Below are 230686 nucleotides of genomic sequence, written 5' to 3' on the forward strand. Positions count from 1 at the left end.
GCAATTTGCAGTTGTTCGTTCTTTTCCATGGATCAGATTCCTCCTTGTTCATTTCCGCTCACTATTAATGTGGAACAACAAGGCAAAATAAAAAGAGGAAGTTTATGGGTATTGCATGCATACATTCGCATCAAAACGGCAAACTAATGGTAAACCATTCATGGAAGAGAGGATGAACATCATGAAACAAGCAAAGCAAAACAACAACGTCGAACAACAGCAAAAAAAACAACAACCGGAAAAAGATACCGAAAAACAGCCTGGATATGGAGACAAAAAATTGGAAGGACCAAATTTCCCGGCCGAATAATGTTCGGTTAAAGGATGGCGTTTAAAAATGAAACATTTAATCGCACTTGTATTAAAGTACGTGCTGCTGGCTACGGTCTTTTTTGCGATCGTCCCGTTATTTTTGCGCGTCTCCTCGGCGGAACTGTTATGGTTCAGCCTGTGGATGACCATCGTTGCTTATGCGCTCGGCGATTTGTACCTTCTCCCGCGCTTTGGGAATCTATCAGCGGCGATTGCGGACTTTGGCCTCGCTTTTGTCGGCGTCTGGATCGGCATCGGTGCTTTTTACGATGGCAACGGTACTGCGGTTTTAAACGCTGCGTTCTTTTCCGCGCTGCTTGTCGCGCTTGGCGAAGTGTTGTTCCATGCTTATGTTCATCGCTTCATCCTTCACGGCCAAGAAGAAGAAAAAGTGCCTTTGCTAGGGCGTGAATGGCAAACGGAGATGGCGGAAGAATTCGACGTCCGCCGTGAAGCAGATCATGATGACCAAAAACAGAAAAGCTGACCTCATCTAGATGAGAGGTCAGCTTTTTCTTTATCGATCGTTGCGTTTCAATGACAATAACGTCTGTTTCAGCTGTTCTTCCATCGTCACGAGCTCCCGTTCGACCTGCTGCCGTTTGCGGCGGCCTTCTTCCTGAATTTTCAACGTTTCCTCTAAGGTAGCCACCAAATTTTCCTGCGTTTTTTTCAACGTTTCAATATCAATAAGCCCGCGCTCATTTTCCTTTGCGACTTCTATGCTGTTTGTTTTCAGCATTTCCGAATTGCGAAGCAGCAAGTTATTCGTCGTTTCCGCCACTTGCTTTTGCGCCTCAACCGCTTTTTGCTGGCGGAATAAGGTCAAGGCGATCACGACTTGGTTTTTCCATAGCGGGATCGCCGTTAAAATCGACGATTGAATGCGTTCGACAAGCGTTTGGTTCATATGCTGAATCATACGGATTTGCGGAGCTGTTTGAATCGTTACTTGCCGGCTTAATTTTAAATCATGGATCCGCTTTTCCAAACGATCGGCAAACTGCAGCAAATCGTTGACTTCCTGCATTTCCATTTGGTTTCCTGACCGTTCTGCCTGGGCGCGTTTTTCCGGAATCACTTTTGTCCGCAACTCTTCCAATTTATATTCCGCCGCGGCGATATAAATATTTAGCGCATCAAAGTATTCTTTATTTTTCTCATACAGCGTCTCTAGCATCATAATGTCGCGAAACAGCATCTGCCGATGTTTCTCGAGCTGATCAGCGATTTTATCAATTTCGACGCCGATTTTTTGGTACTTGGCGACAAGTCCTTGCAGCGATTTCGACACCGTGCCAAATAGCCGCGAAAGCAGCCCTTTTTTCGCCGGAAGCAAATCATCCGGATTTACCTCTTTAATTTTCGTCATCAAATCGCTGATCACTTCGCCAACGGGACCCACATCTTTTGTCTGCACATGATGAAGAATCGTATGAGAAAACTTGGACAGCTCCGCTTGCGCCGCCACCCCGTATTGGATGATTGCCTGCTGATTGCGCGGATCGATTTGTTTCGCCAGCTGAAGCGCTTTATCGCGATGTTCCGGCTTTAACGTATCAAGAAGCTTTGTCGGCTGCGGTTGCTCCACAGCAGCTTCGTGTTGCTCGCTCGGCAAGGAAAACGGGTTTTCCAAGAGCGAGTCAAGCGAGCTTGTCCACTCTGGATATTGCAGATCGCCACCTGGCGTCTTATCGGACGGTTTCATAGTCGTTCTCCTTTCTCCACTGCATCGTTTCCGAAAGCTTTTGCTGCTCTAGCGATTGCTCGAGCATTTTCGCCTCGACTTGTAAATCAAATACGTCATTTGAAAGTATTTCCAGAAGCCGTTTTTCTGCCGTCCCCGCCAGTTCATCGAGAAGCCGTTCCGTTTTCCAAAGCACTTCTTTCATCTCCTGGCTGCGCACAGGCTGATTGGTTAAATACACATATTTTTCGATCATTGTCGCCGCCATTGGCAATTCATTTAAGAAAAACGGCTGGGCGATGCGAAATTGATGCGGATGTTGCTCCACCGCACGAATCATTTTGTCGACGATCATGCACATACGCGAAATTTTTTGCCACATCACCAGCGAGCGGAGGCGGTAACGGGCGCGACGCATTTGTTTCCACTGTTTCCGCGCTTCATGGAGCTGGGAGCGAATATACGCTTTTTCCTCTTTAAACATCTCTTGCGCCGTAATGCGATGATCTCGTTTTTTCATCACCATGGATGTAACGAACATCGCTCCCATTCCCGATAAAAAGGAAGGAAGGACGTGAAAATCGGCGAGAAAAAACACGATGATGGCCACCACAACTCCTATATTCCATGAAACAAACCAGCGCCATAACGTCTTCAACAGCTGTTTCATCGTTCATCCCTTTCTCCCTACACTTTATTACTTCCATTATAACATGTCCTCTTTCTTTCATACGTATAAATGACGATTTTGTTTCATCTCCATCTTGACTTTTTGTCTCGATGGAAGGCACTAAGCATAGGACAACGCCGCGGACGAATATGCTTTAACAAAAGGATTGGCAAAGGAGAGAAACGGATGAAACAGATTGATTGGCAAATGGTATATTTTGTCGGAGTGACATTATTAAAAGAATATTGGTGCTATATTGGGCTGCCGCGTGTCTACTACTGGCGCATCCATGATCATGATGACCGCAAGGCGGCATAACCGGGGAGGGAGAGAAAGGACATGCAAGAATGGTATATGCCGATGCAGCGAAACAAACTAATGGCGCAAACGATTACCGTGACAGGGCGGGGAACGGTCACGGCAAAGCCCGATACGGTCATCATCACCCTTGGAGTGCGAACCGAACACGCCAACGTCCAAGAAGCGCTCGCGGAAAATGCGAAACGCGCCAATGCCGTTATCCATGCGCTAAAAGCAATCGGGGTCAGTGATGAGGACATCGACACCGCCTCGTTTTCTATTTATCCGAAATATAATTACTCTAATGGAACAAACACCTTGACCGGCTATGAAGTCGAGCATATTTTCGACATCATCGTCAAAGACACAAAAAAAGTCGGCAACATTTACGACACCGCCGTCACCAGCGGCGCAAACATCGCCCGTCATATCCAATTCCGCCTTGCCAACGAACAACCTTATTACCAGCAGGCGCTGATGCTGGCGGTGAAAAACGCCAAAGAAAAAGCGATCGTCATCGCCCGCACCCTCGGCCTGCCAATGCAAGACATCCCCCTTCAAATCAAAGAAGAAAGCAGAGCTGCCTCTTTTCCGCCGGCACCTTATTCGATGACCACGCTAGCGGAATCATCAACCGCTCCGCCGATTCAGACGCAAGATATCACCATCACCGCCACCGTTCAGGCAGTCTTTTCCTACTAAAAAAAAGATCCTTCCATTCGCTGAAGGATCTTTATTCTTTCGCTAAATCCACTTCATACACACGCGCACCGCCGAATAAATGCACTTGTTTTGTTTCTTTTTTTCGTTTTTCCCCATCTGTCTTTACGACCGTAACCGTATATACCCCAGGCAAATACGGACCGACTTTTTTCACAAATGGATCTTTTGTCGGTTCCCCTTCTACTTTCTCGCCGTTAATCATAATTTCATCATCCGGCTCGTTCAAACGAATGTTCATAGAGTATAAGGTTGGTTCAAACACATAGCGGTCCCCGAACACTTTGATGGTGAAAATGGGCGGTTTCGACGTTAATCCTTTTATATATACATGCTTCATGTCGTTCTGTCTGTCAAAATCACGTTCGAGCGTTTCATATGCATTTGGATGCGCGTCTAAGTATGAAAACAACGGCGCAAGCGTCTTTTCATTGACCGGGATCGTCTCGTCCGGCACACGAAGATACGTTTGCAGCGCGGCAACATCTTTATCTTTGAGCGCATCCTCAAGGCGCATCACAGCGATTTCCCTGCTGGCAGCGTTTTTCAACATGCTGTATCCTTTCCATAAAAGCGCGCCAATGATCCACACCGCCGCTACGACCAAAGCCGTACGTAAGAAGATGCGATAGTACTTTTTCCGCCGCTCCCGCATAAAAAGACGCGCTTGCTTCCGCTGTTCATAGCGCGCCAACGCCGCCGCACCGCTTCCCACATCTTTTATTTCTCTTTCTTGGTGATTGTCCCCCTGTATCGTTTTCTCTAAAGACACACGCTGTTCCACCGAACTTCCCCTCTCCTGTCTGTATTCTAGTTCATCTTTATGCCAGAATCAGGGAATCTATGTTACAGAAACAACAGTGTGCTTTTATTATAAAACGGAGGTGGGAAGAGGGGGTAATGGTTTGCACATCACGATGCAGTTTAATCCTATCTTTTTCCCTCAATGTCGTTCCAATAAGACTTTTCTCCGGCTTTCATCGCCTTATGAAGAAGCCGAAGCGACCATCTTCGTCCGCTTCTTTTCAAACTGTTGAAACACAAACATATATAAAACCGCGCTGATAAAGGAAAGCACACTCAGTAGGAAAAACGTCCATTGATAGCCAAGCCATATCGTTGCCGTGATCGAAAGCGGGGCAATCATCCGCCCGATCGTAAAGCGCAGGCTCGCAGCCGCAAAATATTGCCCGCGCATTTCTTCAGGAGCCAATTTAGAAATAAATGTTTGCTGAATTCCTGCTGTCATCAATTCACCAAACGTAAACAACGCCATCACAAAAATAAGCCCCCAAATCGATGTGGTTTGGCCGAATAGAAAAATTGCCACTCCATAAACAATGGAAGAGCCAATAAAAGCCGTGCGCTCATGATAGCGCGACATCCATTTCGTCACCAGTACCGTAAACAGCGCGACAAGAAAGCCGTTTTCAGAGATAAGAAGGCCAAACGCTTTCTCTCCGCTAAGGGTAAACGACCAATCGCCAAATGAAAATAGTGTTTGTCTCCCCACACTATCTTTCGTATACACAGGAATCAATAAATCCAACTGCATAAACGTTTGCCCGGCAAGAATGCCGGCAATGATAAACAATAGGAATATTCGGTCGCGTACAATCACACTATATTGCTGGACTTGTTGCCGTAAAAACTCATGCCACTTCCCGTGTGCCACCCCTGCATTTCCCTGTACCGGAACTGTTTCGCGGAGCCATTTGGAAAGGAGCATAGCGAGCAGCAAACACGAAAACGCTGTAGCGAGCAATAGTTCAAAGCGATAGTTTTCGTAAAAAATTCCGCCAATCATCGGACCGATCACCACCGCAATGTTGATGGACGTATAAAACACGGCAAATACGCTGCTTCGGTCCTTTTCCGGAACGACATCCGCCACCATCGCCTGGCTTGCTGGCCAATAAAATGATCCGCAAATTCCTGCGATCGTAAAACAAATAAAACCAACCAGCGGCGAAGTAAACCATGGCGAACTTGCAAGCGCAAAAAAGAAAAACGCTGCCCCTTGCCCATAGGCCGACAGCACCATCATTCGTTTACGTCCAAATGCATCCGCACAGTATCCTCCCATTAAATTAGCAATCACGGAAAAAAGCTGCGAGATGATTAACAACATTCCCGCCTTATCTTTCCCGAACGATTCAGTAAAATAAATGGACATAAACGGAAAAAACATCCAAAAAGTAATATTGATGAGCGCCTCACCAAATAGGCGCACTTTCAAATTCCGATCCCAGTCGCGTATCCTCATAAATAACCTCCGTTTATTTCTTTGTATACTGCAAAAACTATTATTGCAATTCCTCGGAAATTATACCATTATTTTACCTTTTTGTCTTTTTAGAAAAATATTTTCCCAATAAAAAACAGCCCCGCCACACTCGGGACTATTTTTTCAAGAAATCGTTTGCTCTGCTGATGTACTTTCTGCTAAACTGCCATCCGTCCAATACGCCAACAGAGAGAGGCGAAATGTCGAAAACCATTCATCAAACTTTTTGCAGAAGTTTTCTCCTTGCAACGGATCTGGTCTCCAGCCGGCATGGTTAAAGCGGCTGAAAATATTCTTTTCAAATTAGTGTTTTCTAAATACAAGCGTTTCCCCTTGACCAACGAATTCAGGAATAGGGAAAGATGGGTCAGATGATTCCTTATAAGGCAAAAAAGAATGCGGCCCAAAAGCCGAAACCAGCTATTGAACCGCCTTTTATATCGTTTAGATTATATAATCAAAACAGTTTGCACTTGATTTTGTTTTACTGTTACTTCAAACCGGCCGCGTGAATCATACGCAATGGCGTCGATCGGCTTTTCATTTAAATTGGTGCGGTAAATATGGGAGAGTGCATGATTCCACTGAAATTGCGCCATTTTCTCCCCTTGTGCAGGATTATAAAAACGAATGATAATGCCGCTGTTATCTTCACTTCGCTTTACTGTACTTAAAACGATGTCCGAATCCGTTTGCGCAAATAGGCTGTAATGATATGGCACATGGAAATCAACCGGATTTAATTTCATCGCATCATACGGCATTTTATTATACGTATACAATGGTGTTAAAAATTGCTTAGCGATTTTTGCCACGTTCGCCTGTTCGGTCGTTCCTTTATGCGTTGTCAGTGCGATATGCACACGATTTGTTCCGATCATTTGTGAATCAGGAGTTTCCAGCTTAATTCCCGAAGGACGCCCCGGCCTTCTGACTAGCTCTTCTTTTCCAAGATATCCTACGCTTCGGAACAGCGTCACCGCAATCGTGTCATAGTGTTCTCCAACAATTTCATATTCCCTTGTGCTGTTGGTTAATACGGCTACGCCGCCATCCTCGTTGGATAACCCGACATAGGTTAACATTGGATAAATGGCATCCGGCCGCTCATCCCATTGCTCTTTCTCCCATACTTCTATGGCTGGATCGACGACCGGTCTTTTGATCGTGCCAAATTGGTTATCCGCGATAGAATGGGTCGATGGAATTCCGGTTGGAACGTACACTCTTACTCTATGATCTTTCGCCGCATTCTCTACTTCTATTTGAATATCAATACGCGGCTGGTTCATCGGAATCGTCAAATGGATCGCAACATCGATAAAGCTGTCGCAGCGTTTTGCCTTGCGGCTCTCGATGTCCGCCGGCACCGGCAGGCGGTATTCGATATCAGCGTAGGCGAAATATTGATTTTGTCTTAACGAGTACTTTGCTTTTACATCTTTGCTATGCACGACGAAATCGTCTAATAAAGGAGAATAATCGTATTCATCGCCGTCATCCGCCATATCTTCTATTAACAACACGTCGCTGAAGGTTCGATGTAATTGTTTATCATAAATATTCAGCGTGCCGTTTTCGTTTACCGTGATCGTATAAAAATTCGTATCAATTTGCGGCACTGATTCAGGCTGTTTCTCTATCATGATGTGATCTGTTTCTTGAACGAAATACGCTTTATATCCCATTGCCGGAATGCGGTCTTGAAACTGAATGGTATAGCGGACAAACGGATCATAGTTTCCGTAATGGACAATTTGGCGATCAATTAAGCCCGGATCCACTATTTTTTTATCCACTACTTCAAAATAAATTTCTTTTCCCGTTTCATCGACTAGCGTAAAGTTCTTCCATTTTGTCGTAATTTCTGCTTGAATTGGCTCATTTCTTTCATAAGGAAGCAAATTGTATACCACCAGCTTGTCAATTGATCGATCGGATGGCATCGCATCGGCGATTTTTCTCATATAGAAGGAAATCAAACGATCTGTCTTCTCCTCCGCGATGAAAAATCTCGCCATAATTTCGCGGTGGACTTTATCGGAACAGCAGCACCCGATGCTATCGTGCGCATGGTTTTTCATCATTTCCTTCCAAATGAGTTCGATCAATTGATGATGATAAGAAAACCCTAGCGTCGATGCGATCGCTGCCAACGGCTCTAAAATATTGGTTATCTTATTTTCCATTCTTGCGTTTGCTGCTTTAATATCCATACGTGTCGAGTAAATGCTGCGGTGTACGCGCATATATTTGCCATCTAAAAATTCTCCTTTAATTGTTGCGAGGCCTTCCTGTTTTTCTAGCTCCTCAAAAACATGCTCATAGCGGCTTAAGAAAAATTTTCTTTCCGGATACAACTTGCGCAGCTGTTCGATAACTTCGAAAATATTTTTTTGAATCGGCATTTGGTCGTGCCCGTTTGGAATAATAATATGGTCGGTTGTCGCTCTCTTATCTAATACGGAAAAATATTTATCCATCCGTTCCTTTAATGTTGCTTCATCAGTCGGGAGATACTTCCCGATGGCATAGCCTAATGGAAATACTTGCACAAGCACTTTGGAGCCGTCGTCACTCATCCAATAAAACTCTGTCCGGTCTGTGCCGTGTCGTTCGGAAATTCCCCGCCAGAAGATGGCCCGATGAATGCCAAAGCCGTTGAGTATTTGCGGGAGCTGGGCAGACTGCCCAAACGAATCCGGAAGATAGCCGATTTTCATCGGCTCACCGAACTCTTGGCAATCTTTCAATCCATATAACAAGTTACGGACAATCGATTCTCCGCCGACGACCATTTCATCCGTCTGCGTATACCACGGACCGATGATTAGCTTTCCTTGCTGGACTAAACTGCGGATTCGTTCCTTATATTCCGGTTTTACCGCAAGATAATCTTCTAAAACCACTGTCTGCCCATCCAAGACGTAATACGGATAATCTGGATTCGTTTCGAGCATCTCTAATATTTCTTCCATGTTATTGACAAGCAGAATGCGCGACTCCTCTGTGGAAAAGTACCATTCGCGGTCCCAATGCATGTGAGGGACAATGTGAACATATTGTTTCAATCTATCCACCCCGCTAACTTAACCCTTGTTGCTTCTTTAATTTATGAATACGAGTAACCACTAAAAGTATCATGGAAATAAATGCGCCGATAAGCGCTGCGCCTAGCCAAATCATTCCGGCTTTCCATAAAGGTGCACCTTGCAGCACAAACAAGGAGAAAATTCCTGCTCCCGGAACGTTTAGACCGATATGAGACGCGGTTACGATCGCTCCTGTAATAGCAGAACCAATGCAAAGGGATGGGATCACCCGGATAGGATCGTTAATCATAAACGGAATGGCACCTTCGGTAATACCGGCCAAACCAAGAATCCAAGTTGATTTACCAACTTCGCGCTCGTACTCTTCAAAATAACGTTTAAATAACAATGTGGCTGCTGTTACGGAGAAAGCAGAAACCATTTTTACCGAGGCAAAAGCGGCGTACGGAATAAAATTGCCGCTGGCCATCGCACCGATGCAGAACGTATAGGCGGCCTTATTGACAGGCCCCCCTAAATCGAAGGAAACCATGATTCCTAAAATCGCGCCAAGAATAATGGCATTGCTTCCTGAAAGATTGTCTAGCCAATGCAGCAATAAATTGTTTAACCCCGCAACCGGTTTTCCAATCACAAACAGCATCAATATTCCAACAACAAGTGAGCCTACAACTGGATACACCCAAAAGCTGATAAATCCGGAAAACGCTCCTTTCGGCGGCAACTGTTTCTTCAACAGTTTCATAAAGTAACCTGCCAAAAATCCGCCGAGCATTCCTCCCAAAAATCCACTGTTAATCATACTTGCGGCAATCCCTGCGGCAAAACCTGGACCTAATGCCGGTTTATCGGCGATAGCGTAAGCCATGTACGCAGATAAGACAGGGATCATCAGCGTTCCAAGCATATTTCCGCCTAATTTCCGAAGCATCCATAACCATGAATTTTCTGTATCATACAACTGTTGCAAATGGAACGCCTGTGCTACCAAAACGGTAAAAGCTAAAATCATTCCTCCCGCCACAATGATCGGGATAATGTGAGAAATACCTGTTAAAATAGAATTTTTTACCTCGGTTTTCCATGATACAGTTTCCGATTGACGTTCTCTTTTTTGCGGCTTGTATTCTGTTTTCTCCTTCGTTTTTGCTGCTTCTAGCGCCTTTTGAATCACTTCTTTTGCATCTTTTAACGGTGCAGCCACCGTCGTGCGGTAGATTGGAAGATGGGAGAACCTCTCCTCATTTTTTACCGCTACATCCGCGGCGAAAATGGCTGCATCTGCTTTTTGCAGCTGTTCATCCGTGTGGCGGTCTTCAATGCCATTTGCTCCCTGCTTTTCAACATAAACAGTAACACCAAGTTCTTGCCCCGCTTTTTGCAATGCCTCGGCTGCCATATACGTGTGGGCAATGCCTGCCGGACACGCCGTCACCGCAACGATGGTTTGGGCAGATGGCACCATTTCGTTCTCGTTTTTCTCCTCTACATCATCTAACGCATCATATAGTTCTTCGGCGCTTGCACAATTTTGTAACCGCTTTCGATATCCGGCATGAGAAAGCCTTTTTGCCAGCTCCGCTAGCAGCTCAATGTGGGTCGATCCCGCTTCTTCTTCTGGAATCGCTAACAAAAAGACAAGACTGACTTTATTGTGTTCAACGATGCTCTCCCAGTTTTCAATTGGCTTCTTCAACTTGGCAACAGCAAAGGAAGCGGATTTCACTGCACGCGACTTTCCGTGTGGAATCGCCAGTCCTGCTTCCAGTCCGGTTGGAGATAACGCTTCGCGTTTTAATACATCTTGGTAAAACTCTTCTGCAGAATGTAATTTCCCTTCCTGCGCTAACTTCTCAGTCAAATACCAAATTACTTCTTCCTTTGTCGATAACGCTACACCGACATCAATTAAATGAACATTCGTCAACTTCCTCAGTTCCATTCCCTTCACACCCTTTCCTAATCCCCCTTATCGGCTTTTATTATAAAATAAAAAAAATAAGAAGACGGAAATCTTCTTACTTTTTCACAACATTGCCTACGGAAACCATACTGTTTGTGTATTTATACACATCATCCATACATTTGCCAATAACGTTCGCTTATTTTTCTTAACATAATCAATAATGAAGTTCGATCCGTAATATCATACTTATTCAAAAACTGTTTAGGAGCCCAACAATAAAGACGCAGATCGGCCAAATTGGCAAGCGAATTTTCGCTTAAATGCGTCATGCTGATGATAAAAACTCCTCTTTGTTTCGCAATTGTCACCGCTTCCAGCACTTGTTTTGTTTCTCCGGATAAACTAATAACAAAAAGAAGATCTTTCTGGTCGCAGCGGTCCGCACTATAAATCATGTCATGCCGCTGTGTAAAAAATTCCGCCTGTTTGCCGACACATCGTAAATTTTTTGCCATCATTTCACAAAAATATGCCGAGTCTCCTATTCCGTAGAATAAAACTCGCTTAGATTCATGCATTTTCCGCACTGCCACATCTATCGTATCGATGTCCATCATCTCATATGTTTTCAATATATGTAACGGCACTTCCGTCATCTGCACCATTTCCGCCTGATTTTCTAATACTAACGCCGCTTTTAATTCTGAAAACCCTTTATATCCTAGTTTTTTTGCCAAGCGGACAATCGTATTAGGGACCGTATACAAATTTTCTGCTAATTTCTGAATGGACATGTTAGTGACTTCATGACGGTGTTGCAAAATATACTCGACAATTTGATCTTCTGTATCATTTAGCTTATCGGCATAAAATTGCACTTTTTCTTCAAACTTCATTATCCTTATCCCCCATTGCCATAATCTCTCCATTAACGTATTTAACAACAATATAGGCAATATATGCAAAGAAAAATTAGAGATGGTTCCCTCATCACACAGCAAATGTCTAGAGATTACTTTTAAGCAAATCTCAAAGCGGCCAATATTCAATATTCCATAGCAAATTCCAGCTCTTCCCTCCTATTTTCACGTCGGAAGCGATCCAAACTTCTTTTCATAGTGACTTAACGTTAACAACGGAAATCTTCACCTTAATCGGCCTTCCGCTCTTTGTCACTTTTTTCTTTATGTAATGGCAAGGTTTCATCCATGGCAACGAGGAGGTTTTCTCATCACAATGGGCCTGCTAATGACATGGATCGAAAAACAGGCAGAGACAATAGGATGGTTTGTCCACAGCTTCGAATGGAAGCATATATATTCATTTGTTGGGTATTCGCTGTTTATGGTAATGGTCTGAGGGTTTTATCACTGGATGAACTTGTTCTAGAGGCGATGGATATCAAAAAGGATTGCCAGCGAAGGCGCGGCAATCCTTTGCTAAGGAAAAAACGAGACATTTTAAACTATACTGTTAACTTGCCCCTACTAAAATAGGAATTCTTTCTTTGTATTTTGCAATTAATCTGTTGTTATGTTCATCCGCTCCTTCCATATTACCACTTAAAAAGATCGGTGGTTCCAAACCGTTTTCCGCCATTAAGACAATAGTTTCAGCAAAGATAGCATTTAAAATCGCGCTTCCTACAACAGTAGAGGTAGGAGAAAACGGAACGGAAACACTTTCGTGGGATAAAATTGCGTCACCTTTCACGGAATAATTATTAATAACAAGATCCACTACCTCGTATAACAACTTACCACTTTTATGCCGTGAGGGCTGGCACTTTGAATATTCCAAGGATGTAATGGCTATCGTATAAGCCCCCTTCTCTTTAGCCGTCAGCGCAACATCAATCGGAACTGGGTTACGCCCCGATGTGGACAAAACAAAAAACACGTCTTCAGGACGGATATCCTCAGAATCTATAAAATTCTTTGCAAAATCATTCATTCTCTCCAACATGGACGAACGGACCGCCCCCTCATGAAGCATAAGGGGTTCAAAAAATATTGGTTTAATTGGTACAAGTCCTCCAGCACGGTAAAAAACTTCTTCCGTTAAAATGTGGGAGTGACCACATCCGAACAGTTGAATAATTCCACCTTTCTGAACGGCTTCACTTACTACATAAGCAGCTTTTTTTAGATTGTCCTTTTCATGTTTTAAAACGAGTCCCAAACGTTCGTTGATCTTTTGAAAATAACGTTCGATCACGAGCTGATCACTCCTTTTAGTTGTAGAAAAATTTCTTTGACTCTACTTGGATTCGATTCTCCCTTGCCTTGTAATACATCTCCAAATACGTGCGGCATAAATAATTCAATATTTGTTTTTCTTATCTCTTTGTATAAAACAGGAAGATGGTGAACTTTAATACCGCCCGCTGGCTCAATGGCTCTTATTCCTCTTTTGGCTGCTTCTTTGGCAATGAAAAGAAGTTCTTCTAGGTGATCGAGCCCTTTCATTGGCATGACTTTTATGGATTCAACCCCGCAGGCAGCAGCCAATTCTAATAATGGCTCTACTTTTATCTTTTTTCCTGTTGGTATTTTTACAAAACCAACCTCCCCAGATGGAGAGATAAGAGCAGTAATAATAGGAAAACATTGCTTTGCTGCTAAAAACCCCTTGGCAAAAAGGGCTCTTTCCAATGGCTGATTGATATGTTCCGGATTGCTCCTAACAGCTATATCAACAACTCGTTTCCATTCATCAAACTTTCCTCCACCACCAAGACCGATACTGACAACTGGCGATGATTGTTTAATACTTTTCACCGTCTCAACGGCTTCCTCAATTGTAGCAAAATCCGCTGCTGCAATCCCTGGTACACAAAAGCCATCTGATGCTTCCAAAAGATCGGCAGCGTTTTTTCCGTCCTTCGCTAAAACATTGAGCAGCAGCTGATCTTGAAACCGCTTTATATTAAATAGCCTCATTTTGTGCTCTCCTTAACATATATGCCATTTTGTTCAAAGCTGTTTCTACAATTATTTTTCCTTTTTCTTTTGTTGCTTTCGTTGCATCCCCTAACACCGCTGTTTGAGTAAATGTTTTCCATGGCGTTGGACTCACGTCCGCTTCCTCATTTATATTCGGAATATCACAAATGGCTCTACTCATGTCTACATATTCTTCAGCTAAATAAAGCATAATCGATGTTTCAATTTCACAAGCATGAAAATAGACGGAATGAATCGTCTCCGTTTCCCGTATTTCATTGACAACTTTGTTCATACCGGGATAGAAAAAATAAAAGATTTTAAAATCAGGAAATTGATCATATAATATTCTTGCTGCTTCTTTTAACGCTATTTGATTGCCAAGATGACCGTTGACCATCGCCCAAATCCGAAATCCTTGTTTATATAAACTCGTTCCAATTTCGACCAATAAACGAATCAACGTCTCATTGGAAATAGATATACTACCAGGAAAATCGCGTAAACTCCATACCTGTCCGTATGAAATGGCAGGGAGGACAAATCCTGCAACCTTTTCTGCCAACCGACAGGCAAGACGTTCTGCCAAAATGGTATCGGTACATAACGGAAGATGTGGGCCATGGGCTTCTACTGCACCTATAGGCATGATAACAATGCTTGATTTCGTAATTTTGTTACCTATCTCGAATGAATTTTCTAAAGCGAAGTTCATCGATTTCACCTACTTTTTAAATGTAAAGCAACGGGAAGGGTTTTCTACAAAAAATAGATAAATTAGTTTTTCACCGTCAAAGCCTGCACGATTAGCTTCATCGACAAATCTTGGAACCCATTTAGAAATGATATACTCTAAACCAAGTCCGTAATCATAATGTTTATAATATGATTTTCTTGCCGTATCTCCACTCACTAGTATTTGTTTTTCGTATCCTTTGCGGACAAGTTCTAAAATGCAATGGATTCTTGTACTTTCCGGAGCATACTTTATCTTTCCAATACCATCAAAACAGAGATAAGCACCAGTTTTAGCTATTTGTTCATGGTAATAAGGATCGGGATTTCGGTCCATATGACCGAAGCTTACATTAGACAAATCAACCCCTTCGCTTCGCAAAATTTCGATTTGTTCGAGGGCCATCGTACCTGCTTCCGTATGGGAATGAATCGGTGCTTTTGTTGCGTGATGTGCTCTGGCGACGGCACGTATTGTTTTTTCTTCTAAAGGAGTGATTCGGTTGTAACCTGTTCCGAATTTCACTTGTCCACCTTTATAAGATGTTCCTTCAAGCCCTTCCTCTACTTCTTGGATGACAAATTCCGCCAGTTCATTTACAGTTGCTGTTTCAATCCACTCATAGTAGGTAGCATAAGGACCGACTACTTTTTGTATTTTTTCTTCCAGTTTAGCTCCCCATAAAAAGCTTTTATTAAAACCTGCTGTCCCAATAATGTGGATTTTCGCTTTTTTTGCAATATCTGCAACAGCTTCTACATCTCTTCCATAATCTACTGCAGTAGCATCCACAAGCGCATTACCGCCATGTTTAGCAAAGTCTAAAACGTCTTTCAATGATTTTTCCTTATCATCCAGCAATAAATCGTCTTCTCCTTTTTCTTGCCAATATGGCGGGCGACAAACAATGTGCTCATGAGAATAAGTAAATCCTAACTGCTCAGGATGAATATCTCCATGCAATGTACGAATAAAACTCATTTTTAAACACCTCCAGCACAAATCACCCTGTTACAGCAGATAAAACTAGATTCTATCACTTTGAACGTAGTTTTGCTCAGCCCACCTTCCTTAACAAAATCTAGAAGAATAATTGGGCAAGTATTTTAATAATAGGCCCGAGAATAAACATATCCGAGTCAGCTGCCCACATAGCGGTGTCAGGAATTGTACTCGATATTAAAAATTTCACCATAATATACTGTCCCCATGCCACCACTGTTGCGGTCATAAATCCGCCTAACAAAGCTCCTCTCACACCACCTGTCGCATTGCCAAACACTCCCGCTGTCGCAGCATGGAAGAATAGAACAATCATCGTTGGTACAAATACGTAACCAACAGTACTTCCGATAATAACAAGCCAAATTAATGCCCCTATGAACGCACCTAAAAATCCTAATATTACCGCATTTGGAGCATAAGGAAAAACAATCGGACAATCGAGAGCTGGCTTCGCTCCTGGCACAAGCTTGGTTGCAATACCGTTAAAAGCTGGAACAATTTCGCCAATAAACATCCGAACTCCCATTAGTACAACAGCAATCCCTGCGGCAAACGTAAAGGATTGGACAATCGAATATATAATAAAGTTTTGACTTCCTGCTTTCTTTATTAATTCCTCTGCTCCTGGAGTTCCTTTTAGAGAAACAATGATTGCACCTACTAAAAATAACGTTCCCATCGTTAGTGCAGTAATGACATTAGAATCTCTTAAAAACTCCAATCCTTTTGGAAGTTTGATCTTTTCTGAATCATTCTCTTTGTTCCCAAGTACTTTACCGGACAGTGCTCCCATCAACGCAACAGATGCAGAGGTATGCCCTAAAGCAATATTATCGTTTCCCGTAATTTTCCGCATAAATGGTTGTGTAAGCGCTGGCTGTAATGTCCAATAAAGACCCATAATAATAGATAGAAAGATAACAAGTTTCCAAAATGACACATCTCCGACGGTATGAATAACAATACCGGCAAAGACGGTCGTTGTCCAAAACATCATATGTCCAGTCAGATAAATGTATTTAAATTTGGTCAATCTGGCTAGGAAAACGTTAATTAAAAACCCTATTGTCATAGCTAAAGTTACCGCACTACCGTATTTCGCGTTAAATCCTTCCTGCCCTATAAACTTACCTAAAGATTCCGACTTTAAATTAAATACTTCTTTCCACATAGGTTCAAAAACGGTCAAAGAATCTACTATAACGCCAGCACCAGCACCAATAATTAGGAATCCGATGATCGCCTTAAATGTGCCGCTGATAATTTGATTGGTTTTTTTCTTCTGCAACAGTAAACCAATAAATACAATGAAACCGAGCAATATAGACGGCGTTCCAAACACATTGTCAGCAATCCACTTAATGATTTCCATTGGCCATCTCTCCTAATATGAAGATTATTATTTTAAATTCTCCACTAAGGCATTTTTAATTTCCACTCGATCAAAATAGTTATTCACAATAATGATTTTCGCGTTTACACCAGCTAAAGAATCAGCCAATTCCCTGTTGGTCACGATAAAATCCGCATCCATGCTTGATGCACTAGAAACATCTGTATGTTCTACATCTGCCGCAATTCCTAGTTCAGACAAAACTTGTTCCACATTCATTCTTAAAATTAAACTCGTCCCCTGTCCGAGGCCACAAACACATAACAACTTCATGCTTCCACTCCTCTAATAAAAATTTCAATTTCCTCATATGTCTTTGCATTGATCATCTTTTCAATTGCCTCTTTATTTCCTAACAATACCATTAACTTTCTTAAAATTTCCAAGTGTTCATTATTATTAGAAGCTCCAAGAGCTAACACAAGCTTGACAGGATCGTTTGGTTTATTTCCGAATTCGATCGGTTCTGCTAACTGTACAAGCGATACTGACGCTTCTTTTACTCCATCTTCCGGTCTTGCATGCGGCAAAGCTACTTGCGGTGCTAAAACAAAATATGGTCCATTATTTTTATACGATTCCACCATCGCCTCTATATAAGAATGATCGACATGATTTTGATCAGCAAGTAATTGTCCCGCTCTCCTAATAGCTTCTTCAGGTGTATTAGCTTTTACATTCAATGCTACTAGGTTTGGTTCTAAAAACTTCATGACTAATCTCCTTTTTGCTTTTTGTTATCCTCGCTAATTTTCTTTTTTAAATACGACCATATTTCTACAGGCGTATCACATCGAATTAACTCTTCGACAAATTCAGATGACTGAAAGCACTCTGACAATGTTGATAATGCATGAAGATGAATTTCTGGATCTACTGATGCCAAAACAAAGATTAATTGAACATCATGTTCTTTTTTTTTCGAAAAAGAAACCGGCTCTTTTAGCACCAACAAACTAATTCCTGGCTTTTTTACCCCTTCGTCCGGCTTTCCATGAGGAAGTGCCACTTTCGGCGCGATGATAATATATGGTCCCAAGTTTTTAATATGATTGATCATCGCAACAACATATTGCCTCGTTATTCTACCGGTTCGTAAAAGCGGTTTAGAGGCGAGCTCTATTGCATGCTCCCAACTTTCCACTTTCGCCGCAATTTGAATATATTCTAGTGAAAGTAGATCAAGTAAACCCGGTTTTCTCGTCCAATTTTTTGGAATAAAAGGTTTATAAAAGTATTCCTTTAATGCGGTCAAAAGTGCTTGTTCATCTTTTATATCAGCGTATTGTTTAACGATTCCTAAAATCGCTTCCGGGGAGTATTTTGTGTTCTGTGATGCGCTTTCTCCAAATAAAGCATGAACCTTTTTCAATAGCGTTTCTTTTTCTTGATCTGTTAAAATCGGATTAACAACAAATACAGGGTGCTTTTTCTTAGAAACTGGAACAGTCGAGACAGCAAAATCAATGTCATGAAAATCCCTTTGCTCGTAATCCCTTACAGAAATGGTCTCCACAAAGTCAACGGTTGAAAATAATCCTTCCAACTGTTTTCGTAAAATAGTTGAAGTACCGATGCCGCTTGCGCAAATAAGAATGGCGCGTTTCCGCTCTTTTGGCTCAATTCCTTCTTTACGCAACCATCCTCCAAAATGTATAGCAATTAACGCTATCTCCTCATCACTAACTTTCTTGCCGATAGCGGTTTCAAAATGATGAATCACCTTTTTTGTAATTAAGAAAAGATCTTTATATTTTGTCTTAATTAACTCAATCATCGGATTTTCCACTTGTAAGCCATATTTAATCCTGTAATAAGCAGGCTTTAAATGTAAAAGCAAGTTTTCTTCTACTGCTTTCCTGTTCGGAAACGTAATACATGTGAAGGCTTGAAATTCTGTAACCATTTTTTGCACAATATTTTGTAGATTCTTATAATCATCATGACTTTGCAGATAATTTCCAGAATATTGGACTTTGCTACTTAATAAATGAGTAGCTAAATAATAAACTTCATCATCCGGAATAGAAGTTTGAAAGATGGATTCCAACTTGCTTCTTGCTGTTTGTGCTGCTTTAAATTCTTTCGTTTGTTGGATCACTTCTTTTTCCACCGGATCAAAGTCAATTTTTTTACCTTGAACGATTCGCTTTCCAAATAGCCAAAAGCGTAGAGCTAAGTGGTACAAAACATCATCCGCAAATTGTATATTTAAATGCTTTTCACATTCATTTAAGACATCGAGTATACTTCTTAACTCACTTAAAACTATAGTTGACTCATCCTCATCATGGATCAACAGACGTTTTAAATTAGCCAAAACCGTTTGCCAATCTTGCTGGTGTGGGACAACAAGGGATAAGTAATATACGATCGCTCTTCGTTTATCTTCTTCCTTGCCCTTTATTACATAGCCAGTGTAGCGGGTAAAACAAAGGGTTAATTGGAAACTATTCAACTGTACACGTAATTTCTTTAAATCTTTAATGGTGGTATTTCTACTCACTTTTGTTTTTTCTGATAAATCCTTCAGGAAAAGAGGTGGTTCCTCTACTAATAAATGGATTGCAAGCCATGCTATCCTTTCTTTCTCGGAATATGCGTAATTCCATACCTCTAAATTTTTTAATTTTTCGGGAATAGCTTGTTTCGTCCGTTCTGTTACATAAAAGCCTGAAGTCCGAACATATTTCACCCCATCAAGATGATTGCTCTTTAACCAATAGTTAATCTTTTCTATATCGTAATAAACCGTTCGTCTGGATATATTAAACCTTTTGATCAACTCCTTTACTGATAAATAACCATCGCGCCTTACCAACTCATGTAGTATCGCAGTACTGCGTTCATCAAGCGACATTGTCAGACCCCCCTGCACAATTGTGCAAAATCGGATTGGTCCTAAAAATATTTAACAATTGCTTAATTTCATTTTATTAGAAAGCGCTCTCACTTATAAGACCAAATTCCCCACACTATGTTTGTGCAAAACTGTGCGAAAAGTACCCTAATCCCATTGTCATCATTCTGTAAAAAAACTCTTCCGCAATGAAGGAAGAGTAATAATGGGTTTAACGTTAATTTTTGATATTAGGCGGATTTTCTAATAATAAATGCTTCCTGCACCAAATACGAATAAAGTTACAAGACTGCGAAGTTGTACTTCGTGGACCTAAAAACGATGGAACAGGTTTATCAGATGATTAAAGAGTATATTCATTTTTACAACCACAGTTGCTTTCAAGAAAAATGGAACGGCCTTTCCTCGATGGGAATATCGAGAAAAGGCCGCAAATGGATATACTCCTCTTTTATTGTGCAATTGAGAGAGCAATGTGCACTTATTTTATTTTTGCTCCCCTGTATATCCCCCTAAAGGAATATTATCTTTTCGCGCCACGCCGGTCCGGTACGCCGCTTCGATGACCGCTTGCCGCACCCGTTCGACTACTTTGCTGTTAAATACGCTTGGAATGATATAAGTTTCATTGAGTTCGTCTTCCGTGACGACGGAAGCGATCGCTTTTGCGGCGGCAAGCTTCATTTCTTCGTTGATTTCTTTGGCGCGGCAATCAAGCGCACCGCGGAAAATGCCAGGGAAGCATAGCACGTTGTTAATTTGGTTCGGATAATCCGAGCGCCCTGTCGCCATCACGCGGACATACGGTTCGGCGAGTTCTGGATCGATTTCCGGCACTGGGTTGGCCATGGCAAACACAATTGGGTCGCGCGCCATTTTTTTCACATCTTCCACCTTCAAAATGCCTGGAGCAGAAACACCGATAAACACGTCCGCACCGGCGATAACATCGGACAAGCTTCCTTTTTCGTTGTCCGGGTTAGTGATTTGCGCATATTCCTGCCAATACGGATTATCGTATTTTTCGTCGCGATGGATGGCGCCGTGACGGTCGACACCGACGATATTGCGCACGCCAGCCGCCAGCAAGATTTTCGTGCAGGCAATTCCAGCGGCGCCGATTCCTGTCAATACGACTTTAATATCTTCTAATTTTTTGTCGACGATTTTGAGCGCGTTTAACAAACCGGCAAGCAGCACCACCGCTGTACCATGCTGGTCATCATGAAACACTGGGATATCAAGCTCTTCTTTTAACCGTTTTTCAATTTCAAAGCAGCGCGGTGCGGAAATATCCTCGAGGTTAATGCCGCCAAACGCTGGCGCAATCGCTTTGACAATTTGAATGATTTCTTCCGTATCTTTCGTATCCAAACAAATTGGAAACGCATCAACCCCGGCAAACTGTTTAAACAGCATCGCTTTTCCTTCCATCACCGGCATCGCCGCGTAAGGGCCGATATCGCCTAACCCCAATACCGCCGTGCCGTCCGAAACGACCGCAACGGTATTGCGCTTAATCGTCAGCGAATACGCTTTTCTCGGGTCTTCTGCAATCGCCGTGCACACCCGCGCCACTCCCGGCGTATAAACCCGCGATAAGTCATCGCGCGTTTTGACCGGGATTTTTGATTTCGTTTCAATTTTTCCGCCGATATGCATTAAAAACGTCCGATCCGACACGTTAATAATTTTGACACCTTGAATTTTTTTAAGCGCTTCAATAATAAGATCACATTGTTTTGTATCCAACGCACTGACGGTAATGTCGCGTACGGTATGTACTTTGCTTGAGGAAATAACGTCAATCCCAACGATGTCTCCGCCCGCTTTTCCGATCGCAGCGGCGATATCACTAAACGGAACACGGTCCTTTTCAAATTGAAGACGAATCGTAATGTTCATCGTTGCGCCACTTGGTAATGCCATCACAATCTACCTTTCTTTTACATTTTTATCCATCTCAAAATCTTCTACGGTACACATGTTATCTCATTAAAGGAAAAAAGACAACCCTTATTCTTATTAGGATAAAAAAATGGAAATTTACTCACAGCCGTCGATTCCGCAAGCCATCCCTTCTCCAAAATCACGAAATGATTGTTTTCTCATTTCTTCTTTAATGATTTTTTCTAACGTTTCTTTCGAACGGACTCCGGTAAGAACCGTATCCCCGATGACAAACGTCGGAACAGCGGTGATGTTCGCTTCTTCATATGCATGCTTCAACGCACGCTGATGTGCTTCTTTATATTTCCGAGTCACAAGCGCTTCACGAAACTCTTTCTCGTCCAAGCCTACTTCCCCAGCCAGCCTTGTTAACACATCGATATCGCCAATGTCCTGTTCTTCTTGGAAAAAAGCATTAAACATACGGTGGTTGTATTCATTGGCTTTCCCTTTTTCTTTTGCGTACTGATACCCTTCAAAAGCAAGGTGAGTGTACGGCTGCGGCGAAACTCTCGGCAGTACGATCGGAATTCCTATTTGTTCCGCCATGGGATATACATACTGCTTCCACGTTTTTTGCAAATAGTCGCCTTCCGGGCGCAGCGTTTCGTTTGGGTATGGACGCAGTTCAAACGGCATCCACTCAATTTGCACATCTTTTCCCGCAGTTGCTTCTTGTAACGGTTTTTCCGCTAAAAAACAGAATGGACATACATAATCCGAATAAACTTTTATCGTTAATGTCATCGTCATCACTTCCTTTATTTCATCTACTAAGGTGCCGGTTGCATTTATCTTATCACATCTGTTTTGTATTATTATATAAAAAAGCTCACATTACACACTTCTAAATCTTTTTTACCATTAATTCAGAAAAAAACAACCCAACTAGATATGCGTGCAGAAAAGAAAGAAACAGAATAAAGAAGCAACAAGAAGGATATTCAACACATTGTGAAGTAGATTTATAAGAGATGTCAAGAGAGGAGACAGGAGCGAAGTTAGATGAGAGAAAAAATCTTTTTAGTGTTAGCTAACTTATTTTGGGCAGGCAATTACCTATTTGGAAAATACGTCGTCTCAGAAATAGGGCCTTTATGGCTTACGTTCATCCGCTGGATCGTTGCTTTTTTATTTCTTCTTCCCATCTCCTATTTTTTGGAACGACCGCGCTACGGAGAAATCATGAAGCAATTTTGGCTGCCATTAAGCATCACTGGTATTTTGGGCATTATTGGTTATAACTTGCTTCTTTACGGAGCATTGGAATATACATCACCGATGAATGCAGCGATTGTGAACGCATTGAACCCAGCCATTATCGTGATTTTGTCGTATTTTCTTTTAAAAGAACGTATGGCGTTTGTCAATGTGATCGGTTTTATTATTTCGCTAGCCGGCGTATTGTTTATTTTAACCAACGGACATCTACAGTGGATTTTCCAAACGAGCTATAACCACGGCGATTTGATGATGCTGCTGGCAGGCGTAGTGTGGGCGCTTTATTCGATCATCGGGAAAAAATTAGCCGTCCCTCCCATTACCGCGACTACTTGTTCTGTGTTTTACAGCATTCTTTTGTTGTTTCCGTTTCTGTTCTTGCAGCCGTTTCCGCTCGCCGAGTTAAGTGGGAAACAATGGATTGGCATCAGCTATATTTGTTTGTTTCCATCCGTTTTTTCGTTCTTGTTTTGGAACCTGTCTGTAAAAAAGGTTGGACCAAGCTACGCAGGCATTTATTTAAACTTAATAGCGGTATTTACCGCAATGATCACGTTTTTGCTGGGAGAAAAAATTTCCGCGTCACAACTGATTGGCGGAGCTTTCGTGTTGATAGGAGTTCATTTGGCAACCAACGTTCGAAAAACGGAAGCATCTCTGGTAAAAGACACGAGCGTGTAAATAAAAATCCCCTCAAGGCAGCTTGAGGGGATTTTATCATTATTTTTGAAGCAAGCGGAGAAATTCGCGCATAAAGGCAGGCAAGTCCGGCCAAGCATGAGCAGAAACAAGGTTTTGATCGACATGGATGGTGCTGTCCGATACATACGTTGCCCCTAACGCTTCTACTCCTGGTTTGCAGGCGATGTAAGCCGTTAAGCTGCGGCCTTTCAATAAATCTGGCATTGTTTCAAAAATGAGCGACGCATGGCAAATCGCCGCAATCGGTTTATTCGCTTCAAAGAAATGTCTAACAATGCGTTGAAGGTCTGCGTCAAGACGAATGTACTCTGGCGCGCGCCCGCCTGGAATGACGATTCCGTCATATTGCGTTGGGTCAATATCAGCAAACGCTGCATGCGCGTCAATCAAATATCCTTGCTTTTCTACAAACGTATCCCAGTCTGCAAAATCATGGACAACGGTATGCAACTTCTTTTTCTTCGGCGCGGCAATCGTGACGTCATAACCTTCTTCAAGCAGGCGATAGTACGGATAATACACTTCCAACGCTTCTACCGCATCTCCCGTTACAATCAATACTTTTTTGCTCATGATCATGCCTCCTTACCTATTTTTACTTTCATCTCTATCATAGCGAAAATGGAAAAAAAGAGAAAGCAAAATGCTTGTCGAAAGATGAAGATAGGGGAATTTTTCAATTTTGTATAAAATAGAAGTACATACTTATGCACAAAGGAGAGAGGAAACATGATTGCGTCATGGTTAATGTCATCCCGTCATGCCGTGGTGCTGACCGGAGCAGGGATGTCGACGGAAAGCGGGCTTCCCGACTTTCGCTCGGAAAAAACGGGGCTATGGACGCGATTTAATCCGCAGCAGCTTGCTAGCACCTACGCGCTCGAACACCATCGGCAGGCGTTTATCGAGTTTTATCAATACCGCATTCGTACGCTGCAAGCGTGCCGGCCGCATGAAGGGCACATGATTTTAGCCGATTGGCAGCGGCACGGTCTTATTCAGGAAATTGTGACGCAAAACGTTGACGGATTTCACCAGCAGGCAGGTAGCCGTCATGTCATTGAACTGCATGGTTCATTACGGACGGTGCATTGCCAGCGGTGCGGCAACACGTTCAACAGCATCGTGTATCTGGAGCAACGATTTACGTGCGAATGCGGCGGCTTTTTGCGCCCGTCCGTCGTCCTGTTCGGCGAAATGCTGCCGGAACAGGCGCTCGAGCAAGCATGGCAAGCAGCGCAAACAACGGATGTGTTGATCGTGCTTGGCTCTTCCCTGCAAGTATCGCCTGCCAATCAGCTTCCGCTCGTTGCCAAACGAAACGGAGCAAAAATCGCAATCGTCAACTGGGAGCCGACCGAACTCGACGGCATCGCCGATGTTGTCATCCACAAGCGAAAAATCGGCGATGTGCTGCGCGAGATCAACAAGGAATGGAAAGCGAGGGATGGCCGGTGAAGGTGGAAGCGATCTTGCAAGAAGCGCTGCATTCTATCGGCGATTTCTCCCCAATCCAACGATATAGACGCGTGCACGGCGGGGACATCAATGACGCCTTTTACGTCCAAAGCGAAAAGCAGCCATATTTCATAAAAATGCGCCGCACCTTTCCGCACCGTTTTTTTGAATGCGAACAGACAGGACTAGAGACTATCCGAAACTCTGGCGCCATCCGCGTTCCGCTTGTTTACGGCATGAAAGAAACAAAGGAATACGGGTTTTTGGTTTTGGAATGGATTGAAGGAAAAGAAACGAACAAAACGGCTGAACAGCTCGGGCATGGAATCGCCCTTCTGCATCAATGCTGCGGCTCAGCATTTGGGTTCGCGGAAGACAACTATATCGGACTATTACCGCAAAAAAACGGATGGTGCGACAATTGGATCGATTATTTCCGCGAATGCCGCCTGCTTCCGCAACTTCGGCTTGCGGAACAAAAAGGGCGCATGCCTGCACAACGGCGAAATAAGCTCGAAAAGCTGCTTTCCTCTTTGGAACGCTGGCTGCCAAAAGATTGCTCACCATCCTTACTGCATGGCGACCTGTGGGGCGGAAACTGGATCGTCGGCGCAAACGGTGTTCCATACTTGATTGATCCCGCTGTATTTTACGGACACTATGAATTCGAAATCGCCTTTACCGAACTGTTCGGCGGGTTCCCTAGCCGCTTTTACGAAGCGTACAATGAACTTATGCCGCTTTCTTCCGATTATCACGAACGGAAACAATTATATCAGCTTTTTTATTTGCTCGTGCATTTGAATTTATTCGGAGAAGCGTACGGAAGCGCGGTCGATCGTGTGCTGCGGAGGTATGTCGGAGAATAATAGAAAATATAAGCACCCTTGCCCTGCTTTTAAGGAGAAGGGTAAGGGGGGCCTATCTCAAATCCGTTATTTCACTTCCACCACCACATAATCCCACAACGTATCCCCAATGTAGACAAGCAACGCCCATTTTCCTCGTTCGCCGAGCATCATATTCGACGGCAAATGGGCATCTGCTCCGTTATTCGGACCTCCTAGCTCGCCCGTTGTCCAAACACTTTTTCCATCCAATGTTAATGCAGGTGTGATAGCGCCGCTGCCTTCTTGTACTGCCACGATCGTCAGCTTCCCTTCCGGAATGGAATCTCCCCAGAAATGCCACATATATTTGCCGTTTTGGTTGGCAACGAATGGTGCATCGATAAAGGCGACCTTGTTAGGCACTCCTCTCATTTGATAGTCGCCTGATGAGAAAACGGGGCTTACTCGCCAGTCAATATTGCGAATAACTTTCTCGTCCACATGAACCGGTGATGTTTCTGCCACGCTTGTTTCTTCCGCATGGGATTCTGTGTCCCGCGTTTGTCGCCTTGCTTCCTCGCTGCATGACGCTAAAGCAAAAACAATAACTGCTGCCAGCAAACAGTAAATCGATCTGATCTTCCTTTCCATCCCCCGCACATTCCTTTCCCCTTCCGTATACATCGTTTAGTTTATACATTCATTTAATACAGAAAAACTCCTGCCGCAAAACAAAGGAATAGAGTCTTTTCTCTCTCTATTCCTTTTTGACAGCTATTCTTTTGGTACTAAAGAATATCCCCGCCTTCTACTTTTCCTAACGTGGTCACATGATGCGTTCCCTTCACCCAGTCGTCGATTTGGTCGTGATACCAGCGGCTGCGGAAATGACCCGCCTGGCCAGGACCGACGATATGGTAGCCATGCTTGATATCGTTTACATCGATGACAAACCGCCAGGAAGCGCCATGGCTGACAATGCCTTCATCCGTAAAACTCGCCGCCTGCACCGTCACCTGGCTGCCGCCGACAGAAACCGGCTTTTCCCGGTTGAAGAAAAACTGCAGCACCGGGAAGGAACTTGACATCGGATGGGCAAAGTAAAGCTGATGGTAATCCCTCCACTTTCACTTCGACGGATCATCGCCGTATTTTTCCGCCAACTGATCGGTGACATGATGCAGCGCTGTCGCAAACACATGGGCAAATCCGCCGTTTTCCGTAAACCATGGAGAGACATCTCCTATCTCTGCCCTCCGCAGCAACTCATCGACCACCATCTGTTTTCCTTCAAACAACTTATCCATATGCCGTTGTCATACGATATATTGTCAATGGAAAGCGATATTCCATTTTTTGTATATTTGGCAACAACCTTCCCATTATACACTGGAATGTGCCGCTATGTCCGAAAAAATTTATTAAAAATCATCAAAACACCCGATCCAAAAAGAATCCCGTTATTTATCATTCATGAGAAAAACTATTAGAATCGCTTTGAAATAAACGAGGGCGAGTCTATTGATTCGCCCTCATTGCATCTTTTGAAGCCTTCTCGCCAAAAAAGAGAGAGGGGGCCTCTCTCTTTAGTAAAGCAAGTATTTCTTTCTGATCTTCATAAATGCTTCTACATCTTTCTCCCATTTTTGTTTCATTTCGTCCACCGACATTCCATCTTCTATGGCCTGACGCACCCAGCCATTGCCGATAAGTTGATCAAAATACGAAACGCCTTGGCTGTTTTCTTGGCTAAAGGCAAATTGACCTGGATATAAATCATGAATGGTTTTGACAACAGATAGACCGGTTTCTACTGGTTTAAACGCATGACGGTCCGTCACATGAATTTGGATGCCGTGTGTTAATTTTCCGCTATATTTCGAAAAAGTCGGAGTGAAACTTGCCGGACGGAAAATAACCCCTGGCAGATTTAGTGCGTTTAGTTTCTCCGCTAATTTCATGCTGTCGATAAACGGAGCGCCAATCAGTTCAAACGGCTTTGTCGTTCCCCTTCCTTCCGATACGTTCGTTCCTTCAATGAGAGCCGCTCCCGGATACACCAGCGCCGTATCAAGCGTCGGCATATTCGGGGATGGCAATACCCATTGCAGCCCTGTATCATCGTAATACATGGAACGCTTCCAGCCTTTCATTTTCACGACCGTCACATCGGCTCCGATGCCGAACTCTTTGTTAAATAATAAGGCTAATTCGCCAACCGTCATCCCATGGCGCAGCGGAATCGGATACATGCCGACAAAGGAGGAATACTTTGGTTCCAATACAGGCCCTTCCACTTTCGTGCCGCCTAACGGATTTGGTCTATCCAATACAATAAATGGGATATTGTTTTCTTTTGCCGCTTCCATCGCGTATGCCATTGTATAAATGTACGTATAGAACCGCGTTCCGACATCTTGAATATCAAAAAGAAGCACATCGACTCCCTTTAACATCTCCGGGGTTGGTTTTTTCGTCGGCCCATATAAACTGTATACAGGAAGGCCGGTTTTTTCATCGATATAAAAAGGAACATATTCCCCAGCTTGCGCGCTGCCGCGCACCCCGTGTTCCGGGCCGTATAGCGCGACAAGATGGACGTCAGGATCATTGTAAAGAAGATCCACCACACTATTTAGGTGCTGGTCAACACCAGTTGGATTGGTAATAAGCCCAACCCGTTTTCCTTTAATTAAGTATTTTTTCTCCTTTAATAGGACTTCTACACCAAGCTCTAGTTTTTGGTTCCTTTTCTCTTTTGATGGGCCTTTTGCCAATACACCAGTAAACAGCGACAAACTCAAGATCACTGCCGAAAAAACAATCCACCATCGCTTTCTCATGAAATCTCCCCCTTTTTAGTAAGTGAGGCCATGACCATATTCGTACAGCACGCCGCCATCGTAACTTGGAATCGTTACAGGAAGTTTGCCAGTCGGTGTATTTACTCCGAAAATCGTATCTGCTGCCGCTTGGAAACTTGCCTGCTGAAAACCGTACTGCGCGAGGTAGGCATCTACATTCGGATAGGACATCACATCATACGGATTGCGAATTCCAATGACGATGACAGGAGCATCCGTATTTGCAATAATTTGTTGCACCATTTTCATTTGCGGGCTAGACGGCAATCTTCCTGATACGTTTGATGTATACGTGCCGACAATGACCGCATCTGCTTCTTTCACTTTTTGTAGCTGCGCCTCGTCCAAAGGAGCCGCCGCTTGGATGACAGTCGCATTTGGAACGTAGGTCCGTACTGCTTCCCCTAATGATTCAATCATCGTATTTCCTACAACAACAAGGTTGTTCACCTTGCTTTTTTGAAGCGGCAATACATGGTCGTTTTTCACCAGTGTAATCGATTTTGCCGCTGCTTCGGCTTCAATTTGTTTATGCTCTTTCGAACCGACAACACGCAAAGCCTGATTGACGATTTCTTGCGTGTCAGGTGGTGTTTCTTGTTTAAAAATGCCGCGTTTCACTTTTAGCGTTAAAATTCGTTTTACGGAGGCGTTGATGCGTTCTTGCGAAATGTCGCCGTTTTGCACTGCTTTCTTCAATCCGTTTGCCACTTCTTCCAGTCCTACCGGCATGAGCACGATATCAGCGCCAGCTTGAACCGCTCTTACCGCCGCATCCACTGGTCCAAAATGATCGCTAATCGCTTTCATATTCATTGCATCGGTAATAATAACACCATCAAAGCCCATTTCTTCACGCATTAACCCGGTTAGCACTTTATACGACAAAGTGGCAGGAAGCGAAATTTCCGTTCCGTCCTTTTGCGAAATCACCTTCGTATCATCGATCTTCGGGAACGTGACATGAGCGGTCATAATCGCGTCCACTCCCGCTTCCATCGCTTTTTGAAACGGATACAGTTCGACTTTTTGGAGACGGTCGCGGTCGTGCGGCACTTCCGGCAACCCAAGATGGGAATCAACAGCGGTGTCCCCATGTCCTGGGAAATGCTTGGCGGTAGCGGCGATTCCGCTGTCTTGCAATCCTTTGATATAAGATACCCCAAGCTCCGCGACAAGCTCTGGATTTTCTCCAAACGAACGAACGCCGATCACCGGGTTGTCCGGATTATTATTGACATCCAAAACAGGAGCTAAATTCATGTTAATGCCTAGCGCATATAATTCTTCGCCAATCGCACGCCCTACTTTGTAAGCCAGTTCTTTCGACCGCGTCGCTCCTAACGCCATATTTCCTGGCATATTTGTCCCTGACTGCAGCCGCGTCACGATGCCGCCTTCCTGGTCTATCGACATAAGCAAACCGAACTTTTCAGCTGCCTGCTGATAGTCCGCGACGAGCTTTGCCGTCTGCTCCGTCGTCACCACATTTTCACGGAATAAAATGACGCCGCCAATATGATATTTTTGTATCAGTTCCTTGATTTCCGGAAGCATGGCAGTGACAGGTTTCCCATTGAAATTGCGGAAATCCGGCATCAGCATTTGCCCGATTTTTTCTTCCAACGTTAGACCATCTATCGCTTTTTGAATGATGTCATAGCGGCTTCCTTTTTCTTTGACAACAGTCACTTTCACGTTTTGTTTGCCGCTTTTTTTCGATGCAGGAGCGGATTTGACCTTAAAAGCGATGCGGTCTTTCCGCATTCCGTCTGTCACCGTGATAAACGTTTTTCCGCTTTTTCCGAAGAAAGTAACAACACCATGATCATCCACAGTAGCTACCTTTTTATTGGATGACTTCCACCTTAGCCCTTCTGTTACCTCGGTGAAATATCCTTCCCGATGAACATGAAGCGCCCGCAATAAAATCTTATTGCCATTGACTTTCACATCTACTTCCGGAATGTTTTGATAAATGATTAAGCCGGTCTTCGCTTTTTCCGTATGCGCTTGCGGTGAAGTCCATGGAACGAAGATCATCATCGCTGTAACCAAAATAGCGGTTATTTTTTTATAAAATGACAACATCCTTTCTCCTCCCCTATATCAAAATGAACGTTGTTCCCACTCGCTGCTTTCCCATGTTGCCATAATCTTCTTACCTCTCTCATCCGTAAGACGAACATTCGTTACATACCAGCCACGCCCGTTGACGGAAGCATCGGTATGATATCGAAAACGAATCGAAACCGTATGAGCTGGAATTGTTACAGTCTTTGTCACCCAATTTCCGCTGCTTCCTGTCAGCCATTCCCCGACTTGCATCCAATGAATGCCGTCTGGTGATACTTCCACTACGCCAAAGTCAACGTTCGGTTCCATTCGATACCACGTATCAAACGTTAATGTTGCTTGTTCGTTTAATGTTACATTTGTCGATAGCACCGCGTTCAAACCGTCACCGTACCCTGCGAACCAGGCTCGTTTTTTCCCAGGCATTGCAACCGGAATTGCATCTGCCGTTAAACGGGCAACTTGTCTGCGCAGCGGATTGGTAGACACGGTATTCCGCGTAGGATGCACACGATTTGTCAACAAAATAGCAATAACATGATTATTCGGGCTTACTACGATCGATGTACCGGTATATCCCGTATGCCCCAGTGTCGTACTTTCCGACAACGCATCCATGTACCACCCTTGAGCAAGTTCCCATCCTAATCCATGATCGTCGCCAGGGAATTGCGGAATTTGGTTTTCCATTAACAGCTGAACCGTTTCCGGCTGCAGGATTCGCTTATCGCCATACTTTCCGTTTTGCAAAAACATCGAAGCAAAAATTGCTAAATCGTGAGCGGTTGAAAACACTCCCGCGTGGCCGGCCACCCCGTCCAGCGCCCACGCGTTTTCATCGTGGACTTCTCCCCAGACAAGCCCTCTTCCGGTCCACGGCTGGTATTCCGTAGCGGCAATTCTCGTCTTTAATTGTGGAGGAGGATTATACATCGTATCGTTCATGCCAAGCGGTTTCGTAATGTATTTGTACACAAATTGATCAAGACGCAAACCGGACAGCCGCTCCACCAGCGCCCCCAATGTAATCATGTTCAAATCACTGTATGTATACGTGGTTCCTGGCGGATGTTCAAGCGGCTGTGCAAACACCATTTGCAAACGGTCTTCGCGATTGGTTCCCATTTTATATAAAGGAATCCATGCCGCAAGTCCGGAAGTATGGGTCATTAATTGACGAATGGTTACTTTTTCTTTTCCGTTTTGCGCAAATTCCGGTATATACTTAGCGACAGGGTCATCTAAAGAAAACTTTCCTTGCTCATACAGTTTCATCGCCGCGGCCGTCGTAAACAGCTTGCTGATGGAAGCTAAATCGAAAATAGTATCTTTCCGCATCGGTATCGGCTGTTTGGATTCGGTAAACAAATCATCCTCATATCGCCTTGCATATCCATACGCCTCGTGTTTGACAATGATTCCTCTCCGAACAATATAAACAACTGCCCCTGGGATAACACGGTCACGCATCGCCTGTTCTATTACTTGATCGATTTCCTGTAAAGGTTCTTCCCTCATGCCAGCCGCTTTAGGCGATCCCGGGTGTATAACCGGGGAAACGGGGCCGGGATGATCCCAGGAAAAAGGTGTTTGTATTTTGAACTGAGTTGTTTTGTACATTTTCTTTTCGATTTGCTCCATCGTGGGAGATGGGCGTTCATGGGATGTTGCTAAAATGGATGGAGGTGAAGAAAAGATGATGGATCCTAACATGACAGACGACAAAATGATAGAAATAGACCGATTGCTCATCAGCAGCCTCCTTTTCATCAAAATAACTAATAGAAAAAATAGAAAAAAGCGTATTTCTCCTGATGCATTGCCTTGGGGCAAAAAATATTGAAGCAGAGGTATTGGAAGGGTTTTCATTTTCATAGAATAGCAATTTATGGTATAGTTGTATATACCACTTTACTCCTGATTTGATTAGGACATTTTCCCTAATTTTTCCTTTCTATGAAAAAGAAAAAGCTAATTCAAAGAACAGCTCCTTTTTCGAATTAGCTTTACCAAACCTATTACCTTGCATGAGGAAATGGTTCCCTCATTCGCTGCTGATCTTTTCGAGCAGCGCATCTCCATCCTCACTAACGCGCACATAGACAAAGCGGGCCTTCTCCTGCCATTTTGTTCCTTCTCCTTCCGGAACAAAATACGATTCAATTCCATACACGACCGTATTGCCGTAAAACGTTCCATTGATGATTACATCGCCATCTTGCGGAACATACTCCTCTTGTTGCTGCCCGTTTATCGCATAGATATCCGCAAAGCGATGCACGCCGTCTTGGTTCTTTCGCAGCACTACTTGTACTTTGCCGCTCCCGTCTAAAGACCGAATCGTCGAAATATCATAAAATAACCGTATATAATCTCCCTGTAAAAACGAACGGGGATCAACCGGCTGCAATTCCAGCTTCACTACTTCTCCATTTCGCAAATGCTGCTCCTTATCCCAAACCATGTACCCGGCAAACACGGCCTGCGCTACCATAATCGCTAATAACGGCGCCCATTTCCGATACAGTCCTTGTGCAGGACTAACAGGCAGCAGCCCTTTTCGTTTTTCCAATACCGCGGTTCCAATGAAAAACAAAAGCCCTGCAATAATCAAGCTAATCGACTTGTCAAGCAAGTTCCAGGCAAATTCATAATACTTGAGCACGAGATACAGCCAAAAATATGCCCAGGCAACAAGCTGCTCATATCGTTCGTTTTGGAAAAGCGGCGCAAAAAGAAAAGCGAAAATGACAGCGATGAACAAAATGTTGGCAGCCACATACCAAGCATCCGCTGCGAAGACATCCATGCTCGTTAAGAGGAGAAGTGCGCCCATCCCTAAAACGAGCGGCAAGAAGAGGGATTCTTTCCTGCGCCTGCCCAGCCAATATAGACACCCGTTCAATGCGGCAACACCAAGCAGCACAAGACGCTCCTCATTCGTTACTTGATCGAGAATCACGGCCGAATATAGCGACACGGCCATGTTTGTCAATGCGCGAATGCCGCCATCAGCCGACCGCACATAGCAAATAAGAAGTGCAGCTGTATAAACTGTAAGCAGCACAAGCGAGATTTTCCACGTTGTCATCAAACCAAGACCATATCCGACGGCAAGCAATGTATAGCGCACAGTCGGATTCCAGCGCCTCCCCAAAAACGCGGGTGCGACAAATCCCATGACCGATATTGCAAACAATACATACATCGAAAGCGACTCCATCCATATCATCAACAGCCCCATGACGCTCGCAGCCGCAATCAGCGAAGCGACAAACGTGACAATAGACTGGAAAATGATAAGAAAAATCCTTCCTTTTGTGCTCTCGCTCGAAATATGCTTTACCCGTTTTAATAAAAACACACTTCCATATACAATGACTGCCGCAAGCACAAGCCCTCCAAGCAAAAACCCCTCTTCAAAATGCTCGCCAATCACGCGGAAATATTGCGCAATCAGAAACGCCCCCGCAAATAAACTCGTCAGCAGCACATACGACCGTCTTTTCGCCACGGCGAAAAAGTAATAAAAGAACCCTATAAACAACAGAGCATACACATACGGCCACCACGCGTCACGGCCATATAAAAATCCTGTCACATCCGTCACAAACAGCCAGCCGTGCATCGCCGCATACGCAAGATAAGCAACAATGGAAGAGCGGCTAAAAATCCATACAATGCCATTGATGACAGCAAACATCACAAGCAGAAAAAACGACTGCCATTCGCTCCACTCAATCCGGTATGAAGACGGAAAATAATAAAACCAACATGCCAGCTCCAGCAGCACGACACTGATGACAAAAAACGCTTCATACTTCGTGATCCATGCAAACACAACCGTTGGAACGAGCCAAATGATAAACAACCAATAGCTGTCGGCATGGGAGTTATAAATCTGTCCGATCAGAGCGATTGTAATGCCAAACGCCAATGTCCCGCAGACGAACAGCCATCTGCCTAAAAAATCATGGTGTTTCATGACATAGGCAAAAACCGCGCTCGACCCGTAAAATAATCCCATTAAGCCGATGCTTAATCCTGCCTTTGTCAAACGATCCATTCCTTGCCAATTAGACGCAAAAAAATAAATAATGCCAGCCAATATCAACGCGATACCTAATAAATATCCGGTTCTTACTAAACGTATTGCCATCCTCTCCTTCCCTTGTAAAGACGAATCATGCATCCTATTTCACCACATTTTATGCAAGAGGAAGAAAGTCTAGACGGAAAACGACTAAACTTTTTATTCCCCGTACCAATCGAGGAAATTCTTTCGCGAAGAAAAAAGCAGCGTAAGGAAATTTTATAGTGGAAGATGATTTCTGATGCGGTGCTTCTTTGCTTTTCATTTTGCCATGCAGAAACCAAGCTGCCTAGACAAAAATATGCGCTCTCACAGCACTATGAAACTCCCTCTGTTTGCTCATACCGGCAAAATGAGGCTTGATCGCTTTCATCCCCCATCTGCCCTCGGCTTTGAGATGGGGGCTTCTTGACTAACCTTCCATTCACAAACGCGAACAAAGGAAATCCACAGCTTTAGCCATCGAATCAATGATGCCCATCCTTTGAATGCTCCCTTTGCTTCGCGCGGATCCATTCTACTACAAAAAATTGGTAAACGGAAATACAAGTGAAGAGATAAGCAATTCCTAACAAAAACCCTGCCAAAACGTCAGACGGATAGTGAACTTGAAGGCTTAAGCGGCTAAGCCCTGTCAATAACGCAAAAAGACCGAAAAGGAAAAAAATCACCCACCGTTGAGACGCTTTCTTTACCTCTTTGCTTAGAAAGTACGCGATTAACAACAAATAAATGCTGCCGACCATTGCATGGCCGCTCGGAAAGCTAAACCCATGCACCCCTTGCGCAAACGGCGGCCGCGCCCGCCCAACAAGATCCTTGATGAACGTATTCAGCCCGTAACCGCCGCCGACAGCGGCCAACACAAGCACCATGCCATAATAATCGCGCTTGCGAAACCATAAAAACAACAAGAGAATGATGCTAAAAATGCCGATGGTGTAATTGTTGCCTAATACAGTAAAGCGGTCAAGCCAGCCCCACGCGCCAAATAATTGCAACAGCCGCTGATCGATCGCATTGGTTGCTCCCGCCGCCACCGCAGCCCATATGGAAAGAAACAGGAGAAAAACAACTGCAGATACGGATAGAAGACGTTTGTTCATATTCATGCTCCTTGCTTTTGTGATGATATTTATCTAAATTATACTCAACTCTGGTCATTTGTTAGATAAAATCCTATAATCACTGTACTGGAAAAAATTATATAACATAAATTTAAAGTCGAATAAAATAAGATGACATGAACCCGATTGCTTGTTTAGAGTAGATGTGTCACCATGCCATCCTACAAGGAGGTTCATGTCTTACAAATAGACTACCGCTTCACCCAAAATTTACGGTTGCGAAATAGAAGATTTTACCCATTTCACACTATCTTTCTTCTCTTCATTCACTAAAAGCTGGAATACATCTGGTCTTGAATAATGCCCTACTACATCAAAATCAAATTGGCTATAGGCGATGTCACGCAAATCCAAATCAGCTATAAGAATGTCTTCCTTGTCATAGACAGGTTCCTTAATATAGTTTCCTAATGGGTCTACAATGGCGCTTCCTCCAGGGCACATCTCGTGAGGTGATGACGCCAATTCTTCATAGCAGGCTAAATCAGTCGGGTACATATCCTTCGTGACATACTGATTGCAGGATAGTACGAAACATCTTCCTTCCGCTGCAATATGGCGAATCGTAGACTGCCACAGTTCTCTAGCATCTGCCGTCGGAGCGATATAAATTTGAACCCCTTTGGCGTACATTGCTACTCTCGCTAATGGCATATAGTTCTCCCAACAAATCAACGCCCCTATCCTTCCATATGGAGTATCGAAAACAGGCAAAGTGCTTCCGTCCCCCTCCCCCCAGATGATTCGTTCAGAGGCTGTAGGTTTTAGCTTTCTATGTTTTCCAAGCAAAGTGCCGTCTGGTCCAAAAAATAAAACACTGCAGTAAAGAGTGCCTCTACTAAACTCATTGTCTCTTTCAACTACACCGATAACGAGATAAACTCCAGCCTTACGGGCTGCTTCTCCTAACATTTCGGTTGTTTCACTTGGTACAGCTACGGAATTTTCCCAGTAACGAAGCCAGTCTCTTCGTCCTTCTGGAGAACGGCTTCCGACACTCGTTCCAAAAGTAAGCCCTCTTGGATAAGCTGGAATAAAAGCTTCCGGAAATACGACGATATTTGCGCCTTTTTCTGCAGCTTGTTGCGTTAGCGAAATCGCTTTTTCCATACTTGCTTTTCGATCCATAATCACGGAAGCAGCTTGCACAACAGCTACTCGCACGTTAGATTGTTGGTTGGTCATTTCGAACCCCCTCTTATTCCTATTTTTTATAAAATTTTCTTTTTAATCATTAGTTGCTTATGTATGGTTCAAAATGCTTGCAAGCGCCCTAATTCCAATTATTACTAATAAGATCAAGCTCCTTCTTCATCGTTTTTCCTGAACGCTAGTCTATTCATGTTTATCTTTTGATAAAAACAACTTTTGTTTTTAAAAATTTAGATAAATCTTATTATACTTATTTTAGCTGATTTTGGGAGGAAGATGCCACCAAATAATGTAATAAAAGAAAAAACAGAGAAGCAAAAAGCTTCTGTCCTTTGTAATAGCGCTCGATTGAAAAGGTATCTTGCTTGTTTCGGATGGAGACAAGTACATTTTTTCTGCCCAAGCAAATTGCCCCTTCTCTCCTAATCCACAAGGTAAAAAATCCTTCCCGAAAGCAAAAACGCCGCTCCCCTTGTTAAAAAAAGGGATCACGGCATTTTTAAGTGAAAATAGTAATCTCCCAATCCATTAATTTTCTGAACTTCTGCGCGACCAAATTAGGCAGGTTCTGACGTGCTAGAGAGTTTTTCCTATACCAGCGTGCAGGCGCTCACTCCTGCCTCTGTTAAGTATCATGGGCAAACACCTCATTGGCGTTTAGCGAGCTGTCGGCTTGGTTCAAAACCGTTTTCCACTTCATCCCGATGACTCAAGTCTCGGACTTTCGTGGTTAGTTATCCTGTAACCTCACCCCGTCCTCTCTTTAGAATGCCTTATACAAAATAACGAACAAAATGATCCGTTCGATTTTCGGGCTAGGCGGCTTGTCAGCTTTCAACAATATTCACTCTTTCATCATATCGCGAGTTGACCTTTTTCGTTGTATCAGGTACAAACATGCTTAGTACCAAGGAGAGAGCGAGCCCGGCCATCATGAATCCGCCAAATACCCATGGCGATGGACCAAATGTATAAGCCTTTTGCACAGCCGGACGGCGTAACAATCTCCCCCCACCTCACGTGATTGAACTCTTTTTATATTAATCACAGAAAATTAAAATTAAAGTTAAAATTGAAAAATACGTCAAAAAAAGTAGAAATATGTTATAATACCGAATTGCTTGGCATTTTGAACTAATTGCATAAGAGAGAGGAGACGTCATGAATTTACTTCAAAAAAAGTCAATTACCCACTTGTTAAGTCAAAAGAAAACATTGCAGAAAACATTGGGTGCCTATGATTTAATATTGCTTGGTATCGGAGCGATTGTTGGGATCGGCATTCTTGTGTTGACAGGTGTCGCAGCAGCAAATGATGCAGGTCCTTCGATTATCTTTTCGTTCATGCTGGCAGCATTGGTGTGTGGATTTATAGCGCTTTGTTATGCAGAAATAGCATCGACTCTTCCTGTTTCCGGAGGTGTCTATACGTACGCGTATGTGACAATTGGGGAAGTAGTTGCACATTTAATAGGATGGACGCAACTTTTAATTTATGTTTTGTCCGTTGCACTAGTGGCAAATGGATGGTCTGCGTATTTTCGCTCATTGTTAGAAGGATTTCATTTGCATATCCCGAAAATGTTAAGTGCAGTACCTCAGCAAGGCGGAATGGTGAACTTGCCGGCTGTCTGCATTATTTTACTGATGACATGGGTGCTGTCAAAAGGTGTGCAAGAAAGTAAGAAAGTGAATAATGCGATGGTAGCCATCAAATTATCCATCATTTTGTTGTTTATTATTGTCGGAATATTCTATGTTCGGCCGGAAAATTGGGATCCATTCATGCCGTTTGGGTGGAAAGGAGTTCTCGCAGGAACTGCTACGGTGTTCTTTGCATTTTTAGGATTTGATGCAGTTGCAACTGCAGCAGAAGAAGTGAAAAAACCGCAGCGCGATTTGCCAATCGGCATTATTGTTTCTTTAATTGTGTGCACGCTTTTATACGTTATTGTTTGCTTAGTCTTAACAGGAATGGTTCCATATCATTTATTAAATGTTTCCGACGCGATGGCATTTGCGCTTCATGCGGTCGGACAAAATTTTGCTGCAGGTGTCATATCAGTTGGAGCAATCGTCGGCATTACAACAGTTATATTTGTTTATCTTTACGCAACTGTGCGCGTTCTGTTCTCTATGAGCCGCGATCGTTTACTGCCAAAACCGTTCTCAGTGGTTCATTCACACTCTCAAGCACCTGTTTTTTCGACATGGATTGCAGGATTTACTGGAGCAGCAATTGCTGGATTTATTGATTTGAGAGTTTTGTCCAACTTAGTCAATATTGGTGCTTTGTTAACATTTGTGATGGTTGCCTTATCCGTTATTGTGCTGCGCAAAACCCATCCAAATCTGCAAAGAGGATTTAAGGCACCGCTTGTTCCATATCTTCCAATTTTGACGATTGCGTGTTGTATCTTCTTAATGACTCGCCTTGCACTTGAAACATGGTTGTATTTCTGCGTTTGGATGATGATAGGCTTAAGTATTTATTTTATCTATAGAACGAAGCGCAAAAAAGATTCATACCAAGAGCAAGCGCATATGATGAAAAAAGCAAACTAAAAAAACAGGATCATCCTAAGTTATAAAAGGCCAATGGATATATTTGTATCGTGCAGTTGGTTCCGAAGGGAGTACCATTGATTTTTATTTAAGCAAAACAAGAGAGCAAAAGGCTGCAAAGCGCTCTTAAAGAAAGCTTTGCAGTCTTTTTTTGTTTCTTATCGTCGATAAACATTTAGCGTATCGAGTAGCTATTCAACAGCTAAAAAACAATCAAAAGATGTCTGAAGCTATCCAAATAAGACAGATTCGTCATCTAAACAACATCGTTGAACAGGATCACCGTTGCAATTAATAAACGAGTACGCTCCATATTGGGATTCAAGTGATTTCAAACAGCTACTTGCATATTAAGTGGTGCTAAAGCGATGCACACGATGAAAAAAGACCAGTTTATCAAGGGACGAAGTCAGCCTAAAGTAAAAAACTGTTTCACATCGCATCATAATCCGTAAGTTAGCAGGAAATTCATGTCCTATATTTTTTGTAATTGCTTTGCACCGGAACCAAATAAAAACAGCCTAAGTTTTGTCTTAGACTGTTTTTACTATTGCCTTATTCGCAATTAGTCTGTTTGGCAGCATATTGCTTTTCTCAATGAAAGTTACATTTTTCCAAGAAAAGCTTTTGTCATTTCCAGACTAATTCCCCATCAGCCACATCTACATTTCTTATGGTAGATTTCAATAAAAAGGCCGTATTCATACTACGTTAAACGTTTTTTAAAAATTAAATTCTTGTTGTTAATTTGTCATTCCATACAGGGGTTCTTTTTTCAAAGAATGCCCGAATTCCTTCTACAGCATCAGGATGTTTGCTGTTTAAAGCAATGACTTCTGTTGCATAATTTAAAGCCTGGAAATCTTCCATATTAAGTTGTTGATAGAACATTCTTTTACCTATCTCAATAATATTTAAACTTTGTTTAGTAACATCTTTGGCTAACTTTTCTGTTTCCTCATCTAACATGTTTGGAGGGACTACCTTATTTACCAAACCAAGTTCCAAAGCTTCTCTGGCAGAAATTAAATTCCCTGTAAACAACATTTCGGCTGCTTTTTTTCTACCTATATTCCGGCTTAAAAATACTGCTGGTGTACTACAAAATAAACCGCTGTTAATACCCGGTGTACCAAATCTGGCATTTTCACTTGCGACAGCCATATCGCTTATAGCTACCAATTGACATCCAGCTGCAACAGCTACCCCTTCAACCTTTGAAATAACAATTTGTGGTATTTCTCTAATTCTTCTCATCAGGAGTTGGCAAGTCTGGAAGAGTTTTAGTACTTCGTGTGCACTCATATTTTCTATTTCACGTAAACTATGGCCAGAACAAAATGCTTTTGTAGATCCTTCAATCACAACGACCTTTACTTCTCTTTTTTCAGCAACCTCTTGAAGAAAAGAGTCTAATTCTTGGAGCAATTTTAATGATAAAGCGTTAAACTCTCTTGGATTTTGTAATGTTACATAGGCAATATCCTCATTTTTCCGAACAGACAAAAATTCCATGTTTTCCCCTCCTGTTACTTGTTGTTATGCTTATAAATAACATAATTATTTTTCATTTGTCAATCAATAATCAGAATATAAATAATATTTATTATTTTAAGATGATTTTTCTAAAAAAAGCGGACTCTTATTGTTATTTTTAAGCCGATGATAAAATGGTTCTTACACTAATTGAAGGAGATAACTTTCTATTAACTACATAGAAAATAAAGGAGGTTCGTAACAATAATAACAACGATTAACTTTTCTTGGCCCCCTCTGATTAAGCTATCGAGCTACTAGATATGTCTGATGCTGATGATCGTTTACGTTTAACGGTAAAAAGCTCGGCGCTTGCACAGCGATTTGCAGGCAGTAAAAATTTGAATGCGACAAACTAATCTATTTGTAAAGGGATTCAGCATTTATCTAAAGGAAGAATATATGAGGAAATGGGGTCGACACCATGTGAACACTATGTAGACACGAGATCGACATTTTAAAGACTTTGCTCTTGGTAACAGTTTTTCTGTTACTATTCTATTATATTCTTAATGTTCAGACTTTTTACTAAACGTGTTGCAAAACGCATAAATACACGTAAAAACCCACACCTTGGAAATCATATACATGAACCCAAAACTAAAACCAAGGGGTGGGCACGATCATAATTTTCAAATTGGAACGGATTTCTGTCTTTTTGAAAACAAGATTTAACCAATGGTTGTTTGGATTTCGTCGTGAGATTGAACGGGTATTTAATAATTAAAGACTGATGGGTTGGAACAGCCGTGACAATATGGATTTCATTGGCATTTACATCATGTATTATGTTGCATACTTATCCATAATTCCGAATATTTAATCTAATTTTACAACACTATCATTGTTGCTTGCTCCAATGGATGCCTCTTTTTTAGTCATAGATCTTCCCAAAATTAAGGTAACGATTGCTGCAAGGGCAAGCGATAATGCTAAGAAATAAAACCCAGCGTGAAAACTTCCGGTAGCATCTTTCAATACACCGAAGAATTTCGGCCCATTATACCCACCAAGGTTTCCGATAGCATTTTGTAAACCGAGAGCAGCACCAGCGACTCCAGCCGGAATAATTTCGGTTGGTATTGCCCATAGTGGACCGTATGGTGCATAAACGCCAATAGCAGTAATAGACAGGAGAATCATTTTCCATATAGGCGATTCAACAAACTGTCCTGCTACCATTGTACAAGCGGCAATCAGTAGCGGCACCACCACATGCTGTACACGGTTCATGCGTCGGTCAGACCAATAAGAATTGATAATCATTCCAATTAAAGCACTCGTAAAAGGAATAGCTGTTAACCATCCCATGATGGCTGAATCTGCCGTAAATTCCCCAACAACGCTTGGCACCCATAATGTATAACCGTAAAATCCGGTCATCCATAAAAAATACATGATCACAAGTCCCCATACGGTTTTATTTTTAAATGCTGCAGTGTATCCTTCAGATTTGACAGCTTTGTCTTGCTCAGCCGCCAACTTACTTAATAGTTGCTTTTTTTCGTTCTCATCCATCCAATTTGCTTCTGATGGTCTATCTTTAATGATCATATACCACACAAATGCCCAAATAATTGGTGGTATACCTTCGAAAATCAATACCATTTTCCAGTTAAAATACTTTAATAAAATGCCTGTCAGTGGCGCCATAAGCATGGCTGAAACTGGCAAACATGCCATCCAAAATGCATTCGCCCGAGCCCTTTCTTGGATAGTAAACCAGTTAGCAAGAAGAACAAGAACTGCCGGCCAAACACCACCTTCCGCCACTCCTAACAGGAATCGTACGAGTTTAAGTTGTCCCTCGGTTTGAACAAGTCCAGAAGCCATTGCGGCTAATCCCCAAAGAATCATTAAGATAAAAATAAACTTTTTGGCAGACCACTTAGTAGCAAGGATACCGCCTGGGATTTGAAGAATTAAATATCCAACAAAGAATATGCCAGCTATATCACCTGCTGCGGAAGCCGAAATATTCAAATCTTTTTGTATATAAGGCATTAAAACACCAATGTTGATACGGTCCATATAAGCAAGCATATACATAATAAATGCAACCGGAATAATTCTTAACCATTTTGATGATCTCATAAAAAGTGCCTCCTATATTAATGGGGGAATATTATGAATTTCTTGTATATAACTAGATTTTTGATCATAGAAGTAACCGCTTTCAATATTCGTAATGAGAAATAATCGGAAAAGAGTATATCTCCGATTATTTCTCCATAGGTTTATGCCTTTTGCGGAGCACGGAACTTTCCAGCATACCTAGCTGCAACTTTTATGCATTCTTCCATGCTGATTGATACCGCAATTCCTTTACCAGCTATGTCAAATGCCGTACCGTGATCAACGGATGTGCGAAGGAATGGCAGTCCATTTGTAATTGAAATTGTTCGTTCAAAATCAGTCATTTTAGCTGCAATATGCCCTTGGTCATGATAAAGTGAAAGCACAGCATCATATTTTCCAAGCAATGCTTGATGGAAAACAGAATCAGCAGGAACTGGTCCAACAGCATTGATCCCCTTTTCAACGGCCATTTGAATTCCTGGAATAATCTCGTCTATTTCTTCTCTTCCAAATAAACCATTTTCTCCACCATGTGGATTTAACGCCGCCACCGCAATTTTTGGATTTTCAACTCCCAGGCGTTGCAACGCTTTATCACAGCGAATAAGGTAATCATAAATACGTTCTTTTGTCATCGCAGCAATGGCATCTTTTAGTGAAAGATGTCTAGTTAAAAAGAAGATCCGCATATTTTTAACTTCAAACATTGTCAGTGGATCGTCAGAGTTTGTCAATGCCGCTAGTATTTCTGTATGCCCAATAAACGGTACATTTGCCGCTTTCAAGGACTCTTTGTTTATCGGCGCTGTAGCTATGGCTGACACTTTTCCATCAAGGGCCAATTGCACAGCAGTTTCAATGTATTCGTAAGCTGCCTTTCCACATTGAGCCTGGACTTTTCCGATTTCAAGAGACTCTACATCTAAATTATCTAATGAAATAACATCTATCGTTCCATATTCGTATTTTCCATCAGAAGGTTCATTAATTTCATTGATTTTTAGAGAAACACCGGAAAACTCCATAGCATTTTCCAACAATTTAGAATGACCGATTACAAGCGGAAAACAAACTTCGTATATTTCTGGATTATTCAGAGCTTTTACCGTAATTTCCGGACCAATCCCTGCGGCATCTCCCATTGGAATTGCAATAATGTGTTTAGTTTGCACTGACATTTCTTACACTCCCTTTATCAGTAATTTTCATTTGTAAAAATCTTAAACTTTTATAAATAGATCGCTGATCCCCAATCATTCCACCTTTTGTTACAACTGGCAGACCATCTAAATATCCTCCGGAAAAGTATCCAAATGATGTTAATGGCAGCACTTCATCTTCAAGCTCAATACCATTTGCTCTGCCTACAGCGCATAGAGAGGCTGTTACATCTCCGCCGCTTGAAAAGCATCCAGCAATTGGATATTTAGAGTTTTCGATAATTTTTCGACTTATTACAGCAAGCCCATCTGTAATTCGTTTTGCTAAAGCATCCTCAGATACTTGTTCCATTTCCGATAACGCTTTCAAGTTAATTAATTTATTTCCTGGATGGTAAGTAGTAACAATTAAAATATTTTCTTTTTCTAACAGTTCTAATCCGGCAGATACTGCACGATCTACCTCTTCTCGCCAGCTATCCGTAAAGCTAGCTAACTTTTTCGGGTCTACATATACTGGATTGGCATTTGTTTTAGATAAGAGATAGTGAAGCTGACGTCCAGTTAAAGATGTCACGCTTCCGATAACAGCTAATAGCTTTTTCGAATTAACCTCTTGATGTAAATATAGACGTGCATAATAAGCTGTTAAAGGTCCTGAATCAACTGGAATCATGTTTTTATCCCGAATCTTTGTCATAGCTAAAGCAATGGATTCAATATGCTCGTCATTTACCGCATCAATAACCACAATTCGATATCCTTGTTCTATTTTTTCCTTTAGTTTATTTGTAATCGTCTCTACTCCAGAAAGAACAATATCTAAACCTATCAAAGAGACGGGATAGTTACTTTGCTTTTTTATTACATCTGGAACAAACGATTTATCAACTGGCATCACTGGGTCTTTTGCCACATCCGTTTCTTGAACGGGGACGCCGTCAACAAGCAAATATCCACCTGTTGTGATTCTTCCTGAGTCTGGAAAAGAGGGAACAACTACGGCAATCGAATGTTCACCCAGTTCATTCAAAACAGTATCAATCTCTAAGCCAATATTTCCACGAATTGTACTGTCAATTCTCTTACAAAATACTTGAACGTTCCATTGTTTGAGAATCTGCACAGCCCTGCGAACACGATTTTCTGCGATCTCCTTTGGCGAATATCTGCTATCTGTATCAATGCAAATAGCATCATACTTATCGAAATTTGGAAAAGGAGCATGTTGAACAACTGTAGCTGTTTTGAACCCCTGTTTTGCTAATCTCACGCCAGTTGCATTAGCTCCTGTCAAATCATCTGCAATAACACCTACCCTCACTTTCCTGATCTCCCTTCTCCCCCAGTTCATATATCTCTCTCCGCATACACTGAAGTCATTGTTAACACCTATTATTTACGTCAAATTACGGTCTCCTTCTGCACGAAATCGTTTTCACCCATATAAATTCATTTTCATTCTCTATAACATCTTCTATGTTCTCTTTTTTCAACGTCCATCATCGTTTTGATTCATCTTTTAGACTCCTTAATATTTCGTCAAATTAATTTGTTTTTATAAATTTTTTTGAAACTAATCCTCCTCCACACGGTAAATCGCTACATATTCTTCATAATTGTTTTTATCTTCTTCACTTAAACCAGAATCCGTAATAATCCCCTCTAATCTCGAAAGATCACAAACAAACGAAAAAGCTTTTTGATTGAATTTACTAGAATCTGCAAGTAGCCACGTAGTTTCAGCAGCTTGAATCATTAGCTTTTTAATCAGAGATTTTTCAAAGGTTGGAGCTGTCACTCCTGACTTAATATCAATAGCATGGGCACCTAGAAAAAAAACATCAGCATGAATGTTTTTTAAAAGCTCTTGAGTAGGCCACCCATATAAGGTACCAACCCTATTTTGAAGCTCTCCTCCCGTCACTATTACCTTCAGCTTACTTTCAGTCAATTCAGCTGCAATCTTGATATCGTTTGTAATGATAGTCAAGTCTTCCCTGCCTTTTAAAAGCTTCGCAACTTCCATCGTTGTAGTCCCTGAATCTAAAATGATATTTGCACGCTCTGGAATGAATTCAAGGGCTTTACGAGCAATTGCTTTCTTTTGCCGAATATTTTTTCCCTTCTTTGCTAAATATGGAGTTTCCTGAATTAAAGCTTTTGGATAAATGGCACCTCCATGGGTTCTTACAATCTTCCCCTCCTCCTCCAACTTGGCTAAATCCCTTCGAATTGTCATAGTGGAAACATTTAACTGTTTTGATAACTTCTCAATGTCAACTTTCCCTTGATTAATAATTTCTAATTCAATCCAACGGCGACGTTCACTTGGTAACATCATAACCTTTCCTTTATAATTTTTTGTTCATTTTTAACATCTTTTGTATATAATTATGTTAATTTTGTTCAGATTTGTCAATATAAAATTTATATAAATCGAAATAATTCCACTATTCAAACTACAGGTAGTGAATTTGATGGAAAACAACACAAAAAGGATGTTTTCTTTTCTAGAACCCCTGTTTATGTGAAAGGGGAAAATAAGCAAATACGATTTCCCTTCATAAGTTGTTAGAAGGATAATACATTTTTCTGCTTTTTAATCATGGAGATTACGTTGTGAATCAGACAAAACACATGGATGGACATCCTCTCCTCTATGAAAAGTGCCCGAGATATATGTGTTGCTTCGCCTTTGCCAGACGTAATCCCGTTCGGATTCATTATTGTCAAATGGGACATCGGATTGCGAAGAAATCGGAGTACACAGAATTGGTAGGACTGAAGCCATTTCAATCATTTCGCAGCTTATCGTAGTTTGTGTTCGTTTTGCATTTTTAGAAGAAAGGTTTAATAAGCAGTGCCATGAGAAAGCATACGTTCATACCACGTTTCCTGTTGATGGGCTCATTCTTCGTCCAAACGACTTCCCGCTTGTTCCATTTCGTGTTTTATGTCGGTAAGCAGACCCTTCATGTATTTGCCCAACCATGTTCACGGATGTTCCGCATGCCTTGAGTTCCCGAAGATAATAGACATTACACAGCGTATGGCGGGCATAGGAATACCGAAATTACGGTTTCCATGCACCGTGTAGACCATTGTTTTTAGATAGCTTCCTGACCTCGTTCTAAGCGATGGCAATGGGTGACTGATACTGGTAACATAAAACCACCGCCGTTTCTCTTGAACTTGAAATCCAGTTTCATACACATGAAAAATCAGCTCCGATAACCATTTGTCTATAAATAACAGACCCCCGCTTTCGCCCGTGTACCGGTTGGTGTTCACCAAAATCCTTTACTGATGCAATGTCCAAACAAATCATTCAGAAGTTTCAAGTTATCTAGTCCAAACAGGTGAAGCGAGGAAGAGGCAAAGGAGTGTTTATACACAAAGTTCATTTTTATTTTTTCAATTAATTAATGAATAGTTGCAAGAAAAGCAGCATAAAATATTAGTTTATATTAATTTGCATTTTGCACACACTAATATTGATGATGTATAATATATATAGAAAGTACATATAAAATAAATAAGACCGAAGGTGCGGCAACACCCTCGGTCGTGCAATAGACGGTTCCCTTCAAGGGGATCGGACAGTAGGCAGAAAATAATCCACCCAGTCGTCGTCAACTCAAGGGTGGATTACTTCTTTTGATGATATGACAGTATCGAAACGATCAGACCTGCGAAAGTTATCGCAAACATCAATGATTCGAATACTGTCAACGGCACCACCCCCTTTCTATAGGGGTAGAATGCCGACCACCCTTGAGTTTTCCGTACTATTGCGCTTTTATTATATCACATTTTAGAAAATTTTTCTATAAGGAACGAACGCTTGTTTCGGTTTTATTACATTGTTCATTAGAAAAAATGGTTTAACAGCAAACAAAAGATAAATAAGAATTATCTTTTGTTTTTAATAAATAGTTGTATTTTTCTCCGTGTAAAACAGAACAAGAACTCTATTCAAGTCATCAACAACTACATATAGTTTTATCATCACGAACGATTTCAGAAAAACTCAACCATTGTGCTTCAGTGGAATACCGAAACACAATGGTTGCATAGTCTTTTTTATAACTGTCTGCTTGACAGGGGTAAAACCAAATAAATCGGTCTTTTTTGTATGTATTGTTCCACTAACGTTCCCTGTTAGTGGAACATTTGCACCAAGCCAAGATCAAGGGGTATCATAATTACCAGCTCTCCTGTTAGGTGGAAAAATAGTAACAAAAATGGCAACGACTGATCCTATGACTGTCTCCATTATGCGCGCCCATTCATAACCTCCCGAATGTAAAAAAGCCAAAACCATTACGACAGTTACGCCTATTTGTGAGATACTGTCTGGATGAAGTTTGAGAGCGTTCGCAATTGCCATCCCTACAAAAATACTCAGAAAGACTGCTATTCCTGACGGCATGATCCACTGAGAAATAAACAGACTGCATGCCACTCCACCTACAACCCCTAAAAAACGATTCATCGCTTTGGTTACAGCTTTTTCAAAAGTTGTATTAGTAATTAAAACGGCTGTTAACGGAGCAATAAAAGGATACAAATGGGGAGTAATGAAATTCGCTAGCCACCACGAAATTCCTGCTGCTAGTGATATTTTAAAAGTTTGTAAGGTGATTCCTACACGATTTAATCCTCTACTAAGATGTTTTATCAATACTTTGGTGTTCATAGGTATTTCCCCGTTATTATCCTTTTTGTTATTATTAGGTCAATTATTTCAATCCGAGTGAAATATACTTAATCTCTAGATAGTCTTCCATTCCATAATGGCTGCCTTCACGCCCCATCCCACTTTCTTTAAATCCACCGAATGGTGCTTGTGCAGCCGAAGGGGAACCATCATTTAAACCTATAATTCCATATTCTAATGCCTCTGTTATATAAACAGCCTCTTTAATATTCTCTGTAAATACGTAAGCAGCCAATCCATAAGGACTGTTATTAGCACGTTCAATAGCTTCTTCCACTGTTTTAAATGTTGTGATAGGAGCAAGTGGCCCAAATGTTTCCTCATTCATACAGTCCATATCGTCAGTAGCATTAATAATAACAGTTGGTTCCATAAAAAAGCCTTCTTCTTCTTTTATGGAGTTGCCTCCTACAAGGATTTTAGCTCCTTTTTGTTTAGCGTCTTCAATTTGTGCCTGTACTTTACGAACTGCTGCCTCGTTAATGAGTGGGCCTATATCTACGCCCTCTTCGAACCCATTACCCACTTTCAATTTTGCCGCTTTTTCTGCTAGTTTTTTAGAAAATTCTTCAGCAATCACTTCTTCTACAAAAATGCGGTTTGTGCATATACATGTTTGGCCGGCATTTCTAAATTTAGAAGCTATAACGCCCTCTACAGCTTTCTCTATATCTGCATTGGCTGTTACAATAAACGGAGCATGCCCCCCTAATTCGAGGGATAATTTTTTCACAGTGTCAGCAGCCCCACGCATTAAAATTTTCCCCACACGTGTAGAGCCGGTAAAAGTGAGCTTGCGTACACGTTCATCCTTTTGCCATACATCTACAATTGGTTCAGGATCGCCTGTTACAATATTAATGACTCCCTTTGGAATCCCGGCTTGCTCAGCAAGTTCTACCAGTTTCAAAGCAGTGAAAGGTGTCTCTTCAGATGGTTTCAAAACTGTTGTACAACCAGCGGCAAGAGCTGGTGCAATTTTTCGTGTAATCATAGCTGCTGGAAAATTCCATGGAGTGATGGCTGCAATAACACCTACAGGCTGTTTTTTTACTATAATACGTTTATTAGGAGAAGATGCTGGAATAGTTTCTCCATAAATTCGTTTTGCTTCTTCAGCAAACCAAGAGATATAGCTATTGGCATAGGAAATTTCTGCTTTTGCTTCGGAAAGAGGTTTTCCTTGTTCAGTGGTTATGATTTCCGCTAGCTCATCCGTATGTTCTTCAATTAAGTAATACCATTTTAATAGAAGTTTACTACGCTCTTCGGCAGTCTTTTTAGACCACTCCTTGAAAGCAGTGTATGCTGCATCTACTGCCATTTTCGCTTCTTTCTTACCGCCGTTTGGAACGGTTCCGATGATCTCCTTTGTAGCTGGATTGATGACATCAATGGTTTCTTTTGCATCCATCCACTGTCCATTCACATACATTCTGTTTGGAAACATAGGATTGTCCTCCTTAAATAAACTGCTGTTGTTTTGAACTCATTCACAGACTATCATGATTTTTGCATTAGGAGTACTTCCTTTATATACTAGGGGTATAACAAAAAGTTATGGGGGATAAAAATGAGAACAGAATGGCTAGAGGCTTTCTTGGTAACAGCGAAGACAAAAAGCTTAACAAAAGCTAGTGAGCAACTTCATATGACACAGCCAGCATTAAGCAAACAAATTAGAAAATTAGAAGAAGATCTGGGAGCCACTTTATTTACACGTTCTGCAAAAGGAGTAGAATTAACAGAAGCTGGGGATATATTATTTAGAGAAATTGAACCTGTTTTACATAAAATTCGCTCTATACAGAGAAAGATCCTATCTACACAAGAAACATCAGAAATTAAAATTGGAACGTGGCCAAGTATTGCCAGCTTTTATCTCCCATATAAATTAGCTACTGCTAAGGAGCATAACCGGGAAGTGAGTGTTAAAATTTCTTATGGCTTTTATGATATTTTAAATAACCTACATTCCGGAGACATCGATGCTGCACTATTAGATGATCGAGAAATTCAACATTCATACTGGTCTAAACCACTTTTTAAAGAACCTTTTTATTTGTTTGTCAATCATCTCCACCCACTGGCTAAGCATGAAGATATAATTTATTTTAAGGATTTCAAAAATGAACCCCTTGTTGTTCTCCCTTCTTCATGCGATGTTCGCATGTTAATAGAAGAAGCATATAGACTTCATCATTCTCAACTGAATATTGCTTCTGAAATTGACTTTGGTCAAAGTATTATAGGGTTTATCTCAGCAAATTTAGGCATATCTATTCTTCCAGAAATTTTTACCCATAATATAGATCGATCAATTATTAAGGTTCTTCCAATTGCAGATTTCAACGTAAAGAGACAGATCTCACTTATTGCACGAAATCCAGATATCGGAAAATTGTTATTTACCTTATTTTTTAATTAATACCTCCCTTTATAAATGTTGATATATCAACGGTTGTAACCGTTTCAGAGGTGTTAAAAAAATATTTTTCGACACGCTTTCTAACTTTATTTCTTAAACCTATGTAATATAGGACAGTGGGGATACGCTTCTCGCTGCCCAATACTGGTTTCATTTCGTTGTAGTGGAGGGACGTGTATGTGATGCATATAGATCTCTGCATCGCTGATGATGACAACCCCTCCTGTGTTTCTTGGCATCATTGTGCCCACAATCTAGATTACTCGGAAATGGTGTATATTCCAGCATTGCAAGCGCCATTTTCCCATTGGAACAAAATTTTATTTTGCCAACAGTCTAAGAGTCTCCTTTCCTAACTGAAAGGAGACTCTAATTTTTAAAAAGCACGGGATGAAAAGAGTTTACGATCTTAGAAAAACCCATACTTACTAAAAAATTCAAAAAAGCAAATCACTCTCATTATAGAAAATATAAAAGGCACGATTATTTAATATGGTACTTCCCTACATCATGACAACACTTTTCAATTGAGGTATTTATAATTTATTCGTCTGATATTGAAATGAAATGGTATTCTCTAGGACAGGATCAATAATCTTCATAAGATAACTATTTGCGTACTTAAAACCATTTATTAATGGGACTGTTCCACAGAAAACAATACAATTTCTAAGTATTACATTTTTATTTTTTAAAAAGCGAATAATTTCACTAACTGGAAGTATTGACTTAACTGAACTTTTTTGATATAGCTCCCAATCATTTCCTTCTTTAATATAAGAAACTAATTCTAAATCGTCCCAGTGATCGATGACATCTTGCAAAGACCACACTGTTGTTGCAAATGGTTTATCACATACTAATTTGGATTTATGAATATCTACTGTCTCCAATGCTCTATCCGTATGGTCACTTCCTACTGTAACATAAATTTCATCTTCTGATTCCCCAAAAATCAATACAATTTCTACTTCTCCTGTTGTTTGATCTCCTAGTACATCAATCACGGATTCTTGGGTGATGCTACTTTTTCTCATTGGATAAAGTTCAGGAATCTCTTTTGGTTCAGGTACACCTAAAGCCATTAGTTCCTTTATATGACTTAATATATGCTCTTTGTTTCTCCCCGAATATCCAATACAATAGCAAGTATTAATAATCAAGGTTTTTAATTCTGAACCTATCTTTACTGTATATTCATTATGCCTCATAGGACTTTTCCTTTCTTTATGCCTAAATATCATTCACATATTTTTTATTCATCAAAATTTATAGAAATGAATTGCTAATATTACTAATCTTCCTTTTGATATTTAATATCCACATATCTTAGTGCAAATAATGATATTACTGCTGCTAAAATAATATAAACACTAATCGCGTAACCACTATGAAACTTATTAAGAAGATAGGTAGAAATTAATGGAGCAAATCCACCTCCAATCATGCTTCTTAACATAAAACTAATAGCTGAGCCACTATATCTAAGATGTGCAGGAAAACTAGAAGCAATAACTGGAGCCAATGGCGCCCACATGGTAGCGTGAATGACTAATGCAATAATAACAGCCAGGAAAATTAATCCTGTATTTTTGGTATTTAGCAAATAGAAATATGGTAAAGCCCATAGAATAAGTAGTATATTACCAAATCCGAGTATTTTTTTAGGGCTTATCTTATCGCTAATATATCCAGTTAAAAAGATTGTAAACACTGCTATAATTGCACCCACAAGTGTTGCATTAACGAAAATGGATTTATTTAGACCTAAATATGTAATTCCGTAAGTCGTAGTATAAAATGCAAATACTCCAAAAGCAATATCGCTGCTAACATTTGAAAAAACTGCGGATAACACTTGTTTAGGATAATATTTAAATATCGAAACAACAGGAAGTTTTGGCAACTTTTTTTCATCAAGGACCTTTTGGAACGAAGGAGTTTCCAATAAATTAAATCTAATCAATAATCCTACAAGTACTAAAACTATGCTAAGAATAAACGGTACTCTCCAACCCCATGTTTGAAAATTATCGCCAGAAATCGAAATAAAAAGGGATGTTACTGCAGTTCCTAATATTAAGCCAAGAGGCACGCCAATTTGAGGCAAAGTGGCCATAAAACCTCTATTTTTATTAGTTCCCCACTCCATTGAAACAAGAACAGACCCTGGCCATTCCCCTCCAATAGCAAATCCTTGTATAAATCTTAATAGTGTAAGTAAAATAGGGGAAAGCAAACCTATTTTTTCATATCCTGGTAATAATCCTATAAGAACTGTCACTGTTCCCATTATTAATAATGTTGCTATTAGGGAAATTTTTCTGCCAATTTTATCTCCAAAATGCCCAAATAAAATTGCTCCTAACGGTCTTGCAAGATAACCGATGGCATAAGTTGAAAAAGTTAATAAAGTAGCAACATATGGATCTTGTTGAGAGAAAAATAGCTGTGGAAATATAATTGCAGCCATTGTTCCGTAAAGGAAAAAATCATACCATTCTATAGTTGATCCTAATACACTAGAAATACCAGCAATTTTTTGTTGCTTCTTGTGATCAATTTGGACTGTCCTATCAGTAACTTTAATCATCAATGTTCCCCCAATCACATTTACGTATTGAAAAAATCGTTATTAAAATCTTAGCTCTTTGATTGACTTATCCATTTTTCTAATTCCATATTTGTCACCTCCATTTATGTAAGAAGATTTCATGAGTTGCAAAAATCTTATTTTTATGTGAAATGATGTTATAATACTCGATGTTTTAGTTGTGGGAACATCTCGCGTATATAATCAATCTGATCAAGATTGATTTCAGTTTTAACTATAGTTTCAAATTCACCTGCAGAAGCAATCACTGTACCCCAAGGATCAACAACTTGACTATGACCACCCATGAGGACATTCCTTGTCGTTCCTACACAATTGCTAGAAATCAAGAAACATTGATTTTCAAGCGCTCGAACTACATTAAGTATTTTCCAATGCTCTAATCTCTGATGCGGCCAAGCAGATGTGACAAGAAAAATTTTCGCTCCTTGGTCTACTTGTGAACGATATAATTCAGGAAAACGCAAATCATAACAAGTTGAAAGTCCAACTTTTCCGAATTCTGTTTGAACCACAATTGGTTTTTCCCCGGGTGTTAATATTTCTCCTTCTGCCGAACCATAGCGAAATAAGTGAATTTTCCGACTTTTACCAATAAGCTTCCCTTCTCTGTTAAATAAAACACTTGTGTTATAATATTTGCTCCCTTCCTTCTCAACAAAACTCCCAGCATGTACATATGCACCTAGTTTTCTTGCTTTTTCGGAAAAAAACTGCACGAAAGAGCCATTGATTGTTTCAGCTTCTTTAATATAATTGTCAAATGAAAAATAACCTGTTGCCCAAATTTCAGGAAGAATAATCAGATCATAACCCTCAAGCTCATCTAATTTCTGGCCTACTCGGATAATTCTCTCTTCTTTCGTTTCTCCATCTTTAATTTCAACTTGAATAGATGCTACTTTCATTTAAAAATCCCCCAATTCCAGTAATAGTTTCATATTCGGTAATGTTTTTCATCAGTTACAATCGTTTTTACTTTGTACATAAAAACATAGTTAGGGCTTTCCTTTTTGCTTAAAAAACACTCACATGAAGATGGATTCCTCCAATAAACACATAAATCTGTGCATCTAATTTTTTATGTTTTCCCATTAACTAAAATTTTGAGTAGCATGATTTAATCCATAATCTGAAAGGAATCCCCTTTTCAATTACTACCTACATAATTTTAATGTTTCTTTAGTTTTACGTAGATGATCCAAAATAAATTTTGATGCTAGTCCTGAATCTCTATCCTCTATTGCTTTAATAATTTGATTGTGTTCCATTAATACATCCTTCATTCTTCCTTTTCGACTGACTGCCTTTAAGCCCATCAATTGAGTAAGATTATGAAGATTATTTAAAACTTGTTCCATTAGTTTATAGTTGGCCAATCTTGCTAATGAAAGATGAAATTCTTGGTCTAAATCAATGAATCTAATATTATCATCGTTTTCCATGGCTTTTTTTTGTTCCTGAACAATGTTTTTAAGTAACTGAAGTTTGGTTGGAGAAGGGTTGATTTCTATCAGTTTTTTGATTACTTCCACTTCAATTGCACTTCTTAATATAAAGATTTCCTCTTGTTCATCAGGTGTTATTTTTCTTATAGTCAATCCCTTTCGAGGGATAGGTACAAGCAGCCCTTCTTTGACTAAATTTTGTACAGCCCCTCTTACAGGGGTTCTTGATGTATTTAATAATTCTGCCAATTGAACTTCTGTAAAAATTTCTTCATCGCCAATATCACCATTTAATATAGCTTCCATAATTTGTCTATAAACCATTTCTTGTGTAGTTTTTTCTTTAATTGGCTCTAATTTAATACGCCCCATTACTTCATCATCCTTTACCGTTATAAAAGAGAATATAGGGTTATATTAAATGGTGTACTATGTATACATTATACATAATACAGGATGCATTAATCAATTGATGATTTATAATTTTCGAAATATTTTATATCCTGTTTTACTCAAAGGTCAGATTGTTGAATTTCTTCAAATTCCGATCAGCCCCTGGTCAACTTCTGAGGAAGCCACTTTTCTTATTCCTGGTTGGAAGGTATTTTACAGAAGAATGGGAATCACAACGACGATTAGTCATTATACTTTATACAAACAGTTTTTTGCAAAATAGCTAAAACGGTCTTTTTCCTCCGATCAACAGAATCTGCCTGATGGATAGTTATATCATTTATTAACAAGCATATGAGATGACTTGAACATCATGAAGTGGTAAAATATTTTTGAATTTTCCGTAAAGTAGTATGGGAACGATGTATGATGTAGCCAGCTACGATTTTATTCGTTATTGCTAATGTTAATAATTTACTTAGACATCATGATATAACTTAAATCACGGATACATGGATTAATTAATCAATAACAGGATAAAGGTGGGGCGAAATGAAAGAACTTACTCCAAAAGAATTTCGTGAAATGGTAAAACAAAAAAAGTGGGATAAACCAACTTCTGGAATAGCTCCGGGATATACACAAGCAAATCTTGTTATACTTCCAAAAGAAGACGCTTTTGATTTTTTGTTATTTTGCCAACGTAATCCAAAACCCTGCCCGCTACTAGAGGTTACAGATGTAGGAGACCCTATACTAAAAACCATTGCTTCTCATGCAGATATCCGTACCGATTTACCAAAGTACAGAATTTATCAAAACGGGAGATTTATAAAGGAAGTAACAGATATAGTTGATATATGGCGAGACGATTTTGTAGCATTTCTTATTGGTTGTAGTTTTACATTTGAAAATGCTCTAATAAAGCATGGAATAAGTATACGACATATTGAAGAACAAAGAAATGTACCTATGTATAAAACAAACATTCCTTGTGTTCCTGCAGGACGCTTTCATGGAAATATGGTAGTAAGTATGAGACCAATGACTCCAAAAGATGCAATTAAATCTGTTCAAATCACATCTTGGTTTCCGGCTGTACATGGTGCGCCAGTTCATATAGGAAGACCAGAAGATATTGGCATATACAATTTAGATAAACCAGATTTTGGAGATCCTGTTACTATTAAAGAAGGAGAAGTACCTGTATTTTGGGCTTGTGGAGTGACGCCACAAGCCGTAGCAATCGAGAGTAATTGTAAATTTATGATTACTCATGCACCAGGACATATGTTTGTATCAGATTTAAAAGATGAGTTCTTTGCAATCCTATAACAATCAGTAACATAAAATTGATCGGCCTTGACATCATTACGTGTAAAAAATGCCGCAGAAAAATGTTCTGCGGCATTGTTGTAACATCCAAACTCCTCAAAGATAGAACGAACTCATCCCCCTTGATGTTTCAAGGGGGATGAGTTTAAATTGCGTATAATACAATTATAACGAATAGTTTACCATAGTTTTATTATCGTCAACTGATGCTACCAATGTGCCGTTTTCTTTTTCACTAACAATCTAACAACAGATGCAAATTAGTATGATAATTTGCACCAAATTCCTTAATACCAACTACTAATAGTGAAAGTCCCGTCGCAACCCGTTCCAATTGGAGCCCATCTAAATTCACATTGTGCCCAGATATAATAACTATGTCCTTCTTTAATTGGACCAACTCGTTTATTTACTATTTCTTCTTCATTGAGAAAATAACCCCAATCAGGATCTTCTCGCCAAAATTGATCAGTAACGTCTGTTCCGTCATCTCTATAAACTCTAAAATATAACCAAGTATGTCCTAGATCAGAATTGTTATTATGGCCATATACCCCTAGATACCCACCTTTAGGAACCCATACTTTTCTAGTTGTATAGACTTTACCATCAGGAGCACCATCAAAAATAATGGTACTTTTGTCTTTAAGGGTTACAGCATAAACATCAGAATGGAAATTCATTAAGAAGGAGAACAAAACGATAAAGGAAAAGAGGAATACCTTTTTCATCATATAACCCCTTTCTCCAAGTTATTTTATACCCTTAAATATACTCGTTTTCATAAAAATGGAAACGGACTTTAGGAGCATTTTTCTCCCCTTTTTTCAGGTCAGTTACATTGGGTAGAAGTTTGGCTTGGCGCATTTTTAGGCCGTTGCATGAAAAAATGCGTTTTATTCTTTTACCTCTGCTCCTTCTTTGCATCCCCCCATTATAATTTTTTGTTTGTTAGGCGCATAAAGGGATTGTGCTCTTCGGCTTGGGGAAAATCGGCTAACTAAGCCTAAAGAGCACAGTTTTTAAGACTTGCTAAGTTATTGGGCTTCCCGTAAACTGTCAACGAATCGCTTGATACTTCGTATGCTCCACTTCGTTCCGCGCCCTTCTACCTGCCTTCACAAAAAAATTCCTTCCTTTTCAAACAAAGGAAGGAGGTTTAACAGATGAAAAAGTTGTTGTCATTACTTTCATCTTACTTACAGCAACACTCTTCTTTATGTGGATATCATAGTTCATTCAAATGTTTTATATGCTTGAGACTTGTGGTTTTTTATCATATTTACCTAAAAGATTCGGTGCCGTTAAGTAAACGAGCCCGTTTCCTTCCAATGCTTTTGAAAAGCCTAGCGGCATTGTACGTTTGATTAATTGAGCATAGAGTTCAGGTTCTGTAAGCTTTCGTCCAAATTCTTTTTCAGATAATTGCTTGATTAAAGCCAAAGCTCCCGAAACATGAGGAGTTGCCATCGATGTACCACTAAAAACGGCGAATTTTCCGCCCGGAATGGTGGAAAGAATTTTTTCCCCTGGTGCTACAACATCAATTTCCTTATTGGAATTGGTAAATCGAGATATTTGGCCATCGAGGCTGACGGCTCCAACTGAAATAACTTCATTGTAGGCTGCTGGATAGGAAAGCTCTTCCGTTCTTTCATTTCCGTCTCCTTCATTCCCTGCAGCACATACTACTAAAATATTGTTTTCAACAGCTCTTTTCACAGCTTGGTGTAATTCCGGCACATCGGAAGGACCACCTAATGACATGGAGATAATATCTACTTTTTGATCTACAGCGTAGTTAATTGCATTCACAATCCATTCATATTTACCAGTTGCTAACTCCGGATTGTTTGGATCATTTACCAACACTTTTAAAATTAATAGTTTTGCTTCAGGGGCAACACCGACTACACCTTGTCCATTTTCTGTTGCGGCGATCGTTCCAGCCACATGTGTTCCGTGACCGTTATAATCTGAATAATTATCAACATCACCGTTATCATCTGTGGTGAAGTTTCTACCGCCAATAATTCTATCTTTTAAATCAGGATGATTTTTATCACATCCAGTATCAATGACAGCAATCACAACGTCTTTGCCTTTTATACCTTCTTTCCAAATCTCAGGTGCTTGTACCATATTGACGCCTTCAGGGATTTCCTTTACATTATCAAGCTTTTCTTCAATCTTAAACGGAATCAAACGAACAGTATTTTCCATACTAATCCCTCCTAAAAATGAAATGGCTAAAACAGGTACAACTCCACCAAAAACCAAATGAACAATCTGAACTTTCTGTAAATTTTATCATAAACATGTCCCACAAAATAGATTCTTTAGTATGGTTTTTTGGCGATTTGATTTATAAACCAAAAGTTATATAAATTTACATATTTTAGAAAAATATATAAACTATGGAATGAAAATTCTTCCTCCGTAATCCAAACGAAAATGTCATCAAATTTTTCAGTCTATCAGTTATCTTTTCTTTGATTGGATCATGTCGATCAGGTATTCTCCCAAGTAAACAAGTTTTACGTTTAAAACTTTATCTATGTCATATGACCTATTTTTTCCAATAAATAAATGTTGCTGATTATCAATCTTGACAATGTCGCAAGGTTAAAAATCAATCATCGCCGGCACAGCGGCTAATTCCCTGAAAACCTCCTTCCCTACACTTTCCCATTGCTGTGTCTATAATACATCAAACAGCATCCCTAAGCTGAGCGCACGAAAAAACAAAGGGATGGCAAGGACCACCCCTTTTTCTCGCTCTATTCATTTTAAGATTCCACAATTGACCTGTTTTTAGATGATCGTATTTATTTCTTGCTCCATTTTGTATCCACTTTAACCCCAGCATCATGCAAAAGATTGAACACGGGACATCTTCTCTCCACTTCATTTTTCAGTTGCTCGATTCTCTCTTCACTTTCTTCGGTTTGTATATTTACTTGGAAACGAACTTTTTGGAAATGCGTGCGAACGCCTTCTTCCCCCATTAGCCCTCGGGTATCAATAATTCCTGTCGCTTCAAACTCAATTCCCGAGAAAGTAAAGCCCAATTCTTTGGCAACTAATGGAATCATCACTCCATTACAACCGCACAGTGCTGCAACTACATATTCCAGCGGAGTTGGCGCTGCATCAACCCCTCCTAATTCTGCTGGTTCATCCATAGAAAAAGTAGGAAAATTTCGTATAGAAATATTGGTTTTGACGCCCGATTCCCATTTACCTTTAGCAGAGACTTTCACTAATGTAGAAGCTTGAGCCATGTCCTTCCCCCCTTTAGTTAAGTAAATTTATCGGAATTAATAAAATTATAAAAAAATAACCGTAGAGTGTAAAGAAAAACTTTCAAATTCACATTGCCCTGTTTTTCAAATATACAGCTCCGCTTAAGCTGAAATCACAGTCGTTTGCGATTCGAATCGCTCCTTTTTCATTGTCTATGAGAAAAATCGCCGCGACCGAACCAGAGATTCCATTTCGATTGACAAGAAAACGATTGGTTGCGATACAAATCTGACCTTGGTACAAGTACTTGACAAACGCAGCGTCAGAGCTTCTTGGCCTTAACAAAGTTCTGTGTCATATTTTGAAAACGTTATCATTTAGTTGCAAATTTGGGAAAGGTAAATCTGTTGTCTAATCTTATTGGAGTGAGTCGTTTGGCTTTCTATTTAAAATTACCTTTTGTTTCCGGAATGATGAAGCTTCCAAACAAATACAAGAGGAAGAGAGCAATCGAGAAATACATCAAGGATAATGGAATATCCGACGTTTGGCTGCTGACCATCGTTACGAAAGTTGGCATCATCCCACCTACGGCAAAACCCATATTCCAGGACAGCCCGGTACCCGTCGAACGAATAGCCGTTGGGAAACGTTCATTTAAAAAGACCAGTACGGGAGCATATGAACCATTCCCTAAAAACGCCAGTCCCATTGCATAGAGTGTAATCAGTGTTAGATCTTGGGCGGCTGCCAGTTCTGTATACAGGTACGGGAGAGCAATCAGATTCACGATACCTAGTAAAATGAACGTTTTCTTTCTACCAATAATGGTGCTCAAATGACCGAGAACAACAGAAGCGATCATGGCAGAAATACTGCTTACCATAAGAATCATAGAGGATACTGTCTGCGGGATATTATTGATTACTTTTAAAAAGGTAGGCAGATACCCGCAGGTTAGGTAATATGCTGATCCACCGCCGATCACAATCATTAAATTAATCAATAAAACCGACAAGTATTTCGTGAATACCATTTTTACTGGAGACTGCTGGTTTTCCGTGTTCGTTTCTTGTGCCTCCTTGTGCTGTAACCACAGAGGAGACTCCTCAAGCTTTTTAAATACAAACAGCCCCAGCACAGAGCATAATATGCCGGTAAAGAACATGAAGCGCCATCCCCACTCGCTGAATTCCGGTCCGTGAAAAATATTGGATAGAACAAAATATACAATGGAAGCCAGCAATGCACCAAGAGCAGCACCGCCCCCGCCGACAAGACCGGACATCAAACCTCTCCATTTCTCCGGTGCGGATTCCGTACCAATCGTATGAGTGGAAGCAACGACTCCTCCGACAAATACACCTTGGATTAAACGGAGAACAATAAATATGATCGCTGCAGCGGCACCAATTTGAGCTACCGTTGGCAGTGCTCCAAACAGTGCAGTAGAAATCCCTACACCCGACACGGCCACAACCATTGCCCGTTTCCTTCCGTTGCGATCGGCATAGGAACCAAAAAGTGCTGATCCGAGCGGACGCATAAATAGTGTAACGGCAAAGGAAGCATACACAGCGGCCAATGAGAGCGTGGGCTTATCTGTCGGGAAAAACAGCTTCCCTAATTCAGGAGCAACATAGAGCAGAATAAATAGATCATACAAATCTAACGACCATCCCAACAAGGAAGCCATAACTGCCGCTACCATCTGTTTTCTACTAATCGATACTGCCGTCTGTCCTTTGAACGAAGAAGCTTGCTGAACAGTTGTCTCCGTATTTACACTCATGCTGACCCACCTTTCTTGTTTATATTTTATTAATTTTCAGATAATAATCACTTCAGGAAGTGGAGCGATTTCCACTCCCTGAAGTTTTCGGTTTATTTACCTTGAAAGTTCGGTTTTCTTTTTTCCACGAATGCCGCTACACCTTCCCTGAAGTCCTCTGTTGTACGGAGTAAACCATATGCTTTTCCTTCAATTTCAAGACCTGCGCTAAGAGGTGTTTCATAGGCTGCATTCAGTACTTGTTTACATACTTTTAGCGCAAGTGGCGAAAACTTCATAAGTTCATCTGCAAGCGCATTGACTTCATTTTCAAGATCTGCTTTTGGAACTACTTTCGTGATAAGCCCCCATTGATATGCATCATCAGCTGGTATTCTTCTTGCTCTCATAATCATGTCTTTCGCGCGGGTTAATCCAGCTATTTTTGCTACCCTCTGTGTTCCGCCACTTCCAGGAATCATACCAAGATTCATCTCTGGCAGCGCTAGGAGTGTATCATCAGCCGCGATACGGAAATCACAAGCCATCGCAATTTCAAGACCAACTCCAAATGTATAACCTTGTAGTTGGGCAATCACCGGCTTTGGAGAACGCTCCGGCGCTGCAACATTTACAGCAAGATGTGAGAGTTCTTCTGGATGTACTTCCATAAATTCTGGAATATTTCCTCCGGCACTAAATGCCTGAGTACCTTCTCCTTTAATGATGATGACACGAACATCATCATCTTTGTTTAACTCATCAAAAATTTGCGAAAATTGGGATCGCGCGAGCATACTGATATAGTTCATTTTTTCTGGACGGTCAAAAACAATAGTAGCCGTCTTTCTCTCACGATTTTTTTCCACGCGAATATGATCATATTGTTTTACTGCTTCCATCATTAGTTCTCCTTTCTGAATATTAGTATTCTATTTTAATAAACTATTTTCTCATTTTCATTTATATAAAGTTCGAATTCTCCATTTCTTAGATTACGACGGAGAATCTTCCCAACAGGGCTTTTTGGTATTTCTTTAATAAATACATATTTTCTCGGACGTTTAAAATTGGAAAGTGTGGTATTGTTCTTGCAATAATGGTCTAGTTCCTGGCATGTGAGCGATGGATCTTTTGGCACAACATAAGCGGCTACAATTTGCCCCCAACGCTCATCTTCTTCACCGATGACAGCCACTTCATGTACTTTCGGATGTTTTGATAAAACATTTTCCACTTCAATAGGATGAATATTTTCTCCGCCGGAAATGATCATATCGTCTACACGTCCAACAACATATAAATCTCCATCCTCATCTAACATGCCGAGGTCTCCTGTAAAATACCAGCCATCCCTAATCGCTTTTTTTGTAGCATCTGGTCTATTCCAATAACCTTTGAAGCTTTCAGGAGATTCAATATTGACAATGATTTCACCGATTTCCCCTTTTCCAACAATATCTTCCGGTGTTGAATTACCATTAGGGTCAGCTTTAACAATGCGGATATTTTGATGTAATCCCGGTTTACCTGCACATCCTGGTTTTTCCGCAACATTAGGATTGATTGTAAACGTGTAAATTTCTGTGCTTCCATAATGGTTAACAAAAACTTCTGGCTTCAGCATCTTAACACACTTCTCCGCTAAAGCGGTTGTCATTGGTGCACCAGCATAGCCGATTTTCTTCAGCTTGGACAAATCATAGTTATGAAATTCCTCATGATTTAAAATGTCATGATATAATGTAGGCACTAAATAAAGCGATGTGATTTCTTCGCGTTCCAATAATTCAAGCGCTTCTTTAGCGTCGAAATCAGGCAAAATAACGTATTTACCGTTTAAAAACATGATGGATAAAAGGGAGCGCATTCCCATCGTATGATAGAGTGGCATCGTGCCCAATGTACTTTCACCATCTTGATATTGGTTTTGAATAATATGGGCAAGGGCTGCACTGTATTCGTTTTTATGAGTACGCGGAACCCCCTTCGGTTTTCCGGTTGTTCCAGATGTATAAAGCATAAGAGCCACATCATCGTCATTAATCATCGGTTTTTCAAAACTTCCAGGGCTTCGGTCGACGAGCTCATTATAATAAATATCGGCACCTTCGACTTCTCCAACACCAATCAGGATCGGTCTTTGCTGAAAGTTCGCTTTCAAAACGGATTCCTGGCTGGCACTTTCGTATACAACAGCGGTCGCCTCCGCATCGTTTACACAGTACTCGACTTCTTTCACGGACAGGCGAAAATTGATCGGTGTGTACACGGCTCCGATTTTTTGAAGCGCCCAATAAATGACCGTATTTTCAAGGCGATTTTTCAACAGAATCATTACACGGTCACGCTGTTTAATACCGATTTTTTGAAGCGATGCCGCTACTTTCGTCACCTCCTTATGGAACTGTCTGTACGTATACCTTCTGTCGCCTTCTACAACAGCGACTCGGTTTGGATAACGTTCGACGGCGAAATCAAACAGCGTGACAAGATTCATTCTATCATCTCCTTTCAGCTTCATAATGGTGATTGCTTTCATCAATTGTTTTTTGAATAGCCTTTATAATCCCTTCATAGCCTGTGCAACGGCATAAATGTCCCGATAGCATTTCTTTAATTTCCTGAAATGTTGGATTCGGATTTTTTTGCAGATAGTCGGTTGTTGACATTAAGATACCCGGTGTACAGAAACCGCACTGAAGACCGTGACATTCAATGAAATTTCTTTGCAGCAGTGTCAGTTCACCATCTTTTGTCAAGCCTTCCACAGTTGTTATTTCCTGTCCATCTACCTGTACTGCAAAGATAAGACAGCTCCTGACAGCGGAACCGTTCAAGTGAATAGTGCAAGCACCGCACACACCATGCTCGCAGCCTACATGTGTGCCAGTGAGACCGCACGTTTCTCGCAAAAAATCACTTAGCAACATCCTGGATTCGACTTGTTCTTGATATTTTTTTCCGTTTATTGTAACTTCAATTTCATGAACGCTCATTGTTTTCACCCCTTGCTCGTTCGTAGGCTGTTTTTACTGTGCGCACTGCCAATTTTTTCGCAAGGTGTCTTCTATAATCAGCGGTTGCGTGCAGATCTGATTCAGGATTTACAACTTCATCAACAATATCGGCAATTTTATTTAGAAGCGAGGCAGACAAATACTCCTCTTCCATCAACTCGCTTGCCTCTGCAATCAACAATGGAACCGCATCGACGCCTCCCAAAACCAATCTAACTTTTGAAATACGGTCCTGACTATCGATGGATAATTGACAGGCAGCGGCAACGAGAGCAAAGTCACCGTGGCGTCGTGAAATTTCATGAAATGAATATCCCACTCTTCCTTCTGGCACTGGAATGTGAATTTCCGCTAGCAGCTCATTCGGCATAATATCGGTTGTTAAATAAGTGACAAAAAAATCCTCCACGTTTACTTCCCGCACTTCATCTTTAGAAGCAATATGAAGTGTTCCACCGAGCGCCATTAATGATAGAGGAATTTCAGCTGATGGATCAGCATGAACAAGACTTCCGCCAAATGTTCCACGATTTCTCGTCTGAACGTGACCTATATAAGGAACAGCTTCACTCAGAAGACCTAGATGTTTACGAACTGCATCTGACATTTCAATTTCGGTCTGCCTTGTTAACGCGCCAATTTTCATTTTGCTACCATCAAACTCGATAAATTGCAAATCTTTTAACTGGTTAATATCAATTAAGTATTCAGGTGTTGACAGTCTCATATTCATAATCGGCACAAGGCTTTGACCTCCGGCAATTATTTTGCCATCAAATCCTATTTCTTCTAAAAGCGAAAGTGCTTCATCTACTGTTTTCGGGCAATAATAGTCAAATTTTGCCGGTTTCACGAACCTCCCTCCTTTCTGTCTCATCTACTTAGACGGATTGTTCACTTTTAGCTAGTTCTTTATTAAATTTTTTAAAGAAATCCTGAATGATCAACTTAGCAACGCCGTTTAACATTCTTTGACCGACCATCGCCACTTTACCGCCAACTTCAGCATCATACGTATACTGCAACTCCGTTGTATTTTCGTCAATCGGCACGAGGTCCACCACCCCAGTTGCTTCGACACTACCAGGACCTCCTTCCCCTTTTACAATGAGCTTGTAATGGTTCGGTTTTTGAATATCGGCAATTTCAATGGTTGATTCATATTTTCCTTTAACAGCAGCGATTCCGATAGACAACACCGCTTCATATTTGTTCTCTCCAACAGACTCCAGCTTCGTACAACCCATAATGCAATTTTTTAATGCCTTTGGATCAAGTAACACATCCCATGCTTTTTCGATTCCTGAATTCAATGCTACTTTTCCGCTTCCGTTCATGTTAATTCCCCCTGTTTTGTTGACTGATTAATAAGATTCCATAACTTATTAGGTGTTACAGGTAATGAATCAATAATCACGCCGTAAGGTTTCAACGCATCGTTTACTGCGTTAGCAATGGCAACAGGCGCACTCATTGTGTTTCCTTCTCCAAGACCTTTCGCACCAAGTGGTGTAATCGGCGAAGGCGTTTCAATATGTTTGATAGTCACTCTTGGTATTTCTGTTGCTGTAGGGCATAAGTAATCCATAAATGATCCAGTTAAAAACTGACCCTTGTCATCGTAGACGAGTTCTTCATACATGGCACCACCAAGCCCATGCACAAGACCACCTAAAATTTGTCCATCGACAATAAGCGGATTTAGCAATTTACCGGCATCGTGGACAGTGTAATAATCAAGAATATGGATTTCACCTGTTTCTGGATCGATTTCCACCGTGACCAAATCAGCTACAAAACCATACGTAATCGACGAATTAATAAGGTCATTATCATCTGGAGGCTCTGCCTGAGCTGTATAATAGGCTGTTTCATAAATACCAGGCTCCATTCCTTTCGGCAAAGAAAGCGGATTCCAATGTGCTGATCCAGCCACTCGCTTAATAGATATTGATTTGGACGGATCAGCTTTTGAAATAATTTGACCATTTTCAATTGCTAAATCATCTTCATCAATCTGTAATAAGTGAGCTGCAATTTTAATGAGCTTGTGCTTTACTTTTTGCGCTGCGTAGTAAATGGCACTCGATCCGAGTGATGCAAAGCGGCTTGAATAACTTCCAGATGCGATGGACCATGCACTTGTGGCCGTATCGAGTTCAGCTACAACGTTAATTTTGTCACGCGGAATGCCTAGTATCTCTGAAACGATTTGGCTTGCGACAGTTTCATGTCCTTGACCGGTAGGAGTTGTACTAATGCGGACATTTACATTTCCCATTGGATCGATCGAAATCGTCGCTGCTTCTGTACAGCCTGATTTCGGTAATCCTGCTTTCCTTTCTTCTGGAGTCAGTGCAATCGTAATGTATCCCATATTGGAACCGGATGGTTCAACGATAACCGCTAATCCAACGCCAAACAGTTTTCCTTTCTTTCGCGCTTCCACTTGTTTTTTGCGAAACTCTTCGTATTTCCCAGTTTTTAGTAAAAGATCAAACGCTTTTTCATAATCACCGCTATCATACACTCCACCAGATGCAGTCTTATAAGGGAACTGCTCTTTTTTAATTAAATTTCGTCTAATCACATCGGCTGGATCCATTTCTAATTCATCAGCAATCATTTGCATGATCCGTTCAAGAGGAAAATACGTTTCCTGTCCGCCGTATCCTCGAATGAGACCGGTTGGCAATTTATTCGTCATTACTGCATAGGCATCGATCATTAAGTTTGGAATGTCATAGGCACCTGTTGTGTTTGCGTGGTTCCGATATAGACAAGCAGGTTCTGGCGCCCGGATATACGCACCGACGTTGTCTATGATTTTCATTTTTAAGCCGAGCACTTTTCCGTCATCTTTCACTGCTGCTTCAATATACGTCACGCGATCTGTGCAACTTGAACTGGCTGCCAAATGTTCCTGCCGGTCTTCTATCCATTTCACCGGACATCCTACAAGACGACTGACCACAGAACAAAGTACGATGTAAGGGAATATACCTGCTTTAATTCCATAGCTACCACCGATATCTTTCGGAATAATGATCCGCAACCGGTTACTTGGTACTTTTAATGCACCAGCCATAATCGAATGGAGAACAAACGGACCGTGGAAATTCGCATGAACCGTATAACTATCCGCGCTTTCCTCATATTGCGCAATAATACCGTATGTTTCAATTGGTGTCGCGGAATATTTTGGAAAATGAAAGCGGTGTTTTATGATTCTGTCCGCTTGCTGAAATGCCTTATCAACATCTCCGTAGTAAAACGTTCGGTGATTGGCTATGTTCGAACCGACATTTTCATGTAAAATAGGCGCTCCTTCTTCGAGTGCACGCTCAATGTCTACAATCGGTTCGAGCGTTTCGTATTTCACCTTAATTTTTTCTAGAGCATCTTCCGCAATATAACGGTTTTTTGCCACCACAACCGCTACCGGCTCGCCAACGTAACGCACTTTATCAATAGCAATGGGATAGTATTTGACAGGCGCACTTACTCCAACACTGAAAGGATTTAACAAAGGTTGAACATCCTTACCTGTGACTACACCTTTTACTCCTGGAATTTCTAATGCTTCAGAATAATCGATGGAGATGATCTTTGCATGAGGATATGGACTTCTTAAAATAGCCACATGAGCTGTATTAGGCGGCGTTCCGATATCATCGATGTATTTTCCCTGCCCTGTCAGTAGTCTTTTATCTTCTACACGTGTTACGCCTTTGCCAATCACTTTACTCACTTTTCACTTACCTCCTTCCGAAGAAGCTGCTCATAGTCTTCTGGTGTATCGATATCACCAGGAAATGGTTTATTGATTCTTGCAAAACAGATCTTATTCGAGAACGTTTTTAAAACGGATCTCGCGCCTTCATCGCCTGTTAAAACAGAAATATATGGAAACATAGAGCGATCAAACAGAACAGGATGCCCTCTTTTCGATTGATAGCTTGCTTGAACAATGGGAGCCCCCTCATTCAATTCATAACATCCAATTACCGCATCTATATCATCCGCTGAGACAAGCGGCTGGTCACCGAGTAACACAACGGCTGCATCAGTCGTGAAAGGCAAATTCATTACCCCTGCTTTTAACGATGTTGACATTCCTTGTCCTGCTTGTTCATTCAAAACCAGTTTGCTCACGCACGACCTAGAAACTTCATTTCTAAGCTCGGCAATATCGGGATTGACTACGACAACCACACCACTTAAACGCGACTTCATACTTTCATCAATCACATGCCGGATAATAGGTTTACCCTTGTACGGAAGAAGCAGCTTTGGTTTTCCCATGCGCTTTGAAAAACCTGAGGCTAAGATAATTCCCCATATGTTCTTTCTCATCTAAATAAACTGGCACCTCCTTCATACAGAGTGCGCCATAGATGACAGTTGCGACAACTTCTTTCCAGTTCCCCCTCTATACACCATCATGATTTCAGCCAAAATACTGAGTGCGATTTCTTCCGGCGTTTTGGCTCCGATATCAAGTCCAATCGGACTGTGGATGCGACGGACATTTTCATTGGATATGAGGGTGTTGCTTGTCGCAATCAATCTATCCGTTCTTTTTCTCGGTCCTAATAGCCCGATGTAGGCAGCATCTGAATTCAAAATAGATTCTAAAATTTCTCTATCATGCAGGAAGTTGTGTGTCATAATGACCACATATGAGTTTTCATAAAGTGAAATGTTTGGTACGCTACCTGAAGGATATACATGGATGAAATCGGCATCTGGAAAATTCTGTTCATTGCAATAAGATGGGCGATAATCGAGCACAGTAACTAGCCACTTCAAATTTTTCGCCATTTTGACAAGTGGAATGGCATCGGGACCTGCGCCGAAAACGATAAGATGAGGCGGTGGACTTGTTGATTCATAGTATACGTACAAATCTTGTTCGCCGCCTAAATATACCACCCCATTTTTCAAATTTCTTTTTCTCCTCATATAATCGGCAGCAATCTCGTGTAGAGAGATGGGTAGGTTGTTATTGCCGAAAGCACCGTCAATGACCCACATTTTCCCTTCAAGCGATTCGTCTTTCGCTTTCACAATGGTGACAGTGTGCAACGTTTTTTGAAGGGAGTCCGAAAAGTACCGATCAATAATAGCTGCCTTTTCAGGTTGTTTGACAGGAAGATATGGCTGTAAAAAAATATTCATTTTTCCGTTGCAACCAACCCCAAGTCCCCAAACGATGTCATCATCTCCGTAAAAATCGTAATGGACGACTGTCGGTTTTCCAGTCTCAAGAACCTTCATGGCGTGTTCAATAATGTCTGATTCAACGCATCCGCCACTTAAAAGCCCGGTGAGCCTCCGGTCTTCTGAAATAAAACATTTTGCCCCTGTTTTTTGATAAGTAGAACCTTCTGTCGAAATGATTGTTCCAAGTACACCTGAAAGCCCTTCTTTTTTACAACGTTCCAATTCTTTTTTTATAGCAATCATGACTTCACCCTCCTTTCCTGAAAATAGAATTGATCCCGATATTCACTCGGCGTTTTCCCCACAATTTTTTTGAAGGTGGTCGCAAAGTAGCCGGGATTAGAAAATCCCGTATTATGAGCTATGATTTCAATCGGCAGACTGGAAAATCGAAGTAAACTTTTCGCTTTCTGTACTCTAACAAATGTCAAATATTCCACAAACGTCATACCGACTTCTTCTTTAAATAATCGGCTGAAATAGGATGGACTTAAGTATACCTGATCTGCTACCTCTTTTAGTGTAAGAGAGTATCCATAGTTCATCTGAATAAACTGAATAGCACTTTCAATCGGATTTTTTAAATCTGAAGAGAATTTACTATTCCCATTGATAGTTTGGTTGATCTCTCGATTGAGTCCCTTAGGTAAAATCCGCTCAAGTGTTTCATACAATTCGTTTTTAGAAAGCGGTTTCAGCAAATATGCAGAAAAACCTGAATTAATTGCTTTCTGCACAAACTCAAACATTTTCAACTGCGTCACAACAATAACTGGCAAGTCCGAATACAATTGTAACGCTGATCTTCCGAATTTAATTCCATCCATATCCGGTAATGTGATATCCAAAATTAGCATGCTCGGACGGTTTTGTTTCAGGAGGATCATGCCTCTTTGAGCTGTATTTGCCTCGTAAATAGTGAGAAAATGAAATTTGCTTTCCTCGATGAATGTTCTAATTTCCTTTCTTGCATATTTATCATCATCAACAATTAATATTTCAGCCATTACTACCCTCCTTGGTTATTATGATAGATAATAATATCTTTCAATTGTTTTAAAATTTCATTTTTTTACTTTTAATTTTTTATCTTTAAAATCTTCTTACAAATAATAAATAAAACCAGCATTTGAGTATAGACAACAAATGCTGGTCAGTCAGTCTCCTATATGACATTTCGATTTGACTTTTTACCATACCAATATATTCCATACATTCATTGGAATAACAACCGCTCTGTTTTTCTAAAATATAGTTGACATTTCTACTTCTTTCCTGCTTTTCCCTGAACGAATTAGATCCTGTAAGTCACCGTATATAAATACGTAATATAATGGCTGGTATTTCCTCGTGCAGCCCGGATCTGTCCCATAGCTACCTCCTTGTTTATCAATATGTGATAATTGATCATTTATAATGGTTATTTAGGGTAAGAGTAATCGATCCACTCAACTAATCATATTGAATAATCTGAAAAGAATATCTATTACTATCAAAATATTTACTCCTACAAGATTTATGCACTTCATGGAATAAGTATGATTGTCTCCCTCAAGAAGACGCAAAAAACCGGCACTCGTATTATCATCAACGTATTCATATAAGGTTTTAATTATCAAGTACCGGTTCAAAAAGAAAGGGGCTGACTCCAAAAGGCACATAAAGTGCTTTTTGTTCAGCCCCTTTTGCATTTGATTCGTTTTTTTATTGAACTATTTCCTAATTAAGATTGTTTCCGAAGTATTAGCATCATGATCGTAATAATGGTAAAAGCGATGAATGCCAATAAAGGAATCGTAATAAATCCTAACCAGTTAATATATTGTCCCGAACATGGAACTCCACTTGTACACATTTCAAATTTCTTTAGAAAAGGAATTTTTTGCAGGCCGTAATGGTAACTTGACACGATCATTCCTATGATAGAAAAGGGAAGCACATACTTATAAATGGCTGGATCGTTACGGTAGAGGGCGATTGCAAGCAAAATCGCCAACGGGTACATTAAAATTCGCTGGTACCAACAAAGAGTACAAGGGACAAAGTGCATAACCTCGCTAAAAAACAGGCTTCCTAATGTAGCTATGATGGCTGTAATCCAAGCAAAAATCAACGGCTTATTCATTGCTACGCTTCTCCTTTGCCGCTTCTTCTACCATCTCTTTAAAATCCTCAAATGTTTTTCCTTCAAACTGTTTTCCATTAATAAATAATGTTGGTGTCCCAGTAACCCCCAGTTTATTTGCATAAGACATATCTTTTTCCCAAGCGTCTTTAGACTGGTTTTCTTTGAAGGCTTTCACCACTTTTTCCGTTTCCTTATCGCTGGCAACTTCTTTTAAAGTGTCTTCAAGGAAGGATTCTGTAAAAATATCCATTTTCTCATATTTCGTACCTTCAGGCTGTTTCCTATATAAAAGTTCATGGAATTTCCAGAATGTATCGTTTCCAAGCTCTCGATAGACCGCTTCTGCAAATTGGGCGGCACGAATAGAGTCTACATTGATAAACGAATAGTTCATAAAATAAAATTTAGCTTTACCCGTTTCAATGAATTCCTTCTCAATCAGAGGAAAGAACGATTCGTTAAAGTTCTTACAAACTGGGCATTTATAATCGCCGAACTCGACAATTTTAACTGGAGCGGATTCCCTTCCTAAGTAAGGCTGACCTTCATAATCAATGGCTGCTTCTTTTTTAGATAAATTCCCCCAAAAAATGATACCGAGCACAACACATACACTAAATAAACCAACAACCCAGACAATCCATTTGGATAATGGATTGGATGTAGATATTGATTTTTTCTTGTTTTTCTTCGACTTTGACACGTATTTACCTCCTTCGGATACTTTTTCAAGACCATGCATAAGGTAATCACAAAACCTAAAAATTTATTCTGGAACAAACAATAATGAAAGATTGGTAAAATTACGTACTCTGACTTTCGGATTTGCGACGCACGAATACATTATCCATCGCAAAGAACTGATTACCGCTAAACAAAAGGTGTAAAGACATAGCTAGCAAAGCCAATTCGAATTCATATCCTCCAACAAAACCACTCTTCAGTTTTACCGTAAAGATCGCTCCTACCATAATTGCGGCAAAGGCACCCGCAATGATTCGTGTTCCTAAACCAAGTATTAAAAGAATTCCGCCAATCAGTTCAACTCCCCCTACTAGATAAGCCAAAAATCCAGGTAATCCTATGCTACTAAAAAAGCCTGCCGTATTTTCGATACCGCCTTGAAATTTCGTAAATCCATGAACCAAAAAAATTATACCTAGCACTAGACGGATAATGAAAGAGCCTAATTCTAAGTTTTTAATCATTTTATTTCCACCTCTTTTTCTTTACTATAAACTACATTATGTAGTGTAATTCATTAAAAAATTTAAAATAAAGTAATGAGAAACAAAATACATAACATTAAAAATACATAGATGGACGTAATGGTTAGCATAAACGGAAGCTTTAAAGGAATTTCAGTTTGAGGGTCAAGTATATATTTAATCCTGTAATTGACTGATGTATCTGCAAACGAGACATATGAAAAAGGCATGTTTGCTCGATTAACTGTTTTCAGCATCTTTAATAAGGCACTGCCTAAATCCACTGGAGTTCCCTGCCTATTGATGGCATAGTGATCAGCTAAAACTTCTCTTATGATTTTATACTTTTGGTGAAACCACTTTAAAATCGGAATATACCACATAATCGAAGCAAACAGGGACAATAAAAATATTTTTAAAGGATCCCTATGTTTTTTATGATACAACTCGTGATAAATGACCGCCTCTAACTCATTTTTATCCAGAAGATTGAACAGACCTGTTGAAAGTATAATTTTGGGATTTAGAAATCCCATTGTAACCGCGATTGGAGCTGAGCAAGATATTACCGTAAAATCTTGATTTCCCTCGTTGTATTTACGATTGATTTCTTGAGTCAGCTGTTCGTGTCGGTATACAGCAAGCCTTTTATCAATTTTGTTAGCTGCAAAAAGCTGCTTTCCAATCTCCCAGATAGATAAAAATACAGTATAAAAAACTAGAGCATCTAACATGTATTCCACTGAAGACAATCCAAGAGACTTTGCCACACTGTGGCATACTTGAATAAGGTTAAACTTTGGGTCCCAGCCCAACAAAACATACAGTACGTACATTCCCATTTGAAAAAGAATGGTTCCCGCAATACATGTACACGTTATAAAAATCACTCTTGACCGATTTTTCGACATACATTATCTTTCCTTTTTTAATTCTTTTATTTTTTGCTCCAACTTTTCAATAAGCTCCTGATCCACTTCTTCTAATGCATCCAGCATATGATTCACAACAAGAGAACCGAATTCGTCAATGAGCTCATGAGTCAATTCTTTTGATTGTATGTCAAAAAACTCCTCTTTTGAAAGGACAGGTTGATATAAAGAGGTTCTGCCTTCTACTCTTTTTTGCAGAATTCCCTTTTCGACTAATCGATTCATTACTGTCATAACCGTATTAAAATTAACAGGCTTTTCTCTTTCTAGCACCCGTTGAACATCTTTAATACTCATTTCCGCCCCGTTCCACAAAACATCCATAATCTTTGCTTCAAGCGGACCAAAAAAGCGGTTCAAACCCCTCTCATTAAATTTGAATTTTTGTATTTTCATCGTAGAAACACCTCACACTAACCATTGTAGTGTAAGGTGTTTATGGAGTCAAGGATTCATCCTAGAAACAGCCCAACAGAAAAAGGCAACTGGTCAGAAAGATCCCTAAAAAATATGAGTATAGCATGTATAAATTTCATTCTATTTATTGATAACTTAACATCTCATCCCTGTTTTGTATGTCATTCTTAAGTATCTTCTCCATCTTCGAACATTGCCCGTGCAATGACACAATGTTATCTCGACAGCTAGAATGTATGGGTTAAGGGGGGAAATAGCATATCATCATCAGAAAAAATTAAACTAGAAGCAATTCGATGAGTGCTAGAGAACGAGGGATCAGTCGTTGTAGTGGCGGAGGAATTAGGCATTCGTCATCGAGATAATTATTTATCATGGATGAAGAAAGATAAACAATATGGAGAAGTCATTATTTTATTTCACACAAATTTCGAATATTATTCATAAAATGAAGATAGGGGTTTCTATTTTATCAAAAAGGAGCTGATTTTTTTGCATTTTAACTATTTGTATCGAGTTAATTCATGGACACAAATTTTAATTTTGTTACAGCGAAGTCTATACGCAGAAGAAATGGTATGTGCCATGAGTAGTCAGCTCTTTCATATCCCAAAAACAAAAGATTTAAAAGGTATTAATGAGATGCATAACCATCTAGTTCCTGCTTCTTATCATCGTGTCACGGCAGTGGGTTCAGCACAAAGACTATCCAATGGTGAGCAACAACAATCTATCGTGGAAACAATGACGGCCTGTATCATGAATGCAGAGAAGCAGGATAAAAAAGTTCGTGAGGGATTAAAAATAATGGAGGAAAACGCTACTCCAGATTTCAAACCTTTTATTAAACTGATCATCCAATGGCAAAACCAAGCTGAATCTTATTTATCTCAAACTAAAACAGCATTAAAATCGATGGGAATCTCGCTCCCTATTGAAGGTGAACAGCAAAGTGGGGAATACGATGCGTATTAATACATTTAACAGGTTGGCGCTCTAATCCAACCTTTTTGTTTTGGATTTTCTTCTTCTACTAATGATCCCCGTTAAATGAACAAGTAAATTCATACCTTGATCCTTTTGTATAGAAGGACATGATGGTTGCCTTGTGAATGAATGTACGATTTTGGGCGCGAATGAGGAATGATAATGGGTAAAAACGTTGGTATATCACACCATTTTCCGGTGTCATTTCCGATTTACATATTAGCAAAAACGTGAAAACCTCTTCAGCGCAACCCGAAGAGGTTTTTTCATGAAATTTCGCTCAATCACTTTTCTCTTCTTCCCGCCGTATCGCTTCTGCCAACTCCTGCGAAAGAGAATTTTTATAGGTCTCCGCTGATTCTTCTCCTTCGTCTTTAATATCGACAACGCTACCTGGGAAATATTGCTCTTTTTCTTTCATCTTTTTCACCTCATAGGTAGTTTGCGCCATGAGGTGGGTAATTTATGCGTTTAAAAGTTGTTCGTATACTTTTAAATTCGCGTAAATCGCATGGAAGATTGGTCTTTTTTTCGCTATGCTGTATAAGCATCCTTGCAAATGGTCGGCTTCTATCGGCAACCCTTTTTCCATATACCTCTATTTTACAATCCCTTTGCATAACCCTCCCGAAATTAGAAAAAACTACAATTGTAAACAAGGAGGGATGATGATGGACAAAAAAACGAAAGAAGGCATGAAAAACCTTGAAGTCAAGGCTACTCCAGAAGACCTTGCCACGGAAAAAAGAATGAGCGACAACAAAGGCCAGCACCGCACACCGAAAGTATAACAACTTATCCAGCAATCAAAATCTGAGGACAACATTGCCTCGGGTTTTTTCGGCAAAATGGAAACTTTCATTTGCTCCCTAATAAATTTGGACACTCGATAAGGTTGTTTTTTATAATTATCTTCATTCATTGGCTTGCGTCAGGCGACAAACACTATAGGTGTTTGACAGCATGAGCAAATCTGTACTTATAATGGATGCCCCGACTAGAATTTTCAATTCAGTCGTGGAGGCTCACAAGCAAGTTTCCAATGACAGGTTAAAAATTAATCATCGCCGGCACAGCAGCTAATTCCCTGAAAGCCTCCTTTTCCACACTTTCCCACTCGTTGTGTCTATCATACATCAAACAGCATCCCTAAGCCGAGCGCACGAAAAAACAAAGGGATGGCAAGGACCACCCCTTTTCCTCGCTCTATTCATTTTAAGATCCCACAATTGACCTTTTTTTAGATGATCGTATTTACTTCTTGCTCCATTTTGTATCCACTTCAACCCCAGCATCATGCAAAAGATTGAACACAGGACATCTTCTCTCCACTTCATTTTTCAGTTGCTCGATTCTCTCTTCACTTTCTTCGGTTTGTATATTTACTTGGAAACGAACTTTTTGGAAATGTGTGCGAACGCCTTCTTCCCCCATTAGCCCCCGGGTATCAATAATGCCTGTCGCTTCAAACTCAATTCCCGAGAAAGTAAAGCCTAATTCTTTGGCAACTAACGGAATCATCACTCCATTACAACCGCACAGTGATGCAACTACATATTCCATTGGATTTGGTGCTGTATCAGCTCCACCTAATTCTACTGGTTCATCCATAGAAAAAGTAGGAAAATTTCGTATAGAAATATTGGTTTTGACGCCCGATTCCCATAGTTAAGTCCATATAATTGTGTAAAAAGGGAAATAGAAAAAGAGCCATGTTGCTTCCCCTTTGGTAGAATAAACAGTGGACCAAAAACACCAAACATAAGGGGGAATGCAACCATGGCTCAATATCATATTACCCTAAATGATGAACTTTTGCACGGGTTATTCACCAGAGATGAAGGATTAGCTAAGCTATTGGAACAAGTCCTCAATCAAATCCTCGAGGCACAAGTAGAAGAACAGCTGGGAGCTCGCCGTTATGAACGAACGGAAGAACGAAAAGGCTATCGAAACGGTTCGTATCCACGCCAGCTGACGACCCGGGTGGGACGGTTGACCTTGCGCGTTCCACGGACAAGAGATGGGGAGTTCTCTACGGAACTGTTCCAACGGTATCAACGGAGCGAACAAGCACTGGTACTGGCACTAATGGAAATGGTGGTAAACGGGGTGTCTACCCGAAAAATCACTCAAATCACGGAGGAATTATGCGGCACTTCGTTTTCCAAGTCCACGGTCTCCTCGCTGTGCAAGGGACTGGATCCGATTGTCCAAGACTGGAATTACCGTTCCCTTCATGAACACGTGTATCCGTTTGTGCTAGTAGATGCTATTTATACGAAAGTCCGGGAGGATGGACGAGTACGCTCCAGAGCCGTGTTGATCGCTACAGGAGTGAATGAGGAAGGATATCGGGAAATTCTTGGCCTGCAAATCGGAAACAGTGAATCGGAGTCCAGCTGGAGCGAGTTCTTCGGATGGCTGAAAGACCGAGGACTCCGGGGAGTGGACTTGATCATCTCGGATCAGCACGGTGGGCTGGTGCAAGCCATTGAAAAGCATTTCCAAGGCGCTACATGGCAACGATGCCAGACACATTTTATTCGCAATATCCTCGATGCCGCACCAAAGTATATGCAGGATGCCTTGCTCGAGGAGATTCGTGGGATTCTTCATGCTCCAAATAAGCAAACGGCCCGGCTGTTATTGGAACAAGTGCTGGCCAAATGGGAAGAAAAAGCCCCAAAAGCCATGCAAATCCTCGAAGAGGGATTCGAAGACGCCACCGCCGTATTGGACTATCCGGACCGTTATCGTCGGCGTCTGCGTACGACAAACGGAGTGGAACGGCTGAACGAAGAAATTCGCCGCAGAGAACGGGTCATCCGCATCTTTCCGAACCGGGAATCGGTGTATCGCCTCGTTGGTGCCGTGTTGATCGAAATCGATGAAAAATGGATGTCGGGACGTAAATACTTAGATATGTCCGAATATTGGCAGTGGCGGAAAACGAAAGAGCAAGAAGCTCGATCGGTGAATCAGGAGGCTCCGGCGATCAAGAGAGTGGGATAACCTCTACGCCGTGTCAAGGAGAACGTGGAATACCGGAGCGAAGCGAGGATATGCCGCGAAAGCTCCTTGACACGCCTGTTCCTTGACAACATGATGTTTTGTCCGGAAGGCGACTGGCAGGGAGACTTGCCGGACTTACCTACTATACGTCAAGTCATCAGGTCCATGTTGTCTATCAAAGGGGAATTTACACAATAATTTGGACTTGACCCGGAGCACCATCGATCACTTGATGATCAAACGTTAAACTTAACGGTAAAATCTTTCTCTTCTGAATGGCATCTCCTACAAAAACCGGCATATCTGTGACCGTTCCTACCCCAAGAATTCCTACCTCCGGCGGATTTAACACTGGTGTAAAAAATTCAACGCCATAAGCACCGAGATTTGTAATGGTAAAAGTAGAGCCCCTCATTTCCTCGCTGCTTAATTTTCCTTCCCTTGCCCGTACGCTCAATTCCTTAATCTTTTTAGAAATTTCTTTTAAAGAAAGTTTCTCTGCATAAGGGATGACCGGAACGACTAGACCGTTCTCCAATGCGACTGCAATTCCTAAATGCACGGAATCATACGTATGAATATGCCCGTCTTGGTAAAGACTGTTCATTTGTTTATGGATACATAATGCTAAAATCGTTGCACGGGCGATAAAATCAGTAATCGTAAGCTTTACATCCGGTTCATCTTGTAAAGCCTCTTTAATCTGTCCCTGTAGCTTAAGTAATTCTGTCACATCCGCTTTCATATGAATCGTTAGCTGGGCCGTTTGCTGCAGGCTTGCAAACATTCTTGCCGCGATTACTTTTCGCATCCCCGTCACCGGTTTTACCGTGACGCCTTTTTGTTCCGTTGTGATTGTGATTGGGCTCGTTTCTACGATCGTTTGCTTTTCATTTCCTAGCTGTAAAGATGTTTGTTTTAATCGAATGGCTTTTTCTACATCTGCCCGTGTAATTCTACCCTTGGGCCCCGAACCTAAAATATTACTTAAATCGATTCCCGCTTCGCGGGCTAATTTTCTAGCGGCAGGAGAAACGCGCAACATATGTCTAGACGTTGCTTTTGCCTCGATGGTTCCAACGGAAACGGCTACTTCTTGTATTGCTTGTTGCGGTGTTTCATTGGACTGATCATCTGGCTGTTCTCCTTCCTGACCAATGTAACCAATTACCTTTCCTACTTCCACCGTTTCATCTTGTTCAACAAGAATATCTAATAACACCCCATCTTGCGGCGCTTCGATATCTGTTTCAATCTTATCGGAACTAATGACAACGATCGATTCCCCTTTTTTCACTTTATCTCCTTTTTTCTTTAACCACTCTACCACCGTTCCTTCTTTCATACTCATTCCTAGCTTTGGCATGAAAATTTCAACCGCCATTCCTATCTCTCCCCTTTTCGATTGGTACAAGGAATGCGTGCTGCTAAATAAACCACATCGAAATCACTTTTAGCAACACGCTTGGATTTATTTAAACTGCTATAATCGTTTCATCTCCTATTATTTCAGCTGCTGCGCGAAGTACTTTTTCTGGGGTTGGTAAGTAAAGATCTTCTAATGTTGGTGAAAATGGAACAGGACAGTGCGGAGCAGTAATCATCTTAATCGGAGCATCTAAATAATCAAATCCTTTATCCGCCACAAGAGCCGAAATATCTGCCGCTACGCTACATCTCGGATTTGCTTCGTCAATCACAATTAATCGACCTGTCTTAGCTACCGAAGATAAAATGGTTTCTTCATCCAGCGGGGATAAAGTTCTTGGATCAATTACCTCTGTTTCCATTCCACGTGCTTTTAACAGATCCGCTGCTTTTAAAGCCGTATGCACTTGTTTTCCTATCGCCACAATGGTTAAATCATTTCCTTCTCTTTTAATATCTGCTTTTCCAAGAGGGATGGTATAAAATCCTTCTTCCACATCTCCTTTCAGGTTATAAAGCGTTTTATCTTCAAAAAAGATAACAGGATCATCATCAAAAATCGAGGCAAGTAAAAGACCTTTCGCATCGGACGGGGTAGAAGGAACAACGACTTTTAGCCCTGGTATATGGGTGAAAATCGCGTACAGGCTTTGTGAATGTTGCGCAGCCGCGCGAAATCCGGCACCGTGCATCGTTCGTATGGTTAAAGGTACTTTCGCCTTTCCGCCAAACATATAGCGGAGTTTTGCCGCTTGGTTCATTACTTCATCTAAACAACTTCCGATAAAATCATTAAACATCAATTCTGCAATCGGCCTTAACCCCGTAGCCGCCGCAGTAACCGCTGCCCCAATATATCCAGCTTCCGCAATCGGCGTATCTAATACTCTTTCTCTCCCAAACTCTTGGACAAGACCTTTGGTGACGCCCATTACTCCTCCCCAAGCTTCCTCATCTTGCAAATGATCAACGGCTGCACCGCCAGCTACGTCTTCTCCCAACAAAATAACATTTTCATCTTTGCGCATCGCGAGCTTCATTGCCTCATTAATTGCTTCTGAGAAAGAAATGGTTCTTGTCATAATGGTTATTTGCCTCCTTACTTTTATGATTAATAGGATACATAAACATCTTTTAAAAGATCTTCTTCCGCCGGGAATGGGCTTTTTTCCGCAAAATCTACTGCTTTCTCAATCGTTTCCGCCACATTCCGTTCTATTTCAAGCAATTCTTGTTCTGATAATAGATGTTTGGAAAGAATATAGTTCCGGAATTTTACGATGGCATCTAATTCTTTTAAATGTTTTTCTTTTTCTTCCGCTGATTTATACGTTTGTGCATCTCCTTCAAAATGACCATAGTTTCGATAGGTCTTACATTCGATTAAAGTTGGCCCTTCCCCGTTGCGAGCTCTCGTTATTGCTCTTTCTGCCGCTTCGTATACGGCAATCACGTCTTTGCCATCCACCATCTCTCCTGGAATGTTGTAAGCGGCTGCCCGGTCTGCAATGTTTTTACAGCTGGATGCATATTCGAAAGGAGTTGCTTCAGCATAGCCATTGTTTTCCGCCACAAAAACCACTGGTAATTTCCAAATGGCCGCAAGATTGATTCCTTCATGAAATGTACCGTGATTATTCGCCCCATCGCCAAAGAAACAAACGGCAACAGCACCGGTTTTCTTCAGTTTCGCCGTCAAACCAGCTCCAACCGCTAAAGGAAATCCGCCACCGACTATGCCATTGGCACCAAGCATTCCCTTTTCCACATCGGCAATATGCATGGATCCCCCTTTTCCTTTGCATAATCCTGTAGCTTTTCCATAAATCTCCGCCATCATACCGTTCAAATCACAGCCTTTTGCAATACAGTGACCGTGTCCGCGATGCGTACTCGTAATATAGTCTTTTTCATTCAAATGAGCACAAACCCCTACCGCTACTGCTTCCTCACCAGCATATAAATGAACAAATCCTGGCAAAATTCCTCTGCTGAAGATTTCATGAACTTTGTCCTCAAACTGACGAATTTCACACATTTTCTGATACATCCATTTTGCTTTTTCTCTCGTAAAACTCTTGGATTCCGGTTTTGTCACTGTCATCCTTCCATCCTCCTTATGAGTGTGATGAATGAAAATGAAATCTTCTCGCTTTATTAACCATGCAAGGAGTGTGCCAATAAAAAAAACGCTTACAAAAATATGGTTGTAAGCGTTTTTGAAAAGACAAATTCGGACTAATCTCATTTTTTCTCATTCTTTCTCATTTTGTCTCATATCAAATGATATTTCTTTAATTTCCGGTAAAATGTACTGCGAGGAATATTTAACTCAGCGGCTGCTTGGGCAATATTGCCTTTTGTTTTCTGCAGGATATCCATCATATGATTTTTTTCAATCTGTTCCCGATAAGATAAAGTTTCTTGACCTGACTCCATATTTTCTTCCTGACTTTCCCAGCCAATGAACATCGATTTGAGTTCTGGAATAGAAGGAATATGATCTCCATATTCAATTCGAACTCGCTCCAACACGTTAAACAATTCGCGAATATTTCCTGGCCAATGATAGGTCATCAATAGTTGGATTGCTTCATCAGGAAAGAAAACAGACCAATTCTTTTGCTGGCAATAATACTGAATCAAAAATGGTATATCCTCTTTTCGTTCTCTTAACGCCGGAACTTTGATTGGATATACATAAATGCGATAAAATAAATCTTCCCTTAGCTTTCCTTCTCTTACTAATTGATATAAATCGCAGTGTGTTGCTGTTATTACTCTTACGTCAATAGGAATTGGTTTTGTGCCGCCAATAGGAACGACTTCCCTTTCCTGCAAAACCCGTAAAAGCGCTATTTGCATTTCCAAAGGGATTTCGCCAATTTCATCGAGAAAAATGGTTCCGCCGTTTGCTTGAACAAATTTTCCTTTATGTCCCGTACGTTTTGCTCCCGTAAATGCCCCTTCCACATAACCAAACAGTTCGCTGCCAATCAGTTCCTTCGGTATCGCGCCGCAATTAATCGCAACAAATGGCCCGTTTTTTCTTTCGCTGTTTTGATGAATAGCGCGGGCGATTAATTCTTTTCCTGTTCCCGTTTCTCCGGTTATATGAACAGTAGCATCTGTTTTCGCTACCTTTTCACAGCTCTTTATTACATTTGCAAATGATATGCTCCTACCGGTTACTCCTTCAAAATGAAAAGTCGTTGAAACCAATTTGGAATCATTATTTTTCTTCTGAAGAGTAACTCGATAACCAATAACATCATGATGAATAGAAGAATAAATCGGAATCTTGGATTTTATCACCCAATGATCACCACAAACATCTTCTAGTGATCGATTAAGCATGTTTGAAAAGGAAGAGCGTAAACAATGATTAACCCAGACAATACTCCCTTTATGATTACATATAACTACGGGGGAATCGGTATTTTCCATATTGCAAGTATACTTAAACAACTCTAATTCATCTTCTTTCGCTTGCATGTGGAATCGTTGTTCGATGGTATATGCTGCGGCAACAACCGTGGCTAGGACATGGTCGTGAAACGGATAATGATTGATGGGGTATGAAACGTCGATAATTCCGACAAATTCTCTAATAGGTGTTGCGGAACAAACCCATTGATGAGAAGCAACGGAATAATGTTCTAAGCCGACAATCGTAATGGGCTCGCAAATTCTTAAAGACGTGCCAATGGCATTTGTCCCAACCTCATCTTCTGTCCACTTTACTCCTTCCACAAATTTTATTCCTTCGGCCATTTTCATTGCTTGTTTATTTCCCTTTGCATATAAAACATATCCTTCTCGATCGACAAGGAGAAAAATAGATTTTGTTTCCTGTAAATATTTTTGCAGCTTTTCTAAAATAGGTACGGCAATCTGAAGCAATCTTTGATTCCGTTTTTTCCTTTCTGCTAGCAAATGAGGCTCTAAAATAATCTTTCCTTTTCCGTCATAAGGGTCCACATTTTTCTGGCGGCAGAGATACCATGATTCCGCAATTCTTTCGTTCATCCTTGCATGATCCAATGTTCCTTCACGCACAAAGCGCTGCCAAGTTTCGCGTCTAGATGGATCTACGATATTCATATCCATCCTCCCAGCACTTAATATCGTTAGATAATGTTTACATTCGTTTTTTACATAAAAAATTCCTCTTGAAAACAACTTGTTTTCAAGAGGAATCCTACCATTATGGCAAATTCGTCGTTCCCATGAGGAAACGGTCGACTTCTCTCGCCGCTTCCCGGCCTTCGTGAATCGCCCAGACGATTAAGCTTTGGCCGCGGCGGGCATCTCCAGCGGCGAAAACTCCTTCGATGTTCGTTGTATATTTCCCGTACGGCGCTTTGACTTTGTTGTTGACCGTTTCGACGCCGAACTGTTTCAACACCGGCTGCTCCGGGCCTTCAAAGCCGATGGCGATGAAAACTAAATCGCACGGCCACACTTGTTCGGTGCCTGGAATTTCTTTAAATACTGCTTTGCCGTTTTCATCGATGATCTTTTCCATTTGGATCGTGTGCAGCTCTTTCACGCGGCCGTGTTCGTCGCCGACGATTTTTTTCGTTTGAATGCAATATTGCCGCGGATCGGCGCCGAACTTCGCTTTCGCTTCTTCATAGGCGTAATCGAGGGTAAAGACAAGCGGAAACTGCGGCCACGGGTTATCTTCCCGGCGTTCATGCGGCAGGGCCGGGTGCTTGCCAAACTGCACGACGCTTTTGCATCCTTGCCTTAATGCAGTCGCGACGCAGTCCGCTCCTGTATCGCCGCCGCCGATGACAATGACGCGCTTGTCTTTCGCGTCGATAAAGTTGCCGTCGGCAAAGTTGGAATCAAGCAGGCTTTTTGTGACTCCGGTCAAATAATCCATCGCAAAATGGACGCCCTCAAGCTCTCTGCCTTCAATCGCAAGATCGCGCTGCTTTTGCGCGCCGACGCACAATACGACGGCGTCATATTGCGCGCGCAGCTCATCGGCGGTGATGTCTTTGCCGACTTCCGTGTTAGTGACAAACGTAATGCCTTCTGCTTCTAATAACCGAACGCGGCGCTCGACAATTTCTTTTTCCAGCTTCATATTTGGAATGCCATACATGAGCAGGCCGCCGATGCGATCCGCGCGTTCGTACACCGTTACCGAATGCCCCGCTTGATTGAGCTGGTCGGCGCAGGCGAGGCCGGCAGGGCCGGAGCCGACGATCGCCACCTTTTTCCCGGTGCGTTTTTGCGGAATGCGCGGCTGAATCCAGCCTTCGGCAAACCCTTTATCGATAATCGCCCGCTCAATGCCTTTGATTGCAACCGCGGGATCGGAAATCGCCACCGTACAAGAGCCTTCGCATGGCGCCGGACAAACCCGTCCGGTAAATTCTGGGAAGTTGTTCGTTTTCAGCAGCCGCTCGAGCGCCTCCTTCCATCTGCCGCGGTAGACTAAATCGTTCCATTCCGGAATTAAATTATGAATCGGACATCCTGACGTCAGACCGTTTAATTCCAATCCCATATGACAAAACGGCGTCCCGCAGTCCATGCAACGGGCTCCTTGCCGTGCGAGCATTTCCTCGGAAAATGGAAACGTATATTCTTTCCAATCGCCAAGACGGGAAAGCGGGTCACGTTTCGTTTCTTCCTCACGTGCATATTCCATAAAACCGGTTGCTTTTCCCATGATCGTGTCCCTCCTTTTCCGTACCATTCCAATAACGGTGGCGAAGCGATCGCATTACTTCGCGACCGCCTGCAAAACGCGGACTCCGCTTACCGCGGCTTTTTTTCGTTTCGCCACCGTTTCAAACGCAGCCATCATTGCTTCCTCTTGCGAAAGCCCGGATTGTTCGAGCGTTTGAATCGTTTCGATCATCAATTTGTAATTGCGCGGAATGACTTTTACAAATTTGCTGACATATGTTTCCCAATGGGCCAAAATATGAGACGCTTTACGGCTTCCCGTGTAGCGGTAATGTTTTATGATCATTTCACGCACTTCGTTGATTTCCCGTTCGTCCTCGAGCTGTTCAAACAGCACCAATTCTTTATTGGCCGTTTTTTGCCAGTCTTCTTCATCCGCCAATACGTAGGCGATGCCGCCGGACATTCCAGCCGCAAAGTTTTTCCCGACAGAACCAAGAATGACGACGCGTCCGCCTGTCATGTACTCGCAGCCATGGTCGCCGACACCTTCCACAACGGCGTGGACGCCGCTGTTGCGCACGCAGAACCGCTCGCCGGCGCGTCCGCGGATGTAGGCTTCGCCGCTCGTTGCCCCGTAGAAAGCAACGTTGCCGATAATGACGTTATCCGCAGAAGCAAACGGGGCGTCTTGCGGCGGACGGACGATTACTTTGCCGCCGGATAGACCTTTTCCGACATAGTCGTTCGCATCGCCGACGAGCTCGAGCGTCATTCCTTTCGGCACGAAAGCGGCAAAGCTTTGTCCGGCCGAACCAGTGAAATGAAGGCGAATCGTATCTTCCGGAAGCCCTTCTTCCCCGTATCGTTTCGAAATTTCGCTTCCTGTCATCGCGCCGACCGTCCGGTGCACGTTGCGAATCGGCAAATGAAGCTCGACTTTTTCCTGCCGTTCAAGCGCCGGTCGGACTGCCGGCAAAATTTCCGTATAATCCAGCGTTTGTTCGAGACGATGATTTTGCGGACGGGCAAATGTCCGCGGTCCGTCGGCTTGATACAGAAGACGCGATAAATCTAAATGTTTCGCTTTCCAATGATTTTTCGCGCGTTCGCTGACTCTTAAGACGTCGACTCTTCCGACCATCTCATCGATGGTGCGGAATCCGAGCTGAGCCATGATTTCACGCACTTCTTGGGCGACAAAATACATAAAGTTGACGACATGTTCCGGTTTGCCCATAAACTTTTTGCGCAGCTCCGGATTTTGCGTCGCCACGCCGACCGGGCATGTATCGAGATGGCACGCTCGCATCATCACACAGCCTAAAACGACAAGCGGAGCAGTCGCAAAGCCGAATTCTTCGGCGCCAAACAAGGCAGCCATGACGACATCGCGGCCGGTCATTAATTTTCCGTCTGTTTCCAAGACGACGCGGTCGCGCAAGCCGTTTAACATCAACGTCTGATGCGTTTCGGCAAGACCGAGCTCCCACGGCAGCCCCGCGTGCTTAATGCTCGTTTTTGGCGATGCGCCGGTGCCGCCGTCATAGCCGCTGATGACAATCACGTCGGCGTTTCCTTTCGCGACGCCGGCGGCGATCGTTCCGACGCCTGCTTTCGCCACGAGTTTCACGCTGATGCGCGCGTCTTTATTGGCGTTCTTCAAATCGTAAATAAGCTGTGCCAAATCTTCGATCGAATAAATGTCATGGTGCGGCGGCGGCGAAATCAACTCGACTCCCGGCGTCGAGCCGCGCACCTTGCCAATCCACGGATATACTTTATTGGCCGGCAATTGTCCGCCTTCGCCAGGTTTTGCCCCTTGCGCCATTTTGATTTGCAATTCATCGGCGTTGACTAAATAATGGCTTTTGACGCCAAAGCGGCCCGATGCAACCTGCTTGATCGCGCTTCGGCGCCAGTCGCCGTTTGCATCCTTGACGTAGCGGTTTGGATCTTCGCCTCCCTCGCCGCTGTTGCTTTTTCCACCAATGCGGTTCATCGCGATCGCCAGCGCTTCATGAGCTTCCTGGCTTAACGAACCGTAAGACATCGCACCGGTTTTAAAGCGGCGCACGATCGATTCAACCGGTTCGACCTCTTCGATTGGAACCGGGGTTCTTGTTTCATCAAATTCAAACAAATTCCGCAAAAACGTCATACGTTCTTCATTTGCCAATTTTGAATATTGTTTGTACAACTCATAATCATTTTTCCGGCATGCCCATTGAAGCAGATGGATCGTTTTCGGGTTGAACACATGATGTTCCCCGTTTCGCCGCCATTGCAGCTCGCTGCCCGTCTCTAGCGTGCCGTCTTGGTAAGATGTACAGAAGGCTGCTTCGTGTCGCATTTTCGCTTCCTTGGCGATTTCGGCAAGACCGATGCCGCCGATTTGCGATGCCGTACCGGTGAAGTATTGTTCGATCACTTCTTCGCCAATGCCGACCGCTTCAAAAATTTGCGCGCCGCGGTAGCTTTGCACCGTCGAAATGCCCATTTTCGACATCACTTTCACGACACCGTCGGTAGCGGCTTTGATATATTTACGCACCGCATCGCGATACGACAGCGCCACATTGCCTTTTTCCACTTCCTGGCGGATCGTCTCAAGCGCCAAATATGGATTTACCGCGTCAGCGCCATACCCGATTAAAGCCGCGAAGTGATGCACTTCCCGCGCTTCGCCGCTTTCAACAATGATGCTTACGTTCGTCCGTGTCCCTTTGCGGACGAGGTATTGATGAAGGGCGCCCGTGGCGAGCAACGTCGGAATCGCGACATGTTTTTCATCCACACCGCGGTCAGACAACACAAGAAGCGTCGCGCCGTTTTCCATCGCTTGGTCGGCTTTGGCAAACAGCTCGTCAAGCGCCTGTTTTAAATCATCGGTAAATAGCGTTGGAAGCGTCACACAGGCAAATTCCGGATACGGATTGGTTTTCAACGCCGCCAGTTCCTCATTGGAAAGAATCGGCGTTTCCAGACGAATGCGGTGGGCCGCCGATGCATCCGGGTGTAAAATATCGCCTTCTTTGCCGAGAAGCGTCATCGTCGATGTCACGATATACTCGCGAATCGCATCAATCGGTGGATTCGTCACTTGCGCAAACAGCTGTTTAAAGTAGTTAAACAAGCTTTGCGGATGGTCAGACAGAACGGCCAGCGGCGCATCCATCCCCATCGCACCGGTTGGGTCTTTCCCTTCCGTCACCATCGGGATAATCGTTTTTTCAACGTCTTCGTACGTATAGCCAAACGCTTTTTGCAAGGTGACAAGATTGTCAACCGGTTTTACCGTTTCCGGAATATCAAGATCACGCAAGGCAATCATTTGCTCGTCAAGCCATTTGCGATATGGCTTTTCTTTGGCGATTTCTTCTTTGATTTCCTGATCGGAAATAATCCGCCCTTGTTCTAAATCGACTAACAGCATTTTCCCCGGGCTCAGCCGTTCTTTATAGAGGATGTTGCTCGGATCGACATCGATGACGCCGACTTCCGACGAGAAAATAATATAATCGTCTTTCGTCACATAATAACGCGCTGGCCGCAGCCCGTTGCGGTCCAAAATCGCACCGATCTGCTTTCCGTCCGTGAACGAAATTGCTGTCGGCCCGTCCCATGGCTCCATCAGGCAGCTATGGTACTCGTAAAACGCTTTTTTCGCCTCATCCATTTCCTCATCCCAAAACCATGGCTCCGGAATCAGCATCATCGCCGCATGCGCCAACTTTTTCCCTGCTAGGACAAAAAATTCGAATGCATTGTCTAAAATCGACGAGTCGCTGCCGTTCGTATCCAAAATCGGCGTAATTTTTTGCAAATCATCGCCGAACAGCTCCGATACAAACTGCTTTTCGCGCGCCATCATCCAATTGACGTTGCCGCGCAGCGTATTGATTTCGCCGTTATGAATTAAATAGCGGTTTGGATGCGCTCTTTCCCAGCTAGGGAACGTGTTGGTGCTAAAGCGGGAGTGAACGAGGGCAAACGCCGAGCGGAACCGTTCATCTTGCAAATCGACGTAAAACTCATCCAATTGTTCCGGAGTAAGCAACCCTTTATAGACAATCGTCCGGCTCGAAAGACTTGCAAAATAGCATTCATTATTCTCGACGAGTTTTTCCGCTTGTTTGCGAATCACGTACAATTTCCGCTCAAACGCAAGTTCATCGGTAAGATCGTCGCTTGCTGCGATAAATACTTGGCGGATAAATGGCTTGCTTTGTTTTGCAAGTTTTCCAAGTTTTTCGATATTTACAGGCACAGTACGCCACCCTAACAGCGTCTGTCCCTCTTTTTCAACGATTTTATTAAACTCTGTTTCATAATACGCCCGTCTTTCCTCATCTTCCGGCAAAAACACCATGCCGACGCCGTAGCGCCCTTTTGGCGGAAGATTCATTTTTCCGCACGCCACTCGGAAATATTCATGCGGAATTTGTACCATAATTCCCGCGCCGTCGCCCGTTCGCGGATCGCTTCCTTGTCCGCCGCGGTGTTCAAGCTGGCGCAGCATATGCAGCGCTTTTTTGATAATGTCGTGAGACGGCTTCCCTTTTAAATGTGCATAAAAACCGATCCCGCACGCATCATGTTCAAATTCAGGGCGATAAAGCCCTTGTGCTTTTGGCAGTCCGTAATGTTTCATGCTGCTTCCCTCCCGTTCCAATTTCTCTGTAATAATCATTGTAATTTTCAAAAATAATATGAACAATATATAATTTAGATTAAATCCATCTCATTTTGCGATAAATGGCAGGGAGGGGAGAGAAAAATGGAACTGAGACAGCTGCAATATTTCGTGGAGGTAGCGAAGCGGGAACACGTTTCCGAAGCGGCGGAAGCGCTGCATGTCGCCCAATCCGCCATCAGCCGGCAAATTGCAAATTTGGAAGCAGAACTTGGCGTCCAATTGTTTGAGCGGGAAGGACGAAACGTCAAACTCACCCCTGTCGGCCGCCATTTTTTGCCGCATGTCGAGACGGCGCTCAAAGCGATCGAATACGCCAAGCAGCAAATCGAAGAATATTTGGATCCTGAGCGCGGAACGATCAAAATCGGCTTTCCGACGAGCCTTGCCAGCCATACGATGCCGATGGTCATTTCCGCGTTTAAAGAAGAGCATCCAAACGTGGCGTTTCACCTGCGGCAAGGGGCGTACCGATATTTAATCGAAGCGGTGAAAAAAAGAGAAATCGATTTGGCGTTTCTCGGACCTGTTCCAACTGGCGAACCGGGCATTAAAGGGGAGATTTTGTTTTCAGAAACGTTTGCCGCTCTTCTTCCAAGCAATCATCCGCTCGCCAAACGAAACAGCTTAGTGCTAAACGAGCTGCGCAACGATCCGTTCGTCACGTTTCCAGAAGGGTATGTGCTGCATCAAATTGTGCTCGATGCCTGCCATCAGGCCGGATTTTCCCCGGTCATCTCGTCAGAAGGAGAAGATCTGGATGCAATCAAAGGGCTTGTCTCGGCGGGAATCGGCGTCACCCTGCTTCCGGAAAGCGCCTTTTATGAAACGGTATTGCGCTTTGCCGTCAAAGTGCCGATCGAAATGCCGCAAGTCAAGCGAAACGTTGGCATCATTGTTTCCGATCATCACGAACTGGCGCCGTCGGTCAAAGTGTTTTATCGGTTTGTGAAAGACTTTTTCGCCCGGTTGGAGCGGTACCAGTAAAAGACATTGTCTAGCTTTAAAGACTCTGTTCGCTTATTGTTGATTTTCTTCTTCGACTAACGTGTAGAATCTAACTTAAAACGCGGCATGTTAAAATTGTTGTTATATTTTCTTACAAATCTATTGTAAAAATTTCTAGTTGAAATATCTAATTATCATAAAGGATTTCACATACAGAAGGGGGTTTTTTCTATGATGATTCGTCCGGCTAGAGTAGAAGACATTCCTAAAATGTGTAACTTAATGTTCCAATTGACTCAGCATGAAATTTCGCATCGGGACATGGAAAATCGGCTCAACTTCGTAAATGAAAGTCCGTTTGATTTTCTTTATGTATGTGAAGAAAAAAGTAACATAGTGGGAGTTTTAGGCTTCCGCATTCGAGAAAACATTGAAGAAGTTAGTAAATATGGAGAAATATCTGTTATCGTTGTTGATTTGGAAAACCGTGGTAAAGGGATAGGTCGTTATCTCATGAATTATGCAGAACAATTGGCAAAAGAACATGGATGTGTGGGAACTTGGTTAGTTAGCGGTTTTGGACGTGAAGAAGAGGCGCATAAGTTTTATAAGCAATTAGGTTATGAGATAACAGGATATCGGTTCGTAAAAAGAAATTAAGTTCCGGTATTACTCAACTAACGAGTAAGTTAGTTGAAGAAGACATATAAAAAGAATGAAAAACTGATCCTTTTTCTTTACTAATGTTTAACAGAGACTTTATAAAAAATCAGTTTTGCGGCTTTTTATCTAAAGAAAATGTACCAACATCGGCAACAAAATTTTTTTGCGGCCAAGCAATAAAAGCCCCGGAAGTCATTTCGATTCCGGGGCTTTTCTATCAATGTTTCCTCACGTTCTCGCTTTCCATTATTACCATGGTTCGCTCATTCAGCCTCTGAACGCACCACCTTCACCATTTGTTTCGCCTGTTCACACGCGCGGACGACTTCATCAAGCGATTTGCCCAATCCTGCTTCTACGGCGGCGATATACGCTCCTTCCACCAATGGAGCATCGGCGATAGCGATGTGATCTGTTTTCTCTAGCATCTCCATTGCTAGTTCCGCGTTCATCAAAGCGCTTCCAAGGTCAAACAGAATGACAACCCCTTTTTCCGAATAAACAGACTCAATCGCTTCTTTGATGCGGAAAGCGTTCGTTCCAATCTCTCCGTCATTCCCTCCTGCAACGGCGATGCTGACATCAGGCTGGACTTGATTTAATAGTTTTTTTAAACCGCTTACAATTTCCTCGCTATGCGAAATTAATACAAGGCTGACATGCTTCATGAATCGCTCTCTCCTTTATCCTTCCAGCGCTTCCGCTAAAGCAGCAAACAATAAATGCGAAGAAGCCGAACCTGGATCGATATGGCCAACCGATCGCTTTCCTAAATAAGCGGCACGCCCTTTTTTCGCCTCGAGTTCTTTTGTATGTTCCATTTTTTCTTTCGCAAGCAGCGCCGCTTCTTTCGCTTGCAAGCTTTCTTTCTCCCGCAAAAATTCCATGACCGGCTCCCATACGTCCACCATCGTTTTCTCGCCGACCTTTGCTTTTCCGCGCGCTTTGATTCCGCTTAACGCCGCTTCTAACGCGGCGATCAATTCTTTATCATCCGCTTCCTTTTTTCCCGCTAGCACCAGCGACATTTTCAAAAAAGCAGTGCCGTATAGCGGTCCCGAAGCTCCGCCTACTTTCGCGATTAGCGTCATGCTTACGTCTTTAAAAAGCAAGCCGAGATCTTCGTAATTGGCAGAAGCAATTTTTTTAACTACTTCTTGAAATCCCCGCGCCATGTTCAGCCCATGGTCGCCGTCACCGATCGCTTGATCGAGCTCTGTTAAATATTGTTTTTGTTGCTGAATGTGATCGTTTGCGATGCTCATCCATCGTTTTGCTTGTTCCACGCCAAACGCCATGCCGATTTCTCCTCTCCCTTTTATTTTTTCAACGCAATCGTATCCGCAGGCGCATCTAACAATTCGATCAAGGAATCATCCAATTTTAACAGCGATATCGAACAGCCGGCCATTTCCAGAGAGGTCATATATTCTCCGACAAATGTTTCATAGATGTGAATTTGTTTTTCTTCCAATATCTTCGAAACTCTCTTGTTGACAATATATAATTCCATTAACGGTGTCGCACCAAGCCCGTTAATCATCACTGCAACGCGATCGCCTTTTTCTAGTTTCATGTCATCCAAAATTTTGTCAAGCAGCGTTTCCGCAACTTCGTCCGCTGTTTTGATCGTGGTTTTTTCAATTCCTGGTTCACCGTGAATACCGATGCCGACTTCGATTTCGTTTTCTCCAAGTTCAAAGCCAGGTTTTCCCGCTGCCGGCACGGTGCACGGAGTAAGCGCCATTCCCATGGAACGAACGTTTTGCACCACCTTTTTCGCCGCCGCCTCGACTTCTTCAAGCGATGCGCCGCGCTCCGCCAGCGCTCCTGAAATTTTATGCACGAACACCGTTCCAGCGATGCCGCGCCGTCCTGTCGTAAACGTGCTGTCTTCCACCGCGACATCGTCATTCACAATCACCTTCGCGACGTTAATGCCTTCTGCTTCGGCCAACTCCGCAGCCATTTCAAAATTCATCACGTCTCCCGTGTAATTTTTAATGATAAGCAATACACCTTTCCCGCTATCGACCGCTTTGATCGCCTCTAGCACTTGGTCAGGTGTCGGCGAGGTGAATACTTCCCCGCATACCCCCGCGTCTAACATTCCTTTGCCGACATAGCCCGCATGCGCTGGTTCATGTCCGCTGCCGCCGCCGCTTACAACACCAACTTTTCCTTTTACTGGAGCGTCATTTCTCACAATCACATTCGTACCCGGCAGCCGTCTCAACCGATTTGGATAAGCTGCGACCATTCCTTCTAGCATATCGTTGACGACTCGATTTGGATCGTTAATTAGTTTTTTCATCATTCTCTCCCCCTGTATGATTGGATCGCTTTTCTCTTCTTACATTCTACCATAAATAGCGATCATTCTTTCTAAATTTTGTATGTCAAACTAAAAAACGTTAATTTCTTTGCTACCTGAAAACTAGAAGAATCTTAGCAAACACCGAATAATAAAAATATTTTTTACTGTTATGTTAAATACAGAAAATGGAGGACACGACATCATTTATGAGGACAGCTTAAAAAAGACAAATACATTACGCTAAAACTTTGGCTGAATAAGAAAGAGCAGATAATATGTATCGATCACATTTCCACACAAAAAATCCCCTATCTGTATTCTCGAGATAGGGGAAACAAAAACATGCTTGTCATAATGAATTTTTCCGATTGCATTATGACAGTTTTACCACCGTTCTGCCGCGCAGTTTGCCCTTTAAAATATTCGATAAGGCTTCAGGAAGCTGTTCAAGAGTAACTTCCTGCGCAATCGATTCTAATAGTTTATCAGGTTTTAAATCGCTGGCCATTCGTTCCCAAATTTGTTTTCGCAACTCCATCGGGCAATAAACGGAATCAATGCCTAGTAAACTAACGCCGCGAAGAATAAATGGGAAAACAGTGGTTGGAACGTCCGTGCCGCCTGTCAGCCCACTGACTGCTACAGCACCGCCATATTGAATACGGCTTAGCACTGTCGCCAACGTTCTGCCGCCGACAGGGTCAACGGCCGCTGCCCAATATTGTTTATCTAACGGACGGATCTTTTCGGCACATACATCTTCACGGGAAAGAATTTCTTTCGCGCCAAGCTCACGCAAATATTCGTGTTCTGTTTCTTTGCCTGTGCTCGCGACTACTTCATAGCCCCGTTTTGCCAGCATCGAAACTGCCAAACTGCCCACACCGCCGGTTGCCCCAGTAACAAGCACCTTTCCTTTTTCCGGAGACAGACCGTTTTCCTCCAAACGGTGAATCGACAATGCCGCAGTAAACCCTGCCGTTCCCAGCGCCATTGCCTCTTTTAATGTCAATCCTTTTGGAAGCGGGACGAGCCAATCCCCAGGAATACGGGCGTATTCACTGTACCCTCCGTAATGCGTCACCCCAATTTCATAACCAGTCGCAATGACTTCGTCCCCTTCTTTAAAACGCGGATCGCTCGAAGAAGCAACAATACCAGCTAAATCAATCCCCGGGATAAACGGATACGTCTTTACAATTTTGCCATCGGGAATGCACGCCAGTCCGTCTTTATAGTTGACGCTGGAATATTGGACTTTGATTAGGACATCCCCTTTGGGAAGGTCATCCATGGAAACAGCTTGTACATTGACGGTAAAATCTGTTTCCGTTTTATTTACCACTAACGCCTTGAATTCGCTCACAAGACATCCCCCTCAAAATTTTTCCATATCCTTGACTTTACGATAGCAAAATTATTCCGGCTGGTCAAAACATTTTGTTGTCCAAAGCGTTTTGTATCACATCGTTTGAATCTCAATAGTTTGGCCAAGAAGGATTACGTCTAAACAAGAACCTCGCCGTTCCGCCAACAAAATTATGCGTTTTTTCAATGAATGTAACGTGTACAAGCGGAAAATATCACGCGAGCGGTCTAGCCATACCTCACATTTCGCTAACGTATCGATATAAGACTGAACAAATTACAAAAATATTGAACATGCCAATTTCCTGCTTCACGTTATTCGGAGATATCCGTCCATACATCCAAAACCTTCCCTCTCCGATCGGAAAGGGAAGGCCGTTTTTACCGTCTCAGGGCAATCGGGTTTTGTTTTAGCTCTGGATGCAATTTCTCAAACACATCGGCAACATTTAATATTTTCATTTCCCCGAAAGCCGGGCCGACTATTTGCATGCCTACAGGAAGACCTTGAGCAAAACCGCACGGCACCGTTACCGCCGGCAAGCCTGTCAAGTTGAACGGCCCTGTAAAACGGATAATATGGTCAAGAAAATTCACTTCTTTTCCGTTTAACAATACCGTATCCTGCCCGATTTTCGGAGGCAGTAATGGAAGTGTTGGGGTAATGAGAACGTCTACTTTATTGAATATCTCCATTAATTCGCGGCTCAGCTTTAAGCGAATTTGTTGTGCCTGCAAGTAATCCACAGCGGATGGTATTTCTCCAAGCTTCAATAGAAAACGGACATCGTCTCCAAAATCCTCTTCTCTTTCCACTAAATGATGGTGATGAATGGCGCTAGCTTCCGAAATAATTGTAATCATTTCCGCGTATTGCGCATACCGCAATGTCGGAATTCGCACCGTTTCGACGACAGCGCCTTCACGCTCCAGCGATGAAATAGCATTCTTCACCGCTTTTTCCACTTCCACGTCCACATTGTCAAAGAAATATGGTTCTATACCGATTTTTACACCTTTTATGGACTCTGTTAATTGCGAGGAATATCTGGCTGTAGGGGCATCGATAGAGGTCGGGTCTTTTGGGTCATATCCTGCAATCGCTTCCAAAACATAAGCAGCATCTTCCACCGTTTTCGTCATCGGACCGATGTGATCCAACGACCACGCGAGCGGAAAACAACCGTATTTGCTCACTAATCCATGGGTAGGCTTTAAGCCGACAATGCCGCAAAAAGAGGAAGGAATTCTGATCGATCCGCCTGTATCCGTTCCTAAAGAGGCAATCGTCATGTGGGCGGCTGTCGCAACCCCTGATCCTCCGCTCGATCCTCCCGAGATTCGCTCGGTATCCCAAGGATTGCGGGCAGGACCAAAGTGAGGATTATTGTTCGTCGCTCCCCAAGCATACTCATGCAAATGGAGCTTTCCCGGAAAAACCGCTCCCGCTTCGGTCAATTTTTCTACCACCGTTGCATTATAACTCGGTTGAAAGTCCCGATGGATTTTTGATCCCATCGTTGTTGTTTCGTCAGCAAAATAAATAATATCCTTAATCGCCACCGGAATGCCGTGCAGCGGACCGCGATAGTTTCCCGATACTATTTCCGCTTCCGCCATCTCCGCCTGCCGCCGCGCTTTCTCGGCAGTAACCAAAATGTAAGCGTTTAACTTTTCGTTTAATGTTTCGATTTGTTCCAGTACGTCGTTAACGATCTCCACAGGAGAAATTTCCTTATTTTTTACAAGCGGCGCAAGTTCGGAGATCGTTTTCTCATTTAACCGCTTTCCCACGATACACACCTCCTGGATGATGAGTAATGCCAATATCGGCATCATTTAATTTTAGTGTCTCGATTCCTTTTTTTAATTGTTGAAGCGCTTTCCATTGATGTTCTAGCAACACTAGTTCCCATTCAGACACTTTAATCCCTTTTTCTTGTAATACCATTTTTATACTTTCTCTCATTTATTTTCCTCCCTTCTAAAATCAAATTATACACCACTATTCACAAAATTAACAACATTCATAATATTATATTTTTATTAATATCCGATTAGCTCAGTTATTAAATTAAATTTTCAAGAATTATCAATCTATTTCTTTGAAATCGTTTACTATTATCTCTTATAATTTTTAATAGAAAGATATTTTAGCATGAAAGGAAAGGGAAGCTTATGGAAGCGAAACAAACCGTATTTGTCAACGAATTTACGAACGGGATTTTAGATCCTAACGGCGAAATGCTCGGTCCTGTGCAAGATGGCGGGTATATTGTCGCCAATACAACTCCTGGATGCTGGGGACCGATGATCACTCCTTGTATTCGCGGCGGCCATGAAGTCACAAAACCTGTTTTCGTGGAAGGAGCAGAAGTGGGAGATGCGATCGCCATTAAAATTAAATCGATCCGCATCACTTCCATCGCTACATCCTCCGGAAATGATAAGCCAATGGAAGGAAGATTTGTCGGAGATCCTTTTGTCGCCGTGAAATGCCCACAATGCGGAACGATGTATCCAGAAACAAAAATAGAAGGAATAGGCCCGGAAGCAATTCGTTGCGCCAATTGCGGCGCGGACGTCACCCCATTTGTGTTTACGAACGGCTATACGATGGCGTTTGATTCCAATAAAAGAGTCGGCATCACGCTGCATAAAGAAGCGGCAGAACATATTGCCCAACAAGGGCGCTATTACATGGCGACGCCTGACAACTCGGTGCAAAACCCGATCGTCACTTTTGCGCCTCACGATTTAGTCGGAACCGTCGCCAGACTTCGTCCTTTCCTTGGACAGCTTGGCACAACGCCTGCGCAGCCGTTTCCGGACTCGCACAACGCAGGCGACTTCGGGCAGTTTCTGATCGACGCCCCGCATGAATACGGAATTACAAAAGAGCAGCTTGAAAACCGTACAGACGGACATATGGATATTAACCGCGTTCGGGAAGGCGCCGTTTTAATCTGCCCTGTGAAAGTGCGTGGCGGCGGCGTTTATCTCGGTGATATGCACGCCATGCAAGGAGACGGGGAAATTGCGGGACATACTACCGATGTTGCCGGCATCGTAACCCTTCAAGTCAAAGTCATCAAAGGGCTGACGATCGATGGTCCAATTCTTTTGCCTGTCGCAGAAGACCTTCCATATTTAGCAAAACCAATAACGAAAAAAGAAAAAGAGATCGCGCTTGATCTCGCGCAAACATGGGGCGTGAGAAAGCTGGAAGAATCCCTTCCGATTTCCTTTATCGGAACAGGCGCAAACCTGAACGAAGCAACGGAAAACGGTTTGCAGCGAGCAGCAAAAGTGCTAGGCATTTCCGTTCCTGAAGTGATGAACCGTGCAACGATCACGGGAGCGATCGAAATTGGCAGACATCCAGGGGTTGTAACCGTCACCTTTTTATGCCCTGTCCATTATTTGGACGAGATTGGCCTTACAACGTTAGTGCGCGATCAATATCGCGATGTTTTGGAATGAACGATATGATGAAATAGATATGTAGCGGAAAGCGATGCCCTTTGGCACAAAAACATGGCTATCGACAAAATCTTGTCGAGATCATCATTCACACTATAAAACAGCCGGCTCTCTACAGAAAGAGAGCTGGCTTAATTTTTTCAATATTGTACCCAAAAAGCGCCTTCAAACGTGACAACTTTTCGAATATGAATCCAAACCGATTACAATTGCCGCGGTTTTGTAGTATAGTGAGATTGAGAAGTATTTCACAAGACAGGAGGCGCGAGCAATGATCGTGCACGAATTGATTGGCACGGAAACCTTGTTTGCCGAGCAACTGAAGGAAGGATACTATGTGATTCGGGAAAAATACAACAAGCTGGACGTTCAGCCGCAGGACATCGATACGTTTCAGCAAATCGACTGTGGGACGGAAGAAATCGTCACCGTTGTTTTTGACCCGGGCGACGACTATTCGCTCATTTGTTTAGACACATATACATTCAAGACGAAAACCCCTTCCCTTTCCGAACTGCGGCAAACACTTGAAATAAAGCATAAAGATCTTTTTCAATAAATCCATTACTTAGGGCGTAATACGGCCTTTACCTTATATGGCAAGTACCATGAAAACCCCCTTTACTTGCCATTTTACTCCCTCAAAAAATGGCGAACAGTAATGTGTACTGTTCGCCATTTTTCGTGAAAACACATATTCTTTTATCGTCACAATGCATCATTTCACTTCCATTCTTCACTGCCGATCGTGATCCAATACTCACTTCAAGAAACCCTTAAACTACCTGCAACGCCTGCCATACATCTGCTTTCAGATCATCGATATGTTCGATTCCGACCGAGAATCTCACGAAATTAGACGGAATCCCAGCGGTCCGCATTTGCTCCTCGGTCATCACTCCTTCCCACATCGCCGCTGTGTGTACCACAAGGGAATCGACCCCGCCCAGACTCACCGCGTTTGGCGGCAGTTTCAATGCAGAAACGAACCGCTGAGTTTCTTCATAACCGCCTTTAATGGCAAAGGCAATGACTGCTCCGAACCCCCGCATCTGACGTTTTGCCAACTCATGTTGCGGATGGCTAGGAAGGCCGGGATAATATACACGCTCTACCTGTGGCTGCTGCTCCAAAAACTCAGCTAAAGCTAAGGCGTTGGCATTAATGCGTTCCATCCGTATCGGAAGCGTACGCAGACCGCGCAATAATAGCCATGCATCCATTGGCGAGAGGACAGAGCCGATGGAAATATGCGTGTGCCAAATACGCTCGGCCAACTCCTCGCTGGTGCAGATGACACCAGCTGTCAAATCATGGTGTCCACCCAAATATTTTGTTGCGCTGTGAATGACGATATCGACACCCAGATCGTGAGGACGCTGATTGATCGGCGATGCAAACGTGTTATCGGCCGCAACGATAATTCCATGCGGGCGCGCCAGCTCCGCCACAGCAGCCAAGTCCGTCAACACCAAAGTTGGATTAGCTGGCGTCTCCACCATGATGAGCTTTGTGTTAGGCCGTATCGCTTCCGCAAAAGCGTTGATGTCCGCTTGTTCGACCAGAGTCACTTCCACGCCAAATCGCGGCAGCATCTCATCCATGATCTTGGCGGTACTCATATAATGCCGCGTCTGTGCAATCACATGATCTCCTGCACTGACTAGAGCTAGAATGGTCGTAGCAATTGCCCCCATCCCGGAGCCCGTTACCATTGCGGTTTCTGTTCCTTCCAGCTCAGCCATAATCTTCGCTACGCGCTCATGCACCGGATTCCCGTAACGTGTGTAATACCGGGCATGACGGGGTGTTCCCGCCATTTCCGCAAATTCACTGGAGTTATGCGCACGAAACGTAGCTGTGTAATAAATTGCCGGAGCCACCGTTCTATCATTGGTTACCCAATCATCGCCATGCACAACCAATGTTTCGGTTCGGAGTTCTTCAAGATTCAGCTCTTCACGGTTATCACGTTTGTCCATCTACTCTCTCTCCTTTGCTTTTCTAGATACTCGGCTAGACAAGTGCTCTTGATAAAAACAAGTTGGTGCCGATCATGAAAAATCAATCTTTATGGCAAAGAATTTAACCTCATCCTGATTGTCCTGATTTCCAAAAGATTCTTACACTTCTCTCAGCGATTACATGATGAAATGATCGATGAAAAAATTTATGTATGCTAGCTTGTCTATGAACCTCTTTTTCTCTTTGCTTTTGATTTGTATGGATTTATTTTTGTAACAGACAGAACTTTTGTTTATTTCAGAACTTAATAGATATTATATATAATTTTTTTAAAAAAAGTAAACCTATCGCTTTAATAAAGTTACTAACTATAAAAGTTACTTCTCTTTTTAAATTTATATGATTTTACAAAAAATCATAACCAAATATAAAAGAGAAGGGTTTTCTGTGTTAGAACTCATACAGGTTTAAAAAAGGATTTAAAAACGTCATATACTTTAAAATGATCAGAGGAGTTCCTTTCCTTCAATCAGACTGATTAAATAGGAAAAGGAACTCCTCTTATTTTCTGCCTGCATTTTTTGTTATTTGTAATTTAGTTTTCTTCCCATGTTTACCGCAAAATTGTTAATGCCAAAAATGAATCGGCCTTGACACCATCCGTATTTCCTTATTTAATTTTCCATAATGCGTCGGTTAACGTATTTACCAGGAACGAGAGATCGCTGTCTTCTATATTCAATGGTGGCGATAATGTTAGCACATTGTTGTATCCCGCAACGGTCGTGCCGTTTTTCCCAATAATCAGGCCGTTTTCTTTGCAAATGCCAATCACTTTATTAACAAGCGAAACATCCAGAGGCTCTTTCGTGTCTTTGTCAGCTACTAGTTCAATTCCAATGAGCAAGCCTTTTCCGCGCACATCGCCAACATAAGGGTGGTCTTGCAGTTTATTTTTTAATTCATTTAACAATCGGTCGCCTGCTTCCTTCGAACGCGCAAATAAATTTTCCCTTTCCATAATTTCAATATTTTTTAATGCCAAAGCGCATGCTGCAGGATGGCCGCCAAACGTGTTAACATGACGGAAATAGTCATATTCTTCCGTTCCTTTAAACGCCTCATAAATCTCCTTTCTAACAGCGGTCGCCGATAACGGCAAGTACGCGCTTGTAATTCCTTTTGCCATCGTAATAATATCCGGCTTTACCCCATAGTTCATGAATCCAAACGGTTTGCCTGTCCGGCCAAATCCACAAATCACTTCATCGACAATTAACAAGGCGCCGTGTTTTTCGCACACTTCTTTTACGGCTTTCATATATCCTTCCGGCGGTATTAGCACTCCCCCTCCAGTGATAATCGGTTCCATGATTACCGCCGCAATAGTTTCGCTCAACTCCCATGTCATCACATCGTCGATTACTTTAACGGACCGTAAATCTCGCGGATTTTCCGCTTGATCATTGTCACGATAGCTGTCTGGAGGCGGCACATGAATAAACCCTGGCGCAAGCGGTTCATATTTATATTTCCGTTGTGCCTGTCCCGTTGCGGCAAGAGCCCCCATCGAATTTCCATGGTATGCCCGATAGCGGGAAATAATTTTATATCGGTTATACTCTCCTCTTTGTTGATGATATTGCCTTGCGATTTTAAAGGCAGTTTCATTGGCTTCAGAGCCGCTGTTGGAAAAGAAAATAACATATTCGTCCCCAAGCAGCTCATTTAATTTCTCACCAAGCTGAATGGCCGGCACATGACTTTGAGTAAGCGGAAAGTACGCAAGTTTTTTTAGCTGTTCGTAAGCTGCTTCCGCTAATTCCTCACGTCCATATCCTACATTCACACACCATAATCCCGCCATCGCATCTAAATATTTTTTTCCTGTATGGTCGGTAACCCAACATCCTTTCGCTTCTGTCACCACTAGTGTCGCATCCGGATTATACGGCTTCATCGAATGCCATATATATTGACTATCTTTCGCAAGCCATTGCTCGTTTTGATGAACCTGAACCATTTCTCTTCCCTTCTTTCTATGGTAAAGTAAACTCCCTTCCGCCTAGACTTCGTTTCAAAACGGAGGGGTTCCCGAGTAAGTAAACCTGTTCTTGCTCAGCTTAATAAAACTTCGTACAAGATGTTGTTAAAAATCGAATCGAGAAGTAATCATTTTTTTGCGTGTATAGAAGTTCACTCCATCTTTTCCGTTTACATGGAGGTCGCCATAAAACGAATCTTTCCAGCCAGAGAACGGGAAGAATGCCATCGTTGCCGGCACACCAACATTGATTCCCAACATTCCCGCATCCGCTTCTTCACGGAATTTACGGACAGCCTTCGCATCTTTCGTATAAATAGTCGCACCGTTTCCGTATCGAGATTTGCGAATATATTCAAGCGCTTCGTCCAAATCTTTGGCACGCAGCAAGCTGAGAACAGGAGCAAAAATCTCTTCTTTGGCAATCGTCATATCTGGTGTGACGTGATCAAAAATCGTTGGACCGAGGAAGTTTCCTTCTGGCATTTCATCCATTTCTTTGCGTCCGTCCCGAATGAGTGTTGCCCCTTCTTCAATCCCTTTTTGAATGTAACCTAATACTTTTTCACGATGGGATTGACGAATCACTGGAGTCAAAAGTACTTCTGGATCCATACCATTTCCGATAATAAGCTCATCTGCCTTTTGCTTTAGCAGTTTTACAAACTGATCATTGTCGCCGACAACAACAACCGCGCTGCAAGCCATACAACGCTGCCCTGCACTTCCAAAAGCGGAGCTGATCACGTGCTGCACTGCTGTCTCTACATCAGCATCAGGCATGACGATATGATGGTTTTTCGCCCCAGAAAGCGCTTGCACACGTTTTCCTCGCGCAGCTGCACGCTCATACACATACTTGGCGACAGGTTGGGAACCAACAAATGATATTGCTTTAATATCCTCGTGATCGATAAGGGCATTAACAACATCATGCGCCCCATGAACGACATTGAGCACTCCTTCCGGCGCCCCAGCCTTTGTAAACAACTCAGCTAGTTTATTGGCTAAAATTGGCGTTCTTTCAGATGGCTTTAATACAAACGTATTTCCGCAAGCAATCGCCAACGGAAACATCCAGAGAGGCACCATCATTGGAAAATTAAACGGCGTAATTCCACCGACTACTCCTAAAGGATAACGGAACATTTCCGAATCAATGCCTTCGGCGATTCCCGATAGTGACTCACCCATCATTAGCGTTGGAGCGCCCGCGGCAAATTCTACGCACTCAATTCCCCTTTGAATCTCACCATACGCTTCTTTATATGCTTTTCCGTTCTCTTGAACGATAAGCTTTGCTAATTCTTCGTGATGCTCGTTCAATAAATGATGAAAGGTAAACATAATCCGCGCCCGCTTAGGAACCGGTGTATTTTTCCATGTTTCAAATGCTTTTTTGGCCGCTTGAACGGCTCTGTCTACATCTTCCTTCGTCGAAATCGGAACCCGCGCCAATACTTCTCCTGTCGCCGGATTCGGCACTTCCAATGTTTCTGTCCCGCTTGATTCTACCCATTGTCCATTAATAAAGTTTTTCAAAATCGTTGTTTCGTTCTTTGTCACCGTCATCATAAAACCTCCTTTTTTATGTCGCGCTATTTCGAATTATTTAACTTTAAGAAAATTATCTCTTAATTTCCAATCTCCTTCATTAGACAAAATGTAAAAAATATAAATGCGTTCATTCCACAATATGACTAGGCTCCTTTGTTGAACAGCAACAAATACATAAGAAATAAAACTCCTCTACTTCTGTAGAAGAGCCTTATTTGTCATTTTGTACATATTGCGCTTCGTTATTTGGCATTAAATATTCGTATGCTTTGATCATAAATTCAATAGCTAGCCGTTTCTCCGGATTCATAAAATCGTCACCCAATAATTTTTCTAATTTTTGGATGCGATGATAAAGCGTTTGTCTAACGACAAACAATCTTTTGGCCGTTTCTTTTTTCGAGCCGTTACACTCCAAGTACACCTTTAATGTTTCCATCAGCTTTCCATTGTATTTTTGATCATATTGAATAACAGGTTCTAAATATTCCATTACCACCTCATGCAAGTCACTATATTTATGAATAAGCGAAATAATTCGATATATATGTAAATCTTCATAAAAATAGCTATTTGCTTTTTCGCCCAGCTGATTTTGGATTTTAATGGTTTCTAAAGCAGTTCGATAACTTTTGTCCATATGGGAGAGGTTTTCTACAAATTTTCCAACTGCTATGAGGAATTTCGGGATTCTTTTTTTATTCACAAAATCAGATTCCAGCAAATATTTAATCCCCATCTTCATACGACTTTTCCATGTTTTTATGTCACGCTTATTCACCATAATAAATACAACGCTGTTGCGAAAGTCAACAGGAAATGCGGAAAATCCTTGTTGTTCAAAAATAGTCCGGCACAATAATTTGAAATAAGTAATGTCTAAGTTCAAGTATTGTTTCGATGATTTGAATCTGCAAATAATGACCAATCCACCTTTTGGCCTTAATTCTGCTTCATGATCTGTTAAATAGTCGAAAATAGCTTCACTCGTATGCTCACCTTCTAACCAACCCTTTAACCATTCATGTTCTTGCGCTCGCTTTTTTTCTTCTACATATAAATCCCGCAGCAAATGTTGGGCAAGAGCAGTAGCCGTTCGATCCAAAATAAGAAGATCAAATTCACTAATTTCTTTATCGATGGAAACAATAGATAATTCCGCATATTCATTACCGAGGATTTGAATGGACTGAGAAGCTGTCTTTTGCTGTGGATGAAGTGCAGATGCAGAATCCAGCAGTTGTTGTTCTGCATCGGATCGTTTTACATATTTCGGCACTAACTCTACTTCTTTTCCATTTATCCGAAAAATGACTTGATGTCCTAAATAGTGATGCAGAAATTTTAAAATTTCATCATAATGATCAATCGACAACAATTTCTTGTTTAATTCTTGTGAATAGGACTCTAGGCTGGAGATAATTTGATAATGCTGGTTAATCAAATAAGTGTGGATATCCTGGGTGATTTCGACGAATGGAACTTCTTTGAGAAAGAGAATGATGGGAAAGTGGTGTTCGTTTGCTAAGTTAATAATCTCTTGTGGAATGGAAGAAGCATAAGTTCCCATTTCAATACATAATCCGGACGCATCACATTCAATGAGTTGTTGCACAAAAGATAGAAACAACGATTTATTTTCCTTCCATCCTACTCCAGTGGATAGAATCAGTTCTTTTCCCTTCAATAGTTTATTAATTTTTGTCACTTCCACAACGTGCACCCATTTCACCGTGCGATTCAAACCTTGATGCCCCGCTGCAATTTGAATATGTTCAAAATGTTTCCTTTTCAAAATATCGGAAACGGTTAATTTGGAAGTTTTCATACACTTCTCTTTTCCTCCTTTGTGCAACAGATAATTTGAATATAATAATAATATTCAGTATATTGTTCTTTTTTCCTTCTTAAAGCAAAAAAAGGAGTGGTTCATCACTTCACCTCGTTAGAAGTTGAATCTGATGATTTCGACGATGAAGTAGATAACCAGTATTGCTGTGATGATTCCGTAGATTAAGTTTTTTCGGGATGAAATGTGACGTCCAAAAGAGGAAGATGGCTGCTGCGATTAGGATAAAAACGATGACAACGCCTTCTCTTTCATCTTCTAGACCTCCTTCCCTTGTTTGAGAAGGAGGGAATTTTTGTGCGAAGGCGGGTAGAAAGGTGTGGAACGCAGTATCAACCGTCCGAAAGAGCGCAGACCCTTACGCGCCTAACAAGCAAAAATTATAATGAGGTGAGGCAAAGGAAGGAGCGTACTTGGGAAGGAGGCAAAAATAAAACGCATTTTTGGCCTGTTGCATTTTTTTAAAATGCAACGGCCTAAAAGCGCGCCGAGACACATTGTCGACTTTCGTGGCGATGGTAAGCCCTCGCTTTGCCGGTAAAGGGCGAGAACCTCTTCGATCTCTTGCCTGCCAGATCCGATGGAAACGGCGCCTATTCCAACGCAGCGAGCGCCATTTTTCCGAAAGAAGGAGCTTGAGGCCATAACGATTTTTGTTTTGCTTCTTCGATTCCTTTTCCCATCCAGTCAGGAAAGAATTTAATATCCCCACCGGCGACAAAAACTTTCTCACCTGCACCTGTAAGGATAACTGTTTTCACAGCAGCATTAGCTTTTATTTCATCGACTGCATGAGACAATTGCATCCATTACATTGACAGGAGGATTGTCGATGGTGATTATAGTAATACTATTTAATATTGACCAAAAAACGACTTGTTTATTTTTCATCGGCTTCCCTCCTCAAGTTCATTCCTGCGGCCGTACTGGTTTCGCAAAATATACTTTTGGACCTTTCCGGATGGAGTGCGCGGTAATTCTTCAACAAAAACGACTTTTTTCGGTTTCTTATAGCTGGCAAGATACTTTTTGCAATACTCTATCACTTCCTCCTCCGTCAACTTGGCCCCTTCTTTCCTTACAATGACCGCACATACGGCTTCAATGTATTTCGGGTCGGGAATGCCGATGATTGCCACTTCCTTAACTGCCTCATGCCGATAAAGTACATCTTCAATTTCAGCTGCGTATATATTTTCACCGCCGCTACGGATCATATCTTTTTTCCGGCCGGCAATCGATAAATACCCATCATGGTCAAACTTCCCCAAATCCCCTGTTTTGCACCAACCATTTACGAACGTTTTTTTCGTTTCATCTGGCTTCCTCCAATATCCGACGGAAACCGCCGGGCTTTTGATCGCGATTTCCCCGATTTCTCCAGTTGGTAAAGGTGTTCCGTCGTCATCGATGATCATTATTTCAGTCAGCGGCATCGGTTTTCCAACGGTATGTCCTTTCAAAAGTGCATCTTCTGGGTCAAGGGCAGCGGCAATTGGGGTTCCCTCTGTCAACCCATACACTTGGACAACGCCGAGATGCGGAAATTTTTGTTTTAGTGTCTCTAAAGCCCATGGCATGAGCGGGTCGCCTCCGGTGTAGATTATTCTTAAATGTTTCAACTGATACTGATCAAGTGCGGGTGAGTTGAGCATTTCATAAATCATAAAAGTGAGTTGAGCATTTCATAAATCATAAAAGGAAATAAAAAGCAGTCGGTCGCTTTTTCTTTTTCGATAACAGAAAGAATTCTCTCAATCTTAAAACCTTTGCTTTTCGTTATGATAACCGTTCCGCCCATCATCAAAATAGGGAGAGCGAGATCTTCCATCGCTCCGACATGATAGAGCGGCCCTGTCGTCATCCCAATTTCCTGTCCTGTAAATTTCCACTTCATCGACTGCATGGCACAAAACCAAAACGTCGTTTCATGCGTCCAGATGGCTCCTTTAGGTCTTCCCGTTGTCCCCGAAGTATACATAAGCATGAGTGGGTCGCTTAATTTAATATGATCGGTCTTTACCTCGTCTGGATCACCGCTATTTAAAATAGCCCAACTTTCCGCCCAAGGTGGAATGTCTGCTTCGTTATTTGATAGACATATGTAGCGTTCAACCTGAACTTGATCCTTAACTTCTTTAACATGAGTTGCCAAAGTTGAATGGAAGCATAATATTTTCGTCCCCGAATCATTTAGAGCATATTCCAATTCAGCACTTGCAAGGCGAAAGTTTAGACGAACAGCTATTGCTCCAAGTTTGGCTGCGGCAAAATAAAGACCAAAATATTCAAGGCAGTTGTAAAGTAAAATCCCTATCCGATCACCTTTTTGTATTCCCAGTTCACGAAGCTTATTTGCATAGGCATTCGAAACCAGATGGAGTTCCTTATATGTCCATGATCTTCCGGATTCTTCTTTTATGGCTATTTTTTCATTATTACTCACATTAGCGTCATTGGCCATTCGTCTTGTCAGAAAACCCAAATCCAATGAAACCCCTCCTTTAAATATAAAACGTATGCAAAATATATGCGATCCTTCTCATTTCGCATCACAAAAAATGTGTTCATTCAATACATCTTCTATTTTCATCTCCTTTCTTGGTACTGGCACTTACATAAAAAGCAAGATTTGTGCCAACTATTATTTTATTTAATAATTCTGAATATATTGTATATTAAAGAGGGGGAGTTTCTAGATTTTCAGAAAGATGCCATCAAAAAGTCCTAAACACTCATAAAAAATTGCCTTGGAAGCTTATCTCAATGAAAATTCGAAATAAAGATTTTGAGTTTCTTCTATTTTTATCCATAACGAGTGTTTTTTAATCCACTTTTTTGCATTCACGATGTCCGAAAAACGAGACGAGATGTTTCCTCCTCTTATATGTATGAATGAACCTCTCCCACCTACACTCCGCTAAGAGGTGGGAGTTTCTTACCACCCGTCCGAAGAAGGTTGTCTTCTTTGGCTCAATGCATGCATCGGAAGTCTTCCCAGCCGATTCGGTAAGCAACATCGGCTTTTCGACCGGTGGGGCGGTCCAACCCTTCTACTACTTCTTGCTTACGCAATCCGTAGATACGTCAGCTTCGTTTGTACGTTCCAGTGTTTGAAGGCGCCGTGCAGCGCCTTGCTTAAGATATTTCGCGCTCCATGAACGTCCGGATGCTCCTTGTACCCACACCGGCACACAAACTGTCGAGAAGATACTTTTTTTCTCTTTTGGCAGACAGGACGCGTCTGGCTGGTATATGACTCTTTGATTTCATGCAAGCGAGTGCCATGTTGGGCCAGCTTATAAGCGAGATACTGCTTTACTTTCCCGAATGACCAATTCGAGAGTCTCTGTGCTTGTTTCCGGCTGGCCCGTTTTCACAAAACGCGCCGATGGTGTGACTTCCCCAAGATCGACTCCGGCGGAGGAACCCGGTTTGTACGCTGTTGCTTTTTGCCCATCCTCATGCGTCACGGCCAAATAAAGACCTTGATCCCAGCAGCATTCGATTTCTTTGATGTTCCCTTTGACAGATGCGACGCATACACGACAATCGGCTTTTCCCGTTTTCCGTGATGAATACCCATGGAGAGTTCGATTTTTCCGTTTTCGTAAACCTTGAAACCGTCTTTCGCCCATTTCGTTGGGAAGTACTTCTTTTTCTTGTAGGGATAGCGGGCAGGATGTCCTTGTTGGATCGCGTGGTGTGCGGCTTGTCTTGCGAAGAGGTATTGGTGGCAGACTGCTTGAATCGTTTCGCTGTGGAGATGGAACTTCCTTTTCGTTTGTTTTTGCAGCTTGCTTTTGGTGATCCAACCCCCATGCTGGAGGAAGTGTTCTTTGGCTAAGTGGAGGCATTCATTCCAAACACGGGCGGATTCCCGATTGCAGGCGTACAAGCGATCCAAATCCGCTCTCATTGCCTGAAAGAACACTTTTTATCCACGAAGCATGAGCATTTCCTTTTTCTTTGTTTGATGGATGGCCTGGTTATAGCACGTATGTTCGTTTTTGGGAATCAAAAATTTCCCGATTCATCTCCCTCCTTCACTCCGTTTAGAGGAAGGGAGACTTCTCGGGAAAAATGTTAAATTTGCAACAAGTACGATCCATCATAACAGCTGTAGTATTAAATACATTGATAAAATATTGATAAAATAGAGAAACTATGATAAATTAGTATAGAAACACGTTTTTATTATCTACATAAATATAATATCCCTATTTTAATTATACAACATAATTCCCCTTCAGTCAACCCCAATTTTTATTTTTTTAAAGGAGTGATTGAAATGACAGAACTTCGGCAAGAGCAAGAACGATTAAACAGCATAATGGAGATTATTGCGGAGCAAATCCGCATGTTGGAAGACGAAACCCTCCGGCGTCGGAAAGAAGTGATTGATATCCGCAAACACTTTTGGGATGACATCAAGGTTAATATAGATACTTTCGACGATTTTCTTGAGACGATCATCAGCTTGAGACAACAGGCTCAGCTCCTGTCCGTAAGCCAAAGCACCCACAGGCACGCCTTCAAGAGGTTGTCTACGCTGCGCCGCATGCGGGAGGTGCCTTATTTCGGCCGAATCGATTTCACTGAAGAAGGAACTTCAACTGCTGAACGAATCTATATCGGCATCTCCACGCTCACGGATACAAGCGGAGAGAACATCCTTATCTACGACTGGCGGGCGCCGATCTCGAGTATCTACTACGATTACTCTCCCGGTCCGGCCGAATATGTTACGCCCGAAGGCGTAATCCGTGGCATGCTGGAGAAAAAGTGGCAATATATCATCCGCGGCGGCGTTATCAAATCGATGTTCGATACCAGTCTCACCATTGGAGACGAGATTTTAAAGCAGGTGCTTGGCAAAGTCTCAGATAAACATATGCACAACATAGTGGCCACCATTCAACGGGAACAAAACCGGATCATCCGGCACGATCGCGGGCGGCTGCTCATTGTTCAAGGCCCCGCTGGCAGCGGCAAGACATCGGCCGCCCTGCAGCGGATCGCTTACTTGCTCTACAAGTATCGGGATAGGCTGACAGCCGATCAAATTATTCTATTTTCACCTAATTCGATGTTTAACAGCTACGTATCCAATGTGTTGCCCGAACTCGGCGAAGAGAATATGCTGCAGGTCACATTTCAAGAATACTTGGACCATCGGCTAGGCAACGAATTTCAAGTAGAGAGTCCTTACGAGCAATTGGAATATGTGTTGACTGCATCGGATGACCCTTCATACCGGACTAGGACTGCGAGTATCCGATTCAAGGCATCGACCCGTTTTTTTGAGGCGATCAAAAAATACAGCCAGTCGCTAGAATTATCCGGCATGCTATTCAAAGATATTATTTTTAGAGGAAAGCCGATCATCACCGCCAAACAAATCGAGGAAAGGTTTTATAGTAGCGACACCTCGCTCCGCTTTCACAACAGACTTGAGAAGTTGAGAGATTGGCTAAACAGGCAATTAGATGAAGCCGAGAAGCTTGAACGGACCAAGCCATGGGTACAGGAAGAAATCGAGCTGCTTAGCAACGAGGATTACCAAAAGGTTTATACCCACTTACGGAAAAAACGCGGCTTTAACGGAGAATCATTTGGTGATTATGAGAAAGCGCTCGTTCGATTGATCGTTCGCCAGAAGATGAAGCCGTTGCGCAAACAGATCCGGACGCTTCGTTTCATCGACATGAAGGGAATATACAAGCAACTTTTCGCCGATCCAACGCGGATCAAACAGTGGACGGAGGGGGAAACACCCGAAGAGTGGGAGGATATTTGCCGATTGACTGTGAAAATGCTAGACGAAGGCAAACTGTTTTACGAAGATGCTACTCCGTTTTTATTTTTGAAAGAGCTGATTCAAGGCTTTCAGACGAATAGCTCGATCAAACACGTGCTTGTAGACGAAGCGCAAGATTATTCTCCGTTTCAATTCGAGTTTTTGAAACGTTTGTTCCCTTCGGCAAGGATGACCGTGCTCGGTGACTTTAACCAGGCGATATTCACCCATGCCAGCGAAACGGTCGATTTTCACACACTTACCAGCTTATACGGGCCTGATGAAACGGATGTGATAACCTTGACCCGCAGCTACAGATCCACAAGACAGATCGTCGAATTTACGCGCAGACTCGTGCCCGGCGGCGAACGGATTACCGCTTTTGAACGCGACGGCGATAAGCCTGTGCTGACGAGAGTGTCCAATCAAGCCGAACTGCACCGCTGCATTGCTTCCAAAGTCGCTGACTTGCGGAATCGGGGGTATAATACGATCGCGATTATATGCAAATCTGCTGCAGAAAGTACCGCCGCATACGAAGCACTGAGCAACATCGAAGAAATTAAGCTCGTGAAGAGCGGATCTACCGAATATGAACAAGGTGTTGTCGTCATACCGGCGTATTTGGCCAAGGGCATCGAATTCGACGCCGTCATCATTTATAACGCATCGGCGCAAGTATATGGCGATGAGAGCCTGCGTAGATTGTTCTACACCGCCTGCACCCGGGCTATGCATTACTTGCAGCTTTACAGTGTAGGCGAACCGAGCCCCTTTTTGCGCAGCGTTGAGCCGGGGAGTTTACTTCTGATCCAGAGTTAACACGGGACTGGTCTGGAGTCTTAATTGTGCGAAGACGGGTAGAAGGGTGCGGAACGAAGTGGAGCATACGAAGTATCAAGCGATTCGCTGACGGCTTGCGGAAAGCCCAATGACTTAGCAAGCTTTAAAAGCTGTACTTTTTTAGGCTTGGTTAGCCGACTTGGCTTCCCCAAGCCGTCCCTTTACGCACCTAACAAGCAAAAATTATAATGGGGGAGGCAAAGGAAGGAGCGTCCTCGGGAAGAAGGTCAAAAATAAGATACCTTAAAAAAACGGCTTCTCAGATTGGCGTACTATTATACACAATTCAAAATGACGTTTTTATATATACTCGTCCCCCTGATATTTCAAGGGGGACGATTTCACTGAGAAGTTTGAAATGTTCCGCGCAGAAATGGCGAAAAAGAAACCGCATGTGGCCGCATCGCCATACGTCTTTTATAGCCAGCGCTCGCCGAATTTTTCGGTCCGGGGCATTCAGCGAATGATTGAAAGCTACAGCTTACCAAACAAAAAGCTCACGCCCCATATGTTTTGGAAGTGGATGTTAAAGGCGACGAACAACGATATCGAGAAAGTACGGAGATTTGCGGGCCACAGCAATATCGCCACAACCTCCAGATACTTAAAAAGACAGCTATAGCGATCTGGCGGATGCCGTGGAGTCGTTGCCGAAATTCTAATAAAGTTTGTTGTGCGTAGGCGTCGCCGATAACGATTCGGATAGTTCAGTACGGCCATGGCAATCCTCGAAAGAAGATTCAAAGATGCCATGGCCTTTGGCATTTTCATCACAATTTAACCGACACTTGCTCCAGTCAAAGATGGTCAAATCTCCCTCTGCTTAATTAAAAATAAGAGGTAATTCTTTGATGCAAAGACAAGACTTCCTTTAAAAAATGTCACATTGTCTGTATGTTACGAGGATTTGCCGAAGCACAGGAAGCCCTCCAGCGAATGTTTGAAGAACGTTACAATTAACCATATATTGTAAATAAACAAAATAAGGGAATTCACCCTTTCCACACAGGAGACTTGAATATTCAGTCTCCTGTGTGGAGGAAACAGCCCCACTCTATTCTAAATCCATTTCAGAGATACCCTATCTATCTTACATTACACAAAATTCTTGACGGTACCCTAACTGTTTTAATGAAATGGTTCCGTTAAAGAATATTGTTGATTTTCTTGTTAGACTAAGAAGCAGGATAGTTTAAGAAACAGTTATAAAAATAATCCTATTTTTATGGAGGATTCAAATGGGTAGATATATTATTGGTTTTGTAATGATTATTTCTGGAATTTTACTCTTAATTATTACTAAGGATAAGGACTTTAAAGAAGTTGAAGATTCATTGGTAATTGCTTATTCATTTCTGATATTTGGATTTATATATATCGTTTATAAAGTAATTCGCAGGCGATAAATTCAATCTTCAACAAGAAATAAAGCAAAGGATTAATAAACTTTCCCTCTTTCTTTTGGTGAAATATCAACACTATTGTTTAACAGAGCCAATGAAATAAAAAAACCGATTTCCCAGTCAGGGAATCGGCTTCGAAAACTCTTATTTCAACTAACTCACCTAATAGTTTAAGAATATTTTTTATGGTTCACTAAGCCCCATTGCCAATAGCAAAAGAAAAGCAACGGCCAAAACTGCTCCATTTCCTATCAAGCTGATAATTAGCAGAAAGAAACGTTTAGTCATCAAACACGAGAACGCCGCGAATAAAATACCAATAATTGATAAGATACCATAAATTGTGATCACGAAATAAATATCAGCATTTGGACCTCTTTCGGTATAGAAAATAATGATACTTATGATTACAGGCAACAAAGACGCGACACCTAATATATTTCCTACTTTTTTCTTGTCTAACACTACAAAACACCCCCTCTGTTGATAATAACTTTTTGAATTATAGCCATCCGTTAATTCAACAAGAAATCACCTTCACTTTCCAACATTATACATTATGTAAAGACCGGTACAATCTGTTTTTTTGTTTAACCCCCTCTTCCTTCTGACTCTTCTTCGTTTCCTAGTTTCCTCTTGACTTCTTTCACAAAATATAAGAACATATATTCGTAAATCAAACATATGTTCTTATAAAGGAGGTCTTTGCGTCGATGTGCTTCGATATTTCCTGGCTGCCAAAACATAAAATGTTGTGCATCGATGTTCAAATTACAGAACTGTTTTCCACCTTTGTCCCTTTTGAAGCGATTCTCACGTACAGCGTTGATGAGAGCTGGATAACCCTAGACGGTACGGAAAAGCTGCATGGATCCCCCATGGAAGCGGTCCAAAAAATACGCAGCGCGATCTGGAATCAATTCGGTCTGCCATCTTGCATTGGCATCGGCCCGAATCGTTTCATCAGCAAAGTCGTACTGGATGTATACGCCAAAAAGCAAGGCATCGCGGAATGTACACCAAACAAGTTATGGCTGGTTCCGTTACGGGAAGTCTGGGGCATTGGCAGCCGAATGGAGAAACATCTGAACAATATGGGAATGTATACGCTTGGAGGCGTGGCAAACAGTTCCCTGGATCGTTTACGGAAGCGTTTTGGCGTAATAGGAGAACAGCTTTACTATCCCGCTTTGGGAATTGACTTAAGTTCTCCTTTTATCGACGCAAGGAACTTCCTTCAAAAAAGTTTATCAAGACCTAAAATTATAAAAAGTTATGAACCTCTTCCGCCTACACTCCGTTAAGAGGTGGGAGACTTCTCGGTAAATATGTTAAAAAAATAAAGGAGAACACATTTTAGTCATGTATTAATATGTGTCCTCCTTTATTTTTAGAGATTTTTTATGATTTAGATCTTGATAAGACGAACTCACTCCCTTTTTAATTATTCATTAACCGGAATATATACTTGAATTTCTTTTATCATTTGTTGAAATTGTTCCTCATCTTGGAAATAGTCACTGCGCCAATTATCCATAATCCATTTCACAAGCTCTTGTGGAGTATCAAAAAATTCCCCGCTCGTATCCGCTTTTCGGATCGTGTATCGGCCGTTGTCTTCATCGATGGTCACTTCACACGGAAAAGCACCATCTTTCGCTTTTAAATAAAATTCCACAGCAATTCTTCCTTCCTGTTTTTGCTGGTATTTTTTAATTATTCATAAATTTATGCTCATACCTTGGGGCAATTGCTCTTATTTATCGATAAAACTACTTTGCTTGTTTCATTTGACGGATTAATAGGGATGAAAAATACTTGCGGGCATCCGCATTTTGAATATGCAATATTTGTGTCGTGTCCTTTTTTTCTGAAGAGTCTGGCATTTTTAATTCGAATTCGACGAAAGCCCCGCTTAAATTTTCTCTCACATTTTTGATATAGTATCCTTGTTGAATCAAATAGTCAATTTTATCCCTTTCTGCCAAAAATTCTTGATAGGACATCTGATTACCACCCCCTAATAAAAATGAACCGTTTTCTTCCAAACATTTGCTTGCCTTTTTTCTCCTAAATATTGTGAATAAGATTCCAAACGATAGTGATTTTTGAAGATCTACTATCGCTTAGAACGGGATAAGGCTAAGCTAAAAAAATTGGAGTGATATATGCTACATTTTTGTAGCCGTTTTAGGAGGAAAGTTAAATGGTTAATTCCTCGCTCTGTTTGGAAATAGTCGAGGTTCCGTATTTTGCACGTTTTAAATATTGTCCGTACCCTGGTTTCCCGACAAATTGTTTATCACGAACGACAAATTCGCCTCTACATAAAACCGATACCGGTTCACCCGTTACTTTCATTCCTTCGAATGCATTGTAATCAACGGCCATATGGTGTGTTTCGGCCGAAATCACCCGTTCGATATTCGGGTCAAAAATGACTAAATCCGCGTCTGAGCCTACCGCAATGGTTCCTTTTTTCGGGAATAACCCGAACAATTTGGCAATTCTTGTCGACACAATGTCGACAAATTGATTTAACGTGATTCTTCCTTTCTTTACTCCTTCACTGAAGAGAATGCTAACCCGATCCTCAATGATCGGTCCGCCATTTGGAATTTTTGTGAAATCTCCTCTGCCAAGTTCTTTTTGGCCTTTAAAGTCAAACGAACATTGGTCAGATCCCAGCGTTTGCAGCTGGCCGTTTTTCAATGCGTTCCACAATACCTCTTGATGCCATTTTTCACGAAGCGGAGGAGACCAAACATATTTCGCGCCTTCAAAATTAGGCTTTTCTAAATAAGATTGGTCGAGAACAAGATATTGCGGACACGTTTCTCCCCATACATCCAATCCTTTATTGCGCGCCTCAGCAATTTTTTCAACCGCTTGCGCACACGTTACATGAACAACATAAAGTTGTGAACCGGCAAGTTCTGTTAATTGACATGCCCGCCCTGTCGCTTCTCCTTCCAATTCTGGAGGTCGTGTTAATGCATGGTAAATCGGATCCGTATTCCCTTCCGCAAGTGCTTTCTTCGTTAAATAATCAATCACATCGCCATTTTCCGCATGAACCATAACGAGAGCTCCAAGTTCTTTGGCAGCTACCAACGTACGGTATAACGTTCCGTCATCTGCCTGAAATACATTTTTATACGCCATAAACACTTTAAAGGATGTAATTCCTTCTTCTTCGATGATTTTCGGCAGCTCTTCTAACACCTCGTCTGTAATTTCACTAATCATTAAGTGAAAACCGTAATCAATCACTGCTTTTCCCTTCGCTTTGTTATGCCAAGTTTCAATCGCTTTTTTCAACGGTTCCCCTTTATTCGTTAAACAAAAATCGATGATGGTCGTTGTCCCGCCAAAAGCCGCCGCAATCGTCCCGGATTCGAAATCATCCTTTGTCACCGTGCCGCCAAACGGCATATCCAAATGTGTATGCGGATCAATGCCACCTGGAAATACGTAACAGCCTTTTGCATCAATCACTTCAGCGCCTTTGTCCTGTAAATTTTGGCCAATCATCGCAATTTTCCCGTCTTTAATAAGCAAGTCCGCTTCATACGCATCCGTTGCGGTAACAATCGTTCCATTTTTTATAATTTTTGTCATTTCTACATCCTCCTTTGATTAAAAAGCTTATTTTACGTCAACATTACAGTTGCTCAGACTGTTAATGACTGCTTGTCTCTCATTCCATGTCATCGATGGATGTTCGCTTGGTATTTCAACCATGTTAATCGCACCATCCACCGGACAAACGATCGAACATAAATTACATCCTACGCAGTCTTCTTCCCTTACTTTTAAATACTCTTTTCCATTTTCATCCCTTAAGCGATCAATGCATTGATGTGAAGCATCTTCACAGGAGATATAACATTTATTGCAATTAATGCAAACATCTATGTTAATGCGGGCAACCACTTTATAATTAAGGTCGAGGTCCCCCCAATCGGAATATTTATGAACCGATTTTCCAATAATATCCATAACAGAAGCAATCCCTTTTTCATCCAGATAATGGTTCAGTCCGTCAATCATATCTTCAATAATACGGAAGCCATGATGCATGACTGCCGTACAGACTTGCACGCCGGTTGCGCCCATAAGCATAAATTCCACTGCATCCTTCCAAGTTGATATGCCGCCGATGCCGGAAATCGGTACATGAATACGCGGATGCCGGGCACATTCAGCAACCATGTGCAAAGCGATTGGTTTAACAGCTGGACCGCAATAACCTCCATGTGTTCCCTTCCCTGCGACATGCGGAATCGTATTCCATGTGTCCAAGTCAACTCCCATTAAGCTATTGATGGTATTGATCATGCTGATGGCATCGGCCCCGCCCTGAACAGCAGCTTCAGCTGTCGCCGTTATATCTGTAATATTAGGAGTCAGCTTAACGATGACAGGCGTACGCGCTACCTCTTTCACCCAATATGTTTGTTTTTCCACAAGTTCAGGCACTTGCCCGGAAGCCGACCCCATCCCCCGTTCGGCCATCCCGTGCGGGCAGCCAAAATTCAGTTCAAGCCCGTCTACGCCCACATCTTCCACTCTTTTCACAATTTCATGCCATTTTTCCCTTTTTGGTTCAACCATAAGGGATGCCACCACGGCCCGATCTGGAAAACGCTTTTTTGTTTCATAGATTTCTTTTAAATTCACTTCAAGAGGACGGTCCGTAATCAACTCGATGTTGTTAAAGCCCATCACACGCTTTCCATTAAAGCTTACAGCCGCAAACCGGGATGATACGTTTAAAATGGGTTCGCCGAGCGTTTTCCAAACCGCTCCGCCCCAACCAGCCTCAAACGCTCTTTGCACTTGATAGCCGGAGTTGGTTGGTGGTGCGGAAGCGAGCCAAAATGGATTGGGAGATTTTATTCCCGCTAAATTAATACTTAAATCCGCCATTTTCTTGCCCTCCTCCGTTCAAAATGACAATATCAGGCAGTTTCGCTCACTGCTTTTGTTAAATATTGATGTATCGCGTAAGCTGCCTCTTTTCCTTGCTGCGCAGCGCTGACAACCATCGCTTCGCCTTGTCCTTTTTCAAAAATGACATCACCACAGGCAAAAACTTTTTGATTGGATGTTTGATAGTTTTCCGGATTCACTTTCACCACACCATCATCATGCTCTAATCCAAATTCCTTAATGAGCTCAAGGTGCCGCATCTGGCCGATTGCTTTAATAACCACATCGACCCGCATCGTAAACTCGGATCCTTCAATTGGAACAGGACGACGGCGTCCGTCTGCATCTGGTTCTCCTAGCTTCATACGAACACATTCGATATGGGTCACTTTTCCGTTTTCATCACCAATAATCCGCTTCGGTGCAGTTAACCAACGGAACTCGACGCCATCTTGCTTCGCAAACTCGTATTCAAAATCGTACGCGGTCATTTCCTCTTTTGTACGGCGATATAAAATTTTTACATTTTCCGCTCCTAAACGCACCGAACAAGTTGCGCCGTCAATCGCAGTGTTTCCAGCACCGATGACAACCACTCTTTTCCCCACTAGCTTGTCAGTCAATGGTTTTGTTTTCGTTTCTTTAATCAATTCAATGGCATCATACACTCCGTCCAAGTCCTCTCCTTCAATCCCTAACATTGGAACTCTCCCCATACCGACAGCCAACACGACTGCATCGTAATGATCTAAAAGCTCCTTAGCGGAAATATCTTTTCCTACCCGCGTATTGGTGCGAATTTGTACCCCTAAACTTTTGACTTGATTCACTTCCCAAAACGATATTTTTTGCGGAAGGCGGAAGGAAACGATGCCGTACGTATTCAGTCCCCCTGCTTCTTTTTCCGCTTCAAAAATGGTGACCGTATATCCCATTCGGGCCAATTCTCTAGCCGCAGATAATCCAGCAGGACCGCCGCCGACAACAGCCACTGTTTTTCCGTTTTTCTTTCCAGCCTCAAACAATACTTCTTCATTCCGAATGGCCCAGTCTGTCGCATATCGTTGCAGCTTTCCAATCATGATAGGCTTGGTGGAATGATTCAGAACACAGGCACCTTCGCACAATTCCTCCGTCGGGCATACCCTTGCACAGCTGGCACCGACAGGATTGGACAACATAATGGTTTTTGCCGATCCTTTTAAGTTTCCGGACGCAATTTTCTTGATAAAAGCCGGAATATCAATCCCCGTAGGACAAGCTTTAATACAAGGAGCATCATAACAATATAAACATCGGTTGGCCTCTTCTATCGCTTCCCGATCGGTTAAACTTGGTTCCACTTCTTGGAAGTTCTTCTCCAAATCAGAGAGGGATAGGCTCATCGCAAACAACCTCCTTCTTCATTTTAAAAAAAGGGAATAGAGTAAAACCCTAATCCCTTTTTACGCTTTATGGCAGTAACGCTGTCATTTCGTTGTAAGTTTCCGGACGGCGGTCTCTATAAAACTGCCACGTATCGCGAACTTCGCGAATCATCTTTTTGTCCATTACACCGATGACGACCTCATCTTTGTCACGGCTTCCCATCGCAACAAAGTTGCCTCTTGGATCGACTAAATAAGATTGCCCATAAAATTCTCCCATGTTCCATGGAGCTTCATATCCGACCCGGTTGATGGCAGCGACATAATATCCGTTTGCCACTGCATGGGCGGGTTGCTCTAGCTTCCATAAGTATTCGGAAAGACCAGCTACCGTCGCCGATGGGTTAAAAACAATTTCGGCACCTTTTAATCCTAAAATTCTTGCCCCTTCCGGGAAGTGGCGGTCGTAACAAATGTAAACGCCCACTTTGGCAAATGCTGTATCAAATACCGGATATCCTAAATTCCCTGGTTTGAAATAAAATTTTTCCCAAAATCCGCATCCTTCGTTGCCTACGCCGACATGCGGGATATGCTGTTTTCGGTATTTCCCTAAGTATGTGCCATCTGCATCAATGACAGCGGCCGTATTATAATAAGTAGCGATTCCTTCTCTTTCATAAATAGGCAGAATAATGACCACGCCTAATTGCTTCGCCAGCTCTTGAAATCTTTGCGTCGTTGGCCCGTTCGGAATTTCCTCCGCGGCATCATACCATTTTGTATTTTGCTCTGCACAAAAATATGGACCATAGAAAACTTCTTGCAAACAGACGATTTGCGCTCCCCGATCTTTTGCCTCTTGCACCAGTTTTATATGTTTTTCAATCGCCTTTTCTTTATGGACTTCCACCGGTTCATCCCCGTGGACATCATGCGACGCTTGAATAAGACCGATTGTTACTTGATCAGCCATCTTTCAATCCCCCGCTTTTCTATATTTTCAGATCTATGAAAAGCAAACCTGTTCAACAGCGCTAAAACAGGAAAAAGGTAACACCTCCCTATCCTAGTCGATAACAGACTCAAAAATCCGAACTTTAAGAATATTTTACCTACCGTAAATAAGCTTTTCATTATACACTTTGTTAAATAAGTGGAGAGATTCGTTTTTCATTATGTAAAACTGTTAACATAATGGACATTGCCGCATTCGTTTGCGGCCAATACATAGTTTCTTTTGGTCAGGAAATAAAAGACAAAGAAACGTGTTACCTTATTTTTGATAAGGTCCTACCCTGAAATAACTTTGAAGTTATTTCATTCATCGATGTGCCGGCATGGTTGTCTGCTAAATAACCCTGTCCATTTGGCCAGCACTTGTTCCAGCAACAGACGGGCGGTTTGCTTGTTTGTCCCCTGAATCTCCTCAAATCATTCATCCTGCATATACTTTCGGTGCGGCATCGAGGATATTTACAAATCGTCAAATAGATAGCCTGTTTTTGTTTACATTTTGTCTAATGATATGCAACTGCTTTCCAAATAAACTAAGTATAAAAATATTTGTCTAATTATTCAGATATTTTTTCAGCAAACTATTTTCAAGGAGGGGATTTTTTTGGCAAAACAGGACACGGGTCTACAAAAGGGATTAAAGGAACGCCACATGACCATGATCGCAATAGCTGGGGTTATAGGGGCCGGACTTTTTGTGGGAAGCGGAGCAGTCATTCATTCTACAGGTCCTGGGGCAGTTGTTTCCTATGCATTAGCCGGCTGCTTAGTAGTTCTTGTTATGAGAATGTTGGGAGAAATGGCTGCAGCTAATCCTACTAGCGGCTCCTTTTCGGCATATGCACATGATGCTATTGGGCCTTGGGCCGGATTTACCATCGGATGGTTATATTGGTTCTTCTGGGTAATCGTTATTGCTATCGAAGCAAATGCTGGTGCCGCGATCATTCAATATTGGTTTCATGGTATTCCAATATGGCTGTTAAGTTTAATTCTTACCGTATTGTTAACGCTTACAAATATTTGGTCGGTTAAATCATACGGGGAATTTGAATACTGGTTTGCATTAATTAAAGTAACGAGCATCATTTTGTTTTTAATGATCGGGGGCGCTTTCATATTTGGACTTTATCCAAGCAGCAGCCCAATTGGGTTGAAAAATCTAATCGGAAACGGCGGATTTATGCCTCATGGCATCCGTTCCATCCTTGTAGGAATTGTCGTTGTTATTTTTTCGTTTGTAGGAACAGAAATCGTTACGATTGCCGCCGGAGAATCCGCTGAACCGCAGAAAGCAGTAACTAAAGCGATTAGGTCCGTCCTGTGGAGAATCCTAGTTTTTTATATTGGCTCGATCGCTGTAGTAGTAACTTTATTGCCTTGGAACTCAGCAAACGTTTTAAAAAGCCCCTTTGTTGCGGTGTTGGAGCACATTGGCATACCAGCTGCCGCACAGATCATGAATTTTATTGTACTAACAGCCGTTTTATCTTGTCTAAATTCAGCGCTATATACTACCTCAAGAATGCTTTATTCCTTAGCGGAAAAAGGAGAAGCGCCGAGACGATTCCTCAAGCTAAACAAAAACGGTGTACCGTCTCAAGCTGTTATTGCTAGCACATTCTTTGGGTACATAGCGGTGATCATGAATTACATTTCCCCAGATAAAGTGTTTTTATTTCTCGTTAACTCCTCGGGCGCTATTGCCCTGCTTGTATACTTAGTTATTGCGGTTTCGCAATTACGTATGCGGAAAAAACTTGAACAAAACAATCCTGAAGCATTAAAGATAAAAATGTGGTTATTCCCGTATCTAACTTATTTGACTATCTTGGTTTTATTAGTAATCCTTATCTCCATGTTATTTATCAAATCTATGGTTTCCCAATTGCTACTGACACTCTTAATCACTGCCGTAGTGATGATTTCTTATTTCGCATTTGCCAAAAAACGCTTAAATAGCAGCTATAACAAACAAACACCGCCGCTGGTGAAAGACTAATATAACACTGACTAAGCCATTCACCTGATGCGAAGGGCATAGCAAATCTATTTATTAGAACCGTTTATTTTTCCTAAAAAATCACCGGTTCGCCATTTTCCCAGGGTGGTATATCCCCTACAAGTAGACAGCGAAAAAGAGGACATTGGATACGATGTTCTCAACAGTCTACTTGGGAGGGGATTTTTTATGGTGAAGAAAGGACAAACTAGTGCGCCCAAAAACGATCGAACAGGCACAGCAGGCGACAGAAAAGTATATTCATACAATCACAGCCGTTTCCAAAAAAACGGAACGGCTTTTCCCCGGTTGAATATCGAGAAAAGGCCGCAGCTTGATATACTCTTTTTTCCTTGTCTACTTGACAGGGGTAAGCGCACTGTTACTGTCCGTCATCTTTTCCGTTCTAATGCATATTCTTTTATCGTTGCGGCAATTTGCTCAAAAGAATACCGATGGTTGACAACGTCGACGACAAATTCAATCGCCTCGTCTTGCGGCATATGAAAGCCATATCCGTTATACTATGAACCTCTCCCACCTACACTCCGTTAAGAGGTGGGAGTTTCTTACCACTCGCCCGAAGAAGCTTCGGCGCCGAAGAAGGTTGTCTTCTTTGGCTCGATGCATGCATCGGAAGTCTTCCCAGGCGATTCGGTAAGCAACACCGGCTTTTCGGCCGGTGGGGCGGTCCAACCCTTCTACTACTTCTTGCTTACGCAATCCGTAGATACGTCAGCTTCGTTTGTACGTCCCAATGAACAAAGGTACCATGCAGCGCCTTGCTTAAGATATTTCGCGCACCGTGAACATCACGATGTTCCTCATACCCACACCGGCACACAAACTGGCGGGAAGATGCTTTTTTTCTCTTTTGGCAGACAGGACATGTCTGACTCGTATATGACTCTTCGATTTCATGCAAGTGAATGCCATGTGGAGCCAGCTTATAAGTGAGATACTGCTTCACTTTCCCGAATGACCAATTCGAGAGTCTCTGTGCTTGTTTACGGCTTGCCCGCTTTTTCTTTCTTGTGTTTCGCTCTACTCCTTCGACGTTTCCGATGTACACATCGGAAACCGATTGGGCACGGCACCAGTCGACAAACTGTTTGGTCGTTTTATGCAGCGCATCCCGCAGCTGTCTTTCGGATTTGGATAACACGTATTGTTTCGCCCGCTCATACTTTTTCCATCGGCGTGATCCTTTTTGACATTTCGATTGACGACGCTGGATCTCGGCCAGTTTTTTATTCCGCAGCCGGTGAAGGGAGCGTATTTTTCTTCCCGTGATAAGGAGGGCTTGACCGTTTTCGCAAAACGCACCTATGGTGTGTACTTCTCCAAGATCGACTCCGACGGAGGAACCCGGTTTGTACGCTGTTGCCTTTTGTCCATCTTCATACGTCACGACCAAATAAAGACCTTGATCCCAGCAGCATTCGATTTCTTTGATGGTTCCCTTTGGCAGATGCGACGTATACACGACGATCGGCTTTTCCCGTTTTCCGTGATGAATGCCCATGGAGAGTTCGATTTTTCCGTTTTCATACACTTTGAAACCGTCTTTCGCCCATTTCGTTGGGAAGTACTTCTTTTTCTTGTAGGGATAACGAGCAGGATGTCCTTGCTGGATGGAGTGGTGCGCAGCTTGTCTAGCAAATAGATATTTGTGGCAGACGGCTTGAATCGATTGGCTGTGAAGATGGAACTTCCTTTTCGTTTGTTTTTGCAGCTCGCTTTTGGTAATCCAGCCCCCATGCTGGAGGAAGTATTCTTTGGCTAAGCGGAGGCATTCATTCCAAACACGGGCGGATTCCCTATTGCAGGCATACAATCGGTCCAAATCCACTTTCGATGCTCGGAAGAACACTTTTTGGCCACGAAGCATGAGAATCCCTTCCTTCCTTGCCTGACTGGATGGCTTTATTATAGCACATATGTTCGTTTTTGAGAATCAAAAACTTCCCGATTCCTCTCCCTCCTTCACTCCGTTTAGAGGAAGGGAGACTTCTCGGGAAAAATGTTAAAAATTGAATGAGGGATACAAAAGCGGTCCGCTTGTTGGCGTTGTAAAAACAATGATTCTTCGCTAACGATTCGAATAATGCGGCTGCTTTTTCAAAGATGGTGGGATAAGCATCTTGGCCAAAAACGCTTTGCTGCGGGCGATACACGGCGGATTCCAACAAAGCGGGATCTTTAACTCCTTTTTGTTCCTTTGGAGAATATCTTTCCATAATCACAAAATGAATTGCAATAACTTCCTGAACCGTTAAATATCTCATCGCTCCACAAGTCCCTTAATCGTTTTATTATATTCCTCCAGCGTTTCGTTTAATATTTCAAAAAAATCCTCGGAAATTCCTTTTGGCAGATCCACTTTTTTGCTTTTTTTGATTACTATTTGATCCCCTTCTAACTCCATTTGGATTTCATCACCTTGATGAATGCCAAGCTGGTTTAAAAATTCAACAGGAAAAGTAACGCCTAGAGAATTACCGATTTTCAATATTTTTCGCTCTGCGCTTAACACCAATCTCACCCTTTGTTTGTTATAATTATCAAATTTGTTATAACTATTATAACAAAAATCAGCATTGAATACATGAACAATGCGCCTTCTTTTTTTGGATTCAAAACATACCTCTGATCATCAAACATTAGTGAAGACACCGAACAATAACAATGTTAGTTAACGTGTCCGTTTTATTGACATAACACCGGCTTAGCGAACTCTCCCAATGATACCCAGCTCTATGAAGTTCGTGTTCCTCAGATCGAAAGTTTGCCGACCGCTTCCTTCGGCTTCGCGTCAATGCGGACACCATTGGGTTAAGATATCAACATCGCGCTTTACTCTGTGAAAGCAAAATGGCGCTGCACACCTATAGACTTTTTTGGCCGTTTTTGGACCGTGCATAAAATTTGCATTTCATGAAATATGATTGAAAAAGACGAACAGTACATGAATCTTAGACAAAAAAGCAGGGAACAGATGTATTCCCCGCTTCCTTTCACACATATTCTCATTGCCGATCCAAACCGATCAACCTTACAAAAGCCTTAACCAACTAAACAATCCTTTCTATTTTTAACGCAAACGCCATTTTCAACTCAAATACTGTCCCGCCTCTTTTGGAAACACCCGTGACACATGGATGAATTTCCAGCGGCCAGAGTTTGGTGTTTTGACAATGTTTCCGCGAATGATCATTCCTGCTTTCGCATAAGAATGAACAAACGGAGTGATGGATATCGTATATTGCTTTCCGCTTTCTGCATGTTTACATCTCATCGTCGCAGCGGAAACATCAGTGATTTGAAACAGGCCGCTTACTTGATGATCCGCTAATGCGTTTTCGACTATATCTCTTTCTATTTCCTGCAACCAATCATGGTATTTTCTCGCTGTATACGGAACACACAAATCTAGCAAACGAATCGCGTCATATATTTCTTCTTCCACTGTCTGAATGATGGCGCGAACCGTTTTATCATGATTCGTTCCATATCGCGCGTCAATCCACTTTGCCAACGCTTTTACCGTGCTGAAAAACGACTTCGCCTGATGAATGCTCGCATCGCCGTTCGTTTCTAAATAATGATAGACGATGCATTGCAGCCAATGGTCTTTTGTGATGCTTGTCCAGGATGAAAGGCGAGACTGTAACAAATATTGGGCGATAATGGATAGTCCTGTTCGATATTTCGATACCGTCGCTTCTGATTTTCCTAGCGTTTTTTCAATAAAAAACTCCGCTATATCTTTGCCAAAGAAAGAATCCATCCATTCAAGCGGCGTTTCATATTGCTCGTATCGTTCCAATTCGTGTGTTCGCTGCATCTCCAGCAATCGCGTTTGTCGTTTTTCCCCTAACGTGACAAATGGAGATAAAGGAAGACCAAATTTCCGGCGAATCGTATTAAAATCAACGGTAACCGGACATTCCAGCTGCTCGACGTTCATAAAACTAATATACTCGCGTTCTTGCAACCATCGCTCGACTTCTTCTTTTTTCCCTTGTTCCGCCATTTGCATCACGGTTTTCCCGTTCCATTCCTCTTGCGGAGCGTGTAATGACTGATAAATATCTATCGTTTGATCCGCCAGTGAGCCAAAATAAAACGGTACATTCTCTCCTAACTGCATCACGTAAGAGCGAAATTTGACATGTTTCGGCGCATCCAATTTGCGTACCGTTTTTTTGATAAAACGGGCAAGCTCCCCCGCTTTCTCCATCGCTTTCATAAACGATTCCACCGCATCTGGCCAAACAGTCACAAATTGAAGACGATGTTTGTTTATTTCTATAAATCCTAACACTTCACGCATATACACAGGGCTTGAAGCAAGATTATCCTCATATATATACTGCCTGCCGGCAAAACTTAGCTTTGTTATTTTTCCTTTTTGTTCATCCGCGATCACGACGTCTTGTTTTTCTAAAAAACGAACGAGCTTTTTTCCATCCTCCACTTCATAATGCAATGTCACTTCATCGATTTTCGTCATTTCGCGATGCCGAATATCATACGGATCCATTAATTCATTCACAATTTCCAAAAAGCAGGTCATTGCGATTTGTTCATACGATCGTTTCGTTTCTGACATCAATTGGTTGATCTTTGCATATGCGCGCTTGACTCCTTGCGGCCCTTCAATGATTGCCGCTCCATGAACATAATAACCTTCGCCGAACGGCTCAAGCAGACAAAACGTTCCTCCCCACGGCACAGGCTCACTCATCGTTTCACAAAACGGCATATAATACCGTTCATGTGTAAGCGCATCTTCCGCCGTTACCCCGCCTTCATCCATATCCACGATCTGAATAAGCCGAGGAACAAGTGACACCCACGTTTCAAGCAGCCGCGCTTTCTCCGCCTTTAAACCAGTTTTTTTCTCTTGATAAAACCATTCGACACCGCGCAATCCATTGTCAAATCGATGGAAAAATAAATACCAAAGACGAAACAAAGGTCCGAGCATATCGCCATTTTGTGTTGAGCTTATTTTTTGATCGAACGCCGTTTCCGCGCGCAGTTTTTCCGAAAAAGGCAGCGACCGCTCTAAAAACTGGTAAATTTCTTCCGACAGCTCATATTTTAATTGAAAAAAGCGCTCCTCCCTCACTTTTCGAATTTCTACAACAGCATCCTTTGCCATACAACACTTTTTATACTTTTTCCCGCTTCCACAAGGACAAGGATCGTTTCTTCCTGCTTTCATTTCTTTATCTCCTTTATCATCATTTTGAAAAATAAGAATGATCCATTATTTAATGGCAACTAAGCAACAATCATATGATAGCCGTTGAGACATGTTTTTTAGACAAATAAAAAATTGATCTTTTCATCAAAAAATCTCCTTCCAAGCAAACTCTCAAGAACATCATATCCAATGTCTTTTTTGCTGTCTACTTGCAGGAGATAGTGCTGCGGAAGCATTTCACTTTTTCTCTCCATTTGTCTTTTCTTGTCTATACGGATCGGGTTATACTGTTTAGCGAGGAGGTGAATGTGGTGGAACAGCAAACGATGTTAAAAGAAATTTTAAAAGCGCTCGATCTGCATGCATCTGACTTTCGCTCGCAAATCGCTGCATTAAACGAAAAAATCGAAACAATGGACAAAAAAGTCGAAGCATTAGATAAAAAGGTCGAAGCGATGAATGGTGAATTTAAAAGAAAGTTTGCGGAAATGGACGAGCGATTTAACCGATTGGAAACAAAAATCGACAGCTTACGCATTGAACTTATCGAAACACAAGAAACCGTCGATTTCCACTCAGCCAAAATCGCCCAACACGACCGAAAAATCCGCAAGCTCTCCCAGCAGCAATAACCTCTCCATCCGTAACGCAGCTTCCGTGTTCCCGCCACGATGAATTTGCCCCCATCACCGACAGATGGGGGCGTTCGTTTCCACAACCGTTCTAAACATGTGGGCATATATGCGTTTATGATAACCGCTGAAACACATCATTAAGGCAAACCTTTAAATCTGGATACAGAAAAGAAACTAGCACATCTTGTTCTCCAAATACTTCCCTTTTTTCATATACTCCGTTATGCCATCCGTACACCTCGACGGTTCGATGTAGCGGGTCAACCATCCAGTATTCTTTTACTTCAAACCGTTGATATAATTTGTATTTTTCATTTCGGTCTTTTAACGCCGTACTCGGAGACAACACTTCTACGATTAAATCAGGGGCACCCACGCATCCCTTTTCTGTAATTTTCTCTCGGTTACAAATAACGGAAATATCGGGCTGCACCACATTTTTCGCGGATTTGCCATCAAGGCTTGAAGCGAATATGACATCAAATGGGGCCATGACCACTACGCATCCTTGTTGTTGAAAATAATCCCGCAACGCCGCATACAACTCACCAACAATATACTGATGGGTAAACGAAGGAGAAGGAGCCATGCTATATGGCACGCCGTCAATCAATTCCCATTGTCCGTCCCATTTTAGATAATCTTCATACGTGTAGTTGTGATTTGAAAACTCTGGCGTTGTCATCGCGCCTTCACTCCATTTCGTTTTTGTTTCCATTATATCATGGCGCCAAATATTATTCTTGTTTCGTTTACAATCGGTTGTTAGTGGCAATTAAGAATTGTAGTGTTTGGCAATTAAGGATATGCATAATTTATTGCATATTCACCGCTTTACATGGAGTGGCGGGTATGATAGGCTTATATGCCTGGCAAAGTCCTGTGGCTTGCCCCCTTTGCCAGAAAGCATGCTCGCAGAGGCTCCATGTCAAGCGACAACAGGTATGAAATTTTATACAGATCATTGAATATTCTTATTTGCCATTTCATGCATTTTTTAATTGCCAAAAACATCGGTGCGTGCATATATGATGACGATATCTTGTCCTTTTTCGCAAAAAAAAATCCCCTCCCAAGCAGACGCTCAAGAACATCACAATGTCTTTTTGACCGTCTACTTGTAGGAGATCGCAGCATAATTGCCTATGGTAATTTATTATTGTGTAAATTTACTTTTGACTTTTTCCGTAACTAATTAAGTTAGTAAATATTCGATAACCTCCCGGTACTTGGTTTTGAATTTGTCTATAAAATACTAAGCTAGTATAAGCATACGTTCCTTTCCCGTATTTTGCTATTAAAATTCCACTTTCAAATGGATTTTCATTTGGATCAGCCATACTTACGTATGTTTCAAATCTTGAGTCCCATTCCATTGGAAAATACAATCCTCGTTCTTGTACCCAATTATTCCAATCACTATCTTTAATTTCGTTAGGATAATGGAACAAAGGAGAATCTGGTTGTGTTATCGTTACCTTTGCATTTTCATCAGTGACCCTCCAACGAATTGAAGGATCTCCAATTACCAGTTTGTATGGTGCTGTTTTTAAAGGATTCCAGCGGTCGCTAGGTTTATGATATTGAACGACTAAATGCCCACCATTCTTTACATATTCGAGAAGTCTGTCGTTATATTTATATAAATCATCACGTGATAAGTATGCCCGTATCCCTGTAATAATGGTATCATATTGACTTAAATCTCCTGTGGCTAAATCTTCTGATGTCAGTTTAGTAATATTAAATCCTACATTGATGAGATAATCAGCAACTTTGTCAAATCCACTTTCAATATATCCTATTTTTAGATCATCTGGCTTTAAAAGCTCAAAGGCAACTCCATGAATGTTTGACGGATATTGATAATAAAAAGTCCCTATATGATCGTAGTTAATTTCTTGAATAGTAGAATTGTATAATTTTCCTTTTACACTAGCTATTGCTTCAATATCAAACTTCCCATCTTGTATATCCCGTGGTGGTACGAGAGTAAATGTAACTTTCTTTTCATCCATCTTTTTATCTAATGTAACATTTGTTTGATGAGGACTAACTGTCCATCCTTTTGGTATTTTTAAAGAGACTGATGCATTTAATCTTCCTTCATAATAATTTTTTACTTTAACAGTAACTGGTATCTCATCTTGAATATCAGCTGTATTAACGACTATATTTTCAGGGTCTAATGTTAAGCTAATATCTGGTAATACAGCAATGGTCCCTTCTAACTCCTGAATTTGCTCTGTTTTTGTTCCATTTGCTTCAAATTGAATCTTTGCTCGAATAACAGGATCTTTGTAGGCATGATAGTACTCCGCGTTTTCTGGTACAACCACAGTAAATTCTTTATTTATAGTTTTTCCAGGAAATAATGTTAAATGTTTACTATGTGAAGTGACTTTCCATCCGTCAGGAACAATTAAGGAAACATCTAGATGATTTATCTTTTCTTTTCCATTATTTTTAATTTCAACAGACACTGTAGTTTGTTGACCTTTTGTTAAGATATTCGAAGCAGCAGTAGCTTTTACCTTAATACTAGAAGATACAAAACTGACAACTTGTAATTGTTCTTCCTTAATACTTAGTTTATGGAGTAAATCATTCTTTATATTTTCATTCAGTTTCGAATTTCGGATTTTTCTTTGTATATTCCGAACATCTTTCAAAGCTTTTTGGGATTTGTTAAATACAGTATGTCGATCAGGATATGCTGCAACGATAGAATCTAGCTCTTGTTGGAGGTGTGTGAGGTGAACTTTTAAATCATTTGCTGTTTTCGGGAGAAGTTCAGACCATTCTTTAAAGTTATAAGGAATTCCTGCAAAAAGATCGTTTTTCCCTTTATCATCCACTGATGAATGGACTAACTCCAAATAAATTTGTCTAGGTTCAGCTGGAATATCTCTTCCCATCCCCTGACTCTTATGCATATAGCGTGACTGTTCCCCTAATTGCGGATAGGTCATACCATAAATCGGATCATACATCCCAATTTCGATAGACGTAGTCGCATCTTCTTTTGAATAGGCAGGTAAATAAAATTTCTTAATTTGCCATGGCTTTAGTCCTTCTTTTAATTGTTCTGGAAAAACATTAGGATTAGCTGCATCTTTAAATGCCCTCTCACTAAGGATTGTCATCGCTCGATGATGTCCGTGCTCACTATTTACATTGCGAAAAGATGGCATTACAATGTCGGGCTGGTAAGTACGAATAAATTTAATCAAACGTCCGTACGTTAACTGTTCACCCCATTTTTTCAAAGTTTCTTCAGGTGTCTTTTCAAATCCATAATCGTAAATGGGATCTGACGTTGTCTCACTAAGATGGTATGCCTTTACCCCAGTAATTTTAGCTGCTTCTATCATTTCTCGTGTTCTAATTATTCCTAATGCATTTCCTAGTTCATTTCCAATTTCGTTTTGCCCCCCTTCGCCACGATTTGCAATCAAACTAGCTGTTTTCACACCAAGCCCTCTGGACAAATACGCAAGGAAGTCGCTTCTCTCATCATCTGGATGTGCTCCAACATTTAAGAACGTAACAGTTGTTTTCAAAGGTGTTATGGCATTCCATAATTCAACATCTGGCTGTTCCAATTGTTCCGCATTAATATCCAGTGGTACAAAAGGAACAAACAATAAAAATGTGAGAAGAATACATATAAATTTTTTCATATTTTCCTCTCCCCCAAATGATTTATACTTTCCTTGCTAATAAACCGCTATTACATCGCAACATACAAGTTATAAAACGATTTCTACTATACGTAGAGATGTTTATATTTTCAATTACCAAAAATACATTTCCTTTCAAATATTAGGAAAACACTTTCGCTTTTAACAAATAATCATAGTAGACAGTAAAGAAACATTTATCGTAATTTGTTTAAAACTCTCAGCAACCTTCATCTTGCAACCCCCGTTGAATAATATTATAGATTGGTTCTCTGTGGGTACTGAGAAGATTAAAATTCGGATATCTTCTTTTTAAACTTTTCAATATCTTATTACGAATATAAGAATTATTTTGTAAAACACCCCCTTGTAAAATTAATGAAAAGTTATTGTCTGTTTCTTCTATAACATGAGATATAGCGACTAATAGGAGCTTTTCCAGTTCATAAGAAGCTTGATCTAATATTTTTTGACTTACTTCATCTCCTTGATTCAATCCCTGTTCCACTACCATTGTCAAAGCAGCTACATCGTCTACTGAGTAATGTTCGCTATACACCCAATTGTATAAATCCTCTAAGGAATTAAATTGGAAATGCTGAAGTAGTAATTGAGCAAGAATGGTGTTCTTTTCACGACCATCATACATTTTTAGAACTGAACGAATGGCTTCTTTCCCTATCCAATATCCACTTCCCTCATCCCCTACCCGATGCCCCCAACCACCTACACGGACAATTTTTCCCTTACCATTATGCGCATAAACAATTGATCCTGTGCCGGAAATAAGTAACGCTCCAGGGGTTTTTGGTGTAACACCTAACAAAGCTGCAAGGCAGTCGTTTTCAATTACCATATGATTTACCTCTATTGACAAACTACTTATAGCTTCCTGTACAATATCATTTACAATAATCTCGTCTTTTTTTGTATCTATACCCGCTAAGGCGAATATTGCCTTCTTAAAATGTAAGGGATATGAAAGTAAAGATTGATTAATCGATTTGAGTGCTTCTTGCACTGCCATTTGAATAGATTGAAGAGCTATATCTCGACCTACTACTTGATAATTTGATGCTCCTCCATTCCCCTTTCCTAAAATTTCACCTTTATAATTAGCAATCACAGCTATTGTTTTTGTACCGCCACCATCGACAGCTAGCAAGGGATAAACTTGTTTATTCATTATCTTCCATCCATTTCTTGATAATTGTTTCTATCTCTTTGTTTGCTTTATAAAGTAAAGTTTTCTTTTCTTCTATCCACTCTTGCAAACTTTCTTGTTCTTTCCATCTTTGTTCAATAGCTATTTTCATTCTTTCAGGGCTTGGGCCTCCTTCTAAAACACGAACATGAACAAAATAAATTGGATTAATAGATTTATTTAGTTGGTCTTGAGTTAATTTCAATTCTCTTCCAACAACTTTAATTGCATGCTTATTCAATAAATCTAATGTGAGTGAAGATAGTGGTTGTTCATTTTGAACGAGTTCTTTTACAACCGAACTCACAACTTGATGAGCCTGACGGAATGACAACTTATCATTTCTAACAATAGAATCTGCTAATTCCGTTACGTTGGCAAAACTTTCTTTTGCACGATCTAATAGCTTTTCTTTATTCACTTCCATAGTTATTAAAACACTGGACAATAAATGGTATATGCCTTGTAGTTTATGAATGGCTCTCCACATATATGGTTGCATATCATCTTCTGTATCAACAATATCTCCAAACGGAGTATTATGTAGCATTAATAGGACTGTCTGTGAGTCTCCTGCCACACTAGATAACAGCGATCTCATGTGTTCAATGGATACAGGATTTCGCTTCTGAGGCATAATGGAACTAATTTGAACATAAGGAGCAGCTAATTTGAAAACATCAAATTCTTGAGTTGCCCAAAGTAGAAAATCTTGAATCGACCTCCCTAAATTTAATGCCGATAGCTGTACAGCTGTGGCGGTCTCTGCAATATAATCAGCCCCAGCTACTGCATCCCATGCATTATCAATTATTTCTTCAAAACCTAATAAACGTTGAACTTGTTTTCTATTAATTTTAAAACCTGACGTAGTTAAAGCTGCAGATCCCATACTACTTCTGTTTACTGTTTTAAAAGCAGATTGTAATCTCTGAATATCTCTTGTAAGCATATCGGTCATTGCATTAAAATAATGAGCTAATGTAGTTGGCTGAGCTTGTTGCGTATGAGTATAACCAATCATTATTGTGTCTATATGTTCTTTTGTCAATTCTATTAAAACTTCTCTAAGTAGAAGACTGCTTTCTAAAAGCTCTAAAATTTTTTTCCTTAGTATCATACGATATATTGCGATTCCCATATCATTTCTACTTCTGGCTATATGTAGGTTACCAGCTATATCTCCTACTGATTCAATAAGCAGTTTCTCAATTTTAAAAAACAAATCTTCAAATTTTGGCTCATACATACTTTTTTTTATTTCATCTATCTTTAGGTTATTAATCCCTTTAACAATTCTTATTGCATCCGATTTAGTAACTAATCCGACATCTACCAGCATAATTAGATGTGCTAAATGAATTTGAATCATTGGTTCTAAAAAATGCTCTTTTGCTTCGTTATAAGCAGGCTCTAAAACCAATTCCATGTATGTTTTAGATGGAAAAGTTTCTCCTTCTTTTGCAATTAACTGCTCACGAAGTGATGTCTTCATGATTCCATTCCTTTCTTGTTCTTTACATGTATTAACCAATTTTTTATTAGTGAGTTCATATTGTTTATTGTCTCTTCAACTATTTTATTTCCCGATTCTAATGACGTTTGTTGAATCATCCCTGTATATCCGTCCCAAGAATTTGGAATTCCTTCCACTAAAACATAAGGTAATTTAGATAATAAAGGAGTTTCATTAAATTCTTGATCCTCGTTCTTTATATGAACAAGATCCGGTCGGAAAGCTTTAGTTGCTGACATTTCATATGGTCCCCCATGTCCTCTACCCTTCGTATTAATGAATCCTAGCTCCTCCGCTTTATCAATTTCAACCATCTGCCACCAATTTATTAACAGAATACTAGCATCCTTATAATTGGCAGTCACATACTCAGCAACAGTCCGTGAAATTCCTATATTCCCATCGTGAGCATTTAGCAAAATAATATTAGAAATTCCCTGCTTTAAAATTCCCTCTAACACATCAATCAAGTATTCTTGAATGACAGAAGGACGAATGGAAATAGTACCAGGATATTTCGCTGTTTTTCCAGGACATGCCGTGAAAGGAATTGTCGGATAAATGACAGCATTAAAACTAGAATCTATTTTATTTGCAAAGCCATCAGCTAAAATAATATCTGTTCCATATGGAGAATGAGGACCGTGGTACTCAAAACTTCCTAACGGAACAACTGCAAAGTCAGCTTGAATTAGTTTATGAAAGTCTCTACCATGTATATCAGTAGCTCTCACTTTCTATCCCCCGTTTCATATAACGGCCCCCGCTTTGCCGCCAGCTAATTTTTGCGATATGAATAGTACAATCATAATGAGCAATATTTGTAGTACACCATAAGCGCATGCTGTTCCGAATTGAAAAGCATACATTTTTTGGAATATCGCTACAGATAAAGGCATCGTCGAAGTACTATAAATTAGAATAGATGCAACAAATTCGCCAATTCCCTCGACGAACGCCAATAAAGTACCCGCCAAAATTCCTCCCGTCATTAAAGGTAAAACAACCCGTCGAAATGTATACCACCAACTTGCACCTAAACTCCTTGCTGCTTCTTCAATGGATTGGTCCATTTGCATTAAACTTGCAGAAGTTGAACGGAATACCAAAGGTAAATGTCTCACAAAATATGCAAGCGGCAATATCCAAAAAGTCCCTATTAATACTTGATTAAAGCTAAAAATACTTGGCTCGCTAAAAGCAGCGATTAAATTAACCGCAACCACTGTACCAGGTAATGCCCACGGCACCATAATTAAAATATCCAACAATGTTTTTCCCTTAAATTGAAACCGAACTATTGCATAAGCAGCAGCAACACCAAAAATGATATTTCCTACAGTCGCGATAAAACTCATCTGAATACTATTCCATATAGGCCTCCATGTTTTCTCATCAGTAAATAATGCGATATAATGGTCAAAAGTGTATGCAGTAGGTATAATCTGTGTTCTCCATTCTCCATCTACGGAAAATGAGATTAATACAATTACAAGAATAGGTAACATTAAAATAATGACGCCAGCCATTGACAATATCAGAGAAATATATTTCATCCATGATGTTCGCACTTCTCTCCGATGTACTCCTACACCTTTACTTTGATTTTGGTAATTTCTCCTATTTTGATACCATTTCATTGTAATTAAAAATAAAATGGATACAATAGACAAAATGGTCGATTGTGTTGCCGCCATATCTAAATTTCCATTTGTCCTCGAAAGATAAATTTGCATAGTCATTGTTCTTTCTACGCCAAACATTAATGGAGCAGTATATGACGCCATCGATATCATAAATACAAGCAGAGATGCCGCCACCATAGCAGGAGTTAGCATTGGTAAAATTACTTTTCGCCATATATGAATTCTTTTCGCTCCTAAGCTAGTAGCAGCCTCCTCTAAAGAGGGATCTAAATCTCTAATAGCAGCAGAAGCCGTTAAATAGAAATAAGTATACATTGTAAATGTATGGACAACAATAACACCAAAAATTCCTTTCAAAGCAAAAGGAACTTTATCCAAATGAAATAGAGCCTGTAGCGCCCTTGGTATAATACCGCTTTCGCCGTATAAAAACCAAAAAGACAATACACCGATTAATGGAGGCAATGCCATCGGCACAAGAACTAAAACAGATAATATTTTTCTTCCTGGGAAATCATACCTCTCAAGTAGAAAAGCCATACTAACCCCAACAATTGCACATGTTATTACGCTAATAATAGAAATATAAACGCTTGTCCATAAAGCTTCTAAGTTTGCTTTACTCTCTATGCTAAAAAATTTCTTATAATTTTCTAAACTAAATGTATTATCAACTCCTGAAATACTTTGCAAGAAAGTTTGGTAAAACGGATATATAACATAAGCTAATAAAACTAAAAATAACGGCGAGATTAATACGTAAATAAAGTACTTTGATTGTGTTAATCTATCCCATTTGCTATTTTTCAATTTGTTGATTTTTTGAGAGCTCATTTTCTCACCTCTCTTATTCTCCGATAATGTATACACTTTGTGGAGGGATATGTATCGAAATAGAGTCTCCTCTTTCTAAAATTTTCTCACCTTTATTAATAACCATTACCTTTAATATATGATTATTTATTTTTACAATATAATTAATACTTACTCCTGTAAATTCAACAAATTCCACTGTTCCATTTAAAGAATTAGGTCCATCCTCTACTAAAATGGCTTCCGGGCGAATAGAAAGGTTCACATAACTTCTTTTTGTTAATTTTGCTTTTGGAGATATATTATTTGTTTTTCCTTTAACAATCGTTCCATCTTCTATTTTTATAACAACATATTCTCCTTCAATATCTAAAATTTCCCCTTTTAAAATATTTGATTCTCCGATAAAAGAAGCAACGAAATGATTTACAGGTCTATTATAAATGTCTTGAGGAGTGCCTATTTGTTGCACTTTGCCATCTTTCATAACCATAATTCTGTCAGACATTGCCATCGCTTCTGATTGGTCATGGGTTACATATATAGTAGTAACACCTAATTCCACTTGCAGACGTTTAATTTCTAATCTTGTTTCCTCACGCAATTTTGCGTCTAAGTTCGATAGAGGTTCATCAAGAAGTAAAATACTCGGTTCAATGACTAATGCTCTAGCTAGAGCAACTCGTTGTTGCTGCCCTCCAGAAAGCTCTGTAATTTTTCTATCTCCATATCCGTCTAAATGAACAAGTTTTTGAGCACGTATCACTTTTTCTTTAATAACTGATTTAGGAACTTTTCTTACTTCAAGTCCGAAAGCAATATTTTCAAAAACAGTCATATGAGGAAACAATGCGTAGTTTTGAAAAACCATTCCTATATTCCGTTTATCTGGATTAACATATGTAACATCTTCATTATCGAAATAAATCCTCCCTTCTGTAGGAAAATAAAACCCCGCTATCATTCGAAGAGTAGTGGTTTTACCACAACCGCTGGGGCCAAGGAGCGTGAAAAATTCTCCTGGCGCTATATTAATATTGATATTTTCTACTCCTTTTTTTGTTCTAAATAATTTACTAATATTTTCCAATTTAACACTTTTCAACTTCCACACCCCTCTTGTATACAGAGCAGGGCAAAATTTCACCCTGCTCCATAAACTTATGAAAAAATTAGTTTTTACCTTTAATATTTTCGTCCCAGTATTGCATCCATTCCGCTTCTTTTTCTGCTAGTACATTCCAATCAATTTCAAAAGTTTTTAAATCTAATTTTTTATACCAATCTGGCATTTCTTCCTTAGAAATGTCAGTTCTTGTTGGGATTTGGTATAAGTCTTTAGCTAAAACAGATCTTACTTCTGGATCAAAAAGGAATTCGTAAAATAATTTTGCATTTTCTTTATTTTTCGCTCCTTTTACAATCCCAACTCCATCAACAAGAATTGGAGCCCCACTTTTTGGATAAACATAATCGAAAGGTTGATTATGTTCGTATTTTTGAATTAAAATATCTTGGAGATTCCACAAAGAAATGATCCCTTCTTGACGGGCCAATTTTAGATATAGATTAGTCGGGTCTTGAGTATATTCTTTTGTATTTGCGTCTAATTTTTTCAGCCATTCATATCCTTTTTTTGGATCATTAGGATCTTGGCGATAAATCATGGAAGCATAGATAGTTCTCATTGTTCCAGAAGCGAGAACACCTCGAATAAGGATTTTATCTTTCCATTTTGAATCTAAAAGGTCATCCCAATCTTGGGGAGCAGTTTCCGGAGTTAAAACATCGCTATTAATCATAATTACCTCCGGCAATAGCATTTCACCATACCATCGATGTTTTGGATCTTTATGTTCCGGTTTTATATATTTATCAAAACTTGGTTTATATGGCTCTAATAAATCTTCATTAGCAGCTACTGAAAGTGCAGATTGCGTGCCGCCCCACCAAAAATCTGCTTGTGGATTTGCTTTTTCTGCACGAACGCGTTCCAAAATTTGTTGCGCCCCCATTGTCAATACTTCAACGTCAATATTCGGATATTTCTTTTTAAACATCTCCATTACTTTATCTACTACTGTTTGATCACGTGCGGTATAAATTACTAGCTCTCCCTCTCCACCTTTTTGTTTATCTTTACTCCCTTCATTCGTACTACTTGTGTTTCCGCTACAAGCAGTCATTAATAACATGAGCAAAGCAATAAAAACTACTGCAAATTTCCTTACTCTCAACATTCTTACCCCCTTAATATTTAATAAAATACTCTATTCAAAAGCTGACTTGATTATGGCTATAATTGTCCAAAGCTAAGTGAACAGCTCCATACAAGCCAGCTTTAGAACCGAGAGAAGTAATTTTAATTTTCGGCGACTTTGGCAAGTATTTATTTACTATACTTACAAGATAAGATAATGACTTTTGATTTAACTTTTCCATTTCTCCAGCAAGGATTACTAACTGAGGATCGAGGATACTAGATAAATTGATAATGGCTACAGCCCAATGATATAAAACTTCTTCTAATAGTTGCTTTGCCTTTTCATTAGTTAACTCGTTTTCTTGCAAAAACTGTACAGGAGACTGATAACCAATCAACTTAAAGCCGTTATTCTCTAATTTTCTTCTTATTCCTAGCAAGCCGTAGTTTGTCTCGAATACTCCCATGTTAGGTTTAGTTACTATTTGATTACCTATCATCATGTAGCCTATTTCTCCCGCAGCTGAATGAAATCCTTTGTAAAATTTTCCATCTATAACAATACCACTTCCTATTCCATTACCTACAAACAAATAAACAAGATTTTTTATGCATTTCTCATCCCCTTGATAAAACTCTCCAATCGTCATCACATTCACATCATTATCCACGATAACTGGAATCCCTAGACGAGATTCTATTTCTTCTTTTAGATGAATATCTGACCAATCAACTTCAGGTGAAAACCCAAACTTTTTATCTGACTCTAGGGAAATGCCTGAAATACCAATAACCATTCCTAATATATCTTCTTCACATACTTGCTGTTGTTTTAGTAAAGTCTTAACACTTTTTTCAATTAAATTAATTATATAATATCCATTTGTAGGAATTTGGAAATATTCAATTGTTGTATCTACCCAGTCACCATTCATATCAGCTAGAATAATAGACAGGCTGTTACCTTCTATTACAGATCCTATAACAAAGTTCGATTTGGCATTATACTCCAACAAAATAGGGCGTTTACCACCTGTTGATGTTCCTATTCCTACCTCAACAACTAACCTCTCTTCAATTAGCTCTTTTACAAGTTCTGAGACACAAGGACGACTAAGTTTTGTTTTTTTGGCAATATCCGCTCTTGATTGACGGGGATTTCTTTTTAATTCATCTATTATCAATTTCCTGTTCATAGATTTTACAAGTTTTGGACTAGCTTTTCTCGAAGTAGGACTCATCAGATTCCCCCTATTTTGTTTTGTATTGTATTTAGTTAGTTAGCCTAACTAAGTTGAGAAGATTATATAATGAAAACGATTTAAAGTCAATATATTCAGAATATTTACTTTTTATCCTTGATAATTATATCTATCCCCTTAAGCGCAGTTTGTTCATGTTGAAGCGTTTCGGAAACACATACATATAAAGCGAATATACAATGAGCAACTCGAATGAAAACGGAATAAAAAATCATGGAGCAAAACATAGTCAATACAAACAATTGCAAATTATCCTTACATCACTACAATCTAAGTTAACAACATTGTGGGTGACACATGACAACGTTTTCCATATGCAAATAATCTTCAAGTTTGGCAATTACCGACCAAACGAAATTCCCTATGCCCAACCAACATACGCACCGAAAATTCGAGCGACCATAACAAAAAAAGCTGCCCCCATCATCCTTAGGGCAGCTTTCTCCTTTAGCGGGTAACAGCAGGTACCAGGCCAATACATATCCGGGAAAAACGAAGAATAAAACCATAAAAAAGCTGTGCCAGCTCTTTATTTAAACAAGCGGTCGTGGCCAATCGTTATACATTCACTCCACATGCAAAATATTGTTTTAAATCTCTTTATTTCCTCCCATAATGTATACGTTCTCGCTCTCTGTTAAATTCTTCATGCAACTTCCCTTGTTCATATTCCATCAAATAATTTAATGTCTGCTCAATGGTTGCTATTTTCATTGTTATTAATATATCGGAAGAAGTATCCGCATCATCTAATAATGTTCTCTTGTATTTCTCCAGTTCCAAAAGGCGCTCCATTATTTCTTTAAATCCTCTAATGGTCTTTTCATCCTTGTAAATAAAATCACGTTCGAAATCAATGTCCTCTAATTCCTGTTTATATTCGTTAATCGTGTTATCACGCATTTGTCTTGCAAAATCAGCTCTTCTTTGAATCGGACCAAAACGAAATTTATTTCTCCATGATAAAAATGTACTTTTAGGCACGCCTAACTCGCTTGCCCCTTCCCAAGGAACAACATCTCTAATCACGCAAAGTTCATACATAATCTCTTTCAACGGCTTACCGTACTTTTTTTCTACGATTTCTTGATAATCTTTATTTGTCATCATTAGAATCACATCCTTATTGTGAGTTTATCGCTAAATATAAAAACGCTATTTCAGGAGCTAGCTGATGCCAAGCACTGTCTCTTCCTACTCTTCTTTTACCTTTTTATGAACTTCTTCTTCCGTTAGGTCAAATATATGTGCAATATCGGCAATGCTCATTCCTTTTGCAATCATTTTTCGCATCATTTCTCGCTCTTTTTGCTTAGCTCCTTCACGTTTTCCCTTTTGTTCATACGAAATCAACAATTCCAACACTTGCTCTTTTTCTTTCGTTTCCATTTGATTCACCTCGTTTCGTAATCGCTGTTCTTCTTCATCCGACAATTTCACATATGTTTCAAAAAAGCCCATTAACAACCTCTGCTTTGCTTCATCCAGCTCTAAACGAACTAACATGCGTAAAAACTGTTTTTTCAATTCGATTCATTCACTTTCAGTATAACCCATTTTGCTTAACAGCGCGGCGGCGATCGGGTTGCCAATGCGGATGTAGTTGCGCCAATTTTGTTTGCGTAGTTCGACGGTGAAAAAGCGGAAGTGAAGGATGTTGCCAAACGGAAGTTGAAGCGTAAACGAAGATGGCTCATCGCGGATGGTATCGTAGCTGAAAACGGCAATCGGAACGACATTCGTGCGGTATTTCTCAAACAAGCGGCTGAAGTAAATGAACATCCGTTCAGGAAACGACGGTTGCACGTAGCTTTGATTTTCAATATGGACGATGATCAGCCCGTCTTCCCCTTTTAATTTCGTTTCGACTAACAAATCGACGCGATATTTCTCCCCTGCCGTCACATCGATGAACAGTTCTTCGGATAAAAAAGACAAATGCTGAAAATCAATATACTCGTACATTTCGGGGAAAAAGAGAAGGATAAACTCTTCAAAAAATGCTTGGATCAACTCTTTGAACAAGCGGCCATGGTCAACAGCCATACATTCACCACACACGCGAAAATTCATATACGTTATTTCGACAACATGTGCGAAATTCCTGCATAAGATAAAACAAAAACAGAGAGCCAAGCAATGACTCTCTGCTTCTACAAATCCCAGCAACCCTTAGAGAGTGACGGACAAGTAACCCTTTCATTTCATATCACACAAACGGCAATGCCTGCTCATGCTGCGAACGCGGGTGAATGAGCCCGCGGTTATGGAAAGCAGAGCTTAAATCGGCGTAGTGGATCGTAACCGGCAAGCGTGTCTTCAGCATGGAATGAATATGCATAAACGATAGCTTATATACATCAGAAACAATCTCATGAACAGACAGACCATTCGTTTTTTGCACAATTTTTACAAGTTGAGCCATGCCAACAAACTCTTTCGGATCTGTCGCACATAAATACGCCGTGTTTCCTTTTGAATAGTATATTCCTTGCTTTGTCACCCATTTTTTATTTGAATAAATAGCCATTCTTCTTCGCGTTTTTTTATGATTTAGTTATCAATTATTCTTGAACTCACTTTTTTTAAACCTACACTTTCAAACTTGGAAATCAATTCGTCTAACTTAGAACGAATGATCTTATATATGTTATATTTCTTTACAAACTGTCGAATGACACTTTCCAGTTGATTTGCCCAGTCGACATTCGGTATACTTTTAGACATAGGTAGGGTTCTCCTTTCTCTGGAATGTGTTGTGGTCCAAATCAGAGAATACCCTACCTTTTTTCTTTTTGCCTAGCAAAATGCTTTACACAAAATTTTATACATCATCCGGCAAAATCTTCTTACTCCTTTCGCCTTAAATTTGATACTTTTCTACTACACCAAAAAGCTTTCTACTGTTTATCCTAACTATACTTAACTAAAAATTTTGTCAAATTGTGTCGCAAAACAAAAAAGACAGAAACCTGAGTGGCTTCTGTCTCAATATAAGCTTATTATATTATAAACTGAGCGCCCGCAGCATAAACACATCAACGTCATTTTCCGAACCGGCAAACTCAATATCCGTCCCAATTGCTTCAAAGTGCTTGCGAGCAAATTTTATTTTATCTTTCTAACACACAAATTCTTCATATGTTAGTTATCTTTAGTTTCAGAAAAGAAGTATATGTTTTTTCTTAATCTTGACCAATAAAATTAGTTACTATGCCAAACCTTTCGGCAATATGAACTTGTCAGTATTCTCCCCGCTTCTCTGCTACCATTGAATTTGAATTAGGTTGAGTTGCATATTGAACCTCATTTAATCGTTTTCTTAAATAATTTTCTAACTCTTTATTCGTGCAATAGACAAAGCATCCTTTCTGGCCTCGTGTCAATAAAGTTCTGTATGTATTTCGAATAATCTCATCTGCAAGTTTCAAAGCCTCTTCTGGTTTTTCTTTCAACATTTTTCTTAAACCTTTCAGTGATTGGTCCGTTTTAGCGCGCTTCGTATAATCTGTTTGAACTTGTCCGTCTTTATAGATTAAATCATCCCCAATAATCACACCTACATAGTCAAACTCTAGTCCCTGGCACGTATGGATGCAGCCCGCTTGATGAACAGAGTCTTCATCAATTGCCCATGTTTCGGAATTGGCAAGATTCCAACTCATACTAAAGTTATATTCGGGAATAACAATATCATGAATATTTGGATTGTTTTTTCCTTCTTTGATCCAATCCCAACAATATCCAGCTACTATACGGGATTTATTGTTTACTTTATTTAGCCTTTCGATTTCTTTACGTAATTCATTTGGATTAGAGTAAATACGAAAATCATAATTGCTGTCGAAGTAATTGTAGTTTGCTGTTTTACGAATTTGCAACACATCATCAATCCAAGCTAAATAGCCATCAGAGCCGTTGCAGCGAAACTGAGACTCGAGTTTCATTTTAGTTATGCTTGCTTTATATTCGTTCGCAAATTTTTGAATCATCTCTATACTTCCAATATCCTTTAATGTAACACGCTGCCGTTCATCGATGAAAAAAATGGCTAGTTTTGATGCATGGATAATTTCTTTTATTTGGTTTTCTCCAAGATTTTGAAACATGCCTGATTTCTCATTAAGACGGTGTGCTTCATCAACAATAAGAACGTCAAATTCATTCGGAAGCGCATTAACATAGCTCCCAGAACTAGTAAACAAATTATCAATATGACTCTTTCGAAAATCGCCTTTTAGCTTTTGAGCATATACTTTTCTTGGTGCAGCGTTTTTCGTAACGTATTGGCAAACGAGATTGCGGTTGGTCAATTCCACAAGTAGATTAATCGCCAACACGGACTTTCCTGTTCCCGGGCCACCTTCGACAATTAACACTTGTTTTTGATTTGTACTAACTGCTTTCGCTGCTAATTGAAGAGCTTCTTCGTACACAACCTTTTGGTCATCAATCATAATAAACTCTTGATTACCTTTTAGCATACTATTCAAAGAATCTTGAAGAGATTTTGATGGACGAATGCGTCCATTTTCAATTTTATAAAGATTCTTCTTGTTATCTCCGTATTTTATATGTCGTTTTATAAAGGAACGTAACTTCGCGGCATCTCCTTTTAAAAATAAAGGTGCTTTATTAATATAATATTGATAGATCTCATCGGTCACGGGATCGCTTTGTCCTAAACGGATATAATTATGTAAATACGCACACGGATAAAGCTTAATATCATCATTTTGGACATTTTCGTTGTAATCTTTGATCAAAGATGCATAAGACCATGCTTGATAGGATGGATGAGTTGTCTCTACAAGATGACGATTAATCACCGTTTTTACTATTGCTTCTTTACCATTAACCTTTTCTACGCTTTCCCATTGTTTTAATTCCACAATGACGACAGAATGGTTATTACGTTCATCGATCCCAGAAATAAGAAAGTCCACTCTTTTAGAAGTATGAGGAATTTTAAATTCAATCGCTATTCCTGTATTACTTGGAATTTCGTGATCGCTCAACACGCGATACATATACTGCATCGAATTATCCCATGCTCGAATCTCACGTTCGTTTATTCCGCCAATTTTTGCTTTAAAATTTTCGCAAATATTTTGTACAAGTTTATCCTCAAATACATCATTTAAAAATTCATCTTTCGTTGCTTCATACACAATCATCTCTATCACCTTTTTGTGACATAATTCACGTTTTTTCTACATCTAACAAATCAATTAATACTATTTCAACTTTATAATTCAGTATATTTCTTTTTTGACCCAAATGATTTCTCAATTGGATACTTCTGTTCATTTTTCTTTATTTTATCTATAACAGCTTTTTCCACATCAATCCCTAATTCATGTGATAGCAGGAGTGCATAAATGACTACATCGGCAATTTCGTCTTTTATATTTTCCAAGTTTGTTTTTACAGCTTCTTCGCTGCTTTTCCATTGGAAATTTTCCAGCAGCTCTCCTGCTTCCAAGGATAATGAAATCGCTAAGTCTTTTGGGGTGTGAAACTGTTTCCAATTGCGCGCATCGCGAAATTCAATGATTTTTTGCTGCAAGTGTTTCATGATTACTACCTCCAATAGTGCTATTTTTCTTTAAATGTTATCGCTATCCATCAATCTCACCATCTCCTTAAACACCATCGATGGCTGTTTAAGCAAAGCGTCTACCGGAAGTGTTTTGCGTTTAGTTCCTCTTGTGATGACTAGTTGCTCCCCTTCGAGCTTTATGACAATATCTTTGATTCGGTACGCTATAATTTTAGACGCTTTATCCAAGTATCGGTCATCCAGGTCAAAGCGGATGCGGTCGGACAGTCTCCGCAGCATTCTCCATAAGGCGATTTCTTCTTTTGATTTCATGAACAATTCAGGAAGTTCTTTCGCTTCTTTTAATGTGTTTAAAGTCGACATCGTATAGACCGATATTCCATAGCCGACCGGTCGGATAATGTCCTTTAAAAAATGCCAGCTTTCGATCTCGAATCTCACGTACTCCTCTGAACTGTTTTTTGGCAGTTCGTTGATTTCGTATCGTTTTACAAACTTTACATCGGCGATCTTTCCAAAGCAAGTTACTCCGTTTATCGGTGCCGCTCCTTGTTTTGGATAAAGAGCGATGTATTTCGCTTCTTGCCAGCCTTTTTTCAGCCGTTTTACCGGAATATGATAAAATCGGTGTCTCAGATGAGCGTGATAGTTTCGTGCGCTAGGAACCATTCCGACAAGCACTTTTTCATCGAAAGAAGATCGCCATTCCTCCATAATTCCTTGCGGTAAAATTCCTTCTTTTTGCAGTTCCTCCGGGCTTTTTTCGATCAGCCGCTCGATCAATTGTTCGACTAGCCGGGTCGCGTTTGGTAAAAACGGCAGTCCGCCGATATTGACTTCATTAATGCTTTTGTACAGCTTGTGCTCTTGATAGCTATCCTCGTCGTACCAAGGAAATAATACATAAGCGCCAAAGGCGGTTCTTTCATAAGGTCCGTTGTGGCGGACAACGAGCGAATCGCGGTAACGGTGCATCGTATTGATGTCTTCTTCCATTGGGCCAGGAAGCTGATAACGTTTTTGATAGCTGCTTCCCTCCACCGCGAAATCAACACGATATTTCGCGTCGAAAATATAATTAAACGTATAATCTTTTCCTTTCTTCTCGATCGACAGCATCGTATCCGGAATTTGCGGAATGGTCGGCAGCCTTCCTTCGTATTTTTGATACGTCAAAATAATTTTTTCGCCCGTGTGCGGATGTTCGTATACCCGCTTTGCGGAGCGGTTTTTTTCTAGATTGACGAATAACCCCGTTCGATTCACTCGAATAATGTCTTGGCTGACAAGTTTATATTTTTTGCCTAACAGTTGTCCCAGCTTTAGAAAAGTCCAATACTCGTACAATGTCGCCACGTCTTTGACGGACATTTGATACAGCTTCCCCTGCAGCGCAAGGCCACGTGTCACGATTAAAAAAATTTGATACGCATCGCGATATCCCGGCGCCATTTGCAAGACGAGGCTCATGATCGAACGGTCCAGTTTCCCGATCGTCCGCCAAAACGCATTGTTTGTTTTCGCTTCGAGCACGCGTTTCATATCCATGATTTTCGCTAGCAAGTCCGGATCCGCTTCTACTTCGTATCGTTTGTTTTTCGACTGCACCTTTTCCCATAAATCGTGCAATTTATCGATTAAACGTGCCATCATCCATTTGACAAAACGATTTTCTAACGTATCATACGTCAATTCTTTTTTCATTTTTAAACCGGAGATCGGCATCAGTGAACGGTGTTGAATCCTTATTCCGTTATGGACTTCACAAAATAATTGCGGTCTTTTCCGCAAATAGTTTCTTCCCTTTTGGTCCAAGCGGTCAAGCTGGTCGCCTCTCGCTTTAACATGGGTCGTCACAAGCTGATGGTGCGGCTGCCGCTCGATTTGCCCAATGGCTTGGAGAAAGTCGTGAAAATGCGCCTCCATCAGCCGGAAAAATTCGCTTCGGGAAGGAATGCCGTCTAGTTTTGCTTTCGCCCGCTGATACGTTTTCTTAATAAAATGAAACGCGAGATTATAAATTTCATCGCTTACTTCTTGGAGAAGCTTTTGATAGTCTTCCTTATAATTTAATTTCGTTGGAAAAATTTCGATCGTCACTTCTAACAGGACTTTATCCCCAGTTCGGATTTCAAACGTCGACAATCCCACTTCATTTTGAAAATGAAGGTTTCCCATTAGTACGTATCGATTGCCGATGCTGACTCGATCGACCGCTCTTCTTAACGATGGATATTCATGATAAAACGTTAATTCAACATCGTTTTTCGGAGAAACGATGATTTGATAAATGCCATTTTCAAAAAAGATTGGCCGGTGGCCCGCAGACCATTCTACAAGTCTTTGCTGATCAATATCAAATATCTTTACTTCGAGAACGTCTTCTCCTTTGATAAAAAACTCCATCGATTCGTGAAAGTCGAGTTTGCGGTATTGCTGGAGTCCTTTATATTGCTCGTGATAAGGCTTTCCTTTGATCACGATCGTTAAATGTTTCGTTTCAATATGGACCAGCTCTACATCCTCACGAACCAACCCAGAAGGAGGTAAAGCCATCGTCTGCTAACCTCCTTAACATGTGCAAAATTTTATCGGCGCTTTTTGGATATTTCGCGTATGTAAAATCAAGCAAGGCATCGTATTCCCCGTTCAATTCAATGCCAGTGCAGAACGTAAATAGTTGTTCCAGGGCGCGCTGCACTCTCGCATCGCTCCCAGAGACGCGCGGCAAAATTTTCTGCAAGAGGCAATGATCAAACGCGTTTTCAAATGTCATTAGCTTGCCTTCTTCGTTATAGGCAAGATAAAAGCAGATTTCATCGCGGACGCGGTAGCCGATGTGTGCTCCTAAAGGCTGTAAATAGGTATTGATTTTCACCAGCTCGTTCGTTGCTTTTTCGACAATATGCGGATACCGCTGATACACGTCTTTTAAATGCAAATATTTAGCGGCAAATGCTTCCTGATTCAGCTTCATCGGTTCCACTTGCTTTAACTCTTTTAAAAAATCGAGATGATCAAGCTGAACGCGATTGAATTCAATCGTATTGGCGCGGTCTAATACTTTTTTGCTGAAAGGATGGGTCGTTTCATCCATATTGACTGTGCCAATAATGTAGACATTGGCAGGAAGGTAAATATCCCGCCCCGCGATTTCTTTCGGAAGCAGCTTAGAAGAAACGATTTTCCCGTTTTCCCAGCGCCGGCTTTCCATCACGCTGAGAACGTCGCTGAAATAATGCTCCACCCTCGCCAGGTTCATTTCATCGAGCAAGACAAAATACGGCTCTTCTTGATTTTGTTCCGCCTCCCGCACTACTTTCGTCAGCGGCCCCGCCTTAAATTCTCCTTTAATATCTACGTATCCAAGCAAATCCGATCCGTCGTTCCAGTCGGGGCGGACAGGAATTAGCGTAAACCGTCCGTTTTCTTCCGTTGCGCCGACACTCTCGGCAAGCCATTGAACGATTTTTGTTTTCCCGGTTCCGGAAATCCCTGATAAGATGACAAACGGTTTCGTTTTTAAAGACAAAAAGAGATTCGTCACTTCTTCTTTCGTATAATAAAACCCTTTGCCAGAGATGTAAGAGTGAATATGATTAACGATCGTTTGATACGAATGCGATTCAGATATTGGTTTCATGTCCATCTTAATCTCCACATATTTTTCGTAGTATTCGATCATTTGCCGCAAGTCGTGCCGCAGTTGCTCGTCCACAGGCATATCGTCGATCGAATAGGCGATATAGGCGGCGACAGAGTCTTTATACTCTTTTGCTTTTTTGCTTTCGCCAAGGTCGATTTCATCATCTTTTTTCACGTTGCCGCTCATCAGTATCGTTTGGCGGATTTCTTGTTTAATGCGAAGCATTTCTTCTTTCGGTGTTTCCGTCACGCCTTGGGCGAATGTCAGATATAATTTGCTCATATCGTCGCTAAATAGATAAACAATATAATATCCGCGCTGCGTGGAAGTAGTGACTTCTTTATTCATAATGGCGACCCAAGGGACATCCGTCCATACCCCTTGGCCAACCGATCCTTTTATCACGTAGCGATCTTTCGGGATAAAAGGCAACTTCTCGATTGCTTGCGGAATCGCTTTCGTCACTAATTGGAACACCGGCTGCTCTCTGGAAAATCTCTCTCGCTTCTCTTGCAAGTATGTTTTCATCACTTGTAAGAAAAGATCGCGCATTGCCATTTGGAATTGCTCCTTTAAAAGCTGTTTCTGCTAATATGATAAACTAGTAACTTTTACCTTATATTTTACAAAAATAATAGACGAAACGTCTAATAATTCTTGAAAATTATGATACAAAAAGCCTAATCGGATACATCAATACACAAAAAAACACCATCCCTACAGCACAACAACGTGCATGGGACGGTGGATGCCGACTTAATCATTTACTACTTTTAACGACAAATCATGCAGTACGTCAAAATATATCTCAAACGTCCCCCATACGATACTGTTCGTAAATTTGCTTTTTCAGCTTCGGATGTAAATGACAGCTGCACTCTTCGGAAAACAGTTTATCTATGAGGTGCTTCAATTCAGACTGATCAATGATCTTCCACTCATAAGCACAGCACAAAATTCCCAACGTGCCAGTATACTCAATACCGTAACTCTCACATGCATTCATGATTCTTTTTTCATTAGATGTACACAAAATCATATCTTGCCTGGCAATCGCGATGAGCTCGGCGTCGTACTCGCTCAACCCTGTCCACTCTGTCAGTAGCTGGTACATTAATCCATACCCTTCTTCTGTATGCAAGGTCGCTATTTCGTATTCTACCTGTTGCAGCACCATTCGGATGTCATCAGGTGTTTCGTTCGATATAATGCTTTCCGGGATGTATACTTGGCTGAAAACTTTTGTTAACAGATCCATTCTTCCAAGTTCATAAAAATCATTGAGAATGTTATTATCCATCACCGCCCTCTTCTTATAAAGCCCCCGTATTTTCCGAATATTCATGATCCCCATACCATCCCTTTATTGTTTCTCTAGCGGCTTGTAAGCTGCAGTTGAGTATTTCACATACTTTATTGATGGTAATGCGTTCCTCTAGATATGCCTGTCTAACAAAATGCATCAGCTTGCGATTTTTTGGAATATAGTCAATCGGAGCGGGCTCTTTGTCCATGTACCCTTGTTCCCGTAGCTTTTTCCGCAGAGAGCCGTATACTTGTTGAGAGATGTATCCTTCGTCTAACAGTGCCATCATCAATGCTTCTGCACTCACGAAGAATTGTTGTTTCAAATCCAGAATCGTTTGGATGGTGACAAATCCTTTAAAACGATATGCATATTCCTGCAACAGTTCGCGCGGGATCAAAAAGTAGCTTGCAAACAACATGGCCACTTTCTCGTTGATTTCTTTTCTTGCATTACTGTAGGTAAGCGCACTATTATCATTCGAGTATTCATCGCGGTGAAAAATGAGATGGCCCAGTTCATGAACGGCACTAAACCGCTTCCGCTCTTCCGGTATTTCACGGTGATCATTTAAGAAAATAAAAGCCCCTTTTTCCTCAGAATAGGCGGACAGCGCATCTATTTTTTTGTCAAACTCTAAAGCAACAAGATGGATGCCATGATTCTCTAAAATAGAGTAAATATCTTCCGCCACCGCATGGTCTAAACCAAAATCTTTTCTAATTTGCTCCGCTACATGTTGAATAACCTTTTTATCATTTTCCAACAGTTTGTTGTCTCTCAATTTCAATTTGTACGTAGGCGGCAAATAGGAAAAATTCACTTCGCCATACATATTTAGCAGCTCATAATAGTCGTTAAATATTCTGTTGACTTTATTTCGGGCGATAAGATCAAAGTTTTGCTGCGGATTATCGGCCCGAAACATAAAAGAAAGCGCTTCATCTCTTCTTTTGTCGTTCGGCGGAATCATGAAATCTTTCATTGGAATGTTAAAATGGCGGGATAGTTTAAACAGCTTGGCACTATCAAGAATTTGCTCACCGTTTAAATACTTGGCGACCGTTTGTCTTGTTACCCCCATAATATCGGCTAAATCTTGGTTTTTTAACCCAAAATCTTTCTTTATTTTCTGTAAATTCTCTCCGATCACTTTCTTAATGTCCACTTGTTCACACCTCCTTTGTTAATTATTATTAACAAATTGATCCGTATATAAAAAAATGATGTTAAAAATAATTTCCTTATCTAAAAGATAACATAGGGAGTGGTTTTGCTCAATGGATAAATCATTGCGAAAAAATGGCTAGACGTGCTTCCAACCGGCGGAATTGCCAGCGAATAACAATGTATTCATTGTTAACATCCCACCTGCAGCACATTCAACCAATCAAAAAGGAAAGCCCTGTGGCTTTCCCGTTTCCAACGCTTTCTTCAACTTTTATACGCACAATACGGACGCAGTTTGACGCCGATAAGGCTGCCAAGGAAGGCGAATACGAACCAAATCCAGCCGTGGACGCTGAAGGAGGCGATGCCGCTGAAGTACGCGCCGATGTTGCAGCCAAAGGCAAGGCGGGCGCCGTACCCCATCATCAGGCCGCCGATGAGGGCGCCGATCGTCATGCGCGACGGGCGTCTCCACTGGATCGGTTTAGCGTAGCGGCCGGCAAACGCTGCCGCCAGCAAGGCTCCGAACATTAAGCTGATGTCCATGACCGTTGTCGTATCTTGATACAATGGGCTTTTCAGCGCATTTAGCTTCGCCGGATCCTGCCAATATGCCCACTCGGTTGGATCAACGCCAAACAACTGCACGAATTTCGCTCCCCAAAGCGCGAAAGCGGAAGTGATGCCCCACGGTTTGCCGTTGACCATTAATACTAGAGCGTTCATAACAGCAAGCAAGAGCGCGCCGACAAGAAGCGACCATGGACCTTTATAAATCACTTTCCAGCCGTTTTTATTTTCGATTTTCGTCGAAATCAGTTTGCCGTGGCGGCGTTTTTCGATGACGGTCACGATGTAATAAACGAGCGCCAACAGCGCGAGCTGAAGCAGAAAACCGCCGAACGCGCCAAACTGGTGGATCAGCGAAATCGGCGCCAGATGCGGCGTGTTCATCCAAAAATCAAAATGGGTCGTCGCAATGACCGAACCGGCGATAAACCCGATTAAGGTGACAATGCCGTTCGTATCACCTCCGCCGATATGGTACAGCGTACCCGATGCGCAGCCATCGCCAAGCTGCATGCCAATGCCGAAAATAAACGCGCCGACGATGACGGAAATCCCGACATCATGCACATTGCCCGCCACGGCATGGCCGAAGATGGTTCCTTTCAACAATAGCGGCAAGAAGAAAATGCTTGCCACTAGCATCAGGATCATTTGCGCGCGAATGCCTTCGCCTTGGCGGTATAAAATAAATTTGCGCCATGCAGACGTAAAGCCAAAGTGCGCTTGGTACAAGACAAACCCCCCGAACGCTCCTAACACGTAAAGGAGCGCTTGCTGCCAGGAAACACGGCTATATAAAAACAACGCGCCTCCGATTAACACGATGGATGCAATGGCGATGATCCACGACGTTGGATTTTTCGGAGCGTTTGCTGCTTGCTTGACACTGACGTCCGTTTGTTTTTTCACCGCAATATCCAAGTTGTCTTCCCCCTTTACTAAAATTAAGCACATTATATAATACTATAAATCTGATTGATTTTCTATGTTTTTGCTTCACCGTTTAATGTTAAGTTATACCAGCCGCATGGAGCTGGCATTTTTGAACCCCCCTATGTTATATTTTTTTGTACCAATATTGTAAAAACAGGGTGAGAATTATGTGGAAAGAATTTAAAGAATTTGCCATGCGCGGAAATGTCGTCGACTTGGCTGTCGGGGTCATTATCGGCGGAGCATTCGGCAAAATCGTTTCTTCACTCGTCAATGACATCCTGATGCCGCTGATCGGCTTATTGCTTGGCGGCATTGATTTTAGCGGGCTGTCATGGAAATTCGGCAAGGCCGTCGTGAAATACGGCATGTTTATCCAAACGGTCGTTGATTTTTTCATTATCTCCTTTTCGGTCTTCGTTTTCGTCAAAGTGTTGAATAAGCTGTACCGGCTCAATAAAAAGGAAGAAGAAGTCAAAGATACAGCGCCGACTTTAACGAAGGAAGAAGAGCTGTTGATGGAAATCCGCGATTTGTTGAAACAACAGCGGGAAATGCAATAGGCGAATAAAACGAAAGAGCCTGCCCGAGATGAATGGACAGGCTCTTTTTTATCTTCATAGCAGCACATACGCTATCGGCGTGGTGATGATAAGCGTCAAAATCGTCCGCTCGGCCCAAATGACTAATAGCTTTGGAATGCTGATCGGGATTTCCGTTGCCAAAATGCAAGGAATAACAGCGGAAAAGAACAAAATGGCGGAAATCGAAACGACCGCGATGATGAATTTAGTGACAAGAGGTGCTTCCGTTACAAGCAAGGCAGGCAAAAACATTTCCGCAATCTCGATCGCTGATGCTTTGGCAGCAAGCAATGGCTCCGGAATTTGCAGTAGCAGGGTAAACGGATAGAAAAGATAGCCAAACCAGTCAAACAGAGGCGTATATTCGGCAAGAAGCAGCCCAATCAGCCCGACCGACATAATCGACGGCAAAATGCTCATCGTCATGATAAAACCATCTCTTAAGTTTTCCCATACATTCTCCCAAAGCCCTTTCGAGTGCTGCACCGCTTTCATCGCTTCCGACCATGCTTCTTTCATGTAGTTTCCCGTAACTTTTTCCTCAGGGTCACCTTTGCCATCATAATAATCATCGCTCATTTTGCTTAGCGGCCATAACCGGACGGTAATAGCCGTAACCACAAAAGTTACAAAAAACGTCACCCAAAAATACGTATTCCAGATGTTCATCAGCCCCAATGTTTTCGCCACAACGACCATGAACGTCACCGATACGGTCGAAAAACCCGTGGCAATTATGGCCGCTTCTTTAATCGTGTATTTTCCTTCTCTAAATACTTTGTTGGTAATGAGCAGCCCAATCGAATAACTTCCGACGAACGACGCGACAGCATCAACCGCCGAGCGTCCCGGCGTTTTCCAAATTGGCCGCATCACCGGCTGCATCCACACTCCGACAAATTCCAAAAGCCCGTATCCGACTAAAAGGGCGAGGAAAACGGAACCGATCGGCACTAACAGACCAACGGAGATGACGAGTTTATCGTACAAAAACGGTCCCATGTCCGGTTTGAACAGCCACGACGGCCCGGTTTTAAACATTAACATTACCGCTACCATTAGTCCTAATAGTTTTAACAAGGAAAAAACGATCGCAACCACATCTTTGTTCCACGTTTTAGTGTAAAACGGATATACAGCGCCTAAAGCAATCACGATGAGCGCGTAATACGGTACAAGCGCCGGAAACTGCATACGTATCCATGAGACGATATGGTCGAGCATAATCGAGGACGTCTTCCCGATTTGCACGGGAACGAAAAACATGAAAATGCCAATCGCGCTGTAAACAAAAAACTTCCAAGCCTGACCAGTGGAAGTTTGTACCGGCAGCGAAGACTGTTTGCTTGTATTTACTTTCATTTTCCCCACCACCTCGCTTTCATTTGTTTAAAAATTCAGTTTTTTATGGTTAAAAAGCACGCGCGCCAACACGTGCTTTTGATTGCCAACGCCTAGTAGCAAAGCCTCCCGCTTTTCACCACCACCCGTCCGTTTTTAATCACCGTATCAGTATGGTTCATGCCGTAATGGTAGATGAGCTGCATATAATTCGGGACGTCGAAAAGGACCAAATCGGCTTTTTTCTCGGCTTCAATGCTTCCGATTTCGCGGCCGCGGTTGATCGCGTGAGCAGCGTTGATCGTGACGGCTGCCAGCGCTTCGGCAGGGGTCATGCCCATCTGCAGGCAGCCGAGGTTCATGATCAGCGGGAGCGATACGGTTGGCGAGGAGCCGGGATTGCAGTCGGTGGAAAGCGCGACCGCCGCGCCGGCGTCGATGATCTTGCGGGCGTTGGCGGCCTTGGTCATCAGGAAAAACGCCGTGCCCGGCAGCAACACCGCAATTACCCCTTTTTCTGCCATGCGGCGAATGCCTTCGTCCGAAGCGCGCAGGAGATGGTCGGCGGAAACCGCCCCGACTTCCGCGGCCAGTTCCGCACCGCCGTACGGTTCGATTTCATCGGCGTGAATTTTCGGCATCAGCCCGTACGCCTTTCCCGCTTCCAAAATGGTTCTTGCTTGTTCCGGAGTGAACACGCCTCGTTCGCAAAAGACGTCATTGAATTCGGCAAGTCCGAGCTCGCTCACTTTTGGAATCATCTCTTCGACGATGACACGGACAAAACCGTCGGGATTGTCTTTCCACTCGGCGGGCACGGCATGCGCTCCCATAAACGTGCGCACGACATCGACGGGATGGTTTTCATCGAGCTTTTTCGCCACCGTCAGCTGTTTGACTTCGTGTTCAAGACTCAAACCATAGCCGCTTTTCGCCTCCACCGTCGTGACGCCGTGAAGCAAAAACTGATCGAGCCGCCGCTTGCTTTCTTCGTACAATCTTTCTTCTGATGCTTCCCGCGTCGCTTTGGTTGTCGCGTGAATGCCGCCGCCGGCGTTCATAATTTCCATGTACGTCGCCCCGCTAAGACGCATCGCGAATTCGCTTTCGCGGCTTCCCGCGTATACGAAATGCGTGTGCGGATCAACAAGCCCCGGCGTCACTGTTTTCCCTGTCGCATCGATGATCTCCGCTTCCGCGATCCGCTCTTGAAATCGTCGCGAAAGCTCCTCATCCGTTCCGACAGCGGCAATTTTTCCGCCTTCTACCCAGACGCTGCCGTTTTCAATGATAGAAAGTTCGTTCATTTTCTCCTTCACGAGCGGGGCCGTGGAGCTGCCGGCCAACGTCACGAGCTGGTTGGCGTTGCGGATAAACAACGGGCGCATGCACCTTCCTCCTTTCGTTTATTTCAGCATCGGCATATGGATGCCTTTTTCCTTCGCCGTTTGGATGGCGAGTTCATAGCCGGCATCGGCATGGCGGACAACGCCAAGGCCCGGGTCGGTCGTTAGGACGCGTTCGAGCCGTTTTTCCGCTTCTTTCGTGCCATCGGCGACAATGACCATTCCCGCATGAATCGAATAGCCCATGCCAACGCCGCCGCCATGGTGCACCGATACCCAGCTTGCACCGCCGACCGCGTTAAGAAGCGCGTTTAAAATCGGCCAGTCGGCGATCGCGTCGCTGCCGTCTTTCATTCCTTCCGTTTCGCGGTTTGGCGAGGCGACGGAACCGGAATCCAAATGATCGCGGCCGATGACGATCGGTGCTTTCAGCTCGCCTTTCGCCACCATGTCGTTAATGATTTTGCCAAATTTCGCCCGTTCGCCGTAGCCGAGCCAGCAGATGCGCGCCGGCAGCCCTTGAAACTGGATTTTCTCCCGCGCCATGCGGATCCAGTTGCACAAATGTTGGTTGTCGCTGAATTCGCGCAAAATGACTTCATCGGTTTTGTAAATGTCTTCCGGATCCCCTGACAGCGCCACCCAGCGGAACGGCCCTTTCCCTTCGCAAAAGAGCGGACGGATGTAGGCAGGCACAAAGCCCGGGAACGAAAATGCATCCTCTACCCCTTCATCTTTGGCCACTTGACGGATATTGTTGCCGTAATCGAATGTCACCGCGCCTTGTTTCTGCATGGCGAGCATCGCTTTGACATGTTCGGCGATCGATTGTTTGGCGCGGCGGATATATTGCTTCGGATCGCGCTGGCGCAGCTCAGCCGCTTCCTCGAGCGTCACGCCTGCCGGAATGTAGCCGTTAAGCGGATCGTGGGCGGACGTCTGGTCTGTCAACACGTCCGGAATAAAGCCGATTTCGATCATTTTCGGCAGCACTTCCGCCGCGTTGCCAAGCAGGCCGATCGATAGCGCCTTTCCTTCTTCCTTCGCCTTTTTCGCCATCTGGATCGCCGCATCGAGTCTGTCGGTCATCGTGTCTAAATATTTCGTGTCAATGCGGCGCTGGATGCGGGCTCGGTCCACTTCGACGGCAATGCAGACGCCGCCGTTTAACGTGACGGCGAGCGGCTGCGCCCCACCCATGCCGCCAAGACCTGCCGTCACCGTAATCGTGCCTTTTAGCGTGCCGCCATAGTGCTGGCGCGCCACCTCGGCAAACGTTTCGTACGTGCCTTGCACGATGCCTTGGCTGCCAATGTAAATCCAGCTTCCTGCCGTCATTTGCCCGTACATAATCAATCCTTTTTTATCGAGCTCATGGAAATGGTCCCACGTCGCCCAAGCAGGCACAAGGTTCGAGTTGGCAATTAACACCCTTGGCGCATCGGCGTGCGTTTTAAACACCGCGACCGGTTTTCCTGACTGAATGAGCAGCGTTTCATCGTTTTCTAAGTTTAATAGCGTTTCGACAATCGCCTCGTAGCACTCCCAATTGCGCGCCGCTTTGCCGATGCCGCCGTAGACGACCAAATCTTCCGGGCGCTCGGCCACCTCTGGATTTAGGTTGTTGTTTAGCATTCGCAGCGCGGCCTCTTGAATCCAGCCTTTCGCATGCAAAGTCGAGCCGGTGTATGCCTGCACCGGCCGGTGTTTTGCTGCCATCGCGATCCCCTCCGTTTTTTCCTTTTTTAAGCAAGAAAACTGGCAGCTTGCCATCAGAATGACTATAGTCCTACTTAGCCATTCTCCTTTTTATTTATCAAGAATTATAAAATGAAACCGTTCGCAAATATATGCATCCCATTTTTAAAATCGTATATAAATTTTTGAATTTTATACCCAATAGTGAAATGAAATGGCCATTTTGCATCATTTTCTTTAGATTTTTTTTATTTTTTTCGATTTACAAAAAAAGAACCGCTCGTCATTGCGGCTCTTTGCGCTGTTCATCGCGGTATTCGGTTGGCGTCCTCTTCATTTCTTCTTTGAACACACGGATAAAATAGTGCGAGGTGCGAAAGCCGGTTTGATGGGCAATCTCTTTTATGGACAGCTCCGTCTGGGCAAGCAGGCGCTTTGCCTCTTTTATTCTTGTTTGCGTCAGCAGCTTGCGAAATGAAATGCCTCGTTTTTTCATTAACAAATGACTGTAATACGCCGGGCTTCTTCCGACAGCCGCGGCCACTTTCCCAAGCGTTAAATCGGGATTACGAAAATGTTCTTCTATATAGCGGATTCCTTTTTCGATGACATCGGTACGCGCCTGCTCTTCCGCCTGTTTCGCGCGATCGAGCAACCTATAGAGAAAAAGAAGCATTTCCTGCACAATGCGGTATAAGACGCGGTTGTATAAAATTTCATGAAAAATGTGCATATAGCCGCGTTCCGTCTCGCCGCGGTCAAGGTGATACGTTTTCATAAAGCGGCGGATTTGTGCCAATATGCTCGTCAGCCTCGTCCGCACCATTTCCGGGTTTGGAAACGGCGTCGGCATATGCAAAAATTCGCGATGCATCCACGTTTTGATGGCCTGCTTGTCAAACCGGTGCAGCATGTCAATCCATTGCCGCTGCTCTTCCGGCGTTAAAAACGGGTCGAGCTCCTTCCAGCGTTCATATTCAGGAGCGGGGGCAATCACCTGCCGGTACCCGATAAAAAACGTCGTTTCCAATAAGCGACGCGCCGTTTGATATTGAGTACGCACCGTTTTACCGCCACCAGGCGGCAGCACGACGACTGCCAGCGGCTCCGTGTGCTCCGCCTCCCAGTCGCGCAGCAGTTTCCATGCCTCTTCTTTCATATCGCCCGATACACCGGAAAGCAAACAGACAACCATATTCGACAGCGGCAGCACGCGAAGCGGATAACGAAACGGGTAATGCGTTAAAAAGGAAACAATGTCCCGCCATTTATTTGGATTTTCTGTTTGCAGGAGCAGCAGCGCCACATCTGCCGCTTCCACTTCTTCAGAAAAGAGCGAACGGTACGAATAGCGTTCCGCATCGTTGGAATGGATCGGATCGAGGCGTTCTTGGCGGACGAAGGAAGACGCCGCTTTTTGAAGGCACTGCTTCAGCTTGACTGGCTCGAGCGGTTTGACGAACAAATCGACACATTGCCATTCAATCGCCTGTTTCGATCGGGCAAACGTTGCCTCGGCCGTAACAGCAATCGTTTTTTGGCAAAACATTCGCACGTATTTCGCCATTTCCTTCCAATCGTCATGGGAAACCATGTCCAATTCGAGGTTATGAATAATGTTTAATTCATTCAAACATATTAAAATCTTTTATTAAGCATTATTCTTTGTTAAGCCACATTGAGCTTAACAGGGTGTAACCCCACACCCTCTACTCCATTTGCAAACGCATTTGGAGATACTTTCTTAATAATCTGATAAGCCCCATTTACATCTGCATTAATTAAAATTCCTTTATTACTTCTAAACAAACCTCTTTTAATTCTTCTACTTTTATTATAATTTTCTTTGGTTGGAGCTTCTCCATCCAAGAATGATGTTCCACTTGTATATAATTCATCTGTTAATACAATCTTGATTCCAACTTCTTCACATTTGTATTGCAACTGATGAATAAACATATCATAAGGAATTTGTACAAATGATTGATTTAATCGTTTCCCTAAATTAATTTCTTGTTTCCAATTGTCATTTTTACCAATAATAACCGTATCGATATTATGCTTAACACACCAATTTACAACATATCTACTTGCTTTGTGCATGAAATCTTTAATCTTATTATTTCGTTTTAATGTTAATTTTTCTAATCTTTTACTCCGATCTAGTCCATTTTGTTTCTTTAAAATGCTTTTAAAATATGATAATTGTTTGTTGTAGTATTGATTTATGGATTTGATACCTTTGCCATTAATAACAATCGGTGTTTCACCGATGTTATTTACCATAGTTACAAAGTTATCTAATCCTAAATCAATACCTACAACACGATTACTTTCACGAATTATATCTGGAATTTCTTTTTTATAAACAACTTCAATTATGTAAATACTTCCCTTTGGTACAATTCGCACTTGTTGTAAACCTTCTGTAACTTTTGTCTTTAACTTTAAATCGGTTTTAGGAAATTTAATATATCCATCTTTAATTTTGCATTGCTGATTTGTAAAGATGACAATATTACGCCCATTTTTCTTTTTATATTTCGGCAGTTTTGGTTTGCCTAAATATTTTTCTTTATTCTTACTCCAATCCTTAATGGCTTGAAAGAATGATTTCCAATTTCTATCTAACAACCGTAAGATTTGCTGGGATGTTTGAGAAGGTAACTCTTTATAAACTTCTTCGTGTTTTAACATTTTATCTAATGAATTGTAACGAATCCATTCATTGTTATTTATAAACTCTTGTCTAACAATATAATTAGCATAATTGTATAAATTCTTTGATTTAAAACATAAGTCGTCACACATCTTCCATAATAAATGTGTTTGTTTGATTTGATGTTGTTCTACTCTTGTGATAAACAATTATTTCACCTCTCTTTCTATAAGCTCTTGAATTTTCTTTTTCTTTCGTGATGAATACAATTTCATCGAATAACAATGCAATAAACTTACTATTTCTTCAAATATTTCTTGAGAATCTAATTTTTCACTACCAATTTCAGACATCACAACAATTTCAGTATTAAATTTTTTAAACAAATATTCAAACAAATCAAAACCAACACGACTTAATCTATCTTTATATGTAATAACCACTCTTTCAACTTTTCTGTCAATAATATCATCTAACATCTTAAAAAAATCTTTTCGTTTTTCAAAAGAAATTCCACTTGCCACATCAGCAAACACCCCATGAATTTTGTATCCTTTAGAAAAACAAAATTGTTTCAACAACTCTATTTGATTTTCTAAATCTTTCTTTTGTTTAGGCGTGGATACCCTTGCGTATATATATGTTTTTCTTTCTACACCATCAAGCAATAATGAATAAACACTATCTTCATCATAATCATATCTTCCATTAGGAAGAACTTTCACTTTAATAATTCCATCTTTTACATATTTAGTTAATGTTTGTCTTGTTATTCGAAGTAGTTTCAAAACTTCATTTGCTTTCAATTTATGCACCTCCTTTCATACAAAAATGTAGCAAATATCAACAATAAAATAAACATATTTTATTAAAAAATTTTAATATTTTATATCAATTTTAATATTTTATCAGACTATATATAGCAGCTCCGGTGTTTCCTTTTCTAATATCCTCATTGTCTTCTCGACGGTATTGGCAGTGTAAACGCGATAAATGGGCAGCGAATAGGCGGAAACAAGCCAGCGGATCGCCGCGCTCTCGTTTTCATCCCGCTCCGCAATCAATAGTTTCATCGGCTTCACCGACCTGTCGCCGCCCGCTGGCGGCGATGGAAATGAACGAGCGCTTCCATGCAGAAGGCGGCTGCTAACGCAATCGTTTTTCGATTTTCATCAACCAACGGATTCACTTCACAAATATCGAAACTGATCGTTTGCGGCTTGGAAATAATATAACGAAGCAGGGCGCGGACGATTTTCGGGTCAAGCCCGAACGGCGAGGGCGCGCTCACTCCCGGCGCCGCGCTTGCACTCAATACATCCATGCAAAGCGTCAGCACCAACACATCATAGTTTTTGATAAAATCATCAATGAACTCATACGCGCGTTCTAATTCTTCCAACGTCAATTCTTCCTCGAGCATGTACGTGCATCCGTATCGCTTCGCGGTTTCAAATAACGCCGCTGTGTTGCCTAGCGTCTGAATGCCAAGGCAGCAGTATCCCGCGTTTTCATCTTCATCTAATATTTGGCGAAACATCGTTCCCGATGACGGCCCTTGTTCATATGGGCGCATGTCAAAGTGGGCGTCGATGTTGATAATGCCAAGCTTCGTTTCCGGACCGACCGCCTGCCGCACGCCGAGATAATGCCCGTACGCGGTCTCATGTCCGCCGCCGATGACAACCGGCGTGATGCGATGGCGGATAAGCCGTTCTATCGCTTGCCCCAAATGTTTCTGGCTGTTTTCCAGCTCTTCCCCGTCACAAGCAATTTCGCCCGCATCGTAAAGTGTTGCGTCAGACGGCAGGTGCCACGGCAAGTTCGCCAGCGCTTTTTTCACTTCCACCGGCGCGTGATACGCTCCTTGGCGCCCTTGGTTGCGGCGGACCCCTTCATCGCATTGGAAGCCTAATAAAGCAAAGGCGTTTTCTGCCTGCGCCTGTATTTGCCTCATATCAAGCAGACGAATCTTTTGATGGACGCGAAAACTTTTTTCCTCGCTTTCACTGTCGATCCGACCCGTCCATCTCTCCTTGTCCGGCTGTTTGTACATAAAACGCGAACCTCCCTGCTATATGTGCTATATGCTCTGTACGACTCATCTATATCGGAATATGACCCTTTACCACGTAAATGATGTCCCTTCTTCCTCTTTCTCTCCTGCTTCCTTTATTTCCTCCTCGTTTTGCCGCCTATTTTTAATGTGCTTCATACAAAAATACAGGAGCTTTTTTCACTGGCGATCTCCATCCCTTTTCTGTTTTGCCATTTGCCGAAATTGCACCGCGCCATTCTGCAATGAAAACGGGATTAAGACGTGTAAATTGGTTATTCACTAACATTACGCAACCCCTTCCCTATAAAAAAGGAAATCTTCTCATTTCCGCGAATAAGGTAATATGAGATCTTACCATTTTTAATGAAAGGGTTGTAGTTATGTCAAAAACCGTCAACTTGCATGAAGTCATTGCGGGAAAAAGCGCGCCGCCAGCCTGTGATACGTCGCTTGGCGTTCAATTAGTGGAAACTGGCGAAGGATATGCGAAAGGAAAATGGACGATCGGGGAGCATTTGCTAAACGGCAACGGTGTCATTATGGGGGGATTTGTCAGTGCGGCGGCCGATATTATGATGGCGTATGCGATTACGACGTTGCTTCATGAGGATCAAACATTTGCTTCGATCAATCTACATACGACGTTCCACCGCCCGACTGTTGTCGGCGAAGTGGAAGTCGAAGCGAAAGTGGAAAAGTTTGGGCGCACCGTTTCCTATCTGACCGCCGTCTTAACGCAAAACGGCAAAGAAGTGGCAAGCGCCGTTTCCTCGGTGATGATCATGCCAAAGCGGTAAAAAAGCAGGATGACCTCCTGCTTTTTGTTTGCGAATGGATGCGTTATTTTTGTCCAAACGTCTTCGGCATCACGACCGCCACAACTTCGCCGCGCGCGCAAAGTTCTCCATCGGCGAATACTTCCGTATCTACTTTCCACTTTTTCGGATGAATTTCTTCGACGGTTCCTACCGCCCTAAGCGGCACCCCGTGCGGCGTCGGCTTGACAAACTCCACCTTCAGCGAAGCGGTGACAAAACGCGGCGGAGCCTCGCCGTCACCAGGTTCATGACCGTTTTTGCGATGCAGCGCCAGCGCGGCCGAACCTGTTCCGTGGCAGTCGATCAGCGAGGCGATCAATCCGCCATACACGAAGCCGGGAATGGCGATATGCTCAGGACGCGGCGTATAAATCGTGACCGTTTTTTCCCCTTGCCACCCAGTGCGAAAATGGTGGCCGTGCTCATTCATCCGCCCGCATCCGTAGCACCAGGCAAATTCCTCTGGGTATTCGTCTTGAATCGCATGTTTTACTTGTTCTTCCATGGTTTCTCCCACCCCTTTCCTTTTTAGTATATCACATGAGCATATCGCTTCCTTTTCCTTTTATTTTCCTTTACAATAGTAATAGTTTTACAGAGAATGGAAGTGATTACAGCAATGAAAGTGCTTGAAACATATATCGTCGCAGGACTGACCGGTTTGCTGTTTTATCATCTCCATTCCCCTATTCCTTGGATGCTCGGGGCCATTACCGGAATGCTTGTTTGGAAAACGGTCATCAAGCGCCAAATAGCGGCGCCAAAGGCGTTGTCCAATAGCGGATTGATTGTATTAGGCACCTACTTTGGACTGTCGTTTACAAAAGAGACGCTGTTGACAATTGCCCCATATATTGTTCCGTTTCTCGCTGTCGCTGTATTGTTGATTGTGATCAATATTATGAACAGCATCGCAGTGACAAAATGGACACATATTGATAAAGTGACAAGCGTGTTTGCATCGGTTCCGGGCGGGCTGTCGGAAATGGTGGCTGCCAGTGAATCGTTAAACGCCAATACTGCTTTAGTGACGATTTTTCAAACGATTCGTTTGTTAACGGTCGTTTTTCTTGTGCCAACGGTCGTTGTCCATTGGCTGAGCGGAGATGCGTCGTCAGGAAGCACAGCCGCTCAGGCGGCAGCTGCTTCTTCCGATGGTCATTACGCTTGGTTTTTGTTAAGCATTTTCGGCGCTCTTCTTTTACGAAACATCATTCCGGCGGCATACGTCGTTGGACCGCTTGCCGTAACGGCAGGGATGCATGTGGCCGGGGTAAACTTACCGTCACTGCCTGCATGGTTGATTATTTTGGCGCAAATTAGCGTCGGAATGAACATGGGCAACCGCATTACGTTAGAAGATATTAAGCTTGGCGGGAAATTTAGCTGGGTATATTTCTTGCTTGCTCTGGTATTAATTGCTCTATCGTTCGGATGCGGCTATGTATTTGCGAAATTAACGGATCTTCCGCTGTCGACTGCGCTGTTGAGCCTCGCCCCAGGCGGACTGGTGGAAATGGCATTAACGGCGCAAACGGTCGGAGGAGATCCGGCAATTGTCAGCTCCTTACAATTTGTGCGTTTTCTTCTTGTCATTATCGTCGTACCGAACGTGTTGAAATGGGTATTTCGAAAATTCCCGTATATCGCCGAAACGTCATGAAAAAACCGCTCTGTTCAAAGCTATAACAGAGCGGTTCATTTTTACTTGGCTGGTTCGTAAAATTCGATCCATTCTCCATCTGGTCCAAGGAAAAACAAATATTTTGCCCCGTTTGGCAGCGTCGTAATTTCTTCCCATACAAGCGAAACTCCGAGGGACTGCAGCCGTTCTTTTTCTTGTTCAATTCCTTCAACGGTAAAGGCGACGTGATGCACTTTTCCTTCCGTCGGCAAATTCGGATTATACCCCTCGATCAATTCGACAATGACCGAGCCATCCAATCCTAAAAACGACAGCTTCATCGAACCGTTTGTATGGGTCATTTCACTTAGCAATTCCAAACCGACTACCTCTTGATAAAACTTTTTCGATGCTTCGATGTCTTTTACTTGAATGCCGACATGTTCAAATTTTTTTACTGCCATTTTTGTTCTCTCCCTTTCTATCACCTTTTTAAACTTGCGAAAATACGGCCCGCAAATATGGGGTCATATGTACCAATGAAATTCCTTTTGCCGCCAGTTGGCCAAAAATATAGCGGTCAAGCGCATAAGGACCAGCGGCTTTCCATTCTTCCACTTCTGCAAACGTCAGAAGAAGCGAAAACATCTTCCCTTGCGTGTATCCGTATAGATGGAAAACATTTTGGCTGCAATCAAAATGAATCGCTGCCTGTCTGTCAAACTGCAAAAGCTGTTTTTGGACACAACGGGCGACATGGGAAGCAAACGACGTTGCCGTTAAGTGAGCCGCCATATAGCTGCGAAGCGAATCTTCTTCCCTCACTCGGCATTCCCTACCTCCTTCTTTGTTTTGTACATAAAAACCCCTTTCGCTATGAATGATGCGAAAGGGGTCAGCCGCTCTTATCATCCAAAGCGAAACCGCTTTGCGGGTAGGAGCACCTTGCAAAACGCAGGTTGCTGTGGAGTCATCGAGCCCGGTCTCTCGTCCACTCTTGATAAGACTGTATGTAATTTTCCTCTATCTTACCACGGTATCTTAATGATGACAATCATTTTTTGTTTTTTTACAAGGGAAAGAAGGAGAGCAAAGGAATCTCCTTCTTTCCGATTTATTATTGCGCTACTTCCGGCTGCTCCGAAGTAACAGCGACGTCTTTCCATGTCAATTTCGAACTAGGGTCAACCGTAAAGTTTTTCACGCGATTGTTTACCGCATAAATAATCGAGCGGTATAGCGTCGGGATGACAGGTACTTCTTCATTCATTAACGCTTGCCATTCGTTGTAAATTTTCTTGCGGTATTCTTTATCAAACGCTTGCTCGGAATGGCCTTTTTCTAATAATTCATCATTTTTCTCGTTTACCCAACGAGAGTAGTTGAACATGACGTTGCGGCCATATAATCCATACGGGTCCACATCGGTTCCTGTGTACCATGCTGCGGCGAACACATCGACTTTCGGGTTATCTTTTTCAACCATGTCATAGAACGAGTTGAATTCCGCCAAGCGGCCATCAACCAGTTGCACATTCAAACCGACGTCTTTCCAGCATTGCATGTAAAATTTCGCCAGCGGTTCGGCAATATCCCCGCCGCTCATTGACAGGAAGTTAATCGTAAACTTCTTGCCGTTTGGATCTTCACGGAAGCCGTCGCCGTCGACATCTTTATATCCGGCTTCATCCAGCAATTTTTTCGCCTTTTCTGGATCATACGTGTACCCTTTTGCGTTTTTGTCATGATATCCAGGGAAAGATGGCGGAATTAACGTTGTCGCCGGGAAGCGCAAGCCGTGATATAGTCTGTCTGCCACTTCCTTGTTATTAATCGCATACGCCATCGCCTGACGAAGCTTTTTGTTTTGGAACTTCGGATTATCCATCACGTTTTCTTGCTTTTTCGCATCCCAATGGCCAAGTTTAAACCCAATGTAATTGTAAGCTAAATCAATTTTACCAACAAATTGAATGTTTTTTGTCCCTTTCGCGCTGACATATTGATCTGTCGGGAATTCGGCAATGTCAATTTCTCCTTTTTTAAGCGCCTGCAGCACAACTTGCGGGCTGACTACCTTCAAGATAACACCTTTTAAGTTCGGCTTTCCGGCCCAGTAATCGTCGTTGCGAACAAATTCAACCGATTCGCCTGGAACGATCTTTTTCACTTTAAATGGACCAAAGCCAATTGGATGTTTGCGGATCTTATCCGATTTCGCCAAATCTTTAATCGGCACATCTTTTAAATAATGTTTCGGAAGCGGATATGCCCAAATGCCTGTTAGTACAGATGGATTGGCATGTTTCCATGTAATGGTTAATGTTTTGTCGTCAATGACTTTAATTCCGGAAATTTTATCCGCTTTCCCGCTATGGTATTCGTCCATGCCGACGATATCCTGGATGAGCGCATCTCCGTAGCGGACGCCCGTATAATCTTTATTGCCGATGACTAAGTAGGCATATTCTAAATCTTCCGCTTTGACCGGTTCGCCGTCATGCCATCTGACATTATCTTTAATTTTGATCGTCATCGTTTTTTTGTCAGCAGAAAGTTGGTATGTCGCCGCACCGTCGTTCGTAATTTCATAGTCTCCGTTTGTACGGAAGAGTGATTCATCGAAAAATTGCAAAATTTCCGAATCGTATGTTCCTGTATATAACGCGTAGTTCAACGTTCCTTCAAATGGTGTATCGGATACTAATCCGTATTTTAATACACCATCTACGATTTTCCCATCATTTTTGACGGTCATTGGGAATTTGTTAATGTCTTCCTTTTGTGCCGTTGGTTTATTCTTGTTGTCTTTGTTGTTGCCTGTGGAGTTGCTGCTGCACGCCGTTAATCCTAGCAAAAGAACGACGAGCACTACCAAAAACCTCCATTGCCATGTTTTTCTCACTTTTTTCTCCCCCTTTATCCTAATCGTTGTCTTGCATCCGCCGCGCGTTTTAACGCTTGGCCGATAAAGTTTATACACAACATCATTACTAAAATAAGCAATGATGCTGGTAACCATACCCACCATTTGTTTTGCAAAACATCCGGATTCATCGCATAGCTGACCAGCGTCCCTAGACTTGGCGTGCTTTCCGGCAGTCCAAACCCTAAATAGCTTAAACCTGATTCAATTCCAATATTCCCGGCAAGGTTTAATGTCAAGTTGACGATAATGATCGAACTTAAGTTAGGTAAAATTTGAAAGACAATAATTTTCCAATCCGGCGTACCGAGCGTTTTCGATGCACTGACGTAGTCCAATTCCCTCTCTGCCAGCGTTTTCGCCCGAATAAGCCGCGCCTTCCCTGTCCATAAAAAGGCACTCATAATCAGAATAAACGTGAAAATATTATATTTAGGCACAATCGCCACAAATACGATTACTAGCATTAAAAATGGCAACACCAGGATAAAATCGATAATACGCATGATAATATTATCAATAACTCCCCCAAAATATCCGGCAATCAGGCCAACGGTAAGCCCAATCAAACCGGTGATCAGCGTAATCGCCAAACCAATGGTAAATGAGTTTCTTGCACCGATGATAAGCTGTCCGAAAATATCCCTGCCTCCATAATCCGTACCAAGCCAATGCTCTGCAGACGGTGGAGAGTAAATGGATAATAAGTCCACTTTGACAATTTCATCTTGGTCTAATAATAACGAAGCACCATATACAACAATCAAAATCAAGGAAAGAAGAATGAGAGAACCGAGAGCTAACTTGTCCTTCACTAACTCACGCCACATAATCGAGAGGCTTGAAGGGCTTTTTTCATTTGGCGTATGAATAGATTGCGGATCGCCTAGTTCTGCTTTCATCATTGTGTCCCCCCATTCCATTACTCAATACGAATACGTGGATCAACAGCACTTAAAATAATGTCGGACAAAAGCGTCCCAATTAAGGTTGCAAGACCAGAAATCATCACAAGCGCGGTAACAACACTGTAATCTCGCTGCAGAATCGATTGCAAAAACAATTGTCCAATCCCTGGATAACTAAAAATAGATTCGAGAAAGATCGATCCACCGATTAATCCTGTAATCTCATATCCTAAGAAAGCAGCAATCGGTAAAAACGAATTTCGTAAAATATGACGCCAATAAATGCTTGATTCTGGCACTCCTTTTGCACGTGCGGTTTTAACAAAGTCTTTCACCTTTGTATCGACAATTTCACTGCGCAAATATTGAATCGTCCCAACGGTATTGATCAGCGCTCCAGACAAAGCCGGAAGTAAAAGATGGTTCAGCTTGCTTAAATAATAAGCAAACGTTCCTTTTTCCACTTGAATATCAACGCTTCCTCCCGTCGGAAACCACCCTAGTTTAAACCCGAAAATAAACAACATAATTAACGCAAAAATAAATAACGGTGTGGCAAAGCTGACGTAGCTGTATCCAACGATTAACTTATCCGCCCAAGAGTCGGTCCATCTTCCCGAAATAATTCCTAAGGGAATCGCGATCATATACGTTAATATTAAAATCGCAGCCGATAGCAAAATGGTATTCCAAATTCGCCCAGCTAATAAATCGTTGACAGGCTGCTGATGAGTATAGGAAATACCAAGATCTCCATGCAACAAGTTTTTCATCCAACGCATATATTGAACATGTACCGGATCATTAAGTCCGAGCTTTTCTTTCATTTCCGCTAACGTTTGCGCATCTATTTTTGGATTGCTCGCCAACTGTCCTGTCAGTGCATCCCCTGGCATCGCCTTTGCCAGCAAAAATACGAGAACACTTAAAATAAATAGTTGCGGAATCATCATCATGATTCGCCGCAATATAAATTTCAGCATCGTGTCGCCTTCCTCTCTTTACGGAATCGCAACGGAATGCGTCTCAGAGATTTTCTTTAACGGGTACACCCTGCCCTCATCATCAAAGTAGCGATGGTACGACTGTTTATATTCCCTTTCAACTTCTTCGCGAAGCTGAAACTGCTGTCTTCTTTGCCGCGGGTCCGCGTTTGGAATTGCCGAAAGGAGACGCTTTGTATAAATGTGCTGCGGATGATGGAAAATTTCTTCGCACGTTCCTTCTTCGACAAATCTGCCGCGGTACATAATACCGATGCGGTCACACATATGGCGGATAATGCCTAAGTCATGGCTAATAAATAAATATGTAAGCTGAAACTCTTTTTGAATCTCTTTCATAAAATTCAACACTTGCGCCTGCACCGATACATCCAATGCGGACACTGGCTCATCAGCAATGATGAGCTTTGGATTGAGTGTAAGCGCCCGTGCAATGCCAATCCGTTGCCGCTGTCCTCCGGAAAACTCATGTGGATATTTATAAATCGACTCTGGATTCAATCCTACCCTCTCGATAAAATATTGCACTTTCCGTTTTTCTTCTTGCGGCGACAATTTTTCAAAATTGCGAATCGGTTCAGCAATAATATCGAGCACACGTTTGCGCGGATTGAGCGAGGAATACGGGTCTTGAAAGATCATTTGAATGTCTTTTCGGTACGGGTAAAACTGCCGGCGGCTTAGTTTCGTTAAATCGGTGCCTTCCAGTAAAATTTCACCTGCTGTTGCTTTAATGAGCCCGATAATCGTACGCCCCGTCGTCGTTTTTCCGCAGCCTGACTCTCCGACAAGTCCATACGTTTCTCCTTGCCTGAGCTCAAAGCTGATATCATCTACCGCCTTCACATAATCAACGATGCGGCGGAAAAAACCTCCACGTACTGGATAATACACTTTTAAATGATTTACTTTAAGAAATGCCATAGCCCACGTCCCCTATATGATCATGTGGAAAGTAGAAATGTTGATAACATGTACAGCGAACCCAATGTCCAGGTTCGACTTCTCGCAAAATCGGATTCGGTTCATGTTTTGACTCGTCAATCCAGCTGATTCGTGATTGGAATCGACAGCCTGTCCGTGGCATCTTTTGTAAGGAAGGAACGATTCCTTGAATGACGTGAAGTTTTTCTTTACGGGTTTGTGCGGACGGAATCGATTGTAATAACGAGCGTGTATACGGATGGAGAGGATGGTGGAATAGCGTTTCCACATCTGCTAGTTCAACAATTTCCCCAGCGTACATGACAGCTACGCGATCGGCCATTTCCGCAACTACTCCTAAATCATGAGTAATTAAAATAATGCCGGTTTTCATTTGTTGCTGCAGTTCTTTTAACAGTACCATAATTTGTGCTTGGATCGTCACATCCAAGGCAGTTGTCGGCTCATCTGCAATAATAAGCGACGGTTCGCAAGCGATTGCGATCGCAATCACCACCCGCTGTCTCATTCCTCCTGAAAGCTCATGAGGATAACGATGATATGTTTTTTCCGGATTCGGAATGCCGACACGTTTTAACAATTCTAACGTGCGCTGCCGTTTTTCCATCGAAGATAATTTCATATGATAGTCCATGCTCTCTTCAATTTGTCGTCCTATCGTCATTAATGGATTAAGTGCTGTTAACGGGTCCTGGAAAATCATTCCAATATCTTTGCCGCGAATTTTATTCAACTGTGAAGTAGATAACGATAATAAATTCGTTCCTTTAAATATAATGCTTCCTTCTAATTTTGTCTTTTGTGGCGGATGCAATCCCATAACTGCCAGTGCCAGCGCGCTTTTTCCGCACCCCGACTCTCCAACAATCGCCACCACTTCATCTTCATTCACCGTAAGGGAAACATCATCAACCGCAGCATAATATTGATCTTGAATTCGAAACGAAACACGTAAATGGTCTATTTCTAAAATTGGTTTTCCGGTCAATGTATTCTCCCCTTTGTTTTGTATTCTAAAAATTGTTTCTATATACAATTTTGTGATAATATTTTATTACATATTTTTTACAGATTCAATATTTTTTATTGTTTCTTCTTTTTTGTTTTTTTGATTATTTAGCACATAGTTTTGTTTTATAATTATATAGTTACTTGAGGATTTATTGCAAAATAATGGAATATTTCCGTTCATACGTATGATTCGTTTTTTATCCTTTTTCGCCACTATTTCTATTTTTTCGACAAAAGTAGAATGAAACGTGATAATATAGATTATATGATATAGAAAAAACTATCTCGTTCATGATTGGAGAGTTGCTTTATATGTGGAAAGATCAGACGCAAACTCCTTACATTCCGCTTTATTTTTTTATGCCTGCCGTGCAATTTATTTTCGATCCAGACGGTTATATCGTTGATATAAATGATTTTGCCATATCGGCGCTCGGATACAAACGCGACGAGTTAATTGGCGCGTCCCTTTCGATCATCGTTCATCAAGAAGACCAACTCCGCCTGAAACAACAAGTTCAGCTTATCCTTACACATCCAACAGATACGGCCCATACGCTGGAATTGCGAATGGTGACAAAGTCTGGAGACGTATTATTTATGCAAATGAGAATTGGCAAGAGACAATCTGATCACGGAAATATGCTTTTCCTTGCATCATGCTACAACATGGAGGAGGAAACGTACGCAAAACAGCTGTTAGCGAAACAGAAGCATATTTTAGAGCTGGTCGCCGAATATACACCACTTGAGGAAATTTTGACGGAACTCGTCCAATCGGTGGAAGAAATTCGCCCGTATATCGCCTGTTCGATTTTATTGGCCAATGAAGATGATAACCGGCTTTGCCATGGCGCCGCTCCCAGTTTGCCGCACGCGTATGTGGACGCGATCAACGGGCTCGAAATCGGCCCGTGCGCCGGGTCGTGCGGTACGGCTGCTTATCGAAAAGAGCTTGTCATCGTCAACGATATCGAGCATGACCCGTTATGGGAAAATTATCGACATCTCGCCCTGCCTCACGGTCTGCGCGCCTGCTGGTCGATTCCGATTTTTTCTTCCAATGGAAACGTCTTAGGAACATTTGCCATCTATCATGACCAGCCGTGTGAACCGCAAGACGAAGACATTGATCTCATTTATACGTTTTCTTCATTGGCCGGAATCGCGATCGAGCATGAGAAAATGAAACAGGCGCTGCAAGAAAACAGGCAAATATATGAGTCGTTATTTCATTATAATCCAGACGCCGTTTTCTCCTTGTATCTTGATGGCTCTTTTTTTGCAGCCAATGAAGCGTGTTCCGTCATCTCCGGATATAGCCGCGACACACTGCTGGCAATGAAAATCTACGATTTGATTGTCGAAGAAGATGTGCCAAAAGCGATAAAAGCATTCCGTGATACAGTGAAAGGGCATTCATGCCATATCGAACTTCGCATTCGCCACCAGTCAGGGAGCCGGCGTTATGTCAGCGTCACGTCTATTCCTATTTTCGTCAATAAAAAAATTATCGGCGTTTCTTGCATTGCGAAAGATGTGACAGAACGGACCGAACAAAATGAACAAATTCGGTATATGGCATATTACGACTCGTTGACAGGCCTTCCAAACCGGCGTCGGCTGCAAGAGCTTGTTGGTGATGTGCTTCTCAAAGCGAAAGAAAGGAAAAATCTCGGTGCGATTTTATATATGGATTTAGACGGGTTTAAATATATTAACGATTCGCTCGGGCATCGTACCGGCGATCAAGTGTTGAAAAAAGTAGCAGAGCGATTGCAGGAAAAGGTGAATCAGCGCGGCACCGTCGCTTATATGAGCGGCGACGAATTTATCATTTTATTATCCCCCATCGCTAGAAATGAAGAGGCAGTGCGGACCGCAGAAGAAATATTGGCAGCCTTTACGGAGCCGTTTCGCGTTGGCCCGCGTGAACTATTTCTTACCTGCAGCATCGGCATCGCTTTTTTCCCAGATCAAAACGCTGATGTAGATACGATCATTAGCTATGCGGATATAGCGACAAACGAAGCGAAGCGAAAAGGAAAAAACGGCTACTATATTTACGATGAGTCGCTTTTGCGGCAGCGGCTGCCCAACATCTTTTTGCTTAACGACCTGCATTATGCGGTGAAGCGGAAAATGAAGCAATTGCACGTTGTATATCAGCCGATTGTCGATATACAACAAAAAAAGCTCTCCGCGATGGAAACGCTCATCCGCTGGCGTCATCCAAACAAAGGAATGATTGCACCAAACAAATTTATTCCGCTCGCTGAGGAAACTGGGCTGATTGTCCCCATCGGCGAATGGACGGTAAGACAGGCATGCAGACAGCACGAACGCTGGCGGAAGCAAGGGCTGCCGCCGATTCGCATTGCGGTAAACGTTTCCGTAAAAGAGTTGCACGATCAGCGTTTCGCCGTCCGCATTGAAGAAATTCTGGCAGAAACGAATATGGATCCAGCATGGCTTGAGCTCGAAATTACAGAAAACATTGCTATTTACAACGAAGTGACGATTTTAAATAATTTGCGCCGCCTCAAAGAAATCGGGGTTCGCCTTGCCATCGACGATTTCGGCACCGGATATTCTTCGCTTGCTTATTTAAAACAGCTTGCGATTGATACGGTGAAAATTGATCGTTCGTTTATCGCCGACTGTCCCCACTCCTATTACGGAAGCGTGATTACGAACACGATTATTTCGCTCGCACATCATCTTGGCATGAATGTAGTGGCCGAAGGGGTCGAGCGGACCGAGCAACTTTCCTATTTGTGCGAGAAAGGCTGCCAAGAAGCGCAGGGGTATTTGTTCCGCCCGCCGGTGCCCGCCGCGGAGGCGACCAATCTGCTTCGCAACGGAATGGTCCATATATGAAAAACGCTTATTATATGAAGAAGAGGGGATCCCAAAAGTAATTGGGATCCCCCTCTTCCGAATATAGGCGGTATTAGTATATCCAGGTACAAAACATCTTACAACGATGTCTTCGTCTACGGGATATTCATGATGCCAACAAATAATGCAGTCTATTTCTTCGAAAATTTTATTTGATTATATACAAATATGCAGGGAAGAAAGGAAAAACAAAAAAGGGCAACTGCAAAAGATTGATTCCATAGTCTTTAGCATCCTCTCTTATTTAAACGCCATTGCCGCTTTGACTGCTTTTTTCCAGCCCGCATACAATGCTTCTTGTTTCTCTTTTGCCATTTGCGGTTCAAATTGACGTTCTAATTGCCATTGAGATGCAATTTCTTCCCGATCTTTCCAATAGCCGACGGCAAGCCCGGCCAAATAGGCGGCGCCAAGCGCTGTCGTTTCGTTAATGACTGGTCGCTCTACCGGCACGCCGAGTATATCGCTTTGGAACTGCATAAGAAAGTTGTTTTTTACCGCTCCGCCGTCGACGCGCAGTGTTTTCAAGGCAATGCCGGAATCCGCTTCCATCGCCGCCAGCACGTCTTTCGTCTGGTAAGCGAGCGATTCCAATGTCGCGCGAATAAAATGTTCTTTTGTCGTGCCGCGCGTCAACCCAAATACCGCGCCGCGGACATTGCTATCCCAATACGGGGTGCCAAGGCCGACAAATGCCGGTACAACATAAACGCCATCCGTCGAATCGACTTTCTCCGCATACGTTTCACTGTCTGCCGCCTGCTTAATCATGCGGAGCCCATCGCGCAGCCACTGAATCGCTGAGCCGGCGACGAAAATACTGCCTTCAAGCGCATATTCGACTTTTCCATCAATTCCCCAGGCAATTGTGGTTAACAAGCCGTGCTGCGATTGCACCGCTTTTCCGCCTGTATTCATCAACATAAAGCATCCGGTGCCGTACGTGTTTTTCGCCATTCCTTCGGCAAAGCACGCCTGCCCGAACAGCGCCGCCTGCTGGTCGCCCGCCGCCCCGGCAATCGGCACTTCGACGCCGAAGAAATGATATGAAACCGTTTTGGCATACACTTCGGAAGATGGACGCACTTCTGGAAGCATCGACTTTGGAATGCCTAAAATCGTTAAAATTTCTTCATCCCATTGCAACGTGTGAATGTTAAATAACAATGTGCGCGACGCGTTGGAGTAGTCGGTGACGTGGGCGCGGCCGCCGGAAAGCTTCCAAATGAGCCACGTGTCGATCGTACCGAACAATAAATCGCCTTTTTCTGCTTTCTCCCGCGCCCCTTCCACATTGTCTAAAATCCATTTTACTTTTGTTCCGGAAAAATAAGGGTCAATTAATAAACCAGTTTTCTTGCGGAATAAGTCATCATATCCTTGCTGTTTGAGCTGTTCGCAAATGCCGGCCGTCTGCCGCGATTGCCAAACAATGGCATTATAAATCGGCAGCCCCGTATGTTTATCCCATACGACGGTCGTTTCTCGCTGGTTCGTAATGCCGATCGCTGCTACTTGTTCCGGCTTAACTTCCGCCTCAGAAAGGACGCTGGCAATGACGGCTAACACCGAGCCCCAAATTTCATTGGCGTTGTGCTCGACCCAGCCCGGCTTTGGGAAATATTGTGTGAATTCCTTTTGCGCAATATGGACGATTTCTCCTTTTTGATTAAACAATATTGCACGTGAGCTTGTTGTTCCTTGGTCTAGCGACAAAATGTATTGTTCCATCACCAATTCCTCCCCCTGATTACATGAAAGCATTTTTTGGTTTATCATAGCTGCTTGGCGCTTTTCCTTGGCTAATGAATGTAAATGCGAGTACTGCTGCAATAGCAATAAGCACATACCAAAATGCTGCTGTCATTTTTCCTAGAAAGATAGCTTTGTAAAATAAACCGCCAAACGAACCGCCAAGAATCGGTCCAACCACCGGAACCCATGCGTAAGACCAATTGGATGATCCTTTTCCTGGTATCGGAAGCAAAAAATGGGCGATACGCGGTCCTAAATCACGCGCCGGGTTAATGGCATATCCTGTCGTTCCTCCAAGTGAAAGACCAATGGCGACAATAAGAAACCCGACGATAAATGGATTTAGCCCATCAGCAAATTTATTGGCGCCGATTGCTAAAATGCCAAGCACTAGTACAAAAGTGCCAATCATTTCGCTTATTAAGTTCGCAAAATAGCTTGGAACAGCTGGACTTGTCGCAAATACGCCAAGTTTTACGCCAGGATCGTCTGTTTCTTTCCAATGAGGCAAATAATGAAGATAAACAATGGCAGCGCCAATCATTGCACCGAGCATTTGTGCAACAATGTATTTTGGCACATCTGCCCATGGAAAATCGCCGTTAAACGCTAATGCAAGCGTTAGCGCCGGATTTAAATGCGCGCCGCTAAATTGACCAACCGCATAGGCTGCAATTGCAACCCCAAGTCCCCATCCCATTGTAATAACGATCCAACCAGAGTTTTGCGCAAATGACTTTTTTAAGTTTACCCCTGCGCAAACCCCGCCGCCAAAAATAATAAGCAGCGCAGTTCCAACAAGTTCAGCAACAAAGGATGTCATTTGGTTTCCCCCTTGTCTTTTGTTTTTTGTAACTGCCTATCATTCCCATCCCTCCGGAGGAAAACACCAGCTTTTTTGAAAGCAGCTACATTTTTTGGAAACGGATAAGACAAAAACCCACACACTTCCCCTATAAAACGAGGAATATGCGTGGGTCTCCGATTTCTCCGCCACAAACTATTAACTTACTTATAAGATTAATCAGTTTTGTAAGCGTTGTCAATAAATTTGGATTATTTTTCTTTTATTTTTGGCAAAATTTGAATATAGTCGAAATCGAGCGTATCGACCGCATCTTCAATATCAAGGCGGGTGATAAACCGATAAGACAATCCCGGCTGTGAAGGCGGAAGCGAATCAGGAATGTGATACGAAAACGGGATCTCCTTTCTCTGCCCCGGTTCGATGATAAACGTTTTCGCCACCGGTATCGTCGCAATGACAGCGTCCACTTCCTTGCCGTTATGCAACGTTTTTTGCACCAGCTCCACATCGAGCCTTGTAATCTTTTGTTCCACTGTTCCGCCGTAAATATGCAGCACCCCGTCAATGTATTCCCCAGGCTGCAGCACCGTTTTATTTAAAATCAAATCGACATACGCCGATCCGACTCCTATTCTTGACATCATTTTGCGCAATAGCATCTGTCACACCTCTTGTCCATTTCTCTTTTTCTTTCTCCATATATTACGAAGCAAAGGGAAAGTTTGTTTCGTCTATTTGCCCATAAAAAATAAACAGACTTGTGCCTCATACAGCAAAAGTCTGTTCTAAGAGCGAACAGGCAAAACAAGCTGTCATTACATTATTGATACCGCTTACAAAGAGAATATAACATGATCTTTTGTTTGTCAACCGTTATTCGTACACATTTTCGTTTTCAATAATATAATCAATACGAATAACTGGAATGTCGTTTCTTTCCACCTCGGCGACGATGAGGCCGATGCGGTCATTGTAAATGCAAAACGTTTCTTGTCCTTTACGGAACGCCGTCTCCCCATAAGAAAGCACCATGTTGTAAATTTTATTGTCAGAAAAATAACGCCTACTGACTCGATTTCCTAAACGAACAATCACATCCTTCCCCGCGATTTTTCCGCGGTACATCCGATCCATCCCCCTTTTCATTCCTACTATTCCAATGTATGGCACTTTTCTTTCATCCATTCTTACTTTTTTTCTTTTATCAAATGAATTTTGACAATGCCACAAAAAATCCCTGCTTTTTTTCCTTTTATAACTTTTTTCGGAAATTTCCTTTCTTTTTCTTGACGATGCCTTCCCATTAGTGTATAGTAAAGTCATCACATAACAGAATATATTTCAGGCAGTCAGCATGATTATACACCTTAGATTGCTGTGGGGTATATTTTGTTATTTGATAAAAAATCTTGAAGTTAGCCTGACCGGCTAAAGGTATTAGGAGGAATTCAGTATTATGCAACGTGGTAAAGTAAAATGGTTTAACAATGAAAAAGGTTACGGTTTTATTGAAGTGGAAGGCGGTTCTGACGTATTCGTACACTTCACAGCGATCCAAGGTGAAGGGTTCAAAACGTTGGAAGAAGGTCAAGAAGTTTCTTTTGAAATCGTTCAAGGAAACCGTGGACCTCAAGCTGCTAACGTTGTCAAATTATAAGGCGTTCGTTAATATAAACGAAAGAACGTACGTAATCGAAACCAGTGAGTGCTGAAAGACCGGCGTGGCGCCGGTCTTTTTTGTGTGCGCGCATATTTTCTCTTCTTTCGCGAACACTATCCGCTAGGAGGTGTTGCAAGTGGAACGGGATATCGATATTCATACCGGCTATAATGATATAAAACAGGTCGAAATGTTTGTCGAAACGGCCGAAAAAATGGTCGGACAAGCAACGATGAGCTTGGACAAGGAGATGCTCGAAGGGGCAAAACAAGCGGTTGAAAATGCCTACGCCCAGCTTTCTCGCGCCCGCGCGCAAGCGACTGGCGTGGATGAAGAGTTTTTCAAACAATGTGAACAGAAACTAGAAAGAGCAGAGCACCAATTAAATGAAGCGCTGCGTTAAGCTGCCGGCCATGCGAAAAAAAGGGCTTCCGTTTTGTGAAGTCCTTTTTTGTGCTATTTTGTTGAACGCGAAGAAACAGCTAAAAGCATTGCACCATACTGCCGCATTTTCTCGCCAACCGTGCATTGGTTGATGCAAAACGATTGCGCATATGTTTTTCCGTATTCTTTGCGAAAGGTGCTTTTTAAAAAACAGCCTTCACAATACGTTTGCTGCAATTCCGTAATTTTGTCTAATATTTCTTTTCGCTTGTTTAGCTTTTTCTCTCTCATTTTCTGTCTACCCTTTCTCCGTAAGTTCCATCATGCTTGTGATCATCTGCCCAGCGAGCGCCTGGCGGGCAAGCTGATCGGCTTCTTTATTTTGCTTTCGCGAAATCGGTTCATAAATCGGTTCAATCCCCAATTCGCTCATCTTTTCTTCGATGCGGTCGAGCCATGCGTTATAATCGTCTTCAAAACACGGCCAATCGCCGGACAGCTGCTTCAAAACAACGTGCGAATCCCCGCGGAAAGTGACTGGCAAATGATGAACGCCAAGCTCCTCAAGCATTTGCATTAAAAACCAAAATGCGGCGTATTCCGCTTCATTGTTGGACTTTAACTCATCAAGCTGGAGGTTGGCGCGCAAACGATATTGCTCATTGTTTTGCTTATAGTAAACGACGACACCGGCCCCACCTTTTGCGGTCGCATGATCAAAGCCGCCGTCAAAGTAAGCAATCACATCATGTGGTTCACTTTCCATTTCTTTTAAAAGCTTGTTTAACTCTTTTTTCGACCATATCCCACCATGATGGTCGATAAAATGAATTGCTTTCGCCCGTCCGGTTTTTTCGAAATCTTCAGCTAATGCCAGCGCCTCTTCCGCGCGGATAAAATCGGAAGTCAGCACCACTTCGCGTTTTTTTGGCGCTATATATGTCCACTGGATCCTAACGTCCAAACCATCGTCACCCTTCCATCGTCCATTCCGTACCGTATTTCCTATTTTTATTATACAATGATAGTCAAGAAAACATGTAAAGCAATCAATTCCCTTCTCATTACCTATTATTATGCAACATTTGCTTCGATATCAACATTCGATTTCATTGCACATATTTTTTCAAAAAATTGTGTTCTTTTTCATCGATTTATGATACACTATCGCTCGACTATGTTTATTTTTTGAAAAATGTGCATCCGTTAAGAAGAAAACAGAACGGGGGAATGGGGTTGAAAAAACGCTGGATCGCTGATATCAGCCTGCTGGCGGTGACATTCGTCTGGGGAGCGACGTTTGTCGTCGTGCAAAATGCGATTTCATTTCTTGAACCGCTTTCGTTTAATGCCGTCCGCTTCAGCTTAGCGGGAGTATTTTTGCTGCTATGGCTGGCAATTTTTCATCGTTCTCTTTTTCGGCATTATACGTGGCCGCTCATTCGCTCCGGCATATGGATGGGGCTGTGGCTGTTTAGCGGCTACGCTTTTCAGACGATCGGCCTGCTGTATACGACCTCGTCGAAAGCCGGATTCATTACCGGGCTCAGCGTCGTGCTTGTGCCGCTATTTTCGTTTCTCTTTCTCAAACAAAGACCGTCGCTTAACGCGGGAATCGGGGCGGTCATCGCCGCTGTCGGCCTTTATCTGTTGACGATTGGCGACGGGAAAATGGTGCCAAATCGCGGCGATGTATTCGTATTTTTTTGCGCTGTTTCATTTGCGATGCACATTATTGTCACCGGAAAGTATTCGTCCCGCTATTCAACGCTGTTATTAACGATGACGCAAATTTTTGCGGTAGCCGTCATGTGCGCCATATTTGCGTTTTTGTTTGAAGACGCGACGCAAATGTGGAATATCGCGGTGCTGCGGAAACAAGAAGTATGGAGCGCGCTGCTCATTACATCTTTGTTTGCCACCACCGCCGCCTTTTTAATTCAGACAAACTTTCAGAAATATACGACAGCCGCCCGCGTCGCCCTCATTTTTGCGATGGAGCCCGTTTTTGCCGCCCTGACCGCCTACATTTGGGCGGGAGAGCGGCTTACCGCTTCCGGAGTCATTGGCTGCATTGGTATTTTGGGCGGCATGATTCTTGCTGAACTTCCGCTGACGTGGATCCTTGGAAAATGGTGGCGGACAAAACGGCATTTTACTTCATGAACCTCTCCAGAAGCAGTGTTATGGTGGCCGCTTCGTTCAGCCGTTTTTTCTCATATTTTTTCACGTAAGGGTGATACTATGCCCGTGGAGGTGAGGGTGATGGCAAAAAACGGCGGCAAAAACCGTGGAACAAAGGCGCCCGGCGTCAACCCGCAAGGCTTTGGCCAAGATGCAGCATTTACTCCAGACCCGAAAAGCAAGCTAGAAGATGCGGCAAAACGGTCGAACACAAAATAAAAGCAGGCTTCCAATCGCGGAAGCCTGCTTTTGTTATGCTGTTTACTGTTTCACTTTCGCCAATTTTTCACGCAATACCATTGGCAAAATTCCGCCGTGGCGGTAATAATCGATTTCCACTTCGCTGTCAAAGCGGACGATGACTTCAAATTCTTTTTTCTCGCCCGTATCTGGATTTGTCGCCGTCACTTTGACAAGGTCGCGCGGTTTGACGCTTTCATCAATATGCACTTCGAATACTTCTTTGCCGGTTAAGCCGAGCGTTTCCGCGTTTTCCCCTTCTTTAAATTGCAGCGGCAGCACGCCCATGAGCACCAGGTTGGAGCGATGGATGCGCTCAAAGCTTTCCGCAATGACCGTTTTAATGCCAAGCAAGAACGTTCCTTTTGCCGCCCAGTCGCGGGAGCTTCCCATTCCGTAATCTTTGCCGGCAATAACCACAAGCCCTGTGCCGTCTTGTTTGTATTTCATGCATGCATCGTAAATCGACATGACTTCGCCTGTCGGCCAGTAAGTCGTATAGCCGCCTTCTGTGCCAGGAGCGATTTGGTTGCGGATGCGGATGTTTGCAAATGTACCGCGCATCATCACTTCATGGTTGCCGCGGCGAGACCCGTAAGAGTTGAAATCTTTCGGCTCGACGCCTTTCGAGATGAGATATTGACCAGCAGGTGTATTTTTGCCGATCGCCCCGGCTGGCGAAATATGGTCGGTTGTGACGGAGTCGCCGAATTTGCCGACGACGCGCAAGCCTTTGAGCGGTTCCACTTTGCGCACGTCTGGCGACAAGCCTTCAAAGAACGGCGGATTTTGAATGTATGTCGAGTTTTCATCCCATTGATAAAGCGGTTCATCCGTCGTTTCGATCGCATTCCAGCGCGGGTTGCCGTCGAACACGCGCTCATATTCTTTGCGGAACAATTCTGGGTCGACCGCTTGTTTGACGACTGCTTTGACTTCTTCCATCGATGGCCAAATATCGCTGAAGTATACATCATTGCCATCTTTATCTTTGCCGATTGGTTCGTTTAGCAGGTCGATGTCGACCGTACCTGCGAGCGCATAAGTGACAACAAGCGGCGGCGACGCCAAATAGTTTCCTTTCACTAACGGATGGATCCGGCCTTCGAAGTTGCGGTTGCCGGAAAGGACGCTTGTCACGAGCAAGTCGTTTTCGGCAATCGCTTTTTCCAGCTCTGGCGCGAGCGGTCCGGAGTTGCCGATACATGTCGTACAACCGTAGCCGACAATGTTAAAGCCGAGTTGCTCGAGATATGGAAGCAATCCCGAATCACGCAAATAGCCGGTTACGACTTTCGAACCTGGTGCGAGCGATGTTTTTACATATTTCGGAACTTGCAATCCTTTTTCCACCGCTTTTTTCGCCACTAAGCCAGCAGCAACAAGCACATATGGATTCGAAGTGTTCGTACAGCTTGTAATCGCGGCAATGACAACGGCTCCTGTTTTCATTTTCACTTCTTCGCCGTTTAACGTTACCGTAATTTCTTTGTCGAGGTCCGCTTCCGTCAATCCAAAGCCTTGGTTGCCTTGCGGCGCTTTTACTGCATCGCGGAACGCTTGTTTCATTTTCGAAAGCGGAATCAAATCTTGCGGACGTTTTGGTCCGGACAAATTGGTTTCGATTTCGGACAAGTTAATTTCGACAACATCCGTAAACACTGGCTCTGGCGCATCCGGAGTGTAGAATAAGCCGTTTGCTTTGCAGTAAGCTTCGACTACCTGGACATGATGTTCATCGCGGCCGGTTAGGCGCAAATAGTCAAGCGCTTCTGCGTCTACCGGGAAGAAACCGCATGTCGCACCGTATTCTGGAGCCATGTTTGCAATCGTTGCACGGTCTGCAAGCGGCAATGTCGCTACGCCTGGACCAAAGAATTCAACAAATTTGCCGACCACACCTTTTTTGCGAAGCACCTGCGTCACTTTTAGGGCAAGATCTGTCGCTGTGGAACCGTCCGGCAATTTTCCTGTTAAACGGACACCGATGACTTCCGGTACCGGGAAGTAAGAAGGTTGTCCAAGCATGCCGGCTTCCGCTTCAATTCCGCCGACCCCCCAGCCAAGAACGCCAAGACCGTTAATCATCGTCGTATGGGAGTCCGTGCCGACCAACGTATCTGGAAACGCTTCATATTCGCCGTTTTCCCCTTCTACGGTATGAACGACGTTAGCGAGATACTCTAAGTTGACCTGGTGGACAATCCCCGTTGCTGGCGGAACAGCACGATAGTTGTTAAACGCTTTCTGCGCCCATTTTAAAAACTTATAGCGCTCAGCGTTGCGCGCGAACTCTAAGTTCATGTTGTACTCTAACGCATCGTCCGTTCCAGCGCGGTCTACTTGCACAGAGTGGTCGATGACAAGGTCGACTGGAATTTCCGGGTTGATTTCATACGGGTCGCCGCCTAAATCCGCCATCGCTTTGCGCATCGATGCCAAGTCCACGACGGCTGGCACACCAGTGAAGTCTTGCAAAATAACGCGCGACGGCTTAAACGGAACATCAATGTCTTTCATTTCCGGTGTTCCCCATTTGGCAAGGTTTTCGACGTGCTCTTTTGTGATCACACGTCCATCTACCTGCCGAAGCACCGATTCTAATAACACTTTGATTGAGTACGGCAAACGGGAAATGTTGCCGATCCCTGCTTCTTCAAGCGCTTGCAAACGGTAATAGTTATATTTTTTACCGTTTACTTCAAATGAAGAGCGGGCGTTAAAAACGTCTTGTTTCGCCATATGTATTACCCCCTCACTTCAATACTATACTATTTTTTCGACGCAAAGTCGAAAAAATAGAACAAATTCTCCCAACACCCATAAAATTGGTACGTTTTTATCTTATTATAAGGACGATAAGTTGTAAATAGAATTTCGAAGGTTTTGTCATATTATCCCTTTTTTTAGAGGAGCATAAAGTTATCTTTCAGTCGCAAACTAGTACCGGAGGTGAAGAGGATGGGCAAACGAAAAGCCAATCACGTCATTCCGGGCATGAACGCGGCAAGCGCGCAAGGAATGGGAGCCGGCTATAATGAAGAATTTTCGAACGAACCATTGACAGAAGCGCAGCGCCAAAACAATAAGAGAAGAAAAAAGAATCAATAACTTTGCGTCCGTTTCGTCATCCCGGCCTTCCGTAAACGGTCGCAAACAAAAGGGAATGTCAGATGGTGACATTCCCTTTATTGTATTTCATTGACTTCATCGACAATCGCCTGCAAGTCGTTGCGAAACTTTTCGAGCTGCATCCGCTGTTTTTCCGAGGCGACTTCAAGCGCGTTGTTAATTTGTTCAAACGCCTCGTTCACCTCTTGCTTTAAATGGCTTAATTGATGGCCGTAATCGGCTTGGTCGCGCACCAAGTGGTCGTGCCATTCTTTTGCTTCCATCGTTGCCTTTTGCGCCGCTTGAAACGCTTCTTGTTTCGTTTTATGATAAGCCATGATTGCTTCCTCCTTTGCTAGTGGCGGTCATTCATTACTTATCGTTTCAAACGTGGCGCAAATTATACCGCGAATAATAAAAGAGGACTGCCGGCATGCTAATAAACAAAAGGAGGGGGATGGACATGACCAATAAAAACACAGGCACAGACATGCGCAAAAACGCGCCAAAGGGCGATAATCCGGGGCAGCCGGAGCCGCTGGATGGTTCGAAAAAAGTAAAAAACAGAAACCATACGCGGCAAAAACATAATTCCAGCCACGACATGTAATAAAGAATGATTTTTCGCTCCCGCCGCGAACCTTTTCGGGGATGCTGCATACGATAAACAACAGCGATACAGTTTAACATGCGGAGGGAGCTTTTCATCGTGCATAAAAATGGCGAAGAGCAAAATGAGCTGCGGCAGTGGCTTGACTTGTTATGCAACGATCCGCTTGCGCCTTTGTTGGACGAAATGATATTTCGCGTCGAAGTGCTCGAGACAGAGGAAGACTATATTATCGAAGCAGAGCTTTGCCATTGTCAAAAAGAACATATTATCGTACTTCGCGAAAACCGTTCCCTTTCCATTCAAATCCAGCAAAACGGCGGCATGGAAAAACAACGGACGATTTTACTGCCGTTTTCGCTTGCAGACAAATATATTTCCGCACATTTTTCCGCGCCCATTTTAGAAATTCGCATCAGCAAAAGCGCACGGCAAAGCGATGCGCAACCACAAGACAACACGGTCATCCATATAAACGAGTAGGCTCTTACCAACAGGGCTTTTTTGTTTACATAAAATATTTATCGAAAAATCACATCTAACGTAAAAAACCCAGCTTCGGTTTCCCTTGCTGGGCTCTACTATATTATCGTGCAGCTGTTCGTTTAAAAAATTGTGGCAAATACTCTTTATGCGCCTCTAGCATTTCGTCTAAGATTTGTTTGGCGATCGTATCCGACGGCACAAGCGGGTTGATCGTCATCGCCACCAGCGCCGTGTAGTAATCGCCGGTGACCGCTGCCTCTGCTGCGACGCGTTCAAACGATTTGATTTGCTGCACCAATCCGCGTACCGCAACTGGCAAATCACCAACAGCGATCGGTTTTGGGCCTTCTTTCGTGATGATGCAGTTTACTTCAACGGCAGACTCGCCTGGAATGCTGGCGATTGCACCGTTATTTCGCGTATTGACCGTCTGGATGTCCCGCTTGTCATTATAAATGGAACAAATCAGACTGCACGCTGCATCGCTGTAATAAGCGCCGCCTCGTTTTTCCAGCTGAGGAGGCTTCACGTTTAAATTCGAATCTTTATAGAGCTCAAACAGCTCTTTCTCCAATTTTTGAACCACTTCGGCGCGCGTTCCGACTTTTTTGGCAGCCTCTAATTCTTCCGCGAGCATTTTGCTCGTTTGGAAATAGTAACGATGGTATGGACATGGCAGCAGTTTCAACCCTTTTAGAAAATCGGGCTCCCAGCCAAGGTCGGCGATGTTGCGCATCGTCATGCCTGCTTTGTCGCTGCTTGTCAATCGATCGATGAGCTGATCCATAATATTGTTGCCGTCCAAGTAAACGTTAAGTCCAAACACCATATGGTTCAGCCCGGCAAAATCAATGTGCACACGGCTAGCATCGACATTGAAAAGCTTTGCCACTCCCATGCGCATACCAATCGGCACGTTACATAAACCGACTGCTTTTTTATGATCGCTATAACGCAGCACTGCTTCTGTCACCATGCCCGCCGGATTGGTGAAATTAATGAGCCAAGCATCCGGACAAAGCTCCTTCATGTCACGAATAATATCGAGGATGACCGGAATGGTTCTCAATCCTTTAAACAGCCCGCCCGGTCCGTTTGTTTCTTGGCCAATGACGCCGTATTTCAGCGGAATTCGTTCATCTTTCGCCCGCGCTTGCAGCCCGCCGACACGAATTTGCGTTGTCACAAAATCGGCACCCTCGAGCGCCCGGCGGCGGTCTAGCGTCAAATGAATGTCAATCGGTACTCCTGCTTTTTTTACCATTCGTCTCGCCAATTCGCCGACGATATTCAGCTTTTCCTCCCCTTCAGGAATATCGACAAGCCATAATTCACGGACAGGAAGCTCATGATACCGCTTAATAAATCCTTCGATTAATTCCGGCGTATAGCTCGATCCGCCACCAATCGTAACAATTTTTACTCCTTTGAAGCTCATATTTCTTCCCCTTCCTTATGTTGCAATGTTCCATACAGTTCGACAAACTCGTTGGCTAATTCTTTCACGGTAATCGCATTCATTAAATGGTCTTGCGCATGCACCATTAGTAGCGTAACACTCTCTTTCTGTCCCCTTGCCTCGTTTTGAATCAGCTTTGTCTGAATATGATGGGCGGCTTGTAATTCCTCCGCCGCCTTTTGCAGTTGCTTTCTTGCTTCGGCAAAGTCTCCTCTTTTCGCAGCAGCAATCGCCTCCATGGCATGACTTCTTCCGTTTCCTCCATGGAGAATGATTTGAAATACGATTTCCTCATATGTTTGCATATCGTTCTCTCCTACATTTGTTTTAATTCGCGATACGTGATCAATTTAACTCCGCAGTTTTCCAGTGCTTTCCGCACATACGGATCGGTTAAAATCGACAACTCGTTAATACGCTCGCTGCAATACGAACTGCCAGTAAACAAAGGAACATCAATGTAAGCTGGGTGGCACATCACTTCAACCGTTTGTCCATCATTCACTTCATCAAACAGGGACAAAAAATATTCTTTTGTTAAACCACGGCCATAAAACTGAGAAATAAATACATCAACTGTCCGCAAACGATGTGGTTTTTCAGAGCGTACCGGTCGAATCGGAAGATCATATTGCTCAGCCAGCTTCTGCACAATCGGGAATACACATGGATGTTCATGAACATGATGATGGCTGTCTATATGTGTCGGTGTTAATCCAAACGACAAAAACGTTTCCAGCTGCGCCGTAAGCTCCCGTTCGATATCATCCGGATCGGCGTAAAGCAGCTGCACATCACGCTTGCGAAACTCACCGTCTTCGTTGACTAACGAAGGGACATCCGCTAAAATCGGTTTCCCGCACGTTAAGACGAAGTGAATGCCTACCCCAAGCTCCGGATTCTCCTTTGCCAGACGGGCGGCATGTTCCGTCCCTGGCATGTTCACCATCATCGTTGTCGATGTGACAACGCCATGTTGAAACGCTTCTAAAATACCGTAGTTAACCCCTTTGGAATAGCCGAAATCGTCCGCATTGATAATGCAATAAATCACCATTTTCTTCGCCTCACATTTGCTTCGCCGTGTTCGAATCGGTTGGAATATCCGCCGTTCCTCTTTCTTCCGCCGCCTTCTGCCTATCCCACATCGCAAAAAACGGATAGTAAATGGCTAATGCAATGAAAAAGTTAATGATTTGCAAAATACTTCCGGAAATTTTTCCACCTGTCGCCAAATAACCGCTAATAATGATTGGAGTGGTCCATGGCACGGCGACGCCGCTCGGTTTGGCCACAAGTCCCGTCGCCATCGCCACATAGGAAACGATCGTCAACACAATCGGCACTAAAATAAATGGAATAATGAGAAGCGGGTTCATGACAATCGGCATGCCAAATGTAATCGGCTCGTTGATATTGAAAATGCCCGGGGCAATCGCCAATCTTCCCAAGCTTTTCAACTGCTGGCTTCGCGCCCTCAGCAGCATGGCGATCGCCAACGCTAGCGTTGCTCCCGATCCGCCGATATAAATCCAAAGGTCAAAAAATTGCTGGGTAATGACGTTCGGTAACTCGGCATGAGGGTTTTGCTGGAACACCATGCGGTTTTCATCCATCAGCGACAGCCAGATCGGTCCCATCACTCCCCCGACAATGGTCGCACCGTGCAAACCGGTTGACCAGAGCAACTGCACCAGCAGCACCGCTACAATGGCGCCAAATAAGCTGCCGCCTAACGCGCTTAGCGGCTTATTTAACAGCACCGTTACGATATTATGAAAGCTTTCAAATGGCGTAACCTCTAAAATTAAACGGGCAATCCAAATCACACAAAGCACGGCAAAACCCGGAATAAGCGCCACAAATGACCGCGATACGGCCGGCGGTACGCCGTCTGGAAGTTTAATCACAATATTTTTTTGGATAATTTTTCGATAAATTTCGGTGGAAACGATCGCTAGAATCATCGCGACAAACAGCCCTTTGCTGCCGACCCATTGCACCGGAATGCCGCCGCTGACCATAATCGCTTCTTTCGCGCCGTCCGAAACAAACGGCACTTTATAAGGGGTCGCCAATAAAAATGCCGCAAGCGAAATGGCGCCGGCTGACAGCGCGTCCACTTTATACTTTTCCGCCAGCCGATAGGCAACTCCGAAGCTGACCACCAGCGCCATAATGTCAAATGTCGCTCCGACTGGATACAGCAGCTTTTCTAACCAGTGATCACCGAACCAATTCGCCATAAATTCGTTATAGCCTGGAATGGGAAGATACCCAAGAATTAAAAATAAAGATCCGATAATTAACAATGGCATCGATAAAATAATTCCGTCACGAATGGCTTGAAGATGTCTTTGTTCGGCAATCCTTCCCGCTACCGGCATGATGTTCTTCTCTAACACACTGATAAACCGATTCATCCGTTGCGCCCCCTCTTATCGTTTTAGTCGCAAAGCAAAATCCAGCACACCAGCGCCATTGACACGCCCATAGTCGGCAGGATTAATTACATCAACCGGTATCCCGCGCGCCTCTCCTTCTTTTTTAAAATGCGACAGCTTATAACGAATTTGTGGCCCAAGCAGCACGACATCCGCCTGGTCTAGATGATCCTTTGCCTCATCGGCGGATACGGCCCAAATGTTTGCATCAAGCCCTTTTTCTTTCGCGGCTTGCTGCATTTTCGTCACCAATAAGCTGGTCGACATTCCTGCCGCACAGATAAGTAAAATATTCATTTTCTCATTCCTCCTTTTTTTGCTGTCACCGATTACATACGCAATATTCGTGTCAATGTAGAAAAACTTGGGAAAACAAGCCGACAGCATCAGTATGTTAAAGATAGCTAGAGTGTGTTTTGGTAACGCTTACAAACAAGTTGTAAAATGGAGTGGAAATTTACGTTTGTGTGTTATTTCTTTCGCTGCCGTAATGGAAAAACTCCATCATATAACACAGTTCATCTTAACTAACTTCTTTTTTCATTTGATGTTCTTCTTTATATTTTTGGTTGTCCCAAATTCTAAAGAACGGATAATAAAGAGCCGCTGATAAAGCCACATTAAATAATTGCAATATAGCCCCTGAAATCTTGCCTCCAGTAGCAAGGAATCCTCCAATTCCAACCGGAGTAGTCCACGGTACCATTACCCCAGCCGTTTTCGCGACTAAACCTAAATCCATTGCAAAGTATGATACACTGACAATGACAACAGGAACAAGAATAAATGGTATCATCATTATTGGGTTCATCACCATTGGCAATCCGAAAATAATTGGTTCGTTTATGTTAAAAAGCCCCGGAGCAATAGCTAGCCTGCCAAGTTGCTTTAATTGCTGACTACGTGATTTTAAAACAAGTAAAAGTGCTAATCCAAGTGTTGTACCAGATCCTCCTATGGAATAAAAGATATCCATAAACTGAACATTTACAATATTCGGAATTTCCTTTCCAGAAGTAAAGGCAATTCTATTCTCGTCTACAAGGGCTAACCAAATTGGAGACATAATTCCCCATACTATTGCTTGCCCATGAATACCAGTTACCCACAGCATTTGAGCGACCATAACCGCAATAATTGCTCCTGCTAATGAACCACCGAGCAATGAGAGTGGTTTACCTAATAGCGTTGAAACAATATTATGCATGTTTTCAAACGGCGTTACTTGAAGCAACAGTCTTAACAACCAAACAGTTAATATAACCGCAAAGCCCGGAAGCAGCGCAGCAAACGATTTAGCAACTGACGGCGGAACGCCATCTGGCATTTTAATAACTATATTTCTTTTCACAACAAATCGATAAATTTCTGTTGTAAGAATCGCAATAATAATGGCCACAAACATTCCTTTACTTCCTGTTAACGCAAGAGGAATACCAGTCACTTCATATGTTTTGTCCGCCCCTTCTGGAGTAAACGAAATTTTATAAGGTGTAACTAGCATAAAACACGCAACTGAAATTATCGCTATCGATAATGGATCTAACTGATATCTTTCAGCAAGACGGTATGCGACGCCAAAAGCAATAAAGATGGCAAGCAAGTCAAACGTTACTCCAACCGGATAAAGAAGATTGCTTTGCCAGGAGTCGCCGAATATATTTGCCATAAACGATTCATACCCTTTAATTGGTAAAAAACCGAGAATCAAAAATAAGGAACCGATCATAACTAACGGTACTGTCATTATAATTCCATCCCTGATGGCTTGAAGATGCCTCTGCTCCCCGACCTTCGCAGCAATCGGCATAAACTTTTCTTCTAGAAATCTCATGAATTGATTCATCCTTTTGTTCCCTCCCCCATAAAATGATTCGATTCCCCACGTTTTTCTGCGAATTTCTCCGATTTTCATGGACGACAAATGGTTTGGGTTATCCGATTGTAGAAATAATCCTGATCATCCCCCGCTTTGCTATAACGTGGCAAGTGAACGGACACGCCCCTTTAGTGTTCGGTACAGAAAAGCTCATCTTCAGCTTTTCATCGAATCAATCATTAAAGCCATTATTTTTCGAAACTTCTTTCATCCAATACGCGCTTTTTTTCATTGTTCGATTACGCGTTTTCAAATCCAACGAGATAAATCCATAACGGTTTTTATAAGCGTTTGTCCACGACCAATTATCAATAAAAGTCCATAAATGATATCCTTTCACATTGCATCCTTCCATGATTGCCTTATGAATCCACTTCAAATGACCTTTAATAAACTCGATTCTATAATCATCTTGGATTATTCCGTTTTGTAAAAATCTTTCTTCATCTTGCACACCCATTCCATTCTCAGATACAAAGCACGTAATATTTCCGTATTCATCTTTGAGTCTTTTTAGGAGATCATATATTCCTTTCTCATAAATCTCCCATCCGCGATAAATGTTCATGCGTCTACCAGGCATTTCATAATAGTCAAAAAACCACTCAGGCATAATAGGCGAATAAGGATTTGGCAAATGCTCTTTCGCTTTTACCCTTTTTGGCTGATAATAATTGACGCCAAGAATATCAACTTTATTATCCCCAATAAGTTCTTTATCTTCCTCTTCCGTATATGGCAAAAGATTGTATTCTCTCAACAAATCTACTAGTTCGCGAGGAAATTTTCCCTTTACTGAAGGATCTAAAAAGCTTCTATTAAAGAATAAATCAGCAATTTTGGCAGCTTTCACATCAGCTGGATGATTACTTCTTGGATAAACAGGCGATAAGTTTAAAATGACGCCAATTTTACCGTTTTTAATTTGAAGTTCTTTAAACACTTTAATAGCTTTGGCTTGTGCAACAATGGTATTATAAGCAACCTGAATCGCTCTCTTGAAATCAACAATATTAGGATAATGAACTCCATATAAATATCCTGCCTCGGCTGGTACGATTGGTTCATTATATGTAAACCATATTTTTACTTTATCACCAAACAATTCAAAACATGTTTTAGCGTATTCTACATAAGCGTCGACCACTTCTCGATTTTCCCAACCGCCTATTTTCTGCAATTCAAGCGGCATGTCAAAATGAAACAAATTAATAAACGGTTCAATTCCGTTAGCAATCAATTCATCGATCATATCATTATAAAAATCTACTGCTTTGCTGTTAATTTTTCCTACACCATTAGGTATTAATCTTGACCAAGAAATCGAAGTTCTAAATGAATTATGTCCAATTTCTTTCATCATTCGAACATCTTCTTTATATCGATGATAAAAATCAGTCGCAATGTCTGGACCAATACCATTAAAAAAACGTTCAGGCTCTTTTTCATACCAATAATCCCAGATACTCATTCCCTTGCCGTCTTCTCTAGAAGCGCCTTCCATTTGCGGTGCAGAAGACGCGCTGCCCCACCAAAAATCTTTTGGAAACTCATATTTCACCTTTTTATTTGTTTTTTCATCTCGAGCTAATGTTTTCTGACTTTCCATCTCATAACACCCCATTATTTCTTACTATTAAAACTTAAAGCAAATTCAAGTACTTTTTTACCGTTGACCATTCCATAGTCAACTGGATTAATTACATCGACCGGAATACCGTACGCTTCCCCCTCTTTTTTAAACTCTGCCAATTTGTAACGTACTTGCGGACCAAGCAAAAGCACATCTGCCTTGCCAATGTGTGCTTTTGCTTCATCAATAGAAACTGCCCAGATATTCGCATCAATCCCTTTTTCCTTAGCAGCTTGTTGCATTTTAGTGACAAGCAAACTGGTTGACATTCCGGCTGCACAAACTAATAAAATATTCATATTTTCTAACTCCTCCTTTTTTTGTTTTCATTATATTTTTGATGCAATATTCATATTCGTGTCAAAATAGGAAAAGTCCATGAAATTAAGATGGTTATTTTAGTGTGTTATATACATAAAAATCGTTTTATAGAAAGCGATTACAATTGTATTAACAAAAGATACGGTTGTGTGTTATTGTTTTTGTTTATAGTAGTCAAAAAACTCAGTTACATAACACAGTTCATCATCTAATGTATGAATATTGTATGCTCTCTCTAGTTCCAGCATTTGATACATAGTTTTAAGTTTAGTTAACATATTTAACATATTGGCGCGGTCGAGAAGCCAATTTCTTCGCGCTGACCCACCGATTTTCCCCTGCTGTCCATTCTTTTAATTTTTCATAGATCAGGTCGATCCGCTTCATGACGTGCTTTCCCCTATAACTATGTTACGAGACAGAAAGAGGAAAATACTTGTTTTTACCAAAGCAGCCGCAGCCCCACGTATAACAACGTTTGGACTGCTGGCTGTTTTCATGCAAAAAAGAGGATATCCCCTTTTTCGCAGGGGATATCCTCGCTTATTTTGCGAACACATGATGTCCGATGCGGATCGTGACTGGTCTTGACAGCATCCATTTATCTTTTGTGATTTTTGGATTATAAAAGTAGAGCGAACCGCGGCGGTCGTTCGGGAATAGCGATAGTGCTTTATCTACCGCAGCATAATCTTGTTTTGTTGGCTGAATGCGTGTTAGTTTTCCTGTTTTTACAGGAGCAAACGCATAGCCCGATTTTGTTTTTTGGTAAATAACGCCTTTAATGCTGTTTGGAAAGCCAGGATGTTTCACGCGGTTTAAAATAACGAGCGCAACTTCCACCTTTCCGGCAAACGGCTCGCTAAAGCCGGTTTCCGCGTGGACAAGCTGTGCCATTAGTTTTCGTTCTTCTGCACGAATAGAAAATTTCGGCTTTTTTGCGACAGGCTCCGCTGCTTGCTTCACAGCATGAGTTTTGGCCAGCCGCGGAACTTTGATTGTTTCGCCTGCAACAAGAACATCGCTTTTTCGATGATTTAAAGATTTTAACGCAGAAATGGTTGTTTTATATGTTTTAGCAAGTTTGTAAAAGGAGTCGTCTTTCTTCACCTTATAGTATGTATAAGTTGTTGCCGCATCTGTCGAATGAGAGGTAAAGCCGACGACCATAAAGCAAACTACTACGAGTGTTGCAAGAATTTTTTTCATCATCCTATTCCCCTCATAGTTTCTTTTTGGTTTGTCGTCTGCGTGTAATAGAGTACCATTTTTATAGATACATATCACTGGTTTACATTTCCATTTCACTACGATGACAATCGCTCACCCATTGATACATAGAGGATTGCGGCGTTTCTTTACATTTGCATTACATTTTGGTAACAGAACGTAAAAACGGGCTAATCTTGCCAAAACCCGCTTTTTTCGCAATAATGGTTGATAGATTGAAATTCGATGAGGTGGGAAGGATGCTGACAGGCTGGTTTCTTTGGTTTATTTTGTTTTGGAGCGTATTTTTGCTTGTCACGATGTCGATCGGCGGCTTTTTTATGTTTCGTAAATTTTTAAAGCGGCTGCCGAAAGAAGACGGAAAATCGGAATTAGACTGGCAGGAATATTATATTGAACAGACGCGGCATTTATGGGGAGAAGAAGAGAAGGCGCTTTTGGAAGAGCTCGTCAAGCCGGTTCCTGAGCTGTTTCGCGATGTCGCCCGGCAAAAAATCGCCGGAAAAATCGGGGAGCTGGCGCTAGAGGAAAACGCCTCCCGAATCACAAAAGATTTAATTATCCGCGGCTATATCATCGCCACCCCAAAACGCGACCATAAGTTTTTAATCCGTACGTTAAAAGAAAAACAAATTAATATTGCTCCTTACGAGCATTTGCTGCAAAGCAAATAGGCGAAACATGCTGGCATGTCCGTGAAGCGGCTGTCTGAAATAATAAAAAGCGGGGATTCTTCCCCGCTTTTTACGCATTTATGTCGTTAAAATCGGCGGCTGATATTTGAGGCGCCGCGCTAGTTTTTTATAGGAAATATACATGGCGATGCGCCATGGCACGATCATCGAAAAAGCAAGCAAATAAAACATGCCGCTTAACTGGCGGTAATCGATCGTGCGGCCCAAATAGGATTTCAATGCGAGGCGAATGAGGATCAAGCCGACTAAAATAAGCGCAAATGCTTTCGAGCGTTTCAAATAAATTTCGCCATCTCTAATTTCAAATTTCGACGTTTTAATAAGAAAAATGGAAAAAAACGCTCCGAGCACAATCGCCTCGATCAGCTCGCCTTTCGTCACGCGGAATACAGGGTCCAAAAACATAAGCGCGCCAGTGCTCATAAATATCGGCGGCAAAATAATCTTTTTCGCGTTTGTCGGTTTTTGCGATGCTTTCATGCGCACGAAGAATATAAAAAATGCCATGAATACCGCAATGAGCGATGTTATGATAGCCAAACGCATCATCCTCTTCTTTCAAGTTTATGATAATAGATAATGTTATTATAGCAAAAACCCACAAATTGTGCATATATCTATATGGTTATAGCAGACGGTTGATTGCCTCAAGCACGCGGTTTTCTTCAAACGGCTTTACAATAAAGTCAGCCGCGCCGGCCTCAATCGCCTCGACGACCATGCGCTGCTGCCCTATGGCCGAACAGATAATGATTTTCGCGTTTCGATCCACTTGCTTGATCGCGCGCACCGCCTCAATCCCATTCATCACCGGCATGGTAATATCAAGGATGACAACGTCTGGATGTAAACTCTGATATAACTCCACTGCCTCTTTTCCGTTTTCCGCTTCGCCGATGATCGTATGATTTGCTTTTTGCAAAATTTTTGCCAAGGTAATTCTCATAAACTTCGCATCATCCACAATAAGAATCCTTGCCATAGTATCCGCAATTCCCCCTAACCAACCAATTTAGAAGCCGGTAAATCCTCCAAAAATGCTTGTCGTGTACGCAATAATTTTCGTCATCCAATCGAAAAAGAGGATGACTCCCATCGCAATCATCACATATCCGCCGACTTTCACCATTTTTTCACTATGGCTGCGAATCCATTGCATTTTTCCAATAAAGAAAGAAAGGATAAAAAACGGCACGGCAAAGCCTAGCGAATAAGCGAGCATATACAGCATTCCCGATCCAGGATTGGTCGCTGCCAGCGCAATGACCGATACTAAAATTGGGCCGGTGCACGGCGTCCATCCCGCTGCAAACGCCATGCCAATGACGAGCGAGCCGATGAAGCCGGAAGGGCGTTCTTGAAAGGAAAGACGGCGGTCTTTCATTAAAAAGGACGGCTTCCATATTCCGACAATCATTAGTCCGAAAATCACAATAAGAATGGCGCCGATTTGCCGGATGAAATCCTGATATTCGCTAAACCATCGACCGACCAGCGAAGTGCCAAAGCCGATCGAAATAAAAATGAGCGAAAAACCAAGGAGGAAAAACAGCGTATGTAATAAACTGCGCCGCTGCATCATCCCTTTCTCTGTTTTCAGCTCACTTACCGATACACCGGTAATATAGGATAAAAACGCCGGATACAAAGGCAGGCAGCACGGAGAGATAAACGATAAAAAGCCGGCGCCAAACGCCAAAAATACATTGACATCTGTCATTGTTTTATTCAACCCCTACCCATTTTTTATTTTTATTGTAGCAAAAATAGGCTTATTAGTAACGTATTTGCCTAGCATCATGGGTATATTTCTATTTTCTCTTTTTGCATTAACTTGCAAAATAGTATACAATACAATCACCTACAATAAATTTTGGATCATGAAAGGAACTGTTTTTCCGTGATTAAAAACGAAATTTTAACATTAATTGAGCAAAAACGGATGGAACTTGTAGAAATTGTCGCGAAAAACGGATTGAACTCGGCCGCCGCCATTCAAATAAGCAAAGAACTGGATTCGCTTCTGAACGCTTATAACCGACAGAAGCGCAAGCAAAAAAGCGCTGCCCAATAATCAAGCGGGAACAGCGCTTTTTCTTTTTATACGTACTCTTGTGCATCTACTAGGCCATTTTGCAATAAATACATTTTATAATACAGCCCTTTTTGCGCCAGCAGCTCTTGGTGCGTCCCCCGTTCGACAATTTCGCCGCGATGGAGCACGAGAATTTGGTCGGCGTCTTGGATCGTGGACAGACGGTGGGCAATCGCAATCGTCGTCCGTCCTTTCCGCATTTTTGCAAGCGCCTCTTGAATTGCTCCTTCCGTTTCTGTATCAATATTGGCCGTTGCTTCGTCCAGCACCAATATTTTCGGATTTGCCGCGATCGTGCGCGCAAAAGAGACTAGCTGCCGCTGTCCGCTTGAGAAAGTAGCCCCTCTTTCCACCACTTGATGGTCGTATTTGTCCGGCAGCTTTTCAATAAACGTATCCGCCTGCACATAACGGGCGGCTTTGACGATTTGCTCATCGGTTAATGAATGGTTGTACATACGGATGTTGTCTTTAATCGTTCCATAAAAGAGAAACGGGTCCTGCAGCACAAGGCCGATATGTTTGCGCAGCTCCTCGCGCGAATAATCGCGAATCGATATGCCGTCAATGAGAATATCGCCGCGGTCAAATTCGTAAAAGCGCATTAACAAATTAATAATCGAACTTTTTCCGCTCCCGGTATGCCCGACAAGGGCGACCGTTTCTCCCGGTTTGACGATAAAGGAAATATGTTTCAGCACATCACGTTTTCCGTCATAGGAAAAACTGACATCGCGAAACTCAATTTTTCCTTCTTGAATGACAGCCTTGGATGTTTCCGCGTTTTGCGGCGCCAATTCTTCATGATCCAAAAGGGCAAAGACGCGTGCGCCGGAAACAATCGCCTGCTGGTACAGCGACAGGCGCATCATCATTTGCGTCACCGGTTCGAAAAAGCGCTCCAAATAGTTGACAAACGCGTACAGCACCCCGATTTCCACCGGGCTTTCTTGCGCGGAAATGCCGAAAAAGCTTAACACAACGATAATCGATGCAATATAGACGAAATCGATCGCCGGACGCAATAATAGTCCGTCGATTTTAATGTTTTTCATGCCTGCTGCATAATGTTTGTCGTTGATTTGCGCAAATTCTTGGTAAAGACGTTTTTGCTGGCGGAACACTTGAATGATCGCCATTCCTTGCAGCGACTCGTTTAATTTTGCGTTCAACTCGCTGAGGCGCTCGCGCATGTCTTTATAAAAAATCGAACTATAATGACGATATAATTTCATAATCCAAATAATGACCGGCAAAATAAACAAACAATAAAGAGCGAGGCGCACGTTGAGCGAAAACATGGCGATAAATACGCCGATGACAAATACGCCGTTTTGAATAAAAGCAGCAAGGACGCTGATGAACATGTCTTTGATCGCTTCCGTGTCATTTGTCACGCGCGAAACAATGCTTCCGCCCGGCGTACGGTCAAAATAGCTCATGCCAAGCTGATGCACTTTTGTAAACACGTCCATCCGCAGCGCTTGAATCACTTCAAGCGCCAGCTTTTGAAACTTGACGAGCTGAAAGTAAGAAATCACCGTTTTCAAGAGCAGCACAGCGGTATAGATCGCCGCCAGCCAAAGCAATGGAGCAAAATCCAAGCGCCGCGGCGTTAAATAGTCGTCGATAAATATTTTGACTAAATACGGCCCGACAAGCTCCCCTGCGGTCGCAAGCACCAGCAGGGCAAAGGCGAGCGCCGTGTCTTTCCTGTACCGGCGCATATAAGCAAGCAGTCTCCATAACACTTGCCGTTGTTCTTTTGGGGTTAACGGTTTATCGTTCATATTTCTCCTCCCTGTTCGACTAACGATTCGAGCTGTTGCCGCTCGTACATGTCACGATACCATCCGCGTTCTCGCATCAATTGTTCATGCGTTCCCATTTGCACAATCCGTCCCCCATCGAGCACAACAATCAAGTCGGCGTGCTGAATTGCGCTCAAACGGTGGGCGGTAATGATCGTCGTTTTTCCGGCACGTTTTTCTTTTAAAGCGGATAAAATCCGTTCCTCCGTCTTGGCATCCACCGCCGACAGCGAATCATCCAAAATAAGCACTTCCGGATTCATTAGCAGCGCACGGGCGATCGAGATTCGTTGCTTTTGGCCGCCCGAGAGGGAAACGCCTCTTTCGCCGACAATCGTGTCGTAGCCATCAGCAAACTGCATAATATCGCCATGGATATTGGCCAGCTTCGCCGCCTTCACCACTTCTTCTTCGCTCGCTTCCGGCTTGGCAAATGCAATATTTTCCCTTACCGTTGCCGAAAACAGAAAATGGTCTTGCGGCACGTAGCCGATCGCCGCACGCAGCGCATCTAATGTATATTCGCTAATTTCGTGGCCGCCAAAGCGGATTTCTCCTTCATACTGGTCAAATTCGCGCAGCAACAGCTTCAGCAGCGTCGTTTTCCCCGCCCCTGTTTTTCCAACAATGCCAAGCGTTTGGCCGCGCCGCAGACAAAAACGGATATTTTCCAAGGAGGGACGGGATTCATTTGGATAGGTAAATTGTCGAATGTCATAAACGATATCGCCGGTCGGAGGCGCAGTAATCGCGTTTTCCGCCTCTTGAATTTCTTCTTTCTCGGCAAGAAGCGCACGGATGCGGTCGTAGGAGGCCCGCCCGCGCTCGACAATGTTAAACAGCCAGCCAAACGCCAGCATCGGCCATATGAGCAGACCGAGATATGTCGTAAACGACACAAGCTCCCCGATCGTTAATTCTCCCGCAATGACCATTTTGGCTCCGAACGTAACTGCTAAAAAAAACGAAATGCCAACGATCAATGAAATCGTCGGGTCAAACAAGGCGTCGATTTTCGCAACCGCCACGTTTTTCACAACCACCTCTTCCGACTGCTTGCGAAACGATTCGACGTCCTCTTGTTCATAGCCAAACGATTTAATGACACGAATGCCGCTGATGCTCTCTTGCACTTTATCGTTTAAAGAGGAAAACGCTTCTTGCGCCTTTAAAAAGCGCTTATGCAAAATCGTCCCGTAACGGCTTGTGGCAACCGCCATGATCGGCATTGGCAGCAAACTGATGATCGTTAATTTCCAGCTGATGGTCAGCGCCATCGTCGCCAGCACGAAGCTGCCGAGCGTCAAGGAGTCGACAAGCGTCAAAATTCCGCTTCCCGCCGTCTGCTGGATCGCCTGCAAATCATTGGTCGCATGCGCCATTAAATCGCCGATTCGTTTCCGCTGATAAAAAGACGGCGACATTTTCGTAAAGTGGGCATACAGCTCGTTGCGAAGCTGGCGCGCCAGTTTCACTGCAGAACCAAAAATTAAAATCCGCCACCAATAGCGCAATATATACAACACAACCGCTACAGACAGCAAAACGGCCATCCAGCGGACAAGCACCGTTTTTGCCATCGTTCCTTCCTTAATATGATCGATGACGATTCCGATTACTTTCGGCGGAATCGTTTCTAAAAACGCTACGACAATAAGAATAAAAATCCCTGTAAGATAAGCTTTTTTCTCCTGGCGGAAAAACCAGAATAAATCGCGAAAGACTGTCATTCCAACCTCTCCCATCCTTCTCATCGAAGTCGCTATATTATTGTAGCAAAAATAGGAAAATTCCAAAAGATCATTTTTCCAAAATAAAAAGACACTCCCGATCGAGTGCCTGTCTAATGTTTATTTAAGATGATTGTTCATCATTTTCATCATCTGGTTGATTTTCTTCTGTGATGGCGTCATCCCCATTTGCATCATCATCATGCGGATCATTTGCTCATTAATTGGCGGATTTTTCTTTAAATAGTTCATCATCGTTTTGCGGGCAATGAAAAATCCTAGCGCCGTTCCGGCAATAAGCGCTAGAATGCCAACGAGAATCGTTGTCAACATACAGCTATTTCCTCCTTCATGTTGTCTATCTAACAGTGTACTAAACCATGTGGTATTATACAATATTTCCTGACAAAAATCTTTTATTTACGCAAATTTTCTTCTGTCCGCTAGTTGAGTCAGCCAACCGTAGTCACCAAAATCGGCGTCGACCGCTAAAAAAGAAGGGGAAACTTGCGCAAGCGCGTGGCAAATGTCGTCAGCGGCTGATGGACTGTCAGTGACAAGAAGCAGGCGTCGCTTTTGCACGATAAGCAGTGCTTCATCCCCGATTTCATTTTTCAATATAAACATATTACGCTCTAAATTTTTGCCGACGCTGCCGGCAAAATATTGTTTCAATCCTAATTCCAATCGGGAAAACGATAACCGTTCGGTAATAAATTCGACTTGTTTTCGGCAAATGCTTTTTAGCGGCGCTTTTGCGACTTGGTGCTCACGCAATAGTTCGACAATCTTTTCCGTACGATCGCGGTAATAGCTTGCCACCTCTTCATTTAGCAAATAAATCCAATAGCGCACCATTTCCCATCCCCCGTTTCTATTTATTCGTTTATTTCTATTATAAAAAAACAAAAGAGAAAAATATGTCTATTAACGAAAAATTTTTCCACTAACATTGTCGATTTTTTGCATAACAAAAGCTGTCTCCGTCCCAAAGGCGAAGACAGCTTTCTTTTGCTATTTGCCAAGCAATGCTTTGACCCGTTTTACGACATTCTCGACCGTAAATCCGTACTCTTCCATAATTTTCTCCCCTGGTGCCGAAGCGCCGAAGCGGTCAATCGCTAAAATATCACCTTCCTCGCCGACGTAGCGCTCCCAGCCGAGCGACGCGGCCATTTCGATCGCCAACCGTTTTTTCACCGCGCGCGGCAGCACTTGTTCTTTATAATCGGCAGACTGCTTTTCAAAGCGATCCCAGGAAGGCATGCTGATGACGGAAACGTGAATGCCTTCTTCGGCCAGTGCTGCTTGCGCTTTGACGGCAAGGCTTACTTCCGATCCGGATGCGAGCAGCAGCGCTTCCGGCTGGCCGTTTTTCGCCTCCGCTACCACATATGCCCCTTTTTTCACGCCTTCATACGCCCGCTCTGCCGTATTCGGCAGCGTCGGCACGTTTTGCCGCGTCAATACCAGTGCGGTAGGATGATCGGTTGCTTCCAGCGCCAGCCGCCATGCCGCCGCCGTTTCATTCGCGTCAGCCGGACGAATGACCGATAAATTCGGCATTGCTCTTAATGACGCCAAATGCTCGACCGGCTCGTGCGTCGGGCCATCTTCGCCGACGGCAATGCTGTCATGCGTCAGCACGTACGTAACCGGCAAGCCCATTAAGGCAGCGAGGCGGATGGCAGGACGCAAGTAATCGGAGAACACAAAGAACGTACCGCCGAATACTTTCAGACCGCCGTGCAGCGCCATTCCGTTTAAAGCCGCGCCCATCGCAAATTCGCGCACACCAAACCAAATGTTGCGGCCGTCATAGCTTTCCGGCAAAAAGTTGCCCGCGCCTTTCATTAATGTTTTGTTGGAGCTAGCCAAGTCAGCCGAACCGCCAAATAGTTGCGGAACCGCTTTTGCAATCGCGTTGATCACTTCCCCGGAAGCGGCGCGCGTTGCCAAGCTTTTCCCTTCTTCATACACTGGAAGCGATTTTTCCCATTCTTCTGGAAGTTCGCCATTGATCGCCAATTTCAATTGGTTCGCTAAATCCGGATATGCTTTCTCATACGCAGCAAACAGCTCATTCCATTCCGCTTCTTTTTTCTCGCCTGCTTCCTTGACCACTTCGCGGAAATGGTCGTATACTTCTTGCGGCACATAAAAATCTTCGGCAAAGGTCCATTGATATGCTTCTTTTGTCAGTTTTGCCTCTTCGGCTCCAAGCGGTGCGCCGTGCACATTGGAAGTTCCTGCTTTATTTGGCGCGCCGTAACCGATCGTCGTTTTCACTTCAATCAGCGTCGGACGGGTTGTATCTGCTTTCGCTTCTTCCAGCGCTTTTGCAATTTCTTCGATATCATTGCCGTCTTCGACGCGCAAATATTGCCAGCCATATGCTTGAAAGCGCTGCTGTACATTTTCGGAGAAGGAAAGACGTAATTCACCATCAAGCGAAATATCGTTCGAATCGTACAGAACAATCAAGCGGCCAAGTTTTAAATGCCCCGCTAATGACGCTGCTTCGGAAGCGACCCCTTCCATTAGATCGCCGTCGCCGCAAATTGCATATGTGTAGTGGTTAACAATTTCAAAACCTTCGCGGTTATATGTAGCTGCCAAATGACGCTCCGCCATCGCCATGCCAACGGCCATTGCAATCCCTTGGCCAAGCGGACCAGTCGTTGCTTCCACTCCCGGCGTATGTCCGTATTCCGGATGTCCCGGCGTTTTACTGCCCCATTGGCGGAATTGTTGAATATCTTCCATAGAAACGTCGTAACCGCTTAAATGAAGCAAGCTGTATAGCAGCATCGAGCCATGGCCCGCCGATAAAACAAAACGGTCGCGGTTAAACCATTTCGGGTTGCTCGGATTATGATTCATAAATTTCGTCCACAGCGTATACGCCATCGGGGCGGCGCCCATCGGCATTCCCGGATGCCCGGATTTTGCCTTTTCGATCGCGTCGATGGACAAAGTACGGATCGTTGTAATCGCTAGTTCCTCGATCGTATGCGGCATATCTTTCCATCCTTTCATCAACATAGTTTCAATTCTATCATATAGAAAATTGCTCCAGATGTACAATATTAAGTGGCGCATAAAACAGAAAAAGAAAGCATCTTTTTATAGCATGCTTTCTTTTTCCAACAATATTAATTCATCCGCTTCTTTTGGCTTTCTTTTAACTTTTTCGGCGTGACATCATTGCCGTTAGGGTCGATGACCGTGACCGAATGAAGCATATGAACCATCGTTTCACGAAACACCTGAATATATTCTTGGCGAAGCTGCTGCTGTTCCAACGCTTCGTCTGCCGTCAAACCAGCCGTTTTTGCCTTTTTCGCCAATTCATTAATTCGTGCGATTTTTTGTTTCGATAACATGACTGCCTCCACCTACGTTTCCTATTGTTGTTACGCTCCCATCTTATAGGACAAAAAGAAAAATTGCAACGGTCCTGCTTTTTCGTCCGCAAGCTGCAAAAGGCGCCTGCACTATATGGCAAAATGAAAGAGGTAATAGCCGCATATATCGTTCCGCCCGCAACAGGGCAAAGCTATCTTTTATGCGGCGAAGCATGCTCATCGACATATTCCCGATAGCGGCGATGGACGGTCGCTTTTGATACGTGATAGCCAAAGCCGCGCAACGTGGCGGCGATTTCGGCAAACGTCAAACCGCTGTGGCGCAAGCGGACGATTTCTTCGACAGGAAGCTCTATTCGTTCCCGTCCGGCGTTTTCCCCCATATGTTTTAAATTTCGTTCGGGACGGTAGCCTCGCTCCACCGCCCGCTTCATCCCGCGCTTAATTTTTAAATTATGTATTTTCCGTTGATATTCTTCAACAATGCTAATAATGTTCAGCACCATCTCATCCGCTTCCGACAGCTGCATTTCACCGTTATGGGCGATGGTATATATTTTTACCCCTTCTTTTTGGATGCAATGAAGCAGGGCTATTCGCGCATGGCCGCGCCCCAGCCTTGTTTCATCTTGAACTAAAAGGGCATCAATCTCTTGTTCTTTTAATGCTGAAAACAGCTCAAACACGCCTTCTCTGTCCACTTCATAGCCGCTCGCCTGCTCCATAATCACTTTCGCTACTTCAAAGCCGTGCTTCTTCGCAAGCTGTTCAAGCTCTTCCTTCTGCCGTTCGAGCGACGTTTCCTGCTCTTCTTTTTCGGTGCTGACGCGGCAGTAAATAATCGCTTTCATGCGATACCATCCTCTTTTCATATTATTGGTTGACAGCCAGCTGTCTATCTTCCTCTGATTTTAACACAGGAATGACAATTTTTTCACCGGCAATAATCCGCTGGCCGGATAGGTGGTTAACGTCGACAACCCAGTTGATGAATTCCTCGGTGGAAAGCCGATGTTGATCTTCATATTCTTTCGCCAGTTTCCAAAGCGTGTCTCCAGAAGCAACGGTGATTTCCATATATTGATCTTTTTCCACCGGTTTGTTTGCGTAAAACAGCGCCCCAATCACCATAAACAGCAACGAAGAAAAGAGGAGATAATGCACCATCATCCGCTTCATATTTCCCACCTCTTGAGAATGTTTGTTCGGTTTTGTTCTCATTATAATAAAGAACATTTGTTTGTGTCAATATAAATCTCGAACTTATGTTTGTTTTTTCCCTATCACCGTGTTATAATGTAAGCAAATGATGTGGCAAGAGGTGTATAGGATGACGAAACTATCAAAACGGCAGCAGCAAATTTTAGATTTCATTAAAAAAGAGGTAAAAACAAAAGGATATCCTCCTTCTGTCCGGGAAATTGGCGAAGCGGTCGGACTTGCTTCGAGCTCTACCGTCCATGGGCATCTAGCGCGGCTCGAAAGCAAAGGATATATTCGCCGCGACCCAACGAAACCGCGCGCGATTGAAATATTGGATCCCGATTTCACCGCGTCGAAGGAAAAAGAAGATGTCGTCTCTGTGCCTATGATCGGAAAAGTGACGGCCGGACAGCCAATTACCGCGATTGAAAACATCGAAGATTATTTTCCGCTGCCAAAACGGCTCGTTTCTGCAGAAGATCAAGTTTTTATGCTGGAAGTGATGGGCGACAGCATGATTGAGGCCGGGATTTTGGATGGCGACTACGTGATTGTGCGCCAGCAGTCTTCCGCCGATAATGGGGATATCGTCGTGGCGATGACCGAGGACAATGAGGCAACCGTCAAGCGCTTTTTTAAAGAAAAAGACCATATTCGCCTGCAGCCGGAAAATTCGAATTTAGAGCCAATTATCGTCCGCAATTGCACCATTCTCGGCAAAGTGATCGGCGTCTATCGCATTATTCATTGAAATAGAATAGAAAACGAAGCCAGATGGAGAGTTCTCTGCTTGAACGCATGATAAAAAGGCTGTCTCATCCGCATGAGACAGCCTCTTCGTTTTTAATACAGTTCCATATATTGATCGCGTTCCCACTGATGGACCGCGGTGCGGAACATATCCCATTCGATTTCTTTCGCTTCGACGAAATGTTCGAATAAATGTTTTCCGAGCGCTTGCACAATGACTTCATCCGACTTTAAGTTTTCGAGCGCTTCCGCCAATGTCGCTGGCAGGTCGACGATTCCTTCTTCTAAGCGCTCTTCTTTCGTCATGACGTAAATGTTGCGGTCGACCGGAGCCGGTGGAGTCAGCTTGTTTTTGATTCCATCTAAGCCCGCTGCTAATAATACGGCCATCGCCAAATACGGATTGGCTGCCGGGTCGACGCTGCGCACCTCAATGCGCGTGCTCATGCCGCGTGAAGCTGGGATGCGGATGAGCGGGCTGCGGTTGCGGGCGGACCAGGCTACATAACATGGCGCTTCATAGCCAGGAACGAGACGTTTGTAGGAGTTGACAGTCGGGTTCGTTACCGCCGTAAAGTTTGGTGCGTGTTTCAGCACGCCGGCAATAAATTGCAGCGCTGTTTCGCTTAATTGCAAATCCGCATTTGGATCAAAAAACGCATTTTCATTATTTCTAAACAAGGATAGATTGCAATGCATCCCAGACCCGTTAATGCCGAAGATCGGTTTTGGCATAAATGTGGCGTGAAGGCCGTGTTTACGGGCGATCGTTTTGACAACGAGCTTAAATGTTTGAATGTCGTCGCACGCTTTCACCGCATGGGCGTATTTGAAATCAATTTCATGCTGGCCAGGCGCCACTTCATGGTGGGAAGCTTCAATTTCAAATCCCATTTCCTCAAGCTCAAGCACGATATCGCGCCGGCAGTTTTCCCCTAAGTCCGTCGGCGCTAAATCGAAATAGCCGCCTTGGTCATTTAATTCCAACGTAGGGCGCCCATTTTCATCTAATTTAAAATAGGAAAAACTCCGGCTCCGCGCCCAGGTTGAACGAAGTAAAGCCGAGCGCTTCCATTTCTTTTAACACCCGCTTTAAGTTATAGCGCGGACATCCTTCAAACGGTGTGCCGTCTGCATTATAAATGTCGCAAATAAAGCGGGCTACTTTTCCTTTTTCCGCCGTCCACGGGAAAATGACAAACGTATCCAAATCAGGGTATAAATACATATCCGATTCTTCGATGCGGACAAATCCTTCAATCGAAGAACCATCGAACATCATTTTATTGTCTAGCGCTTTCTCTAGCTGGCTGATTGGAATTTCGACGTTTTTAATCGTGCCAAGAATATCGGTAAATTGCAGGCGGATATACTTGACGTTTTCTTCCTTGACGATGCGCATAATGTCTTCTCTTGTGTATTTTGCCATTTTGAAACTCCTCCCCGGCTCCCAATTTTTTACTGCCAACGATCATTAATGAAAGAAGCGAGCGAGATCTCCTTGGCGAAGTGATGCACGTTGGAAACGCCCCGCCTGCAGCAGCTCCGTTCGCAAAATTTCGCGCAGCTCCTCGTCCGATAGTTTCTGTTTCACGACTTTTTCCACTTTTTCTGGCTGCTCTTTGCGATCGGCCTGCCGCGACGCAAAAATTTGCTTAATGCCGGCCAAGTTGACTCCTTGATCAATCAAATCTTTGATTTCAAGAAGGCGATCGATATCGTTGAGGGAAAACAAGCGGCGGTTTCCCTCGGTTCGTGCTGGAGAAACGAGGCCATGCTCTTCATAATAACGGATTTGGCGGGCGGACAATTCGGTCAATTGCATCACAATCCCAATCGGAAACAATGGCATGGAACGACGGATGTTGCTATTCATGCCAATTCCTCCTCGCTTATGATAGTTTCATTTTACAACCTGTCAGAAAATGTGTCAACAAAATGTTAGATTTTCTTACAAACGAATTAATTGCTTTTCGATTAATTGGTCAATCGCCGAACAAATCGCGATTTTTACATGGGAATACGTTAATCCTCCTTGTACGTAAGCCACATACGGCGGGCGGATCGGCCCGTCCGCCGTTAATTCAATGCTCGCTCCTTGGACAAAGGTTCCTGCTGCCATAATCACATCATCCTCGTAGCCAGGCATATAGCTTGGGTACGGGGTGAAGTGGGCATTAACCGGAGAGGAAAATTGAATCGCCTGGCAAAAAGCGATCATTTGCTCTGGATCGTCAAACTGGACAGATTGCACTAAATCGGTGCGCTCCGCATTCCAGGAAGGATCCGTGTTTAGACCGATCCGTTCTAACATCGCAGCCGTGAAAACCGCCCCTTTTAGCGCCTGGCCGACGATATGCGGCGCTAGGAAAAAGCCTTGATACATTTCATGCAGGCTATATAACGCCGGTCCCGCCTCCGCACCGATCCCCGGTGAAGTCATGCGGTACGAACAGGCCTCTACATATTGTTTTTTCCCGACAATATAACCACCTGTTTTCGCAAGCCCCCCGCCGGGATTTTTAATGAGAGAGCCGGCGATTAAATCGGCGCCGACATGGCACGGTTCTTTTTCCTCGACAAATTCTCCGTAGCAATTGTCAACGAAAACGACGACATCGGGCTTCACGGTTTTGACAAAAGAAATCATTTCGCGAATTTCTTCAATCGTAAAGGATGGTCTTGTCGCATAGCCTCTTGAACGCTGAATGCCGATCATTTTCGTCCGCTCATGGATGGCCGCTTTGACGGCAGCGAAATCCACCTTCCCTTCCGGGGTGAGCGGCACGCTTTGGTAACTGATCTGAAATTCTTTTAGCGAGCCGCTGCCGCTGCCACGGATGCCGATGATTTCTTCGAGCGTATCATATGGGTTTCCAGTAATGTACAATAACTCATCTCCCGGACGCAAAATGCCAAATAATGCGATTGTAATCGCATGCGTCCCAGAGATGATTTGCGGGCGGACAATGCCTGCTTCGCCGCCGAATACATCGGCATAAATTTGTCCCAGTGTATCGCGGCCGATGTCATCATAACCATATCCGGTAGACGGAATAAAATGGCTGTCGCTGACTTGATGGCGGCGAAAGCTGTCTAACACGCGATATTGATTCACATCAATGCGTTCGTCAATTTTTTGATGAATCGGAGCAATTTGCGCTTCCACTTCTTTTACTAGTGCAGCAATTTTTTCTCCATGTCGCAGCTGTGTAAACATACGATGACCCTTTCTATTTTTGAAATTGACGCAACTGTCCGTATAGCGGATGTTTTGGCATGACATACCCTTTGCATTCATACATGCCGCTTTCTTCATTATAGTGCAATTCGTGCAAAATCGTTTCTGATTTCAACTGAGCCAGCAATTTTCCTTCATCATCCGGGATCGATACGTAATAGCCGACCATCTGTTTCTTGACCATCTCTTCGATAAACTGCCGCAGGCGCCGAATATCATCGGCACAAAATGCGCTCACCATCATCGCTTCCGTTTCCGTGCTTGGCACAAAATGAGGATGGCGAATATCCTGCTTATTATAAATAGTCACAATAGGAATAGACGCCACACCAAGCTCATCGAGCAGATCGTAAACCGTCTGTTCATGATGATAATAATCCGGGTTGGAGGAATCAACGATATGCAAAATTAGATCCGCTTCTTTTACTTCTTCCAGCGTCGAACGAAACGCCGCGACTAACGTCGTCGGCAAATCTTGAATAAAACCGACCGTATCGGTTAAGAGCACCGTATAGCCGCTCGGAAGAATGAGCCTGCGCGTCAGCGGATCAAGGGTGGCAAACAATAAATTTTCTTCGAACGAATCGGCAGCGGTCAAACGATTAAACAACGTTGATTTTCCTGCGTTCGTATAACCGACAAGAGAAATTTGAAAAGCGCGATTTTTTTTGCGGCGCTCCCGATAGCGCTCGCGATGTTCGGCTACCAGTTTCAATTGTGTTTTAATCTCATCGATGCGCCGGTAAATATGGCGGCGATCCGTTTCTAGCTTCGTTTCCCCCGGCCCCCTCGTGCCGATTCCGCCGCCAAGGCGGGACAACGCTGTCCCTTGTCCGCCTAAACGCGGCAATAAATATTGCAATTGCGCCAGCTCTACTTGCAGTTTTCCTTCTTTCGACCGGGCGCGCTGGGCGAATATATCTAAAATAAGCTGGGTCCGGTCAATAATGCGCACCGCCAGCTGTCTCGCCAAGTTGCGGTTTTGGCTTGGCGACAGTTCATCGTTAAAAATAACGAGATCCGCTTCCGTTTGCTCGACAAGATGTACAAGTTCTTCTACTTTTCCTTTTCCGATATAGGTGGCCGGATGGATCGCTTCCCGTTTCTGCGTCACCGTCGCAACCACTTCTCCGTTTGCCGTATGCACGAGCGATGCCAATTCTTCCATCGAATAAAAAAACCGCTCATCATCGATATGAGGAAGCTGGCATCCGACTAAAATCGCTTTCTCCCGTTCGCTCAATTAGGCACCTTCTTTCCAGCAGCATGACTGAGTCTGTCTCCATCATAGCAAATCTGCGGCAAAATCGCTACGGCCTTTGCAGCAAACATTCTTGTTCCAGCTATTGATTTTCCGCTCCCTTCGCCATACAATGTTACCGTATGACAGGAAGGAAAGGGATGCATAGATGACATGGGAAGTGTTAAGCATCATCGGCACGATTGCGTTTGCGATCAGCGGCGCGATTGTTGCGATGGAAGAAGAATATGATATACTTGGCGTTTATATTTTAGGCATTGTCACCGCGTTTGGCGGCGGCGCGATCCGCAATTTGCTCATCGGCGTTCCCGTCTCTGCTTTATGGGAACAAGGATTTTTATTTGTCATCGCCTTGATCGCCATGACAGTCGTTTATTTATTTCCGCAAAAAACATTGCCCCATTGGAAACGGTGGGGAAACTTTTTTGATGCGCTCGGCCTTTCCGCATTTGCCATTCAAGGCGCGCTGTACGCTGTTAAAATGAATCACCCGTTAAGTGCGGTCATTGTTGCCGCCGTGCTGACCGGAAGCGGCGGCGGCATTGTCCGCGACATTCTTGCCGGCCGAAAGCCGCTTGTGCTGCGCGCGGAAATCTATGCGGTATGGGCGATTGTCGCCGGCATCGCGGTTGGCACAAAATTGGCGTCCACCCCTTTTGAGCTTTATCTATTGTTTGTTGTCGTCGCGCTATTAAGGATTTTATCGTATACGTACCATTGGCAACTGCCGCACCGTTCGCTAAGGAATCAGGCTGTCGATCAACCTCAAAAAACCGGCGTATGATGCACGCCGGTTTTTTCGTTACAGTCGTTCGATAATCGTCGCCGTCGCCATCCCATGGCCGATGCAAATCGTCAACAGCCCATATCGGCCATTGCGCCGCGCCAGTTCGTAAACGAGCGAAGTCATTAATTTTGCCCCTGTCGCCCCTAGCGGATGGCCGAGCGCAATGGCGCCGCCATTGACGTTTACTTTAGAGAGCGGCGCGCCGATTTCTTTTTGCCATGCCAATACAACAGGGGCAAATGCTTCGTTAATTTCAATTAAATCGATATCCTCAATCGTTAATCCTGCCTTTTCAAGCACCTTTTTTGTCGCCGGAATCACGCCGTCAAGCATATAGGTCGGGTCGGAGCCGACGACCGTCTGCACGACGATGCGCGCTTTTGGCGTTACACCAAGCTTTTGAGCCACCTCCTTTTCCATCAATAACACCGCTGCCGCTCCGTCACTCATTTGGCTCGCATTGCCGGCGGTAATTTTGCCGTTTTCCCGGAAAACGGGCTTCAAGGAAGCAAGCGCTTCCGGGGATGTATCCGGACGCGGCCCTTCATCTTTGGTGACGATGATTTCGTTTCCTTCCTTATCGAGTCCTTTTACCGGCACGATTTCTTTGTCAAATATTCCTTCCTGCTGGGCGCGAAGAGCGCGCTGATGGCTTTCGTATGCGTAGGCGTCAAGCTGTTCGCGCGTTAAACCATACTTTTCCGCGATTAGCTCGGCGGAAACGCCCTGATGGACAAATTCGTATTTTTCATGGAGCGATGGCGGAATCGTATGTTCGTTGCCGTCGCTTAAAATCGGCACCTTCGTCATGCTTTCGACTCCGGCGGCAATCGTAATGTCCATGTCGCCCGAGCGGATTTCCTGAGCAGCGAAATGAATGGCCTGCTGTCCTGATCCGCACATCCGATTGATTTGCACCGCCGGCACTTCGACGGGAAATCCTGCCTCGAGCGCAGCGAGCCGGCCGATGTTGTAGCCTTGTTCGGCAATCGGCGTCACACAGCCCATGACGATGTCTTCGACTAACCGTTTTTCTACTCCTGCTCTTTTCACTACTTCATCGAGTACCGTCGCCGCTAAATGGACAGGATGGACGTTGCGGAACACGCCGTTGCGTTTGCCGACCGGCGTGCGCACCGCTTCGACAATCACCACTTCTCTCATCGGCTTTCCCCCTCGCGTCTATTCATTGTACGTATAAAATCCTCTTCCTGTTTTCCTTCCTAAATATCCTGCTTCAACTAGCTTGCGCAGCAGCTGCGGCGCCCGGAAACGGTCCCCGTATGCTTCCGTTAAGTTTTCGCTGACAAACAGCATCGTGTCCAGTCCGACCATATCAGCAAGCTCTAACGGCCCCATCGGATAATTCAAACCGAGGCGGACCGCTTTGTCGATATCTTCGGCAGAGGCGATCCCTTCCTCATACATGCGGATGCATTCGATCATATGCGCGGCAATCGCCCTTGTCGTGACAAATCCTTGCCGGTCTTTGACGATGACCGTTTCTTTGCCAATTTCTTCGGACAGGCGCTGAATCGCCGCCACCGTATCATCGGATGTCGTCTCGCCTTTGACGATTTCAATGAGCTTCATTACCGGCGCAGGGTTAAACCAATGCATGCCGATCACTTTATCCGGCCTTGCCGTCGCCGCAGCAAGCGCCGTAACGCTTAGCTCGGACGTGTTCGTCGCCAAAATCGCTTCCTGTTTCGTATAACGGTCTAACTGTTGAAAAACGTCTTTCTTTAACGTTAAATCTTCCGGCACCGCTTCAATGACGACATCCACGTCTTGCACCGCTTCTTGCAAACCGGTAGCGGTACGAATGCGCTGCAGCGTTTGCTTTGCATCCTGTTCCGATAATTTTCCCGCTTTTACAAACCGGGAAAGGCTTTTTTGTATCGAAGCAAGCCCTTTGTCAAGGGCCGCCTCGGAAATATCATATAAACGGACCTCTTTGCCCGCCATCGCGAGCGACTGGGCGATGCCGCTTCCCATTAATCCAGCTCCAACAACAGCAATCGTCTTTGCCATAACATCTCCCCCATTCAAAGTCAAGTCTATCGCTCGTTTATAGCACATTATTTGTTATTGAGCATTCGTACTAGAATAATAGTTTTGCAGCTCTTCACGCAGTTTCCGTTTCAAAAATTTTCCTACGCTCGTTTTCGGTATTTCTTTCATAAAGACGATATCGTCCGGCAGCCACCATTTCGTAAACTGCGGCCGCAAAAAGTCATACAGCTCTTCTTTCGTGACTGTTTTTCCTTCTTTCAGCACGACGCAGGCAATCGGGCGCTCCTGCCATTTCGGATGCGGAACGGCGACGACCGCCGCTTCAAACACCGCTTCATGAGCCATGAGCGCGTTTTCCAAATCAACGGAAGAAATCCATTCCCCGCCGCTTTTGATCACATCTTTTGTCCGGTCAACAATTTTCACAAACCCTTCCTCATCAACGGTGACAACATCGCCCGTGTGCAGCCAGCCGTCACGAAACGCTTCTTTTGTCCGCTCGTCATCGTAATATTCACCGGCAATCCAAGGGCCGCGCAAACATAGTTCGCCCATTTCTTTTCCGTCCCAGTTTACTTCGCCTTCTTTGCCGACGATTTTCATTTCCAGGCCTGGGACGAGAATGCCCTGCTTCGCACGGAATTCGAGCTTTTCTTCATACGGCAGATCTTGCTGATAGCTTTTCAGGCGCGATACTAATACGAGCGGGCTTGTCTCCGTCATGCCGTAGGCGTGAATAAACGGAATATGATACTTCTCTTCGAATGCGCAGATGATGCCTTTTGGCGCCGCTGCACCGCCGCAAATGACGCGCGTCAAGCTGCTTACATCGTAATTGCCTTTCTCTAACTCTTGCAGAAGGCCGAGCCAAATTGTCGGCACTCCGGCGGTGATCGTCACTTTTTCCGACTCGATTAATTGCGCCAGTACTTTAGGCGTAAACGCCGGCCCCGGCATGACGAGCGTCGCGCCGAACCATGTGGCGGCAAACGGAATCCCCCATGCATTAACGTGGAACATCGGTACGACCGGCATCGCGACATCGCGCTCGCAAAGCCCGTGCGTATCGGCAAGCCCGAGCGCCATGCTATGCAAGACGGTGCTGCGGTGTGTATATACGACGCCTTTTGGATTTCCCGTTGTCGCCGACGTATAGCACATTCCCGCCGGCTGATATTCATCCAAATCTTTTTTAAACGGGAAGGACGGGTCTCCTTGCTCCAATAGTTTTTCATAATGATAGACAGGGGAAAGCTTCGTTTCTGGAAGCTCTTCTTTATCGGTCATCAGGATAAACGCGCGCACGTTCGGAATCTCGTCTTTCACTGCCTCAATTGCCGGAAGCAAATCATCATCAATAAGCAGCACGCGGTCGTCGGCGTGGTTAATAATATAGGCGATATGCTGAGGCGAGAGACGGATGTTAATCGTATGAAGCACCGCGCCGATGCCCGGGATGGCAAAATACGCTTCCAAATGGCGGTGATGGTTCCAGGCAAAAGTTCCGACGCGGTCGCCGACGGAAACGCCGAAATCGGCCAAGACACTGGCAAGCCGTCTTGTCCGTTCGCCAATTTCCTTATATGTATGGCGGACGATGCCGTGCTTCAGGCGGGAAACGACTTGTTTCGTCGGAAAGAACATTTCCGCTCTTTCTAACATCGTTGAAATATTCAATTGCGTCTTCATCATTTCCTCATCACTCCTTCATTTCGCAATGGATTCGCATGTTCATTCAATAATGGCGCTCTTTTCCGTTTTTGCAATGTGTTTGGCCCGTAGCGGGTAGCCACTTCGATGCGCCCGTCTGTGATGTGGATCATCTTGCGGTAACGGTCATCCGCAAACATTGTTTTCGCCTCATCCGTTTCGAGCACGGGCGCAAGACAGCAATCGACCGTTTGGCTAAACTCCAGCCACTCCTTCATCGTTTTCGACCGGAACAGGTTTACGATTTCTTGATAAACATGGTTGGCTTCGTCCGCCGGCGAATAATGATGCGCAATCCATTCCGGCTTGCCGACGGCGCGGCAAAAGTTTTCCCAAAAGTTCCTTTCCAAGGCGGCGAGGCTGACATAGCGGCCGTCTTTCGTCTCATACAGCTGATAAGACACGATCGTGCCGGCAAGCTCGGTGATGCCGTTTTTTCTACCAGTCTGATGTTCTATGGCAAAATGGTTGGCCATCATCGACAGCAAGCCATCGACTAAGGACAGATCGATGTACGTTCCTTTTCCGGTCCGCTCGCGGTAAAACAAGGCGGCAAGAATTTGTTCGGCAGCATGGATGCTCCCGATTAAATCGGCAAGCGTAATCGTCGGATGGACAGGACGGCCTTGTCTATCTTTTAACTGAGCCAACACGCCGGTAAGCGCCATATAATTTAGATCGTGGCTGCCGAAAGACGCATACCGGCTATGCTGGCCGAAGCCGCTGATCGAGCAGTAAATGATTGTGTCATTCCACTCGCGCACATTGTCATATCCTAGCCCGAGCCGCTCCATGACCCCCGGGCGGAAGCTTTCGATAAGAACATCGGCTTTAGAAACCAGACTTTTTGCTGTTTGCAGATCCCGTTCATTTTTTAAATTTAATGCGATGCTTTTTTTGCCTGCGTTATTGGCGTGAAACACGCACTCATCGGCAAGCGAGCGCAGTCTGTCGCCGGCAGGCGGTTCGATTTTAATGACTTCAGCGCCTAAATCAGCAAGGCGAAGGCTGGCAAATGGGCCGGGCAGGTAGTGGGAAAAATCGATGACTGTAATTCCGTTTAACACAAAGCCACCTTCTTTCTATAAATCCAAGTTTCTTGCAATGATGGTTTTCATCATTTCATTCGTTCCGGCATAAATCGCGCTGACCGGAATGTCGCGGTAACGTCTGGCAATCTCGTATTCTTCCATATAGCCGTAGCCGCCGTGCAGCTGCATGCTCTCGGCGGCGACTCGCTTCGCCATTTCCGTAATCCACCATTTCGCCATCGACACGTGTGTGACGACATTTTTTCCTTGCATATGTTCTTCAATGACACGGTCGACAAACGTCCGTCCGAGAGCAATTTCCGTCGCCATTTCGGCAAGGCGGAATTGAACGGTTTGAAACTCGCTAATGCGTTTTCCAAACGCCGACCGCTGCATGACATATTGCTTCGTCAGCTCAAACATCACTTCCGCCGCCGTCTGTGCGGCGATTGCCACCACCAGCCGCTCTTGCTGGAGCTTTTCCATTAAGTAGTAAAAGCCTTTTCCTTCTTCACCAAGCAAGTTTTCTTTTGGCACTTTCGCATCATTAAAAAACAATTCGGCCGTATCTTGCGCGCGCAGCCCGACTTTTTCAAGCTTGCGGCCGCGCGTAAACCCTGGTGTATCGCGCTCGACGACAAGCAGGCTGATGCCCCGGTGCGGCGGTTTGGCATTCGGATCGGTTTTGCAGGCAACGATGATTAAATCGGCGTGGATGCCGTTGGTAATAAATGTTTTTTGCCCGTTGACGATATAGTAATCACCGTCTTTGACCGCCGTTGTTGAAATGCCGGCTAAGTCCGATCCCGCTCCCGGCTCGGTCATCGCGATCGCCGTAATAATTTCACCGGATACGCATTTTGGCAGCCACTTTCGTTTTTGCTCTTCCGTTCCGTAAGAGGCAAGGTATGGAACGACGATATCGTTATGCAAGCCGATGCCGACCATGCTAGATCCAACTTTTTCTAGCTCTTCATTGATCACGACCGAATAGGCGAAATCGGCGTTAAAGCCGCCGTACTGTTCATCGACCCATGGGCAAAGAAAGCCGTTTTCGCCCATTTTCGCCCAAAAGGAGCGGGGGATGATCCCGCGTTTCTCCCATTCTTCATAGTATGGATATGCCTCTTTTTCCAAAAACTTGCGAAAGGCGTCCCGGAAAATGTGATGCTCTTCGCGTAAGTAGCGAGCTGTCATTGGTCATCCCTCTTTTCCGCTTTTCGCCGCGTTTTTCATTTGTCTGCGAAGCAAAAATTTTTGAATTTTCCCGCTTGCATTGCGCGGAAGGGTATCGACAAAGTAATAGGCGCGCGGCCGTTTATAAGGAGCGAGGCGGTCGCTGTTTTTGCAAAATTGCTCCAGCTCCTCTGCGGTAACATCCGGGTCTTTTTTGACGACAAACGCCACGACTTTTTCGCCCCACTTTTCATCCGGCTCGCCGACAACAGCGACATCGAGCACGCCGCGGTGTTCGTACAGCACATCTTCCACTTCGCGCGGGTAGACGTTTTCGCCGCCGCTAATAATCATGTCATCGACGCGGTCTGCGACATACAGGTAGCCGTCTTCATCGATATAGCCTAAGTCGCCGGAATGATACCATCCTTTATACATCGCCTTTGCCGTCGCTTCTTCGCGGTTGTAATAGCCGACCATCATACACGGACCACGCATAATGATCTCGCCGACTTCCCCTGGCGGCAGCACTTCATCCGGATCGGACGGACCGTCTTCCTGCGGCCTGACGACGCGAATTTCATGGTTCAGGCAGGCGCGGCCGGCCGAACCGGCTTTTGTCAATTGTTCATCTTCTAGCAAAAACGTCACCGCCGGCCCCATTTCCGTCATGCCGTACGCTTGAATAAGCTGGATGCCCAGCCTCTCTTGACATTCTTTCACAAGAACCGGAGCCATCGGGGCGGCGCCGTACAATCCGAGACGGAGCGAGGATAAATCGTAATCGCTTACATTTTCCTGCAACAGCATATTCCACATTGTTGGCGCGGCAAACAATAACGTAATGCGTTCCTGCTCGATCGTTTTTAAGACAAGCTTCGGGTCAAAATGATGAAGAATGACATTCGTCGCACCGGCATGCACGCGCGGCAAAAAGCAGCAATGCAGCTCCGCGCAATGAAACATTGGAGCGCTGACAAGCCCGCGGTCCGTATCGCGAATGCTCATGACCGCATTGCAAATCATGCTCTGTTCAATCATATCGCGATGACGGTGCATCACCCCTTTTGGCCATCCGGTCGTGCCGCTGGTGTACATCATCACATAAATGTCATTTTCTGATACATCCATCGAAGGAGCGGTTGCTTGCGCATTGCTGACAAGCACGTGGTAATTGGCAGCATATGATGGTGTATCGTCGTCAATGTACCAAAACGAAATGTGCGGGAATTGACCATGAATGCCCGTCATTTGCGGCTCCACTGCCTTCTCGAACAAGACGACTTTTGGCATCGCATCTTCAAGAATGTAAGCGATTTCTTTTGACTTCAAACGAAAATTAATCGGGTTGAACACGGCGCCGATTTTTGCACAGGCGAAAAACGCCGTCCCAAGTTCAAGCGTATTGTACAAAACGGTGGATACCCGGTCTCCTTTTTGCACTCCTGCTTCAAGCAGCGCGTTGGCGAGGCGGTTTACTTCCTGTTCCCATTGCTCATACGTATAGCGGCGTCCTTTCATGATATCGACGACCGCTTCTTTTTTCGGAAATTTCCGCACCGTCTGGGAAAATACTTCCCCGATCGTCATGTACAAGCGCCATACCCCCTTTATCCCTTTAAAGTATCATTACTATAACATATCAAGGAGCGGACGGTAATATGCAAAAATGATAAAATATACAAATTATTCAAAATATTCCGCTCCCGCTTCCCCTTGCTTATTTATTCGGCATATGCTCGCAAAATCCTTTCTGTTGCACAAAAAAAGAAAGGGATTTCCCCTTCCTTTTTAGGAACTGATGACGAGATCACGGTCGCGGATCAGCATCAGTTCCTTTCTATCATATCTCCCTTCGTGCAGAAGGCGCACCGCCTGTTTGCGGATTGCCTTTTCAATTAAGTTGCGGACGTAGCGTCCGTTGCTGAACTTGCCGCGCTGGTTTGTTTCAAGCACTTCTTCAATATGGCCATATAATTTCCGTTCCGCTTCCGGCGTAAACTCATATTCCCGTTCACGCAGCATCTGTTTTGCAATTTTCACCAGCTCATCGACCGTATAATCTGGAAACTCGATCGTTAACGGAAAACGGGACGGCAAGCCTGGATTTAATGATAAAAAATAGTCCATCTCTTTCGGATAGCCCGCCAAAATGACAACCAAATCATCGCAATAGTCTTCCATTCCTTTAACAAGCGTATCAATCGCCTCTTTGCCGAAATCTTTTTCCCCGCCGCGGGCAAGCGAGTATGCTTCATCAATAAACAAAATCCCGCCGCGCGCTTTTTTGATTAAGTCCCTCGTTTTATTCGCAGTATGTCCGATATATTCACCGACTAAATCGGCTCGTTCCGCTTCGATAAAATGCCCTTTGGAAAGCACGTTCATTTCAAAAAACAATTTTCCTAACAGCCGCGCCACCGTCGTTTTTCCTGTGCCAGGATTGCCTTTAAAAATCATATGGAGCGCTTGTTTATTCGATTTTAAGCCGTTTTCTTTGCGGACTTTGTTAATATAAAGCCACGCGTAAATTTCTTTAATGATTTTTTTTACATGATCGAGCCCGATCAGCTGATCGAGTTCTTTTTGAATATTTTTTAACGCTTGATGCTCTTCATAATTAATGAAATCATGTCGGTCCTCTTTTACTAGATGATTAATATTTTTCGAATTGAGAACAATGTTAATTTGTCCTTTTGCCTTGTTCATCGTTAATTCCGACAATGGGGTGTCACCTCACTTCACCATTTTCGTGGCTGCCTTTTTCACCGCTTCGTTATTTATCAGTATACGTCTTTCACCGCCGATTCGTGACAATCGCCCAAGTAAAAGAAACAAGCAAGCAGCATAGTTTGGCAAGGAATACAAGTTTGTATATTTTATTCAGCATAACCGATTTTTACGCGTAAAAAAGTGCCCGCCTGTTCAGACGGGCACTTTTGGTTTCCATTCGTTATATAAAACGCATTTATTCTGTTTCAAACTGAATGTTTTTTTCCGGGGCAAATGTCGAAATCGCATGTTTATAAATGAGCTGCTGCTTTCCTTGGACTTCCAGCAAAACGGTAAAATTGTCAAACCCTTTGACGTAACCGCGCAGCTGAAAGCCATTTAGTAAATATACGGTGACTTGTGTTCCATCTTTGCGCAACTGATTTAAAAACTGGTCTTGAATGTTAATGGAATTTTTCATAAAACGTCCTCCTCTTTTTCTCTCTAGCTAATTTTATATATTCGCTTCTAATTGAAGCTTTCCTGCTATGTATTGAAAAATTTCCTCTGTTTTCTCATCGAACTTCGATACATCAGTCATATCGAACCATTGAACAGGCATTTGGTTGCGAAACCATGTCAACTGCCGTTTCGCATAGCGGCGTGAGTTTTGCTTCAACTGTTCGATTGCTTCTTTTAAGGAAACGCGCCCATCAAAATAGTCATACAGTTCTTTATAGCCGATCGCCTGCACAGATTGGCAATCGCGAATGCCGCGGTCATATAATGCCTTCGCTTCTTCCAGCAGCCCTTCGGCAAGCATTTGCTCGACCCGTTCGTTGATGCGTCGGTACAATTGTTCCCGTTCCATCGTCAGCCCGACGATGGCGGCATCATAAACAAGTTGTTTCGTTTGTCCGCGCTGCCATTCCGTCATCGTCTTGCCTGTGCAATGATATATTTCCAGTGCGCGGATGACGCGGCGGATATTGTGCGGATGAATGCGTGCGGCGCTTTCCGGATCAACGGCTTTCAATTTTTCATACAATGCTTGTTCTCCCTTCTCCTCGGCAATCTTTCGCAACTGGCGGCGATATGCTTCATCGGAAGGAGCAGCAGAAAATTGGTAATCATAAATGACCGATTGAATATATAGCCCGGTGCCGCCGACGATCATCGGCAGGCGCCCGCGCGCGGAAATTTCATGAATAAGCGAGCGGGCAAGCTGCTGGAATTCCACGACGGAAAACGATTCCCACGGTTCTTTAATGTCAAGCAAATGATGTGGAATCCCTTCCATCTCCTCCGGTTTAATTTTTGCCGTTCCGACGTCCATTCCTTTGTAAATTTGCATCGAATCCCCGCTGATGATTTCCCCATTTAACCGCTTTGCTAAAGCGATGCTTAATTTCGTTTTCCCGACGGCGGTCGGTCCAATGATGACGACAAGCTTCTCTCCCATCGGCAGCTCCACTACTTTCTTTTTAGCAATATGTACATTTATTTATTATATCCAAATACACAAAAATTTTGCATGTATTTTTCGTTGCAAAAACATGAAAAAACGAACGTCGTCATGGACGTTCGCTACATATTGAATCGTTTTAAAAGTGATTGTACGTCTTCCGCCATTTTCGATAAGGAAGCAGCGGAAGCTGAAATTTCCTCCATGGAAGCGAGCTGTTCTTCCGTTGCTGCGGACACTTCTTGCGTTCCCGAAGCGGCGGATTCAGCAATCTGCGTCACTAGCTGCATCGACTGTACTACTTGTTCCGCAGCCGCTGACATTTGTTGAACAGAAGCGGAAACGTCTTGAATTTGCGCCGCGACTTCATGGACAGCCGTCTGGATTTGTTGAAAAGCTTCTCCAGATATGCGGATGGCTCCGGTACCAGTTTCCACTTCTTTTAGCACCGTCTCCATCGATTGAACAGCCTCGTTTGTTTCCTTTTGAATCGTCGCAATTAACGAAGCAATTTGTCGTGCTGATTGCGCCGATTGCTCGGCCAATTTTCGCACTTCATCAGCCACCACAGCAAATCCTCGTCCATGTTCGCCCGCCCGCGCCGCTTCAATCGCCGCGTTCAACGCCAAAAGGTTCGTCTGTTCCGCAATTCCACTGATCACTTCAATAATTTTGCCGATTTGTTCGGAGCGGTCTCCTAATCCTTTTACAATCCCAGCAAGGCGCTCCACCGTATGATTTACTGTATTCATTTGCGCGACAGCCGTTTGAATCGTCTTTCCGCCTTCTGATGCTTTTTCCGACGTTTGCAGCGCAATCGCCGACACGTTTTGGGCACGTTCGGAAATTTTCTGAATTCCCTCGGACATTTGATCGATCGTCTCTGCTGTTTTTTCTACGCTTTGCACTTGCTTTTCCACACCCGAAGCAACATTTTGAATCGTGAACGCAATTTGTTCCGTCGCCTTGCTCGTCTGTTCCGCACTTGCCGTCAATTGTTCGGAAGACGCTGCGACTTGTTCGGCACTCACCGCTACTTTTTCTAATACATCGCGCAAATTTTTCGCCATTTGGTTAAAAGACGCCGCCAGTTCGCCGATTTCATCGCGGTTATGAATCACAATTTCCTCCCCAGTCAAATCGCCATCGGCAATTCGTTTTGCAGCTTCGGAAAGAGTGAGGAGCGGGCGAGAAAGAATGCGGCTGATATAAATGGTAATGATGTTGCCGATAGCGAGCGCCATGACTCCGATCATAATCATCCATACTTTAAGAGATGCCGCTTCTGACGTGGTATCCTTGTTGGCCTGATTCATATCTGTTTGCTGGATTTCCGTCAGCTGCCGTGCCACTTCATCAAATTGTGAAGTAATATTCCTTCCTGTCGTTGTCATTAACTGTGTATAAGCCGCCACATTATTTTCCTCTTTTAATTGAAACATTTGTTGCCCTAGTTCGTAAAACTGCTGTTCCAGCTCATCCAACTGCGCGAGCAACTTTTTTGTTTCCGTCTTTGTCAACGTTTTCGCGAGTTCATTGCTTAGCTTTTCATATTCATTGTGCGCTTTCGTAAAGTTTGTCAATGATGTTTGATCGCCGCTAAGCAAATAGCCGCGCATGCTCCCCTGTTCGCGCCGGATCAAAATTTCTAACTGTTTGACATTTACAAGTTTTGGAACTTTGTCATTTAAAAGGTGCGTATAACTAGCATTAATAGTAGAAATCTCGTAATAAGCAATGCCAACGAGAGCGATTAACAGCATATATACGACGGCAAATACTGCATACAATTTTTTTCGGACCGTCATCTTCATCGTTCGGATCCCCCCATTCATTCGCATCATGTAGCACTCCATCTGCAAAAAAAAGAGAAGGGAATGACCTTCCCTTCTTTATTATCGGCATATAATGCCAAATATTTAGACCATTTCTCCCGAACGAAGCAAATTATTTTTTTCCTGTTCGGATTCATCCCGAATGAGAAACGATGTTAGTAGAGCCACAATGCTACCGATAAATCCAAATAAAAAGAGATGATGGATGCCTGTCATAAATCCAGCTGCTTTCGTTAAAAAGGCGCCCATAATCGTTACACCAATTGCCGTGCCGATGTTGCGGCAAAACATAAAAAACGAAGTAGCGATTCCTTTTTCATGCGCATCAGCCAGCTGCTGCGAGCCGATGATGCCGACAGTAGACGTCAATCCGAACGATAGCCCTTGAATGAACATGGCAAAAAAGACATATAAAAATCCGTGGCTTTCATTTAAAAGTGCAAGCAATAGTCCAGAAAGCACAAGCAGAACGTTTCCGATAATCAATAAAATGCGATACCCATAGCGTAAAATCCATTTTCCCGCCGGCACAGCCGCAATCATCCAGCCAATCGACATGCCTAAAAGAGCGAGGCCGCTCACAAATACTGTTTTATGCGCGATATTTTGCAAAAATAGCGGAATGTAGCTAGACGTGCCAAATAAAGCGACACAACTGACAAATCCGTTGATGTTCATCCATTTTAGCGTTTTATGCTGGACAAGCGCCAATGGAACAAGCGGAGACGTTTGCTTTTTTTCATATAAGTAAAAAACAACTAATAACACAGCGCCAATGACGCCATACATCCACTGGTTGCTTTTGACCACCGTCATCAATAGAAGCAGGCTGATTGCGGCCGCAAATAATACCGCTCCGATATAGTCAATCGATGTTCGCTTCGGTTCGTACACTTCTTTATATGGCAATAGCGTGAGTAACGAAAGCAAGCAAATCGGGATATTAATATAAAAAATCCAGCGCCATGATGCGTATTCGACAAACAACGATCCTAACAGCGGCGCAAGAACAGCGGAAATCCCCCACATTGCCGTAAAAAACGCTTGAATTTTGCCGCGCTTTTCAATTGGAAATAAATCCCCGGCAATGATGGCCGGAAACGGCATCATAAAGCCAGCGCCAATTCCTTGCAGCGCGCGGAATACAACAAGCTGGACCATATTTTGCGACATCCCACAAAGAAGCGAACCGATTAGAAATAAAATAATACCGAAGCTAAACACTTTCTTTCTCCCAAAAATATCGGAAAGTCTCCCTGCAATTGGAGAAAGAACGGTCGTTGTGATCATATAGGAAGCAAACGCCCAAGCATAAAGAGAAAACCCTCCGAGTTCTTTCGCAATAATCGGCATCGTCGTATTCATGATCGTCGTATCCATCGATGCCACGAGCATCGCTAGCACAATGCTTGCCATTACGGATATTCTGCTATTCACCATGCCTACCCCCCTTTTTATTTACCATGAGTAATTTATTTTACACGATATCATCGTTTTCCTACAAAAAAAATGCTTGTTTCCATATCAAAGCAAATCCATTGCCATTTCTATATTTTTTCGTTACCATAGAAATGGAAAACTTTTTTCTTTCCTTCTCCGACACCCGAAAACGCTAACACGATCCTCATCGGCACCCATTAAACAAAGATTACAAGGAGGGATAAGATGAGGAAAGTATCGACCGTGTTTTACATTTCTATTATAATTGTCATTTTATTTATTATTTGGGGAGTAATACCCGCAAGTAAACTGCCTGATTATAACTTAGGCGCTGTCAGTACGGCAGTACATTCCTTTTTAATTGATCGATTTGGCTGGTTTTATTTATTGGCAGCGACAACATTTCTTGTTTTTTGTTTATTTTTAATCTTTTCGAAGTACGGCAATATTCGTCTTGGTGAGGACGATGAGAAGCCGGAATATAGCAGCGCAACATGGTTTGCGATGTTATTTAGTGCCGGTATGGGAATCGGGTTAGTGTTTTGGGGGGTGGCTGAACCTATTTCTCACTACCATACGCCGCCTGCCGGAGAAGGAGGAACGCCGGAAGCGGCGCGCCTAGCGATGCGGTACGCCTTTTTCCATTGGGGGCTGCATCCGTGGGCAATTTACGGTGTAATTGCGCTGGCACTTGCGTATTTCCAATTTCGCAAAAAAGAACCGGGTGTCATTAGCCGCCTATTGCGGCCAATATTTGGCGATAAAGTGAATGGCGCTGTCGGCATCACCATTGATACGCTTTCTGTATATGCGACGATATTTGGCGTTGCTACTTCACTAGGGCTCGGAGCGATTCAGATTGGCGGAGGATTATCGCGTTTATTTCCAGCCATACCGAATAATTTTATAACACAACTCATCATTATTATTGTTGTTACATTTTTGTTTATGACTTCTGCGCAAACGGGATTAAATAAAGGAATCAAAATATTGAGCGACACGAATATCGCTCTTGCGGTTTGGCTTATGCTGTTTTTGCTGTTTGTCGGTCCAACGAGCTTTATTATGGATGTGTTTACTACAACGATTGGAACTTATTTACAAAACTTGCCGTCCATGAGTTTTCGGTTGACACCGTTTGAGCAAAGCGACTGGCCAAAATCGTGGACGATTTTTTATTGGGCATGGTGGATCGCGTGGGCACCGTTTGTCGGAACGTTCATTGCCCGCATCTCAAGAGGTCGTACTATACGTGAATTTATGATCGGTGTGTTAGCCGTTCCGACCGTATTTAGTGCCTTATGGTTTTCCGTCTTTGGCGGCTCGGCGTTATATTTAGAACGGTTTCAACATATCAGCATCATCGATGTCATGAATGACAAAGGGATGGAAACCGCATTGTTTTTCATGCTGCAACAATTTCCGTTTGGCACGATTTTATCGGGATTAGCGATTTTATTAATTTGTACGTTCTTTGTCACGTCAGCGGATTCGGCTACGTTCGTTCTCGGTATGCAAACAACAAACGGGATGTTGAACCCGCCAAATTCCGTCAAATTTATTTGGGGAATCGCGCAATCAGCCGCAGCCGTGATCCTGCTTTGGACAGGCGGTTTACAGGCGCTGCAAACCGCATCGATTGTTGCGGCATTTCCATTTGCGATCATTATGATTTTGATCGTCATCTCATTAATTCGTTCGTTTCAAAAAGAACCGATTGCCAAAAAACGAATATAAAAAAAAAAAGCGAATGCTGCGCATTGCCGGCATTCGCTTTTTCTTTTGCGAGATACTTATTCCTTCCCGACTTGCACCTTGCCTTGCTGTGCGGCATGCATCGATGCAAGCCGGTCGTTTGTCATGAAAAAGACGAACATAAGCATCAGTGCTGCTGGGATTAAGCTAGATAAAAAACCGCTTCCGTCCGTACATGTCGGAAAGTTTCCCGAAAATCGGCATCTCTGCCATTTCCGTCACCATATACGCGGACGTCACCCAAACAAACTTATCAAGCCCTCTAAATCCGCGACAATCGTCGCCATCACCGTCGCAACG

The 230686-nt window shown here is 42.9% G+C and carries 203 protein-coding genes, 12 pseudogenes and 1 riboswitch (2 of these 216 cut by a window edge); of the genes and pseudogenes, 42 read left to right on the plus strand and 173 right to left on the minus strand.

Annotation, left to right across the window (positions count from 1 at the left end; translation table 11 throughout):
* A protein-coding gene (locus tag BV455_RS01590) for a YozQ family protein (protein WP_017437620.1) crosses the window boundary here: on the minus strand, positions 1 to 29 show its beginning. Its footprint begins 169 nt before the window's first position; 29 of the gene's 198 nt are visible here — the first part of the coding sequence; its start codon is at positions 27 to 29; its stop codon lies beyond the left edge, outside the window.
* Between the two features lie 152 nt (positions 30 to 181).
* Between BV455_RS01590 and BV455_RS20620 the strand changes: the two genes are divergently transcribed.
* Entirely contained in the window at positions 182 to 310 is a 129-nt protein-coding gene (locus BV455_RS20620) for a hypothetical protein (protein WP_017437621.1), read from the plus strand.
* A 27-nt stretch (positions 311 to 337) separates the two neighbouring features.
* Positions 338 to 799, plus strand: coding sequence for a YndM family protein (locus tag BV455_RS01595; protein WP_017437622.1), 462 nt, complete (start codon positions 338 to 340; stop codon positions 797 to 799).
* A gap of 30 nt (positions 800 to 829) precedes the next feature.
* Here the strand turns inward: BV455_RS01595 and BV455_RS01600 are convergent, their stop codons facing one another.
* Both BV455_RS01600 and BV455_RS01605 read right to left on the minus strand, forming a co-directional pair.
* Positions 830 to 2020 carry a toxic anion resistance protein gene (locus BV455_RS01600; protein WP_218687667.1) on the minus strand — a complete coding sequence of 397 codons (1191 nt, stop codon included), beginning with the start codon at positions 2018 to 2020 and terminating at the stop codon, positions 830 to 832.
* Entirely contained in the window at positions 2004 to 2669 is a 666-nt protein-coding gene (locus BV455_RS01605; protein ID WP_017437624.1) for a 5-bromo-4-chloroindolyl phosphate hydrolysis family protein, read from the minus strand. The genes BV455_RS01600 and BV455_RS01605 overlap by 17 nt, the downstream gene beginning before the upstream one ends.
* A 186-nt stretch (positions 2670 to 2855) precedes the next feature.
* Between BV455_RS01605 and BV455_RS20625 the strand changes: the two genes are divergently transcribed.
* On the plus strand, positions 2856 to 2987 hold the full coding sequence (locus tag BV455_RS20625) for a hypothetical protein (RefSeq protein WP_017437625.1): 132 nt from the start codon (positions 2856 to 2858) through the stop codon (positions 2985 to 2987).
* 21 nt (positions 2988 to 3008) lie between these two features.
* Positions 3009 to 3671: an SIMPL domain-containing protein gene (locus tag BV455_RS01610; protein WP_218687668.1), complete on the plus strand. Its 663-nt coding sequence runs from the start codon at positions 3009 to 3011 to the stop codon at positions 3669 to 3671.
* Positions 3672 to 3702: 31 nt separating this feature from the next.
* Here the strand turns inward: BV455_RS01610 and BV455_RS01615 are convergent, their stop codons facing one another.
* The 14 genes from BV455_RS01615 to BV455_RS01675 all read right to left on the minus strand — a co-directional run bounded on the left by BV455_RS01615 (position 3703) and on the right by BV455_RS01675 (position 19874).
* Entirely contained in the window at positions 3703 to 4473 is a 771-nt protein-coding gene (locus BV455_RS01615; protein ID WP_017437627.1) for a zinc ribbon domain-containing protein, read from the minus strand.
* Positions 4474 to 4674: 201 nt separating this feature from the next.
* Positions 4675 to 5955 carry an MDR family MFS transporter gene (locus BV455_RS01620; protein WP_042410451.1) on the minus strand — a complete coding sequence of 427 codons (1281 nt, stop codon included), beginning with the start codon at positions 5953 to 5955 and terminating at the stop codon, positions 4675 to 4677.
* 144 nt (positions 5956 to 6099) lie between these two features.
* Positions 6100 to 6225, minus strand: coding sequence for a hypothetical protein (locus BV455_RS20630; protein WP_017437629.1), 126 nt, complete (start codon positions 6223 to 6225; stop codon positions 6100 to 6102).
* Between the two features lie 200 nt (positions 6226 to 6425).
* Entirely contained in the window at positions 6426 to 9056 is a 2631-nt protein-coding gene (mngB, locus tag BV455_RS01625) for a mannosylglycerate hydrolase (RefSeq protein ID WP_245005324.1), read from the minus strand.
* 4 nt (positions 9057 to 9060) lie between these two features.
* Positions 9061 to 10971, minus strand: coding sequence for a PTS 2-O-a-mannosyl-D-glycerate transporter subunit IIABC (gene mngA / locus BV455_RS01630; protein ID WP_061579277.1), 1911 nt, complete (start codon positions 10969 to 10971; stop codon positions 9061 to 9063).
* A 131-nt stretch (positions 10972 to 11102) separates the two neighbouring features.
* Positions 11103 to 11831, minus strand: a complete 729-nt coding sequence (locus BV455_RS01635; protein WP_017437632.1) for a MurR/RpiR family transcriptional regulator — start codon at positions 11829 to 11831, stop codon at positions 11103 to 11105.
* A gap of 577 nt (positions 11832 to 12408) precedes the next feature.
* Positions 12409 to 13152: an SIS domain-containing protein gene (locus tag BV455_RS01640; RefSeq protein WP_218687670.1), complete on the minus strand. Its 744-nt coding sequence runs from the start codon at positions 13150 to 13152 to the stop codon at positions 12409 to 12411.
* Entirely contained in the window at positions 13149 to 13877 is a 729-nt protein-coding gene (locus BV455_RS01645; RefSeq protein ID WP_081162544.1) for a KDGP aldolase, read from the minus strand. Before BV455_RS01645 ends, BV455_RS01640 begins: the two co-directional genes overlap by 4 nt.
* The gene (locus tag BV455_RS01650) at positions 13864 to 14595 is read right to left on the minus strand and encodes a creatininase family protein (RefSeq protein WP_081162547.1); all 732 of its coding nucleotides are present in this window, start codon (positions 14593 to 14595) and stop codon (positions 13864 to 13866) included. The genes BV455_RS01645 and BV455_RS01650 overlap by 14 nt, the downstream gene beginning before the upstream one ends.
* A 9-nt stretch (positions 14596 to 14604) precedes the next feature.
* Complete coding sequence (locus BV455_RS01655) at positions 14605 to 15597, minus strand: phosphotriesterase family protein (protein WP_017437637.1); 993 nt, start codon at positions 15595 to 15597, stop codon at positions 14605 to 14607.
* 100 nt (positions 15598 to 15697) lie between these two features.
* A complete protein-coding gene (locus BV455_RS01660; protein ID WP_061579278.1) occupies positions 15698 to 16993 on the minus strand; it encodes a PTS ascorbate transporter subunit IIC in 1296 nt (431 codons plus the stop codon).
* A 27-nt stretch (positions 16994 to 17020) separates the two neighbouring features.
* Positions 17021 to 17287: a PTS sugar transporter subunit IIB gene (locus BV455_RS01665; protein WP_017437639.1), complete on the minus strand. Its 267-nt coding sequence runs from the start codon at positions 17285 to 17287 to the stop codon at positions 17021 to 17023.
* Positions 17284 to 17727 (minus strand): PTS sugar transporter subunit IIA, encoded by a 444-nt coding sequence (locus BV455_RS01670; RefSeq protein ID WP_017437640.1) that lies wholly within the window; start codon positions 17725 to 17727, stop codon positions 17284 to 17286. Before BV455_RS01670 ends, BV455_RS01665 begins: the two co-directional genes overlap by 4 nt.
* Before the next feature lie 2 nt (positions 17728 to 17729).
* A complete protein-coding gene (locus tag BV455_RS01675) occupies positions 17730 to 19874 on the minus strand; it encodes a BglG family transcription antiterminator (RefSeq protein WP_017437641.1) in 2145 nt (714 codons plus the stop codon).
* A 297-nt stretch (positions 19875 to 20171) separates the two neighbouring features.
* On the opposite strand from BV455_RS01675, the gene BV455_RS20190 reads away from it, so the two are divergent.
* Entirely contained in the window at positions 20172 to 20390 is a 219-nt protein-coding gene (locus tag BV455_RS20190) for an IS3 family transposase (protein ID WP_409993887.1), read from the plus strand.
* On the opposite strand, the gene BV455_RS01680 is transcribed toward BV455_RS20190, so the two are convergent.
* Both BV455_RS01680 and BV455_RS01685 read right to left on the minus strand, forming a co-directional pair.
* Positions 20361 to 21803 carry an NAD-dependent malic enzyme gene (locus tag BV455_RS01680; protein ID WP_017437642.1) on the minus strand — a complete coding sequence of 481 codons (1443 nt, stop codon included), beginning with the start codon at positions 21801 to 21803 and terminating at the stop codon, positions 20361 to 20363. The two genes, BV455_RS20190 and BV455_RS01680, sit on opposite strands and share 30 nt — an antisense overlap.
* A 117-nt stretch (positions 21804 to 21920) precedes the next feature.
* The gene (locus BV455_RS01685) at positions 21921 to 22571 is read right to left on the minus strand and encodes a DsbA family oxidoreductase (protein WP_218687671.1); all 651 of its coding nucleotides are present in this window, start codon (positions 22569 to 22571) and stop codon (positions 21921 to 21923) included.
* A gap of 258 nt (positions 22572 to 22829) precedes the next feature.
* On the opposite strand from BV455_RS01685, the gene BV455_RS01690 reads away from it, so the two are divergent.
* Entirely contained in the window at positions 22830 to 23726 is an 897-nt protein-coding gene (locus tag BV455_RS01690; protein WP_061579280.1) for a DMT family transporter, read from the plus strand.
* Positions 23727 to 23765: 39 nt separating this feature from the next.
* On the opposite strand, the gene BV455_RS01695 is transcribed toward BV455_RS01690, so the two are convergent.
* Complete coding sequence (locus tag BV455_RS01695; protein WP_042411903.1) at positions 23766 to 24320, minus strand: DJ-1/PfpI family protein; 555 nt, start codon at positions 24318 to 24320, stop codon at positions 23766 to 23768.
* A 156-nt stretch (positions 24321 to 24476) separates the two neighbouring features.
* Between BV455_RS01695 and BV455_RS01700 the strand changes: the two genes are divergently transcribed.
* Both BV455_RS01700 and BV455_RS01705 read left to right on the plus strand, forming a co-directional pair.
* Positions 24477 to 25205 carry an NAD-dependent deacylase gene (locus tag BV455_RS01700; protein ID WP_061579281.1) on the plus strand — a complete coding sequence of 243 codons (729 nt, stop codon included), beginning with the start codon at positions 24477 to 24479 and terminating at the stop codon, positions 25203 to 25205.
* Positions 25181 to 26074 carry a fructosamine kinase family protein gene (locus tag BV455_RS01705; RefSeq protein ID WP_409993888.1) on the plus strand — a complete coding sequence of 298 codons (894 nt, stop codon included), beginning with the start codon at positions 25181 to 25183 and terminating at the stop codon, positions 26072 to 26074. The genes BV455_RS01700 and BV455_RS01705 overlap by 25 nt, the downstream gene beginning before the upstream one ends.
* 66 nt (positions 26075 to 26140) lie before the next feature.
* Here BV455_RS01705 and BV455_RS01710 read toward each other — a convergent pair whose 3' ends face one another.
* The 9 genes and pseudogenes from BV455_RS01710 to BV455_RS01750 all read right to left on the minus strand — a co-directional run bounded on the left by BV455_RS01710 (position 26141) and on the right by BV455_RS01750 (position 38351).
* Positions 26141 to 26686 (minus strand): DUF4871 domain-containing protein, encoded by a 546-nt coding sequence (locus BV455_RS01710; RefSeq protein WP_061579290.1) that lies wholly within the window; start codon positions 26684 to 26686, stop codon positions 26141 to 26143.
* 137 nt (positions 26687 to 26823) lie between these two features.
* A pseudogene (locus BV455_RS01715) lies at positions 26824 to 27336 on the minus strand (penicillin acylase family protein); the annotation flags it as partial.
* 285 nt (positions 27337 to 27621) lie between these two features.
* Positions 27622 to 28878, minus strand: a complete 1257-nt coding sequence (locus tag BV455_RS01720) for an exo-beta-N-acetylmuramidase NamZ family protein (RefSeq protein WP_218687672.1) — start codon at positions 28876 to 28878, stop codon at positions 27622 to 27624.
* Between the two features lie 15 nt (positions 28879 to 28893).
* Positions 28894 to 30990: a beta-N-acetylhexosaminidase gene (gene nagZ / locus BV455_RS01725; RefSeq protein ID WP_218687673.1), complete on the minus strand. Its 2097-nt coding sequence runs from the start codon at positions 30988 to 30990 to the stop codon at positions 28894 to 28896.
* 18 nt (positions 30991 to 31008) lie between these two features.
* Positions 31009 to 32727, minus strand: a complete 1719-nt coding sequence (locus BV455_RS01730) for a serine hydrolase domain-containing protein (RefSeq protein ID WP_042411889.1) — start codon at positions 32725 to 32727, stop codon at positions 31009 to 31011.
* A 292-nt stretch (positions 32728 to 33019) separates the two neighbouring features.
* On the minus strand, positions 33020 to 35134 hold the full coding sequence (locus BV455_RS01735) for a GDYXXLXY domain-containing protein (RefSeq protein WP_218687674.1): 2115 nt from the start codon (positions 35132 to 35134) through the stop codon (positions 33020 to 33022).
* 401 nt (positions 35135 to 35535) lie between these two features.
* Positions 35536 to 36174: a phosphatase PAP2 family protein gene (locus tag BV455_RS01740; RefSeq protein ID WP_042411884.1), complete on the minus strand. Its 639-nt coding sequence runs from the start codon at positions 36172 to 36174 to the stop codon at positions 35536 to 35538.
* A gap of 231 nt (positions 36175 to 36405) precedes the next feature.
* On the minus strand, positions 36406 to 37380 hold the full coding sequence (locus BV455_RS01745) for a carbon-nitrogen hydrolase family protein (protein ID WP_218687675.1): 975 nt from the start codon (positions 37378 to 37380) through the stop codon (positions 36406 to 36408).
* 794 nt (positions 37381 to 38174) lie between these two features.
* Entirely contained in the window at positions 38175 to 38351 is a 177-nt protein-coding gene (locus BV455_RS01750) for a hypothetical protein (protein WP_155835601.1), read from the minus strand.
* Between the two features lie 157 nt (positions 38352 to 38508).
* Between BV455_RS01750 and BV455_RS01755 the strand changes: the two genes are divergently transcribed.
* Together BV455_RS01755 and BV455_RS20195 are read left to right on the plus strand one after the other, a co-directional pair.
* Positions 38509 to 39912: an amino acid permease gene (locus BV455_RS01755; RefSeq protein WP_183363839.1), complete on the plus strand. Its 1404-nt coding sequence runs from the start codon at positions 38509 to 38511 to the stop codon at positions 39910 to 39912.
* 22 nt (positions 39913 to 39934) lie between these two features.
* Positions 39935 to 40367: pseudogene (locus BV455_RS20195) on the plus strand (DDE-type integrase/transposase/recombinase); the annotation flags it as partial.
* A 274-nt stretch (positions 40368 to 40641) separates the two neighbouring features.
* Here BV455_RS20195 and BV455_RS01770 read toward each other — a convergent pair.
* Positions 40642 to 41427: an enoyl-CoA hydratase-related protein gene (locus BV455_RS01770; protein WP_017437667.1), complete on the minus strand. Its 786-nt coding sequence runs from the start codon at positions 41425 to 41427 to the stop codon at positions 40642 to 40644.
* 667 nt (positions 41428 to 42094) lie between these two features.
* Between BV455_RS01770 and BV455_RS20745 the strand changes: the two are divergent.
* Positions 42095 to 42276 (plus strand): annotated as a pseudogene (locus BV455_RS20745) (ISNCY family transposase); the annotation flags it as partial.
* On the opposite strand, the gene BV455_RS01775 reads toward BV455_RS20745, so the two are convergent.
* The 6 genes from BV455_RS01775 to BV455_RS01800 form a co-directional block, all read right to left on the minus strand.
* Positions 42268 to 43542 carry an MFS transporter gene (locus BV455_RS01775; protein ID WP_017437668.1) on the minus strand — a complete coding sequence of 425 codons (1275 nt, stop codon included), beginning with the start codon at positions 43540 to 43542 and terminating at the stop codon, positions 42268 to 42270. The pseudogene BV455_RS20745 and the gene BV455_RS01775 overlap by 9 nt on opposite strands.
* Positions 43543 to 43685: 143 nt before the next feature.
* Entirely contained in the window at positions 43686 to 44705 is a 1020-nt protein-coding gene (gene pdxA / locus BV455_RS01780; RefSeq protein ID WP_017437669.1) for a 4-hydroxythreonine-4-phosphate dehydrogenase PdxA, read from the minus strand.
* Entirely contained in the window at positions 44689 to 46011 is a 1323-nt protein-coding gene (locus tag BV455_RS01785) for a four-carbon acid sugar kinase family protein (protein WP_017437670.1), read from the minus strand. The genes pdxA and BV455_RS01785 overlap by 17 nt, the downstream gene beginning before the upstream one ends.
* A 252-nt stretch (positions 46012 to 46263) precedes the next feature.
* A complete protein-coding gene (locus BV455_RS01790; protein WP_218688008.1) occupies positions 46264 to 47028 on the minus strand; it encodes a DeoR/GlpR family DNA-binding transcription regulator in 765 nt (254 codons plus the stop codon).
* Positions 47029 to 48879: 1851 nt separating this feature from the next.
* Complete coding sequence (locus tag BV455_RS01795) at positions 48880 to 49389, minus strand: FUSC family protein (RefSeq protein WP_042411848.1); 510 nt, start codon at positions 49387 to 49389, stop codon at positions 48880 to 48882.
* A gap of 43 nt (positions 49390 to 49432) precedes the next feature.
* Positions 49433 to 50860: an NAD-dependent succinate-semialdehyde dehydrogenase gene (locus BV455_RS01800; protein ID WP_042411847.1), complete on the minus strand. Its 1428-nt coding sequence runs from the start codon at positions 50858 to 50860 to the stop codon at positions 49433 to 49435.
* 123 nt (positions 50861 to 50983) lie between these two features.
* Between BV455_RS01800 and BV455_RS01805 the strand changes: the two genes are divergently transcribed.
* Positions 50984 to 51838 (plus strand): LysR family transcriptional regulator, encoded by an 855-nt coding sequence (locus BV455_RS01805; RefSeq protein WP_042411844.1) that lies wholly within the window; start codon positions 50984 to 50986, stop codon positions 51836 to 51838.
* Positions 51839 to 52374: 536 nt separating this feature from the next.
* Here BV455_RS01805 and BV455_RS01810 read toward each other — a convergent pair.
* From BV455_RS01810 to BV455_RS01825, 4 genes are all read right to left on the minus strand, one after another.
* On the minus strand, positions 52375 to 53049 hold the full coding sequence (locus BV455_RS01810; protein WP_218687676.1) for a DUF2848 family protein: 675 nt from the start codon (positions 53047 to 53049) through the stop codon (positions 52375 to 52377).
* 83 nt (positions 53050 to 53132) lie between these two features.
* Positions 53133 to 54431 (minus strand): MFS transporter, encoded by a 1299-nt coding sequence (locus BV455_RS01815; RefSeq protein ID WP_042411840.1) that lies wholly within the window; start codon positions 54429 to 54431, stop codon positions 53133 to 53135.
* A gap of 158 nt (positions 54432 to 54589) precedes the next feature.
* Complete coding sequence (locus tag BV455_RS01820; RefSeq protein WP_042411839.1) at positions 54590 to 55360, minus strand: carbon-nitrogen family hydrolase; 771 nt, start codon at positions 55358 to 55360, stop codon at positions 54590 to 54592.
* Between the two features lie 249 nt (positions 55361 to 55609).
* On the minus strand, positions 55610 to 56272 hold the full coding sequence (locus tag BV455_RS01825) for a GntR family transcriptional regulator (protein ID WP_218687677.1): 663 nt from the start codon (positions 56270 to 56272) through the stop codon (positions 55610 to 55612).
* 573 nt (positions 56273 to 56845) lie between these two features.
* Here BV455_RS01825 and BV455_RS01830 point away from each other — a divergent pair.
* Complete coding sequence (locus tag BV455_RS01830) at positions 56846 to 57628, plus strand: putative hydro-lyase (protein ID WP_218687678.1); 783 nt, start codon at positions 56846 to 56848, stop codon at positions 57626 to 57628.
* 287 nt (positions 57629 to 57915) lie between these two features.
* Here BV455_RS01830 and BV455_RS01835 read toward each other — a convergent pair whose 3' ends face one another.
* From BV455_RS01835 to BV455_RS01920, 18 genes are all read right to left on the minus strand, one after another.
* Complete coding sequence (locus tag BV455_RS01835; RefSeq protein ID WP_223845299.1) at positions 57916 to 58362, minus strand: hypothetical protein; 447 nt, start codon at positions 58360 to 58362, stop codon at positions 57916 to 57918.
* A gap of 514 nt (positions 58363 to 58876) precedes the next feature.
* Positions 58877 to 59851 carry a S8 family peptidase gene (locus BV455_RS01840; protein ID WP_081163017.1) on the minus strand — a complete coding sequence of 325 codons (975 nt, stop codon included), beginning with the start codon at positions 59849 to 59851 and terminating at the stop codon, positions 58877 to 58879.
* A 605-nt stretch (positions 59852 to 60456) separates the two neighbouring features.
* Positions 60457 to 60912, minus strand: coding sequence for an OsmC family protein (locus tag BV455_RS01845; RefSeq protein ID WP_218687679.1), 456 nt, complete (start codon positions 60910 to 60912; stop codon positions 60457 to 60459).
* Between the two features lie 404 nt (positions 60913 to 61316).
* Complete coding sequence (locus tag BV455_RS01850) at positions 61317 to 62666, minus strand: MFS transporter (protein WP_218687680.1); 1350 nt, start codon at positions 62664 to 62666, stop codon at positions 61317 to 61319.
* A 92-nt stretch (positions 62667 to 62758) separates the two neighbouring features.
* On the minus strand, positions 62759 to 63550 hold the full coding sequence (locus tag BV455_RS01855; RefSeq protein ID WP_245005325.1) for an enoyl-CoA hydratase/isomerase family protein: 792 nt from the start codon (positions 63548 to 63550) through the stop codon (positions 62759 to 62761).
* A 32-nt stretch (positions 63551 to 63582) separates the two neighbouring features.
* Positions 63583 to 65187: a class I adenylate-forming enzyme family protein gene (locus tag BV455_RS01860; RefSeq protein WP_342393773.1), complete on the minus strand. Its 1605-nt coding sequence runs from the start codon at positions 65185 to 65187 to the stop codon at positions 63583 to 63585.
* Positions 65150 to 65644 (minus strand): (2Fe-2S)-binding protein, encoded by a 495-nt coding sequence (locus BV455_RS01865; protein ID WP_218687682.1) that lies wholly within the window; start codon positions 65642 to 65644, stop codon positions 65150 to 65152. The genes BV455_RS01860 and BV455_RS01865 overlap by 38 nt, the downstream gene beginning before the upstream one ends.
* Entirely contained in the window at positions 65631 to 66518 is an 888-nt protein-coding gene (locus BV455_RS01870) for an FAD binding domain-containing protein (protein ID WP_218687683.1), read from the minus strand. The genes BV455_RS01865 and BV455_RS01870 overlap by 14 nt, the downstream gene beginning before the upstream one ends.
* A 28-nt stretch (positions 66519 to 66546) precedes the next feature.
* On the minus strand, positions 66547 to 67002 hold the full coding sequence (locus BV455_RS01875) for an SRPBCC family protein (RefSeq protein ID WP_218687684.1): 456 nt from the start codon (positions 67000 to 67002) through the stop codon (positions 66547 to 66549).
* Entirely contained in the window at positions 66999 to 69416 is a 2418-nt protein-coding gene (locus BV455_RS01880) for a xanthine dehydrogenase family protein molybdopterin-binding subunit (RefSeq protein ID WP_218687685.1), read from the minus strand. The genes BV455_RS01875 and BV455_RS01880 overlap by 4 nt, the downstream gene beginning before the upstream one ends.
* Positions 69413 to 70021, minus strand: coding sequence for a nucleotidyltransferase family protein (locus tag BV455_RS01885; RefSeq protein ID WP_218687686.1), 609 nt, complete (start codon positions 70019 to 70021; stop codon positions 69413 to 69415). Before BV455_RS01885 ends, BV455_RS01880 begins: the two co-directional genes overlap by 4 nt.
* Positions 70022 to 70042: 21 nt before the next feature.
* Positions 70043 to 71134, minus strand: a complete 1092-nt coding sequence (locus BV455_RS01890) for an XdhC family protein (RefSeq protein ID WP_218687687.1) — start codon at positions 71132 to 71134, stop codon at positions 70043 to 70045.
* On the minus strand, positions 71131 to 71898 hold the full coding sequence (locus tag BV455_RS01895) for a response regulator transcription factor (RefSeq protein WP_218687688.1): 768 nt from the start codon (positions 71896 to 71898) through the stop codon (positions 71131 to 71133). Before BV455_RS01895 ends, BV455_RS01890 begins: the two co-directional genes overlap by 4 nt.
* 716 nt (positions 71899 to 72614) lie before the next feature.
* A complete protein-coding gene (locus tag BV455_RS01900) occupies positions 72615 to 73016 on the minus strand; it encodes a disulfide oxidoreductase (RefSeq protein ID WP_017437686.1) in 402 nt (133 codons plus the stop codon).
* Positions 73009 to 73722 (minus strand): DsbA family protein, encoded by a 714-nt coding sequence (locus BV455_RS01905; RefSeq protein WP_017437687.1) that lies wholly within the window; start codon positions 73720 to 73722, stop codon positions 73009 to 73011. Before BV455_RS01905 ends, BV455_RS01900 begins: the two co-directional genes overlap by 8 nt.
* 100 nt (positions 73723 to 73822) lie before the next feature.
* Positions 73823 to 74227, minus strand: coding sequence for a DoxX family protein (locus BV455_RS01910; protein WP_017437688.1), 405 nt, complete (start codon positions 74225 to 74227; stop codon positions 73823 to 73825).
* A 62-nt stretch (positions 74228 to 74289) separates the two neighbouring features.
* Complete coding sequence (locus BV455_RS01915; RefSeq protein WP_218687689.1) at positions 74290 to 75138, minus strand: M56 family metallopeptidase; 849 nt, start codon at positions 75136 to 75138, stop codon at positions 74290 to 74292.
* 3 nt (positions 75139 to 75141) lie between these two features.
* Positions 75142 to 75555 carry a BlaI/MecI/CopY family transcriptional regulator gene (locus BV455_RS01920; RefSeq protein ID WP_017437690.1) on the minus strand — a complete coding sequence of 138 codons (414 nt, stop codon included), beginning with the start codon at positions 75553 to 75555 and terminating at the stop codon, positions 75142 to 75144.
* 513 nt (positions 75556 to 76068) lie between these two features.
* Here BV455_RS01920 and BV455_RS01925 point away from each other — a divergent pair.
* A complete protein-coding gene (locus BV455_RS01925) occupies positions 76069 to 76551 on the plus strand; it encodes a hypothetical protein (RefSeq protein ID WP_218687690.1) in 483 nt (160 codons plus the stop codon).
* 292 nt (positions 76552 to 76843) lie between these two features.
* Here BV455_RS01925 and BV455_RS01930 read toward each other — a convergent pair whose 3' ends face one another.
* Positions 76844 to 76984: a hypothetical protein gene (locus BV455_RS01930; RefSeq protein ID WP_160299171.1), complete on the minus strand. Its 141-nt coding sequence runs from the start codon at positions 76982 to 76984 to the stop codon at positions 76844 to 76846.
* Positions 76985 to 77228: 244 nt separating this feature from the next.
* Between BV455_RS01930 and BV455_RS20635 the strand changes: the two genes are divergently transcribed.
* On the plus strand, positions 77229 to 77354 hold the full coding sequence (locus BV455_RS20635) for a hypothetical protein (protein ID WP_256410093.1): 126 nt from the start codon (positions 77229 to 77231) through the stop codon (positions 77352 to 77354).
* Positions 77355 to 77817: 463 nt separating this feature from the next.
* Here the strand turns inward: BV455_RS20635 and BV455_RS01935 are convergent.
* Positions 77818 to 78228, minus strand: a pseudogene (locus BV455_RS01935) (OsmC family protein); the annotation flags it as partial.
* A 114-nt stretch (positions 78229 to 78342) separates the two neighbouring features.
* Between BV455_RS01935 and BV455_RS01940 the strand changes: the two are divergent.
* Positions 78343 to 79578 carry an IS256 family transposase gene (locus tag BV455_RS01940; protein WP_218687240.1) on the plus strand — a complete coding sequence of 412 codons (1236 nt, stop codon included), beginning with the start codon at positions 78343 to 78345 and terminating at the stop codon, positions 79576 to 79578.
* A 187-nt stretch (positions 79579 to 79765) separates the two neighbouring features.
* On the opposite strand, the gene BV455_RS01945 is transcribed toward BV455_RS01940, so the two are convergent.
* From BV455_RS01945 to gltB, 6 genes are all read right to left on the minus strand, one after another.
* Entirely contained in the window at positions 79766 to 80962 is a 1197-nt protein-coding gene (locus BV455_RS01945) for a dihydrolipoamide acetyltransferase family protein (RefSeq protein WP_218687691.1), read from the minus strand.
* A 91-nt stretch (positions 80963 to 81053) separates the two neighbouring features.
* Positions 81054 to 82088, minus strand: coding sequence for an alpha-ketoacid dehydrogenase subunit beta (locus tag BV455_RS01950; protein ID WP_218687692.1), 1035 nt, complete (start codon positions 82086 to 82088; stop codon positions 81054 to 81056).
* 29 nt (positions 82089 to 82117) lie between these two features.
* Positions 82118 to 83110, minus strand: coding sequence for a thiamine pyrophosphate-dependent dehydrogenase E1 component subunit alpha (locus tag BV455_RS01955; RefSeq protein WP_218687693.1), 993 nt, complete (start codon positions 83108 to 83110; stop codon positions 82118 to 82120).
* A gap of 170 nt (positions 83111 to 83280) precedes the next feature.
* A complete protein-coding gene (locus BV455_RS01960; RefSeq protein ID WP_218687694.1) occupies positions 83281 to 85110 on the minus strand; it encodes a sigma-54-dependent Fis family transcriptional regulator in 1830 nt (609 codons plus the stop codon).
* A gap of 103 nt (positions 85111 to 85213) precedes the next feature.
* Positions 85214 to 86695: a glutamate synthase subunit beta gene (locus BV455_RS01965; RefSeq protein ID WP_061580373.1), complete on the minus strand. Its 1482-nt coding sequence runs from the start codon at positions 86693 to 86695 to the stop codon at positions 85214 to 85216.
* 54 nt (positions 86696 to 86749) lie between these two features.
* Positions 86750 to 91309, minus strand: coding sequence for a glutamate synthase large subunit (gltB, locus tag BV455_RS01970; RefSeq protein WP_061580374.1), 4560 nt, complete (start codon positions 91307 to 91309; stop codon positions 86750 to 86752).
* A gap of 126 nt (positions 91310 to 91435) precedes the next feature.
* Here gltB and BV455_RS01975 point away from each other — a divergent pair, with 126 nt between their 5' ends.
* Positions 91436 to 92338, plus strand: coding sequence for a glutamate biosynthesis transcriptional regulator GltC (locus BV455_RS01975; RefSeq protein WP_061580375.1), 903 nt, complete (start codon positions 91436 to 91438; stop codon positions 92336 to 92338).
* 192 nt (positions 92339 to 92530) lie between these two features.
* Positions 92531 to 92959: a GNAT family N-acetyltransferase gene (locus BV455_RS01980; protein WP_042411347.1), complete on the plus strand. Its 429-nt coding sequence runs from the start codon at positions 92531 to 92533 to the stop codon at positions 92957 to 92959.
* Positions 92960 to 93225: 266 nt separating this feature from the next.
* Here BV455_RS01980 and dhaM read toward each other — a convergent pair whose 3' ends face one another.
* The 6 genes from dhaM to BV455_RS02010 all read right to left on the minus strand — a co-directional run bounded on the left by dhaM (position 93226) and on the right by BV455_RS02010 (position 98616).
* On the minus strand, positions 93226 to 93630 hold the full coding sequence (gene dhaM / locus BV455_RS01985; RefSeq protein ID WP_081162103.1) for a dihydroxyacetone kinase phosphoryl donor subunit DhaM: 405 nt from the start codon (positions 93628 to 93630) through the stop codon (positions 93226 to 93228).
* A 15-nt stretch (positions 93631 to 93645) separates the two neighbouring features.
* On the minus strand, positions 93646 to 94260 hold the full coding sequence (gene dhaL, locus BV455_RS01990) for a dihydroxyacetone kinase subunit DhaL (RefSeq protein WP_218687695.1): 615 nt from the start codon (positions 94258 to 94260) through the stop codon (positions 93646 to 93648).
* Positions 94261 to 94280: 20 nt separating this feature from the next.
* Positions 94281 to 95276, minus strand: a complete 996-nt coding sequence (gene dhaK / locus BV455_RS01995) for a dihydroxyacetone kinase subunit DhaK (RefSeq protein ID WP_218688010.1) — start codon at positions 95274 to 95276, stop codon at positions 94281 to 94283.
* Between the two features lie 376 nt (positions 95277 to 95652).
* A complete protein-coding gene (locus BV455_RS02000) occupies positions 95653 to 96645 on the minus strand; it encodes an NADPH:quinone oxidoreductase family protein (RefSeq protein WP_218687696.1) in 993 nt (330 codons plus the stop codon).
* 383 nt (positions 96646 to 97028) lie between these two features.
* Entirely contained in the window at positions 97029 to 98441 is a 1413-nt protein-coding gene (locus BV455_RS02005) for an amidase (RefSeq protein WP_218687697.1), read from the minus strand.
* Entirely contained in the window at positions 98422 to 98616 is a 195-nt protein-coding gene (locus tag BV455_RS02010; RefSeq protein WP_017437710.1) for a hypothetical protein, read from the minus strand. The genes BV455_RS02005 and BV455_RS02010 overlap by 20 nt, the downstream gene beginning before the upstream one ends.
* Positions 98617 to 98825: 209 nt before the next feature.
* Here BV455_RS02010 and BV455_RS02015 point away from each other — a divergent pair, with 209 nt between their 5' ends.
* The gene (locus BV455_RS02015) at positions 98826 to 100130 is read left to right on the plus strand and encodes an acetamidase/formamidase family protein (protein ID WP_218687698.1); all 1305 of its coding nucleotides are present in this window, start codon (positions 98826 to 98828) and stop codon (positions 100128 to 100130) included.
* A 271-nt stretch (positions 100131 to 100401) separates the two neighbouring features.
* The gene (locus tag BV455_RS02020) at positions 100402 to 100689 is read left to right on the plus strand and encodes a hypothetical protein (RefSeq protein ID WP_042411371.1); all 288 of its coding nucleotides are present in this window, start codon (positions 100402 to 100404) and stop codon (positions 100687 to 100689) included.
* A 217-nt stretch (positions 100690 to 100906) separates the two neighbouring features.
* Here the strand turns inward: BV455_RS02020 and BV455_RS02025 are convergent, their stop codons facing one another.
* From BV455_RS02025 to BV455_RS20220, 9 genes and pseudogenes are all read right to left on the minus strand, one after another.
* The gene (locus tag BV455_RS02025; RefSeq protein ID WP_042411373.1) at positions 100907 to 102112 is read right to left on the minus strand and encodes a trans-sulfuration enzyme family protein; all 1206 of its coding nucleotides are present in this window, start codon (positions 102110 to 102112) and stop codon (positions 100907 to 100909) included.
* Positions 102113 to 102765: 653 nt separating this feature from the next.
* Positions 102766 to 104118, minus strand: a complete 1353-nt coding sequence (locus BV455_RS02030; protein ID WP_017437714.1) for an aspartate aminotransferase family protein — start codon at positions 104116 to 104118, stop codon at positions 102766 to 102768.
* 126 nt (positions 104119 to 104244) lie between these two features.
* Positions 104245 to 105711 (minus strand): CoA-acylating methylmalonate-semialdehyde dehydrogenase, encoded by a 1467-nt coding sequence (locus BV455_RS02035; RefSeq protein ID WP_061579453.1) that lies wholly within the window; start codon positions 105709 to 105711, stop codon positions 104245 to 104247.
* Positions 105712 to 105907: 196 nt separating this feature from the next.
* Positions 105908 to 107524: a PucR family transcriptional regulator gene (locus BV455_RS02040; protein ID WP_218687699.1), complete on the minus strand. Its 1617-nt coding sequence runs from the start codon at positions 107522 to 107524 to the stop codon at positions 105908 to 105910.
* Positions 107525 to 108174: 650 nt separating this feature from the next.
* Positions 108175 to 108436 (minus strand): annotated as a pseudogene (locus tag BV455_RS20750) (enoyl-CoA hydratase/isomerase family protein); the annotation flags it as partial.
* Positions 108433 to 109212 carry a class I adenylate-forming enzyme family protein gene (locus BV455_RS20205; protein ID WP_342393769.1) on the minus strand — a complete coding sequence of 260 codons (780 nt, stop codon included), beginning with the start codon at positions 109210 to 109212 and terminating at the stop codon, positions 108433 to 108435. The pseudogene BV455_RS20750 and the gene BV455_RS20205, both read right to left, overlap by 4 nt.
* Complete coding sequence (locus BV455_RS20210; RefSeq protein ID WP_245005328.1) at positions 109209 to 110036, minus strand: AMP-binding protein; 828 nt, start codon at positions 110034 to 110036, stop codon at positions 109209 to 109211. The genes BV455_RS20205 and BV455_RS20210 overlap by 4 nt, the downstream gene beginning before the upstream one ends.
* Positions 110037 to 110612: 576 nt before the next feature.
* A complete protein-coding gene (locus tag BV455_RS20215; RefSeq protein WP_071997981.1) occupies positions 110613 to 110822 on the minus strand; it encodes a zinc ribbon domain-containing protein in 210 nt (69 codons plus the stop codon).
* A gap of 22 nt (positions 110823 to 110844) precedes the next feature.
* Positions 110845 to 111183 carry a hypothetical protein gene (locus BV455_RS20220; RefSeq protein WP_245005329.1) on the minus strand — a complete coding sequence of 113 codons (339 nt, stop codon included), beginning with the start codon at positions 111181 to 111183 and terminating at the stop codon, positions 110845 to 110847.
* Between the two features lie 53 nt (positions 111184 to 111236).
* Between BV455_RS20220 and BV455_RS20225 the strand changes: the two genes are divergently transcribed.
* The 3 genes and pseudogenes from BV455_RS20225 to BV455_RS02065 all read left to right on the plus strand — a co-directional run.
* Positions 111237 to 111392: a hypothetical protein gene (locus tag BV455_RS20225; protein WP_245005330.1), complete on the plus strand. Its 156-nt coding sequence runs from the start codon at positions 111237 to 111239 to the stop codon at positions 111390 to 111392.
* Between the two features lie 444 nt (positions 111393 to 111836).
* Positions 111837 to 114167, plus strand: coding sequence for an RNA polymerase recycling motor HelD (gene helD / locus BV455_RS02060; protein ID WP_218687700.1), 2331 nt, complete (start codon positions 111837 to 111839; stop codon positions 114165 to 114167).
* A gap of 367 nt (positions 114168 to 114534) precedes the next feature.
* Positions 114535 to 114850, plus strand: a pseudogene (locus tag BV455_RS02065) (tyrosine-type recombinase/integrase); the annotation flags it as partial.
* 924 nt (positions 114851 to 115774) lie between these two features.
* On the opposite strand, the gene BV455_RS02070 reads toward BV455_RS02065, so the two are convergent.
* Positions 115775 to 116056, minus strand: coding sequence for a hypothetical protein (locus BV455_RS02070; RefSeq protein ID WP_042410235.1), 282 nt, complete (start codon positions 116054 to 116056; stop codon positions 115775 to 115777).
* A 248-nt stretch (positions 116057 to 116304) separates the two neighbouring features.
* On the opposite strand from BV455_RS02070, the gene BV455_RS02075 reads away from it, so the two are divergent.
* Positions 116305 to 116895 (plus strand): Y-family DNA polymerase, encoded by a 591-nt coding sequence (locus tag BV455_RS02075; protein WP_245005331.1) that lies wholly within the window; start codon positions 116305 to 116307, stop codon positions 116893 to 116895.
* A gap of 140 nt (positions 116896 to 117035) precedes the next feature.
* Here the strand turns inward: BV455_RS02075 and BV455_RS02080 are convergent, their stop codons facing one another.
* The 6 genes from BV455_RS02080 to BV455_RS02105 all read right to left on the minus strand — a co-directional run bounded on the left by BV455_RS02080 (position 117036) and on the right by BV455_RS02105 (position 122869).
* Positions 117036 to 117269 carry a hypothetical protein gene (locus BV455_RS02080; protein WP_017436163.1) on the minus strand — a complete coding sequence of 78 codons (234 nt, stop codon included), beginning with the start codon at positions 117267 to 117269 and terminating at the stop codon, positions 117036 to 117038.
* Positions 117270 to 117363: 94 nt separating this feature from the next.
* Positions 117364 to 117597: a hypothetical protein gene (locus BV455_RS02085; RefSeq protein WP_042410238.1), complete on the minus strand. Its 234-nt coding sequence runs from the start codon at positions 117595 to 117597 to the stop codon at positions 117364 to 117366.
* 196 nt (positions 117598 to 117793) lie between these two features.
* Entirely contained in the window at positions 117794 to 119212 is a 1419-nt protein-coding gene (gene hydA, locus BV455_RS02090; RefSeq protein ID WP_218687701.1) for a dihydropyrimidinase, read from the minus strand.
* A 27-nt stretch (positions 119213 to 119239) separates the two neighbouring features.
* The gene (gene preA, locus BV455_RS02095) at positions 119240 to 120523 is read right to left on the minus strand and encodes an NAD-dependent dihydropyrimidine dehydrogenase subunit PreA (RefSeq protein WP_061579460.1); all 1284 of its coding nucleotides are present in this window, start codon (positions 120521 to 120523) and stop codon (positions 119240 to 119242) included.
* A 32-nt stretch (positions 120524 to 120555) separates the two neighbouring features.
* Complete coding sequence (locus BV455_RS02100) at positions 120556 to 121911, minus strand: NAD(P)-dependent oxidoreductase (RefSeq protein WP_061579461.1); 1356 nt, start codon at positions 121909 to 121911, stop codon at positions 120556 to 120558.
* Positions 121912 to 121978: 67 nt separating this feature from the next.
* Positions 121979 to 122869: a nitrilase-related carbon-nitrogen hydrolase gene (locus tag BV455_RS02105; protein WP_061579462.1), complete on the minus strand. Its 891-nt coding sequence runs from the start codon at positions 122867 to 122869 to the stop codon at positions 121979 to 121981.
* Between the two features lie 693 nt (positions 122870 to 123562).
* Between BV455_RS02105 and gabP the strand changes: the two genes are divergently transcribed.
* A complete protein-coding gene (gene gabP, locus BV455_RS02110) occupies positions 123563 to 124912 on the plus strand; it encodes a GABA permease (protein ID WP_409991353.1) in 1350 nt (449 codons plus the stop codon).
* A gap of 715 nt (positions 124913 to 125627) precedes the next feature.
* On the opposite strand, the gene BV455_RS02120 is transcribed toward gabP, so the two are convergent.
* From BV455_RS02120 to BV455_RS02135, 4 genes and pseudogenes are all read right to left on the minus strand, one after another.
* Complete coding sequence (locus BV455_RS02120) at positions 125628 to 126803, minus strand: RNA-guided endonuclease InsQ/TnpB family protein (protein ID WP_061579465.1); 1176 nt, start codon at positions 126801 to 126803, stop codon at positions 125628 to 125630.
* 130 nt (positions 126804 to 126933) lie between these two features.
* Positions 126934 to 127200: pseudogene (locus BV455_RS20230) on the minus strand (type II toxin-antitoxin system death-on-curing family toxin); the annotation flags it as partial.
* The gene (locus BV455_RS02130; protein WP_017436154.1) at positions 127197 to 127448 is read right to left on the minus strand and encodes an AbrB/MazE/SpoVT family DNA-binding domain-containing protein; all 252 of its coding nucleotides are present in this window, start codon (positions 127446 to 127448) and stop codon (positions 127197 to 127199) included. The gene BV455_RS02130 and the pseudogene BV455_RS20230, both read right to left, overlap by 4 nt.
* Positions 127449 to 128024: 576 nt before the next feature.
* Entirely contained in the window at positions 128025 to 130145 is a 2121-nt protein-coding gene (locus BV455_RS02135; protein ID WP_218687702.1) for an SEC-C metal-binding domain-containing protein, read from the minus strand.
* A gap of 293 nt (positions 130146 to 130438) precedes the next feature.
* Between BV455_RS02135 and BV455_RS02140 the strand changes: the two genes are divergently transcribed.
* The gene (locus tag BV455_RS02140; RefSeq protein ID WP_061579467.1) at positions 130439 to 130759 is read left to right on the plus strand and encodes a hypothetical protein; all 321 of its coding nucleotides are present in this window, start codon (positions 130439 to 130441) and stop codon (positions 130757 to 130759) included.
* Between the two features lie 115 nt (positions 130760 to 130874).
* Here BV455_RS02140 and BV455_RS02145 read toward each other — a convergent pair whose 3' ends face one another.
* The 20 genes and pseudogenes from BV455_RS02145 to BV455_RS02235 all read right to left on the minus strand — a co-directional run bounded on the left by BV455_RS02145 (position 130875) and on the right by BV455_RS02235 (position 156265).
* Positions 130875 to 131480, minus strand: a complete 606-nt coding sequence (locus BV455_RS02145) for a Uma2 family endonuclease (protein WP_409993889.1) — start codon at positions 131478 to 131480, stop codon at positions 130875 to 130877.
* A 451-nt stretch (positions 131481 to 131931) separates the two neighbouring features.
* Positions 131932 to 134445, minus strand: coding sequence for an NEW3 domain-containing protein (locus BV455_RS02150; protein WP_218687703.1), 2514 nt, complete (start codon positions 134443 to 134445; stop codon positions 131932 to 131934).
* A gap of 220 nt (positions 134446 to 134665) precedes the next feature.
* Positions 134666 to 135631, minus strand: a complete 966-nt coding sequence (locus BV455_RS02155) for an N-acetylglucosamine kinase (protein ID WP_218687704.1) — start codon at positions 135629 to 135631, stop codon at positions 134666 to 134668.
* A complete protein-coding gene (gene argH / locus BV455_RS02160; protein ID WP_218687705.1) occupies positions 135624 to 137144 on the minus strand; it encodes an argininosuccinate lyase in 1521 nt (506 codons plus the stop codon). The genes BV455_RS02155 and argH overlap by 8 nt, the downstream gene beginning before the upstream one ends.
* Positions 137141 to 137899 (minus strand): creatininase family protein, encoded by a 759-nt coding sequence (locus tag BV455_RS02165; RefSeq protein ID WP_218687706.1) that lies wholly within the window; start codon positions 137897 to 137899, stop codon positions 137141 to 137143. Before BV455_RS02165 ends, argH begins: the two co-directional genes overlap by 4 nt.
* Before the next feature lie 15 nt (positions 137900 to 137914).
* Positions 137915 to 139645, minus strand: coding sequence for an ABC transporter permease (locus tag BV455_RS02170; protein ID WP_218687707.1), 1731 nt, complete (start codon positions 139643 to 139645; stop codon positions 137915 to 137917).
* A 13-nt stretch (positions 139646 to 139658) separates the two neighbouring features.
* On the minus strand, positions 139659 to 140729 hold the full coding sequence (locus BV455_RS02175; RefSeq protein WP_218687708.1) for an ABC transporter ATP-binding protein: 1071 nt from the start codon (positions 140727 to 140729) through the stop codon (positions 139659 to 139661).
* Positions 140730 to 140796: 67 nt separating this feature from the next.
* Entirely contained in the window at positions 140797 to 141864 is a 1068-nt protein-coding gene (locus tag BV455_RS02180; protein WP_218687709.1) for an extracellular solute-binding protein, read from the minus strand.
* Between the two features lie 34 nt (positions 141865 to 141898).
* Complete coding sequence (locus BV455_RS02185; protein ID WP_017436142.1) at positions 141899 to 143068, minus strand: ROK family transcriptional regulator; 1170 nt, start codon at positions 143066 to 143068, stop codon at positions 141899 to 141901.
* A gap of 621 nt (positions 143069 to 143689) precedes the next feature.
* Positions 143690 to 144199, minus strand: a complete 510-nt coding sequence (locus BV455_RS02190) for a hypothetical protein (RefSeq protein WP_218687710.1) — start codon at positions 144197 to 144199, stop codon at positions 143690 to 143692.
* Between the two features lie 84 nt (positions 144200 to 144283).
* Positions 144284 to 145135, minus strand: a pseudogene (locus tag BV455_RS02195) (Rpn family recombination-promoting nuclease/putative transposase).
* A 163-nt stretch (positions 145136 to 145298) separates the two neighbouring features.
* Positions 145299 to 145619 (minus strand): Piwi domain-containing protein, encoded by a 321-nt coding sequence (locus BV455_RS02200; protein ID WP_245005332.1) that lies wholly within the window; start codon positions 145617 to 145619, stop codon positions 145299 to 145301.
* Between the two features lie 125 nt (positions 145620 to 145744).
* Positions 145745 to 145816, minus strand: a pseudogene (locus BV455_RS20885) (transposase); the annotation flags it as partial.
* Positions 145817 to 146331: 515 nt separating this feature from the next.
* Complete coding sequence (locus BV455_RS02205) at positions 146332 to 148266, minus strand: DUF2075 domain-containing protein (protein WP_218687711.1); 1935 nt, start codon at positions 148264 to 148266, stop codon at positions 146332 to 146334.
* Positions 148267 to 148337: 71 nt separating this feature from the next.
* Positions 148338 to 148667 (minus strand): nucleotide pyrophosphohydrolase, encoded by a 330-nt coding sequence (locus tag BV455_RS02210; protein ID WP_218687712.1) that lies wholly within the window; start codon positions 148665 to 148667, stop codon positions 148338 to 148340.
* Positions 148668 to 148697: 30 nt separating this feature from the next.
* Positions 148698 to 151208, minus strand: a complete 2511-nt coding sequence (locus BV455_RS02215; protein WP_218687713.1) for a restriction endonuclease-like protein — start codon at positions 151206 to 151208, stop codon at positions 148698 to 148700.
* Complete coding sequence (locus BV455_RS02220) at positions 151177 to 152856, minus strand: MrcB family domain-containing protein (protein WP_218687714.1); 1680 nt, start codon at positions 152854 to 152856, stop codon at positions 151177 to 151179. The genes BV455_RS02215 and BV455_RS02220 overlap by 32 nt, the downstream gene beginning before the upstream one ends.
* 250 nt (positions 152857 to 153106) lie before the next feature.
* Positions 153107 to 153598 (minus strand): PIN domain-containing protein, encoded by a 492-nt coding sequence (locus BV455_RS02225; protein WP_245005333.1) that lies wholly within the window; start codon positions 153596 to 153598, stop codon positions 153107 to 153109.
* Positions 153599 to 153611: 13 nt separating this feature from the next.
* A complete protein-coding gene (locus BV455_RS02230; protein ID WP_218687716.1) occupies positions 153612 to 154772 on the minus strand; it encodes a helix-turn-helix domain-containing protein in 1161 nt (386 codons plus the stop codon).
* A 266-nt stretch (positions 154773 to 155038) separates the two neighbouring features.
* Positions 155039 to 156265, minus strand: coding sequence for a YeeE/YedE family protein (locus tag BV455_RS02235; protein WP_218687717.1), 1227 nt, complete (start codon positions 156263 to 156265; stop codon positions 155039 to 155041).
* Positions 156266 to 156444: 179 nt separating this feature from the next.
* On the opposite strand from BV455_RS02235, the gene mscL reads away from it, so the two are divergent.
* Positions 156445 to 156840 (plus strand): large conductance mechanosensitive channel protein MscL, encoded by a 396-nt coding sequence (mscL, locus tag BV455_RS02240; RefSeq protein WP_017436170.1) that lies wholly within the window; start codon positions 156445 to 156447, stop codon positions 156838 to 156840.
* Positions 156841 to 156894: 54 nt separating this feature from the next.
* Here mscL and BV455_RS02245 read toward each other — a convergent pair whose 3' ends face one another.
* The 9 genes and pseudogenes from BV455_RS02245 to BV455_RS02285 form a co-directional block, all read right to left on the minus strand.
* On the minus strand, positions 156895 to 158223 hold the full coding sequence (locus tag BV455_RS02245) for a YjiH family protein (protein ID WP_218687718.1): 1329 nt from the start codon (positions 158221 to 158223) through the stop codon (positions 156895 to 156897).
* 92 nt (positions 158224 to 158315) lie between these two features.
* Positions 158316 to 159590, minus strand: coding sequence for an imidazolonepropionase (gene hutI, locus BV455_RS02250; protein WP_042410285.1), 1275 nt, complete (start codon positions 159588 to 159590; stop codon positions 158316 to 158318).
* 18 nt (positions 159591 to 159608) lie between these two features.
* The gene (gene hutU, locus BV455_RS02255; RefSeq protein ID WP_218687719.1) at positions 159609 to 161267 is read right to left on the minus strand and encodes a urocanate hydratase; all 1659 of its coding nucleotides are present in this window, start codon (positions 161265 to 161267) and stop codon (positions 159609 to 159611) included.
* A 262-nt stretch (positions 161268 to 161529) separates the two neighbouring features.
* Positions 161530 to 162840, minus strand: a complete 1311-nt coding sequence (locus tag BV455_RS02260) for a helix-turn-helix transcriptional regulator (protein WP_245005351.1) — start codon at positions 162838 to 162840, stop codon at positions 161530 to 161532.
* A gap of 74 nt (positions 162841 to 162914) precedes the next feature.
* The gene (locus BV455_RS02265; protein ID WP_218687720.1) at positions 162915 to 164114 is read right to left on the minus strand and encodes an RNA-guided endonuclease InsQ/TnpB family protein; all 1200 of its coding nucleotides are present in this window, start codon (positions 164112 to 164114) and stop codon (positions 162915 to 162917) included.
* Positions 164115 to 164711 carry an IS607 family transposase gene (locus tag BV455_RS02270; protein WP_218687721.1) on the minus strand — a complete coding sequence of 199 codons (597 nt, stop codon included), beginning with the start codon at positions 164709 to 164711 and terminating at the stop codon, positions 164115 to 164117.
* Positions 164712 to 164819: 108 nt separating this feature from the next.
* Positions 164820 to 164978, minus strand: a pseudogene (locus BV455_RS02275) (AraC family transcriptional regulator); the annotation flags it as partial.
* A 5-nt stretch (positions 164979 to 164983) separates the two neighbouring features.
* The gene (gene hutG / locus BV455_RS02280; RefSeq protein ID WP_218687722.1) at positions 164984 to 165961 is read right to left on the minus strand and encodes a formimidoylglutamase; all 978 of its coding nucleotides are present in this window, start codon (positions 165959 to 165961) and stop codon (positions 164984 to 164986) included.
* Between the two features lie 145 nt (positions 165962 to 166106).
* The gene (locus BV455_RS02285) at positions 166107 to 166250 is read right to left on the minus strand and encodes a hypothetical protein (protein ID WP_218687723.1); all 144 of its coding nucleotides are present in this window, start codon (positions 166248 to 166250) and stop codon (positions 166107 to 166109) included.
* 94 nt (positions 166251 to 166344) lie between these two features.
* Between BV455_RS02285 and BV455_RS02290 the strand changes: the two genes are divergently transcribed.
* On the plus strand, positions 166345 to 166761 hold the full coding sequence (locus tag BV455_RS02290; RefSeq protein ID WP_061578834.1) for a PaaI family thioesterase: 417 nt from the start codon (positions 166345 to 166347) through the stop codon (positions 166759 to 166761).
* 43 nt (positions 166762 to 166804) lie between these two features.
* Here BV455_RS02290 and BV455_RS02295 read toward each other — a convergent pair whose 3' ends face one another.
* Positions 166805 to 167287, minus strand: a complete 483-nt coding sequence (locus BV455_RS02295) for a PaaI family thioesterase (protein WP_218687724.1) — start codon at positions 167285 to 167287, stop codon at positions 166805 to 166807.
* Positions 167288 to 167401: 114 nt separating this feature from the next.
* Between BV455_RS02295 and BV455_RS02300 the strand changes: the two genes are divergently transcribed.
* Positions 167402 to 168445, plus strand: coding sequence for an AbrB family transcriptional regulator (locus BV455_RS02300; RefSeq protein WP_061578835.1), 1044 nt, complete (start codon positions 167402 to 167404; stop codon positions 168443 to 168445).
* Between the two features lie 41 nt (positions 168446 to 168486).
* On the opposite strand, the gene BV455_RS02305 is transcribed toward BV455_RS02300, so the two are convergent.
* The 7 genes from BV455_RS02305 to BV455_RS02335 all read right to left on the minus strand — a co-directional run bounded on the left by BV455_RS02305 (position 168487) and on the right by BV455_RS02335 (position 175177).
* Positions 168487 to 168870, minus strand: a complete 384-nt coding sequence (locus BV455_RS02305; RefSeq protein ID WP_017436179.1) for a VOC family protein — start codon at positions 168868 to 168870, stop codon at positions 168487 to 168489.
* A gap of 28 nt (positions 168871 to 168898) precedes the next feature.
* Positions 168899 to 169231, minus strand: coding sequence for a hypothetical protein (locus BV455_RS02310; RefSeq protein WP_017436180.1), 333 nt, complete (start codon positions 169229 to 169231; stop codon positions 168899 to 168901).
* Positions 169232 to 169308: 77 nt separating this feature from the next.
* Positions 169309 to 169413, minus strand: a riboswitch (SAM riboswitch).
* A gap of 110 nt (positions 169414 to 169523) precedes the next feature.
* Positions 169524 to 171311 (minus strand): oligopeptide ABC transporter substrate-binding protein, encoded by a 1788-nt coding sequence (gene opp4A, locus BV455_RS02315; protein WP_017436181.1) that lies wholly within the window; start codon positions 171309 to 171311, stop codon positions 169524 to 169526.
* Between the two features lie 14 nt (positions 171312 to 171325).
* A complete protein-coding gene (locus BV455_RS02320) occupies positions 171326 to 172234 on the minus strand; it encodes an ABC transporter permease (RefSeq protein WP_017436182.1) in 909 nt (302 codons plus the stop codon).
* 20 nt (positions 172235 to 172254) lie between these two features.
* Positions 172255 to 173223, minus strand: a complete 969-nt coding sequence (opp4B, locus tag BV455_RS02325) for an oligopeptide ABC transporter permease (protein ID WP_081161138.1) — start codon at positions 173221 to 173223, stop codon at positions 172255 to 172257.
* Between the two features lie 18 nt (positions 173224 to 173241).
* Positions 173242 to 174168: an ABC transporter ATP-binding protein gene (locus BV455_RS02330; RefSeq protein WP_017436184.1), complete on the minus strand. Its 927-nt coding sequence runs from the start codon at positions 174166 to 174168 to the stop codon at positions 173242 to 173244.
* Positions 174155 to 175177 (minus strand): ABC transporter ATP-binding protein, encoded by a 1023-nt coding sequence (locus BV455_RS02335; RefSeq protein ID WP_081161135.1) that lies wholly within the window; start codon positions 175175 to 175177, stop codon positions 174155 to 174157. Before BV455_RS02335 ends, BV455_RS02330 begins: the two co-directional genes overlap by 14 nt.
* Positions 175178 to 175512: 335 nt before the next feature.
* Between BV455_RS02335 and BV455_RS02340 the strand changes: the two genes are divergently transcribed.
* On the plus strand, positions 175513 to 178080 hold the full coding sequence (locus BV455_RS02340; RefSeq protein ID WP_190977512.1) for an EAL domain-containing protein: 2568 nt from the start codon (positions 175513 to 175515) through the stop codon (positions 178078 to 178080).
* Positions 178081 to 178341: 261 nt separating this feature from the next.
* On the opposite strand, the gene glpK is transcribed toward BV455_RS02340, so the two are convergent.
* The 4 genes from glpK to BV455_RS02360 form a co-directional block, all read right to left on the minus strand.
* On the minus strand, positions 178342 to 179832 hold the full coding sequence (gene glpK / locus BV455_RS02345; protein ID WP_081160121.1) for a glycerol kinase GlpK: 1491 nt from the start codon (positions 179830 to 179832) through the stop codon (positions 178342 to 178344).
* Positions 179833 to 179851: 19 nt separating this feature from the next.
* A complete protein-coding gene (locus BV455_RS02350) occupies positions 179852 to 180679 on the minus strand; it encodes an MIP/aquaporin family protein (protein WP_042410322.1) in 828 nt (275 codons plus the stop codon).
* 233 nt (positions 180680 to 180912) lie between these two features.
* Entirely contained in the window at positions 180913 to 181323 is a 411-nt protein-coding gene (locus BV455_RS02355; RefSeq protein ID WP_042410324.1) for a sporulation protein, read from the minus strand.
* Between the two features lie 214 nt (positions 181324 to 181537).
* Positions 181538 to 181789 carry a hypothetical protein gene (locus BV455_RS02360; RefSeq protein WP_017436190.1) on the minus strand — a complete coding sequence of 84 codons (252 nt, stop codon included), beginning with the start codon at positions 181787 to 181789 and terminating at the stop codon, positions 181538 to 181540.
* Between the two features lie 331 nt (positions 181790 to 182120).
* Here BV455_RS02360 and cspD point away from each other — a divergent pair, with 331 nt between their 5' ends.
* A complete protein-coding gene (cspD, locus tag BV455_RS02365; protein WP_003251474.1) occupies positions 182121 to 182321 on the plus strand; it encodes a cold-shock protein CspD in 201 nt (66 codons plus the stop codon).
* Between the two features lie 193 nt (positions 182322 to 182514).
* Positions 182515 to 182727: a DUF2564 family protein gene (locus tag BV455_RS02370; protein WP_042410344.1), complete on the plus strand. Its 213-nt coding sequence runs from the start codon at positions 182515 to 182517 to the stop codon at positions 182725 to 182727.
* A 53-nt stretch (positions 182728 to 182780) separates the two neighbouring features.
* On the opposite strand, the gene BV455_RS02375 is transcribed toward BV455_RS02370, so the two are convergent.
* Both BV455_RS02375 and BV455_RS02380 read right to left on the minus strand, forming a co-directional pair.
* Positions 182781 to 182999 (minus strand): zinc-finger domain-containing protein, encoded by a 219-nt coding sequence (locus BV455_RS02375; protein ID WP_017434991.1) that lies wholly within the window; start codon positions 182997 to 182999, stop codon positions 182781 to 182783.
* Between the two features lie 7 nt (positions 183000 to 183006).
* Complete coding sequence (locus BV455_RS02380; RefSeq protein ID WP_042410326.1) at positions 183007 to 183672, minus strand: ribonuclease H family protein; 666 nt, start codon at positions 183670 to 183672, stop codon at positions 183007 to 183009.
* Between the two features lie 272 nt (positions 183673 to 183944).
* On the opposite strand from BV455_RS02380, the gene BV455_RS02385 reads away from it, so the two are divergent.
* Together BV455_RS02385 and sspL are read left to right on the plus strand one after the other, a co-directional pair.
* A complete protein-coding gene (locus BV455_RS02385; RefSeq protein ID WP_042410330.1) occupies positions 183945 to 184874 on the plus strand; it encodes a DMT family transporter in 930 nt (309 codons plus the stop codon).
* A gap of 99 nt (positions 184875 to 184973) precedes the next feature.
* Positions 184974 to 185111, plus strand: a complete 138-nt coding sequence (gene sspL, locus BV455_RS02390) for a small, acid-soluble spore protein L (RefSeq protein WP_017434994.1) — start codon at positions 184974 to 184976, stop codon at positions 185109 to 185111.
* 42 nt (positions 185112 to 185153) lie between these two features.
* Here the strand turns inward: sspL and acnA are convergent, their stop codons facing one another.
* Positions 185154 to 187874 (minus strand): aconitate hydratase AcnA, encoded by a 2721-nt coding sequence (gene acnA, locus BV455_RS02395; protein WP_042410332.1) that lies wholly within the window; start codon positions 187872 to 187874, stop codon positions 185154 to 185156.
* 219 nt (positions 187875 to 188093) lie between these two features.
* On the opposite strand from acnA, the gene sspO reads away from it, so the two are divergent.
* Positions 188094 to 188243, plus strand: coding sequence for a small acid-soluble spore protein O (gene sspO, locus BV455_RS02400; RefSeq protein WP_175243528.1), 150 nt, complete (start codon positions 188094 to 188096; stop codon positions 188241 to 188243).
* 77 nt (positions 188244 to 188320) lie between these two features.
* Here the strand turns inward: sspO and BV455_RS02405 are convergent, their stop codons facing one another.
* Positions 188321 to 188581 (minus strand): hypothetical protein, encoded by a 261-nt coding sequence (locus BV455_RS02405; RefSeq protein WP_218687725.1) that lies wholly within the window; start codon positions 188579 to 188581, stop codon positions 188321 to 188323.
* A gap of 125 nt (positions 188582 to 188706) precedes the next feature.
* On the opposite strand from BV455_RS02405, the gene BV455_RS02410 reads away from it, so the two are divergent.
* Together BV455_RS02410 and BV455_RS02415 are read left to right on the plus strand one after the other, a co-directional pair.
* Complete coding sequence (locus BV455_RS02410) at positions 188707 to 188853, plus strand: small acid-soluble spore protein P (RefSeq protein WP_017434999.1); 147 nt, start codon at positions 188707 to 188709, stop codon at positions 188851 to 188853.
* Positions 188854 to 188952: 99 nt separating this feature from the next.
* Positions 188953 to 189336 carry an Hsp20/alpha crystallin family protein gene (locus tag BV455_RS02415; RefSeq protein WP_017435000.1) on the plus strand — a complete coding sequence of 128 codons (384 nt, stop codon included), beginning with the start codon at positions 188953 to 188955 and terminating at the stop codon, positions 189334 to 189336.
* A 103-nt stretch (positions 189337 to 189439) separates the two neighbouring features.
* Here the strand turns inward: BV455_RS02415 and BV455_RS02420 are convergent, their stop codons facing one another.
* The 9 genes from BV455_RS02420 to BV455_RS02460 form a co-directional block, all read right to left on the minus strand.
* Positions 189440 to 190777 (minus strand): 6-phospho-beta-glucosidase, encoded by a 1338-nt coding sequence (locus BV455_RS02420; RefSeq protein ID WP_017435001.1) that lies wholly within the window; start codon positions 190775 to 190777, stop codon positions 189440 to 189442.
* Positions 190774 to 191103 carry a PTS sugar transporter subunit IIA gene (locus tag BV455_RS02425; RefSeq protein WP_017435002.1) on the minus strand — a complete coding sequence of 110 codons (330 nt, stop codon included), beginning with the start codon at positions 191101 to 191103 and terminating at the stop codon, positions 190774 to 190776. Before BV455_RS02425 ends, BV455_RS02420 begins: the two co-directional genes overlap by 4 nt.
* Before the next feature lie 11 nt (positions 191104 to 191114).
* On the minus strand, positions 191115 to 191855 hold the full coding sequence (chbG, locus tag BV455_RS02430) for a chitin disaccharide deacetylase (protein ID WP_218687726.1): 741 nt from the start codon (positions 191853 to 191855) through the stop codon (positions 191115 to 191117).
* Between the two features lie 10 nt (positions 191856 to 191865).
* Entirely contained in the window at positions 191866 to 193221 is a 1356-nt protein-coding gene (celB, locus tag BV455_RS02435) for a PTS cellobiose transporter subunit IIC (protein ID WP_081160114.1), read from the minus strand.
* Positions 193222 to 193236: 15 nt separating this feature from the next.
* Complete coding sequence (locus tag BV455_RS02440) at positions 193237 to 193539, minus strand: PTS sugar transporter subunit IIB (RefSeq protein ID WP_218687727.1); 303 nt, start codon at positions 193537 to 193539, stop codon at positions 193237 to 193239.
* Between the two features lie 226 nt (positions 193540 to 193765).
* The gene (celB, locus tag BV455_RS02445; RefSeq protein WP_042412163.1) at positions 193766 to 195088 is read right to left on the minus strand and encodes a PTS cellobiose transporter subunit IIC; all 1323 of its coding nucleotides are present in this window, start codon (positions 195086 to 195088) and stop codon (positions 193766 to 193768) included.
* 205 nt (positions 195089 to 195293) lie between these two features.
* Positions 195294 to 196730 carry a glycoside hydrolase family 1 protein gene (locus BV455_RS02450; protein WP_218687728.1) on the minus strand — a complete coding sequence of 479 codons (1437 nt, stop codon included), beginning with the start codon at positions 196728 to 196730 and terminating at the stop codon, positions 195294 to 195296.
* Between the two features lie 14 nt (positions 196731 to 196744).
* On the minus strand, positions 196745 to 197053 hold the full coding sequence (locus tag BV455_RS02455) for a PTS sugar transporter subunit IIB (protein ID WP_017435008.1): 309 nt from the start codon (positions 197051 to 197053) through the stop codon (positions 196745 to 196747).
* A 565-nt stretch (positions 197054 to 197618) separates the two neighbouring features.
* A complete protein-coding gene (locus BV455_RS02460) occupies positions 197619 to 198287 on the minus strand; it encodes a cell wall hydrolase (protein ID WP_218687729.1) in 669 nt (222 codons plus the stop codon).
* Positions 198288 to 198544: 257 nt separating this feature from the next.
* On the opposite strand from BV455_RS02460, the gene BV455_RS02465 reads away from it, so the two are divergent.
* On the plus strand, positions 198545 to 198979 hold the full coding sequence (locus tag BV455_RS02465; RefSeq protein ID WP_061580166.1) for a DUF2621 domain-containing protein: 435 nt from the start codon (positions 198545 to 198547) through the stop codon (positions 198977 to 198979).
* A gap of 78 nt (positions 198980 to 199057) precedes the next feature.
* On the opposite strand, the gene BV455_RS02470 is transcribed toward BV455_RS02465, so the two are convergent.
* The 3 genes from BV455_RS02470 to BV455_RS02480 form a co-directional block, all read right to left on the minus strand.
* Entirely contained in the window at positions 199058 to 199540 is a 483-nt protein-coding gene (locus BV455_RS02470) for a CcdC family protein (protein ID WP_061580187.1), read from the minus strand.
* An 85-nt stretch (positions 199541 to 199625) separates the two neighbouring features.
* Positions 199626 to 199982 carry a response regulator gene (locus BV455_RS02475; RefSeq protein ID WP_218687730.1) on the minus strand — a complete coding sequence of 119 codons (357 nt, stop codon included), beginning with the start codon at positions 199980 to 199982 and terminating at the stop codon, positions 199626 to 199628.
* A gap of 30 nt (positions 199983 to 200012) precedes the next feature.
* Positions 200013 to 200720 carry a cytochrome c biogenesis CcdA family protein gene (locus BV455_RS02480; RefSeq protein ID WP_042412050.1) on the minus strand — a complete coding sequence of 236 codons (708 nt, stop codon included), beginning with the start codon at positions 200718 to 200720 and terminating at the stop codon, positions 200013 to 200015.
* Between the two features lie 180 nt (positions 200721 to 200900).
* On the opposite strand from BV455_RS02480, the gene BV455_RS02485 reads away from it, so the two are divergent.
* Positions 200901 to 201074 (plus strand): aspartyl-phosphate phosphatase Spo0E family protein, encoded by a 174-nt coding sequence (locus BV455_RS02485; protein WP_017435015.1) that lies wholly within the window; start codon positions 200901 to 200903, stop codon positions 201072 to 201074.
* Positions 201075 to 201100: 26 nt separating this feature from the next.
* Here BV455_RS02485 and BV455_RS02490 read toward each other — a convergent pair whose 3' ends face one another.
* The 8 genes from BV455_RS02490 to yneA all read right to left on the minus strand — a co-directional run bounded on the left by BV455_RS02490 (position 201101) and on the right by yneA (position 209183).
* Positions 201101 to 202885 carry an ABC transporter ATP-binding protein gene (locus BV455_RS02490; protein ID WP_061580168.1) on the minus strand — a complete coding sequence of 595 codons (1785 nt, stop codon included), beginning with the start codon at positions 202883 to 202885 and terminating at the stop codon, positions 201101 to 201103.
* Positions 202882 to 204636, minus strand: a complete 1755-nt coding sequence (locus BV455_RS02495) for an ABC transporter transmembrane domain-containing protein (protein WP_218687731.1) — start codon at positions 204634 to 204636, stop codon at positions 202882 to 202884. The genes BV455_RS02490 and BV455_RS02495 overlap by 4 nt, the downstream gene beginning before the upstream one ends.
* A gap of 120 nt (positions 204637 to 204756) precedes the next feature.
* Complete coding sequence (locus tag BV455_RS02500) at positions 204757 to 204969, minus strand: YneF family protein (protein WP_017435018.1); 213 nt, start codon at positions 204967 to 204969, stop codon at positions 204757 to 204759.
* Positions 204970 to 205056: 87 nt separating this feature from the next.
* A complete protein-coding gene (gene sirA / locus BV455_RS02505; protein ID WP_017435019.1) occupies positions 205057 to 205494 on the minus strand; it encodes a sporulation inhibitor of replication protein SirA in 438 nt (145 codons plus the stop codon).
* Positions 205495 to 205650: 156 nt separating this feature from the next.
* Positions 205651 to 207657 (minus strand): transketolase, encoded by a 2007-nt coding sequence (tkt, locus tag BV455_RS02510; protein ID WP_017435020.1) that lies wholly within the window; start codon positions 207655 to 207657, stop codon positions 205651 to 205653.
* Positions 207658 to 207791: 134 nt separating this feature from the next.
* Positions 207792 to 208022, minus strand: coding sequence for a DUF896 domain-containing protein (locus BV455_RS02515; RefSeq protein WP_017435021.1), 231 nt, complete (start codon positions 208020 to 208022; stop codon positions 207792 to 207794).
* Positions 208023 to 208195: 173 nt separating this feature from the next.
* Positions 208196 to 208855, minus strand: coding sequence for a YneB family resolvase-like protein (locus tag BV455_RS02520; RefSeq protein ID WP_042410817.1), 660 nt, complete (start codon positions 208853 to 208855; stop codon positions 208196 to 208198).
* A gap of 22 nt (positions 208856 to 208877) precedes the next feature.
* Positions 208878 to 209183, minus strand: a complete 306-nt coding sequence (gene yneA / locus BV455_RS02525) for a cell division suppressor protein YneA (RefSeq protein ID WP_017435023.1) — start codon at positions 209181 to 209183, stop codon at positions 208878 to 208880.
* 151 nt (positions 209184 to 209334) lie between these two features.
* Here yneA and lexA point away from each other — a divergent pair, with 151 nt between their 5' ends.
* Positions 209335 to 209958: a transcriptional repressor LexA gene (gene lexA / locus BV455_RS02530; RefSeq protein WP_017435024.1), complete on the plus strand. Its 624-nt coding sequence runs from the start codon at positions 209335 to 209337 to the stop codon at positions 209956 to 209958.
* 92 nt (positions 209959 to 210050) lie between these two features.
* Here lexA and glnA read toward each other — a convergent pair.
* The 4 genes and pseudogenes from glnA to hflX all read right to left on the minus strand — a co-directional run bounded on the left by glnA (position 210051) and on the right by hflX (position 214441).
* Positions 210051 to 211386: pseudogene (gene glnA, locus BV455_RS02535) on the minus strand (type I glutamate--ammonia ligase).
* Between the two features lie 45 nt (positions 211387 to 211431).
* Entirely contained in the window at positions 211432 to 211833 is a 402-nt protein-coding gene (locus BV455_RS02540; RefSeq protein WP_017435026.1) for a MerR family transcriptional regulator, read from the minus strand.
* 75 nt (positions 211834 to 211908) lie between these two features.
* Positions 211909 to 213177: a methionine gamma-lyase family protein gene (locus BV455_RS02545; RefSeq protein ID WP_042410816.1), complete on the minus strand. Its 1269-nt coding sequence runs from the start codon at positions 213175 to 213177 to the stop codon at positions 211909 to 211911.
* A 13-nt stretch (positions 213178 to 213190) separates the two neighbouring features.
* Positions 213191 to 214441 carry a GTPase HflX gene (hflX, locus tag BV455_RS02550; protein WP_017435028.1) on the minus strand — a complete coding sequence of 417 codons (1251 nt, stop codon included), beginning with the start codon at positions 214439 to 214441 and terminating at the stop codon, positions 213191 to 213193.
* 166 nt (positions 214442 to 214607) lie between these two features.
* Here hflX and BV455_RS02555 point away from each other — a divergent pair, with 166 nt between their 5' ends.
* The gene (locus BV455_RS02555; protein ID WP_017435029.1) at positions 214608 to 215243 is read left to right on the plus strand and encodes a trimeric intracellular cation channel family protein; all 636 of its coding nucleotides are present in this window, start codon (positions 214608 to 214610) and stop codon (positions 215241 to 215243) included.
* An 18-nt stretch (positions 215244 to 215261) separates the two neighbouring features.
* Here BV455_RS02555 and BV455_RS02560 read toward each other — a convergent pair whose 3' ends face one another.
* The 11 genes from BV455_RS02560 to BV455_RS02610 all read right to left on the minus strand — a co-directional run bounded on the left by BV455_RS02560 (position 215262) and on the right by BV455_RS02610 (position 228628).
* Entirely contained in the window at positions 215262 to 216410 is a 1149-nt protein-coding gene (locus BV455_RS02560) for a thiolase family protein (RefSeq protein WP_017435030.1), read from the minus strand.
* Between the two features lie 18 nt (positions 216411 to 216428).
* On the minus strand, positions 216429 to 217280 hold the full coding sequence (locus BV455_RS02565; protein WP_017435031.1) for a 3-hydroxyacyl-CoA dehydrogenase family protein: 852 nt from the start codon (positions 217278 to 217280) through the stop codon (positions 216429 to 216431).
* 54 nt (positions 217281 to 217334) lie between these two features.
* The gene (locus BV455_RS02570; RefSeq protein ID WP_218687732.1) at positions 217335 to 218954 is read right to left on the minus strand and encodes a long-chain fatty acid--CoA ligase; all 1620 of its coding nucleotides are present in this window, start codon (positions 218952 to 218954) and stop codon (positions 217335 to 217337) included.
* A complete protein-coding gene (locus BV455_RS02575; RefSeq protein ID WP_042410808.1) occupies positions 218951 to 220039 on the minus strand; it encodes a CaiB/BaiF CoA transferase family protein in 1089 nt (362 codons plus the stop codon). The genes BV455_RS02570 and BV455_RS02575 overlap by 4 nt, the downstream gene beginning before the upstream one ends.
* Positions 220040 to 220054: 15 nt before the next feature.
* Positions 220055 to 221200 (minus strand): acyl-CoA dehydrogenase family protein, encoded by a 1146-nt coding sequence (locus tag BV455_RS02580; RefSeq protein ID WP_042410806.1) that lies wholly within the window; start codon positions 221198 to 221200, stop codon positions 220055 to 220057.
* A 3-nt stretch (positions 221201 to 221203) separates the two neighbouring features.
* Positions 221204 to 222775: a fatty acid--CoA ligase gene (locus tag BV455_RS02585; protein ID WP_218687733.1), complete on the minus strand. Its 1572-nt coding sequence runs from the start codon at positions 222773 to 222775 to the stop codon at positions 221204 to 221206.
* 195 nt (positions 222776 to 222970) lie between these two features.
* Complete coding sequence (gene spoVK / locus BV455_RS02590; RefSeq protein ID WP_042410803.1) at positions 222971 to 223903, minus strand: stage V sporulation protein K; 933 nt, start codon at positions 223901 to 223903, stop codon at positions 222971 to 222973.
* A 244-nt stretch (positions 223904 to 224147) separates the two neighbouring features.
* Positions 224148 to 224372 carry an RNA chaperone Hfq gene (gene hfq, locus BV455_RS02595; protein WP_017435037.1) on the minus strand — a complete coding sequence of 75 codons (225 nt, stop codon included), beginning with the start codon at positions 224370 to 224372 and terminating at the stop codon, positions 224148 to 224150.
* A 33-nt stretch (positions 224373 to 224405) separates the two neighbouring features.
* Positions 224406 to 225353, minus strand: coding sequence for a tRNA (adenosine(37)-N6)-dimethylallyltransferase MiaA (miaA, locus tag BV455_RS02600; RefSeq protein WP_017435038.1), 948 nt, complete (start codon positions 225351 to 225353; stop codon positions 224406 to 224408).
* Between the two features lie 125 nt (positions 225354 to 225478).
* Positions 225479 to 227170 carry a methyl-accepting chemotaxis protein gene (locus tag BV455_RS02605; protein ID WP_017435039.1) on the minus strand — a complete coding sequence of 564 codons (1692 nt, stop codon included), beginning with the start codon at positions 227168 to 227170 and terminating at the stop codon, positions 225479 to 225481.
* A gap of 105 nt (positions 227171 to 227275) precedes the next feature.
* The gene (locus BV455_RS02610; protein ID WP_042410829.1) at positions 227276 to 228628 is read right to left on the minus strand and encodes an MDR family MFS transporter; all 1353 of its coding nucleotides are present in this window, start codon (positions 228626 to 228628) and stop codon (positions 227276 to 227278) included.
* Between the two features lie 228 nt (positions 228629 to 228856).
* Here BV455_RS02610 and BV455_RS02615 point away from each other — a divergent pair, with 228 nt between their 5' ends.
* Positions 228857 to 230368 carry a glycine betaine uptake BCCT transporter gene (locus BV455_RS02615; RefSeq protein WP_042410802.1) on the plus strand — a complete coding sequence of 504 codons (1512 nt, stop codon included), beginning with the start codon at positions 228857 to 228859 and terminating at the stop codon, positions 230366 to 230368.
* Between the two features lie 168 nt (positions 230369 to 230536).
* Here BV455_RS02615 and BV455_RS02620 read toward each other — a convergent pair.
* Positions 230537 to 230686: pseudogene (locus BV455_RS02620) on the minus strand (MFS transporter) (its annotated part continues 83 nt past the right edge of the window); the annotation flags it as partial.

Origin of the sequence: Parageobacillus caldoxylosilyticus, from assembly GCF_019272935.1 — a bacterium.
Lineage (GTDB): Bacteria > Bacillota > Bacilli > Bacillales > Anoxybacillaceae > Saccharococcus > Saccharococcus caldoxylosilyticus.

Coding starts and splice junctions, on each gene's coding strand:
- BV455_RS02480 (WP_042412050.1), bottom strand. CDS start 200,720: ATGACAGATGTCAATGTATTTTTGGCGTTTGGCGCCGGCTTTTTATCG.
- BV455_RS01800 (WP_042411847.1), bottom strand. CDS start 50,860: ATGTTTCCAAACAGAATGTATGTGAATGGACAGTGGATGGATGCAAAA.
- BV455_RS01600 (WP_218687667.1), bottom strand. CDS start 2,020: ATGAAACCGTCCGATAAGACGCCAGGTGGCGATCTGCAATATCCAGAG.
- BV455_RS01620 (WP_042410451.1), bottom strand. CDS start 5,955: ATGAGGATACGCGACTGGGATCGGAATTTGAAAGTGCGCCTATTTGGT.
- dhaL (WP_218687695.1), bottom strand. CDS start 94,260: ATGGCGTTTGGCGTGGAACAAGCAAAACGATGGATGAGCATCGCAAAC.
- BV455_RS01610 (WP_218687668.1), top strand. CDS start 3,009: ATGCAAGAATGGTATATGCCGATGCAGCGAAACAAACTAATGGCGCAA.
- BV455_RS02455 (WP_017435008.1), bottom strand. CDS start 197,053: ATGAATATTTTATTAGTTTGTGCAGCCGGAATGTCAACCAGTTTGCTT.
- BV455_RS01795 (WP_042411848.1), bottom strand. CDS start 49,389: ATGAACACCAAAGTATTGATAAAACATCTTAGTAGAGGATTAAATCGT.
- BV455_RS01965 (WP_061580373.1), bottom strand. CDS start 86,695: ATGGGAAAAGCAACCGGTTTTATGGAATATGCACGTGAGGAAGAAACG.
- BV455_RS02350 (WP_042410322.1), bottom strand. CDS start 180,679: ATGACATCCTTTGTTGCTGAACTTGTTGGAACTGCGCTGCTTATTATT.
- BV455_RS01685 (WP_218687671.1), bottom strand. CDS start 22,571: ATGACATTAACGATAAAAGTTTATTCGGATTATGTATGTCCATTCTGT.
- BV455_RS02515 (WP_017435021.1), bottom strand. CDS start 208,022: ATGTTATCGAAACAAAAAATCGCACGAATTAATGAATTGGCGAAAAAG.
- BV455_RS01950 (WP_218687692.1), bottom strand. CDS start 82,088: ATGACAAGAACCATTTCTTTCTCAGAAGCAATTAATGAGGCAATGAAG.
- BV455_RS01670 (WP_017437640.1), bottom strand. CDS start 17,727: ATGAAGTTTTTAGAACCAAACCTAGTAGCATTGAATGTAAAAGCTAAT.
- BV455_RS20620 (WP_017437621.1), top strand. CDS start 182: ATGAAACAAGCAAAGCAAAACAACAACGTCGAACAACAGCAAAAAAAA.
- BV455_RS01755 (WP_183363839.1), top strand. CDS start 38,509: ATGAATTTACTTCAAAAAAAGTCAATTACCCACTTGTTAAGTCAAAAG.
- BV455_RS02580 (WP_042410806.1), bottom strand. CDS start 221,200: ATGACAGCTCGCTACTTACGCGAAGAGCATCACATTTTCCGGGACGCC.
- nagZ (WP_218687673.1), bottom strand. CDS start 30,990: ATGTTGTCATTTTATAAAAAAATAACCGCTATTTTGGTTACAGCGATG.
- BV455_RS02225 (WP_245005333.1), bottom strand. CDS start 153,598: ATGGATAATAACATTCTCAATGATTTTTATGAACTTGGAAGAATGGAT.
- BV455_RS01790 (WP_218688008.1), bottom strand. CDS start 47,028: ATGTTACCAAGTGAACGTCGCCGTTGGATTGAATTAGAAATTATTAAT.
- BV455_RS01890 (WP_218687687.1), bottom strand. CDS start 71,134: ATGATTGCTATAAAAAAAGAATTGGAACGTTGTAAAAAAGAAGGGCTT.
- BV455_RS02210 (WP_218687712.1), bottom strand. CDS start 148,667: ATGAAACACTTGCAGCAAAAAATCATTGAATTTCGCGATGCGCGCAAT.
- chbG (WP_218687726.1), bottom strand. CDS start 191,855: ATGGTGATTTATTGCATTATCAATGCGGACGATTTCGGCTATTCCAAA.
- BV455_RS02355 (WP_042410324.1), bottom strand. CDS start 181,323: ATGCTATTGCGCAAAATGATGTCAAGAATAGGAGTCGGATCGGCGTAT.
- BV455_RS02180 (WP_218687709.1), bottom strand. CDS start 141,864: ATGTTGAGAGTAAGGAAATTTGCAGTAGTTTTTATTGCTTTGCTCATG.
- BV455_RS02490 (WP_061580168.1), bottom strand. CDS start 202,885: ATGAACGATAAACCGTTAACCCCAAAAGAACAACGGCAAGTGTTATGG.
- dhaK (WP_218688010.1), bottom strand. CDS start 95,276: ATGAAAAAACTAATTAACGATCCAAATCGAGTCGTCAACGATATGCTA.
- BV455_RS01805 (WP_042411844.1), top strand. CDS start 50,984: ATGAGAACAGAATGGCTAGAGGCTTTCTTGGTAACAGCGAAGACAAAA.
- BV455_RS01915 (WP_218687689.1), bottom strand. CDS start 75,138: ATGTCGAAAAATCGGTCAAGAGTGATTTTTATAACGTGTACATGTATT.
- BV455_RS01770 (WP_017437667.1), bottom strand. CDS start 41,427: ATGGAATTTTTGTCTGTTCGGAAAAATGAGGATATTGCCTATGTAACA.
- BV455_RS02145 (WP_409993889.1), bottom strand. CDS start 131,480: ATGGAAACAAAAACGAAATGGAGTGAAGGCGCGATGACAACGCCAGAG.
- BV455_RS01645 (WP_081162544.1), bottom strand. CDS start 13,877: ATGAGGCTATTTAATATAAAGCGGTTTCAAGATCAGCTGCTGCTCAAT.
- BV455_RS02340 (WP_190977512.1), top strand. CDS start 175,513: ATGTGGAAAGATCAGACGCAAACTCCTTACATTCCGCTTTATTTTTTT.
- BV455_RS02035 (WP_061579453.1), bottom strand. CDS start 105,711: ATGACGGTGACAAAGAACGAAACAACGATTTTGAAAAACTTTATTAAT.
- hydA (WP_218687701.1), bottom strand. CDS start 119,212: ATGACAAAAATTATAAAAAATGGAACGATTGTTACCGCAACGGATGCG.
- BV455_RS01845 (WP_218687679.1), bottom strand. CDS start 60,912: ATGGCTCAAGCTTCTACATTAGTGAAAGTCTCTGCTAAAGGTAAATGG.
- hutI (WP_042410285.1), bottom strand. CDS start 159,590: ATGCGCCCGTTGTTTATCCGCAACGCCAACCAGCTCGTGACGTTGGCC.
- celB (WP_081160114.1), bottom strand. CDS start 193,221: ATGAATCGGTTTATCAGTGTGTTAGAGAAGAACATCATGCCGGTAGCG.
- lexA (WP_017435024.1), top strand. CDS start 209,335: ATGACGAAACTATCAAAACGGCAGCAGCAAATTTTAGATTTCATTAAA.
- hfq (WP_017435037.1), bottom strand. CDS start 224,372: ATGAAAAATTCCATTAACATTCAAGACCAGTTTTTAAATCAGTTGCGC.
- BV455_RS01875 (WP_218687684.1), bottom strand. CDS start 67,002: ATGAACGGAAGCGGAAAAGTAGCATTGAATTCAGGAATCGAAAAAGCA.
- BV455_RS02185 (WP_017436142.1), bottom strand. CDS start 143,068: ATGAGTCCTACTTCGAGAAAAGCTAGTCCAAAACTTGTAAAATCTATG.
- yneA (WP_017435023.1), bottom strand. CDS start 209,183: ATGAAGCGGATGATGGTGCATTATCTCCTCTTTTCTTCGTTGCTGTTT.
- BV455_RS02375 (WP_017434991.1), bottom strand. CDS start 182,999: ATGAGAGAGAAAAAGCTAAACAAGCGAAAAGAAATATTAGACAAAATT.
- BV455_RS02205 (WP_218687711.1), bottom strand. CDS start 148,266: ATGATTGTGTATGAAGCAACGAAAGATGAATTTTTAAATGATGTATTT.
- BV455_RS01700 (WP_061579281.1), top strand. CDS start 24,477: ATGATTGCGTCATGGTTAATGTCATCCCGTCATGCCGTGGTGCTGACC.
- BV455_RS02410 (WP_017434999.1), top strand. CDS start 188,707: ATGACCAATAAAAACACAGGCACAGACATGCGCAAAAACGCGCCAAAG.
- BV455_RS02305 (WP_017436179.1), bottom strand. CDS start 168,870: ATGGCAGTAAAAAAATTTGAACATGTCGGCATTCAAGTAAAAGACATC.
- BV455_RS01740 (WP_042411884.1), bottom strand. CDS start 36,174: ATGAACAAACGTCTTCTATCCGTATCTGCAGTTGTTTTTCTCCTGTTT.
- BV455_RS01865 (WP_218687682.1), bottom strand. CDS start 65,644: ATGAGCGTTCATGAAATTGAAGTTACAATAAACGGAAAAAAATATCAA.
- BV455_RS01665 (WP_017437639.1), bottom strand. CDS start 17,287: ATGAAGTTGTTATGTGTTTGTGGCCTCGGACAGGGGACGAGTTTAATT.
- BV455_RS01940 (WP_218687240.1), top strand. CDS start 78,343: ATGGCTCAATATCATATTACCCTAAATGATGAACTTTTGCACGGGTTA.
- dhaM (WP_081162103.1), bottom strand. CDS start 93,630: ATGAAGCATGTCAGCCTTGTATTAATTTCGCATAGCGAGGAAATTGTA.
- mngA (WP_061579277.1), bottom strand. CDS start 10,971: ATGGAACTGAGGAAGTTGACGAATGTTCATTTAATTGATGTCGGTGTA.
- BV455_RS01855 (WP_245005325.1), bottom strand. CDS start 63,550: ATGATGGAAGCAGTAAAACAATATGATCATATTCGCGTGGAAAAAAAT.
- BV455_RS02135 (WP_218687702.1), bottom strand. CDS start 130,145: ATGAAAGCAGGAAGAAACGATCCTTGTCCTTGTGGAAGCGGGAAAAAG.
- BV455_RS01930 (WP_160299171.1), bottom strand. CDS start 76,984: ATGAAAGAAAAAGAGCAATATTTCCCAGGTAGCGTTGTCGATATTAAA.
- BV455_RS01955 (WP_218687693.1), bottom strand. CDS start 83,110: ATGACAGTGACAAAACCGGAATCCAAGAGTTTTACGAGAGAAAAAGCA.
- BV455_RS02220 (WP_218687714.1), bottom strand. CDS start 152,856: ATGGCAATGCGCGATCTTTTCTTACAAGTGATGAAAACATACTTGCAA.
- BV455_RS01820 (WP_042411839.1), bottom strand. CDS start 55,360: ATGAAAGTAGCATCTATTCAAGTTGAAATTAAAGATGGAGAAACGAAA.
- BV455_RS02260 (WP_245005351.1), bottom strand. CDS start 162,840: ATGGTTTCCCATGACGATTGGAAGGAAATGGCGAAATACGTGCGAATG.
- BV455_RS01945 (WP_218687691.1), bottom strand. CDS start 80,962: ATGGCGGTTGAAATTTTCATGCCAAAGCTAGGAATGAGTATGAAAGAA.
- BV455_RS02190 (WP_218687710.1), bottom strand. CDS start 144,199: ATGATGACAAATAAAGATTATCAAGAAATCGTAGAAAAAAAGTACGGT.
- BV455_RS01835 (WP_223845299.1), bottom strand. CDS start 58,362: ATGATGAAAAAGGTATTCCTCTTTTCCTTTATCGTTTTGTTCTCCTTC.
- BV455_RS01815 (WP_042411840.1), bottom strand. CDS start 54,431: ATGATTAAAGTTACTGATAGGACAGTCCAAATTGATCACAAGAAGCAA.
- preA (WP_061579460.1), bottom strand. CDS start 120,523: ATGGCGGATTTAAGTATTAATTTAGCGGGAATAAAATCTCCCAATCCA.
- BV455_RS02540 (WP_017435026.1), bottom strand. CDS start 211,833: ATGAATAGCAACATCCGTCGTTCCATGCCATTGTTTCCGATTGGGATT.
- acnA (WP_042410332.1), bottom strand. CDS start 187,874: ATGGCGAAACAAGACGTTTTTAACGCCCGCTCTTCATTTGAAGTAAAC.
- BV455_RS02330 (WP_017436184.1), bottom strand. CDS start 174,168: ATGGCATTTCTTAAAGTAAATCATTTAAAAGTGTATTATCCAGTACGT.
- BV455_RS01860 (WP_342393773.1), bottom strand. CDS start 65,187: ATGAAAGCAATCACCATTATGAAGCTGAAAGGAGATGATAGAATGAAT.
- BV455_RS01710 (WP_061579290.1), bottom strand. CDS start 26,686: ATGGAAAGGAAGATCAGATCGATTTACTGTTTGCTGGCAGCAGTTATT.
- BV455_RS02015 (WP_218687698.1), top strand. CDS start 98,826: ATGGAAGCGAAACAAACCGTATTTGTCAACGAATTTACGAACGGGATT.
- BV455_RS20220 (WP_245005329.1), bottom strand. CDS start 111,183: ATGGGCGAAAGACGGTTTCAAGGTTTACGAAAACGGAAAAATCGAACT.
- BV455_RS02105 (WP_061579462.1), bottom strand. CDS start 122,869: ATGGCTGATCAAGTAACAATCGGTCTTATTCAAGCGTCGCATGATGTC.
- BV455_RS01810 (WP_218687676.1), bottom strand. CDS start 53,049: ATGAGGCATAATGAATATACAGTAAAGATAGGTTCAGAATTAAAAACC.
- BV455_RS20625 (WP_017437625.1), top strand. CDS start 2,856: ATGAAACAGATTGATTGGCAAATGGTATATTTTGTCGGAGTGACATTA.
- BV455_RS01910 (WP_017437688.1), bottom strand. CDS start 74,227: ATGATTAAAAACTTAGAATTAGGCTCTTTCATTATCCGTCTAGTGCTA.
- BV455_RS02040 (WP_218687699.1), bottom strand. CDS start 107,524: ATGAAAACTTCCAAATTAACCGTTTCCGATATTTTGAAAAGGAAACAT.
- BV455_RS02465 (WP_061580166.1), top strand. CDS start 198,545: ATGCTGACAGGCTGGTTTCTTTGGTTTATTTTGTTTTGGAGCGTATTT.
- BV455_RS01895 (WP_218687688.1), bottom strand. CDS start 71,898: ATGGCTGAAATATTAATTGTTGATGATGATAAATATGCAAGAAAGGAA.
- BV455_RS01735 (WP_218687674.1), bottom strand. CDS start 35,134: ATGGCAATACGTTTAGTAAGAACCGGATATTTATTAGGTATCGCGTTG.
- gltB (WP_061580374.1), bottom strand. CDS start 91,309: ATGAAACATTACGGACTGCCAAAAGCACAAGGGCTTTATCGCCCTGAA.
- BV455_RS02520 (WP_042410817.1), bottom strand. CDS start 208,855: ATGAAAGCGATTATTTACTGCCGCGTCAGCACCGAAAAAGAAGAGCAG.
- BV455_RS02215 (WP_218687713.1), bottom strand. CDS start 151,208: ATGGCTTTACCTCCTTCTGGGTTGGTTCGTGAGGATGTAGAGCTGGTC.
- BV455_RS01975 (WP_061580375.1), top strand. CDS start 91,436: ATGGAACTGAGACAGCTGCAATATTTCGTGGAGGTAGCGAAGCGGGAA.
- gabP (WP_409991353.1), top strand. CDS start 123,563: ATGACCATGATCGCAATAGCTGGGGTTATAGGGGCCGGACTTTTTGTG.
- BV455_RS01675 (WP_017437641.1), bottom strand. CDS start 19,874: ATGTCGCTTGATGAACGCAGTACTGCGATACTACATGAGTTGGTAAGG.
- sspL (WP_017434994.1), top strand. CDS start 184,974: ATGGCAAAAAACGGCGGCAAAAACCGTGGAACAAAGGCGCCCGGCGTC.
- opp4B (WP_081161138.1), bottom strand. CDS start 173,223: ATGCTGAAATTTATATTGCGGCGAATCATGATGATGATTCCGCAACTA.
- BV455_RS01850 (WP_218687680.1), bottom strand. CDS start 62,666: ATGAGTGTAAATACGGAGACAACTGTTCAGCAAGCTTCTTCGTTCAAA.
- BV455_RS02025 (WP_042411373.1), bottom strand. CDS start 102,112: ATGGACAAACGTGATAACCGTGAAGAGCTGAATCTTGAAGAACTCCGA.
- hutG (WP_218687722.1), bottom strand. CDS start 165,961: ATGTACAAACAGCCGGACAAGGAGAGATGGACGGGTCGGATCGACAGT.
- BV455_RS02545 (WP_042410816.1), bottom strand. CDS start 213,177: ATGTTTACACAGCTGCGACATGGAGAAAAAATTGCTGCACTAGTAAAA.
- BV455_RS02100 (WP_061579461.1), bottom strand. CDS start 121,911: ATGAGCCTATCCCTCTCTGATTTGGAGAAGAACTTCCAAGAAGTGGAA.
- BV455_RS01595 (WP_017437622.1), top strand. CDS start 338: ATGAAACATTTAATCGCACTTGTATTAAAGTACGTGCTGCTGGCTACG.
- BV455_RS02460 (WP_218687729.1), bottom strand. CDS start 198,287: ATGATGAAAAAAATTCTTGCAACACTCGTAGTAGTTTGCTTTATGGTC.
- cspD (WP_003251474.1), top strand. CDS start 182,121: ATGCAACGTGGTAAAGTAAAATGGTTTAACAATGAAAAAGGTTACGGT.
- BV455_RS02615 (WP_042410802.1), top strand. CDS start 228,857: ATGAGGAAAGTATCGACCGTGTTTTACATTTCTATTATAATTGTCATT.
- tkt (WP_017435020.1), bottom strand. CDS start 207,657: ATGCCGCATACGATCGAGGAACTAGCGATTACAACGATCCGTACTTTG.
- miaA (WP_017435038.1), bottom strand. CDS start 225,353: ATGGGAGAGAAGCTTGTCGTCATCATTGGACCGACCGCCGTCGGGAAA.
- BV455_RS01825 (WP_218687677.1), bottom strand. CDS start 56,272: ATGGGGCGTATTAAATTAGAGCCAATTAAAGAAAAAACTACACAAGAA.
- BV455_RS02075 (WP_245005331.1), top strand. CDS start 116,305: ATGTGCTTCGATATTTCCTGGCTGCCAAAACATAAAATGTTGTGCATC.
- BV455_RS01775 (WP_017437668.1), bottom strand. CDS start 43,542: ATGAGATCATCAAAATGGTTAAGAATTATTCCGGTTGCATTTATTATG.
- BV455_RS02120 (WP_061579465.1), bottom strand. CDS start 126,803: ATGCTTCGTGGCCAAAAAGTGTTCTTCCGAGCATCGAAAGTGGATTTG.
- BV455_RS01705 (WP_409993888.1), top strand. CDS start 25,181: ATGGAAAGCGAGGGATGGCCGGTGAAGGTGGAAGCGATCTTGCAAGAA.
- glpK (WP_081160121.1), bottom strand. CDS start 179,832: ATGGAACAATACATTTTGTCGCTAGACCAAGGAACAACAAGCTCACGT.
- BV455_RS02555 (WP_017435029.1), top strand. CDS start 214,608: ATGACATGGGAAGTGTTAAGCATCATCGGCACGATTGCGTTTGCGATC.
- BV455_RS02150 (WP_218687703.1), bottom strand. CDS start 134,445: ATGAAAAAATTTATATGTATTCTTCTCACATTTTTATTGTTTGTTCCT.
- BV455_RS02200 (WP_245005332.1), bottom strand. CDS start 145,619: ATGGCTATTTATTCAAATAAAAAATGGGTGACAAAGCAAGGAATATAC.
- BV455_RS02170 (WP_218687707.1), bottom strand. CDS start 139,645: ATGAGCTCTCAAAAAATCAACAAATTGAAAAATAGCAAATGGGATAGA.
- BV455_RS02155 (WP_218687704.1), bottom strand. CDS start 135,631: ATGAATAAACAAGTTTATCCCTTGCTAGCTGTCGATGGTGGCGGTACA.
- BV455_RS01720 (WP_218687672.1), bottom strand. CDS start 28,878: ATGAGAAAGCGATGGTGGATTGTTTTTTCGGCAGTGATCTTGAGTTTG.
- BV455_RS01730 (WP_042411889.1), bottom strand. CDS start 32,727: ATGAGCAATCGGTCTATTTCTATCATTTTGTCGTCTGTCATGTTAGGA.
- BV455_RS02010 (WP_017437710.1), bottom strand. CDS start 98,616: ATGAGAGAAAGTATAAAAATGGTATTACAAGAAAAAGGGATTAAAGTG.
- sspO (WP_175243528.1), top strand. CDS start 188,094: ATGGGCAAACGAAAAGCCAATCACGTCATTCCGGGCATGAACGCGGCA.
- BV455_RS02500 (WP_017435018.1), bottom strand. CDS start 204,969: ATGTTGACAACGATTCTCGTTGGCATTCTAGCGCTTATTGCCGGAACG.
- BV455_RS02290 (WP_061578834.1), top strand. CDS start 166,345: ATGTCAAAAACCGTCAACTTGCATGAAGTCATTGCGGGAAAAAGCGCG.
- BV455_RS02370 (WP_042410344.1), top strand. CDS start 182,515: ATGTTTGTCGAAACGGCCGAAAAAATGGTCGGACAAGCAACGATGAGC.
- BV455_RS01635 (WP_017437632.1), bottom strand. CDS start 11,831: ATGAAGTTTGAAGAAAAAGTGCAATTTTATGCCGATAAGCTAAATGAT.
- BV455_RS02565 (WP_017435031.1), bottom strand. CDS start 217,280: ATGGCAAAGACGATTGCTGTTGTTGGAGCTGGATTAATGGGAAGCGGC.
- BV455_RS01885 (WP_218687686.1), bottom strand. CDS start 70,021: ATGAGAAAGAACATATGGGGAATTATCTTAGCCTCAGGTTTTTCAAAG.
- BV455_RS20205 (WP_342393769.1), bottom strand. CDS start 109,212: ATGATTTATGAAATGCTCAACTCACCCGCACTTGATCAGTATCAGTTG.
- BV455_RS01980 (WP_042411347.1), top strand. CDS start 92,531: ATGATGATTCGTCCGGCTAGAGTAGAAGACATTCCTAAAATGTGTAAC.
- BV455_RS02440 (WP_218687727.1), bottom strand. CDS start 193,539: ATGAATATTTTACTTATCTGTGCGGCAGGAATGTCGACCAGCTTATTG.
- BV455_RS01680 (WP_017437642.1), bottom strand. CDS start 21,803: ATGGCATTACCAAGTGGCGCAACGATGAACATTACGATTCGTCTTCAA.
- celB (WP_042412163.1), bottom strand. CDS start 195,088: ATGAATCAATTCATGAGATTTCTAGAAGAAAAGTTTATGCCGATTGCT.
- BV455_RS01960 (WP_218687694.1), bottom strand. CDS start 85,110: ATGAATATCGTAGATCCATCTAGACGCGAAACTTGGCAGCGCTTTGTG.
- BV455_RS01660 (WP_061579278.1), bottom strand. CDS start 16,993: ATGGAAATCATTAAGTGGATTGCTGACAATGTGTTTGGAACGCCGTCT.
- BV455_RS01830 (WP_218687678.1), top strand. CDS start 56,846: ATGAAAGAACTTACTCCAAAAGAATTTCGTGAAATGGTAAAACAAAAA.
- BV455_RS20635 (WP_256410093.1), top strand. CDS start 77,229: ATGATGATGGACAAAAAAACGAAAGAAGGCATGAAAAACCTTGAAGTC.
- BV455_RS02420 (WP_017435001.1), bottom strand. CDS start 190,777: ATGAGCTTCAAAGGAGTAAAAATTGTTACGATTGGTGGCGGATCGAGC.
- BV455_RS02295 (WP_218687724.1), bottom strand. CDS start 167,287: ATGGAAGAACAAGTAAAACATGCGATTCAAGACGAATACCCAGAGGAA.
- BV455_RS01690 (WP_061579280.1), top strand. CDS start 22,830: ATGAGAGAAAAAATCTTTTTAGTGTTAGCTAACTTATTTTGGGCAGGC.
- BV455_RS02425 (WP_017435002.1), bottom strand. CDS start 191,103: ATGCAAACATATGAGGAAATCGTATTTCAAATCATTCTCCATGGAGGA.
- BV455_RS02570 (WP_218687732.1), bottom strand. CDS start 218,954: ATGATGAAGACGCAATTGAATATTTCAACGATGTTAGAAAGAGCGGAA.
- BV455_RS02300 (WP_061578835.1), top strand. CDS start 167,402: ATGAAAGTGCTTGAAACATATATCGTCGCAGGACTGACCGGTTTGCTG.
- BV455_RS02475 (WP_218687730.1), bottom strand. CDS start 199,982: ATGGCAAGGATTCTTATTGTGGATGATGCGAAGTTTATGAGAATTACC.
- BV455_RS02360 (WP_017436190.1), bottom strand. CDS start 181,789: ATGTACCGCGGAAAAATCGCGGGGAAGGATGTGATTGTTCGTTTAGGA.
- BV455_RS02405 (WP_218687725.1), bottom strand. CDS start 188,581: ATGGCTTATCATAAAACGAAACAAGAAGCGTTTCAAGCGGCGCAAAAG.
- argH (WP_218687705.1), bottom strand. CDS start 137,144: ATGAAGACATCACTTCGTGAGCAGTTAATTGCAAAAGAAGGAGAAACT.
- BV455_RS02020 (WP_042411371.1), top strand. CDS start 100,402: ATGATCGTGCACGAATTGATTGGCACGGAAACCTTGTTTGCCGAGCAA.
- BV455_RS01650 (WP_081162547.1), bottom strand. CDS start 14,595: ATGAACTTCGCTTTAGAAAATTCATTCGAGATAGGTAACAAAATTACG.
- BV455_RS02030 (WP_017437714.1), bottom strand. CDS start 104,118: ATGGTTCAGGTTCATCAAAACGAGCAATGGCTTGCGAAAGATAGTCAA.
- pdxA (WP_017437669.1), bottom strand. CDS start 44,705: ATGTCAGTGCAAACTAAACACATTATTGCAATTCCAATGGGAGATGCC.
- BV455_RS01920 (WP_017437690.1), bottom strand. CDS start 75,555: ATGAAAATACAAAAATTCAAATTTAATGAGAGGGGTTTGAACCGCTTT.
- BV455_RS01900 (WP_017437686.1), bottom strand. CDS start 73,016: ATGAATAAGCCGTTGATTTTTGCTTGGATTACAGCCATCATAGCTACA.
- BV455_RS02450 (WP_218687728.1), bottom strand. CDS start 196,730: ATGGAAAGTCAGAAAACATTAGCTCGAGATGAAAAAACAAATAAAAAG.
- BV455_RS02320 (WP_017436182.1), bottom strand. CDS start 172,234: ATGAAAGCAGAACTAGGCGATCCGCAATCTATTCATACGCCAAATGAA.
- BV455_RS01840 (WP_081163017.1), bottom strand. CDS start 59,851: ATGGAAAATACTGTTCGTTTGATTCCGTTTAAGATTGAAGAAAAGCTT.
- helD (WP_218687700.1), top strand. CDS start 111,837: ATGACAGAACTTCGGCAAGAGCAAGAACGATTAAACAGCATAATGGAG.
- BV455_RS01605 (WP_017437624.1), bottom strand. CDS start 2,669: ATGAAACAGCTGTTGAAGACGTTATGGCGCTGGTTTGTTTCATGGAAT.
- BV455_RS01655 (WP_017437637.1), bottom strand. CDS start 15,597: ATGAGTTTTATTCGTACATTGCATGGAGATATTCATCCTGAGCAGTTA.
- sirA (WP_017435019.1), bottom strand. CDS start 205,494: ATGGTGCGCTATTGGATTTATTTGCTAAATGAAGAGGTGGCAAGCTAT.
- BV455_RS02085 (WP_042410238.1), bottom strand. CDS start 117,597: ATGTCCTATCAAGAATTTTTGGCAGAAAGGGATAAAATTGACTATTTG.
- mscL (WP_017436170.1), top strand. CDS start 156,445: ATGTGGAAAGAATTTAAAGAATTTGCCATGCGCGGAAATGTCGTCGAC.
- BV455_RS02245 (WP_218687718.1), bottom strand. CDS start 158,223: ATGAAAGTAAATACAAGCAAACAGTCTTCGCTGCCGGTACAAACTTCC.
- BV455_RS02285 (WP_218687723.1), bottom strand. CDS start 166,250: ATGTTAGTGAATAACCAATTTACACGTCTTAATCCCGTTTTCATTGCA.
- BV455_RS02495 (WP_218687731.1), bottom strand. CDS start 204,636: ATGACAGTCTTTCGCGATTTATTCTGGTTTTTCCGCCAGGAGAAAAAA.
- BV455_RS01695 (WP_042411903.1), bottom strand. CDS start 24,320: ATGAGCAAAAAAGTATTGATTGTAACGGGAGATGCGGTAGAAGCGTTG.
- BV455_RS02560 (WP_017435030.1), bottom strand. CDS start 216,410: ATGAGAGAAGTGGTGATTGTCGAAGCGGTGCGCACGCCGGTCGGCAAA.
- BV455_RS02605 (WP_017435039.1), bottom strand. CDS start 227,170: ATGAAGATGACGGTCCGAAAAAAATTGTATGCAGTATTTGCCGTCGTA.
- hutU (WP_218687719.1), bottom strand. CDS start 161,267: ATGGCAGCAAAACACCGGCCGGTGCAGGCATACACCGGCTCGACTTTG.
- BV455_RS01745 (WP_218687675.1), bottom strand. CDS start 37,380: ATGACCAACCAACAATCTAACGTGCGAGTAGCTGTTGTGCAAGCTGCT.